The 224967-nt window shown below is 71.6% G+C and carries 215 protein-coding genes, 1 tRNA gene, 2 pseudogenes and 2 riboswitches (2 of these 220 cut by a window edge); of the genes and pseudogenes, 98 read left to right on the top strand and 120 right to left on the bottom strand.

What is annotated here, in order from left to right; translation table 11 throughout:
• Nucleotides 1-37, top strand: partial view of a TetR/AcrR family transcriptional regulator gene (locus ACIBST_RS05980; RefSeq protein ID WP_397169500.1) — the end only. 731 nt of this gene lie to the left of the window's left edge; only the last 37 of its 768 coding nucleotides appear in the window; its start codon lies off the left edge, out of view; the stop codon is at nt 35-37.
• Here the strand turns inward: ACIBST_RS05980 and ACIBST_RS05985 are convergent.
• Nucleotides 26-478 carry a MarR family winged helix-turn-helix transcriptional regulator gene (locus ACIBST_RS05985; protein ID WP_397169502.1) on the bottom strand — a complete coding sequence of 151 codons (453 nt, stop codon included), beginning with the start codon at nt 476-478 and terminating at the stop codon, nt 26-28. The genes ACIBST_RS05980 and ACIBST_RS05985 overlap by 12 nt on opposite strands.
• 74 nt (nt 479-552) lie before the next feature.
• Here ACIBST_RS05985 and ACIBST_RS05990 point away from each other — a divergent pair, with 74 nt between their 5' ends.
• Nucleotides 553-954: a hemerythrin domain-containing protein gene (locus ACIBST_RS05990; RefSeq protein WP_397169503.1), complete on the top strand. Its 402-nt coding sequence runs from the start codon at nt 553-555 to the stop codon at nt 952-954.
• Here ACIBST_RS05990 and ACIBST_RS05995 read toward each other — a convergent pair.
• The 7 genes from ACIBST_RS05995 to ACIBST_RS06025 all read right to left on the bottom strand — a co-directional run bounded on the left by ACIBST_RS05995 (nt 951) and on the right by ACIBST_RS06025 (nt 9314).
• Nucleotides 951-1529: an ATP/GTP-binding protein gene (locus tag ACIBST_RS05995; RefSeq protein ID WP_352321413.1), complete on the bottom strand. Its 579-nt coding sequence runs from the start codon at nt 1527-1529 to the stop codon at nt 951-953. The two genes, ACIBST_RS05990 and ACIBST_RS05995, sit on opposite strands and share 4 nt — an antisense overlap.
• On the bottom strand, nt 1510-1872 hold the full coding sequence (locus ACIBST_RS06000) for a DUF742 domain-containing protein (RefSeq protein ID WP_125631446.1): 363 nt from the start codon (nt 1870-1872) through the stop codon (nt 1510-1512). Before ACIBST_RS06000 ends, ACIBST_RS05995 begins: the two co-directional genes overlap by 20 nt.
• A gap of 26 nt (nt 1873-1898) precedes the next feature.
• A complete protein-coding gene (locus ACIBST_RS06005; RefSeq protein WP_357971168.1) occupies nt 1899-2321 on the bottom strand; it encodes a roadblock/LC7 domain-containing protein in 423 nt (140 codons plus the stop codon).
• A gap of 21 nt (nt 2322-2342) precedes the next feature.
• Nucleotides 2343-5216 (bottom strand): nitrate- and nitrite sensing domain-containing protein, encoded by a 2874-nt coding sequence (locus ACIBST_RS06010; protein WP_397169505.1) that lies wholly within the window; start codon nt 5214-5216, stop codon nt 2343-2345.
• Nucleotides 5217-5440: 224 nt separating this feature from the next.
• Nucleotides 5441-7666 carry a [protein-PII] uridylyltransferase gene (locus ACIBST_RS06015; protein ID WP_397169507.1) on the bottom strand — a complete coding sequence of 742 codons (2226 nt, stop codon included), beginning with the start codon at nt 7664-7666 and terminating at the stop codon, nt 5441-5443.
• Nucleotides 7663-8001 carry a P-II family nitrogen regulator gene (locus ACIBST_RS06020; protein WP_352321406.1) on the bottom strand — a complete coding sequence of 113 codons (339 nt, stop codon included), beginning with the start codon at nt 7999-8001 and terminating at the stop codon, nt 7663-7665. Before ACIBST_RS06020 ends, ACIBST_RS06015 begins: the two co-directional genes overlap by 4 nt.
• On the bottom strand, nt 7998-9314 hold the full coding sequence (locus tag ACIBST_RS06025) for an ammonium transporter (RefSeq protein WP_397169509.1): 1317 nt from the start codon (nt 9312-9314) through the stop codon (nt 7998-8000). Before ACIBST_RS06025 ends, ACIBST_RS06020 begins: the two co-directional genes overlap by 4 nt.
• Before the next feature lie 192 nt (nt 9315-9506).
• Here ACIBST_RS06025 and ACIBST_RS06030 point away from each other — a divergent pair, with 192 nt between their 5' ends.
• Complete coding sequence (locus ACIBST_RS06030; protein WP_397169511.1) at nt 9507-10427, top strand: ABC transporter substrate-binding protein; 921 nt, start codon at nt 9507-9509, stop codon at nt 10425-10427.
• Here ACIBST_RS06030 and ACIBST_RS06035 read toward each other — a convergent pair.
• Together ACIBST_RS06035 and ACIBST_RS06040 are read right to left on the bottom strand one after the other, a co-directional pair.
• On the bottom strand, nt 10411-11175 hold the full coding sequence (locus ACIBST_RS06035; protein WP_397169513.1) for an MOSC domain-containing protein: 765 nt from the start codon (nt 11173-11175) through the stop codon (nt 10411-10413). The genes ACIBST_RS06030 and ACIBST_RS06035 overlap by 17 nt on opposite strands.
• A 10-nt stretch (nt 11176-11185) precedes the next feature.
• Nucleotides 11186-11989: an alpha/beta fold hydrolase gene (locus tag ACIBST_RS06040; RefSeq protein WP_397169515.1), complete on the bottom strand. Its 804-nt coding sequence runs from the start codon at nt 11987-11989 to the stop codon at nt 11186-11188.
• Between the two features lie 79 nt (nt 11990-12068).
• On the opposite strand from ACIBST_RS06040, the gene ACIBST_RS06045 reads away from it, so the two are divergent.
• Nucleotides 12069-12635: a TetR/AcrR family transcriptional regulator gene (locus ACIBST_RS06045; RefSeq protein WP_397169517.1), complete on the top strand. Its 567-nt coding sequence runs from the start codon at nt 12069-12071 to the stop codon at nt 12633-12635.
• A 117-nt stretch (nt 12636-12752) separates the two neighbouring features.
• Here ACIBST_RS06045 and ACIBST_RS06050 read toward each other — a convergent pair whose 3' ends face one another.
• From ACIBST_RS06050 to ACIBST_RS06070, 5 genes are all read right to left on the bottom strand, one after another.
• Nucleotides 12753-13694 carry a sigma-70 family RNA polymerase sigma factor gene (locus ACIBST_RS06050; protein ID WP_352350215.1) on the bottom strand — a complete coding sequence of 314 codons (942 nt, stop codon included), beginning with the start codon at nt 13692-13694 and terminating at the stop codon, nt 12753-12755.
• Between the two features lie 106 nt (nt 13695-13800).
• The gene (gene hutI / locus ACIBST_RS06055) at nt 13801-14946 is read right to left on the bottom strand and encodes an imidazolonepropionase (RefSeq protein WP_397169519.1); all 1146 of its coding nucleotides are present in this window, start codon (nt 14944-14946) and stop codon (nt 13801-13803) included.
• Complete coding sequence (locus tag ACIBST_RS06060) at nt 14943-16265, bottom strand: formimidoylglutamate deiminase (protein WP_397169520.1); 1323 nt, start codon at nt 16263-16265, stop codon at nt 14943-14945. The genes hutI and ACIBST_RS06060 overlap by 4 nt, the downstream gene beginning before the upstream one ends.
• Entirely contained in the window at nt 16256-17425 is a 1170-nt protein-coding gene (locus tag ACIBST_RS06065; protein WP_397169522.1) for an allantoate amidohydrolase, read from the bottom strand. The genes ACIBST_RS06060 and ACIBST_RS06065 overlap by 10 nt, the downstream gene beginning before the upstream one ends.
• Nucleotides 17426-17458: 33 nt before the next feature.
• Complete coding sequence (locus ACIBST_RS06070; RefSeq protein ID WP_397169523.1) at nt 17459-18145, bottom strand: SDR family oxidoreductase; 687 nt, start codon at nt 18143-18145, stop codon at nt 17459-17461.
• Between the two features lie 55 nt (nt 18146-18200).
• On the opposite strand from ACIBST_RS06070, the gene ACIBST_RS06075 reads away from it, so the two are divergent.
• The 3 genes from ACIBST_RS06075 to ACIBST_RS06085 are packed head-to-tail and all read left to right on the top strand — an operon-like array spanning nt 18201 to nt 20442.
• Nucleotides 18201-18734, top strand: a complete 534-nt coding sequence (locus ACIBST_RS06075; RefSeq protein WP_397169525.1) for a PadR family transcriptional regulator — start codon at nt 18201-18203, stop codon at nt 18732-18734.
• An 11-nt stretch (nt 18735-18745) separates the two neighbouring features.
• On the top strand, nt 18746-19696 hold the full coding sequence (locus tag ACIBST_RS06080) for an ATP-binding cassette domain-containing protein (protein WP_397170694.1): 951 nt from the start codon (nt 18746-18748) through the stop codon (nt 19694-19696).
• Nucleotides 19693-20442, top strand: coding sequence for an ABC transporter permease (locus tag ACIBST_RS06085; protein WP_397169527.1), 750 nt, complete (start codon nt 19693-19695; stop codon nt 20440-20442). The genes ACIBST_RS06080 and ACIBST_RS06085 overlap by 4 nt, the downstream gene beginning before the upstream one ends.
• Here ACIBST_RS06085 and ACIBST_RS06090 read toward each other — a convergent pair.
• From ACIBST_RS06090 to ACIBST_RS06100, 3 genes are all read right to left on the bottom strand, one after another.
• On the bottom strand, nt 20422-21255 hold the full coding sequence (locus ACIBST_RS06090; protein WP_397169528.1) for a MurR/RpiR family transcriptional regulator: 834 nt from the start codon (nt 21253-21255) through the stop codon (nt 20422-20424). The genes ACIBST_RS06085 and ACIBST_RS06090 overlap by 21 nt on opposite strands.
• Nucleotides 21256-21323: 68 nt before the next feature.
• On the bottom strand, nt 21324-22973 hold the full coding sequence (hutU, locus tag ACIBST_RS06095) for a urocanate hydratase (protein WP_397169529.1): 1650 nt from the start codon (nt 22971-22973) through the stop codon (nt 21324-21326).
• A 255-nt stretch (nt 22974-23228) separates the two neighbouring features.
• Nucleotides 23229-24938 (bottom strand): ABC transporter ATP-binding protein, encoded by a 1710-nt coding sequence (locus ACIBST_RS06100; RefSeq protein WP_397169530.1) that lies wholly within the window; start codon nt 24936-24938, stop codon nt 23229-23231.
• Between the two features lie 226 nt (nt 24939-25164).
• Between ACIBST_RS06100 and ACIBST_RS06105 the strand changes: the two genes are divergently transcribed.
• Nucleotides 25165-25740 (top strand): PadR family transcriptional regulator, encoded by a 576-nt coding sequence (locus ACIBST_RS06105; protein WP_397169532.1) that lies wholly within the window; start codon nt 25165-25167, stop codon nt 25738-25740.
• A complete protein-coding gene (locus ACIBST_RS06110) occupies nt 25737-26546 on the top strand; it encodes an SGNH/GDSL hydrolase family protein (RefSeq protein ID WP_397169534.1) in 810 nt (269 codons plus the stop codon). The genes ACIBST_RS06105 and ACIBST_RS06110 overlap by 4 nt, the downstream gene beginning before the upstream one ends.
• On the opposite strand, the gene ACIBST_RS06115 is transcribed toward ACIBST_RS06110, so the two are convergent.
• The 9 genes from ACIBST_RS06115 to ACIBST_RS06155 all read right to left on the bottom strand — a co-directional run bounded on the left by ACIBST_RS06115 (nt 26513) and on the right by ACIBST_RS06155 (nt 36218).
• On the bottom strand, nt 26513-27205 hold the full coding sequence (locus tag ACIBST_RS06115; protein ID WP_397169536.1) for a hypothetical protein: 693 nt from the start codon (nt 27203-27205) through the stop codon (nt 26513-26515). The two genes, ACIBST_RS06110 and ACIBST_RS06115, sit on opposite strands and share 34 nt — an antisense overlap.
• 35 nt (nt 27206-27240) lie before the next feature.
• Nucleotides 27241-27999, bottom strand: a complete 759-nt coding sequence (locus ACIBST_RS06120; RefSeq protein ID WP_397169538.1) for a hypothetical protein — start codon at nt 27997-27999, stop codon at nt 27241-27243.
• Between the two features lie 58 nt (nt 28000-28057).
• On the bottom strand, nt 28058-28840 hold the full coding sequence (locus tag ACIBST_RS06125; protein WP_397169539.1) for a hypothetical protein: 783 nt from the start codon (nt 28838-28840) through the stop codon (nt 28058-28060).
• A gap of 4 nt (nt 28841-28844) precedes the next feature.
• Nucleotides 28845-30926, bottom strand: a complete 2082-nt coding sequence (locus ACIBST_RS06130) for a right-handed parallel beta-helix repeat-containing protein (protein ID WP_397169540.1) — start codon at nt 30924-30926, stop codon at nt 28845-28847.
• 60 nt (nt 30927-30986) lie between these two features.
• Entirely contained in the window at nt 30987-31988 is a 1002-nt protein-coding gene (locus ACIBST_RS06135; protein ID WP_397169542.1) for a hydroxyacid dehydrogenase, read from the bottom strand.
• Nucleotides 31985-32809: a carbohydrate ABC transporter permease gene (locus ACIBST_RS06140; RefSeq protein WP_397170696.1), complete on the bottom strand. Its 825-nt coding sequence runs from the start codon at nt 32807-32809 to the stop codon at nt 31985-31987. The genes ACIBST_RS06135 and ACIBST_RS06140 overlap by 4 nt, the downstream gene beginning before the upstream one ends.
• Nucleotides 32810-32814: 5 nt before the next feature.
• Nucleotides 32815-33711, bottom strand: coding sequence for a sugar ABC transporter permease (locus ACIBST_RS06145; RefSeq protein WP_358283596.1), 897 nt, complete (start codon nt 33709-33711; stop codon nt 32815-32817).
• Between the two features lie 54 nt (nt 33712-33765).
• Nucleotides 33766-35073: an ABC transporter substrate-binding protein gene (locus ACIBST_RS06150; protein WP_397169544.1), complete on the bottom strand. Its 1308-nt coding sequence runs from the start codon at nt 35071-35073 to the stop codon at nt 33766-33768.
• Nucleotides 35074-35180: 107 nt separating this feature from the next.
• Nucleotides 35181-36218 carry a substrate-binding domain-containing protein gene (locus ACIBST_RS06155; protein WP_397169545.1) on the bottom strand — a complete coding sequence of 346 codons (1038 nt, stop codon included), beginning with the start codon at nt 36216-36218 and terminating at the stop codon, nt 35181-35183.
• 124 nt (nt 36219-36342) lie between these two features.
• On the opposite strand from ACIBST_RS06155, the gene ACIBST_RS06160 reads away from it, so the two are divergent.
• On the top strand, nt 36343-38082 hold the full coding sequence (locus tag ACIBST_RS06160) for a DUF2264 domain-containing protein (protein ID WP_397169547.1): 1740 nt from the start codon (nt 36343-36345) through the stop codon (nt 38080-38082).
• Between the two features lie 43 nt (nt 38083-38125).
• On the opposite strand, the gene ACIBST_RS06165 is transcribed toward ACIBST_RS06160, so the two are convergent.
• Nucleotides 38126-38830: a FadR/GntR family transcriptional regulator gene (locus ACIBST_RS06165; protein ID WP_397169549.1), complete on the bottom strand. Its 705-nt coding sequence runs from the start codon at nt 38828-38830 to the stop codon at nt 38126-38128.
• Between the two features lie 124 nt (nt 38831-38954).
• Between ACIBST_RS06165 and ACIBST_RS06170 the strand changes: the two genes are divergently transcribed.
• The 11 genes from ACIBST_RS06170 to ACIBST_RS06220 all read left to right on the top strand — a co-directional run bounded on the left by ACIBST_RS06170 (nt 38955) and on the right by ACIBST_RS06220 (nt 51113).
• Entirely contained in the window at nt 38955-40325 is a 1371-nt protein-coding gene (locus ACIBST_RS06170; RefSeq protein ID WP_397169550.1) for a glutamine synthetase family protein, read from the top strand.
• An 8-nt stretch (nt 40326-40333) separates the two neighbouring features.
• Nucleotides 40334-41677 (top strand): aldehyde dehydrogenase family protein, encoded by a 1344-nt coding sequence (locus ACIBST_RS06175; protein WP_397169552.1) that lies wholly within the window; start codon nt 40334-40336, stop codon nt 41675-41677.
• Nucleotides 41668-42444, top strand: coding sequence for a 3-oxoacyl-ACP reductase (locus ACIBST_RS06180; RefSeq protein ID WP_397169553.1), 777 nt, complete (start codon nt 41668-41670; stop codon nt 42442-42444). Before ACIBST_RS06175 ends, ACIBST_RS06180 begins: the two co-directional genes overlap by 10 nt.
• Nucleotides 42441-43130, top strand: a complete 690-nt coding sequence (locus ACIBST_RS06185; RefSeq protein ID WP_397169555.1) for a gamma-glutamyl-gamma-aminobutyrate hydrolase family protein — start codon at nt 42441-42443, stop codon at nt 43128-43130. The genes ACIBST_RS06180 and ACIBST_RS06185 overlap by 4 nt, the downstream gene beginning before the upstream one ends.
• A 222-nt stretch (nt 43131-43352) precedes the next feature.
• On the top strand, nt 43353-45647 hold the full coding sequence (locus ACIBST_RS06190; RefSeq protein WP_397169557.1) for a M4 family metallopeptidase: 2295 nt from the start codon (nt 43353-43355) through the stop codon (nt 45645-45647).
• 71 nt (nt 45648-45718) lie between these two features.
• Complete coding sequence (locus ACIBST_RS06195; RefSeq protein ID WP_397170698.1) at nt 45719-47092, top strand: M28 family peptidase; 1374 nt, start codon at nt 45719-45721, stop codon at nt 47090-47092.
• Nucleotides 47093-47389: 297 nt separating this feature from the next.
• Nucleotides 47390-47487: riboswitch (glycine riboswitch) on the top strand.
• Between the two features lie 20 nt (nt 47488-47507).
• Nucleotides 47508-47607: riboswitch (glycine riboswitch) on the top strand.
• Between the two features lie 34 nt (nt 47608-47641).
• Complete coding sequence (gene gcvT / locus ACIBST_RS06200) at nt 47642-48727, top strand: glycine cleavage system aminomethyltransferase GcvT (protein ID WP_397169558.1); 1086 nt, start codon at nt 47642-47644, stop codon at nt 48725-48727.
• Nucleotides 48724-49113 carry a glycine cleavage system protein GcvH gene (gene gcvH, locus ACIBST_RS06205; protein WP_352324995.1) on the top strand — a complete coding sequence of 130 codons (390 nt, stop codon included), beginning with the start codon at nt 48724-48726 and terminating at the stop codon, nt 49111-49113. The genes gcvT and gcvH overlap by 4 nt, the downstream gene beginning before the upstream one ends.
• Nucleotides 49114-49172: 59 nt before the next feature.
• Nucleotides 49173-50549, top strand: coding sequence for an L-serine ammonia-lyase (locus tag ACIBST_RS06210; protein WP_397169560.1), 1377 nt, complete (start codon nt 49173-49175; stop codon nt 50547-50549).
• Nucleotides 50550-50598: 49 nt separating this feature from the next.
• Nucleotides 50599-50859 (top strand): type II toxin-antitoxin system Phd/YefM family antitoxin, encoded by a 261-nt coding sequence (locus ACIBST_RS06215; protein ID WP_397169562.1) that lies wholly within the window; start codon nt 50599-50601, stop codon nt 50857-50859.
• Nucleotides 50856-51113 (top strand): Txe/YoeB family addiction module toxin, encoded by a 258-nt coding sequence (locus tag ACIBST_RS06220; RefSeq protein ID WP_397169563.1) that lies wholly within the window; start codon nt 50856-50858, stop codon nt 51111-51113. The genes ACIBST_RS06215 and ACIBST_RS06220 overlap by 4 nt, the downstream gene beginning before the upstream one ends.
• A gap of 378 nt (nt 51114-51491) precedes the next feature.
• Here ACIBST_RS06220 and ACIBST_RS06225 read toward each other — a convergent pair whose 3' ends face one another.
• The gene (locus ACIBST_RS06225; protein WP_397169565.1) at nt 51492-52004 is read right to left on the bottom strand and encodes a hypothetical protein; all 513 of its coding nucleotides are present in this window, start codon (nt 52002-52004) and stop codon (nt 51492-51494) included.
• Complete coding sequence (locus ACIBST_RS06230; RefSeq protein ID WP_397169566.1) at nt 52004-52585, bottom strand: DUF6286 domain-containing protein; 582 nt, start codon at nt 52583-52585, stop codon at nt 52004-52006. Before ACIBST_RS06230 ends, ACIBST_RS06225 begins: the two co-directional genes overlap by 1 nt.
• 185 nt (nt 52586-52770) lie before the next feature.
• Here ACIBST_RS06230 and ACIBST_RS06235 point away from each other — a divergent pair, with 185 nt between their 5' ends.
• Nucleotides 52771-53964, top strand: coding sequence for an amino acid deaminase/aldolase (locus ACIBST_RS06235; protein WP_397169568.1), 1194 nt, complete (start codon nt 52771-52773; stop codon nt 53962-53964).
• A gap of 25 nt (nt 53965-53989) precedes the next feature.
• Here ACIBST_RS06235 and ACIBST_RS06240 read toward each other — a convergent pair whose 3' ends face one another.
• A complete protein-coding gene (locus ACIBST_RS06240; protein WP_189648887.1) occupies nt 53990-54322 on the bottom strand; it encodes a DUF3618 domain-containing protein in 333 nt (110 codons plus the stop codon).
• Between the two features lie 151 nt (nt 54323-54473).
• Here ACIBST_RS06240 and bcp point away from each other — a divergent pair, with 151 nt between their 5' ends.
• The 6 genes from bcp (at nt 54474) to ACIBST_RS06270 (ending at nt 60604) form a co-directional block, all read left to right on the top strand.
• Nucleotides 54474-54947 carry a thioredoxin-dependent thiol peroxidase gene (gene bcp / locus ACIBST_RS06245; protein ID WP_397169570.1) on the top strand — a complete coding sequence of 158 codons (474 nt, stop codon included), beginning with the start codon at nt 54474-54476 and terminating at the stop codon, nt 54945-54947.
• Between the two features lie 159 nt (nt 54948-55106).
• Nucleotides 55107-55189 (top strand) — tRNA-Leu (locus ACIBST_RS06250).
• A 244-nt stretch (nt 55190-55433) separates the two neighbouring features.
• Nucleotides 55434-56603: a sensor histidine kinase gene (locus tag ACIBST_RS06255; RefSeq protein ID WP_397169572.1), complete on the top strand. Its 1170-nt coding sequence runs from the start codon at nt 55434-55436 to the stop codon at nt 56601-56603.
• A complete protein-coding gene (locus ACIBST_RS06260; protein WP_397169574.1) occupies nt 56603-57253 on the top strand; it encodes a response regulator transcription factor in 651 nt (216 codons plus the stop codon). The genes ACIBST_RS06255 and ACIBST_RS06260 overlap by 1 nt, the downstream gene beginning before the upstream one ends.
• 107 nt (nt 57254-57360) lie before the next feature.
• Entirely contained in the window at nt 57361-58113 is a 753-nt protein-coding gene (locus ACIBST_RS06265; protein WP_397169576.1) for an ABC transporter ATP-binding protein, read from the top strand.
• 1 nt (nt 58114) lies between these two features.
• A complete protein-coding gene (locus tag ACIBST_RS06270; protein WP_397169578.1) occupies nt 58115-60604 on the top strand; it encodes an ABC transporter permease in 2490 nt (829 codons plus the stop codon).
• Nucleotides 60605-60821: 217 nt separating this feature from the next.
• Here the strand turns inward: ACIBST_RS06270 and ACIBST_RS06275 are convergent, their stop codons facing one another.
• The 5 genes from ACIBST_RS06275 to rph all read right to left on the bottom strand — a co-directional run bounded on the left by ACIBST_RS06275 (nt 60822) and on the right by rph (nt 65931).
• A complete protein-coding gene (locus ACIBST_RS06275; RefSeq protein ID WP_352350138.1) occupies nt 60822-61091 on the bottom strand; it encodes a hypothetical protein in 270 nt (89 codons plus the stop codon).
• A complete protein-coding gene (locus ACIBST_RS06280; protein WP_397169580.1) occupies nt 61088-62728 on the bottom strand; it encodes a toxin glutamine deamidase domain-containing protein in 1641 nt (546 codons plus the stop codon). Before ACIBST_RS06280 ends, ACIBST_RS06275 begins: the two co-directional genes overlap by 4 nt.
• Before the next feature lie 119 nt (nt 62729-62847).
• Complete coding sequence (locus tag ACIBST_RS06285) at nt 62848-64578, bottom strand: molybdopterin-dependent oxidoreductase (protein ID WP_397169581.1); 1731 nt, start codon at nt 64576-64578, stop codon at nt 62848-62850.
• 46 nt (nt 64579-64624) lie between these two features.
• Nucleotides 64625-65215: an RdgB/HAM1 family non-canonical purine NTP pyrophosphatase gene (gene rdgB, locus ACIBST_RS06290; protein WP_387667897.1), complete on the bottom strand. Its 591-nt coding sequence runs from the start codon at nt 65213-65215 to the stop codon at nt 64625-64627.
• Nucleotides 65212-65931 (bottom strand): ribonuclease PH, encoded by a 720-nt coding sequence (gene rph, locus ACIBST_RS06295; protein WP_357995279.1) that lies wholly within the window; start codon nt 65929-65931, stop codon nt 65212-65214. Before rph ends, rdgB begins: the two co-directional genes overlap by 4 nt.
• A gap of 68 nt (nt 65932-65999) precedes the next feature.
• Between rph and ACIBST_RS06300 the strand changes: the two genes are divergently transcribed.
• Nucleotides 66000-67238 (top strand): MFS transporter, encoded by a 1239-nt coding sequence (locus ACIBST_RS06300; protein WP_397169584.1) that lies wholly within the window; start codon nt 66000-66002, stop codon nt 67236-67238.
• Here ACIBST_RS06300 and ACIBST_RS06305 read toward each other — a convergent pair.
• From ACIBST_RS06305 to ACIBST_RS06315, 3 genes are all read right to left on the bottom strand, one after another.
• The gene (locus ACIBST_RS06305; protein WP_397169585.1) at nt 67223-67975 is read right to left on the bottom strand and encodes an MBL fold metallo-hydrolase; all 753 of its coding nucleotides are present in this window, start codon (nt 67973-67975) and stop codon (nt 67223-67225) included. The genes ACIBST_RS06300 and ACIBST_RS06305 overlap by 16 nt on opposite strands.
• Nucleotides 67972-68796, bottom strand: coding sequence for a glutamate racemase (murI, locus tag ACIBST_RS06310; protein ID WP_397169586.1), 825 nt, complete (start codon nt 68794-68796; stop codon nt 67972-67974). Before murI ends, ACIBST_RS06305 begins: the two co-directional genes overlap by 4 nt.
• 85 nt (nt 68797-68881) lie before the next feature.
• A complete protein-coding gene (locus ACIBST_RS06315; RefSeq protein ID WP_397169588.1) occupies nt 68882-69673 on the bottom strand; it encodes a thioesterase family protein in 792 nt (263 codons plus the stop codon).
• 136 nt (nt 69674-69809) lie between these two features.
• On the opposite strand from ACIBST_RS06315, the gene ACIBST_RS06320 reads away from it, so the two are divergent.
• Nucleotides 69810-70136 (top strand): hypothetical protein, encoded by a 327-nt coding sequence (locus tag ACIBST_RS06320; protein WP_397169589.1) that lies wholly within the window; start codon nt 69810-69812, stop codon nt 70134-70136.
• A gap of 85 nt (nt 70137-70221) precedes the next feature.
• Nucleotides 70222-72075, top strand: coding sequence for a DUF3352 domain-containing protein (locus ACIBST_RS06325; protein WP_397169591.1), 1854 nt, complete (start codon nt 70222-70224; stop codon nt 72073-72075).
• Between the two features lie 47 nt (nt 72076-72122).
• On the opposite strand, the gene ACIBST_RS06330 is transcribed toward ACIBST_RS06325, so the two are convergent.
• From ACIBST_RS06330 to clpS, 5 genes are all read right to left on the bottom strand, one after another.
• Entirely contained in the window at nt 72123-73070 is a 948-nt protein-coding gene (locus ACIBST_RS06330; RefSeq protein ID WP_357971112.1) for a cysteine synthase, read from the bottom strand.
• A gap of 1 nt (nt 73071) precedes the next feature.
• Nucleotides 73072-73344: a MoaD/ThiS family protein gene (locus ACIBST_RS06335; protein ID WP_352350116.1), complete on the bottom strand. Its 273-nt coding sequence runs from the start codon at nt 73342-73344 to the stop codon at nt 73072-73074.
• A 140-nt stretch (nt 73345-73484) separates the two neighbouring features.
• The gene (locus ACIBST_RS06340) at nt 73485-73886 is read right to left on the bottom strand and encodes a M67 family metallopeptidase (protein ID WP_352327704.1); all 402 of its coding nucleotides are present in this window, start codon (nt 73884-73886) and stop codon (nt 73485-73487) included.
• A gap of 9 nt (nt 73887-73895) precedes the next feature.
• On the bottom strand, nt 73896-74420 hold the full coding sequence (locus ACIBST_RS06345; RefSeq protein ID WP_397169593.1) for a DUF2017 domain-containing protein: 525 nt from the start codon (nt 74418-74420) through the stop codon (nt 73896-73898).
• Between the two features lie 10 nt (nt 74421-74430).
• Complete coding sequence (gene clpS / locus ACIBST_RS06350; protein WP_397169595.1) at nt 74431-74724, bottom strand: ATP-dependent Clp protease adapter ClpS; 294 nt, start codon at nt 74722-74724, stop codon at nt 74431-74433.
• Nucleotides 74725-74770: 46 nt separating this feature from the next.
• On the opposite strand from clpS, the gene ACIBST_RS06355 reads away from it, so the two are divergent.
• The 3 genes from ACIBST_RS06355 to ACIBST_RS06365 all read left to right on the top strand — a co-directional run bounded on the left by ACIBST_RS06355 (nt 74771) and on the right by ACIBST_RS06365 (nt 77314).
• Complete coding sequence (locus ACIBST_RS06355; protein ID WP_397170700.1) at nt 74771-76054, top strand: nicotinate phosphoribosyltransferase; 1284 nt, start codon at nt 74771-74773, stop codon at nt 76052-76054.
• Between the two features lie 14 nt (nt 76055-76068).
• Nucleotides 76069-76638: a nicotinamidase gene (locus ACIBST_RS06360; protein WP_397169597.1), complete on the top strand. Its 570-nt coding sequence runs from the start codon at nt 76069-76071 to the stop codon at nt 76636-76638.
• A 166-nt stretch (nt 76639-76804) separates the two neighbouring features.
• The gene (locus ACIBST_RS06365; RefSeq protein WP_397169599.1) at nt 76805-77314 is read left to right on the top strand and encodes a hypothetical protein; all 510 of its coding nucleotides are present in this window, start codon (nt 76805-76807) and stop codon (nt 77312-77314) included.
• A gap of 6 nt (nt 77315-77320) precedes the next feature.
• Here ACIBST_RS06365 and ACIBST_RS06370 read toward each other — a convergent pair whose 3' ends face one another.
• The 7 genes from ACIBST_RS06370 to ACIBST_RS06400 all read right to left on the bottom strand — a co-directional run bounded on the left by ACIBST_RS06370 (nt 77321) and on the right by ACIBST_RS06400 (nt 83945).
• Nucleotides 77321-77698, bottom strand: a complete 378-nt coding sequence (locus ACIBST_RS06370) for an STAS domain-containing protein (protein ID WP_397169601.1) — start codon at nt 77696-77698, stop codon at nt 77321-77323.
• A 166-nt stretch (nt 77699-77864) separates the two neighbouring features.
• Nucleotides 77865-79619: a DEAD/DEAH box helicase gene (locus ACIBST_RS06375; protein ID WP_397169602.1), complete on the bottom strand. Its 1755-nt coding sequence runs from the start codon at nt 79617-79619 to the stop codon at nt 77865-77867.
• Nucleotides 79620-79743: 124 nt separating this feature from the next.
• Nucleotides 79744-80643, bottom strand: coding sequence for a hypothetical protein (locus ACIBST_RS06380; RefSeq protein ID WP_397169604.1), 900 nt, complete (start codon nt 80641-80643; stop codon nt 79744-79746).
• A 90-nt stretch (nt 80644-80733) separates the two neighbouring features.
• Nucleotides 80734-82122, bottom strand: coding sequence for an MFS transporter (locus tag ACIBST_RS06385; protein ID WP_397169605.1), 1389 nt, complete (start codon nt 82120-82122; stop codon nt 80734-80736).
• A 24-nt stretch (nt 82123-82146) separates the two neighbouring features.
• Nucleotides 82147-83127, bottom strand: coding sequence for a M43 family zinc metalloprotease (locus tag ACIBST_RS06390; protein ID WP_397169606.1), 981 nt, complete (start codon nt 83125-83127; stop codon nt 82147-82149).
• Nucleotides 83128-83205: 78 nt separating this feature from the next.
• The gene (locus ACIBST_RS06395) at nt 83206-83463 is read right to left on the bottom strand and encodes a DUF3039 domain-containing protein (RefSeq protein WP_397169608.1); all 258 of its coding nucleotides are present in this window, start codon (nt 83461-83463) and stop codon (nt 83206-83208) included.
• Entirely contained in the window at nt 83460-83945 is a 486-nt protein-coding gene (locus tag ACIBST_RS06400; protein WP_397169610.1) for a hypothetical protein, read from the bottom strand. Before ACIBST_RS06400 ends, ACIBST_RS06395 begins: the two co-directional genes overlap by 4 nt.
• Nucleotides 83946-84013: 68 nt before the next feature.
• Here ACIBST_RS06400 and ACIBST_RS06405 point away from each other — a divergent pair, with 68 nt between their 5' ends.
• Entirely contained in the window at nt 84014-85420 is a 1407-nt protein-coding gene (locus ACIBST_RS06405; protein WP_397169612.1) for a cellulase family glycosylhydrolase, read from the top strand.
• 127 nt (nt 85421-85547) lie between these two features.
• Here the strand turns inward: ACIBST_RS06405 and ACIBST_RS06410 are convergent, their stop codons facing one another.
• Nucleotides 85548-87146, bottom strand: a complete 1599-nt coding sequence (locus ACIBST_RS06410; RefSeq protein WP_397169614.1) for an MFS transporter — start codon at nt 87144-87146, stop codon at nt 85548-85550.
• A 147-nt stretch (nt 87147-87293) separates the two neighbouring features.
• Here ACIBST_RS06410 and ACIBST_RS06415 point away from each other — a divergent pair, with 147 nt between their 5' ends.
• The gene (locus ACIBST_RS06415; protein WP_397169616.1) at nt 87294-87923 is read left to right on the top strand and encodes a TetR/AcrR family transcriptional regulator; all 630 of its coding nucleotides are present in this window, start codon (nt 87294-87296) and stop codon (nt 87921-87923) included.
• Here the strand turns inward: ACIBST_RS06415 and ACIBST_RS06420 are convergent.
• Nucleotides 87920-88498 (bottom strand): YqgE/AlgH family protein, encoded by a 579-nt coding sequence (locus ACIBST_RS06420; protein WP_352326141.1) that lies wholly within the window; start codon nt 88496-88498, stop codon nt 87920-87922. The genes ACIBST_RS06415 and ACIBST_RS06420 overlap by 4 nt on opposite strands.
• Nucleotides 88499-88617: 119 nt before the next feature.
• On the opposite strand from ACIBST_RS06420, the gene ACIBST_RS06425 reads away from it, so the two are divergent.
• Nucleotides 88618-89142 carry a hypothetical protein gene (locus ACIBST_RS06425; RefSeq protein ID WP_397169618.1) on the top strand — a complete coding sequence of 175 codons (525 nt, stop codon included), beginning with the start codon at nt 88618-88620 and terminating at the stop codon, nt 89140-89142.
• 57 nt (nt 89143-89199) lie between these two features.
• Here the strand turns inward: ACIBST_RS06425 and ACIBST_RS06430 are convergent, their stop codons facing one another.
• Nucleotides 89200-89820 carry a TetR/AcrR family transcriptional regulator gene (locus ACIBST_RS06430; RefSeq protein WP_397169620.1) on the bottom strand — a complete coding sequence of 207 codons (621 nt, stop codon included), beginning with the start codon at nt 89818-89820 and terminating at the stop codon, nt 89200-89202.
• Between the two features lie 103 nt (nt 89821-89923).
• Here ACIBST_RS06430 and ACIBST_RS06435 point away from each other — a divergent pair, with 103 nt between their 5' ends.
• The 7 genes from ACIBST_RS06435 to ACIBST_RS06465 all read left to right on the top strand — a co-directional run bounded on the left by ACIBST_RS06435 (nt 89924) and on the right by ACIBST_RS06465 (nt 96799).
• The gene (locus ACIBST_RS06435) at nt 89924-90538 is read left to right on the top strand and encodes an MFS transporter (protein ID WP_397169622.1); all 615 of its coding nucleotides are present in this window, start codon (nt 89924-89926) and stop codon (nt 90536-90538) included.
• Complete coding sequence (locus tag ACIBST_RS06440) at nt 90457-91104, top strand: MFS transporter (protein WP_397170702.1); 648 nt, start codon at nt 90457-90459, stop codon at nt 91102-91104. Before ACIBST_RS06435 ends, ACIBST_RS06440 begins: the two co-directional genes overlap by 82 nt.
• A 20-nt stretch (nt 91105-91124) precedes the next feature.
• The gene (locus tag ACIBST_RS06445) at nt 91125-91877 is read left to right on the top strand and encodes an IclR family transcriptional regulator (protein ID WP_397169624.1); all 753 of its coding nucleotides are present in this window, start codon (nt 91125-91127) and stop codon (nt 91875-91877) included.
• An 85-nt stretch (nt 91878-91962) separates the two neighbouring features.
• Nucleotides 91963-93420, top strand: a complete 1458-nt coding sequence (gene glpK, locus ACIBST_RS06450; protein ID WP_397169625.1) for a glycerol kinase GlpK — start codon at nt 91963-91965, stop codon at nt 93418-93420.
• Between the two features lie 14 nt (nt 93421-93434).
• Nucleotides 93435-94997 (top strand): FAD-dependent oxidoreductase, encoded by a 1563-nt coding sequence (locus ACIBST_RS06455; RefSeq protein WP_397169627.1) that lies wholly within the window; start codon nt 93435-93437, stop codon nt 94995-94997.
• A 192-nt stretch (nt 94998-95189) separates the two neighbouring features.
• Entirely contained in the window at nt 95190-96242 is a 1053-nt protein-coding gene (locus ACIBST_RS06460) for a glycosyltransferase family 4 protein (RefSeq protein WP_397169629.1), read from the top strand.
• A gap of 71 nt (nt 96243-96313) precedes the next feature.
• Entirely contained in the window at nt 96314-96799 is a 486-nt protein-coding gene (locus tag ACIBST_RS06465) for a hypothetical protein (protein ID WP_397169631.1), read from the top strand.
• Between the two features lie 337 nt (nt 96800-97136).
• Here the strand turns inward: ACIBST_RS06465 and ACIBST_RS06470 are convergent, their stop codons facing one another.
• Genes ACIBST_RS06470 through ACIBST_RS06485 form a run of 4 tightly spaced genes read right to left on the bottom strand, consistent with a single transcriptional unit; the run spans nt 97137 to nt 100715 of the window.
• Nucleotides 97137-98546 (bottom strand): NAD-dependent malic enzyme, encoded by a 1410-nt coding sequence (locus ACIBST_RS06470; protein ID WP_357971089.1) that lies wholly within the window; start codon nt 98544-98546, stop codon nt 97137-97139.
• Nucleotides 98547-98602: 56 nt separating this feature from the next.
• The gene (locus ACIBST_RS06475; protein ID WP_397169633.1) at nt 98603-99232 is read right to left on the bottom strand and encodes an AAA family ATPase; all 630 of its coding nucleotides are present in this window, start codon (nt 99230-99232) and stop codon (nt 98603-98605) included.
• A 9-nt stretch (nt 99233-99241) separates the two neighbouring features.
• On the bottom strand, nt 99242-100180 hold the full coding sequence (locus ACIBST_RS06480; RefSeq protein ID WP_397169635.1) for a tetratricopeptide repeat protein: 939 nt from the start codon (nt 100178-100180) through the stop codon (nt 99242-99244).
• Nucleotides 100164-100715, bottom strand: a complete 552-nt coding sequence (locus tag ACIBST_RS06485; protein WP_397169636.1) for a MarR family winged helix-turn-helix transcriptional regulator — start codon at nt 100713-100715, stop codon at nt 100164-100166. Before ACIBST_RS06485 ends, ACIBST_RS06480 begins: the two co-directional genes overlap by 17 nt.
• Nucleotides 100716-100944: 229 nt before the next feature.
• On the opposite strand from ACIBST_RS06485, the gene ACIBST_RS06490 reads away from it, so the two are divergent.
• The 6 genes from ACIBST_RS06490 (at nt 100945) to ACIBST_RS06515 (ending at nt 105114) form a co-directional block, all read left to right on the top strand.
• Complete coding sequence (locus ACIBST_RS06490; RefSeq protein ID WP_397169637.1) at nt 100945-102276, top strand: hypothetical protein; 1332 nt, start codon at nt 100945-100947, stop codon at nt 102274-102276.
• Nucleotides 102277-102335: 59 nt separating this feature from the next.
• Nucleotides 102336-103007, top strand: coding sequence for a DUF4230 domain-containing protein (locus ACIBST_RS06495; RefSeq protein WP_397169638.1), 672 nt, complete (start codon nt 102336-102338; stop codon nt 103005-103007).
• Nucleotides 103008-103236: 229 nt separating this feature from the next.
• On the top strand, nt 103237-103389 hold the full coding sequence (locus ACIBST_RS06500) for a hypothetical protein (protein ID WP_397169640.1): 153 nt from the start codon (nt 103237-103239) through the stop codon (nt 103387-103389).
• A 235-nt stretch (nt 103390-103624) separates the two neighbouring features.
• Complete coding sequence (locus ACIBST_RS06505) at nt 103625-104083, top strand: hypothetical protein (protein WP_397169642.1); 459 nt, start codon at nt 103625-103627, stop codon at nt 104081-104083.
• A gap of 145 nt (nt 104084-104228) precedes the next feature.
• Nucleotides 104229-104837, top strand: a complete 609-nt coding sequence (locus ACIBST_RS06510; RefSeq protein ID WP_397169644.1) for an RNA polymerase sigma factor — start codon at nt 104229-104231, stop codon at nt 104835-104837.
• Complete coding sequence (locus tag ACIBST_RS06515; RefSeq protein WP_397169645.1) at nt 104830-105114, top strand: hypothetical protein; 285 nt, start codon at nt 104830-104832, stop codon at nt 105112-105114. Before ACIBST_RS06510 ends, ACIBST_RS06515 begins: the two co-directional genes overlap by 8 nt.
• Nucleotides 105115-105196: 82 nt before the next feature.
• On the opposite strand, the gene ACIBST_RS06520 is transcribed toward ACIBST_RS06515, so the two are convergent.
• Nucleotides 105197-106378, bottom strand: coding sequence for an acetyl-CoA C-acetyltransferase (locus tag ACIBST_RS06520; RefSeq protein ID WP_397169647.1), 1182 nt, complete (start codon nt 106376-106378; stop codon nt 105197-105199).
• Between the two features lie 86 nt (nt 106379-106464).
• On the opposite strand from ACIBST_RS06520, the gene mce reads away from it, so the two are divergent.
• From mce to ACIBST_RS06535, 3 genes are all read left to right on the top strand, one after another.
• The gene (gene mce, locus ACIBST_RS06525; protein ID WP_352350044.1) at nt 106465-106887 is read left to right on the top strand and encodes a methylmalonyl-CoA epimerase; all 423 of its coding nucleotides are present in this window, start codon (nt 106465-106467) and stop codon (nt 106885-106887) included.
• 191 nt (nt 106888-107078) lie between these two features.
• Nucleotides 107079-108368: a DivIVA domain-containing protein gene (locus ACIBST_RS06530; protein ID WP_352350042.1), complete on the top strand. Its 1290-nt coding sequence runs from the start codon at nt 107079-107081 to the stop codon at nt 108366-108368.
• Between the two features lie 123 nt (nt 108369-108491).
• Complete coding sequence (locus ACIBST_RS06535) at nt 108492-109622, top strand: AI-2E family transporter (protein ID WP_397169648.1); 1131 nt, start codon at nt 108492-108494, stop codon at nt 109620-109622.
• Here ACIBST_RS06535 and ACIBST_RS06540 read toward each other — a convergent pair.
• Nucleotides 109582-110334 carry an alpha/beta fold hydrolase gene (locus tag ACIBST_RS06540; protein ID WP_397169650.1) on the bottom strand — a complete coding sequence of 251 codons (753 nt, stop codon included), beginning with the start codon at nt 110332-110334 and terminating at the stop codon, nt 109582-109584. The two genes, ACIBST_RS06535 and ACIBST_RS06540, sit on opposite strands and share 41 nt — an antisense overlap.
• A 176-nt stretch (nt 110335-110510) precedes the next feature.
• Between ACIBST_RS06540 and ACIBST_RS06545 the strand changes: the two genes are divergently transcribed.
• On the top strand, nt 110511-110954 hold the full coding sequence (locus ACIBST_RS06545) for a CAP domain-containing protein (protein WP_397169651.1): 444 nt from the start codon (nt 110511-110513) through the stop codon (nt 110952-110954).
• A gap of 20 nt (nt 110955-110974) precedes the next feature.
• Here the strand turns inward: ACIBST_RS06545 and ACIBST_RS06550 are convergent, their stop codons facing one another.
• The gene (locus ACIBST_RS06550; protein ID WP_397169652.1) at nt 110975-111736 is read right to left on the bottom strand and encodes an SDR family NAD(P)-dependent oxidoreductase; all 762 of its coding nucleotides are present in this window, start codon (nt 111734-111736) and stop codon (nt 110975-110977) included.
• Nucleotides 111737-111811: 75 nt separating this feature from the next.
• Complete coding sequence (locus ACIBST_RS06555) at nt 111812-112006, bottom strand: hypothetical protein (RefSeq protein WP_397169654.1); 195 nt, start codon at nt 112004-112006, stop codon at nt 111812-111814.
• A gap of 123 nt (nt 112007-112129) precedes the next feature.
• On the opposite strand from ACIBST_RS06555, the pseudogene ACIBST_RS06560 reads away from it, so the two are divergent.
• Nucleotides 112130-112780: pseudogene (locus ACIBST_RS06560) on the top strand (response regulator transcription factor); the annotation flags it as partial.
• Nucleotides 112781-112824: 44 nt separating this feature from the next.
• Nucleotides 112825-113952, top strand: a complete 1128-nt coding sequence (locus ACIBST_RS06565) for a sensor histidine kinase (RefSeq protein WP_397169656.1) — start codon at nt 112825-112827, stop codon at nt 113950-113952.
• Here ACIBST_RS06565 and ACIBST_RS06570 read toward each other — a convergent pair.
• Genes ACIBST_RS06570 through ACIBST_RS06580 form a run of 3 tightly spaced genes read right to left on the bottom strand, consistent with a single transcriptional unit; the run spans nt 113915 to nt 116365 of the window.
• Nucleotides 113915-114619, bottom strand: a complete 705-nt coding sequence (locus ACIBST_RS06570) for an alpha/beta hydrolase (protein ID WP_352324290.1) — start codon at nt 114617-114619, stop codon at nt 113915-113917. The genes ACIBST_RS06565 and ACIBST_RS06570 overlap by 38 nt on opposite strands.
• A 10-nt stretch (nt 114620-114629) precedes the next feature.
• The gene (locus tag ACIBST_RS06575) at nt 114630-114920 is read right to left on the bottom strand and encodes an ATP/GTP-binding protein (RefSeq protein WP_357971071.1); all 291 of its coding nucleotides are present in this window, start codon (nt 114918-114920) and stop codon (nt 114630-114632) included.
• Complete coding sequence (locus ACIBST_RS06580) at nt 114917-116365, bottom strand: 3-hydroxyacyl-CoA dehydrogenase family protein (RefSeq protein ID WP_397169658.1); 1449 nt, start codon at nt 116363-116365, stop codon at nt 114917-114919. Before ACIBST_RS06580 ends, ACIBST_RS06575 begins: the two co-directional genes overlap by 4 nt.
• 36 nt (nt 116366-116401) lie before the next feature.
• On the opposite strand from ACIBST_RS06580, the gene nucS reads away from it, so the two are divergent.
• The 5 genes from nucS to ACIBST_RS06605 all read left to right on the top strand — a co-directional run bounded on the left by nucS (nt 116402) and on the right by ACIBST_RS06605 (nt 121225).
• Nucleotides 116402-117064, top strand: coding sequence for an endonuclease NucS (gene nucS / locus ACIBST_RS06585; protein ID WP_397169660.1), 663 nt, complete (start codon nt 116402-116404; stop codon nt 117062-117064).
• 106 nt (nt 117065-117170) lie between these two features.
• On the top strand, nt 117171-118472 hold the full coding sequence (locus tag ACIBST_RS06590) for a carotenoid oxygenase family protein (protein ID WP_397169662.1): 1302 nt from the start codon (nt 117171-117173) through the stop codon (nt 118470-118472).
• 3 nt (nt 118473-118475) lie between these two features.
• A complete protein-coding gene (locus tag ACIBST_RS06595) occupies nt 118476-119033 on the top strand; it encodes a GNAT family N-acetyltransferase (RefSeq protein ID WP_397169663.1) in 558 nt (185 codons plus the stop codon).
• A 32-nt stretch (nt 119034-119065) separates the two neighbouring features.
• Nucleotides 119066-120538, top strand: a complete 1473-nt coding sequence (locus ACIBST_RS06600; protein WP_397169664.1) for an aldehyde dehydrogenase family protein — start codon at nt 119066-119068, stop codon at nt 120536-120538.
• A 144-nt stretch (nt 120539-120682) separates the two neighbouring features.
• A complete protein-coding gene (locus ACIBST_RS06605; protein WP_397169666.1) occupies nt 120683-121225 on the top strand; it encodes a TetR/AcrR family transcriptional regulator in 543 nt (180 codons plus the stop codon).
• A gap of 165 nt (nt 121226-121390) precedes the next feature.
• Here ACIBST_RS06605 and ACIBST_RS06610 read toward each other — a convergent pair whose 3' ends face one another.
• From ACIBST_RS06610 to ACIBST_RS06625, 4 genes are all read right to left on the bottom strand, one after another.
• Nucleotides 121391-121708, bottom strand: coding sequence for an STAS domain-containing protein (locus ACIBST_RS06610; protein WP_352324282.1), 318 nt, complete (start codon nt 121706-121708; stop codon nt 121391-121393).
• 64 nt (nt 121709-121772) lie between these two features.
• Complete coding sequence (locus ACIBST_RS06615; protein WP_397169667.1) at nt 121773-122942, bottom strand: sensor histidine kinase; 1170 nt, start codon at nt 122940-122942, stop codon at nt 121773-121775.
• On the bottom strand, nt 122943-124052 hold the full coding sequence (locus tag ACIBST_RS06620; protein ID WP_397169669.1) for an ABC transporter permease: 1110 nt from the start codon (nt 124050-124052) through the stop codon (nt 122943-122945).
• Complete coding sequence (locus ACIBST_RS06625; RefSeq protein ID WP_397169670.1) at nt 124049-124945, bottom strand: ABC transporter ATP-binding protein; 897 nt, start codon at nt 124943-124945, stop codon at nt 124049-124051. Before ACIBST_RS06625 ends, ACIBST_RS06620 begins: the two co-directional genes overlap by 4 nt.
• Nucleotides 124946-125072: 127 nt before the next feature.
• Between ACIBST_RS06625 and ACIBST_RS06630 the strand changes: the two genes are divergently transcribed.
• On the top strand, nt 125073-125663 hold the full coding sequence (locus ACIBST_RS06630) for a cob(I)yrinic acid a,c-diamide adenosyltransferase (protein ID WP_397169671.1): 591 nt from the start codon (nt 125073-125075) through the stop codon (nt 125661-125663).
• Here ACIBST_RS06630 and ACIBST_RS06635 read toward each other — a convergent pair.
• The 19 genes from ACIBST_RS06635 to rpmE all read right to left on the bottom strand — a co-directional run bounded on the left by ACIBST_RS06635 (nt 125660) and on the right by rpmE (nt 142360).
• Nucleotides 125660-126040, bottom strand: coding sequence for a DUF2550 domain-containing protein (locus ACIBST_RS06635; RefSeq protein WP_358283445.1), 381 nt, complete (start codon nt 126038-126040; stop codon nt 125660-125662). The two genes, ACIBST_RS06630 and ACIBST_RS06635, sit on opposite strands and share 4 nt — an antisense overlap.
• Before the next feature lie 28 nt (nt 126041-126068).
• Nucleotides 126069-126470, bottom strand: coding sequence for a F0F1 ATP synthase subunit epsilon (locus ACIBST_RS06640; protein ID WP_080042501.1), 402 nt, complete (start codon nt 126468-126470; stop codon nt 126069-126071).
• Between the two features lie 68 nt (nt 126471-126538).
• Entirely contained in the window at nt 126539-127987 is a 1449-nt protein-coding gene (gene atpD, locus ACIBST_RS06645) for a F0F1 ATP synthase subunit beta (RefSeq protein WP_397169673.1), read from the bottom strand.
• Nucleotide 127988: 1 nt separating this feature from the next.
• Nucleotides 127989-128891, bottom strand: a complete 903-nt coding sequence (locus tag ACIBST_RS06650) for a F0F1 ATP synthase subunit gamma (protein ID WP_357971057.1) — start codon at nt 128889-128891, stop codon at nt 127989-127991.
• 3 nt (nt 128892-128894) lie between these two features.
• Nucleotides 128895-130544, bottom strand: coding sequence for a F0F1 ATP synthase subunit alpha (atpA, locus tag ACIBST_RS06655; protein ID WP_397169674.1), 1650 nt, complete (start codon nt 130542-130544; stop codon nt 128895-128897).
• Nucleotides 130545-130584: 40 nt separating this feature from the next.
• Nucleotides 130585-131394: a F0F1 ATP synthase subunit delta gene (locus ACIBST_RS06660; RefSeq protein ID WP_397169675.1), complete on the bottom strand. Its 810-nt coding sequence runs from the start codon at nt 131392-131394 to the stop codon at nt 130585-130587.
• Nucleotides 131394-131945 carry a F0F1 ATP synthase subunit B gene (locus ACIBST_RS06665; protein WP_357695099.1) on the bottom strand — a complete coding sequence of 184 codons (552 nt, stop codon included), beginning with the start codon at nt 131943-131945 and terminating at the stop codon, nt 131394-131396. The genes ACIBST_RS06660 and ACIBST_RS06665 overlap by 1 nt, the downstream gene beginning before the upstream one ends.
• Before the next feature lie 33 nt (nt 131946-131978).
• Entirely contained in the window at nt 131979-132209 is a 231-nt protein-coding gene (atpE, locus tag ACIBST_RS06670) for an ATP synthase F0 subunit C (protein WP_397169677.1), read from the bottom strand.
• 69 nt (nt 132210-132278) lie between these two features.
• Nucleotides 132279-133076 carry a F0F1 ATP synthase subunit A gene (gene atpB / locus ACIBST_RS06675; protein ID WP_397169678.1) on the bottom strand — a complete coding sequence of 266 codons (798 nt, stop codon included), beginning with the start codon at nt 133074-133076 and terminating at the stop codon, nt 132279-132281.
• Nucleotides 133077-133143: 67 nt separating this feature from the next.
• On the bottom strand, nt 133144-133359 hold the full coding sequence (locus tag ACIBST_RS06680) for an AtpZ/AtpI family protein (protein ID WP_229824207.1): 216 nt from the start codon (nt 133357-133359) through the stop codon (nt 133144-133146).
• 65 nt (nt 133360-133424) lie between these two features.
• Nucleotides 133425-133847: a hypothetical protein gene (locus tag ACIBST_RS06685; RefSeq protein WP_397169680.1), complete on the bottom strand. Its 423-nt coding sequence runs from the start codon at nt 133845-133847 to the stop codon at nt 133425-133427.
• A gap of 131 nt (nt 133848-133978) precedes the next feature.
• On the bottom strand, nt 133979-135268 hold the full coding sequence (locus ACIBST_RS06690; RefSeq protein ID WP_397169682.1) for a glycosyltransferase family 4 protein: 1290 nt from the start codon (nt 135266-135268) through the stop codon (nt 133979-133981).
• Nucleotides 135269-135325: 57 nt separating this feature from the next.
• The gene (glyA, locus tag ACIBST_RS06695) at nt 135326-136591 is read right to left on the bottom strand and encodes a serine hydroxymethyltransferase (RefSeq protein ID WP_397169683.1); all 1266 of its coding nucleotides are present in this window, start codon (nt 136589-136591) and stop codon (nt 135326-135328) included.
• A gap of 245 nt (nt 136592-136836) precedes the next feature.
• Entirely contained in the window at nt 136837-137211 is a 375-nt protein-coding gene (locus ACIBST_RS06700) for a hypothetical protein (protein WP_352349993.1), read from the bottom strand.
• On the bottom strand, nt 137211-139406 hold the full coding sequence (locus tag ACIBST_RS06705) for a hypothetical protein (RefSeq protein ID WP_397169684.1): 2196 nt from the start codon (nt 139404-139406) through the stop codon (nt 137211-137213). The genes ACIBST_RS06700 and ACIBST_RS06705 overlap by 1 nt, the downstream gene beginning before the upstream one ends.
• A gap of 88 nt (nt 139407-139494) precedes the next feature.
• Nucleotides 139495-140142 carry an L-threonylcarbamoyladenylate synthase gene (locus ACIBST_RS06710; protein WP_364324825.1) on the bottom strand — a complete coding sequence of 216 codons (648 nt, stop codon included), beginning with the start codon at nt 140140-140142 and terminating at the stop codon, nt 139495-139497.
• 10 nt (nt 140143-140152) lie between these two features.
• Nucleotides 140153-141007, bottom strand: coding sequence for a peptide chain release factor N(5)-glutamine methyltransferase (gene prmC / locus ACIBST_RS06715; protein WP_352320399.1), 855 nt, complete (start codon nt 141005-141007; stop codon nt 140153-140155).
• Nucleotides 141004-142056, bottom strand: coding sequence for a peptide chain release factor 1 (gene prfA, locus ACIBST_RS06720; RefSeq protein ID WP_397169685.1), 1053 nt, complete (start codon nt 142054-142056; stop codon nt 141004-141006). Before prfA ends, prmC begins: the two co-directional genes overlap by 4 nt.
• Nucleotides 142057-142141: 85 nt before the next feature.
• A complete protein-coding gene (gene rpmE / locus ACIBST_RS06725; protein WP_352320396.1) occupies nt 142142-142360 on the bottom strand; it encodes a 50S ribosomal protein L31 in 219 nt (72 codons plus the stop codon).
• Nucleotides 142361-142580: 220 nt separating this feature from the next.
• Here rpmE and ACIBST_RS06730 point away from each other — a divergent pair, with 220 nt between their 5' ends.
• A complete protein-coding gene (locus ACIBST_RS06730; RefSeq protein ID WP_397169687.1) occupies nt 142581-143660 on the top strand; it encodes a hypothetical protein in 1080 nt (359 codons plus the stop codon).
• 40 nt (nt 143661-143700) lie between these two features.
• Here the strand turns inward: ACIBST_RS06730 and ACIBST_RS06735 are convergent, their stop codons facing one another.
• From ACIBST_RS06735 to thrC, 5 genes are all read right to left on the bottom strand, one after another.
• The gene (locus tag ACIBST_RS06735; RefSeq protein ID WP_397169689.1) at nt 143701-144336 is read right to left on the bottom strand and encodes a response regulator; all 636 of its coding nucleotides are present in this window, start codon (nt 144334-144336) and stop codon (nt 143701-143703) included.
• 10 nt (nt 144337-144346) lie between these two features.
• On the bottom strand, nt 144347-145612 hold the full coding sequence (locus ACIBST_RS06740) for a sensor histidine kinase (RefSeq protein ID WP_397169691.1): 1266 nt from the start codon (nt 145610-145612) through the stop codon (nt 144347-144349).
• A gap of 151 nt (nt 145613-145763) precedes the next feature.
• Nucleotides 145764-147761: a transcription termination factor Rho gene (rho, locus tag ACIBST_RS06745; RefSeq protein ID WP_397169692.1), complete on the bottom strand. Its 1998-nt coding sequence runs from the start codon at nt 147759-147761 to the stop codon at nt 145764-145766.
• A gap of 454 nt (nt 147762-148215) precedes the next feature.
• Nucleotides 148216-149121: a homoserine kinase gene (thrB, locus tag ACIBST_RS06750; protein WP_397169694.1), complete on the bottom strand. Its 906-nt coding sequence runs from the start codon at nt 149119-149121 to the stop codon at nt 148216-148218.
• A 47-nt stretch (nt 149122-149168) separates the two neighbouring features.
• The gene (gene thrC, locus ACIBST_RS06755; protein WP_397169695.1) at nt 149169-150227 is read right to left on the bottom strand and encodes a threonine synthase; all 1059 of its coding nucleotides are present in this window, start codon (nt 150225-150227) and stop codon (nt 149169-149171) included.
• 236 nt (nt 150228-150463) lie between these two features.
• Here thrC and ACIBST_RS06760 point away from each other — a divergent pair, with 236 nt between their 5' ends.
• On the top strand, nt 150464-151852 hold the full coding sequence (locus ACIBST_RS06760; RefSeq protein WP_397169697.1) for a glycosyltransferase: 1389 nt from the start codon (nt 150464-150466) through the stop codon (nt 151850-151852).
• Nucleotides 151853-151873: 21 nt separating this feature from the next.
• On the opposite strand, the gene ACIBST_RS06765 is transcribed toward ACIBST_RS06760, so the two are convergent.
• Both ACIBST_RS06765 and ACIBST_RS06770 read right to left on the bottom strand, forming a co-directional pair.
• On the bottom strand, nt 151874-153532 hold the full coding sequence (locus tag ACIBST_RS06765) for a glycosyltransferase (protein ID WP_397169699.1): 1659 nt from the start codon (nt 153530-153532) through the stop codon (nt 151874-151876).
• Nucleotides 153529-154599: a glycosyltransferase gene (locus ACIBST_RS06770; protein ID WP_397169700.1), complete on the bottom strand. Its 1071-nt coding sequence runs from the start codon at nt 154597-154599 to the stop codon at nt 153529-153531. Before ACIBST_RS06770 ends, ACIBST_RS06765 begins: the two co-directional genes overlap by 4 nt.
• A 235-nt stretch (nt 154600-154834) precedes the next feature.
• On the opposite strand from ACIBST_RS06770, the gene ACIBST_RS06775 reads away from it, so the two are divergent.
• Genes ACIBST_RS06775 through ACIBST_RS06790 form a run of 4 tightly spaced genes read left to right on the top strand, consistent with a single transcriptional unit; the run spans nt 154835 to nt 160564 of the window.
• On the top strand, nt 154835-155272 hold the full coding sequence (locus tag ACIBST_RS06775; protein WP_397169702.1) for a hypothetical protein: 438 nt from the start codon (nt 154835-154837) through the stop codon (nt 155270-155272).
• Complete coding sequence (locus tag ACIBST_RS06780; protein WP_397169703.1) at nt 155269-156792, top strand: glycosyltransferase; 1524 nt, start codon at nt 155269-155271, stop codon at nt 156790-156792. The genes ACIBST_RS06775 and ACIBST_RS06780 overlap by 4 nt, the downstream gene beginning before the upstream one ends.
• Nucleotides 156789-158879: a glycosyltransferase gene (locus ACIBST_RS06785; protein ID WP_397169705.1), complete on the top strand. Its 2091-nt coding sequence runs from the start codon at nt 156789-156791 to the stop codon at nt 158877-158879. Before ACIBST_RS06780 ends, ACIBST_RS06785 begins: the two co-directional genes overlap by 4 nt.
• Nucleotides 158876-160564 carry a glycosyltransferase gene (locus ACIBST_RS06790; RefSeq protein WP_397169706.1) on the top strand — a complete coding sequence of 563 codons (1689 nt, stop codon included), beginning with the start codon at nt 158876-158878 and terminating at the stop codon, nt 160562-160564. The genes ACIBST_RS06785 and ACIBST_RS06790 overlap by 4 nt, the downstream gene beginning before the upstream one ends.
• 16 nt (nt 160565-160580) lie before the next feature.
• Here ACIBST_RS06790 and ACIBST_RS06795 read toward each other — a convergent pair whose 3' ends face one another.
• The 4 genes from ACIBST_RS06795 to ACIBST_RS06810 all read right to left on the bottom strand — a co-directional run bounded on the left by ACIBST_RS06795 (nt 160581) and on the right by ACIBST_RS06810 (nt 165831).
• Nucleotides 160581-161870, bottom strand: a complete 1290-nt coding sequence (locus ACIBST_RS06795) for a homoserine dehydrogenase (protein WP_352320372.1) — start codon at nt 161868-161870, stop codon at nt 160581-160583.
• Nucleotides 161867-163207, bottom strand: a complete 1341-nt coding sequence (gene lysA, locus ACIBST_RS06800; protein ID WP_397170704.1) for a diaminopimelate decarboxylase — start codon at nt 163205-163207, stop codon at nt 161867-161869. The genes ACIBST_RS06795 and lysA overlap by 4 nt, the downstream gene beginning before the upstream one ends.
• 163 nt (nt 163208-163370) lie before the next feature.
• Nucleotides 163371-164003: an anticodon-binding protein gene (locus tag ACIBST_RS06805; RefSeq protein ID WP_397169708.1), complete on the bottom strand. Its 633-nt coding sequence runs from the start codon at nt 164001-164003 to the stop codon at nt 163371-163373.
• A 16-nt stretch (nt 164004-164019) separates the two neighbouring features.
• Complete coding sequence (locus tag ACIBST_RS06810; RefSeq protein ID WP_397169710.1) at nt 164020-165831, bottom strand: hypothetical protein; 1812 nt, start codon at nt 165829-165831, stop codon at nt 164020-164022.
• A 116-nt stretch (nt 165832-165947) separates the two neighbouring features.
• On the opposite strand from ACIBST_RS06810, the gene ACIBST_RS06815 reads away from it, so the two are divergent.
• Nucleotides 165948-167570: an asparagine synthetase B family protein gene (locus ACIBST_RS06815; RefSeq protein WP_397169712.1), complete on the top strand. Its 1623-nt coding sequence runs from the start codon at nt 165948-165950 to the stop codon at nt 167568-167570.
• A 264-nt stretch (nt 167571-167834) separates the two neighbouring features.
• Nucleotides 167835-169529 carry a maltose alpha-D-glucosyltransferase gene (gene treS, locus ACIBST_RS06820; RefSeq protein WP_352349950.1) on the top strand — a complete coding sequence of 565 codons (1695 nt, stop codon included), beginning with the start codon at nt 167835-167837 and terminating at the stop codon, nt 169527-169529.
• A gap of 18 nt (nt 169530-169547) precedes the next feature.
• Here treS and ACIBST_RS06825 read toward each other — a convergent pair whose 3' ends face one another.
• The 3 genes from ACIBST_RS06825 to ACIBST_RS06835 are packed head-to-tail and all read right to left on the bottom strand — an operon-like array spanning nt 169548 to nt 173046.
• A complete protein-coding gene (locus ACIBST_RS06825) occupies nt 169548-171818 on the bottom strand; it encodes an FtsX-like permease family protein (protein WP_397169714.1) in 2271 nt (756 codons plus the stop codon).
• Nucleotides 171815-172543: an ABC transporter ATP-binding protein gene (locus tag ACIBST_RS06830; protein ID WP_352349946.1), complete on the bottom strand. Its 729-nt coding sequence runs from the start codon at nt 172541-172543 to the stop codon at nt 171815-171817. Before ACIBST_RS06830 ends, ACIBST_RS06825 begins: the two co-directional genes overlap by 4 nt.
• Complete coding sequence (locus ACIBST_RS06835) at nt 172540-173046, bottom strand: PadR family transcriptional regulator (protein ID WP_397169716.1); 507 nt, start codon at nt 173044-173046, stop codon at nt 172540-172542. The genes ACIBST_RS06830 and ACIBST_RS06835 overlap by 4 nt, the downstream gene beginning before the upstream one ends.
• 130 nt (nt 173047-173176) lie before the next feature.
• Here ACIBST_RS06835 and ACIBST_RS06840 point away from each other — a divergent pair, with 130 nt between their 5' ends.
• The 9 genes from ACIBST_RS06840 to ACIBST_RS06880 all read left to right on the top strand — a co-directional run bounded on the left by ACIBST_RS06840 (nt 173177) and on the right by ACIBST_RS06880 (nt 184184).
• Nucleotides 173177-174424 carry an ABC transporter substrate-binding protein gene (locus ACIBST_RS06840; RefSeq protein ID WP_397169718.1) on the top strand — a complete coding sequence of 416 codons (1248 nt, stop codon included), beginning with the start codon at nt 173177-173179 and terminating at the stop codon, nt 174422-174424.
• An 8-nt stretch (nt 174425-174432) separates the two neighbouring features.
• Nucleotides 174433-175761, top strand: a complete 1329-nt coding sequence (locus tag ACIBST_RS06845; protein ID WP_397169719.1) for an ABC transporter substrate-binding protein — start codon at nt 174433-174435, stop codon at nt 175759-175761.
• A 12-nt stretch (nt 175762-175773) separates the two neighbouring features.
• The gene (locus tag ACIBST_RS06850; RefSeq protein ID WP_397169721.1) at nt 175774-177147 is read left to right on the top strand and encodes an ABC transporter permease subunit; all 1374 of its coding nucleotides are present in this window, start codon (nt 175774-175776) and stop codon (nt 177145-177147) included.
• Nucleotides 177144-178043, top strand: coding sequence for a carbohydrate ABC transporter permease (locus ACIBST_RS06855; RefSeq protein WP_397169723.1), 900 nt, complete (start codon nt 177144-177146; stop codon nt 178041-178043). Before ACIBST_RS06850 ends, ACIBST_RS06855 begins: the two co-directional genes overlap by 4 nt.
• An 82-nt stretch (nt 178044-178125) precedes the next feature.
• On the top strand, nt 178126-179499 hold the full coding sequence (locus tag ACIBST_RS06860; protein WP_397169725.1) for a M1 family metallopeptidase: 1374 nt from the start codon (nt 178126-178128) through the stop codon (nt 179497-179499).
• A 69-nt stretch (nt 179500-179568) separates the two neighbouring features.
• Nucleotides 179569-180246, top strand: a complete 678-nt coding sequence (locus ACIBST_RS06865) for a uracil-DNA glycosylase (RefSeq protein WP_352320349.1) — start codon at nt 179569-179571, stop codon at nt 180244-180246.
• 10 nt (nt 180247-180256) lie between these two features.
• Nucleotides 180257-180586 carry a hypothetical protein gene (locus ACIBST_RS06870; RefSeq protein WP_397169727.1) on the top strand — a complete coding sequence of 110 codons (330 nt, stop codon included), beginning with the start codon at nt 180257-180259 and terminating at the stop codon, nt 180584-180586.
• Between the two features lie 334 nt (nt 180587-180920).
• The gene (locus ACIBST_RS06875; protein ID WP_397169729.1) at nt 180921-181211 is read left to right on the top strand and encodes an MTH1187 family thiamine-binding protein; all 291 of its coding nucleotides are present in this window, start codon (nt 180921-180923) and stop codon (nt 181209-181211) included.
• Between the two features lie 1371 nt (nt 181212-182582).
• On the top strand, nt 182583-184184 hold the full coding sequence (locus ACIBST_RS06880) for an FAD-dependent monooxygenase (protein WP_397169730.1): 1602 nt from the start codon (nt 182583-182585) through the stop codon (nt 184182-184184).
• Nucleotides 184185-184357: 173 nt separating this feature from the next.
• On the opposite strand, the gene ACIBST_RS06885 is transcribed toward ACIBST_RS06880, so the two are convergent.
• From ACIBST_RS06885 to glgX, 4 genes are all read right to left on the bottom strand, one after another.
• Entirely contained in the window at nt 184358-185323 is a 966-nt protein-coding gene (locus ACIBST_RS06885; protein ID WP_397169732.1) for a hypothetical protein, read from the bottom strand.
• 233 nt (nt 185324-185556) lie between these two features.
• Nucleotides 185557-187269 carry a malto-oligosyltrehalose trehalohydrolase gene (gene treZ / locus ACIBST_RS06890; protein WP_397169733.1) on the bottom strand — a complete coding sequence of 571 codons (1713 nt, stop codon included), beginning with the start codon at nt 187267-187269 and terminating at the stop codon, nt 185557-185559.
• A complete protein-coding gene (gene treY / locus ACIBST_RS06895) occupies nt 187259-189409 on the bottom strand; it encodes a malto-oligosyltrehalose synthase (protein ID WP_397169735.1) in 2151 nt (716 codons plus the stop codon). The genes treZ and treY overlap by 11 nt, the downstream gene beginning before the upstream one ends.
• Nucleotides 189402-191495: a glycogen debranching protein GlgX gene (glgX, locus tag ACIBST_RS06900; protein ID WP_397169737.1), complete on the bottom strand. Its 2094-nt coding sequence runs from the start codon at nt 191493-191495 to the stop codon at nt 189402-189404. The genes treY and glgX overlap by 8 nt, the downstream gene beginning before the upstream one ends.
• A 603-nt stretch (nt 191496-192098) precedes the next feature.
• Here glgX and ACIBST_RS06905 point away from each other — a divergent pair.
• The 5 genes from ACIBST_RS06905 (at nt 192099) to ACIBST_RS06925 (ending at nt 194896) form a co-directional block, all read left to right on the top strand.
• A complete protein-coding gene (locus tag ACIBST_RS06905; RefSeq protein WP_397169738.1) occupies nt 192099-192947 on the top strand; it encodes a helix-turn-helix domain-containing protein in 849 nt (282 codons plus the stop codon).
• A 221-nt stretch (nt 192948-193168) separates the two neighbouring features.
• Entirely contained in the window at nt 193169-193372 is a 204-nt protein-coding gene (locus ACIBST_RS06910; RefSeq protein ID WP_397169740.1) for a DUF397 domain-containing protein, read from the top strand.
• Nucleotides 193373-193535: 163 nt separating this feature from the next.
• On the top strand, nt 193536-193751 hold the full coding sequence (locus ACIBST_RS06915; RefSeq protein ID WP_397169742.1) for a DUF397 domain-containing protein: 216 nt from the start codon (nt 193536-193538) through the stop codon (nt 193749-193751).
• Between the two features lie 80 nt (nt 193752-193831).
• A complete protein-coding gene (gene mscL, locus ACIBST_RS06920) occupies nt 193832-194251 on the top strand; it encodes a large conductance mechanosensitive channel protein MscL (protein ID WP_358283364.1) in 420 nt (139 codons plus the stop codon).
• Nucleotides 194252-194317: 66 nt separating this feature from the next.
• Nucleotides 194318-194896 carry a hypothetical protein gene (locus tag ACIBST_RS06925; protein ID WP_397169744.1) on the top strand — a complete coding sequence of 193 codons (579 nt, stop codon included), beginning with the start codon at nt 194318-194320 and terminating at the stop codon, nt 194894-194896.
• Here the strand turns inward: ACIBST_RS06925 and ACIBST_RS06930 are convergent.
• A complete protein-coding gene (locus ACIBST_RS06930; protein ID WP_397169746.1) occupies nt 194887-195804 on the bottom strand; it encodes a threonine/serine dehydratase in 918 nt (305 codons plus the stop codon). The genes ACIBST_RS06925 and ACIBST_RS06930 overlap by 10 nt on opposite strands.
• Before the next feature lie 66 nt (nt 195805-195870).
• Between ACIBST_RS06930 and pip the strand changes: the two genes are divergently transcribed.
• The gene (pip, locus tag ACIBST_RS06935) at nt 195871-196830 is read left to right on the top strand and encodes a prolyl aminopeptidase (protein WP_397169748.1); all 960 of its coding nucleotides are present in this window, start codon (nt 195871-195873) and stop codon (nt 196828-196830) included.
• On the opposite strand, the gene ACIBST_RS06940 is transcribed toward pip, so the two are convergent.
• Both ACIBST_RS06940 and ACIBST_RS06945 read right to left on the bottom strand, forming a co-directional pair.
• Complete coding sequence (locus ACIBST_RS06940; protein ID WP_358283356.1) at nt 196796-197344, bottom strand: phosphatase PAP2 family protein; 549 nt, start codon at nt 197342-197344, stop codon at nt 196796-196798. The genes pip and ACIBST_RS06940 overlap by 35 nt on opposite strands.
• An 86-nt stretch (nt 197345-197430) precedes the next feature.
• Nucleotides 197431-197733, bottom strand: a complete 303-nt coding sequence (locus ACIBST_RS06945) for a hypothetical protein (protein ID WP_397169749.1) — start codon at nt 197731-197733, stop codon at nt 197431-197433.
• A gap of 79 nt (nt 197734-197812) precedes the next feature.
• Here ACIBST_RS06945 and ACIBST_RS06950 point away from each other — a divergent pair, with 79 nt between their 5' ends.
• The gene (locus ACIBST_RS06950) at nt 197813-198607 is read left to right on the top strand and encodes a universal stress protein (protein WP_352349903.1); all 795 of its coding nucleotides are present in this window, start codon (nt 197813-197815) and stop codon (nt 198605-198607) included.
• A gap of 10 nt (nt 198608-198617) precedes the next feature.
• Nucleotides 198618-200720 (top strand): histidine kinase, encoded by a 2103-nt coding sequence (locus tag ACIBST_RS06955; protein ID WP_397169751.1) that lies wholly within the window; start codon nt 198618-198620, stop codon nt 200718-200720.
• Here the strand turns inward: ACIBST_RS06955 and ACIBST_RS06960 are convergent.
• From ACIBST_RS06960 to ACIBST_RS06970, 3 genes are read right to left on the bottom strand one after another with little or no spacing between them, the layout of a single operon-like run.
• Nucleotides 200661-201269, bottom strand: a complete 609-nt coding sequence (locus ACIBST_RS06960) for a DNA-binding response regulator (protein ID WP_397169752.1) — start codon at nt 201267-201269, stop codon at nt 200661-200663. The genes ACIBST_RS06955 and ACIBST_RS06960 overlap by 60 nt on opposite strands.
• A gap of 12 nt (nt 201270-201281) precedes the next feature.
• Nucleotides 201282-202400 (bottom strand): glycosyltransferase, encoded by a 1119-nt coding sequence (locus ACIBST_RS06965; RefSeq protein WP_397169754.1) that lies wholly within the window; start codon nt 202398-202400, stop codon nt 201282-201284.
• On the bottom strand, nt 202397-203371 hold the full coding sequence (locus tag ACIBST_RS06970; protein ID WP_397169756.1) for a glucosyl-3-phosphoglycerate synthase: 975 nt from the start codon (nt 203369-203371) through the stop codon (nt 202397-202399). Before ACIBST_RS06970 ends, ACIBST_RS06965 begins: the two co-directional genes overlap by 4 nt.
• A 98-nt stretch (nt 203372-203469) precedes the next feature.
• Between ACIBST_RS06970 and ACIBST_RS06975 the strand changes: the two genes are divergently transcribed.
• Nucleotides 203470-204420, top strand: a complete 951-nt coding sequence (locus ACIBST_RS06975) for a Gfo/Idh/MocA family protein (protein ID WP_397169757.1) — start codon at nt 203470-203472, stop codon at nt 204418-204420.
• Nucleotides 204413-205531, top strand: coding sequence for a zinc-binding dehydrogenase (locus tag ACIBST_RS06980; protein ID WP_397169759.1), 1119 nt, complete (start codon nt 204413-204415; stop codon nt 205529-205531). Before ACIBST_RS06975 ends, ACIBST_RS06980 begins: the two co-directional genes overlap by 8 nt.
• Before the next feature lie 9 nt (nt 205532-205540).
• Here ACIBST_RS06980 and ACIBST_RS06985 read toward each other — a convergent pair.
• From ACIBST_RS06985 to ACIBST_RS06995, 3 genes and pseudogenes are all read right to left on the bottom strand, one after another.
• Nucleotides 205541-206785: pseudogene (locus tag ACIBST_RS06985) on the bottom strand (MGH1-like glycoside hydrolase domain-containing protein); the annotation flags it as partial.
• Entirely contained in the window at nt 206716-207501 is a 786-nt protein-coding gene (locus tag ACIBST_RS06990) for a sugar phosphate isomerase/epimerase family protein (protein ID WP_357971002.1), read from the bottom strand. The gene ACIBST_RS06990 and the pseudogene ACIBST_RS06985, both read right to left, overlap by 70 nt.
• The gene (locus ACIBST_RS06995) at nt 207498-208532 is read right to left on the bottom strand and encodes a zinc-binding dehydrogenase (protein ID WP_397169761.1); all 1035 of its coding nucleotides are present in this window, start codon (nt 208530-208532) and stop codon (nt 207498-207500) included. The genes ACIBST_RS06990 and ACIBST_RS06995 overlap by 4 nt, the downstream gene beginning before the upstream one ends.
• Nucleotides 208533-208981: 449 nt before the next feature.
• On the opposite strand from ACIBST_RS06995, the gene ACIBST_RS07000 reads away from it, so the two are divergent.
• Genes ACIBST_RS07000 through ACIBST_RS07015 form a run of 4 tightly spaced genes read left to right on the top strand, consistent with a single transcriptional unit; the run spans nt 208982 to nt 213243 of the window.
• On the top strand, nt 208982-210352 hold the full coding sequence (locus tag ACIBST_RS07000; RefSeq protein ID WP_397169763.1) for an ABC transporter substrate-binding protein: 1371 nt from the start codon (nt 208982-208984) through the stop codon (nt 210350-210352).
• A complete protein-coding gene (locus ACIBST_RS07005; RefSeq protein ID WP_397169765.1) occupies nt 210349-211263 on the top strand; it encodes a carbohydrate ABC transporter permease in 915 nt (304 codons plus the stop codon). The genes ACIBST_RS07000 and ACIBST_RS07005 overlap by 4 nt, the downstream gene beginning before the upstream one ends.
• Entirely contained in the window at nt 211250-212095 is an 846-nt protein-coding gene (locus ACIBST_RS07010) for a carbohydrate ABC transporter permease (RefSeq protein ID WP_397169767.1), read from the top strand. Before ACIBST_RS07005 ends, ACIBST_RS07010 begins: the two co-directional genes overlap by 14 nt.
• Nucleotides 212096-212097: 2 nt before the next feature.
• On the top strand, nt 212098-213243 hold the full coding sequence (locus ACIBST_RS07015) for an ROK family transcriptional regulator (RefSeq protein WP_397169769.1): 1146 nt from the start codon (nt 212098-212100) through the stop codon (nt 213241-213243).
• Here the strand turns inward: ACIBST_RS07015 and ACIBST_RS07020 are convergent, their stop codons facing one another.
• Entirely contained in the window at nt 213244-213969 is a 726-nt protein-coding gene (locus ACIBST_RS07020) for a helical backbone metal receptor (protein ID WP_397169770.1), read from the bottom strand. It lies immediately after the preceding gene.
• Nucleotides 213970-214111: 142 nt separating this feature from the next.
• On the opposite strand from ACIBST_RS07020, the gene ACIBST_RS07025 reads away from it, so the two are divergent.
• Both ACIBST_RS07025 and ACIBST_RS07030 read left to right on the top strand, forming a co-directional pair.
• A complete protein-coding gene (locus ACIBST_RS07025) occupies nt 214112-214918 on the top strand; it encodes an SAM-dependent methyltransferase (RefSeq protein WP_397169771.1) in 807 nt (268 codons plus the stop codon).
• A gap of 9 nt (nt 214919-214927) precedes the next feature.
• A complete protein-coding gene (locus ACIBST_RS07030) occupies nt 214928-215827 on the top strand; it encodes a TIGR03619 family F420-dependent LLM class oxidoreductase (RefSeq protein ID WP_397169773.1) in 900 nt (299 codons plus the stop codon).
• Between the two features lie 23 nt (nt 215828-215850).
• On the opposite strand, the gene tpx is transcribed toward ACIBST_RS07030, so the two are convergent.
• Together tpx and icmF are read right to left on the bottom strand one after the other, a co-directional pair.
• Entirely contained in the window at nt 215851-216351 is a 501-nt protein-coding gene (tpx, locus tag ACIBST_RS07035; RefSeq protein WP_397169775.1) for a thiol peroxidase, read from the bottom strand.
• Nucleotides 216352-216480: 129 nt separating this feature from the next.
• A complete protein-coding gene (gene icmF / locus ACIBST_RS07040) occupies nt 216481-219687 on the bottom strand; it encodes a fused isobutyryl-CoA mutase/GTPase IcmF (RefSeq protein ID WP_397169777.1) in 3207 nt (1068 codons plus the stop codon).
• A 126-nt stretch (nt 219688-219813) separates the two neighbouring features.
• Between icmF and ACIBST_RS07045 the strand changes: the two genes are divergently transcribed.
• On the top strand, nt 219814-220866 hold the full coding sequence (locus ACIBST_RS07045) for a glucose 1-dehydrogenase (protein WP_397169778.1): 1053 nt from the start codon (nt 219814-219816) through the stop codon (nt 220864-220866).
• An 11-nt stretch (nt 220867-220877) separates the two neighbouring features.
• On the opposite strand, the gene ACIBST_RS07050 is transcribed toward ACIBST_RS07045, so the two are convergent.
• Both ACIBST_RS07050 and ACIBST_RS07055 read right to left on the bottom strand, forming a co-directional pair.
• The gene (locus tag ACIBST_RS07050) at nt 220878-221828 is read right to left on the bottom strand and encodes a CHAP domain-containing protein (protein ID WP_397169780.1); all 951 of its coding nucleotides are present in this window, start codon (nt 221826-221828) and stop codon (nt 220878-220880) included.
• Between the two features lie 124 nt (nt 221829-221952).
• Nucleotides 221953-222723, bottom strand: coding sequence for a protein phosphatase 2C domain-containing protein (locus ACIBST_RS07055; RefSeq protein ID WP_352349865.1), 771 nt, complete (start codon nt 222721-222723; stop codon nt 221953-221955).
• 75 nt (nt 222724-222798) lie between these two features.
• On the opposite strand from ACIBST_RS07055, the gene ACIBST_RS07060 reads away from it, so the two are divergent.
• The gene (locus tag ACIBST_RS07060; protein ID WP_397169782.1) at nt 222799-224622 is read left to right on the top strand and encodes a class I SAM-dependent DNA methyltransferase; all 1824 of its coding nucleotides are present in this window, start codon (nt 222799-222801) and stop codon (nt 224620-224622) included.
• Nucleotides 224623-224660: 38 nt separating this feature from the next.
• Nucleotides 224661-224967, top strand: the start of a protein-coding gene (locus ACIBST_RS07065) for a serine/threonine-protein kinase (protein WP_397169783.1). The gene runs 590 nt beyond the window's last position; only the first 307 of its 897 coding nucleotides appear in the window; the start codon lies at nt 224661-224663; its stop codon lies beyond the right edge, outside the window.

Below are 224967 nucleotides of genomic sequence, written 5' to 3' on the forward strand. Positions count from 1 at the left end.
GGTCGAGGTGCTGGTCGACAGCCGGTCAGCGGGCTGACAACGCCTGCTCGTAGGCCAGCAGAGTGCGCACGAACGTCTGCCGCTCCTGCGGCGTCAACGGGTCGAGGGCGGCCCGCCAGGCCGTGGCGCCGTAGCCGAGCCATTCGGTGATCGCCTGCTGGTGGGCCGGGGCGATGCTGACGATCGTGCGGCGCCGGTCGGCGTCGTCCTCGCGGCGCTCCAGCACGCCCTTCCTGCTCAGCTCGCCCACCATCAGGCTCACGGTGGCCGGCGCCACCTCCAGGCGCCCGGCCAGCTCGTTGACCGTCGTCGGGCCGTCGAACAGCAGGTAGGCCAGCAGCGACAGGTGCCGGGGGGCCAGCGACAGCGACCGCAGCGCCTCGGGCACCTTGAGCCGCTTGGCCCGGCCCACCATGCGCGGCATCAGGAGCAGCAGCGTCCTGATGCCTTCGTCCACGCTCAAGCCGTCGGTTGACATCACCAATACCTTGCTGTCTAAATTAGCTTTGTTTGCAAAGCTAATTTGTCGTCGTCTGGGCAAAGGATAGTGACATGGACGAGCGGGTGCGGGCCTTCGGGGACGAGCTGGTCAAGGTGCACGACTGGTTCAGGGGCGAGCTGGCGGCGCTGCGCGCGGGCGGTGCCGTCACGGACGACCTGCGGGCACACTGCCTGACCTTCTGCGACGCGCTGAGCTTCCACCACTCCGGCGAGGACCGGGTGGCGTTCCCGCACCTGGACAGCGTGCGCCCGGAGCTGAAGGAGGCGCTCGACCGGCTGCGCCGCGGGCACGAGGTGATCGCGGCGCTGGTGGAGGAGCTGCGCGCCGCGAGCGACCCGGCGGCGATCGAACGCCTCGCCGCCGAGCTGGAGAGCCACTTCGACGACGAGGAGCAGGCGCTGGTGCCCGTGCTCAACTCGCTGGAGAGCGCCCCGTGGGCGGTCGGCGGCTAGCGGACGGGGGCCGCGCGCAGCCGTACGACGTGCTCGACCAGCGAGATCAGCGTCGTCTTGACCGACTCGCGGTTGCGCGCGTCGGTGCGCACGATCGGCACGTGCGAGCCCAGCGCCAGCGCCTCGCGCACCTCGTCGTCGGTGTGCGGGAACTGCCCGTCCCAGCCGTTGATGCCCACCACGAACGGCAGCTTGGCCTCTTCGAAGTAGTCGATGGCGGGGAAGCTGTCGGCCAGGCGGCGGGTGTCGAGCAGCACGACCGCGCCGATGGCGCCGCGGACCAGGTCGTCCCACATGAACCAGAACCGGTGCTGTCCGGGGGTGCCGAACAGGTACAGGATCAGGTCGCGGTCGAGCGAGAGCCGGCCGAAGTCCATGGCGACGGTCGTGGTCTGCTTGTTCGGCGTCAACCCGAGGTCGTCGATGCCCGCGGACGCGTCGGTCATCACCGCTTCCGTGGTGAGCGGGAGGATCTCGGACACCGCCCCCACGAACGTCGTCTTGCCGACGCCGAACCCACCAGCGACGACGATCTTCGTCGAAGTGAGGCCGGGGCTAGAGCCTGCGAAGTCCACTGAGCACCCTTTCGAGCATGTTGAGGTCTGGCTGTCCCTGGCTGAGGCGTGGCTGGTGCAGGCGGACGAGACCTTCGTCTGACATGTCCGCCACAAGCACCCTCGCCACGCCCAGCGGGACGCGGAGCAGGGCCGAGATCTCGGCGACCGACCGGAACGTCCTGCAGAGCTGCATGATGGCCTCCTGCTCGGGGGTGAGCATGGCCATCTCGTCGTCCGGGATCGACATCGACGAGATCAGCGTCTCCATCGCGAGGTGATACCGCGGCTCGGAACGGCCGCCGGTCACCGCGTAAGGACGGAACAGGGGCTCGTCGTCCCCGGTCCCGTCACTGCCGTACACGGCCCTCTCCCATCAGTTCCATCACATCACCGGGTCCTGGCGGCCTGGAGTTCGGCGCGCAGGGCCGGCGTGAGCGCCTGTCCCGCTCTGTCTACCAGCAGCGTCATCTGGTACGCCACCAGCCCCATGTCACAATCAGGACCCGCCAGCACCGTGAGCACGGAGCCGTCGCTGATCGCCATGACCAGGAGCAGCCCGCGCTGCATCTCGACGACGGTCTGCGACACCGCGCCGCCCTCGAACACCCTGGACGCGCCGACCGTCAGGCTCAGCAGCCCGGCGGAGACCGCCGCGAGCTGGTCGGCCCGGTCCGGCGGGAAACCCTCGGAGGCGGCCAGGCACAGGCCGTCCGCCGAGACGACCACGGCGTGCGCGACCCCCGGAGTGTTGCGCACGAAGTCGGTGATCAGCCAGTCGAAGCGGTTGGCCTCATGGCTCAGCGTTGTCACGCATCCTCCCCAGCGGGACGCTTACTCACTCTGTTCCTCCTGTCCACGTACTTCCTGGCGGCCCCGTCGCACACCCTTCTGGTAGCTGGCCATGCGGCTGCGCATCCGGTCGGCTGAGACCGGCGGCGCCGGCGGCGGCGACTGCTGAGCCTGCTGCTGAGCGGGCTGGCTGGCCGTGCCGGGGACCAGATTGGCCTTGGGGGTGCGCTTGGGGAGCCCCGCGGCGGTCACGCCGCCGAGGCTGGGCTCGCTGGCTTTGGCCGCCGCACGCCAACCGGCGTCCGCGGCCGTCTGCCACGCTTCCTCCCCAGAGGGTACGGCTTGCGCGGGCCTCGCCTCACCGCCGTTCTCGCCGGACGAGGACGCCTCGGGCGCCGGCTCCCCCGGCGGCCTGCGGAACCACGCGGACTCCACCGACGCGAAGATCGGCAGAAACTCCTCCTGCTCCGGCTCCATCGGCGAGACGTCCACCGAGGGCGCCGGATCGGGACGGCGTACGTCGTTCGTCCCGTAGTTCGTCGCGTACGGCGGCGGCGTCGGGAACGCCCCGTTGCCGCCGGCCGGGTACGACGGGAACGAGCCGGTGCCCGACGGCAACGACGGGTAGGCCCCGGAGTCGAACGAGGACGGCTGCCGCCGGTAGGAGCCGCCGTCGGTGTCGGCCGTGAAGCCGTTGACCGGACGGCCCGGGTCGGAGTTGAACGCCCCGAGCCCGTGCCTGGGCGCCGGCGGCGGGTTGTCGAAGGACGGCGGCCCCGAGGGAGCGCTGTCGAAGGACGGCGGCCCGGCGGCCGCGCTGTCGAAGGCCCCCGGGGGCGCAGCGGGCATGGCGGGCGCGGCGGGCGCCGACGGTCCGGTGCCGAACCTGGCCGGGGCGCCCGGAGCCGGCCTGGCCCCGTTCGCCTCGACCGAGTCGAAGCTGCCGAACGACCGGAACGAGCCGTTCGGCGCGGGCGGCGGCACGGTCCCGCCGCCGAAGGCCGGGCGCTGCGGCAGCGGCTGCTGCATGTTGTCGGCGATCAGCGTGGGCGGCAGCAGCACCATGGCGATCAGGCCCTCGCCCTCGCCCTTGCGCAGCTGCACCCGGATGCCGTGGCGCAGCGCCAGCCGGCCGACCACGAACAGGCCCATGCGGCGGGAGACCGACACGTCCACGACGGGCGGCTCGGCCAGGCGGCGGTTGGCCTCGGCCAGCTCCTCCTCGGTCATGCTGATGCCGGAGTCGCTCACCGACAGCAGCGCGCCGCCGCCCTCGATGAGGCTGCTGGAGACCAGGACCTGGGAGTTGCTCGGGGAGAACTGGATCGCGTTCTCGACCAGCTCGGCCACCAGGTGGACGAGGTCGTTGGCGGCGCTGCCCTGCACGGACGTGGCCCGGTGGACCTTGACCTGGACGCGCTCGTAGCCCTCGACCTCCGACAGCGCGGCGCGCACGACGTCGACCAGCTTGGCCGGCTGGCTGCGCCGGCGGGTGGCCTCGTGGCCGGCCAGGACCAGCAGGTTCTCGGAGTTGCGGCGCATGCGGGTGGCCAGGTGGTCGAGCTTGAACAGGTCGGCCAGGCGGCCGCCGTCCTGCTCGCCCTTCTCCAGGCCGTCGATCAGCGAGATCTGCCGCTCGACCAGCGTCTGGGTGCGGCGCGAGAGGTTGACGAACATCGAGCTGATGTTGCTGCGGAGCTCGGCCTCCTCGCCGGCCAGGCGCACGGCCTGGCGGTGGACCTGGTCGAAGGCCCGCGCGACCTCGCCGATCTCGTCCTGGCCCTCGACCTCGATCGGGCGGACGTCGGTGCTGGCCTCGCCCGAGACGCGGAGCTGGCGGACCACGTCGGGGAGCCGGAAGCCGGCGATCTCCAGGGCCTCGGTGCGCAGCCGGCGCAGCGGGCCGACCATCGAACGGGCGATGGCCACGGTGAGCAGCAGCACGACCAGCAACAGCGCCAGGATCAGCACACCGGCGATGATGGCGTTGCGGATCTCGGACTCGCGCAGCTCCTGGCTGCGCAGGTTCACCTTGTCGGCGAGGTCCTTCTCGATCTCGTGCAGGACGCCGATGGCGACCTTGTTGTCGTTGAACCACTGCTCGCGGGCGTTGGACCGGGAGGAGATCAGGTTGTCGGCGATCCGCACGCCCGGGGCCCGGCCGCTGGCCAGGGTGACCGCGCGGGCCTTGGTGAGCTGGACGTTGACGTACTCGTTCTTGCCGGTCAGCAGCTTGGACAGCTGCAGGCCGATCTCGACGCCGGCCTCGGCGCCCACGGTGGCGATGTCGCTCTGCTCGCGGGCGTTGGAGGCGATGAACCGCTCGACCTCCTTGGCGTCGACGCGCTCGACGTTGTAGGAGTTCTTCAGCAGCTGCACGCGCTGGCGGGACATCTCCTCCTTGGCCTGCGCGAGCGCGCTCAGGGCGCGGAAGTGGCCGATGATCTGGGAGTCGTCCGACAGCAGCGCGAGTTCGTCGTGCAGCTTGAGCAGGGTGTCGGTGAGGAAGTCGTACCGGATGGTGTCGGCCTGGCCCTCGGCGCGGATCTTGGACAGCCGGTTGAGGTCGTACTTGGCCTGGCCGGCGGCCTTCACGACGCGTTCGCCGTAGGACTCGTCCATGGTGTCGAGGTCCGCGCGGACGCTGGTGACCAGCTTGTCCACCGCGGCCTTGTACTCGGCGAGCTCGCCGGCCTTCGACTTGCGCAACTTGGGATAGGCGCCGATCCAGCCCCCCGTGTCACGCTCCAGGCCGAGTGCCTGCACCAGGTCCCGGATCCGGCCGGACTGCTCGGCCGCGGTGGCCGTGCGGTCGTAGTCGCCGATGCTCTGGACCGAGCCGACCACACGCGCTCCCCCGAGCACGACGCCGGCGATGGTGGGCACGAGGATGAGCGCCGTCAGACGCCATCTCACGCGCCAGTTGCGCAGGCCGAGGCGAGGCAGCGACCGCTTCCCGCGGTCCCGCCTCGCGGCATGGCCGCTGTCGGAGTTCCCCGTGATCACTGCTTTCGCTACCCCTCAATCGTCCCGTTCAACGACGGGTGTCAAAGCCGTCCACAAGGTATCCGCAGCATCCGACTTAACAGGCATTTCGGACACAATCGTTACATATGTGACCGACAGTTGTTCACTGTTGGTTATCGCAGTGCGGCCAGCACCTGATCGTGGACTTGAGCTCGCTGCGCGCTGTCGCTGAGGGGGCGACCGGCGCGGTCCACGACATAGAAGACGTCCACCGCCTCCGCGCCGAGAGTCTCCACGCGGGCGGCTCTCACGTCAAGACCGCACTCCCCGAACGCCCGTCCGATGCGCCACAGGAGCCCCGGCCTGTCATGGGCCCTGACTTCCACCACGGTGGCCGTCGCGGAGGCGTCGTCCACCAGTGTCACCCGAGGTGGAGCCACAGGTACCCGCGGCGGCCGCACGGACCTGGTCCGGCGGGCCAGCCGCTGCTCGATGTCAAGACGGCCGGCAAGGACGAGACGGAGGTCGGCCTCCAGGGTGGCGGGGTCGGGCGGCGAGCCGTACTCGGGCACGACGGCGAACTCGATGACCGCCGTGCCGCCAGCGGAGGCGGCCGAGGCCGAGCGGACGACCATCCGGTGGGCGGCCAGCACCCCGGCGGCGCTCCACAGCAGCCCGGCCCGGTCCGGCGCGACGACGGTGACCGCGCCGCCGTTGACGCGCACCGCGCCGCCGCCGTGCCGGGCCAGCGCCGCCTGCTCGGGCGGGATCGAGGGCGCCCTGGGCGGCGGCGCGCCCGACAGCACGGACCTCACGCGGCGGACGAGGTCGGCGACCAGCCCTGCCTTCCAGGCGTTCCAGGCGGCCGGCCCGGTCGCGTTGCCGTCGGCGACGGCCAGCGCGGCCAGCAGGTCGAGCACCTCGCGGGAGCCGACCGTGGCGGCGACCTTCTCGATCGTGACCGGGTCGTCGAGGTCCCTGCGGGTGGCGGTCTCGGGCAGCAGCAGGTGGTGGCGGACGACCGTGGCCAGCGTCTCGACGTCGCGGGCGGGCAGCCCCATGCGGCGGGCGATGTCGCGCACCACGACCTCGCCCGTCGCCGAGTGGTCGCCCGGCCAGCCCTTGCCGATGTCGTGCAGGAGCGCGCCGATCAGCAGCAGGTCGGGACGGGAGACCTCGCGGGCGTGGCCGGCGGCGTTCGCGGCGGCCTCGATCAGGTGCCGGTCGACGGTGAAGCGATGGATGGGGTTGCGCTGCGGACGGTGCCGCACGCGCTCCCAGTCAGGAAGCAGCTTGACAAGCACGCCCGCCTGGTCGAGCTCCTCCCACACCGGCACGGCGGCCCGTCCCGCGCCGAGGATCGACACCAGCGCGTCTCGCGCCTCCTCCGGCCACGGCACCGGCATCGAAGCCGACTGAGCAGCCAGGACGGACACCGTGGCGGGCGCCAGCGGCAGCCCGGAGCCGGCCGCCGCGGCGGCGGCCCGCAGCACCAGGACGGGGTCCTTGCGCGGGTCCGCGCCCCTGGCGAGCACCACCTCCCCGCCGTGCTCGACCACGCCGTCGGCCAGCGGACGGCGCCCGCGCGGGACCGGCCCTGACAGCAGCCTGTCAACCGTGCGCCAGGTGGCGTCGAAGGCGTGGGAGACGGTCCGGCCGGCCTCGGCGAGCCGGCGCATGAGGGCCTCGGCGTCCAGCAGGCCGAGCAGCCCGGCCACCGCGTCCTGCTCCTGGAGCACCAGCCGGTCGGCGCCGCGCGCGGTGACGACGTGCAGCGCGTGCCGCACGTCGAGGATGAACTCGTGGGCCTCGCGGGCCCGCGGTCCCGGCGCCGAGGCGACCCACGCCGCCGCCACGGCCTGCATCGCCTGGACGTCGCGCAGCCCGCCGCGGCCGTCCTTGAGGTCGGGTTCGAGGAGGAAGGCCAGCTCGCCGCTGACCTGCGCCCGCCGGTCGGCCGACGCGCGCAGCTCGCCCAGCCTGCGCCGCGAGTCGGCCCGCCACTCGGCCAGCACCGCCTCCCTGGCCCTCCGGGTCAGGTCGGGGTCGCCGGCGACGTGCCTGGCCTGGATGAGGCCGAGCACGGCCTTGAGGTCCTGCCTGGCCACGGCCACGGCCTCCGCCACGGTCCGCACGGAGTGGTCGAGGCCGACGCTGGAGTCCCAGATCGGGTACCAGATGCGGTCGGCGATCCGCGCGACGTCGGCCCGGCCGTCGTGCAGCAGGACCAGGTCCAGGTCGCTGCCGGGGGCCGGCTCGCCGCGGCCGAGGCTGCCGACGGCGACCAGGGAGACCTGGTCGCCGTCGCTCGCCGTCCTGAAGAGGTCCTTGAGCCAGCGGTCGGTGTCCGCGGTCCGCTCCTTGCGGGCCGCGGCGTACGAGCGCGCCTCTCCTCTCACAGGGCCTCCGGCCCTCGCTCTCCGGTGCGTACGCGCACGGCCGTGTCGACGGGCACGGACCAGACCTTGCCGTCGCCGATCTTGCCGGTGTGCGCCGCCTTGACGATGACGTCGATGACGTCCTCGGCGTCGTCCTCCTCGGTCAGCACCTCCAGGCGCACCTTCGGCACCAGGTCAACCTGGTACTCGGCGCCGCGGTAGACCTCGGTGTGGCCGCGCTGGCGGCCGTAGCCGCTGGCCTCGCTGACCGTCATGCCCTTGATGCCGAACTGCTCCAGCGCCGCCTTGACGTCGTCGAGCTTGAACGGCTTGATGATCGCGGTGATGAGCCTCATGCCTCCACCTTCTTGGGTGCCGGAGCCGGGGTGAGCGGACCGTTCGGGGTGGTCACGCCGGAGGCGTAGACCGTGCCGAGGTCGTACCCGGTCTCGGCGTGCGTGGTGACGTCGATGCCGGTGAGCTCGTCCTCGGCGGAGATGCGGAAGCCCATCGTCCTGTCGATGAGCTTGCCGACGATCCAGGTGGCGACGAACGAGTAGCCGCCGATCGCGACCGGGCCGAGCACCTGGAGCCCGAGCTGGCCGAGGCCGCCGCCGTAGAACAGGCCCTTGCTCTGCTGGTCGAGGAAGGGATAGGCGGCCAGGAAGCCGAGCGAGACGGCGCCGATGACGCCGCCGACCAGGTGCACGCCGACCACGTCGAGCGAGTCGTCGAAGCCCAGGCGGTACTTCAGGCCCACGGCGTAGGCGCACACGGCGCCGGCGGCCAGGCCGATGACCATCGCGGCCCACGGGTCCACGAAGCCGCAGGCCGGCGTGATGGCGACCAGGCCGGCGACCGCGCCGGAGGCGACGCCGAGGCTGGTGGCGTGACCGTCGCGCAGCTTCTCCACGACGAGCCAGGCCCCCGCGGCGACCGCCGTGGCGATCTGGGTGTTCATGAACGCCAGCCCGGCGGTGCCGTCCACGGCCAGCTCGGAGCCGGCGTTGAAGCCGAACCAGCCGAACCACAGCAGGCCCGCGCCGAGCAGGACCAGCGTGAGGTTGTGCGGCCGCATCGGCTCCTTGCGCCAGCCCTGGCGCTTGCCGAGCACGAGGGCCAGGGCCAGCGCCGCGGCGCCGGCGTTGATGTGCACGACGGTTCCGCCGGCGAAGTCCTCGATGCCCATGGTGTTGAGCCAGCCGGTGCCCCACACCCAGTGGGCGACCGGGAAGTAGACGACGGTGGCCCAGATGACGCTGAACAGGATCCACGCGCCGAACTTCGCCCGGTCCGCGATCGCGCCGCTGATCAGGGCGACGGTGATGATGGCGAACGTCAGCTGGAAGGCCGAGAAGACCAGGCTCGGCATGCCTGTGCCGTCGTCCTTGGTGGCCGTCTCCACCAGGCTCTGCAGGCCCAGGGCGTCGAAGCCGCCGACGACGTTGTTCAGCAGCGAGCTGCCGTTGTCGGTGAAGGCGAGCGAGTGCCCGAACAGCACCCAGGCCACGGTGACCGTGATGATGGCGCCGAAGGACATCATCATCATGTTCAGGACGCTCTTGGCCCTGGTCATGCCCCCGTAGAAGAACGCGAGACCTGGAGTCATCAGCAACACCAGCGCGGTGGCCGCGAGCATCCAGGCTGTGGTGCCGCTATCGATCTTCACGACGCGACCCTCCTTACATGTGACGTGTGGCCACAGCGTGTTCGGCCGGGGTTTCGTGGCTCGACCTGCAGTGTTTCGCGCCGGTGAATCTCGTCGGCACGGTGTTTCGGGTAGGTTTCGGCCCCTTCACACGCGCCGATCCGGTCATGAGATACTTAGGATTGCCTAACCTAATAGATCAAGGAATCCCTCATGCGTCTCCGGCTTCTGGCCCTGCTCCCCGTCCTCGCCCTGGCCGCCTGCGGCACCTCCACCGGCACGGAGGACGCCGGCCCCACCCGGACCGTCAAGCACGCCATGGGCGAGACCAAGGTGCCGATGACCCCCAAGCGGGTCGTCGTGCTCGACACCGACAAGCTGGACACGATGGTCTCCCTCGGGATGGCCCCCGTCGGCGCGGCCCAGGCGGGCGAGAACCAGACCTGGCCGGAGTACCTCGGCTCGGCGCTGTCGGCCACCAAGCCGGTCGGCACGCTCCAGCAGCCCAACATCGAGGCCATCATGGCCCTCAAGCCGGACCTCATCCTCGGCTCGAAGTTCCGCCAGGCCGCCTTCTACGACAAGCTCGCCAAGATCGCGCCGACCGTGTTCACCGAGAAGGTGGGCGTCACCTGGAAGGAGAACTTCCTGCTGGACGCCGAGGCCCTGGGCAAGAAGGAGCAGGCGTCCGGGCTGCTGTCGGCCTACGAGCAGCGGGCCGAGGCGCTGGGCGGGAAGTTCGGCAAGCTGTCGGTGAGCATCGTGCGCTTCATGCCCACCGAGATCCGCATGTACGGCCCCGAGTCGTTCAGCGGCATCGTCGTCGGCGACGCCGGCGTCCAGCGGCCCGAGGCCCAGCGCCTGGCCGACCAGGACGACAAGCGCTTCGGCAAGCTGAGCCAGGAGAACATCGCCAAGGCCGACGGCGACGTGGTCTTCTACAGCGCCTACGGCGAGGCCGCCGCCAAGTCGCAGGCCACGGTGACCGGCGGCCCGCTGTGGCAGAACCTCGCCGCGGTGAAGGCCGGCCACGCCCACGACGTGGACGACGAGATCTGGATGACCGGCATCGGCGTCACCGCCGCCGGCAAGATCCTCGACGACCTGGAGAAGTACCTCAGCCCGCTGGCCTGACCCGGTCGCCCCGGGCGATCCGGCCGGGGCGCAGCACCCGCGCGTAGACGCCCGCGCACGCCTGGAGCCCGGCCTCCAGCACCTGGACCCGGTTGTGCCGGGCCGGCACGCGCAGCGCCTCGGCGTCGCGGCCGAGCGTGCCGTGGGCGAGCGTCGGCACCGCGCAGCGCGGGCTGGCCACGATGACCTGGAGCACGACCTCGTCTCCAACGTGCAGTTCGCGCCCCACCCAGTCGTTCTCGGCGAAGCCCGCCGCCTCCGTCCTGATGATCAGGTTGGGCCGGTAGCGGAGGGCTTCGACGTGCCCGCGCGGGCTGAGCTCGCCGATGCGCTCGATCGTCGAGGTGGAGATCAGGTGCAGCGGCGCGAAGTCGAAGAAGGTGCCCTCCGGCGCGGCCCCGCCGAGCGTGCCCACCGTGTACGGCACCTCCGCCTCGATGCCCTCGGCCAGCACCCGTTCGGGCACCGACCGCTCCAGCTCGGCCCCCTCCGGCGGCACGTCGATCAGCCGCACCTCGCGGCCGAGCAGCTTCGACAGCTCCGCGCCGCCCGGCGCGCGGGCGCCTTCGAGGGTCAGCAGGTCGCGCCAGAGCCGCGGGTTCTTGGCGCTCGCGATCTTCCCCGTGGCGACGTCGAGCACCGCCCGGGCCCGGTCGCCGGACAGGCCGCGCTCGGTCACCTCGCTCTCGGCGATCTCCTCGCCCAGCATCGACTTCACCGGATAGCGACGCAACGTCTCGACATGCATGATCGAGAGCTTAGGCCCGGCCCCAGAAGCGGCGCAGGTGAGGGACCAGCTCGGCGGCCCGCTCGTCGGGGAAGAACAGCCGCCCGCCCTCGATCTCGACGACCTCCCGCACGCCGGGGATCGTGTCGCGCAGCCAGCGGGCCCAGCTCACGTCGAAGAACACGTCGCCGGTGCCCCACACGACCAGCGTCGGCACGGCGAGCACGGTGAGCTGCGGCTCGATGGCGACCATGTCCGCGGCGTCGATCGAGGTCAGCAGGCGTTCGAAGGCGCGTCCGCCGCCCGGCCCGGCCAGGATCGGGCGCAGGTAGGCGTCCACCAGCGCGGCGGGGTCGTCGATGCGCTCGTAGCCGGCGCCCAGGGCGGTTCCGGCCAGCAACTCCGGGTGGTCAAGCACGGCGGCCACCAGCCCAGCCAGCTCGCCCCCGGCGGCCAGCTCCACGGTGTCCTTGAACGCCTCCGGCGGGGTGTTGGTGTGCACGTCGCAGTTGGTGAGGGTGAGCGAGCGCAGGCGTCCGGGGTGGCGTACCGCGAAGACCTGGGCGACGGCGCCGCCGGTGTCGTTGGCCACGAGGTCCACCTCCGCCAGGCCGAGCCCGGCGCACAGCTCCTCCACGGCCTCGGCCAGCGCGGGGATGGACAGGTCGTCGCGCGGCTCGCTGCCGCCGTGCGCGGGCAGGTCCATGGCCACGCAGCGGCGCTCGTCGCGCAGCTCGGCGATGACGTTGCGCCACAGGTACGAGCTGGTGCCCACGCCGTGCACGAACAGGGTCACCGGGCCCTGGCCCACGTCCACGTAGTTGATGCCGTCCATGCCGGCGTCCTCTCAATTACAGACCGACTGTCGGTCTAGGAAATTACCGACCGTTGGTCGGTTTGTCTAGAGTGAGGGCATGAACCTCAAGGCGGAGCGCGGCGCGGCCACCCGCGACAAGGTCCTGGCCATCGCCACGCGGCTGTTCGCCGAGCGGGGCTACGACGACACGTCGATCGAGACCGTGCTCCAGGAGTCGGGGCTGAGCCGCGGCGCCCTCTACCACCACTACGCGGGCAAGGACGCGCTGTTCGAGGCGGTGCTGGAGGCCACGGAGTCGGCCATCGGCGTCAAGATCGCCAAGGCGGTGCGCGGCATCGCCGACCCGGCGGCGGCGCTGCTGGCGGGCGCGCTGGCCTGGGTCAGGCTGGCGGGCGATCCGGTGATCCGGCGCATCGTGCTCATCGACGCGCCCGCGGTGCTGGGCTGGGAGAGCTGGCGGGCGATGGAGGAGCGGTACTCCTTCGGCATGCTGAAGGCGGCCCTGCAGGCGACCGGCGCGGTGCCCGACGACTACGTCGACCTGCACGCCCACATGCTGCTGGCGGCCGTCAACGAGAGCGCCCTGCTGGTCGCCAGGGGCGGCGACACGGCGACGGCGGAGGCCGCCGTGGAGGAGTTCCTGCGCCGCGTCCTCAAGCCGTAGCGGGCCCTCAGAGCCCGCGTCCTCAAGCCGTGGCGGGCCCCCGGAGTCCGGAGACTGCCCGGAAACGGCGGCGCCGCCCGGAAGGCCGGGCGGCGCGGCCGGAAACGCGGAGAAAGGTCAGGCGGCGGCGTTGGCCATGCGGCGCAGCCGGGCCAGGGCGTCGCGCTCGATGCGGCGGGCGCGGTCGCGGCCGATGCCGTAGCGCTCCCCCACCTCGGTCAGCGTGTGCTCGCGCCCGTCGACCAGCCCGTAGCGCCAGCGCAGCATCTCGCTGGTGTCGCCCTCCAGGCCGGTGAGCCACTGGTCGAGCCGCTCGCGCTCAAGGATGTCGATGGCCTGCTGCTCGGGATCGGCCCACGTCTCGTCGGCGATCATGTCACCGAGCTCGGTCTCGTCCTCGTCACCCACGCCGAGCTGCAACGACACCGGGTCGGAGGCCCAGCGGCGCAGCTCGCGCACCCGCTCGATCGGCAGGTCGAGGATCTCGGCGAGGTCGCCGTCGGTCGGCTCGGCGTCGAACTCGGCCAGCATGTCGCGGCGCACCCGCATCAGCCGGGTCATCTGCTCCCCGGCGTGCGTCGGCAGCCGGACCGGACGGGCCTGCTCGTGGATGGCCCGTCCGACCGACTGCCTGATCCACCAGGTCGCGTAGGTGGAGAACTTGTACCCCCGGCGGTAGTCGAACTTCTCCACCGCTCGGACCAGGCCCAGGTTCCCCTCCTGGACCAGGTCGATGAGCGGCATCCCCCGGCCCGAGTACTTCCGGGCCACCGCCACCACCAGGCGCAGGTTGGCCTGGATGAACTCGTCCTTGGCGCGCTGGCCGGAGACGGCCAGGCGCTCCAGCTCCTCGTCGGCCGCGTCCCCGATCCGCGGCTCGGAGCCTCCGCTGTCAAGAAGCTGCTCGGCGAACAGGCCCGCCTCGATCCGCTTGGCGAGCTCCACCTCTTCCTCCGCCGTGAGCAGCGGGACCCGGCCGATCTCGGCCAGATACGTCCCCAGCAGGTCGCGGTCAGCGACGTGCTGCTCCTGCGTGCGACTCCCCGTAGGCCTTGCCATCCCCTGGCACCTCGTTCCGCAGCTGCGTCCTATATCCGGCCAACGTCCGGCCGGAAGCAAAGATTCCCTAAACAGCTACGCCAGAGGGAGGGTCTTGAACGTCCTCCTAAAGGAGGAGACCCGCCTGAAACACCTGGTGGACAAGGGGAACACCGGGCCGGTACGCCAGGTGGACATAGGAGGGGGCGTCGAGCACGACCAGGTCCGCGCGGGCCCCCTGACGCAGCCACCCTACGTCCGTGCGGCGCAGCGCGCGGGCCCCGCCGTACGTGGCCGCGCGCACCGCCTCCAGCGGCGTCATCCCCATCTCACGCACCGCCAGCGCCACGCAGAACGGCATCGACGAGGTGAACGACGAGCCCGGGTTGCAGTCGGTGGCCAGCGCGACCGTGACGCCCGCGTCGATGAGCCGCCGCGCGTCGGGATAGGGCGAGCGGGTGGAGAACTCGGCCCCCGGCAGCAGCGTCGCGACCGTCCCGCTGGAGGCGAGGGCGTCGACGTCGGCCGCCGACAGGTGGGTGCAGTGGTCGGCCGAGGCCGCGCCCAGCTCGCAGGCGATGCGCACGCCGGGCCCCTCGGTGAGCTGGTTGGCGTGCACCCGGGGCTGGAGCCCGGCCTTGATCCCGGCGTTCAGGATCTCCCTGGTCTGGTCGCCGTCGAACGCGCCGCGCTCGCAGAAGACGTCCACCCACTTGGCGTAGGGGGCGCAGGCGTCGAGCATCTCGCCCGTCACCAGCCGGACGTAGTCGTCGGCGTCGGCGCCCTCGGGGACGACGTGCGCGCCCAGGTACGTCGTCTCGTCGGTGAGGGTGGTGGCGATCTCCAGCGAGCGGCGCTCGTGCTCGGCGGACAGCCCGTAGCCGCTCTTGATCTCCACGGTGGTGGTGCCCTGGGCGAGCATCTCCTCCACCAGGGCGCGGGCGTGCGTGGCCAGGTCGGCGTCGCTGGCCGCGCGGGTGGCGGCGACGGTCGTCCTGATGCCCCCGCCGGTGTACGGCTGCCCCGACATGCGGGCCTGGAACTCGGCCGTACGGTCGCCGGCGAACACCAGGTGGGCGTGGCTGTCCACGAACCCGGGCAGCACGGCCCGGCCGCCCGCGTGCAGGCGCTCGTCGGCGGCGGGCGCCTGGGCGGCGGGGCCGACCCAGGCCACCAGGCCGTCCTCGACGACCAGCGCCGCGTCGGTGATCTCCTCGCGCTCGGGGTCGCCGGTGTAGAGCAGCCCGATCCCGTCGATCAGCGTGGTGGTCATCGCACCTTTCCTATCGCCTCGGAGAGCATGTGCCCGACGTCGCCGAGCTGGTGGCGGCCCTGCGCGACCACCCTGCGGCCGCCGGAGACCACCGAGTGCACGTCGGAGGCCGTCGCCGCGAACACCACGGCCTCCAGGCCGCCGATGCCCGCCGTACGGACCGAGTCGAGCCGGACCGAGACCAGGTCGGCCCAGGCCCCGGGGATGAGCCGGCCGGCGTCGGCGAAGCCGAGCGAGGTGTGCCCGGCGCCGGTGGCGGCGGTGAGCAGGTCGGCGGCGCTCCAGTGGCCGCGCCGCTCGCTGGTCAGCCGCTCGTCGAGCTCGACCGCGCGGGCCTCCTCGAACAGGTCGATCACGGCGTGGCCGTCGGAGCCCAGCGTGATCGGGGTGCCGCGGTCGGCCGCCGCCCTGGCCGGGCCGACGCCGTCGGCGAGGTCGCGCTCGGTCGTGGGGCACATGCAGATGGACGTGCCCGACTGGCCGAGCAGCTCCACGTCGGAGTCGGTCAGATGGGTGGCGTGCACCGCGGTCGAGCGCGGGCCCAGCACGCCGCGCTCGTGCAGGATCTGGACCGGCGTGGCGGCGTACGTCTCGGCGCAGGCGGCGTTCTCGGCGCGCTGCTCGGAGACGTGCGCGTGCAGCGGGGCGGCGTGCCGGTGGGAGAACTCGGCCACCACCGGCATCTGGTCGGGCGGCACCGCGCGCACCGAGTGGACGGCGGCCCCGATCTCCACGTCGTGCTGGCCCTCGTAGGCGGCGGCCAGCTCATCGGCCCTGGCCGCCCAGCCCTCGGCGCTGCCGTCGCTGAAGCGGAGCTGGGTGCCCGACAGCGGCACGCCGATGCCGCCGGACAGGTAGCAGGTGTCGAGCAGCGTGATGCGCAGCCCGGCCTCGCGCGCGGCCTGGACGAGCGCGTGGCTCATCACGTTCCTGTCCTCGTACGGGCGGCCGCCGGGGCCGTGGTGCAGGTAGTGGAACTCGCCCACGCAGGTCACCCCGGCCAGCGCCATCTCGGCGTAGACCGCCCTTGCGAGCTGGAAGTAGGTGTCGGGGTCGAGCTTGCCCGCGACCTCGTACATCTGGTCGCGCCAGGTCCAGAAGTCGCCCTTGCCGCGCTGGGTGGCGCCGCGCAGGGCCCGGTGGAAGGCGTGGGAATGGGCGTTGGCCAGGCCGGGGATGGTCAGGCCGGGCAGCCGCTCGGCCGAGCCGGGCCCCCCCCGCCCGATCCTGGCGATCCGGGCGCCCTCGACCTCGATGAGGACGCCGTGGGCGACCCCGTCGGGCAACCAGGCCTGCTCGCACCAGTAGGTCAGCGACACAGATCCTCCAGCACGTCCGCGAGTGCCACCACTCCCGCATGGCAGTCTGCCTGGTCGGCGTGCTCCTCGGGGGAATGGGACACGCCGGTGGGGTTGCGTACGAACAACATCGCGCTCGGGACGCCCGCCGTGGCGAGGATTCCGGCGTCGTGGCCCGCTCCGGTCGGCAGGATCGGCGCGGGCGTGTCGCCGCCCGCCACGCGGGCCAGCCGGTCCCTCAGCGCCGCGCCGAAGGCGACCTCCGGGGTCCACGACTCCTCGCGCACGTCGGCGCCGGCCGCCGCGGAGAGCTCCTCGACCAGGGCGCGGACCGCGGGCTCGGCCGGGCCTCGGGCGTCCAGCCAGGCGGTGACCAGGCCGGGGACGGCGTTGGCGTTGCCGGGCGAGACGTGGGTCTTGCCGACCGTGGCCACCACGTCGTGCCGCTCGGCCGCCTCGCGGGCGGCCAGCACCAGGCGGGCGAAGGGCAGCATCGGGTCGTCGCGGTCGGCCAGCCGGGTGGTGCCCGCGTGGTCGGCCCTGCCGTGGAAGTCGAACCGCCACCGGCCGTGCGGCCAGATGGCGGCGGCCACGCCCACCGGGCGGCCCTCGTGCACCAGGCCGCGGCCCTGCTCGACGTGGAGCTCGACGAACGTGCCGATGGTGGCCAGGGTCTCGGCGTCGCGGCCCAGCGCCTCCGGCTTGCGGCCGGCCCGCGCCAGGACGTCGGCCAGCGCGTCGCCCTCGTCGTCGGTGAGCGCGAGCGCGCGCTCCGGCGTGAGCGCGCCGGTGAGCAGCCGCGAGCCCATGCACGGCACGCCGAACCTGGCCCCCTCCTCGTCGGTGAAGCAGGCGACGCCGATGGGCCTGCCCGGCGTGACCTGCCGCTCGCGCAGCAGGTCGAGGGCGGCGAAGGCGGACACCACGCCGAGCGGGCCGTCGTAGGCGCCGCCGTGGCGCACGGAGTCGAGGTGGCTGCCGGTGACCACGCCGGGCTGCCGCGACGGGTCGCCCCACCAGGCCCAGAGGTTGCCGTTGCGGTCTTCCCGCAGGTCGAGCCCGCGGCGCGCGGCCTCGCCCGCGAACCACCCGCGTAGCTCCATGTCGGCGGCCGACCAGGCGTCTCTCACGTATCCGCCGGAGCGGGGATCTCGTCCTATGTGCGCGAGTGGTTCAAGCATGGGTCCACTGTAGTGAATGGATTCATTCACATGTCAGTTGGCCGGGCCCGCGCTCGGTCTGATGGTCAGTTCGGTGAGGTGGGCGTCGGGTCCGGCGTTGATCGTGGCGAGCACGGCCCGCGCGACGCTCTCCGGGGTGAGGTACTTGTCCGGCTCGTACGCGCCGCCCTCCTGGGCGCGTACGCCGCGCTGCATGTCGGTGGCCACCCGGCCCGGGTAGACGGTGGTGACCCGCAGCTCGGGCTCCTCCAGGCGCAGCGCGTCGGCGAAGGCGCGCAGGGCGAACTTGCTGGCCGCGTACGAGGCCCACTCGGGGTTGGCCCGCTGCCCCGCCCCGGAGTTCACGCAGACGACGTGCCCCCGGGCGCGGCGCAGCGCGGGCAGCAGCAGCCGGGTCAGCTCGGCGACCGCGACGACGTTGAGCTCCATGGTCGTGCGCCAGTTGCCGGCGGGCTGGTCGGCGATCCGGCCGAGCAGCGCGATCCCGGCGCTGTGCACGAGCACGTGGAGCCGCTCGACGCCGCTGACGTCGGCCTCGGTGAGCCGGGTCAGCTCGACGGGCCAGGGCCGCGCGTCGGGCAGCTCGCCGGCCAGCCTGGCGAGCGCGGACTCGTCCCTGCCGCCGAGGATGACGTGATGCGTGGGGCCCAGCGCCCGTGCCACGGCCTCGCCCACGCCGCGGGAAGCGCCGGTGACCAGCGCGGTCGGTCGTTCAGTCATGGTGCCGAGTTTATGACCTTGACGGCTATGCAAATTTGAGTACAAACTTGAGCACATGTCGGCGTCCACGCGCATCCTGATCCTCGGTTCCCTGCTCGACGGCCCCATGAACGGCTACGGCGTACGCCGCCGGCTGGAGATGATGGGCGCCGACACCTGGGCCAACGTCGCCTTCGGCTCGATCTACCACGGCCTGGGCAAGATGGCCGACGAGGGGCTGCTCGCGGTCGTCGAGGCCGGCAAGGGCGGCAAGGTCGTCTACGAGCTGACCGAGGCCGGCCGCTACGAGTTCCACCGGCTGCTCATGCACAGCTGGTCCGAGGTGAGACCCGTCGTCGACCCCTTCCAGGTCGCGCTGACGTTCATGCACCGGATGGAAAAGCAGGAGATTCTCGACGCCCTGCATGGCAGGATTCGGCAACTGCGACTGAACATCGAGACCATCGACCACGCGTACGGCACCAAGCAGCGCTACGGCGAGCCCCGCCACCTCGACGAGAACCTCCGCCTGACCCAGGCCATGCTCCAAGCCCAGCTCGACTGGGTGGAAGGCGCGATCGGCCGGGTCGAGAAGGACGAACTGCCCTGAGGAGAAAAATGATCATTGAGGCACGTGAGTTACGCAAGACGTTCACCACCAGGAGCCGCAAGGGCTCCCAGACCGTCGAGGCCGTGCGCGGCATCGACCTCGACGTCGAGAAGGGCGAGATCTTCGGCGTGCTCGGCCCCAACGGCGCCGGCAAGACCACGACGATCCGCATGCTGGCCACGCTGATCACGCCCGACTCCGGCACCGCCGTCGTCGCCGGCCACGACCTGCGCAAGGAGCCGGAGGCCGTGCGCCGCCGGCTCGGCTACGTCAGCCAGGCGGGCGGCGTGGAGGACACCACGAGCGCCCGCGCCCAGATCATGATGGCCGCGAAGATCCACGGCGTGGCCGACCCGCGGCAGGCGACGGCCGACGTGCTCGACCGCTTCGACCTCGCCGAGATGGCCGACCGGCCCGGCCGCACGCTCTCCGGCGGCCAGAAACGGCGGGTGGCCGTCGCGCTGGGGCTGGTGCACGCCCCGCCGCTGCTCTTCCTCGACGAGCCCACCACCGGCCTCGACCCGCAGAACCGGGCGAACCTCTGGGACCGCATCAGGCAGCTCCGCGAGGCCGGCACGAGCGTGCTGCTCAGCACCCACTACCTCGACGAGGCCGACGCCCTCTGCGACCGGCTGGTGATCGTCGACCACGGACGCATCGTGGCCGAGGGCACGCCCGGCGAGCTCAAGCGCGAGGTCTCCGGCGACGTCGTCACGCTGCGGCTGGCCGAGCCCGAGCGGGCCGCCGAGGCGCTCAGGCCGCTGGCCCGCGAGGTCCGCCTGGACGAGGACGCCCTGCGCGTCTACGTCGACGACGGCGAGCACACGCTGCCCGCGCTGCTGCGCGTCCTTGAGGAGCAGGGCATCGGCCTGCGCTCGATCGCGCTCGACCGCTCCACCCTCGACGACGTCTTCCTGGCCAAGACCGGCCGGTCCTTGCGCGACACCGGAGCCGCCGCATGATCCGCCACATCGCCCTGTTCACCGGCTACGAGCTGAAGAAGTCCTTCAGCAACCCCGTCTGGCCGCTGTTCGGCATCCTGCAGCCGGTGCTCTACCTGCTGATGTTCGCGCCGCTGCTCAAGGACCTGACGCCGGGCCGCAGCACGGTCGACGCCCTGCGCATGTTCACGCCCGCGTCGATGATGATGATCGCCGTGTTCGGCTCGCTGTTCTCCGGGTTCGGCCTGATCGCCGAGCTGCGCAACGGCTCGCTCGAACGGTACGCCGTCAGCCCCGCCTGGCGGCCGGCCATCGTGCTCGGGCGGGTGGCCAAGGACATGGTCGTGCTGGTCTGCCAGGCGGTCCTGGTGCTGGTCGTGGCCGTGGCCATGGGCGTGCGGATCGGCGGCGTCGAGCTGGTGCTGGTGCTGGCGCTCATGGCGGCCACCGGGCTGTTCGCCTCGGGGCTGTCGCAGGGGCTGGCGCTGACCGTGCGCGACGAGAACGGCATGTCGCAGACGCTCAACCTGTTCATGCTGCCGATCATGCTGCTGGCCGGGCTGTTCATCCCGATCTCGTTCGCGCCCGGCTGGATGCGGGCGATCGCGCCGGTCAACCCGCTCTACCACGCGGTCGAGGCCGGGCGGGCGCTGTTCGCCGGGCGGCTCGGCGACTCGTCGATCCCGATCGCGTTCGGGCTGTTCATCGTGCTCGCGGTGCTCACGACGATCTGGTCGATGCGGTCGCTACGCAGGATCGCCGGGTAGGAACGTGCCGGCCTCGTCGGTCATCCGCTCGTACTCCTCCAGCCTGGCCCTGGTACGCAGCGGGGCGGCGTCGGCCATGGCCTCGACCAGGGCCATGGCGAGGGCCAGAGGGGCCGCGTGGGAGTCGAACACCAGGCGGTCCCCGACCGGGCCGTCGAGCACGACCTCGGCCGGGAAGTCCGGTCTGTCGGTGATGGCGGCGACGCGCAGGCCGAGCTTCCCGGCGTACTCCAGCGCCTGCACGACCTCGGCCGGGTAACGCGGGAGCACCACCGCCACCACCCACTCCGCGCCCGCCCGCCGTGCCGCGTGCAGCCCCTCGACCAGCTCGGAGCCGCCGTGGGTGAGCAGGCGCACGTCGGGGTGGATGCGCCTGGCGTAGTAGGCGAAGGTGGTGGCCAGGCCGCAGGAGACCCGCAGGCCCAGCACCGGCAGCGGCTCGGTGGCGGCGAGCTGCTCGCCCAGCTCCTTGAGCGGGAGGGCGGCCAGCCGCTCGCGGACCACGGCGAGGTTGCGGATCTCGCTGTCGATGGCGTTGCGCAGCAGGCTCTCCTGGGGCGCGACCACGCCGCCGCCGAGCACCAGCGGGCGCAGCGCCTGGCGCAGGTCGGGGTAGCCGGCGAAGCCGAGCACCATGGCGAACCTGGTCACCGACGGCTGGCTGACCCCGGCCCGCTCGGCCAGCTCGACGCTGGACAGGAAGATCGCCTCGTCGAGGTGCTCGCCCAGGTAGTGGGCGATCCTGCGCTGCACCGGCGACAACCTCCGGCCGTCGAGCAGCACGCCGAGCCCACCGTGATATCCGTCAGCCACGCCACCTCCAACACTGCGCCACCGGCATTCTCATCCCCCGCGCCGCGCGGGGGACGGCGACGGCGGGGTCAGGACTCGCGCATGGGGATGCGCACGCCACGGGCCTCGGCCACCTCGGCGGCCTCCTCGTAACCGGCGTCGACGTGCCGCATCACGCCCGTGCCCGGGTCGTTGGTGAGGACGCGGTTGAGCTTCTCCCCGGCCAGCGCGGTGCCGTCGGCGACCGTGACCTGCCCGGCGTGGATGGACCGGCCGATCCCCACGCCGCCGCCGTGGTGGATGGACACCCAGGCCGCGCCGGAGGCGGTGTTGAGCATGGCGTTGAGCAGCGGCCAGTCGGCGATGGCGTCCGAGCCGTCGGCCATGGCCTCGGTCTCCCGGTAGGGGGAGGCCACCGACCCGCTGTCCAGGTGGTCGCGGCCGATCACGATCGGCGCCTGGAGCTCGCCGGAGGCCACCATGTCGTTGAACCGCTCGCCCGCGACGTTGCGCTCGCCGTAGCCGAGCCAGCAGATGCGCGCGGGCAGGCCCTGGAAGTGCACCTTCTCGCCGGCCTGCGCGATCCACCTGGCCAGCGGCTCGTTGTCGGGGAACAGCTCCAGGATCGCGCGGTCGGTCGCGGCGATGTCGGCCGGGTCGCCGCTCAGCGCGGCCCACCGGAACGGGCCCTTGCCCTCGCAGAACAGCGGCCTGATGTACGCCGGCACGAACCCGGGGAAGTCGAAGGCCCGCGTGTACCCGGCGAGCTGGGCCTCCCCGCGGATGGAGTTGCCGTAGTCGAACACCTCGGCCCCGGCGTCCTTGAAGCCGACCATGGCCTCGACGTGCCGGGCCATCGACGTGCGCGCCCGCTCGGTGAAGCCGGCCGGGTCCTTGTCGCGCTCGGCGGCCATGTCCTCGAAGGCGACGCCGACCGGCAGGTACATCAGCGGGTCGTGCGCGGAGGTCTGGTCGGTGACGATGTCGATCTCGGCGCCCCCGGCCAGCAGCTCGGGCAGGGCCTCGGCGGCGTTGGCCACGACGCCGATGGACAGCGGGCGGCGCGCGTCGCGGGCCTCGTAGGCCAGCCGCAGCGCCTCCTCCAGGGAGGCCGCCTGCACGTCGAGGTAGCGGTGCTCGATGCGGCGGGTGACCGAGCGGGGGTCGCAGTCGATGCAGATCGCGACGCCGCCGTTCATGGTGACGGCCAGCGGCTGGGCGCCGCCCATGCCGCCGAGGCCGGCCGTGAGGGTGATCGTGCCGGCCAGCGAGCCGCCGAACCGCTTCGCGGCGACGGCGGCGAACGTCTCGTACGTGCCCTGGAGGATGCCCTGGGTGCCGATGTAGATCCACGAGCCGGCGGTCATCTGGCCGTACATGGTGAGGCCGGCGGCCTCCAGGCGGCGGAACTCCTCCCAGTTGGCCCAGTCGGGGACCAGGTTGGAGTTGGCGATGAGCACCCGCGGGGCCCACTCGTGGGTGCGGAAGACGCCCACCGGGCGGCCCGACTGGACCAGCAGCGTCTCGTCGCCCTCCAGCGTGGTCAGGGTCCTGACCATGGCGTCGAAGGAGGGCCAGTCGCGGGCGGCCCTGCCGGAGCCGCCGTAGACGACGAGCTGCTCGGGGTGCTCGGCGACCTCGGGGTCCAGGTTGTTCTGGAGCATGCGGAGCGCCGCCTCCTGCGGCCACCCCTTCGCGGTGATCGTGGTGCCTCGCGGTGCGCGCACGCTGCGGCTCATGGTGACCCTCCTGAATGAACACATTCACCTTTGTCACCCGAAGACTACGGTGGACCGCGTCCAGCGGTCCACCGCAGGCAGCAGGCGAAGCCTGCGCCTACGGTCCTCAAACGCGCAGCGGTCCACCGCAGGCAGCAGGCGAAGCCTGCGCCTACGGTCCCCAACGCGCAGCGGTCCACCGTAGACGGCAGGCGAAGCCTGCGCCTACGGTCCCGGAGACGCTCAGCGGTGCAGGCAGCGGTCCGCTGGCCTCGTCTAGCTCGTGAGGAACTGGGTGGCGGCGAGTTCGCGGTAGAGGTCGTCGCCCGCGACGAGTTCGGCGTGGGTGCCGACCGCCCGTACGCCGCCCGCCTCCATCACCACGATCCGGTCGGCGTTCGTGACGGTGGACAGCCGGTGGGCGATGACCAGCACGGTCGTCTCGGCCGCCACCTCGGCGATGACCTCGCGCAGCCGCAGCTCGTTGACCGCGTCGAGCTGGGACGTGGCCTCGTCGAGCAGCAGCAGCCTGGGCCTGCGCAGCAGCGCCCTGGCGATGGCGACCCGCTGCCGCTCGCCGCCGGACAGCAGCACGCCGCGGTGGCCCACCGCCGTGTCGAGCCCTTCGGGCAGCCGGGCGACCAGGTCGTCGAGGCGGGTGCGGGTGACGGCGCGGCGCAGTTCGTCCTCGGTGGCGTCCTGGGCGGCGAAGAGCAGGTTCTCGCGCAGCGTGCCGGCCAGGACGGGGGCGTCCTGCTCGACGTAGCCGAGCGCGGCCCGCAGCTCGCCGAGCGGCCAGTCGCGGATGTCCCTGCCGCCGATGGAGATCAGGCCGTCCTGGTGCTCGTAGAACCGTTCGAGCAGGGCGAACACCGTGGACTTGCCCGCGCCCGACGGCCCGACCAGCGCCGTGAGCCCGCCCGCGGGCACCTCGAAGGTGACGCCGTCGTGCACGGCGGGGCGGTCGTCGCCGTACCGGAAGACGACGTCCTGGAAGCGCAGGCCCACCGGCGTGCTCGCGGCGGCCGGGACGGCGGCGCTGACCGGCTCGCCGGGCAGGTCCTCGATCTCCTTGATGCGCCGCATCGCGGCCAGCCCGTTCTGGAGCTGGACGGCGCCCTGGACGAGCTGCCCGATCGGCGGCACCAGGTAGAACAGGTAGAGCAGGAACGCGATCAGCGACGAGACCTCCAGCACGCCCGACGCCACCCGCGACCCGCCGACGGCCAGCACGCACAGGAAGGCGATCTGCACGGCCATCCAGGTCGCCACGCCGGCCAGCGACGTCCAGCCGGCCACCTGGAGCCCGCGGTCGCGGGCGCGCTCGGCCGCCTCCCCGACGACCGCGATCTCCCGCTCCTCCGCGCCGCTGGCCTTGACCGTCCGGTACGCCTGCAGCGCCCGGTCCAGCACGGCCCCCATCTCGCCGACGGCCTCCTGGGCCTGCGTCTGCGCCCGCTGGATGCGCGGCATGATGAGCGCGACCAGGCCGCCGATCACCACCACGACGAGCAGCGTGACCAGCAGCAGCACGCCGTCCATGGTGGCCATCATGACGATCGCGCCGACCAGCATGAAGACCGCGCTGACCGACTCCACGATGCCGTTGGTCAGCACCGCGCGCAGCAGCGTCGTGTCACTCGTCACCCGCGACATCAGGTCGCCGGGCTTGAGCCGGTCGACGTCGGCGACCCTGAGCCGGAGCATCCGGTCGACGAGCCTGCGCCGCGCGCCCAGCACGACGCCCTCGCCGGTGCGTTCCATCAGGTAGTTGCCCCCGGCCGAGACGACGGCTCCGACGAGCACCGCCACGGTCAGTCCTAACAGCGGCGCGGCCAGCGACTGGTCCTCGCCGAAGGCGTCCACGACGTACTTGGCCAGCAGGGGCATCGCCAGCCCCGCCACCGAGCCGATCAATCCAAGCAGACCGCCCGCGATCAGGACTTTCCGGTGCGGCCTGATGTAGGCCAGCAGCTCTTTGAGCACCCCGACTCCTCTCACGACATTTCTCGAAATTCCCCAACGAACGGCGCAGCACGATCCGCACCGCCGCGCCAGGGTCAACTTAGATTGACGACCAAAGTATGTCAACTTTCGTTGACGCCTCCTCCTTGAGAAGGAGACGCGCGGGTGATCGCCGCCCCCCTGGCACCGGGATCGGCGGCGGCCCTATAGTCATGTCCATGAGTAGTCATGTTCTTGAGCGTCGCTGATGGCGTTGCGGCATGCCGTGCTGGCGGCGCTGCTCGACGGCGAGTACAGCGGCTACCAGCTCACCAAGATCTTCGACGTCGGCGTCTCCAACTTCTGGTACGCCGCCCCCCAGCAGCTCTACGCCGAGCTGACCAGGCTGGAGGCCGACGGCCTGGTCACCGGCCGGGAGGTGGTCCAGCGCGGCCGTCCGAACAAGCGCCTGTTCGCCGTCACCCCGGCCGGCCTGGACGAGCTGGCCGCCTTCGCCGCGGCCCCGGCCAAGCCGTTGCTGCTCCGCGACGACCTGGCCGTCAAGGTCCACGCGGCCGACCGGCTCGACCCGGCGCCGCTGATCGCCCAGCTCCTCGACCGCGCCGGGGAGGCCGCCGCCAAGCTCGCCTTCTTCGAGAAGACCCTGCTGCGCCTGCGCGGCGACCGCGACGAGGAGTCGTTCCTGCGCGAGGGCGAGCGGGTCGGCCCGTACCTGTCCTGCCTGGCGGGCTGCCGCCTGGAGCGCGAGATGCGCGACTGGTGCCTGAGCACCGCCCGGACGCTCGGCGAGCGTGCCGCCCGCACCCCGGAGGAGAACCCGTGACCTACACCCGTTACGTCGCGCTCGGCGACAGCCAGACCGAGGGCCTCGGCGACGGCGACGACGTCCTCGGCCACCGCGGCTGGGCCGACCGGCTGGCCGAGCACCTGGCCCGCGGCAATCCCGGCCTGCTCTACGCCAACCTCGCCGTGCGCGGCCGGGTGGCCGCCCAGATCCGCGCCGAGCAGCTTCCGGCCGCGCTGGAGCTCCGTCCCGACCTGGCCATGGTGATGGCGGGCATGAACGACGTCATCCGTCCCGGTTTCGACGCCGCCGCCGTGGCGGCCGACCTGGAGCACATGTTCGCGGCCCTGACCGGGGCGGGCGCGCGGGTGGTGACGGTGACGTTCCCCGACATCGGCAGGATCGCGCCGCTGGCCAGGCCGCTGCTGCCGCGCGTGCTCGACCTCAACGCCCGGGTGCGCGAGGCCGCCGCCCGGCACGGCGTGACGCTGGTGGACACCTTCCCCGACACGGCGGTGACCGACGCGCGGCTGTGGAGCTCCGACCGGCTGCACGCCAGCCCGGCGGGGCACGCCAGGTTCGCCGCGGCGGTGGCGTACGCGCTGGAGCTGCCCGGCAGCGACGACAGCTGGAACCTGCCGCTGCCCGTGCTGCCCCCGCCCGGCCGCCTGCGTACGGCGGCGGCCGAGGCCCGCTGGCTGGGCTCGTTCGCCGGGCCGTGGATCGCCCGGCGCCTGCGGGGCCGCTCGTCGGGCGACGGCCGGGTGTGCAAGCGCCCGGCGCTCGCGCCGGTGCTCCTGGGCCTGCCGGATCAGTCGACCTCGGGCAGGTCGGGGTCGTCGTAGTCGGCGTCGCCGTCGTCGGCCCTGCGCAGCTTGATGTCCTCGGCCCACTCGCGGGCGAAGGCGCGGATGTCCGCGATGTGCCGTTCGTCCAGGCCGTGGGCCTCGAAGCGTTCGTCGCTCATGAGCTCGACGAACTCCAGCCGCATGAGCAGCTCCTGCGGCGAGAAGTCGTCGAGGTGGACGGCGGCCAGGCGTTCGAGGTCGCGGAAGGAGAACACGTGGGCCGCCGAGGCCGCGTCGGCGACGTCGGCGGGCAGCCCCCTCTCGTGCAGGTCGCGCACCCGCAGCCCGATCACGTCCGCCGGGGCCGCCACCGGCAGGCCGTCGCACACGACCGGGGGCTCGCGCAGCGCCTCGCGGGTGAGGACGATCTCGGCCTCGCGCCCGCCGGCCGGGTCCGTGACGGTCAGGCGGGCCGCCCACGCGGCGCTCTCGGCGACCTGCGCGACCAGCCCGCCGGCGCGCAACGCGGCCACGACGTCGTCGGCGGCGGACGGCAGCGGCCGTTCGGCGGCGGTCACCAGGTCGAGCCCCTCCACCAGGCGGTCGGTGAAGCCGTGGGCCCGCAGGGCGTGGCCGCCGGCCAGCAGCAGCCCGTGCCGCTCGCCGGCCGGCGACAGGGCCCGCAGCAGGCGCTCGGGGAACGGCGGTAAGCGCATCAGAGCGCGACGGGGGGCGCGAGCGGTGTCATGGGTCAAGTATGCCGACGGCCGCGCCGGCTGGAGGGCAGGTCGTGCCGCCCCGACAGGAACTCCTGGAAGGCGATCTTGGCCCTGATGACCGGCCGCCGCCAGCGTTCCTCACGGTGGACGGCGGTGGCCAGCTTGCGGGGCGAGCGTCCGCCGCGGAAGAACCAGCGGGCCCACGGCGAACCGGGACGGGCCAGGCGCACGGCGCCCACCACGAGCAGCAAAGGCAGGAACAGCCCCGCCATCCCGGTCCAGATCTTGCCCTTGAGCAGCGTGACCACCGCCAGCGCGAGGTTGCCCACGATCAGCACCGCCGGGTTGACCGGCGTGCCGTAGTCCCAGGTCAGCGGGCGCAGGCCGATGAGGAGCAGGCCGGTCACGGCGACGGCGATGAAGACCGCGTCCACCGAGGTGCGCCCCTCCTCCTCCCAGTAGACGTCGTGCAGGTGCAGGATCAGCGCGAACTCGTCCAGCACGAGCGCGGAGCCGACGCCGAACACGCAGGCGGCGACCACCTGCCCGGCCTGCGCGGCGCCGTTGACGATGAGCCCGGTCACGCCGCCGATGAGCATGAGCACGACGCCGAACACGACGTGGTGGATGTGCATCTCGCCCACGTTCACGTTGCGGAACCAGCCGACCTTGGCCCTGATCAGGCGGACGTTGATGCGGGTGGCGATGAACGCCACGATGAGCGTGACGAAGTAACAGAACAGCGGCAGCCGTCCTGTGGTGACGATGTTGCTCTGGAACCAGTTCCCCATGACCTTAGAAGTCGATGGTACGAGCCGGAACAGCCTTGTATGTCCGCTGCCGGGCGGCTCATGAGGCGGCTCTCGCCCGGAGGGCCCGTTCGTAGCCCTCGATGACGAGTTGCCGCCTGATGTTGTCGCGTACCTGGTCGAAAGGGGGCGCGCCGGGGGCTGCGGTGCGGGCGTACCGGTCGCGCAGGCGGCGTTCGGACAGGTCGAGGGTGGCCGCGTGCAGCTTGCCGAGCGCCGAGTCCAGCTCGGCGGCCCGCACCCGCGCGTAGGTGTACTGGTCGTAGGAGGGCACGCCCGGGATCGGGCGGCCCGAGCGCGCGGCCTGCGCGCGGCGGGCGTTCTCGGCGGCCAGCTCGCGCTGGAACCCCTGCTCGCTGACGTCGGCGAGCAGGCCCGCCTCGCGGGCCCAGATCCGCCGCGCCTTGTCCAGCACGGCGGCCCGCACCGCCCGCTCCCTGAGCCGCCGCGCCGGGGTGACGCCCTCGCGGGGACGGTCCCAGAAACCGGGGCCGAGCCCCTGGGCGGCGAACTCGGAGATCACCTCGGCGCGCACGGTCTCGGCCGCCCTGAGCACCTCGGCCCCGCTCACCGGCTCCCCCTCGAACGTGACGACCGTGTCCCCGGGACGCATCCCGAGCACCTCGGCCACGCCCGCGGACGCCGTCCGCGCGGGAACGCCGCCCCCGGCCTGCTCACCGGCCACCGCGACGCCGGCGGCGAGCCCGCCGGCGAGCACCCCGGCCAGGGCGAGAGCCGCCCACACGACCCGCCCGCGCGCCGGGAACCTCGGACGCGGGCCGGACGCCCGGCGCGGCCGGCCGGTGGCCGGGGTGCTCGTCACGGCGTCAGCTCGCGATCTTCATGTCGAAGACGTGGAACCCGGCGTTCGCCAGCGGGCTGCCCGCCGGGAAGGTCACCGTGGCGACCGTCCTGGAGGCGTCGAGCGGCACCGCGTAGCCGAACACCGACACGCCCGACTCGCGCGTCTGCCCGGTGGCCGGGTTCTTGTAGCTGGTCTGCGTCATGTTGTGGTAGTCGGCGCGGGCCACGAGGACGCCGCCGGCGGGCGCGGTCGCGTCCCACTGGTCGCCGAACCTGACGGTCTTGTCCTCGGTCGTCCCGTCGGTGTAGGTGATCTTGAAGACGCCCTCGCGCGCCTTCAGGCCACCGGCTCCGAGCAGGACCAGCTTGGCGCCCTGCCCCGGCAGCGCGACCGTCTGCCCGGCGGCCTTGACGTTGTCGGTCATGCCGTACGGGCGCCGGTGCCAGACGAAGTCGGCGCCGAGCACGTTCACGGTCCGGCCCGGCGTCAGGCCCGCCTTCTCCAGCGCCTGGCCGGAGTAGCTGCGGCCGCTGGTGGAGAAGCCGCCGACGTTGGGGTTGAGGTCGGAGCTGACCGCGACGTTGTTGTAGGCCTCCTCGACCGAGCCGGCCACGACCGGCGCGGCGGCGGGCCCGTTGTAGGCCCCGCGCGAGACCGTCCCGGCGACCTGGTTGCCGAAGTAGTCGCGGTCGCCGAGGCCGTCCACGAGCGCGCCGGAGGCCAGCGCGGGCGAGCCTTCGAGCAGCTTGTAGCCGTCCACGTCGGTGGCGCCGTCGGCGGTGCCGGGGGCGGCGAGCCCGGGGTCGGCCGTCACCGCGCGGGCGTCGGCCGCCGGTACGGCCACGCCGCCGTGGTAGACGTTGGAGTCGTAGCCGATGCCGGGGGCCGCCGGCAGCGTGCCGGACGGCGCGTAGAAGATGTTGTTGACGATCTTCGAGTTGCCGGTGGGCACGGCCACGTCCAGCTTCTGCGACGGGCAGAAGAACGTGTTGTTGTACAGCCACAGCGGGCTGGTGTTGTCGCCGGAGGCGTTGCCCGCGATGCGGCAGTCGTCCTGGGCGATGTTGAACCGCAGGATGGCGGTGGCCTTGTAGTTGGGGAACTCGGTGCAGCTCTGGCAGCCGAGGTAGAAGCCGCCCGCGTTGTCGTGCGAGTAGTTGTACTGGTAGACGCACGAGCCCTTGATGCCGCCGTCGCAGTCCCAGGCGGTGGAGTCGAAGATGGTGGGCCGCTGCCGGGTCACCTCGTTGAACTGAAACACCGGGTCAACAGAGTTGATCGGCCACATTCCCGCGAAATTTCCGTCTACGTACGGGTATTTCCCGGCACCGCCCTCGTCGAACAGATTCTGCTCCACCAGCGGCCGGTCCGAGGCGTGCACCACGATGCCGTCGCCGCCGACCGCGCGGATGGTGTTGCGGGCGATGAGCACGTTCCGGTGGTAGTCGGTGCCCTTACGGCTGATCTTGATGCCGCCGCCGCCCGTGTCGTGCACGTAGTTGCCGGTGATCGTGATGCCGTCGAGGTAGCCGACCTTGCCCTCGGGCAGCGCCTGGATGCTGATGCCCGCCGAGTAGGAGAACCAGGAGCCGTTCGCCCCGGTCTTGTTGCCCCAGCCGGCGACGTCGGAGATCTCCAGGTCCCGCAGGACCAGCCCGGCCTTCGGCTCGGGGGTGGTGGAGTTGTACTGCACGCCGGTCCGCTTGGCCGTGGTGGCCGCCGGGTTGGTGATGTGCAGCTTCTCCAGCGTCAGGTAGCTGTTGTCCACCAGGTGCACGGCCCACTCGCCGCCGTCGCCCTGGATGATCGGCTTGGGACCCTCGCCGTAGGAGGTGAAGACGACGGGGTGCGCGGCCGTGCCGGAGCCGACGGGTTCGAGCCGGCCGGCGCAGACGGTCCCCGCCCTGAACTTGATCGTGTCCTTCTCGCGGAAGGTGATGGCGTTGACGTCCGCCAGGCTGTTCAGCGGCCCGGCGGCGTTGCGCCCCGAGCCTCCGTCCGGCGCCTGGCAGTCGACGAAGAAGTTCCGGGCGGCGGCCGCTTGCGCGGGGGTGGCGACCAGTCCGGCCGCCACGACCAGGGCCGCGACTAACTGAAGGCGCATGTTTACTCTCCGGGGGTGTTTCAGGCGAACTCTGAGCAGTTCAGAGCGGTTCAGAGGGCTTCAGGCGGACCGGGACAGCGTGTCGGGCTCGACGCCGTGCTCGAAGGGCAGGCCCTGGGCGTGCCGGGACAGCTCGTCGAGCGCGAGGTCGGCCATCCTGGCCAGCTCGCCGCCCAGCGAACCGGCGACGTGCGGCGTGACGAGCACGTTCGGCAGGTCGTACAGGGGCGACCCGGCGGGCAGGAACTCCGGCTCGGTGTGGTCGAGCACCGCGTACAGCCGTCCTGAGGTCAGCTCGGCGATGAGCGCGTCCTGGTCGACCAGGGCGGCCCTGGCCGTGTTGATCAGCGTGGCGCCGTCGCGCATGGCGGCCAGCCGGGCCGCGTCGATCAGGTGGCGGGTCTCGGGCAGGTCGGGCGCGTGCAGGCTGACCACGTCGGAGCGGGCGACCAGCTCGTCCAGCCCGACCGGGCGCGCCCCCAGGTCCTCGGCCAGGTACGGATCGCTGACCAGCACCTCGAAGTCGAACGGCCGCAGCAGCTCGATCACCCGCCGCCCGATCCTGGAGGCCCCGACGACGCCGACGACCCGCCGGTAGTTGCCGAAGCCGGGGAAGCGGGCGTCCCAGTCGTCGTTGGCCCGCCGTGCCCGGTAGGCGCGGGCGATGTCGATCACCCGCTTGTTCGCGAACAGGATCGCAGCGAGGGTGAACTCGGCCACCGGCTCGGCGTTGGCCGAGGCGGCCGAGGAGACCACGATGCCGCGCTCCCAGCAGGCGTCGGTGACGTGGTGCTTGACCGAGCCGGCCGCGTGCACGATCGCCCGCAGCCGGGGCGCGCGGGCCAGCACCTCGGCGGTCACCGGCGGGCACCCCCACGAGGTGAACAGCACCTCGGCCTCCGACAGGTCGGCGTCGCCGAACGCGGCGACCTCGGCCCGCACGTCGGCCACCCGGGCCAGCCGGGCCCGCACCTCGCCGGTGAGCATGCGCCCGGCGACCTCGGCGGCCATGGCGACGACCGTCACCGGCTTGTTCATGTTCTCCCCCGAGAGCTCGTTCACTTGACGCTGCCCGCCGTCATCCCGGCCTTCCAGAACCGCTGCAGGGACACGAACACCAGCAGCAGGGGCACCACGGACAGCAGCGACCCGGTGATCACGAGGCTGTGGAACTCGGGGAAGGCGTTGCCCTGCTTCTCCCAGCCGTACAGGCCGAGGCTGAGCGGGTAGAGCCGCTGGTCGCTCAGCATGACCAGGGGCAGGAAGAAGTTGTTCCAGATCGCGGTGAACTGGAACAGGAAGATCGTCACGTACGCGGGCAGCAGCATGGGCAGCGCCACGGACGCGAACGTGCGCAGCTCGCCGGCCCCGTCTGACCTGGCCGCCTCCAGCACCTCGCCGGGCACGTACCCGGAGGAGAGCACCCGCGCCAGGTAGACGCCGAACGGATGGACCAGCACCGGCACGAACACCGACCAGAACGTGTTCACCACGCCGACCTTCGAGGCCAGCAGGTAGAGCGGCACGGCGGTGGCGGTGGTCGGCACCAGGACGCCGAGCAGCACCAGCCCGAACATCTTCTCCTTGGCGAACCAGGAGTACTTGTCGAAGGCATAGCCGCACATCACGGTGACGAACGAGCTGACCGCCGCGCCGACCCCGGCGTACAGGACGCTGTTGAGGTACCAGCGGAAGAAGACGCCGTCGCCCTCCTGCGCGACCGCCCTGATGTTCTCGAACAGGTTGAAGCCGGCGAAGGAGAAGCCGGGCGTCGAGTACAGGTCGGACAGCGACTTGGTGGAGGCGAACAGCAGCCACGTCAGCGGCAGCAGCGTGTAGAGCGCGGAGATGATCAGCAGCACGTTGACCGTGGCGCGGGACATCCACTTCACCGGCGGTTCCCCCACTTCGTGACGGCGTAGGACAGCACGGCGGCGAGCAGCGCGAGCAGGATGGAGGCCGCGCCGGCCTGGCCGTAGTCGTTGTTGCCGAACGCCTCGTTGTAGGCGTACATGTTGGGCGTCCAGGTGCTGACGACGCCGTCGCTGACGTTGTCGAGCACCATCGGCTCGGTGAACAGCTGCAGCGAGCCGATGATCGTGAACAGCACGGTGGTGACCACAGCGCCGCGGATCAGCGGCACCTTGACCTGGAGGGCGACGCGCAGCGGGCCGGCGCCGTCCATCCTGGCCGCCTCGACGACCTCGGCCGGGATGGCCTGGAGCGCCGCGAAGTAGATGATCATGTTGTAGCCCACCCACTCCCACAGCGCGATGTTGACCACCGAGCCGAGCACGTGGTCGCCGCCGAGGAAGTCGACGTCGCCGAGCAGGTCCACGATGGGGCTGATGCCGGGCAGGTACAGGTAGAGCCAGATCAGCCCGGCGATCACGCCCGGCACGATGTGCGGCATGAACAGCGCGAGCTGGAAGAACTTGCCCAGCCTGGCCAGCCCGGAGTCCAGCAGCAGCGCCAGCGTGAGCGCGCCGCCGATCATCAGCGGGATGTACAGCACGCAGTAGCCGAGGATGACCAGGAAGCCGTCGGTGAAGGCGGAGTCCTTCAGGGTGTCGAGGTAGTTGCCGAGCCCGACGAACACGGTCTCCGCGCCGCCGAAGCCGAGCCCCGACGACTTCTCGCTGAACAGGCTGAGGTAGACCGCGTAGGCCAGCGGGGCCACGATCACGGCCGCGAACAGCGCGAAGAACGGCCCGACGAACAGCAGGATCGCCCCCCGCCGCCGCCACCCCTCGCCGCCGCGACCGCTTCCTAGGGGAGAAGTCACAAGCTGCCTTTCGGTGGGTCGCGGCGGAGCCGGCGCTCCGCCGCGCGCGTCGTGCTACTGCTGGGCGACGTTGAGGCCGCGGCTCTTGATCTCGCCGACGGTGGCCGTCTGGGCGGCGTCCAGCACGCCGGGGATGGTGGTGCCGCCGCTGGACACCTTGCCGAGGGCGTCCTTGAACGTGGTCAGCGTCTGCACCATGCTCGGGCCCCACGTCCAGCCGGGCTGGACCGTCTTGTACGACTCCGAGAACAGCGCGTAGATGTCCTGGCCGCCGTAGAAGGAGGCGTCGAAGCTCTTGGCCGCGACCGGCACGAGGTCGGCGATGGCCGGGAAGCCGCTGGAGGTGCCCGAGGACAGGCGGGCGGTCCACGCCTCCTCCGAGCCGGTCAGCCACTTGACGACCTCGACGGCGGCCTTGGCGTTCTTCGACCCCTTGCTCACGCCGAACGTGGTGCCGCCGAGCATGCCGCTGGCCGGGGTGCCCCAGTTGGGGATCGGCGCGATGGCCCACTTGCCGGACTGTCCGGCGTGGTTGCCCTTCATGACGCCCGCGCCCCAGTTGGCGCCGACGTAGCCCCAGAGGGTGTCGTCCTCGAAGGCGGCGTTCCACTCCTGGCTGAAGGACGGCTGGACCTTCAGCAGGTCGTCCTTGACCAGGCCCTGCCAGTACTCGGCGACCTTCTTGCTGGGCTCGTCGTTGATCGTCACCTTCCAGGCGTCGCCCTCGGTGCCGAACCACTTGCCGCCCGCCTGCCACGACAGCGCGGCCAGCACGCTCGGGTCGTCGGGGAAGAAGGTCGCGATGCGGGACTTGCCGTCGGCCTTCTTGACCTTCTCGGCGGCGGCGCGGAAGTCGTCCCAGGTCTTGGGGACCTCGATCTTGTTCTTCTCGAACAGGTCCTTGCGGTAGAAGAACACCTGCGGCGCGGCGTCCATGGGCAGCGCCCACGCCTTGCCGCCCAGCTCGACCAGGCTGAAGACCTCGGCCGGGTACTTGGACTTGACGTCGGCCACGTCGGCCGAGATGTCCTGCAGGGCGCCCTGGTTCACGAAGTCGGGGAGCTGCGGGTACTCCACGGACATGACGTCGGGGGCGTTGCCGGCCTTGACGGCGTTGGAGAACTTGGCGTAGCCGCCCGCGTTGCCCGAGGGGATCTCCTCGTACTTGATCTGGACGTCCTTGTGTGACTTGTTGAAGGCGTCCACGACCTGCTGGGTGCCCTTGGCCCAGCCCCAGAAGGTGACCTCGGCGGGCTTGCCCGCCTCGCCCGCGGGCTGCGCCGGCTCCGTGCTGCCGCACGCGGCGGCGAGCAGGCTCATACCGGCCAGCAGTCCGGCAATGCCGGCGCTCTTGCGTCCCATCGATGGCTCCTCATCGCTTTCGATCGATAAGGCATCATTCGCTCATACTCGATCGCTTGTCTAGAGAGAGGCCACAAATCGATCAATAACGAAATGGATGCGTAACGTCACGGACGCGGCGCGACCGTGGATTCCCGGACCCTCAGCTCAGGCAGCAGCGCCACGTGCTGGGCAGGGCGCCGCGGGCCCTCCTGGATCCGGCTCACCAGCAGGTCGACGGCACAGCGGCCGACCGCGGCCTTGGGAGGCGCGACGGCCGTGAGCGGGGGGTCGCTGAGCGCCGCCACCTCGTCATCGTAGGCGACCAGCGACACCTCTTCGGGAATGCGGACCCCGGCCGTGCGCAGGTGCTGGACCAGCAGCAACGTGTCCTCGTCGTTGTGCACGAGCATGGCCGTGACCCCGCCCCTGATCGCCGCGACCACGTCGGCCACCTGCTCGCGCGATGGCCCCTCCTGCGCGACGTCGAGGTGGACGGGCTCGGCCAGCCCCAGGTCGCGGACGGCGGCCAGGAACCCGTGCCGCACCCGGGGGGCCGTCGGGCTGTCCCGCGAGACCATGGCCAGCCGCCGGTGCCCGAGCTCGGCCAGGTGCCGCGTGCCGAGGAAGGCCCCGTGGGCGTGATGGGAGGCCGCCGCGTCCAGCAGCGAGGCGGGCCCGCCCAGCTCGGCCCGCCGTTCGACGAGCACCGCCGGCACGCCCAGCTCGGCCAGCCAGTCCTCGTGCGAGGCGTCCGGCTGCCTGCTCGGGGTGAGCAGCAGGCCCTCGATGCCGCCGTCCACGAGCTGCCTGACCTGGGTGCGGTCCTCCTCGTCGTCGTAGCGCGAGACGCCGAGGACGAGCCGCGCGCCCAGCCGTTCGGCCCGCTCGCGGGCGCCCCTGATGACCGCCGGGTAGTAGTAGGTGGCCGAGGGCACCAGCATGCCGAGGGTCAGCGAGCGCTCCCTGGCCGGGGCGGGCGCGGACTCGGGCCGGGTGATGCCGCCGTGCACGCGGTTGACCAGGCCCTGTCCGGCCAGGTGCTCGACGTCCCTGCGCAGGGTGACCATCGAGACGTTGAGCCGGTCGACCAGCTCGGCCAGGCGTACGGAACCGCGCTCGCGCACCTCGCGCAGGATCAGTTCATGACGTTGTTCGGCGAACACCGCGACTCCTTCTGACTCGACCCTGCGATCCTAGCGGGAAGTGCTTTCGTTTTTGAACGGATGCTTTCGTTCGATCAGGATGCTAAGGTCCCGCCGGAGACCGGACGTCCCTTTGGAGTGCCGCATGTTCCCGCTTCCGCCGGAGGATCGAACGCTCAGCCCGTACACCGGCTGGACCCGCGCCCATTGGGAGGCGGTGGCCGACGGGCTGCTGGCCGCGGTGGAACCGTACCGCTCCGCGGACGGCGCCGTGATCACGTTGCCGGGACGCGAGAGCTGGTCGCGCTGCGACGGCCTGGAGGGGTACGCGCGCACCTTCCTGCTGGCCGCCTTCCGCGTGGCCGGCGGCGGCCCCGAGGAACTGCTGGCCCCGTACGCGCGCGGCCTGGAGTCCGGCCCCGGCGTCTGGCAGCCGATCGAGGACCGCACCCAGCCCATGGTCGAGGCGGCCTCGATCGCCCTGTCGCTCTGGCTGACGCGCGAGCGCCTGTGGGACCGCCTGCCCGCCGCCACCCGCGAACGCGTCGCCGCCTACCTGGCCGGGGCCCTGCGCCACGAGCCGGTGGACAACAACTGGTGGCTGTTCCCCGCCATGGTGGGCGGCTTCCTGTCGGCCGCCGGCCTGCACGCCGAGGAGGCCGGCGCGGCGGTGGAACGCGGCCTGGCCCGCATCGAGCCCTGGTACGCCGGCGACGGCTGGTACACCGACGGCGACAACCGCTCCTTCGACCACTACAACGGCTGGGCCATGCACCTCTACCCGGCCCTGCTGGCCCACCTGTCGGGCCACGGCTCCCCGGGGCCCCGCCTGCGCCGCTTCCTGGAGAGCTACGCCCTCACCTTCGACCAGGACGGCCGCATGCTCTACCAGGGCCGCTCCCTCACCTACCGCTTCGCCTCGGCGACCTCGCTCTTCGCCGGAGCCCTGCTGGAGGCCACCCCGCTGTCCCCCGGCCAGACCCGGCGCATCGCCTCCGGCGTCCTGCGCCGCTTCCTCGACGAGGGCGCGCTCTCCCCCGAGGGGCTGCTCACGCTGGGCTGGCACGGCCCCCACGAGCCCTCGCTGCAGTCCTACTCCGGCTCGGCGTCGCCGTACTGGGCCTCGAAGGCGTTCCTCGGGCTGCTGCTGCCGGCCGGCCACCCGGTGTGGACGGCGCCCGAGGAGCCGGGCCCCACCGGGCTCGCCGCGCTGCCCGGCCCCGGGCTGGTCGTCCAGCACACCGGCGACGTCGCCCGGCTGCTCAACCACGGCAGCCAGCACCACCCCGGCGACCCCCTGTACGACCGCTACGCCTACTCCACCCGCACCGCGCCGACCACGGGCGTCCCCGACAACCACTTCGGCGTCGTCGGCCCGGACGGCACGGTCGCCGGGCGCGGCACGATCATCCCTCGGGGGGCGGGCTCGGCGGGCGACCTGGCGTGGGCCGCGTCGGCGGGCGCGGGCGTGGAGAGCCTGAGCGTGGTCAGGGGGGCCGTCGAGGTGCGCGTCCACCGGGTCGCGCCCGGCTCGGCGGTCCGGCAGAGCGGGTGGGCGCTCGTCGCGCCCGCCGACCCGGCCGGCGGGCCCGGCGCGCGGGTGCGGGACGGCGACGGGCTGGTCTCCGAGCTGGTCGCGATGCGCGGCTACAGCCGGGCCCACGTCGCCGCCGACCCCGAGGGCAGCGCCTTCGGGGCTCCGGCGGCCGTGCCCGTGCTGGAGGGGGTGGCGGCCGACGGCTGGGCGGTCGGCGCGGCCGTCCTGGGCGGCGACCCCTTCGAGGTGCCGACGGCGGCGGTGACGGCCGACGACATCACGCTGACCTGGCCCGACGGCGCCCGCCACACCTTCCGGGTGCGGCCCCCGGACGCCCGCACCGCCTGACGGCCCCGGCCCCCGCTGAAGAGCCTCAGGCCGGGAAGGGCGCTCAGGCCAGGAAGGCTCGGAGGAGGGCGGCCGTGCCCTCCAGGTGCTCGGCCATCGCCCGGCGCGCCGCGTCCGGGTCGCCGGCCAGGATGGCGTCCACGATGGCCCGGTGCTGGGCGGCGGCGTGCTCGATGTTCACCTGGAGCATCGGGATCGCGTTCAGCAGGTCGCTCACCCGGGAGCGGGCGTCGGCGCACGTCGCCGCGAGCAGCGTCGAGCCGGTCAGCTCGGCGATCGACAGGTGGAAGGCCGTGTCCAGGCGCCGGTAGTCCTCCAGGGGCGCCTCGTCCAGCTCGGCCAGGCGGCGCGGCAGCACCTCCCGCTGAGCCGGGGTCAGCTCGGCCGCGGCCAGCACCTGCGCCGCCCCGCACTCGACCGCCAGCCGGAACGTCAGCGCGTCCGACAGCTCGGCCATGCCCATGGCGGCCACCGCCTGCCGCAGGTCGCCCGCGTCGGGCCGCGGCGGGACATAGGTGACGAACGCGCCGCCGTACCGGCCGCGCCGCACGTCGAGGTAGCCCGCGTCCTGAAGGGCGCGGATGGCCTCGCGCAGGGTGACCCTGCTGATGCCCAGCCGCACGGCGAGCTCGCGCTCGGGCGGCAGCTTGTCGCCGTACGGCACCACGCCCAGTTTGATCGCCTGGAGCAGCCGTTCCACGGTCTCCTCGAAGGCGTTTCCCGCCCTCACCGGGCGGAGCACTGTCATCAAACGCGCCGAATCGTCCAAGGTGTCCTCAGGTCTTGACAAGCGATCCCGGCATGCACATCAATGGTCTGAGACTAGCCCAATCAACGGGAAAGCGCTTCAGAGCAGATCGGAGCGACCTAGGGTGAGCGAAGCAGCGGGCAACGGATTCCTGTCCGTCGAGGAACTGCGGGGCGAGGTCGCCTCCGGCCGGATCGACACGGTGCTGCTCGCCGTCGCCGACATGCAGGGCAGGTTGCAGGGCAAACGGCTCTCCGCCCGCTACTTCCTGGACGAGGTGCTCCACCACGGATCCGAGGGATGCAACTACCTGCTCGCGGTCGACGTGGACATGAACACCGTCGCCGGCTACGACATGTCCTCCTGGGACCGGGGCTACGGCGACTTCGCGATGAAGCCCGACCTGTCCACCCTGCGCCGGGTCCCCTGGCAGGACGGCACCGCCCTGGTCATGGCCGACCTGGCCTGGGAGGAGGGCGGCGAGGTCACCGCCTCCCCCCGGCAGATCCTGCGCCGCCAGCTCGCCCGCCTGGCCGAGCGGGGCCTGGCCGCGTACGTGGGCACCGAGCTGGAGTTCGTCGTCTACGACGACAGCTACGAGGACGCCTGGCGGCGCGCCTACCGCGACCTGACCCCCGCCAACCTCTACAACGTCGACTACTCCCTCCTCGGCACCGCCCGCGTCGAGCCGCTGCTCCGGCGCATCAGGCGCGACATGGAGGGCGCCGGCATGTACGTCGAGTCGGCCAAGGGCGAGTGCAACCTCGGCCAGCACGAGATCGCCTTCCGCTACGACGAGGCCCTGCGCACCTGCGACAACCACTCGATCTACAAGAACGGCGCCAAGGAGATCGCCGCCCAGGAGGGCCGCTCGATCACCTTCATGGCCAAGCCGAACCAGCGCGAGGGCAACTCCTGCCACATCCACATCTCGCTGCGCGGCCTCGACGGCGGCCTGGCGATGGCGGGCGAGGGGCCGTACGGGCTCTCGCCGCTCGGCGCGCGGTTCATCGCCGGGCAGCTCGCCCGCATGCGCGAGCTCACGCTGCTGTACGCGCCCAACGTCAACTCCTACAAGCGTTACGTGCCCGGCAGCTTCGCGCCCACCGCCGTCAAGTGGGGCGTCGACAACCGCACCTGCTCCCTGCGGCTGGTGGGCCACGGGCCGTCGCTGCGGGTGGAGAACCGGGTGCCGGGCGGGGACGTCAACCCCTACCTGGCGGTGTCGGCGCTGATCGCGGCCGGGCTGGACGGCATCGACCGGGAGCTGCCGCTGGAGGACGCCTTCACCGGCAACGCCTACGACTCCGGCGCCGAGACCGTGCCGCACACGCTGCGGGACGCGCTCGCCCTGTTCGAGGGGTCGAAGCTGGCCAGGGAGGCGTTCGGCGACGACGTGGTCGAGCACTACGCGAACAACGCGCGCGTGGAGCTGGCCGCCTTCGACGCGGCGGTGACGGACTGGGAGCTGTTCCGTGGTTTCGAGCGAATGTGACGGTAGGCATGAGGATCGTTAATCCGGCGACGGAAGAGGTCGTCGCCGAGGTCGAGATGGCGGACGCGGCCGAGGTCGACCGGGCGGTGGAGCGGGCCGCGAAGGCGTACCGGAGCTGGCGGGAGGTGGCGCCGGGCGACCGGGCGCGGCTGCTGCGCCGCTTCGCCGACCTGGTGGACGCCCACGGCGAGGAGCTGGCCCGGCTGGAGCTGGACAACGCCGGGCACCCGATCGGCAACGCGCGCTGGGCGGCCGGGGCCGTCCGCGACGTGCTGCACTTCTACGCCGCCGCCCCCGAGCGCAACCACGGCAAGCAGATCCCGGTGCCCGGCGGCGTGGACGTCACGTTCCAGGAGCCGCTGGGCGTGGTGGGCGTCATCGTGCCGTGGAACTTCCCGATGCTGATCATGTCGTGGGGCGTGGCCCCGGCGCTGGCGGCGGGCAACACGGTGATCGTCAAGCCGGCGGAATGGACTCCGCTCACGGCGCTGCGGCTGGCCGAGCTGGCCCTGGCGGCGGGCCTGCCCGAGGGGGTGCTCCAGGTGCTGCCCGGGGCAGGGGAGGTCGCGGGCGCCCGGCTGGTCGAGCATCCCGGCGTGGCCAAGATCGTGTTCACCGGCTCGACCGAGGTGGGCAAGGAGATCGCCGCGAAGGCGGCGGCGCAGGTCAAGCGGGTGACGCTGGAGCTGGGCGGCAAGTCGGCGAACATCGTCTTCGCCGACTCCGATCTCGGCAAGGCGGCCAGCACCGCTCCCTACGCGGTCTTCGACAACTCCGGCCAGGACTGCTGCGCCCGCTCGCGCATCCTCGTCCAGGCCGAGGTGTACGACGAGTTCCTGGAACGCCTGTCGGCGGCGGTGCGCGGCGTCAAGGTCGGCGACCCGCTCGACGAGTCCACCGAGATGGGCCCGCTGATCAGCGCCGAGCACCTGGAACGCGTCCGCGGCTTCGTCGAGGGCACGCCCTACCTCCAGGGCGACTGCCCCCAGGGCAAGGGCTTCTGGTTCCCGCCGACCGTGCTCACCTCCGAGGTCACCGACCGCGCCTTCACCGAGGAGATCTTCGGCCCGGTCGTGTCGGTGGTGCCGTTCAGCGACGAGGCCGAGGCCGTGCGCATCGCCAACGACACGCCGTACGGGCTGAGCGGGTCCATCTGGACGCGCGACGTCGGGCGGGCGCTGCGGGTGGCCCGCGCGGTGGAGTCGGGCGCCCTGTCGGTGAACTCGCACTCCTCGGTGCGCTACTGGACGCCGTTCGGCGGCTTCAAGCAGTCCGGCCTCGGCCGCGAGCTCGGCCCGGACGCCCTGACGGCCTTCACCGAGACCAAGAACGTCTTCATCTCATGGGAGTGACAGTGCAGCGATTGCAGGATCGGGTGGCCGTCGTCACGGGGGCGGGCAGCGGCATCGGGCTGGCCACGGCGCGCAGGTTCGCGCAGGAGGGCGCGAAGGTCGTCTGCGTCGACATCGACGAGGAGGCCGGGGCCAAGGCCGCGGGCGAGGTCGGCGGCCTCTTCGTCAAGGCCGACGTGACCAGCGAGGACGACGTCGTCCGGATGTTCGCCACGGCCCACGAGACCTACGGCAGCGTGGACGTCGCCTTCAACAACGCCGGCATCTCGCCGCCCGACGACGACTCGATCCTGGAGACCGGCCTCGACGCCTGGCGCCGCGTCCAGGAGGTGAACCTGACCAGCGTGTACCTGTGCTGCAAGCACGCCATCCCGTACATGCGGCGGCAGGGCAAGGGGTCGATCATCAACACCGCGTCGTTCGTGGCGGTGATGGGGTCGGCCACGTCGCAGATCTCGTACACGGCCTCCAAGGGCGGCGTGCTGGCGATGTCGCGCGAGCTGGGCGTGCAGTTCGCCCGCGAGGGCATCCGGGTCAACGCGCTGTGCCCGGGGCCGGTGAACACGCCGCTGCTGCAGGAGCTGTTCGCCAAGGACCCCGAGCGGGCCCAGCGGCGCCTGGTGCACATTCCGGTGGGCCGCTTCGCCGAGGCGTCGGAGATCGCCGCCGCCGTGGCGTTCCTGGCCAGCGACGACGCCTCCTTCATCACGGGGGCCGAGTTCCTGGTGGACGGCGGCATCTCCGGCGCGTACGTGACGCCGCTGTGACCCGTCCGGTCATCGGCGTCACGACGTACGTCGAGCCCGCCCGGTTCACCGTGTGGGACCTGCCCGTCGCACTGCTGCCGTACATGTACGTCGAGAAGATCGTCCAGGCCGGCGGGCAGCCCGTGCTGCTGCCGCCGGCCGGCGATCCCGCCCAGGTCGTGGGGCGGCTCGACGGTCTCGTCCTGGCCGGCGGCGGCGACGTCGACCCGGCCAGGTACGGCCGCGCGGCGCACGAGCGCACCGGCTACGTCCGGCGGTTCCGGGACGAGGCCGAGTTCGCCCTCCTGGCGGCGGCCCTGGAGGCCGGGCTGCCGTTCCTGGGCATCTGCCGCGGCCTCCAGGTGCTCAACGTGCTGCTCGGCGGCACCCTGCACCAGCACCTGCCCGACGTGACCGGGCACACCGGCCACTCCCCCGCGCCCGGCGAGTTCGGCCACCTGCCGGTCACGCCCGTGCCCGGCAGCCGCCTGGCCAAGGCGCTCGGCACGGACCCGGTGGCGGTCCCGCACTACCACCACCAGGCGATCGACGGGCTCGCCCCCGGACTCACGGTCACCGCCACGGCCGCCGACGGGACGATCGAGGCGGTGGAGCTCGACTCCGGCGGTTTCGCGGCGGCGGTCCAGTGGCACCCGGAGGCGGGCGACGGGGCGGCGCTCTTCGAGGCGTTCACGGCGGCCTGCTGAGACCGTTACTGGAAAGCTTCTTTACCTTTTCTGCGCCCTAAAATCCCGCGAAATCCCAGCTCAGGGGGCCATACCACCGCGTTATAGGAAACTTGTTGGGTACCGGGTCGCGCCATCCCGGTGTCACCCTGTGTTCATCCCCAGCCGGCCGGGGCTCTTCCACTCCACACCCCCCTGAGGAGCCAGAGAGTGAACCCCAAACTCAGGTTGGGGGCTGCCGCAATGCTCGCGCTAGCCCTGACCACCAGCTCGCTGGTGGGCGCCACGAGCGCCACAGCCCAAGCGTCGCAGGTGGCCGATCCTCCCAGCCCCGACGAGCGCAGGAACGCGATCGCCACCGCACACAACGCGATCCTGGCCGACTCGGCGGCATTGCTGGCATCCGAGCAGGACACGTTCACGCTGACGTCGACCGTCGAAGGCGTCCGCGGCCTGCAGTACCTGACCTACGCCCGCAAGCACGCGGGCCTGCCCGTCTACGGCGGCGACGTGGTCGTCGCCACGGACGCCTCCGGCGCGGTGGTCGACACGGTCGCCACCGGGCAGCGCACGAAGATCGGGATCGGCACGAAGGCGAAGGTCACCGCGGCCCAGGCCGCCGTGACGGCCAGGGCCAAGGTGGCCAGGGTCGAGACCGTCGCCACGCCGGTGCTGTCCGTGCACGCCACCACGACGACCCCGCGGCTGGCCTGGGAGGTGCTCGTCACCGGCGCCACCGCCGCCGGTCACGAGACCAAGCTCCACGTCTACGTGGACGCCCTCACCGGCAGGGTCATCGACGACTGGGACGAGGTGCGCGACGGCACCGGCAACAGCTACTACGTCGGCACCGTCACCATCGACACCAGCCCCTCGTACACGATGCGCGACCCCCGCAGGAGCGGCGTGGCGTGCGGCGGCCAGAACGGCTCGCCGTACACCAAGACCACCGACACCTGGGGCAACGGCTCGGGCACGAACCTGGAGACCGCCTGCGTCGACGCGCTCTACGCCGCGCAGCGGGAATGGGACATGCTGAGCGCCTGGCTCGGCCGCAACGGCATCAACGGCCAGGGCGGCGGCTACCCGGCCCGCGTCGGCCTGGCCGACGTCAACGCCTACTGGAACGGCCAGTACGGCTCCTTCGGCCACAACTCCGCCAACTCCCAGCAGCTCACGTCGATGGACGTGGTCGGCCACGAGTTCGGCCACGGCATCTTCCAGTTCACCAGCGGCGGCTCGGGCAGCGGCAACGAGACCGGCGGCATGAACGAGTCCACCGGCGACATCTTCGGCGCGCTCACCGAGGCGTACGCCAACAACCCGAACGACCCGCCGGACTACCTGGTCGGCGAGGAGGTCAACCTCTCCGGGTCCGGGCCGATCCGCAACATGTACAACCCGTCGGCCCTCAGCCACCCGAACTGCTACAGCGCCTCCATCCCGAACACCGAGGTGCACGCGGCGGCCGGCCCGCAGAACCACTGGTTCTACCTCGTGGCCGAGGGCACCAACCCCTCGGGCAAGCCCGCCAGCACCCGCTGCGACAACGGCGCCGCGATCACCGGCATCGGCATACGCAAGGCCGGTGAGGTGTTCATGTCCGCGCTGAACATGAAGACCCAGCCGTGGACGCACGCCAAGGCCAGGGTCGCCACCCTCCAGGCCGCCAAGACCCTGTACCCGGGCAGCTGCACCGAGTTCAACGTGGTCAAGAACGCCTGGGACGGCGTCAGCGTACGGGCCCAGTCCGGCGAGCCGACCTGCACCCAGGGCAGCAACGACTTCTCGGTCAACCTGAACCCCGCCTCCGGCAGCGTCACCCCGGGCCAGAGCACCACGACCACGGTGAGCACCACCGTGACCGGCGGCTCGGCGCAGTCGATCACCCTGCGGACCGGCACCCTGCCGGCCGGCGTGACCGCCTCGTTCAGCCCGGCCACCATCACCGCGGGGCAGAGCTCGACGCTGACGATCAGCACCTCGGCGAGCAGCCCGCAGGGCAGCCACTCGATCGCGATCACGGCCGACGGCGCCGACGTGGACCGCCAGGCCACCTACAACCTGCAGATCGGGCAGAGCTCGCCGAACGACTACTCCTTCGGCGTGACCCCGTCGTCGGCCTCGGTGCAGGCCGGGCAGTCGGCCACGGCCACGGTCAGCACGCAGGTCACCGCCGGTCAGGCGCAGAGCGTCGCCCTGTCGGCGAGCAACGTGCCCGCGGGCGTGACGGTCAGCTTCAGCCCGTCCACGATCACCGCCGGGCAGTCGTCCACGGTGACGTTCGCGACCACGAGCGGCGTGACGCCGAGCACGTACACGATCAGTCTGAACGCCGACGGCGCGAGCGCCGACCACTCGGCCTCCTTCAGCCTGACGGTGGGCGGCGGCCAGGGCACCACGTGGCAGACGTACACGGCCTACACGGCCGGACAGACCGTCACCTACCAGGGCGTCAGCTACCGCTGCCTCCAGGCGCACACCAGCCTGCCGGGCTGGGAGCCGCCCAACACCCCTGCCCTCTGGCAGCCGGTCTAAGTCGCTCGACCTGGGCGGCCACGCCGGGGTGGCCGCCCAACCCCCTTGAGGAGCCACAGAACGTGAACGCCATGCTCAGGCTGGGCGCCGCGGCCACCGCCGCGCTGGCCCTGACCCTCACCACGCCGGCCGGACCGGCCGGCGCCGCCGCCGACCCCGCGCCCGACATCCCCGTCGCGAACGTGACGGCGCATCTGAGCCAGTTGCAGTCCATCGCCACGAGCAACGGCGGCAACCGCGCCTCGGGCAGGCCGGGCTTCACCGCCTCGATGAACTACATCAAGGGCAAGCTGGACGCGGCCGGCTTCACCACCCGCGTGCAGAACTTCAGCGGCGGCAGCAACCTGATCGCCGACTGGCCGGGCGGCCCTGCCAACCAGACCGTGATGCTCGGCGCCCACCTCGACAGCGTCGCGGCCGGCCCCGGGATCAACGACAACGGTTCCGGCTCGGCCGCCCTCCTGGAGAACGCCCTCACCCTCGCCGCCCGCAGGCCCACGCTCACCAAGCACGTGCGCTTCGGCTGGTGGGGCGCCGAAGAGGCGGGCATGGTCGGGTCCAGGTACTACGTGCAGAACGGCGGCGCGAGCGGCGTCGAGGTGTACCTGAACTTCGACATGATCGCCTCGACCAACGCCGGCTACTTCGTCTACGACGACGACGCGGCGATCCAGCGGACCTTCAACGACTACTTCGCCACCATCGGCCTGCAGACCGAGGGTGACAGGGAGGGCGACGGCCGCAGCGACCACGCCTCCTTCAAGAGCGCGGGCGTCCGGGTCGGCGGCCTGGCCACCGGGGCCGGGGCGGTCAAGAGCTCGGCCCAGGCCGCCAAGTGGGGCGGCTCGGCCGGGCAGGCGTTCGACCGCTGCTACCACAGCGCCTGCGACAGCTACCCGAGCGCCATCAACACCACGGCGCTCGACCGCAACTCCGACGCCATCGCGTACGCCATATGGAAGCTCGCCGTGGGCACCAGCACGCCCACGGAGAACGACTACTCGATCTCGGTGACCCCGTCGTCGGCGTCGGTCCAGGCCGGTCAGTCGGCTACCGCGGCGGTCAGTACCCAGGTCACGTCCGGCCAGGCGCAGAGCGTCGCGCTCTCCGCCGGGAACGTGCCGAGCGGGGTCACCGTCTCCTTCAGCCCGTCCACGGTTCAGGCGGGCCAGTCGTCCACCGTCACGATCGCCACCGCCAGCGGCGTCGTGGCGGGGACGTACACCATAGGGATCAACGGCGACGGGACGACGGCGGACCACTCCGCGTCCTTCACCCTGACCGTCGGAGGGGACGGCCAGGGCACCACCTGGACGGCTTACAAGTCGTACACGGCCGGAGACGTCGTCACCTACCAGGGGGTCAGCTACCGCTGCCTCCAGGCGCACACCAGCCTGCCGGGCTGGGAGCCGCCGAACGTGCCCGCCCTCTGGGCACGGGCCTGACCCTCGGGCCTGATCCTCGGGCCTGACCCTCGGGCCTGATCCTCGGGCCTGATCCTCGGGCCTGATCCCGGGTTCGATCCCCCGCGGGCCGGTCCCGGCCGGCCCGCCCAGAGCTGCCGCGTGCGAGCTGACCTGCCATGACCGGCTCGCGCGCGGCCACCAACGCGGCCGCGACCCCGCCTCTCCGGGGCCGCGGCCGCTTTTCGCTGCGTGCGGGATGCCGCGGATGCCGCGGATGGCGGGGGGCGAAGCGCGACAACACCCCCATGACGGCACTAGGCTGACGGACATCACCGGCGAAACCGTGCGGGAGAGCACCCTGACAGCCGGTCAGGGTCCCTGAAGGAGCAAGCCCTCCCCGCGAACCTCTCAAGGCAAAGGACCGCGCGGCAGCCCTGTAAGGCGTTCTTACGGGGAGGTGACCTCTGGAAAGCAGGCCCCCGGGGCCTCGCCGAAGGTGAAAGTCCGGTAAAACTCGGGCGAAGCTCTCAGGCATCCATGACAGAGGGGGAGGATGCTGGCATCCAATCCTGTCCTGAGGTGCGACAAATGTCCCGACCTACGCCGCTACGAGACGTCCACGAGGCCCTAGGCGCCACGCTGACCGACTTCGCCGGCTGGCTCATGCCGCTCCGGTACGGCAGCGAGTCCGCGGAGCACAAAGCCGTCCGCGAGGCGGCCGGGCTGTTCGACCTCTCGCACATGGGCGAGATCTTCCTGACCGGTCCGCAGGCCGGAGAGGCCCTCGACTACGCGCTGGTCGGCCACCTGTCGGCGCTCGCGCCCGGCCGGGCCAGGTACACGATGATCGTGGACGAGCGCGGCGGGGTGCTCGACGACCTCATCGTCTACCGGCTGGCGGACGAGGAGTTCATGGTGGTGGCCAACGCCTCGAACTCCGACAAAGTCGCGGATGAGCTGAAAAATCGTACTAAGTCGTATGACGCGGTGGTCGATGACCGCTCCCAGCAGTACGCCCTCATCGCGATCCAGGGCCCCAAGGCCCAGGAGATCCTGGCCACGCTCACCGACGCCGACCTCGACGGTCTCAAGTACTACGCGGGCCTGCCCGGCGTGGTCGACGGCCGCCAGGCGCTCATCGCCCGCACCGGCTACACCGGCGAGGACGGCTTCGAGCTCTTCGTCGCCAACCAGGACGCCGTGCCGCTCTGGCGCGCCCTGGAGGCGGCGGGCGAGCCGCACGGCCTGCGCGCCGCCGGTCTGTCCAGCCGCGACACCCTCAGGCTGGAGGCCGGCATGCCGCTCTACGGCAACGAGCTGAGCTCCGACCTGACCCCGTTCGACGCGGGGCTGGGCAGAGTGGTGAAATTCGACAAGCCCGGTGACTTCGTCGGCAGGGCGGCGCTGGAGGCGGTCAAGGACGACCAGCCCCGCCGCCGCCTCGTCGGCCTGGTCGCCCAGGGCCGCCGGGTGCCGCGTCACGGCTACCCGGTCACCCGCGACGGCGCCGTCGTCGGCGAGGTCACCAGCGGTGCGCCCTCCCAGACCCTGGGCAAGCCCATCGCGATGGCCTACGTGAACGCCGGGGCCGACACAGGTCTGGCCGTGGACATCCGGGGCAGCCATGAACCTATGGACCTGGTCGAGCTGCCCTTCTACAGGAGGAACAAGTGAGCAACATCCCTGACGACCTGAACTACACCAAGGAGCACGAGTGGGTGTCGGGCGTGGACGACGGCATCACCGTGACCGTCGGCATCACGGCCTTCGCCGCCGAGGCTCTTGGTGACGTCGTCTTCGTGCAGCTCCCCGAGGTCGGTTCGACCGTCGAGGCGGGTGACTCGGTCGGCGAGGTGGAGTCCACCAAGTCGGTGAGCGAGATCTACGCCCCCGTCGGCGGCGAGATCGTCGAGGTGAACTCGGCCGTGGCCGACGACCCGTCGCTGGCCAACAGCGACCCGTACGGCGACGGCTGGATGTTCCGCGTCCGCATGGAGGGCGACGCGGAGGACCTGCTGTCCGCCGAGGAGTACACGGCGCTCACCTCAGGCGAGTCCTGACACCACCGCCGGGGCCCGCGGCGGGCCCCGGCACTTCCTGAACTGAAGGGCGCCCATCAATGGCGATCAGCGTCTTCGACCTCTTCAAGATCGGCATCGGACCGTCCAGCTCCCACACGGGCGGCCCGATGGCCGCCGCGCACAAGTTCGCCCGCGGGCTGCACGACGACGGCCTGCTCCCCCGCGTGGCCCGCGTCGAGGTCATCCTGTACGGCTCGCTCGGCCTGACCGGCAAGGGCCACGGCAGCGACAAGGCGGTGCTGCTCGGCCTGTCCGGTGAGAAGCCGGAGCTGGTCGACGTCGACTCCGTCGACGCCCGCCTGGCCGAGATGCGCGCCTCGGGCACGGTCAACCTCTACGGCGAGCGCGAGATCCCCTTCGTCGTGGGCCAGGACCTCGTCTTCGAGCGCAAGATCTCCCTGCCCGAGCACCCCAACGGCATGCGCTTCACCGCCCGCGACGAGCAGGGCGAGACCGTGCGCGAGAAGGTCTACTTCTCCGTCGGCGGCGGCTTCGTCGTGGACGAGAAGGCCACCGGCGCCGACCGCATCAAGCCCGACGACACCGTCCTGCCCTACCCGTTCGCCTCGGGCGAGGAGCTGCTCAAGCACTGCTCGAACACCGGCCTGTCGATCTCCGCCCTGATGCTGGAGAACGAGAAGGCGTTCGGGCGCACCGAGGAGGAGATCCGCGCGGGCATCCTCAACCTGTGGCGGGTGATGTCGGAGTGCGTGCGGCGCGGCATCAGCAAGGAGGGCGTGCTGCCCGGCGGCCTGAAGGTCAAGCGCCGGGCCAACCAGCTCCACCGGCGGCTGCAGGCCGAGTCGGCCGAGAAGGACCCGCTGCAGGCGATGGACTGGGTGGCGCTGTTCGCCCTGGCCGTCAACGAGGAGAACGCCGCGGGCGGCCGCATCGTCACCGCCCCGACCAACGGCGCGGCGGGCATCATCCCGGCCGTGCTGACGTACTACACCAAGTTCGTCCCGAGCGCCGACGACGACGGCGTGGTGCGCTTCCTGCTCACGGCGGCCGCGATCGGCGTGCTGTTCAAGGAGAACGCCTCGATCTCCGGCGCCGAGGTCGGCTGCCAGGGCGAGGTGGGCTCGGCCTGCTCGATGGCCTCGGCCGGCCTGACCGAGGTCATGGGCGGCACCCCCGAGCAGGTGGAGAACGCCGCCGAGATCGGCATCGAGCACAACCTCGGGCTGACCTGCGACCCGATCGGCGGCCTGGTGCAGATCCCGTGCATCGAGCGCAACGCGGTGGCCTCCAACAAGGCCATCACGGCCGCCAGGATCGCCCTGCGCGGCGACGGCCGCCACTACGTGGCGCTGGACAAGGCCATCAAGACCATGCGCGACACCGGCCGCGACATGCTCGACAAGTACAAGGAGACCTCCCGCGGCGGCCTGGCCGTCAACGTCATCGAGTGCTGACCCGCCTCCGAGTGGTACCGTGAAGTTGTACCACTCGGAGGAGGCGACCATGTCCATCACCGCCAGCGAGGCTCGCCGTCGTCTGTTCCCTCTCATCGAAGAGGTCAACGACGACCGCACCGCCGTGGAGATCGTGTCCAAGAGCGGCAGCGCCTACCTGGTGGCCGCAGAGGAGTACGAAGCCCTGCAGGAGACGGCCTACCTGCTGCGTTCCCCGGCCAACGCCCGCCGGCTGATCGAGTCCTGTCAGGAAGCGGTCCAAGGGCGTCATGAGCGGCACGAGCTGCTGGGCGACGAGGCTGCTCGGTGAAGGTGGCGTTCACCAGCCAGGGCTGGGAGGACTACGTCCACTGGCAGACGGCTGACCGGCAGGTGCTCAAGCGCATTGACCGGCTCGTCGAGGATGTCCTGAGCGATCCTTACGAGGGCATCGGCAAGCCCGGGCCCCTCAAGTACGCGTTGGCGGGCGCCTGGTCCCGGCGCATCACCGACGAGCATCGCCTGGTGTACCTGGTCGCACACGACGAGATCGTCGTCCTGCAGGCTCGTTACCACTACGAGTAGAGACGCGGCGGTCCGCCCGGACCCTCCGCGCAGGAGGGGCCGGGCGGGCCGGGGTTCAGGCGGACGAGCGGCAGATGACCGTGGTGGTGTGGCTGTTCACGCAGACCAGGCCGACCGCGGGGCTGAGCGCCCTGGCCAGCAGGCCGGGCAGGTGATCCCCGACGCACTGCATCTGGCCGTCTTCCCCGATCTTGCAGGGGATCAGCGGAAAGCCGTCGCCCGTCGCCGCGTGGGCGGCGGGCGCGGCGAGCGCGAGGGCGAGGGTTGCGGCGGCGAACGCGCCGATGATGCGGTGAATGACGACCTCCCGATCGGGTTCGACGACGAAGGCGCCGAGTCGCGCCTTCTTCCTTCAGCTACGAGCAGCCGGTTGACTGGTCAGCGGCGCTCGGCCGGTTGGCGGCGGACGTGCACGCGGACGACCGCAGGCGTCTCGTCGTCGCGCACCTCGCGGCGGATGCGGCCGACGATGTCCTGGTCGAGCTTGGTCACCACCGCGCCGACGTCCGCGTCGGAGGGGCAGGTCAGGGCGACGCGCAGGCCGTTGTCGGCGACCCGTACGCCCGCCCGGCCCAGGCCGTCCACGCCCTTGAGGCCCACGCACAGCATCGCCGTGCCGGTGCCGCTGGCCGCGCCCCGGCGGCCCCAGCCCAGGCTGAGCAGCAGCCAGCGCACGGCGAGCATGGCCAGGATCAGCATGGCGAAGGCCAGCAGCCACAACGTCCAGGGGTCCGCGGCCAGCGTGCGGGCGAACTCGGCGGGCAGCACCTTGGCGTTGCGCGGCAGGTCGAACAGCAGGCCCCGGCCGCGCAGCCAGCCGTAGCCGCCCACGGCGAGCAGGGCGAGGCCGACCAGGGCCAGGCCGACGCGGTTGCCCGTGTACTGCCGCATCACACGCCCTTCCTGCGCAGCCGGACGACGACCTCGCCGGTGCCGAGCGTGCCGACGCCGGCCAGCCGGTCGCCGACCGCCGTGCCGACCTGCCGGAGCATCGCGCCCGAGCTCTCCGGCCCGGTCACGACGGTGACCTCGATGGTCCGCCGGCGCAGCCGCACCCGGGCCCGGTCCACGCCGTTCACCTTCTGGGCGGCCGCGCGCAGGGTGCGACGCAGCCCGGCGCGGGTGATGCCGATGACGATCAGCGGGTCGGACGTCTCGACCGGGACCGTCCTGGACCGTCCCGGCACGATCGCGAGCAGCAGCATCAGCAGCCCGGCCCCGGCGGTGAGCAGCGCGGCCGAGGAGACCTGCGGCCACGTCCGCGCGCCGGCCAGCTCGACCGCCTCGTCGACCGGGACCCAGCCCAGCGGCTTGCCGAGCAGCGACGTCACCACCTCGGCGGTCGTCGCGCCGAGCACGGCCGCCGAGACGAGCGCGACGAGCGCGCCGGGCAGCGTGCGCGCCGGTCTGAGCGCCCTTCTCGCCCGGCGCAGCCCGGTGTGGTGCTGGGCGGTGATGGCTGCGGGCACCATCTGCTGAAGCGTGGTCATCACAACGACAGACGTACATGGATCCGCGGGGGCCGCGACCGCGCCCTCGCCGCCCGTTTGCCCGATCATTACGGCCGCACCAAGGAAAGTGAACCTCTCCCCCGCTCCGCCAATGAATATGAACCCCACTCATATTCATTCGCCCGATATGCCGTTACCCTGCTGACATGGATGACCGCCGGCGCTACGACCGCGCCACCGCCGCGCTCGAACCGCCCTTCGCGATCCTCGACCTGGCGGCCATGCGGGCCAACGCGGCCGACCTGGTACGCCGCGCCGCCGGCAAGCCGATCCGGGTGGCGAGCAAGTCCGTGCGCAGCCGCCCGGTCCTCGAACGCATCCTGGCCATGGACGGCTTCCGCGGCATCATGGCCTTCACCCTCCCCGAGGCCCTGTGGCTGGCCGGACAGGGCTTCACCGACATCCTGGTCGCCTACCCCACGGCCGACCGGCAGGCGCTGCGCGCCCTGGCCGCCGACCCGCGGGCCGCCGCCGAGATCGCGATCACCGTCGACTCCCGCGAGCAGCTCGACTTCGTCGACAAGGCCGTGTCGGGCGTGCATCCCAGGGCCGAGCTGCGGCTCTCCCTCGACCTGGACGCCGGCTACGTCGCCCTCGGCGGCAGGTTCAGGGCCGGCGCGCTCCGCTCCCCCGTGCGCGAGCCCCACGAGGCCGCCGACCTGGCCACGGCCATCGCCAAGCGCCCGGGGCTGCGCCTGGTGGGGCTCATGGCCTACGAGGCGCAGATCGCCGGGGTGGGCGACGCCCCGCCGGGCAACGCCGCCTTCGCCCGCGTCGTGCGGGTCATGCAGGCCCGCTCGGCCCGCGAGCTGATCCTCCGCCGCGGCCGCGTCGTGAACGCCGTGCGCCAGGTCGCCGACCTGGAGTTCGTCAACGGCGGCGGCACCGGCTCGATCGAGACGACCGTCAGGGAGAAGGCGGTCACGGAGGTCGCCGCCGGATCGGGCTTCTTCCACCCGCGGCTGTTCGACTTCTACCGGCGTTTCACCGGGCGTCCTGCGGCCCTGTTCGCGCTGCCGGTCGTCCGCCGGCCCGGCCCGGACACGGTGACGGTGCTGGGCGGCGGCTACCTCGCCTCCGGCCCTCCCGGGCCGAGCCGGCTGCCGCAGCCGTACCTGCCCGCCGGCCTGCGGTACGCGCAGGACGAGGGCGCGGGCGAGGTGCAGACCCCGCTGCTGGGCCAGGCGGCCCAGGAGCTGCGGGTCGGGGACCGGGTGTGGTTCCGGCACGCCAAGGCGGGCGAGATGTGCGAGCGCTTCGACACCCTCCACCTCGTGGACGGCGACACCCTCGCCGAGTCGGTGCCGACGTACCGGGGCGAGGGCCGGACGTTCCTGTGACGACGGCCCCGGCCCCGGCCCGCGCTCAGCGGCGGCGGCGCCTGCGCCGGAACAGCACGATCGCGGCGCCGACGACCAGCACCGCGCCGACGCCGATGAGCACCGGCGCCAGGTTGGGCTGCTCGTCCTCCCACACCCCTTCGGGCTTGTCGCCGTAGTCGACCGGGCGGGCGGTCACCCCGAGGGCGTCCCCCACGGACGCCACGAAGTGGCCCGCCCGGCTCTTGACATCGGCGACCGTACGCTCGGCGACCCGCTTGGGGCTCACCCGGTCGGCGATGGCGTCGACCGTCTGCGCCAACTCCGCGCGCGTACGCGCGATCCGCCGCTCCAACTCGTCGGGATCGGTGTCAGCCATGGCTCTCCTTTCGACCGTACGCGTGGTCGCGCCCGCTACGTTGTCCGTCGCGAGCTCCGTCCGTTCTGGTCGTGATCAGTCTGTCAGGTCGGCGCGCCGTACGGCACAGCGGCCGGGCCGGTAGGTTTGCCGGAGGAACTCAGGAGGGCCCATGACAGAGACCAAGCTCGCGCCCGGCGACGCCGCGCCCGAGTTCACGCTACCCACCGCCGACGGCGGCGCCGTCTCCCTCGACAGCCTGCGCGGCAAGAGGGTGATCCTCTATTTCTACCCCGCCGCCATGACGCCCGGCTGCACCAAGCAGGCCTGCGACTTCCGCGACAACCTCAGCCAGTTGACCGGCGAGGGTTTCGTCGTCCTCGGCGTGTCGAAGGACAAGCCGGAGAAGCTGGCCAAGTTCGTCGCCCGCGACGCCCTGACCTTCCCCTTGCTGTCGGACCCGGAGCTCGCCGTCCACCAGGCCTACGGCGCGTACGGCCCGAAGAAGCTCTACGGCAAGGAGATGATCGGCGTGATCCGCTCGACGTTCGTCATCGACGCCGACGGCAAGATCGAGCAGGCGCTCTACAACGTGAAGGCCACCGGCCACGTGGCCTCGCTCAAGAAGAAGCTCGGCCTGGCCTGACCCCGGCTCGCGGGCCCCGCCGTCAGGGGCCCGCTGCCAGGGCCCGCCAGTCAGGGACCCGCTGTCAGGGGCCCGCCGTCAGGGGCCTGCGGTCGTCGTGGAAGGCTGCCCGGTCACGGCCGGAGCGCTAAGCTGTTCCCAGCCCGCCTCGGCGGGATCGCGGGCGTGGCGAAATGGCATACGCGGCAGGTTTAGGTCCTGTTGGTGGAGACACTGTGGGGGTTCGAGTCCCCCCGCCCGCACACGCGGCGGCCGCGCGGGCCGCGCCGTCCGGGGGGGCCGGGTCGCGCGGTGCTTCCTCTTCACCGCGCGACCCGCGTCTCGATCATGATCCGCCATCACGATCTCCCTTTACTCGCCCACGAGGGGCGCTCCCGTGTACCACCATGCCTGGTCCTCCGTAAGACCCATGTAAGACCTGGGTCGTACGCGGACTTCCCCCTCCAGGCGGACAAACCCCCGGCCTGGCGTACATATCGTGATGATGTGTTCGGCAGGGTACGGGCGTGGTCGAGGCGCCACGGCGGGCTGGTGAGCGTCCTGCGGGTCGCCCCCCTCGCCGTCTTCAGCTTGCTTCTGGCGATCCCCTACGCCTCGCTCACCCCGGCGCCGGGCAGCCGGTACCTGGGCGTGGCGGGCTACGTCGCGCTCTCGGTGCTGCTGATCGCGCCGCTGCTGTGGCGGCGCAGGCCGCTGGCGGCGTACGCGGTGATCTCGCTGGCCTCCTTCGGGCAGTGGCTGGCCCACGTCGACCCGCTGCCCGCCAACCTCGCGGTCATGGTGGCGCTGTGGACGGTCGCCTCCGAGTGCGCGTTCCGGTGGGCGCTGGCCGCCGGGCTGGTGGCCGAGCTGGGCATCTTCCTGGCGCTGGTGAACTGGTCGGTCGCCACCTTCGGCATGTTCTTCAGCGGCTCGATCTTCGTCGTCACCATCTGGCTGGCCGGCCTGTACGCCAACACCCGCCGCCGCTACCTCGAAGGGCTGGAGGAGCGCGCCGAGCGGGCCGAACGCGAACGCGACCAGCAGGCCAGGATGGCCGCGGCGGCCGAGCGGACGAGGATCGCCAGGGAGTTGCACGACGTGGTGGCGCACAATGTCAGCGTGATGGTGGTGCAGGCCGACGGCGCGGGCTTCGCCCTCGACAGCGATCCCGAGCAGGCCCGGCTGGCCGTACGGAACATCTCCAAGACCGGGCGGGCGGCCCTGGCCGAGATGCGCAGGATGGTCGGCGTGCTGCGCGAGAACGAGGACGACGGCACCGACTACACCCCGCAGCCCGGCCTGGGCCAGCTCGAGGAGCTGGTACGCGGTGCCGGCGTGCCCGCCAGCCTGCGGATCGGCGGCGTGCCCGGCGACCTTCCCGAAGGGCAGCAGCTCGCCGTCTACCGCATCGTCCAGGAGGCGCTGACGAACGCGCTCAAGCACGGCGGCCCGCACGTCCAGGCGCGGGTCGAGATCGACTACGGCGGGCCCGAGCTGGTCGTCCGGGTGACCGACGACGGCCGGGGGGCGGCCGCGCCGCGCAGCCCCGACGGGCACGGCCTGATCGGCATGCGCGAACGCGTCGGCATGTACGGCGGCGCGGTCTCGGCCGGCCCGCTGACCGGCGGCGGCTTCGAGGTGCTGGCCCGCCTCCCGACGGCCAGGGCGGCGTGATGATCAGGGTGATGCTGGTCGACGACCAGGAGCTGCTGCGGGCCGGGTTCCGGATGGTGCTCGGCGCCCAGCCCGACGTCGACGTGGTGGCCGAGGCCGCCGACGGCGTCACGGCCCTGGAGCTGCTGGACCGCGTCGAGGTGGACGTCGTGCTCATGGACGTCCGCATGCCGCGCATGGACGGCGTCGAGGCGACCAGGCGCATCGACGGGCCGAAGGTGCTCATCCTGACCACGTTCGACCTCGACGAGTACGCCCTGGCCGCGATCAAGGCGGGCGCGGCCGGGTTCCTGCTGAAGGACGTGCCGCCCGCCGACCTGGTCAACGCCATCAGGCAGGTGCACGCGGGCGACGCCGTGGTCTCGCCGCGCACGCTGCGCCGGATGCTGGACCGCTTCGCCGCCCAGTTGCCGGTGGAGGAGCTGCCTGCGGCGACCGAGCTGACCCCGCGCGAGCGGGAGGTGCTGCTCATGGTGGCCCGCGGCCTGTCGAACATGGAGATCGCGGGCCGCCTGGAGGTCGCCGAGGCCACGGTGAAGACGCATCTCGGCCGGGTGCTGGCCAAGCTGGGGCTGCGGGACCGGGCCCAGGTGGTCGTGTACGCGTACGAGGCTGGGCTCGTCGTGCCCTCGCATCGGCCGAAAGGCTGACGGGGGTCGTCTGAGGTCCTACACGAAGTCCCTCCTCAGGGCCCACAATTCCTGAAATTTCCACTCCTAACGTTGGTCGCGACGAGAAATTGCGACAAGGAGTGAAAGTGACCCTCACCGAGTCCTGGCGCGCGGCACCGCCCGCGGTGGTGGCCAAGGCCCTGACCAAGGTGTACGGCCAGGGCGACGCCCAGGTCCACGCCCTTCGCGGCGTGGACGTGGCCTTCGCCACCGGCGCCTTCACGGCGATCATGGGCCCTTCCGGCTCCGGGAAGTCCACGCTCATGCACTGCCTGGCCGGCCTGGACACCGCCACCTCGGGCACGGTGCACATCGGCGACGTCGAGCTGACCGGCCTGGCCGACCGGCAGCTCACGCTGCTGCGCCGGGAGCGGATCGGCTTCATCTTCCAGGCGTTCAACCTGCTGCCCACGCTGACCGCCGAGCAGAACATCAGGCTGCCCCTGGACATCGCCGCCCGGCAGGCGGACGAGGAGCTGTTCGCCCGGGTCATCGACACCGTCGGGCTGCGCGACCGGCTCGCGCACCGGCCTACCGAGCTGTCCGGCGGCCAGCAGCAGCGCGTGGCCGTGGCCAGGGCACTGATCAGCAAGCCGCAGGTGATCTTCGCCGACGAGCCCACGGGCAACCTGGACTCGCGCAGCGGCTCGGAGATCCTGTCCTTCCTGCGCACCTCGGTCCGCGAGCTCGGCCAGACCATCGTCATGGTCACCCATGACCCCGTCGCGGCGGCCTACGCCGACCGGGTGGTGTTCCTGCGCGACGGCGAGCTGGTCACCGAGATCACCTCGCCGTCGCCGCAGGCCGTCCTGGACACCCTCGTGAAGCTGGAGGGCTGAGGTGCTGAAGACGGCGCTGGCCGGGCTGCGCGCGCACACGCTCAGGCTGCTGCTCACCTCGCTGGCGATCACGCTCGGGGTGGGCTTCATCGCGGGCACGTTCGTGCTGAACGACACCATCCAGGCAGGCTTCTCCCAGCGCGTCACCGCCGACGCCGACAAGGTGGACGTGGCCGTCCTGCCCAAGGAGCGCGACGACGTGCTGCCGGAGAAGGCCCTGGAACGGGTGCGTGCCCTGGCCGGAGTGACCGAGGCGCAGGGCCTGATCCGCGACCCCGCGCCGCTGCTCGGCAAGGACGGGAGGGCGGTCGGCAGCAGCCCGACCACGGCCCTGTCCATCGTCCCCGGCCCGCTGGACCGCGTCTCGATCGTCGCGGGCACCGGCCCTGGCACCGACGACCAGGCGGCCGTGCTGGACAAGAACACCGCGAAGTCGCAGGGCCTGCGGCTCGGCGACACGATCACCGTGCTCGACCGCAAGCAGGCCCGCCACCAGTTCCGGCTGGTCGGCCTGCTCGACCCGGGGGTGGACCAGGAGCTCTCCTTCACCGGCGCGGTCGGCTTCACCGCGGCCACCGCGCAGCGCATGACCGGCGCCAAGGGCTACCGCGAGATCGACGTCGCCGGCTCGGCCCCCGGGCTGAAGCAGGCCGTGGCCGCGGCCCTCGGCGAGGCGTACGAGGTCAAGTCCGGCGCGGAGCTGGCCGACGACCTGGCGGCCGCGGCCGGGCTGTCGATGCGCACGCTGACCATCGGCCTGCTGCTGTTCGGGGCGGTGGCGATGATGGTGGCCGCGCTGGTCATCTACAACACCTTCACCATCCTGGTCGCCCAGCGCACCCGGGAGATGGCGCTGCTGCGCTGCATCGGCGCGACACGCGGGCAGGTGTTCGGCTCGATCGTGCTGGAATCGATCGCGGTCGGGCTGCTCGCCTCCGCGCTCGGCCTGCTGGCCGGTTACGGGCTGGCGGTGCTCGCGCTGACGCTGCTGGCCGCGTTCGACGCCCCCATGCCCACGGACGCGGCGGTCGCGCTGACGCCGGCCACCATCGGGATCGGCCTGGCCGTCGGCCTGGTGGTCACCCTGTTCGCGGCCCTGCTGCCCGCGCGGGCGGCCACCCGCGTGCCGCCGGTCGCGGCGCTGCGCGCCCAGCCGGAGGAGCAGGACTTCCGCACCGGCCTGCTGCGCTCGGTGTTCGCGGGGCTGTTCCTGCTGGGCGGCGCGGGCCTGACCGCGTTCGGCGTGGCGGGGCTGCCGGCGGGCGAGACGAGCACGCTGTTCGTCGTGATGGCCGGCGGCGCGCTGGTCTTCCTGGCCGTGCTGATCCTCGGGCCGGTGCTGGTCGGGCCGCTGAGCGCGGTGGTGGGCTGGATCCCGGCCAAGCTGTTCGGCGTGCCCGGACGCCTGGCCCTGGACAACTCGGCCCGCAACCCCCGGCGCGCCGCGACCACCACGGTCGCGCTCACCATCGGCGTCACGCTGATGACGCTGATCTCGGTGCTCAGCGCCTCCACCCGGCTGACCGTGTGGAACAAGCTCGACGAGCAGTTCCCGGTCGACTACATGCTGACCGGCCAGGTGCAGGACAGCGGCGTGCCCAGGTCGGTGGCCGAGAAGCTGCGCGGCCGGCCCGAGCTGGCCTCGGTGCTGCAGGTCCGCGAGACACCGGGCAAGGTGGGCGACCGGCGCTTCGACATCGGCACCTACCACGGGACCCTCGCCCCCGAGGTGCTGTCCGGCTCGATGGCGGGCCTGTCGGCCGGGCAGGTCGCGCTGCTCGACTACGCGGCCTCCGCCCTGGGCGTCAAGGTCGGCGACACGGTCACCGTCAGGACCGAGCTGGCCGGGTCCGTGCCGCTGAAGGTGGTCGCCGTCCTGGCCGGGACGAACTCCACCCTGCCGCCGCTCACCGTCGCCGAGCGGCCGTTCGACACCTACTACGACCAGGTGCCCGACGCCCGCGTGATGATCAACATCCGCGACGGCGTCGCGACCGACCAGGCCCGCGAGGTGGTCAGGGCCGCCATCGCGGCCCATCCCACCGTCCAGATGGCCAGCTCGACCGAGGTGCGCGGGCAGTTCGACGAGACCCTGGACATGCTGCTCATGATCGTGACCGGGCTGCTCGGGCTGGCGATCCTGATCTCGCTGCTCGGCATCGCCAACACCCTGTCGTTGTCGGTGCACGAGCGCACCAGGGAGTCGGCGCTGCTGCGGGCGCTCGGGCTGACCCGGCCGCAGCTGCGGCGGATGCTCTCGGTCGAGGCGCTGCTGCTCGGCCTGATCGGGGCGCTGGTCGGCGTGGTGCTCGGCGGCGTGTTCGGCTGGGCCGCGGTACGGGCGATGCTGCCGGGGGCGGTCTTCTCCGCGCCCATCGGGCAGATCGCGCTGTTCGTGGTGCTCTCGGGGCTGGCGGGCGTGCTGGCCGCCGTGGTGCCGGCCCGGCGGGCGGCCAGGGCGTCGATCGTCGGCTCGCTGGCTACGGGGTAATCCCTGATAAAAGCGAATAAAAGCGAAAAATCAGGATAGAGGGTGCGTGCAGGGGCTGCGCGGCCTCATGGGACAGGTGTCGTGGGGGACGCCGAGGCCGCGCGGCCACACACGTGCCGCCGGGCCGGGCCCCCCACGGGAGGTGCGGCCTGGCACGTGTCGCCAGGTCGGGCGTCCCATGGGGGCGGCGCCCGGCCCCGCCGGGTGCGTCACGCGGTCAGCGCGGGGTGCGACCGGGCCACAGCTCGGCGACGGTCTCCGGATCCAGCAGCGGCCGCACCACGACCTCCCCGGACGCCTTGTCGATCACGATGCACGCCCCGCCGATCGTGTCCGGCAGGGTGGTGGGGTCGTCGGGGTCGAGCTCCCGGATCCAGGCGACGTACCCGTCGTGGAAGCCGTACAGGCCCACCGACAGCGGCTCGTCCGGCGGGCGCGTCCCGTTGACGTACTCCTCCGCCAGCGCCCTGGCCTGGTCCATGTTCATCGCGGCCGCCCCTGCCGGTCGAGGATCATGCAGAACACCCCCGTCACCGTCGCGTACGGCGGCTCGACCGACATGTGCCCGCGCTGGGCGTCGATCCAGATCACCTCGCTGCCGGAGTTGACCGCGTTCCAGACGTGCGACCCGCCGCCCGGCCAGCGCACCACGATGACCGCGCTCGCGCCGTGCCCGGCCTCCAGCAGCCGCCGGGCGATCATGGGGTAGGCGTGCCGCCCCTGGCCCGCGTACTGGAACCGCTGTCCCGTCCACCGCTCGATCCGGGCCGCGCCGCCCTTCTCGCCGGTGAGCAGCGGCCGGCCGATCCCGTCGTACTCGGGGAGCCGGGGGGCGGCGGTGGCGGGCTCGCCGTGCCAGGTGGACAGCACGGCCAGGGCGCAGTCGGCGGCGTTGGAGGCCCGGAACGGGTCGTCCGCCGGGCCGCCGCCGTTGATCAGCCGGACCCAGGTGCCACGCGGGTCGGGGAACCGGACGCCGGGCTCCAGCGCCTGCCTCAGCTCCCGTTCCACCTGCGGGTCCGGCTGTGCCAGCCCGCCGGGCAGCCCGTACGGCCGGCTGTCGGCCAGCCTCGGCGGCCGCCGCTCGCCCTCGAACCAGTCGACGGTGGCCCGGTTCCTCGCCCGGTCGATCCGGGCCTCCAGCGGATGCCGTCCGTCCGCGCCGCGGGCCCCGTCACTCTCCCCGAACTCCAGCCGCCGCATCCCGCTGACCGCCGCCCCGAAACCCCGTGTCACCGCGCCCCCGGGCCTCTCCGGCCCACCGCTCCCGCCCCCTGGGAACTCCCCCGCCTCCGGACCGGCCGCGCGCAGGCTCCCCTTGTCCGTACTGACCGCACGCAGGCTTTCCGCCTCCGGGGCGGCTTCCCGCAGGGCGCTCCCGCGGGCCGCGCCTGCCTGCGGGGCGGCTCCGTTCAGGCCGATGTCGGGCGGGGCGGCCGGTGCGGGTGCGGCTCCGTGCGGATCGCGGGCCGCGTGAGCCGTCGTGCGCGACGCCTCCGCCTCCGGGAGCTCCCGGTCGCCGGGCGCGTCAGGACGTCCCTCCGCGTGGCCGGACGTGCCGACGTGCGCCTCCCCGGCGTTCGGCGCCTCTGTGCCGGCCGGCTCACCGCTCGCCGCGTCACCGTCGGAGCCGGACGGCTCGGTGGAAGGCGGCGCAGTGCCGTCCGGCACGCCCGCCGGCAAGCCGGAGCGCGCGTCCTCCCGTCCGTCCGGGAGGGTGGCGGCGAGGCGGTTGAGGGTGTTCAGGCTGAACGTCAGGCCGTACGGCGAATCGGTGCGGGCCGGGGCCGGGCGGGTGGCGAGACCGGTGAGCACGTCCAGAGCGGAGGCCACACCGGGCGCGGGGGCCGCGGCGGGCCGGGGGGACGGATGGGAGGGGGCAGGGGCCTGCGTACGGAGGCCGGGTGGCGGCGGCGGCTCCTCGTCGGGGGCGCTGGAGGCGGCGGGCGTTAAGGGGGCCGAGCCCTCACGGGAGGAGGGGACCTCGGTCGTGGCGGGCGCTTCGCCGGGGACGTCCTCGGCGGCGCGTTCGTAGTCGAGCCACCGGACCCCCTCTCCCACCACCGGGTTGTACTGCCCCTCCGGAAGGACCCCTCGGACGCTCGACTTGCGTTCGCGGACCACGTCCTGCCTCCTGTCCTGCTTGGACGACCGATCGTAGGGCCGCCGTCACGTCCGAGAGGGGGAAGTGGGGAAGATTATCCGTCGTGGACGACGCCTTTACCTGCGCAAACGTCCGCGAATCAGGCCACCTGGACCGTCACGGCCGGCCACCCGCTGGCGCCGTCGGGCGCGGGCGGCGCCTGCTGTTCGGTCTGGGTGTGACCCGCCGCGTCCGTCGCGCGCGCCTCGATCGTGTGCTCCCCGGGCGTGGCGTCCCAGTCGAGCGCCCACTGCCGCCAGGTGTCGGGCCCCGGCACGGCGGCCAGCCGCGCCTGCCGCCACTCGCCGCGATCGATGCGCACCTCGACGGCGTCCACCCCGATGTGCTGAGCCCACGCCACCCCGGCGATGGTCGTGCGCCCGGCCTTCAGCGAGCCGCCGCTCCTCGGGACGTCGATGCGCGACTCCGTCTTGATGGGCCCCTTGGCGGCCCAGCCGCGTGGCGTCCAGTACGCCTGGTCCCGGTCGAACCGGGTCACCTTCACGTCCACCACCCACTTGGTGGCCGACACGTACCCGTACAGGCCGGGCACGACCTGGCGTACGGGGAAGCCGTGCTCGAACGGGAGCGCCTCGCCGTTCATGGCGATGGCGAAGAGGGCGTCGCGGCCGTCCATCACGACGTCCACGGGCGTGCCGCAGGTGAAGCCGTCGTCGGAGGTGGACAGCAGCATGTCGGCCCCCGGCTGGAGCCCGGCACGGCGCAGCAGGTCGGCCATGCGTACGCCGAGCCAGCGGGCGTTGCCGACGTACGGGCCGCCCACCTCGTTGGAGACGCAGGTCAGGGTGATGTCGGCCTCGGTGAGCGGCAGGTTCAGCAGCTCGGCGTAGGTGATCTCGACCGGTCTGTCCACCATGCCGTGGATGCGAAGCCTCCAGGCGCGCGGGTCCACCTGGGGGACGACGAGCGCCGTATCAACTCTATAGAAGTCCTGATTTTTCGTGATGAAGGGTGACAGGCCGGGGATGCGGAAGTCCGTACCGGCGGGAAGGGGACGGGCGGGCGTCGCGGGCCTGGGCAGCGCCAGGTTCACCCGCGTCGCGGCCAGCTCCCGCCGCCCGCCGAGCTGCCGCCCCAGCGCGGCCGACGCCCCCGCGACCACGATCCCGCCGGCCACCCCGGTGATCAGCCGCCGCCGGTCGAACCCCCGCTCCCCCGCCCCGGGACGCATCACGGCAGGCCGCTCCACAGCCCCCTCACCACCCTCGGAAACCGCACCGCCGCCCTTGGCATCCTGCTCGCCACCGGCATCACGGACGGCACCACCAACCCCGCCAGCCGGCTCACCACCGGCTTCGGTGATCGCACCGCCACCGACCCCGGGGACCGCGACCGCGCCGCGGCGACCGCCCGCGCGCCGCAGCAGCCACCCCAGCGTCAGCCCCCCGCACAGGACCCCGGCCACCGTGGGCAGCACGTCCGCCGCCCCCGCCCCCGGACGGGTGAGCACCGCGGCCACCCCCACCACCCCGAACAGGGCCAGCCCCGCGTACCCGTACGCGAGCCGCCGCCGCGCCAGCACCCCGACGACGGCCGCGATCCCGGCGAGCACCACGAGCACGCCCCCGACGAGGACGGTCTTGTCGTTCTCCCCGAACGTGTTGATCGCGAAGTCCTTCACCGGCGCCGGCGTCAGGTCGACGGCGGCGTCCCCCACCGCCACCACCGGAAAGGTCTCAGGACCGATGAGCCCGGCGACGAGCTGCGCGATCCCCAGCGCCAGCGCGCCCGCCGTGAGCCCCGCCACGGCACCGGCCCACGCGGGCACCCCGGCGGGCCCCCGCGCGGGTACTGTCTCGTTCTTCTGCACGGTACGACGTTACGTCGCCCGAGGTCAGCAGGTTCTTACGCGGTGGTTACGAGCCGACGATGTCGCGCACGATCGGCGCCAGCGCGCGGAAGGCGCGGCCCCGATGGCTGATGGCGTCCTTCTCGTCGGGCGACAGCTCGGCGGTGGTGCGATCGTGGCCGAGCGGCACCAGGATCGGGTCGTAGCCGAAGCCGTTGGTGCCCCGCGGGGTGGTGATCAGGTGGCCGGGCAGCGTGCCCTCCACCACCCGGTGCTCCCCGGACGGCAGCGCGAGCGCGGCGGCGCAGGCGAAGTGCGCCGACAGCTTCTCGGCGGGCACGTCGGAGAGCTGGGCCAGCAGCAGGTCGAGGTTGGCCTGGTCGTCGCCGTGGCGGCCGGACCAGCGGGCCGAGAAGACGCCGGGCATGCCGTTGAGCACGTCGACGCAGAGCCCTGAGTCGTCGGCCACGGCCGGCAGCCCGGAGCCGTTGGCGACGGCGTGCGCCTTGAGCAGCGCGTTCTCCTCGAAGGTGACGCCGGTCTCGGCGACCTCGCCGATCTCGGGGAACTCCTCCAGGCCGACGATCTCGAACCCGGTGAGGATGCGCCGCAGCTCCGCGATCTTGCCCGGGTTGCGGGTGGCGAGCACGATCTTCATGCGCCCAGCGCCTCCTGCTGGATCAGGGTGAGCTCCTCGCACCCGGCGGCGGCCAGGTCGAGCAGCTGGTCGAGGGCCGCGCGGTCGAAGGGCACGCCCTCGGCGGTGCCCTGGACCTCGACGAAGGCGCCCTCGCCGGTCATCACGACGTTCATGTCGGTCTCGGCCGCGACGTCTTCGGTGTAGCACAGGTCGAGCATGGGGACCGAGCCGACGACCCCGACGGAGACGGCCGCGACCGAGCCGATCAGCGGGTCTCCGGGGCACATCTTGCGCGCCTTCATCCAGGCGACGGCGTCGGCGAGCGCGACGTAGGCACCGGTGATCGCGGCGGTCCTGGTGCCGCCGTCGGCCTGCAGAACGTCGCAGTCGAGCAGAATGGAGTTTTCGCCCAGCGCCTTGTAATCGACGCACGCGCGAAGTGATCTTCCGATCAACCGGGAAATCTCGTGCGTGCGCCCGCCGATTTTGCCGCGGACCGATTCCCGGTCATTACGGGTATTGGTCGCCCGCGGCAGCATCGCGTATTCGGCCGTGACCCAGCCCTGCCCGCTGCCCCTGCGCCAGCGCGGCACGCTGTCCTGCACCGACGCCGCGCAGAGCACCCTCGTGCCGCCGAACTCGACGAGGACCGAACCCTCGGCATGCGCCAGCCACTGCCGGGTGATGGTGATGGGGCGTAGCTGGTCGGGGTTGCGGCCATCCTGTCGGGACATGCAGATCACCCTATCTCCGTGGCACGACACTCTTGACCAAATGTGTCCGACACATGGATCCTTACGCAATGACAACGGGGGTGTTGCGAAACCCTGACTTCCTCCGGTTCCTGACGTCGCACGTGGGGAACGAACTGGGAGCGAATATCTCGCGCGTGGCCCTCCCGCTGGTGGCGGTCGTCACGCTGCACGCGCAGCCGGCCCAGGTGGCTCTGCTGTCCGCGCTGCAGACCGCCGCGTTCCTCGTGCTCGGCCTGCCCGCGGGGGTGTGGGTCGACCGGATGCGCCGGCGCCGCGTGATGATGGTCACCGACCTGGCCAGGTTCGTGCTGCTGGCGAGCATTCCGCTGGCGGCGTACCTGGGCGTGCTGTCGATCGGGATGATGTTCGCGGTCGCCTTCCTGGTGGGTGTGGCGCAGGTCTTCAACGACGTCGCGGACCAGACGTACCTGCCCAGCCTGGTGAGCGCGCGGCAGCTCGGCGACGGCAACTCCAAGCTGGAAGTGGTGCGCTCCGGCGGCTTCCTGGCCGGGCCGGGCGTCGGCGGCCTGCTGGTGCAGCTCGTCGGGGCGCCGTTCACGATGCTCGCCACCGCGCTGGGCTCGCTGACGTCGGCGCTGTTCCTCAGCGCCATCAAGACCCCGGACAAGCCGCCGGTGGCGGGCGAGCCCGAGCCGTTGCTGCGCGGCATCGGTGTGGGCCTGCGCTACGTGTGGCGCGACCGCCTGCTGCGCATGTTCGCCGCGTCCTCGGTGATGGCGAACCTGACGGTCGGCGCGGTGCTCGGCCTGTCGGTGTTGTTCCTGGCCGAGGAGGTGGGCCTGGCGCCCGGTCTCATCGGCGTGCTGCTCATGTCCGGCGGGTTCGGCGGCGTGGCCGCGGGCCTGCTCGGCGCGCTGCTGGCCAGGAAGGTCGGCACGGCCAGGATCACCTGGCTCTCCCTCACCGTGCCGGCGCCCTTCGCCCTGCTGCTGCCGATGACCCAGGCCGACTGGCGGGTGGCGTTCTTCGCCGTCACCTCGATCGCGTTGTCGTGGAGCTCGGCGCTGGCCGCGGTGGGCCAGATCACCTACCGGCAGACGACGGTCCCCGAGCAGCTGCTGGGCCGGGTCAACGCCTCGTTCCGGTCGCTGACGTGGACCTCGGTCCCGCTCGGCGCGCTGCTCGGCGGGATCGTCGCCCAGCAGTTCGGCGTGCGGACGGCCTTATGGGTGTTCATGATCGGCCGGGTCGTGTCGTTCGTGCCGCTGCTGTTCTCGCCGCTGCCCCGATTACGCGACTTCGACGACGTTCAGGCCAGGTCGTAGACCGCGCCGCTGCGGGCCAGCTCGATCGGCCCGGCGTAGCCGCCCCTCGACGCGTCCTGCAGCACCCTGGCGTTGTCGTTCCACGGCACCAGATGGGTGAGCACGAGCTTGCCCGCGTTGGCCTTGGCCGCGTGCTCGGCCGCCTGACGGCCGGTCAGGTGCAGGTCGGGCGGCAGATCGGGCCCCTCGACGAACGACGCCTCGCACAACAGGAGGTCGGCCCCCGCGGCCAGCTTGACCAGCTCCGCCGACTCCCCGGTGTCCCCCGAGTACGCCATGCACACGTCGTCGCTGGCCACCCGGAACCCGTACGCCTCGACCGGATGGTTCACCAGGCCGGCGGTGACGACGAACGGCCCCACCTCGAACGAGCCGGGCGACAGCGGCGTGAAGTCGAAGGCGGTCTCCAGGCCGGGCTCGTCCGGCATCCCGTACGCGGCCGCGAGCCGGGCCGGCGCCCCCTCGGGCGCGTAGACCGGCACGGGCGGGTACGGCGCGTCGGGCCCGTACGTGCGGGCCACGTGGTAGCCGCAGACGTCGAGGCAGTGGTCGGCGTGCAGATGGGACAGGCAGATGGCGTCCACGTCGTAGAGGCCGATGTGGCGCTGGAGCGCGCCGAGCGACCCGTTGCCGAGGTCGAGCAGCATCCTGAACCCCTCGGCCTCGACGAGATAGCAGGACGCGGGGCTGTCGGGGCCCGGGTAGCTGCCCGAGCATCCGACGATGGTCACCTTCATATGGGCCTCCCGCTCAAGGTAGTACCCCCCACTGGCGCGACTTCGACCACGTCGATCTCCGGGCCCAGGAATCGCCTGCCGAGGCGGGCGAAGAGCTGGGAGTCGCCGGTGGCGCGGAAGCGGTGCCGGGGGGTGGCCTCGCCTCCCGCCGCCAGGCCGCGGTCGTGCAGGATCCGGTAGACGTCCTTGGCCGTCTCGTCGGCGCTGGAGACCAGCGTGACCCCGTCGCCGACGACGTAGGAGATCGCGCCGGTGAGCAGCGGGTAGTGGGTGCAGCCGAGGATGAGCGTGTCGCAGCCGGCCGCCCTGATCGGTTCGAGGTAGTCGCGCAGGACGTCGATGAGCTCCTTGCTCATCGTCTCGCCGCGCTCGACGTACTCCACCAGCCGGGGCGCGGCCACGCCGGTGAGCTGCACGTCGGGGGCCGCGGTGAAGGCGTCGTGGTAGGCCAGCGACGTGATGGTGGCCTGGGTGGCGATCACGCCGACCCGGCCGGTGCGGGTGGCGCGCACGGCCCGCCTGGTGGCGGGCTGGATCACCTCGACGACCGGCACGTCATAGCGTTCGCGGGCGTCGCGCAGCACGGCGGCGCTGGCGCTGTTGCACGCGATGACGAGCATCTTGACGTCCTGCTCGACGAGGTGGTCCATCACCTCAAGGGCGTAGGCGCGCAGCTGCGCGAGAGGTTTCGGCCCGTACGGCTGGCGGGCCGTGTCGGCCACGTAGGTGATCGACTCGTGGGGGAGCTGGTCGATGATCGCGCGGGCGACCGTCAGGCCGCCCACCCCGCTGTCGAAGATCCCAATACTCTCGTCCGGCACGCTCTAGAGGGTAGGCGACCTGCTCGATCAACACCGCGTAAGAATGCTCACACCTGACGAAGACGCGCCTGTCGTGTCGCGCGCCTCAGCCTCTTCCGACCCTGGCGAGCTGGCGGGACTGGGCGACGAGCCGGCCCGCGGAGTCCCAGACCTCGACCTCCTCGTCGAACCAGCCGTCCGAAATGAGGCGGCCGCTCCCGATCAGGGTGAGCCAGCCGGGGGCGGGCAGGGCCCGCAGGTGCCAGGTGAGCTCGACGGTGGGCGCCCAGCCGCGGGCGCCGGCGGAGAAGACCACGGGCGGCAGCGCGTCCACGGCCAGGGCCAGCACGTACGGGTCGGCGTCCTGCGGCTCGGCCATCCTGAAGTACGCCCGCGACTCCGGCCTGCCCGTCGGCTCGCCGGCCAGCCAGGCGATGGTGGGCGGGTCGAAGCGCATGTCCATCTGGGCGTTGAGGGTCATGTTGTTCTCGGGCTTGGGGTCGGGCAGCTTGACGCACTCCTCGACGGACGGCATGACGACCGAGGGCGCGTCGGTGTAGGCGGGGTCGGCGCCGGCCAGGGTGGCGGTGGTGATCAGGCTCTCGATCTGCGGCACGCCGTCCTGGACGAGGGTGGCCCTGGCGAAGGCGGCCGTGCGGCCCGACTTCAGCGGCTCGACCCGGACCTGGGCGGGGCCGGCGACCGGTGAGCGCAGGAACTGCGAGGTGGTGCTCACCGGGTGCTCGAACGGCGAGGCGTCCACGGCGGCGCGCAGGATCACGGCCATCAGGTAGCCGCCGTTGAGCGGGCCGCCGATGGAGTATCCGGGGTCGAGGCACACGTCATAGGTGGTCTCGTCGACCCGGATCGCCTGTGTGGCCTCGTCGAACTTGGTCATCCCGCCCTGCCTTCACCGTACGGAACTATATTCTAGTAGTCCCCCACTTTACGCGGGGCTGCGGCGTTCGCACCACGCCGTTCCGATATCAGCGCGCCTACCTGCGGAAACACCACCCGGATGGGACAGTTCGATCATGGCAACTGTCACCGAACTCATCGGTCAGTCGGTGTGGGACTGCAACGGGATCTGGGTCGGTCACGTGGTCGACATCCGCGCCCACAAGCACAGGGGCGGGCTCCAGCAGAGCCAGACGGTCTACGGCCTGGTCGTCTCGGGACGGCGGGCGCCCGTCCTGCTCGGGCTCACCCGCGACCGTCAGGGCCGCTCCCCCTGGCTGTCCAAGACGCTGGCGCGGACGGTGTACGCAGGGTGCACGTTCGTCCCCTGGGCCTGCGTGACGGACTGGACGGATGGCGAAGTTCACCTCGATGTGCTGAAAAAGGAGCTGAACCGGGCCTGATCCCGACTTCAGCACATTGCAAGCGGCCATCTAGCAACATCAGCTACCTTCTCTGTGGTCAAAAGTCCACATTGTGAGTTGAGTGATGTCTGCGAATAATCCCCCACCTGGCCAGGATCCTGAGCGCACCACGGCGTACCGAGGAGGCTGGGACCAGCCGCAGGAGCAGCAGCAGCCGTACCAACCGCAGCAGCCGTACCAGCAGCCCTATGGTCAGCAGGCCCCGCAGCCGGGGCAGGGAGCTTCGTACGGGCAGCCGGCTTACAGCCCTCAGTCCGCCTACGGCCAGCAGCCCGCTTACGGCGCCCCGTACGGCGGCCAGGCGCAGCAGGGTTGGCAGCAGCAACAGCAACAGCCACAACAGAGCTGGCCGCAGCAGGAGCAGCAGGGGTGGCCGCAGCAGGACCCCTACGCCCAGCAGCAGCAACAGCAGGGCTGGCAGCAGCAGGACCAGTACGGACAGCAGGGTTGGCAGCAGCAGGGCCCCGAGGGCTTCGGCCCGCCCCAGCCGGCGAAGAAGGGCGGCCGCAAGGGCTGGCTGATCGCCGGCGCGGCGGCGCTCGCGGTGGTGCTGCTCGGCGGCGGCGCGGTGTGGGCCGTGGGCGCGATCGGCGGCGGCGGCACGCAGCCGAACGAGGTGCTGCCCGCCAACGCGATCGCCTACGCCCGCCTCGACCTCGACCCGGCCGCGAACCAGAAGCTGGCGCTGTTCCAGCTCGCCAGGAAGTTCACGGTCACCAAGGGCTCCTTCACCGGCGAGGACCCCCGCCAGGCCCTGTTCAACCTGGTCAACGAGAGCGGCGACAAGAAGGTCGACTTCGCCAAGGACGTGGACCCGTGGCTGGGCAGCAGGGTCGGCTTCGCCGCCGTGCCCTCCGGCAAGCCCGAGCCCGACTTCGCGGTGGCCGTGCAGGTCAAGGACCAGGCGCAGGCCAAGGCCGGCATCGCCAAGCTCATGGACGGCGACAAGTACGGCATCGCCTTCCGCGACGACTACGCGCTGCTGTCCTCGACCCAGGCGCTGGCCGACAAGTACGCGAAGGGCGAGGCCACCCTCGCCGACAACAGCGAGTTCAACGACGACATGGGCGACGTCGGCGAGCAGGGCGTGCTGTCGTTCTGGGCGGACATGGGCGCGCTGGCCAAGCTCACCCCCATCCCCGCCGAGCAGGCCGCGAGCATCGAGCCCATCAAGGACGCCCGGTTCGCCGGCGCGCTGCGCTTCGACAGCGCCTACGTCGAGCTGGCCGGCCTGGTCCGCGGCGCCAAGGGCGTGACCTCGGACGACCTCCAGCCCGCCGCCCTGGGCACGCTGCCCGCCGGCACCGCCGGCGCCCTGTCGGTCTCCGGCCTGGACCAGATGATCACCAGTCAGTGGGCCCAGATCCAGAAGTCGGCCGCGGCCGGCGGCGGCGCCGAGGTCCAGCAGCTCCTCGACCAGGCCAAGACCAAGTTCGGCCTCGACCTGCCCGGCGACCTGGCCACGGTGCTGGGCAAGAACTTCACGGTCGCCGTGGACAGCCAGGGCCTGGACGGCGACCAGATCAAGGCGGGCGTCCGCGTGGTCACCGACCCGGCCAAGGCCCAGGCGGTGGTCGGCAAGATCGAGAAGGCGCTGGCGGCCAGCGGGCAGCCCGCACCGCAGCTCGCCAAGGTGCCCGGTGACGGCGTCTTCACGGCGGCGACGAGCGAGGAGTACGCCAAGAAGCTGGCCGAGGAAGGCACCCTGGGCGACTCCGAGACGTTCCAGACCGCGATCCCCGACGCCGGCGAGGCCACCTTCGCGCTCTTCGTGGACCTCGACAAGGTCGAGCACCTGTACCTGCAGAGCATGCAGGGCGACGAGAAGGCCAACGCGCAGGTCCTGCGGGCCGTCGGCCTGAGCGGCAAGCAGAGCGCCACCGAGGCGGACTTCTCGCTGCGGGTGTTGTTCAACTGACCATGAACAAGGGGGCGGCCGTTCCGGCCGCCCCCTTGTTCATGTCGTCAGGCCCAGAGCTGCCCTTCCAGGCGCTCTTCCGCCTCCTCCAGGGTGCCGTCGTAGGCGCCCGTGGACAGGTACTTCCAGCCGCCGTCGGCCACCACGAAGACGACGTCGGCCCGCTCGCCCGCCTTGACGGCCTTCCCGGCCACGCCCAGCGCGGCGTGGAGCGCGGCGCCCGTCGAGACGCCCGCGAAGATGCCCTCGGCGGCCAGCAGCTCGCGGGTGCGGCGCAGCGCGTCGGCCGAGCCGACGGAGAAGCGGGTGGTCAGCACGGACTCGTCGTACAACTCGGGGATGAAGCCCTCGTCGACGTTGCGCAGGCCGTAGACCAGCTCGCCGTAGCGCGGCTCGGCGGCGACGATCTGCACGCCGGGCACCCGTTCCCGCAGGAAGCGGCCGACGCCCATGAGCGTGCCCGTCGTGCCGAGCCCGGCGACGAAGTGGGTGACCGTGGGCAGGTCGGCCAGGATCTCCGGGCCGGTGGTCTCGTAGTGGGAGCGCCAGTTGGCCGGGTTCCCGTACTGGTAGAGCATCACCCAGGACGGGTTCTCCGCGGCCAGGCCCTTGGCCACGCGGACGGCCTCGTTGGAGCCGCCCGCGGCGGGCGAGGAGATGATCTCCGCGCCCCACATGCGCAGGAGCTGGCGGCGTTCCTCGGAGGTGTTCTCCGGCATCACGCAGATCAGCCGGTAGCCCTTGAGCTTGGCCGACATCGCCAGCGAGATGCCGGTGTTGCCGCTGGTGGGCTCCAGGATCGTGCAGCCGGGCGTGAGCAGGCCGTCCTTCTCGGCCTGCTCGATCATCCACAGCGCCGGCCGGTCCTTGATCGACCCGGTCGGGTTGCGGTCTTCCAGCTTGGCCCAGACGCGCACCTCGGGCGAGGGCGACAGCCGGGGCAGCCCGACGAGCGGCGTGCGCCCGACCGAGTCGATCAGCGAGTCGAACCGCATGTCACCCGCCGGCGACGGCGGGCAGCACAGTCACCGTGTCACCGTCGGACACCGGGGTGCCGAGGCCGCCGAGGAAGCGCACGTCTTCGTCGTTGAGGTAGACGTTGACGAAGCGGCGCAGGCTGCCCTGGTCGACCAGGCGGTCCTTGATGCCGGGGTGGCGCGACTCAAGGTTGCTGATCAGCTCGTCGAGGGTGGCGCCCTCGGCGTCGACGGCCTTGGCGCCGTCGGTGTAGGTGCGCAGGATGGTGGGAATGCGAACCTCGATGGCCATCGCGGTCATTCTCCTCTTATCTGGTCGTCGTCCCATCGGCGGCAACACCGATGGCTTGGTACGGATTCCAGATCAGCGACAGTCGTAGACGACGACGGCCGGGGTGTGCGCGAAGAGGTAGCTCTGCACCGGCCGGACCATCATGGGAGGAATCTTACCTCTTCCTCCTCGATCACTCCGTCGAGGATCCGGTAGGAGCGGAACTCGACCTCGTTCTCGTCCCTGGTCGAGACCAGGACGTAGTGGGCCTGCGGCTCGGAGGCGTAGGACACGTCGGTGCGCGACGGGTACGCCTCGGTGGCGGTGTGGGAGTGGTAGATCACGACGGGCTCCTCGTCGCGGTCGTCCATCTCCCGCCAGACGCGCAGTTGCTCCATGGAGTCGAACCGGTAGAAGGTGGGCGAACGCTCGGCGTTCTCCATCGGGACGAATCGCTCGGGCACGCCGTCGCGCCCCGCGATCACCCCGCACGCCTCGTCGGGATGGTCGGCCCGCGCGTGCGCGACGATCTTGTCCACCAGTTCCTGCGAGATCGTGAGCATGCCCGGAAGCTACCAGAGGGCGCGGACCAGGCTGTCTTGGAGGTAGGTCAGCCAGTCGTAGGTGACGTAGGCCGGGTAGCGGGGGTCGTCCTCGGACATCATGGCGATCTCGTCGTGGATCTCCTCGGTCACGTCGAGCTTGGTGCCGAGCGTCAGGCGCACGTCGTTGAGCGAGCGCAGCCACGCCTGTGCCTGCTCCGGCGTCAGCTCGGCGCCGCCGGGCCGCGCGGTGTCCAGGACGGTCTGGGCGTCGGCGCGCTTGCCGTCGCGCAGTGTGGCCTCGGTGTAGCGGCGGAACTCCGAGGCCTCCTGCTCGTCCTCGTAGGCCGAGGGGAACAGCCGGGCCAGCACCGGGTCGGTGGGCGCCTGGGCCGCCCCGATGCCGAGCGCCCGCTCCAGCGGATCGTCGCTGGTCTCCCCCGGCGCGACCAGGCCGAGCAGCATCGAGACGAGCGAGCGCAGCAGCGAGACCTCCGCGGCCTCGAACTGCGCGATGACCGAGCCGTTCCGCCCGGCCGAGAACCCCGAACTCACCGCCGCCGCCTCACTTGACCGAATCCGGCTGGACCGTCGCCCACAGGCCGTAGGAGTGAAGAATCTGCACATCGCGTTCCATCTCTTCGCGCGTGCCACTGGACACGACCGCCTTGCCCTTGTGGTGGACGTCCAGCATCAGTTTCTCCGCCTTCTCCTTGGTGTAGCCGAAGACGGTTTGGAAGACATAGGTCACGTAGGACATGAGGTTGACCGGGTCGTTCCAGACGATGGTCACCCATGGCAGATCGGGCCGGACGTCCGATGACGGACGCTCGACGGTGATTGGAGCGGTGCTACCCACATCCCCGAGTCTGCCCTATCTGGGTCGTAGTCTTCGAGTCGTGAGAATGACCATGAGCACTGCGTTGCTCACAGATCACTATGAGCTGACGATGCTCCAGGCGGCACTGCGCAGCGGCGCGGCGCACCGGCGCGCGGTCTTCGAGGTGTTCGCCAGACACCTGCCGGGCGGCCGCCGGTACGGGGTCGTGGCCGGCATCGGACGCGTCCTGGACGAGCTCGAACGCTTCCGTTTTGGTGACGAAGAACTCACCTTTCTCCGCGAGCAGGAGGTGGTCGACGAATCGACTCTGGCGTTTCTCGCCGATTACCGGTTTTCCGGGAACGTCTACGGCTACCGCGAGGGCGACCTGTACTTCCCCGCCTCCCCGATCATGATCGTCGAGGGCACCTTCGCCGAGGCCGTGCTGCTGGAGACGCTGACGCTGTCGATACTCAACCACGACTGCGCCATCGCCTCGGCCGCCTCCCGGATGACCAACGCCGCCGGCAAGCGCCCGCTCATCGAGATGGGCTCGCGCCGCACGCACGAGTACGCCGCCGTCGCCGCCGCCCGCGCCGCCTACATCGCCGGGTTCGCCTCCACCTCCAACCTCATGGCCGGCCACGTGTACGGCGTCCCCACGGCGGGCACGGCCGCGCACGCCTTCACCCTGCTGCACGACTCCGAACGGGACGCGTTCGAGGCCCAGATCGCCTCCCTCGGCGTGGGCACGACGCTGCTGGTGGACACCTACGACGTCGAGCAGGCGGTGCGCACGGCGGTCGAGCTGGCCGGCAGCAAGCTGGGCGCGGTCCGCATCGACTCCGGCGACCTGGCCGCCGCCGCGCAGGAGGTGCGCGAGCTGCTCGACTCGCTCGGCGCCTTCGACACCCGCATCGTGGTCACCTCCGACCTCGACGAGTACGCGATCGCCGCGCTCGCCGCCGCCCCGGTGGACGGCTACGGCGTGGGCACCTCCCTGGTGACCGGGTCCGGCGTCCCCACGGCGGCCCTGGTGTACAAGCTGGTGGCGCGGGAGACGGGCGCGGGCCGGCTGGAGGCCGTGGCCAAGCGGTCGGTGGGCAAGCCGTCGCGCGGCGGGCGCAAGGAGGCGTACCGGCTGCTCGACGCAGGCGGGCACGTCGAGACCGAGCTGATCACGACCGGCGGCGTCGTCCCCGAAGGCGGCATCCCCCTGCTGCACGAGCTGGTGCGCGACGGCGAGGTCGTCGGCCGGGAGCCCCTGTCCGCCGCCCGTGAGCGCCACGCCGCCGCCGTCGCGCTGCTCCCCCAGGAGGCGCTGCACCTCGGGAGGGGGTACGCGGCGATCCCCACGGAGTTCGTCTGACGTATCGTGCTCTTATGGGCACCGCGTTGATCATCGTCGATGTGCAGAACGACTTCTGCGAGGGTGGCAGCCTGGCCGTGGCAGGCGGCTCTGAGGTGGCCGCCGCGATCACCCGCCATCTCGGCGACCACGGCTACGACCACGTCGTGGCCACCCGTGACCACCACGTTGACCCCGGCACCCACTTCTCGGACACCCCCGACTACGTCACGTCCTGGCCCGCCCACTGCGTGGCCGGCACCCCCGGCGCCGACTTCCATCCCTCCTTCGACGTGTCGGAGGTGGAGGAGGTCTTCAGCAAGGGCGCCCACGCGGCGGCCTACAGCGGCTTCGAGGGCGCCTCGGGCGACGGCGCGCCGCTGGCCGACTGGCTGCGCGAGCGCGGGGTGACCGAGGTCGACGTGGTGGGCATCGCCACCGACCACTGCGTGCGGGCGACCGCGCTCGACGCGGCGGCCAACGGGCTGGCCGTGCGCGTGCTGCTCGACCTGACCGCGGGCGTCTCCCCGGCGACCACGCAGTCGGCCCTGGCCCAGATGGAGGCCGCCGGCGTGACGCTGGAGGGCGCGCCCAAGGCGGGCTGACCGGCCACAGCCCCGGGACGGCCCGGGGTGCGCCGCCGCCGGGCGTGATCACGCACGGTACACAGTGCGCAACCCTGCGGTCATGTGATATTCAAGGATGACCTAACCTCTCCGCAGTCGAAGTAGTACGTAGAGTCATATCTCTTCATCCTGTGCGAGGTTCCTCATGCTTGCCATCTCCCTGGGCGTGGCCTGGCTGCTGCTCGCCCCTCTCGCCCTCTGGGTGCTCGTCAAGGGCCGTCCGGGGGCGCGGGTGGGCGCCGTCGTGACGCTGGCGCTGCTGGAGGCCGCCACGGTCGCGATGGGCGACGTGCCCTCCGGCCGCGGCCCCGCCGTCGTGGCCCACGACATGCCGCCGGCGCCCGCGCTGCCCGCCTGCGACGAGCGCACCCCGATCCCCCAGTGGGCCAAGATCGGCCGGCAGCTCGTGCTGTCGTGGTCGGCCGCGCCGCGCGAGTGCGCGACGGCCAAGGTGATCGCGCGTCCCGAGGGCCGCCGGCTGCTGGTGTGGGTGCACGAGGGCCCGCTGAGCGGCGACCATCAGGGGGTGCGCACCCTTCCCGTCCGCGTCAAGGACGGCCGGGCCGCGCTGACCGTGCCGCTGCCTGGCAAGGAGCGCTACGTCCCCGTGGACGGCCGCTCCGGGAGGAGGATCCCGGCCCCCGCCGGCCTCTAGAGCCCTCTAGAGGGTCGCCACGGCCAGCCGCAGGGCGTCGTCGAACCTGGCGAACACCTCGAACGCGTGCCGCAGCCCCGTGATCGACAACACCCGCGCCATCACCCCGTGCACCCCCGCGAGCAGCAGCCTGGTGCCCCTCGACTCGCACCGCTGCATGACCTCGACGAGCTCGTTCATGCCCATCGAGTCGCAGAAGGCGACCGCGCCGAGGTCGAGGATGAGGAACGGCTCGGCCGGCAGCTCCCAGACGCGCTGCATGTGCTCGCGCAGGACCGGGACCGCGTAGACGTCGAGCTCGCCTTCGAGCCGGATGATGACGGCGTTTCGGGAGAGGCCGCAGGCGACGGTGAGCGTCGACCTGCCGGGGGCCTCAGACGACATGGGCAAGATCCTTCTGGTATCCCAAGACAGCCAAGAGGGTTGTTGCCGTTCTGGCCGGCTCTCTAACGGAAGGTCACTGCTCTGTGTCCAAATGTGCAGGGTCCCCTGCCGGACCCCCGCCGCCCCCCTTCGCCGGTTCGCGGGGAACCGGCGAAGGGGGGCGCGGCTAACGCCGCTGGGTGGCCCAGCGGCGGATGGCGTCGATGCGCTCCTGAATCTGCTCGGCGGTGGCCTGCGCGATCGGCGGGCCGCCGCACGTGCGGCGCAGCTCGGCGTGGATGACGCCGTGGGGCTGGCCCGTGCGGTGGTTCCAGGCGCCGACCAGGCCGTTGAGCTCGCGCCGGAGCTCGGCGATCTGCTCGTGCGGGGCGAGCGTCTCCTTGGGCTGCTCGGCCGGGCCCTGCCTGCGCTTGGCGGCCTGCTGGTCGGACTGGCGCTTGCGGAGCAGGGTGGCCACCTGGTCGGGCTCCAGGAGGCCGGGCAGGCCGAGGAAGTCCTCCTCCTCGGCCGAGCCGATCTCCGCGCCGGTGCCGAACTCGCCGCCGTCGAACAGCACGCGGTCGAAGGTGGCGGAGGTCTCCATCGTCTCGAACGGCAGCTCGTCGCCCAGGACGTCGGGGTTGTCCTTCTGCCGGTTGGCCTGCTCCAGCAGGCTGTCGTCGAGGCCGTCCTCCGGGGGCTTCCTGTTGAGGACGTGGTCGCGCTCGACCTCCATCTCGTTGGCCAGCCCCATGAGGGTGGGCACCGAGGGGAGGAAGACCGAGGCGGTCTCGCCGCGCTTGCGGGCGCGTACGAACCGGCCCACGGCCTGGGCGAAGAAGAGCGGGGTGGAGGTCGAGGTGGCGTAGACGCCCACGCACAGACGCGGGATGTCGACCCCCTCGGAGACCATGCGGACGGCCACCAGCCACCGGTCTTCGGAGGCGGCGAACTGCTTGATCTTCTTGGACGCCCCCGGGTCGTCGGACAGGACCACCGTCGCGCCCTCGCCGGTGATGTTGCGCAGGTGGCGGGCGTAGGCGCGGGCGGTCTCGTGGTCGGTGGCGATCACCAGGCCGCCCGCGTCGGGCACGCCCCGGCGGACCTCGGTCAGGCGGCGGTCGGCGGCCTGCATGACCTGGCGGATCCAGTCGCCCTTGGGATCGAGGGCGGCCCGCCACGCCTGGGACAGCTGGTCCTTGGTGAGCGGGGTGCCGAGCGTCGCGGCGATCTCGTCGCCCGCGCGGGTGCGCCACTTCATCTCGCCGGAGTAGGCCAGGAAGATCACCGGACGGACGACGCCGTCGTCGAGCGCCGGGCCGTAGCCGTAGGAGTAGTCGGAGACGCTGCGCTTGACGCCCTCGGCGTCCTCCTCGTAGCCGACGAACGGGATCGGGTTGTCGTCGGACCTGAACGGCGTGCCGGTGAGCTGGAGCCGGCGGGTGGCGGGCTCGAACGCCTCGCGCACGCCGTCGCCCCACGACTTGGCGTCGCCCGCGTGGTGGATCTCGTCGAAGATGACCAGCGTCTTGCGGGCCTCGGTGCGCGCCCGGTGGAGCGCGGGGTGCATGGCGACCTGCGCGTAGGTCACCGCCACCCCGGTGTAGTCGCGCGAGGTCGTGCCCTGGCTGTTCTTGAACTCCGGGTCGATGCCGATGCCGACCCGGGCGGCGGCGTCGGCCCACTGGCGCTTGAGGTGCTCGGTGGGCGTGACGATGGTGACGGCCCTGATCACCCCGTTGGCCAGCAGCTCGCTGGCGATGCGCAGGGCGTAGGTCGTCTTGCCCGCGCCGGGGGTGGCCACGGTGAGGAAGTCACGCGGCTCGCGCCTGAAGTACAGGTCGAACGCCTGCTGCTGCCAGGCGCGCAGTTTGGGCGCGGTGCCCCACGCGGCGCGGTCTGGATAGGAAGGCGAAAGGTGGGACGCGGCGAAGGTGCTCACCGCATCACCTCTGGGGTTCGTGTGCTTCGCTCTCTCACAGTGACCCAAGAGTAATCGGGCTCACCGACAAGACGTGCCGTGCACCGAGGATTCTGGCCAAGGTCTTCCCTACGTGCTATGTGGCTTATCTGAAGCTCGTCATCACCGCGTCGAGCGCCTGTCTGCCGGTGGCCGCCTCGGGCTGGAGCAGGCCGACGAGCAGCACGGCGCGGCCCGCGCGAGTGAGAAGCATCACGCGCAGGAACGCGGGCCGGTTGACGACGTCCTGGTACTCGGCGCGCAGGGCCCGGGTGTGTCCCTGCGGAATGTCGCGGTCGTCGACGACGGTGACCTTGTCGCCCTTGAGCAGCAGCCTGGAGTACAGCTCGGCGGCCTCCCCCGCGGCCTTCTTGACGTTCCGCACGGGCTCGGCGACCCGCCTGGCCATGACCAGCGCGCCGTTGCCGTCCCTGGCGACCGAGGTGAAGCCGGTGACCGGCGGGACCGTCCCGGCGCTCCAGCCGGGCGGCAGCCGCAGCGTCACGCCGGCCACGGCGTCGCTCAGCCGGTCGGGCCGGGGCGGCGGCGCGGTGAGCCGGGACGCCACCGCGTTCGCCCCCGCGACCAGCCCCGCCGCCGCCACCAGGGCGACCAGGACGCCCGCCGGACGCCGTCCGCGCCGCGGCGCCTGTTCCAGCGGTCCGGGGTCGGCGGGGGTGCCGTAGAGGCGGGCCGAGGGAGGCAGCGGCTCGGAGGGGGTCGCGTGGCGGCGGGCCGAGGGGGGCAGCGGGTCGGAGGGGGCGGCGGGGCGGCCTGCCGGAGGCGGCGGGTCGAACGGGACCGTCCTGCGGATCCGCGGGTTCCACGCCGGCCGCTCGTACGGGTCGCGCCCCCGGCGCGGCGGCCAGGGGGCCTCCTCGTCAGCGTCTCCGCTGCCGTCGTCGTCGTCGTTGTCGGAGTCGTCCGGGAAGTCCGCGTCCTGGGGAGGAGTGCGGCGGTGGCGGGGCCCGGAAGCGGGGGGCCAGACCCGGTGATCATCCTCCATGACACCTCCTCGTCCCGTTGTCCTATCACTCCTCGGGACGAAGATCTGGCGATCCGTGATCGTTGTGGCGGGAGGGGCAGAATCACACGATCAGCGGGTGCGGGCGGCCAGGAACGTGGCGGCCAGCCCGATGAGCGCCATGAGGATCGAGATCACCACGAATCCGGTGGCGATCTGCCCGGGGCCGTGCCCGATGAAGTTGATCACCGCGCCGCCCAGGCCCACGGTCAGGGCCGAGCCCAGCATGTCGGTGACCGACAGCGCCGCGGAGTTGGCTCCCTGCTCGCTCACCGGCGACTGCCTGAGCGCGGTGACGCTGACCGTGGTCATGCCGAGGCCCATGCCGAACCCGGCCGCGATCCAGGCCGGCACCGCGATCCAGCCGCTCACCGCGGGCAGCGCCGCGAACAGCGCGATCACGATCCCGGCCGTGACGCACACCGCCCCGAGCCTGATCCGCCGGTGCGGCTCGGCGGTCCGCCTGCTCTGCAGGAACGAGCCCGCCGACCAGCCGAGCGCGCCCGTGGTCAGCGCGATCCCGGCGGCCCTGGCGTCGAAGAGCTTGACCGACGTGAGCACCAGCGGGATGAAGGAGTTCACCCCGAAGAAGGCGGCCGAGAAGAACCCGCGCAGCAGCACGGTCGTGGGCAGCCCGCGCACGAACCGCAGCGCGCCCGGCGGCAGCAGCCGGTACAGGCCGTAGGCGAGGAAGCCCAGCCCGCCGAGCGTGGCCGCCGCGCCGATCACCGGCTGCTTGTGCAGCTCGTCCACGCCCCACAGCAGCACGCCCGCGCCGCCGGCGGCGGAGGTGGCGGCCAGCGTCATCGCCAGCGGCTGCGAACGCGGCCCGCGCGGGCTCCCATCGGCCTCCCCGGGCGAGGCCATCCGGAGGGCGGGGACGAGCATCACCAGCGCGGGCACCACCAGTGGGATGATCCCGTAGAAGACGAATCGCCAGCCCCACTGGTTCGCGACGGCCCCCGCCACGGCCGGCCCGACCATCGAGGGCACGACCCAGGCGGCCGACAGCGCCGCGAAGACCTTGGGCCGCACGACCGCCGGGTAGACCCGCGCGATCATCACGTACAGCGCCACGATCGAGGAACCGGCGCCCAGCCCCTGGACGGCCCGCGCCACCAGGAACAGCTCCTTGGCGTCCGCCGCGCCGGCCAGCGCCATCCCGGCGACGAACAGCACCACCCCGACGAGGAACGGCAGCGGGTAGCCGCGCCGGTCCGACCAGAGCCCGGCGACCACGTTGGCGAACAGGCTGGCGATGAGGAAGGCGGAGAAGCTGATGCCGTAGAGGTTGAGCGCGTCGAGGTCCGCCGAGACCGCCGGCATGACGACGCCGACCGACATGCCCTCGAAGGCGATCAGCGTGACCACCAGAAGGATCCCCAAGGTGGCGGTGCGGTACTGGGGTCCGAGGATCGGGGGTGAGGTGTCGGGAGCGTCGATTGCCTTCGGTGCTGTCACCTGCACATCGTAATTGGCCCCAAACTACGCATCCGCGCTGCGTCGGTAGACCGTCCACATCTCGTGCATGCGGTCGGCCTGGCCCTGGGTGAACTCCGACATGCACCGGTCGTGGGTGTAGTCCATGTAGTTGCGCATCGGGTCGGCGCCGGTGTGGGGGCAGGTGTCCTTGCCCTCGGGGCAGCCCTCGGTCGCGCGGGCCTCGGGGGCGGTGTCGGCGATGCCGTCGCCGGGCTCGTCGCAGCCGTTCTCGAAGGTGTGGAACAGGCCGAGCCAGTGGCCGATCTCGTGGACGCCGGTGAAGCCCTTGTCGTAGTTGGTCATCGGGCCGCCGGGCAGGCTGCGCCAGTCGATCACGACGCCGTCGAGTGCGGGGGCGCCGGCGTACCAGTAGGGGTAGCTGGCGAAGCCCAGCATGAGTTCGCTGAGCTGGGCGATGTAGAGGTTGAGCGTCTGGGCGCCGCCCTTGTGCAGGCGGGTCTTCATGTCCTTCTCGCCGCCGACGGGGTCGGTGAACCAGCCGGCGTTCTCCTTGACGGAGACCGACTCCAGCTTGAAGCGCACGCCGGTGTCGACGCCGCCGTTGCGGCCCGCGTAGGCGGCGTTGAGGACGTCGATCTGGGCCTTGACCGCCTGCTCGGAGACCTTGCGGCGGCCGTCGGTGAGGACGACCACCCGGGTCGGCACGGTGATGCGCGCGGGCACGGCCACCCCGCGCAGCCGGACCTTCAGCTCGGCCATGACCTTGGCGACGTCCTCGGGGAGCGGCGAGCGCGGGCCGGTCGCCCTCGGCATGCCCCGCGTCGGGCCCGCGGCCGGGGGCATGGCCGGACGCCCGGCCGAGGGCACGGCCGGGTGCACGGCCGGTTGCACAGCCGGGTGCGCGGTCAGGCGCGCGGCCGACGACGGGCAGCGTGACGTCGGCGTGGCGTCGAGCGGGAGCGGCGGGGCGAGCCCGGCCGCCAGCAGGCATGCCAACGAGACGGCGGTCGCGCGCCGGGCCATGCAATCCCCCCGTGACGGTATGGGCTGGTCAGATTACCGACCGTAGCCTTACCCGAGGGGATTGGGCTTCAGCAACACTCACTGCTTCTCGTCGTCGCCCCCGCCGCCCGACGGGAGACCTTCGTAGATCTCCTTGCACTCGGGGCAGACCGGGTATTTCTTCGGGTCCCGGCTGGGCACCCAGACCTTGCCGCACAGGGCGCGGATCGGTGTGCCCGTCACCATGCTTTCGGTGATCTTGTGCTTGTCCGCGTAGTGGGCGAAGCGCTCGTGGTCGCCGTCACCGTGAGAGGTGCGCGGCGTGGTCTCCTGCTCGGGGAGGATCTTCGTGCTCACCCCATCGAGTTTATGCCCGCCGGCGAGCGGTCCCGCGTTGCGCGCCGGCGTGGCAGCGCGGCGAGCCCCGGAAGCCAGCCGAGCACGATTCCCCAGATCAGCCCCAGGGCCAGGCCGCCGCCGAGATAGCCGAGATAGGCGCCGATCCCGGCCTGCGCGACCGTGGCGAGCAGGGCCGCGCGCAGCAGGTTCACCGCGACCGCGGCGGCCACGAACCTGCCCCAGGTGCGCCAGAAGCCGCCGCGCGTGGCCGCCACCGCGCCGACCAGGGCGAGCGCCAGGACCGTGTCGGCGAGCGTGAGCAGCCACGTCGTCTCGCCGAGGGGGACGACGCGCAGCCCCGGCAGCGCGTACGGGCCCCCGACCGCGGACGGCACGGCCAGGTAGCCGACCCTCGTGACCAGGGCCGCGCCGAACAGACCGAACCCCAGGACGATCAAGAAGGCGACGATCGCCGGCAGGCTATTGCGAACAAGGCTCATGTTCGGCAGGCTAGCCGCGTCCATGATTCTGATGGAAGACCCCATTTCCCGGCATCTGCGGAGATCAGATGAAGCGTGCCAGGTTGCTCGCGACGACAGCCGTGCTCGTCCTGCTGGCCGGAGGCGCCGTCGCCGCCGCGACCAGGGACGCTCCCTCCTCCACGCCCCGCTATGTCACCGACGACCGGGGACGGGCGCTGATCCTGCACGGCTTCAACACGGCGGGCAGCGCCAAGGGCGCCCCCGACGCCCTGCCCGAGCTGACCCCGGACGACATCGACCGCGAGTACCGTGACATGGGCACGAACTTCGTGCGGTTCCTCATCCAGTGGCGGGCCGTCGAGCCCTCCCCCGGCACCTATGACACGAAATATCTGGACAAGGTGGCTGAGCGGGTGCGGTGGTACTCCGACCGCGGCTACCAGGTCATGCTCGACATGCACCAGGACCTGTGGGGCAACGGCATCACCCCCAGCGGCGTCGCCGGCAACGGCGCGCCCGGCTGGGCCACCCACACCGACGGCCTGCCGGTGGCCACCGAGCACTTCACCTGGGAGATGTACTACCTGGAGCCCGGCGTCATCCGGGCCTTCGACCACTTCTGGAACACCACCGGCGAGCACCCCGAGCTGATGGACCACTACGCCGGGGCGTGGGCGGCGGTCGCGGCCCGCTTCAAGGACGTGCCGGGCGTTCTCGGCTACGACCTGATGAACGAGCCGTGGGGCGGCTCGGTCCAGGGCGCGGCGTTCGAGACCGGCCCCCTGGCCACCCTCTACCGCAAGAGCATCGACCGGATCAGGGCCGTCGACCAGGACAGCTGGATCTTCCTCGAACCGCAGGCCGTGGGCGTCAACTGGGGGCTGCCGTCGTCGCTGCCGCGCTTCGACGACCCGCGCGGCGGGCCGCCGCGCATCGCCTTCGCCCCGCACGTCTACCCGCTGCCGCTGGACCTCGGGGACGACTACGCCGCCGGTTCCAAGGAGTGGACCGACCGCACGCTGGGCTGGTGGCGCGACAACATCGCGCGGACGGCCGAGCGCATGGGGGCGCCCGTCCTGCTGGGCGAGTTCGGGCTGGACATGACCCGGCCCGGCGCGTCCGACCTGGTGCGGAAGGTCCAGGGGGTGAGCGACGAGGTGGGCACCGGCATGGCCTACTGGTCGCGGGACGCCGACGCGTGGGGGCCGTACGACGTCAAGGGGAAGGCCACCGCGTTGCCGGGCGCGTACGTCAGGGCGTACCCGAGGGCGATCGGCGGCGTCCCGGTCAGCGTCACGTACGGCGAGAACCGCCTCCAGGTGACCTTCGACGCCAACGAGACCGGCCCCACCGAGATCTACCTGCCCGAACGCGGCTTCCCGAACGGCGCCCGGGTGGACGGCGGCACCGCCACGTGGAACGCCGCCAGGCGCATCCTGACGGTCACCACCAAGACCTCGGGCCGCGTCGTCCTGACCGTCACCCCCGCATAAACCGGACCAGGACAACCGTCACCCCCGCACAACCGGGCCCGGACAACCGTCACCCCCGCACACGCGGGCCCGGACAGCGGAACGGCCCCCGCCACGCTTGGGCGGGGGCCGTTCCGGCGGGACGCGGTCAGCCCATGTGGACCGGCGCGCCCTCGCTCTTGCGCCCGGCCTTGACGAACAGCGTCAGCAGGGCCGTCAGCACCGCGACACCGGTGCTGACCAGGAAGGCGAGGTGCATGCCGTCCATGAACGAGTGGTGCACGGCGTCCGTGACCACCTGCGGCAGCCCGGGCGGCGCCGCGCCGAACGCGGCGGCCTTCTCCAGCAGCGGGAGCTGCGCGGGCGGGATCGCCTGCGCCGCCGGGCCGAGGTAGCCGGGCAGGGTGTCGGCGATCTCGCCGGCCATCACGGCGCCCAGGATCGCGGTGCCGAGCGCGCCGCCGACCTGCATGGCCGACTGCTGCACGCCGCCCGCGACACCGCTCAGCTCGACCGGCGCGTTGCCCACGATGATCTCGGTCGCGCCGACGAACACCGGCGAGAGACCGAAGGCAAGCAGCACGAACGGCAGGCCGCTCTCGATGAACGAGGCGTCGATGCTGAGACGCGACATGAGGAACATCGAGCACGCGGTGATCAGCAGACCGGCGGCCATCGTGATCTTCGGGCCGAGCTTGCCGATCGCCATGCCGGCCAGCGGCGAGGCCACGATCATGCCGGCGCTCATCGGCAACATGCGCAGACCGGCCTCCAGCGGGGTCAGGCCGTGCACGCCCTGGAAGAAGAAGCCCAGGAAGAACATCGCGCCGAACATGGCGAACGCGACCATCATCATCAGCAGGGTGCCGATCGAGATCGAGGCGTTCTTGAACAGCGACAGCGGCACCAGCGGCTGCTTGGCCCTGCTCTGCCAGAAGATGAACGCGGCGATGAGCACCACGAACGCGCCGATGAAGGTCAGCGTCGTCGAGTCGCCCCAGCCCCACTCGGGGGCCTTGATGATCGTCCAGACCAGCGAGAACATCGCGCCCGACAGCAGCAGCACGCCGAGCCAGTCGATCCTGGCGAACGTCTGGACGCGGTTCTCCTTGATCAGGAAAATGCCCATGATCAGCGCGATGACGCCCACCGGGGCGTTGATGAAGAAGACCGACTCCCAGCTCACCTTCTCCACCAGCACGCCGCCCACGATCGGGCCGGCGGCGCTGGACAGGCCGATGATCGCACCCCAGGCCCCCATGGCCTGGTTCAGCTTCTCACCGGGGAAGGCGCCACGCAGCAGGGCCAGGGCGGCCGGCTGGAGCAGGGCGCCGAAGAGACCCTGCAGCACCCGCAGGCCGATCAGCGCGCCGACCGGCGACACGCCGGGCACGATGTCGGCCAGCTCCTGGCTGAGACCGATGCCGACCGAGGACAGAGCGAAGCCGGTCACGCCGATCAGGAAGACGCGCTTGTGCCCGAACAGGTCGCCGAGCTTGCCCGCCGTGATCAGGAACACCGCCAGCGCGAGCAGGTAACCGCTGGTCACCCACTGCAGGTCGGACAGCGACGCCTTCAACTCCATCTGGATGACGGGGTTGGCGATGCCCACCACCGTGCCGTCCAGCATCACCATGATGACGCCGAGGCTGACCGCCAACAGCACCAGCCACGGGTTTCCGCCACCTGTCCCCGTCTTACCGAGGCCGGGCGACGACGGTTCGACGACCGCCTTCGCGTTAGCCATAAGGTCCCCCTCAGTCACATACCGCTCAACTGCGGCATAGGTCTCGTAAGCCTCAGGTAGGGTATGTCAGGCGATGACTTATGACAAACGATTTTAAAAAGACGCTGCATGACTTCTGGCACACTGTGACAGAAAGGTGGCGAAGGGGTGTCCGCTGTGGGTCTACGGGAACGCAAGAAGGAGAAGACGCGCCTCGCGCTCCTCGACGCGGCGCTCGACCTGTTCCTCGAACAAGGATACGAGTCCACCACGATCGAGCAGATAGCGGGGGTCGTCGAAGTCTCTCCCCGCACCTTCTTCCGCTACTTCACCGGCAAGGACCATCTCGTGCTGTGGTTCCACGACCACGGCGAGGAGATCCTGCTGGAGGAGTTCGCCGCTCGTCCCGCGGACGAGCCCCCGTTCACGTCGCTCATGCACGGCCTGCGGGCCATGGTGGACGACATGCAGGGGTCAACGCCGGAGGACACCGAGAGGTTCCTGAAGCTGCGGCAACTATTCGATAAATATCCACATCTGGTGGGACAGTCGGTGGCCCGGGGCGCCGTCACGGAGATGCGGCTGGCCGAGGCCGTCGCCGCCCGCAGGGGCGTCGCCCCCGAGGACGATCAGCTGACGTACCTGATCGTGGCGTTCGCGATGTCCACCATGCGCATCGGCTTCGAGTGCCCGCGCAGGGAGACCACCATGCCGGAGATCGTCTCGCGCATCTCCGAGGCGGTCGCGCTGGCCGAGGCGTCGCTGCGGCCCGGCTGGGACACCCGCCCGGCGGCCTAGTTCATCGTGGGGTCGTCGGGGCAGGTCGCCACGAAGGCCAGCTCGCCCGGCTGGCGCCGCAGCACGTGCCGCCAGAGCGAGCCGGGGTCGCCGTGGAAGGTGTCGCCGGCCTCGGAGTCGACGACGTACCAGGCGCCCTCGGCGATCTCGCTCTCCAACTGGCCGGAGGTCCAGCCGGCGTATCCGGCGAAGATCCGCATCTGCGCGATCTCGCCCTGGAGGATCTCCGGGGGCGCGTCGAGGTCGACCGTGCCCAGGCGGGAGACGGCCGGGGTGCCCGCGTGCAGCCTGCGCCAGCCGAGCGGCTCCTCCCCGCTCGGGACCGCCGCGAGGGCGAGGGCGCTGTCGGTCTGGACGGGGCCGCCCTCGAACAGCACCGGCGGCCCGGTCACCAGCGGGTCCCAGACCGGCAGCACCTGTGTGACGGAGATGTCGCTCGGCCGGTTGAGCACCACGCCGAGCGTGCCGCCGTCGTGGTCGTGTTCCAGGATGAGCACGACGCTACGCCGGAAGTTGGGGTCGTCAAGAAGCGGCGTCGCCACCAACAAACCGCCGACGTAGATCGCTTCCGCCATACCTCCATCATGATGGGTGTGACGGGCTTCCGCTCCCCCGGCTCGGCCATGTTACTTTCTGTGCACTTATGGGCACGATCTGTGGCAAAGATCACGCTTGCGGGGCTCGGGAGGAGCACATGCGCATCGGTACACGCCTCGTCCTGGCCGCCCTTCCCGTGGGCGCGGCCGTGCTGCTTCCGTCGTCCGCGCAGGCGTGGCCGCTGCCCGACCGGGGTGACCCGTTCACGATGACGACCGACCGGCTCGCGTGCGGCTCGGGGTCCGTACGGGTCACGCTGCGCAACCAGACCCCGCAGCTCGCCCGGTTCGACCTGCGGGTGGACGCGAGGAGCGTGGCGACCGGCTCGATCCCGGCCCGCAAGCAGGTGGTCAGGACGGTCCGGATCGACCGGGGCACCACCCGCGAGATCGAGGCGTTCTCGGTCACCGACGCCCGTCCCGACACGCTCATCGACTCCACCCGGGTGCGCAACGACTGCTCCTGGGGGCGGGAGCGCAGGCACGGCCGCCTGCCGTACACCGGGCCGCCGTCCGACCTGTGGGGCAAGCTGGCCACGGCGGCCGGGCTCGTGGTGATGGGCGGGATCCTGTGGTGGTACGGCTCCGTCTGGCCCCGTTCGGTCCCCGACGGCCCCCTGTGATCCCGCCCGCGCCCCTGCCCGCGATCTCGCCCGCGCGTGAGGCCCCGTCGTGCCGCGTCAGGCGTCCCGCGGGACGAACGCGCCCGCGCGGGCCGCGGCCAGCGTGCGCAGCGCCGCGTCCCGGGCGACCGCCAGGTCCACCGGCTCCTTGGTGACCAGCAGGCGGTAGTAGAGCGGCGCGGAGATCGCCCTGATCACCTCCATGCCGTCGGTGCCCTCGGGCAGCTCACCCCGTTTCACCGCGAGGTCGACGACCTTTGCCCACTCCTCGATGCGCCGCAGGTAGAACGCGCGCAACGCCTGGACGGCCTGCGCGTCGGAGGTGCCCGCCGCGATCACCGCCTGGAACGTGGCCCCGAGCCGGTGGTCGGTGACCGCGCCCACGACGGCCGCGGCGTTGGCCAGCAGGTCGTCCTCGATGGATCCCGTGTCGGCGTGCGGTGACGACTGCTCGGCCAGCTCGGTCATCAGGTCCGTCACCAGCCCGGCCCTGCTGCCCCAGCGCCGGTAGACCGTGGTCTTGCCCACGCCGGCCCTGGCCGCCACCTGGTCCATGGTCAGCCCATGGAAACCGTGCTCGACCAGCTCGTCCTGAGTGGCCTCCAGCACGGCCGCGCGCACGCGCGCGGTGCGGCCCCCTGGCCGCACAGTCCCCGCCAAACGGGACTCTTGTTCCATTAACGCCCCTTTCGTGCTATCGTCATGCCGCATCTTAAAGGGACTTTCGTCCCATTAGGGGGATGGCATGACCGTACTCGCCGATCGGCCCCGATCCGATCGCATGACGTCCGGGCAACGGCTGGTTCTGGTGCTCCTGCTGGGGTCCCAGTTCATGCTCGCCGTGGACTTCTCCATTCTGAACGTGGCGCTGCCGGTGATCGGTTCAGGTCTCGGCTTCGCGCTGTCCGACCTCCAGTGGGTGGCCACGGCGTTCGCGCTGGCCGCCGCCGGGTTCACGTTGCTCTTCGGCAGGATCGCCGACCTGTTCGGGCGGCGCCGGCTGTTCCTGGCCGGGATGGTGCTGCTGGGGGTCTCCTCGCCGGCCGGCGGCCTGGCCGTCTCGCCGGGCATGCTGCTGGCGGCCCGGGTCGCCCAGGGCCTGGCCACGGGCCGTCGTCACGCCCGCCGGGCTCGCGCTGCTGACCACGTCGTTCCCCGAAGGGCCGCTGCGGGCGCCGAGCGGCCGAGGATGGACCTGCCCGGCGCGGTGAGCGTGACCGCCGGCCTGCTCGCGCTGGTCTTCGGCCTCACCAGGGCCGGCGAGCACGGCTTCGCCGACCCCCTCGGCCTCCGCGCGCTGGCCGCGGCGCCGCCCTGCTCGTCGCCTTCTGGTACGTCGAGCGCCGCGCCGCCGCGCCCCTCGTGCCCGTCTCGATCCCGGCCAGGCCGAACGTGACCTGGGGCAACCTGGCCGGGCTGATCGCCTTCGCCACGGAGACGTCCCTCGTCTTCCTCATGACCCTCTACCTGCAGAAGGTGCTCGGCTACTCGGCCCTGGCGACCGGGCCGGCGTTCGGGGTGCTGGGGCTCGGCACCGTGCTCGACGGCGTGCTCGCGCCCCGGGTCCTCGGCCGGCTCGGCAGGGGCCGGGCGCTGGCGGCCGGGTTCGGGCTCCAGGCCGTCGCGACGGCGTCGCTGGCGCTGCTGGGCGCCGGTCCCGGCTGGATCTGGCTGCTGCTGGCGGCCACGTTCGCGGGCGGGGCCGGGAACATGGTGGCGATCGTCGGGTTCATGGTGACGGCCACGTCCGGTCTGCCGGACTCCGAGCAGGGCCTGGCCGCCGGCCTGGCGACGATGACCCAGCAGGTCGGCATCACCATGGGCATCCCGGTCATGAGCGCTGTGGCCACGGCCGCGATGGGCACCGTGCTCCAGGGGGTGATCGTGGCGGTGCTCGTCAACGCCGCGCTCACGGCCGGCGGAGCGCTGATTTCCCGCACGCGTTCGGCAATGTCGAACTGATCTGCGCTAGGGTGGCCGCCGTGGGAGAGACGATTCAATCGGTGGAACGGGCGGCCGCGATCCTGCGCCTGCTCGCGTCCGGCCCCCGCCAGCTCGGCGTGGCGGAGCTGGCCAGGGCGCTGGGCCTGCCCAAGGGCACGCTCCACGGCATCCTGCGCACGCTCGTCCGCGTCGGCTTCGTCGAGCAGGACGCCGCGACCGGCAAGTACCGGCTCGGGGCCACCCTGCTCCACCTGGGCAGCAGCTACCTCGACGTCAACGAGCTGCGCACCCGCTCGATCAACTGGGCCGACGCCCTGGCCGGCCGGAGCAGGGAGAGCGCCTGGATCGGCACCCTGCACGAGGGGCACGTGCTGGTGATCCACCACGTGTTCCGCCCCGACGACAGCATGCAGACCCTCCAGGTCGGCACCTACCTGCCGACGCACGCCAGCGCACTCGGCAAGGTGCTGCTCGCCTACGACCCGTACGGGGAGTCGCTCGCGGCCCCGCCGCTGCCGGCCTGCACCGACCGGACGCTGGTCGACGCCGCCAAGCTGGAGGAGGAGCTGGAGCAGGTCCGGGCCAGGGGGTGGGCGGCCGAGATGGAGGAGCTCACCGAGGGCGAGGTCGCCATCGCCGCCCCGATCAAGGACCCGCGCGGCCTGGTGGTGGGCGCCATCGGCATCCGGGGCGCGGTCGAACGGCTGACCGCCGACGGCGCCCTGACCATGGAGTACGTCTCCTACGTCCGCGACGCCGCCCGCGCGATCACCCGCGATCTGGCCAGATGACCGGTTGAACAACACCGGGGCAAACACGTAACATCGCTCACATCGTTCGACAATGTCGAACCCCGACTCCCAAGCGAGGAACCTCGTGCCTCGACCGCACTACATCGCAGCCATCGACCAGGGCACCACGTCCAGCCGGTGCATCGTCTTCGACCAGGCCGGCAACATCGTCACCGTCGCCCAGCGCGAGCACCGCCAGATCTTCCCCAAGCCCGGCTGGGTCGAGCACGACGCCGAGGAGATCTGGCAGTCGGTGCGGACCGTCATGGCCGAGGCCACCGAGGGGCTCGACATCGCCGCGCTGGGCATCACCAACCAGCGCGAGACCACCGTCCTGTGGGACCGGGAGACCGGGCGTCCCGTCTGCCCGGCGATCGTGTGGCAGGACACCCGCACCGACGCGCTCACCCGCATGCTCGCCGAGCACGAGGGGCTGTTCAAGGAGAAGGCCGGCCTGCCGCTGACCACGTACTTCTCCGGGCCGAAGATCCGCTGGCTGCTCGACGCGTACGGGCTGCACGAGCGGGCCGGGCGCGGCGAGGTGCTGTTCGGCACGATGGACAGCTGGCTGCTGTGGAACCTGACCGGCCGCCACCTGACCGACGTGACCAACGCCAGCCGCACGATGCTGATGAACATCCACACGCTGAGCTGGGACGACGACCTGCTCGCCGCCCTCGGCGTGCCGCGCGCGATGCTGCCGGAGATCCGCCCGTCCGCCGAGGTCTACGGCCACACCGCGGCCGGCGTGCCGGTGGCCTCCGCGCTCGGCGACCAGCAGGCGGCGCTGTTCGGCCAGACCTGCTTCGAGCCCGGCGAGGCCAAGAGCACCTACGGCTCGGGCAGCTTCCTGCTGATGAACACCGGCCAGGAACCCGTCGTCTCCCGGCACGGCCTGCTGACCACCGTCGGCTACCAGATCGGCGACGGCCCGGCCACGTACGCGCTGGAGGGCGCGATCGCCGTCACCGGCTCGCTGGTGCAGTGGCTGCGCGACAACCTGGGCCTGATCTCCAGCGCCGCCGAGATCGAGACGCTGGCCAAGACCGTCGACGACAACGGCGGCTGCTACTTCGTCCCGGCCTTCTCGGGGCTGTTCGCGCCCCACTGGCGCTCCGACGCCCGCGGCGTGATCGCCGGGCTGACCGGGTTCGTCACCAAGGGCCACATCGCGCGGGCCGTCCTGGAGGCCACCGCCTGGCAGACCCGCGAGGTCGTCGACGCGATGAACGCCGACTCCGGCCTCGACCTGACCACGCTGCGCGCCGACGGCGGCATGACGGCCGACAACCTGCTCATGCAGACGCTGGCCGACGTGCTGGCCGTCCCCGTGATCAGGCCGATGGTCGCCGAGACCACCGCCCTCGGCGCCGCGTACGCCGCCGGCCTGGCCACCGGCTACTGGCCCGACCTCGACAGCCTGCGCGCCAACTGGCACAAGGCGTCGGAGTGGCGGCCGGAGATCGACGAACAGGCCCGCGCGCGGGAGTACCGCAATTGGAAGAAGGCCGTGGCCCGCACCCTCGACTGGGTCGAACAGTAGGACTGGAGCACCTCATGAACATCGCCATCGGCGCCGACCGGGCCGAGGTCCGGCACGAGCTCTCCCGCGCCACGTACGACCTGCTGGTGATCGGCGGCGGCATCCTCGGCACCTCCGTCACCTGGATGGCCGCGCAGGCGGGGCTGCGGGTGGCGATGGTCGAGGCGGGCGACTTCGCCGGGGCCACCTCCAGCGCGTCGTCCAAGCTGGTCCACGGCGGCCTGCGCTACCTGCAGACCGGCAACGTCAAGCTGGTCGCCGAGAACCACCGCGAACGCCGCGCTCTGGCCGGCGACATCGCACCCCACCTGGTCAAACCGCTCAACTTCCTGGTGCCGATCTACAAGGGCGGCCCGCACGGCGCGGCCAAGCTCGGCGCCGGCGTCTTCCTGTACTCCGCGCTGTCGGTCTTCGGCGACGGCATGGGCAAGGTCATCACGCCGCACCAGGCCATGGCCCGCGTCCCGGCGCTGCGCAGCGAGGGCCTGCGCGCCGCCGCCGTCTACGGCGACCACCAGATGAACGACAGCCGCGTCGCCGTCATGACCGTTCGCGCGGCCGTCGACGCGGGCGCGGTCGTGCTCAACCACGCCGAGGTCGTCGGGCTGCGCAAGTCGGGCGGCAGCGTGACCGGCAACGTGACGGGGGCCGAGCTGCGCGACCGCCTCGACGGCACCGAGTTCGGGGTGGACGCCCGGCTCGTCCTCAACGCCACCGGCCCGTGGGTGGACCACCTGCGCCGGATGGAGGACCCGCACGCCGCGCCGAGCATCAGGCTCTCCAAGGGCGCCCACCTGGTGATGCGCCGCCACGACCCGTGGAAGGCCGCGCTCACCACGCCGATCGACAAGTACCGGGTCTCCTTCGCCATCCCGTGGGAGGACCACCTGCTGCTCGGCACCACCGACGAGGCGTACGAGGGCGACCCGGCCGACGTGCGCGCCACCGACGCCGACATCGCCCAGATCCTCGACGAGGCCGGTCACGCCGTGCGCGACAGCCAGCTCCGCCGCGAGGACATCACCTACGCCTTCGCCGGGCTGCGCGTGCTGCCCGGCGGCCCCGGGCAGGTGTCGGCCGCCAAGCGGGAGACCGTGGTGACCAGGGGCGCCGGCGGCATGCTGTCGGTCGCGGGCGGCAAGTGGACCACCTACCGGCACATCGGCAGGCACGTCCTGGAGACCCTCTCCCGCCTGCCGGGCCGGCCGCTCGGCGACGACCTGGCCGACATCCTGCCCGCCGTGCCCCTGCCGGGCCTGGCCAGCCCGGACGCCGTCGCCATGCGCCTGTGGACCGAACGCGAGCCGGGCGCCCGCATGGACCCGCTGGTCGCCCGCAACCTGGCCACCCACTACGGCACGATCGCCTTCGACGTGGCCCGGCTCATCCGCGACGACCCCTCGCTCGGCGAGCGCATCCACCCCGACGGGCCCGACATCTGGGCCCAGGCCGTCTACGCCCGCGACCACGAGTGGGCGGCCACCGTCGACGACGTCGTGCGCCGCCGCACCACGCTCACCGTGCGGGGGCTCGACACGCCCGACGTCCGCACCCGCATCGAGCAGCTCCTCGCCTGACCGTCACCCGGGCCGCGGCGGCCCTCCGCCGCCGCGGCTGCGACGAACGTCACCGCAGATCACAGGTTCGAGGCGGCCGGTACGGGGAATCCGATATGTCGCATCCGTCGCCGAGGACCCCCGGGCCCCAGAGCCGGCGTCGGAGCGCCTACCGGCCGAACCCTCTTCTGCCGCCCCAATGGAGGTGACGTCATGTCCGCCAAGTCCCGGCTGCACATCGCGATGGTGGCTCCCCCGCGGTTCGAGAACCCGCCCCGCTCGTACGGCGGTGTCAAGGTCATGATGGACGACCTCGCCCGGTCCCTGCTCAGACTGGGCCACCAGGTCACCCTGATCGGCGCGGGCCGGTCGGGCACTTCCCCCCACGTCCTGGCCGCCTACACCCAGCCGCCCTCCCACCCGCTGGACGAACCCGTCCCTGGGACGGCGGTCCCCGACGTCCGGCCGGCGGACCTGGACGTGGACGTCGTCCACGACCACTCCCCCGCGGGCTCGGTGACCGCCCTGAACCCCCGCATCCCGACGGTGACGACCGTGCACGGCCCGGCCTCGGGCGAGCAGGCCGAGCGCTACCGCCGGCTCGGCGACTCCGTCGGCCTGGTGTCCACCTCGACGTTCCAGCGCATGCAGGCCCCCGACCTCAACTGGCTGGGCACCGTGCACAACGGCGTGGACCTGAAGAGCTTCCCCTTCCGCGAGCGCAAGGAGGACTACGCGCTCTTCCTCGGCCGGTTCAGCCCCGGCAAGGGCGCCCACCTGGCCATCGACGCCGCCCGGCGGGCCGGCCGGCGCATCCTGCTCGCCGGCCGGCTGAACGAGCCGTCCGAGCACGAGTACTTCGACAGCCACATCCGCCCCCGGCTCGGCGAGGACGCCGTCTATGTCGGCGAGGCCGACGGCCCGCGCAAGCGCGAGCTGCTGGCCGACGCCCACTGCCTGCTCTTCCCCAGCCGCCGGGAGGAGGCGTTCGGCATGGTCATGATCGAGGCCATGGCGAGCGGCACCCCGGTGGTCGCACTGCGCGGCGGCGCCGTGGGCGAGGTCCTCGTGGACGGCATCACCGGCTACGTCTGCGACGACCCCGCCGACCTGGCCGAGGCGGTCGAGGCCGCGGGCGGCCTGAACCCGGCCGACTGCCGCATGCACGTCAAGCGCAACTTCGACGCGCTCGGCATGGCCATGGGCTACGAGAAGATCTACGAACTGAGCATCCGCGACCGGCGTCCGGCGCCGTTCGCCGCCTGACCGGCGCGTCCCCGTGCGGCGGATCGCCGCCGCACGGGGTGTCGCCCCCGTCCCGGGGGAAGGGGGTAGGCATGCGCACTGCCATGAACGAGGCCCTGATCAGGCATTTCACCGACCTGCGCGACGGCGTCCACGGCGGCGTCACCGCGCGGGAGGACAAGGAACGCCTGTTCGCCACGGCGGTCGAGCTGCTCGACCCGGTGGCGCGGGCGACGCTGGACGAGTTCAACGCCGACCTGCTCCTCGGCACCGGGCAGGTGGTGGCCAGCGGGCTCACCAGGTCGCAGGAGGGCGGGCTCAACGCCATGTGGTCGCTCACGTGGCCGGAGCAGCGCGACAAGGACATCCTGCCGATCGCGATCGTGGCCCACTACGGCGCCGACTTCCACCACCCGCACCTGCGCGGCAACACCGTCGGCGACTGGCCGCTGAACGTCTTCGACCACTCGGACGCGGCGGGCCAGCTCACCACCCTGCGCGCCATCGCCGCCGCCGACGCCCACAACCTGGTCTTCCAGGAGAGCTACCGCCTCATCCCCGCCGTAACCCACACGTAGACAGCTCTCCGCGCCTTCAGAAGCCTCCGCTTTCAGGGGCTTCCGCCCCTCAGGAGCTTCCGCCTTCACGGGACCTCCGACTTCACGGACCTCTGGCCCTCAGGAGCCTCCGCCTTCACGGACCTCCGTTTTGGGGTTCCGTCCGCGCGGGCCCTTCGCGTTTTTCTGTCCTTACGGCTTCGCGTGGTCCAGCCACCCGCCGTACTTCGGCTGGTGGCCTTCCAGGGCACGCCCTCTGACCCTTCACCGGCGCGCCGCCGTGACGGTGCGCTCTGTGGGCCCTCCGGGTGGGGTGCTCGCCGGGGCCGGACCGGGTCGGAACCGGCCCCGGGCGGGATCACGCCTCGGTGAAGCCGCGGGCCCGGCCGCCGGCGCTCTCGCGGACCGCGGCGGCCACCGCCGTCGCCACGTCGGGATGGAAGACGCTCGGCACGATGTAGTTGGGGCCCAGCTCCTCCGGGGTCACCACGGCCGCCAGCGCGCCCGCTGCGGCCAGCAGCATCTCCTGCGTCACCCCGCCGGCCTGCGCGTCGAGCAGGCCGCGGAACACGCCCGGGAAGGCCAGCACGTTGTTGATCTGGTTGGGGTAGTCGGAGCGGCCGGTCGCCACCACGGCGGCGTGCTCGCGCGCGTCGTCGGGCGAGACCTCGGGCTCGGGGTTGGCCAGCGCGAACACCACGGAGTCCTTGGCCATCGTCGCGATGTCGTCGCCGGTCAGGATGCCGGGCGCGGACACGCCCACGAACACGTCGGCGTCCTTGACCGCGCCGCGCAGGTCGCCCGCGTAGCCGTCGGCGTTGGTGTGCTCGGCGATCCAGCGCAGCGAGTCGTCGAGGTCGTCGCGGCCCTTGTGCACGGCGCCCAGGTAGTCGCAGACGACCACGTTGCGGGCGCCGGCGGCCAGCAGCAGCCGCAGCACCGCGTTCCCGGCCGCGCCGGCGCCGGCCATCGTGATCTTGACGTTCTCGATGGACTTGTTCACCACGCGCAGCGCGTTGGTCAGCGCCGCCAGCACGCAGATCGCGGTGCCGTGCTGGTCGTCGTGGAAGACCGGGATGTCCAGCAGCTCGCGCAGCCGGCGCTCGACCTCGAAGCAGCGCGGCGCGCCGATGTCCTCCAGGTTGATGCCGCCGAACCCGGGCGCGATGAGCTGCACCGTGCGGACGATCTCGTCGACGTCCTGGGTGTCGAGGCAGATGGGCCAGGCGTCGATGCCCGCGAACCGCTTGAACAGGGCGGCCTTGCCCTCCATGACCGGCAGCGCGGCCTCCGGCCCGATGTTGCCCAGGCCCAGCACCGCCGACCCGTCGGTGACCACGGCCACCGAGTTGCGCTTGATCGTCAGGCGCCGCGCGTCCTCCTTGTTCCTGGCGATGGCCATCGACACGCGCGCCACGCCCGGGGTGTAGGCCATGGACAGCTCGTCGCGGTTGCGCAGCGGCACCTTCGACTTCATCTCGATCTTGCCGCCGAGGTGCATGAGGAACGTGCGGTCGGAGACCTTGTGGATGACGACGCCCTCGACCGCCTCCAGCTGGTCGACGATGGCCTGCGCGTGGTCGGTGTCGCGCGCGGCGCAGGTGACGTCGATGCGGAGCTTCTCGTGGCCCGCGTTGGTGACGTCGAGGGCGGTCACCACGCCTCCGGCCGACTCTACGGCGTGGGTGAGCTGGCTCACGGCCTTGCCGCCTGCGGGCACCTCGAGACGCACGGTTATGGAGTACGACACACTCGGGACGGTCGCCACGTCAATCGCTCCTTCGGGACTGACCAAGAAGTCATCCAAGGATAGGGGGCATCAGGTCAACCCAGTGCCGTCGCTGCGGTGACGATGAGATCGACACACGCGGGGACGGGAATCGTCGTGCTGTCGAGCACAAGGTGATAGTGGCACGGATCACCCGGATCCGCCCGGTAGAAGTGGCGGACGTAGGCCGTCCTGGCCCGGTCGTTGTCCTCGATGACGGCCCGCGCCTCCCGCTCGCTCGTGCCGCTCAGCGTGGCCGTCTGGCGGACCCGGCGATTCAGCGGCGCGTCGAGCCTGACGTGCAGGGCGCCGGGGTGGTCGGCCAGCACCAGGGCGCCGGCACGGCCCAGGAAGACGCCTCCCTGGGCCAGGGCCATCTCCTTCATCATGCGCTCGGTGCGCCGGACGAACTCCTCCGGCGGCAGCGGCATCGCGCCCGGGACGTACATGTCCACGCCGCCGAAGGTGACCGTGGGCAGCCGGATGGCGCCCGACAGCAGCCTGCCGAGGCCGTGTTCGGCGCGGTCGTCGTGGGCCAGCGCCTCCTCCAGCGTGCAGCCGAGCTCCTTGGCCACGGCGCTGGGGATGGCACGGTCGACGAAGGGCACGCCGAGCCGTTCGGCGACGGCCGGGCCGATGAGGCTGCCGGCCGTGCCGTAGGCCGCGGAGATCGTGACGACCCGCATACCCCCAGGTTAGAACAGGGCGCTCGCCAATGCTCTACGCGCTTTCGCCAAAGATGGGTCGTCTGACGGCAACGCGTCGAAAAGGCCGAGCAAGTGCTTTCTGGCCCGGTCGCGGTCGTCGCCCGACGTGCGCTTGACCACGGCCACCACGCGCTCGAACGCCTCGTCGACCGCGCCGGAGAGCATCTCCAGGTCGGCGGCCAGGAGCTGCGCCTCGATGTCGGACGGGTCCTGGGCGCGCCGCTGCACCTCGGCCGGGTCGGCCTCGGAGGTGCGCTTGATCAGCCCGACGCCGGCCAGGCCCATCTTGGCGTCCTCGTCGCCGGGGACGCGGGCCAGCAGGCGCTGGTAGGCCGCCTCGGCCGCGTCGAGGTCGCCCGCGTCGATGGCCTGCTCGGCCGCCACCAGGTCGGGGTCGGCGGGCGGCCCGTCGGGCGCCTGCGGCCCCTCCTCGGCCGCCGGCGGCCGGGCGTCGGGGTTGGCCTGGTAGAACTGCTCGACCGCGCCCATCAGCTCGTCGAGCCAGCGGCGCACCTCCTGCTCGGGCAGCACCTGCTGGAAGCCGGTGACGGCCTGCCCCTGGAAGATGGCCAGCACGGTCGGCACGGCCTGCACCCGCAGCGCCTGCGCGATCTGGGGGCTGGCGTCGACGTTGACCTTGGCCAGCACGGCCCGGCCGCCCAGGTCGCCGATCACCTTCTCCAGCACCGGGCTGAGCTGGGCGCTGCCGGGCGCCCTCGGCGACCACAGGTCGAGCACCACCGGCACGGTCATCGACCGGTCGATGACGTCCGTCGTGAACGTCTCCTCGGTCACGTCGACGACCGAGGCCGAGGTGGCCCCCTGGGGACCGGCGGCCTCCCGCCGGGCCTGGGCCTCCAGTGCCTGTTTGCGCGCGCCCAGGTCCACAGCTCCGTAGAGCGACCCGGGCCTAGAGAAGTCCGCCATGCTCCTCATCTTGCCGCATGGACGGGCCCGCGAAGTCACCCGCCGCCACCCTCAGCGTGCGGAGCTGGTCGAAGATCTGGCGGAGTTCGTCCTCGACGTACATCGTGAGGCCGAACTCGGCGGCCATCAGGTCGTCGGTGGCCCGGCGCACGACCTCCCTGCCCTTGGCGGTGATCTCGGCCAGCACGCCGCGGCCGTCGCGGGGATTGGGCAGGCGGCAGACGAACCCGGACTTCTCCAGCCTGTCCACCGTGTTCGTGACGCTGGTGGGGTGGACCATGAGCCGTTCGCCGATCTTCCACAGCGGCAGCGAGCCGGTGTGGCTGAACGTCAGCAGCACCAGGGCCTCGTAGCGGGCGAAGGTGAGGTCGTGGGGTTTGAGCAGGGAGTCGAGCTGCGACAGCAGGATCTGCTGCGCTCTCATGATCGAGGTGACCGCGGCCATCGCGGAGGAAGGCCCGAAGCGGGCACGCCAGCTCTCCGCGGCGCGGTCGATGGGATCGAACGGCAGATTGAGCGGCTTCGGCTGGGACACAGCGCTACGGTAGCGTGCCTCTCGTCCCGGTTTCGTCGGGCCACCTGGAGCGACAGGCTTCACCGCTTGACCAAGAATCCGACCGTCAATCATCACGCTCCGTTATGGTTCTCTCACGTAAGGTGACGCGGAAGCCAAGTCCATCTGCCGTGGGGACGGGTCTGGGCTGGCATTCTTCCGCTTTGCCGAGGGCACGGGGGGTGCTTGGTGAACATCAACGGGATACAGGGTGCGTGAGCACGCGGGCGTTACACGCGAGGAGCTGAAGCACAGCGCGGCCGTGACAGTGGCGGTGCTGCTCGCTCTCGGCCTGGTCGCGGCGTGGAACGTCCTGATACCCGGCGTCGACGCGTGGGAGAACATCCTGGCCGCGGTCATCGGCTCGCTGCGGATGACCGGGCCGGTGGCGGCGGCGTTCGCCGCGTGGGTGGCGCTGCGCAAGCGGCGCGCCCTGCGCGGGCGCTCGCTCACGACGTGGCGGGCGCTCAAGGCGCCGCTGGCGATCGTGGTGGTGGTGCTGGGCTCGTTCGGCGCGACGGTGCTGGTGCTGGCGGTCAAGACCGTGCTCACCGACCAGGCGGGGCGGCTCAGCCTGTCCGGCCTGGGCATGGGCATGGCGGGCCTGGCGCTCTACGCGGTGATCGGGTGGGTGGCCGGCTGGGTCGTGCCCAAGGCGCTCACGCCGCCGATCGCGGGGCTGGCCTGCTACGTCGCCTTCTCCTGGCTGGCCGACGACCGGGGGCTGGCCGACCGGCTGGTGCCGGGCACGGGCGAGCCGTACGACCTGTTCCAGGGGCTGGGCGGGGCGCCGTTCTTCGACCAGACGATCTGGCTGCTCGGCATCACCTGCGCGCTGCTGCTCGGCTGGGCGGCGCTGGTGACCAGGCAGGCCCTGGTGCTTGCGTGCGCGCTGCTGGCCGTGCTGGCCGCGGGCATGGGCGTGTCGCGGATGCTGGCCCATCCCAAGCCAGCCGCGGCCGAGGACATCGCCTACGCCTGCCAGGAGTGGCCGATCACGGTCTGCCTGCACCCCGGGATGCGGGCGGGGCAGACCGAGCTGGGCGCGGTGTTCACGCAGATCGCCTCGCGCCTGGCCGGCACGCCGGCCGCGTTCACGCGGGTGGAGCAGCGGCCGCTGGACGAGCCGCTGAAGCCCTCCAACGGCCTGGCGCCGATCCACGTGCCCGACCTGTCGGCGGGGTTCGCCGAGGAGGCGGCCTACGAGTACATCGACGCGCTGGCCGCCCGCTGCCCCGGCACGCCGGCCGACGGCTACCGGGAGATCGTGATGGCCTGGCTGCGCGGCGAGCCGCTGCCCGGCGGCCCGCTGCCCGAGCACCAGTACGCCGCGTCCTGGTTCTCCGGCCTCGACGAGCACCAGCGCAGGGAGTGGCTGCGCATGTTCTACAGCGACTTCCAGGCGTGCCGCCTGTCCAGCACGCACTTCGGCGGCGGTCCGGCCCCTACCGCCGTCATCACGCCCCCCACCGGCGCCACGCCCGAGAGCAGCCACGTCTACCCGGTCTATCCCGACCCCGGCACGGCGGGCACCACCGGCTGAGGACGAAGATGTCACCCCGCGGCTGGCAATGATGATCGCCGAGCGGGTAGTCATGCCCCATGACGACTTCCCAGACGACGTCGCCGGACCTGGCTCCCCGGCGGCGGCGCAGGTGGCGATATGCGGCGGGGTTCCTCGTCCTGGCGGTCCTGCTCGTGGTGGGCGGCCGGCTGGCCTGGACCTGGCTCAACCCGTTCGGAGAGCAGACCGTCGACCGCAGCCAGCCGGTGCTGCTGCAGTCCATCAAGGACCTCAGCCGGTTCGAGGCGGCCACGGGCACCTTCCAGGTCGTCGTCGACCTGGAGAAGGACGCCAACTTCCTGCCCGACGCGGTCAAGGGCACCCGCACGCTGTTCGTGGGCGCGGGCGGCGTCGACGCCTATGTCGACTTCTCGGCCATGGGGGCGGGCGCGGTGACCGTGAACAAGGAGCGCACCGAGGCCACCGTCCGCCTGCCGCGCGCCCAGTTGGAGAAGCCCAACCTGGACAACAGCCGCTCGTACGTGTTCGCCCAGCAGCGCGGCCTGCTCGACCGCGTCCAGGACTTCCTGTCGGGCTCCCCGGGCGACCAGCGCGAGCTGTACCTGCTGGCGGAGAAGAAGATCACCGAGGCGGCCGTGGCCAGCGACCTGCGGGCGCGGGCCGACGCCAACACCAGGTCGATGCTCACCGGCATGCTCAGGTCGCTCGGGTTCTCCAAGGTGAGCGTGAAGTTCACCGACGAGCCCTGACGGGCGTCCTTACCTGCCCCGCGGGCCGCTCCACCTCGGGCGGGGCGGCCCGTCCGCGTTCCCGCCTAGGTATGCCGAGGCGTCCTAAGTCCATGGGCGCGCCTGCCTAAGTACCTCCCTACCTGCCCGAACCCCGGCAGATAGGACATCCGCCCGATGTGGCGGGAGGGGCCTTAGGAGGAGTCTTAAGAGTGCAGGGAACAAGGAACACGAACAGCGGGAGCATCGGATGAACGCCGAACTCGAGTACACCGTCATGCAGCACCACGCCGCCGAACTCCGTCGGGCCGCCGCCGAGCAGCGGCGCGTACGGGAAGCGCTGAAGGGACAGCGTTCCGAGCGTCGCCACCGCTCGGTCTTCGCCAAGTTCCTGGCTTCATGACCGTCCACAAGCAGCCCGGCCGCAGCCTCCCTCGCGGCCGGGCTGAGATGCCCCCTTAGGGGGGCGCGCCCGGCGCCGGATTCCTGGCCGGCCCGCGCGCAGCGTCAGCGACACCCCGGTCCCGTTCCTGGTGGGACCGGGGTGTCGCGCGTTCACGCCGTACGTCGCGGGGGCTCGTACGGCATCCGCGGGCCACTGACGGAAGATGTCAGGGATCGGCGCATACCGTCCGGGCATGGACAACGGCTTCGACTTCTTCGTCGGCACCTGGACCTCACGGCAGCGGCGGCTGCGCAAGGCGCTGGCCGGCAGCGACGAATGGTACGAGTTCACCGGCCACACCAGGTGCTGGAGCGTCCTGGACGGCGCGGGCAACATCGACGAGGTCACCTTCCCCGGCGAGGGCTCGGCCGGGGTGACCTTACGCCTGTACGACAAGGCGGCCGGCACCTGGTCGCTCTACTGGGCCGGCAGCGCCACCGGCATGTCGCTGCCGCCCGTCACGGGCCGCTTCGACGACACCGGAGTCGGCCTGTTCACCTGCGACGACGTGTACGACGGCCGGCCGATCCAGGTGGCCTACGTCTGGTCGGACATCGCCGCCGATTCGTGCCGCTGGGAGCAGCGCTTCTCCCCCGACGGCGGGACGACCTGGGAGACCAACTGGACGGCCGACTTCACCCGCCTCTCCTGAATCCTTTTCGGGGGTCGATGCCTCTCATGTCCGTACAACGGAACGAGACAATGGGAGAACGTCATGGTGATCGCCATCGCGGCCGGGGCTGCGGCCGTACTGATCTGCACGTGCGTGGTCGTCCTGCGGCGAAGGAGCAAGGAACGTGGCTGACCCCCGGCGCCTCGGCACGGCGGCCGGGCCCGGCGCCCCGGCGCCGGAGCCGGCCGGCGGCGGGCGCGCCTGGTCGGACGAGCAGCTGATCAACGCGGCCCGGGCCGGCGACGCCGACTCGATCGCCGCGCTGGTGTCGGGCGCCCACCCGCACGTGCGGCGCTTCGCCCACACGCTGTGCGCCACGCCGGAGGACGCCGAGGACGCCGCCCAGGAGGCGCTGATCGTCCTGTACCGCAAGATCGGCACTCTGCGCGCGTCCGGGGCGCTGGCCTCGTGGATGTTCCGGATCATCCGCAACGAGTGCATCAGGCGGGCCCGCCTGATGCTGCGCCCCGGGCCGCCGGCGCCCTCCTCGGCCGCCGCGCAGTCGGCAGAGGAGGAGATGTTCGAACGGCTGGAGGCCGCGCGGGTGGCCGAGGCCATCGCGGCACTCCCCGCCGACCAGCGGCGGGTGCTCATCATGCGGGACGTCCAGGGGCTCAGCGGCCGCATGGTCGCCGACGCCCTCGGGCTGAGCGTCCCGGCGATGAAGTCCCGCCTGCACCGCGCCCGTGCGACCGTGCACGGCCTGCTGTCCCAAGGAGCCCTCCATGACTGAGCCCACCGCGGGGACGTCGCTCCCCCGTCACCTGGCCCGCGGCGCGCTGGGCTTCGGCGCGCTGATCGCCTCGGTCGCGCTGATCCCGTGGACCGGGCCGGTCAGCCTGGTGCTCGCCGTCGTCGGGGCGATCGCCCTGCGCGGGTGCCCGGCGTGCTGGGTGATGGCGCTGGTGCAGCTCGTCTCGATGGGACGCATGCAGCGCCAGTGCACCGACGGCGTGTGCGAGCTGGTCCCGGCGGGCGGGCGGCACACGGGCAAGGGCGCGGCTCATTGACCGCGCTCTGACCGGCGACCGCGCGATCAGGGGGCAGAAGACAGGCCCACCCGACGACAGCGATCGGGTGGGCCAGGACGGGTCAGGGCACGCGGATGATCAGCGCGTCGCCCTGCCCGCCCCCGCCGCACAGGCCGGCCGCCCCCAGGCCGCCGCCCCGCCGCTTCAGCTCGTAGGCCAGCGTCAGCACGATCCGCGCCCCCGAGGCCCCGATCGGGTGCCCGAGCGCGATGCCGCCGCCGTTGACGTTCACCTTGTCCAGCGGCACGCCGAGCTCCTTGGCCGACTGCAGGACCACGCTCGCGAACGCCTCGTTGATCTCGATCAGGTCGAGGTCGTCGGGGGTCAGCCCCTGCTTGGACAGCGCGTGCTTGATGGCGTTGGCCGGCTGCGACTGCAGGGACGCGTCGGGCCCGGCCACGTTGCCGTGCCGGCCGATCTCCGCCAGCCACGGCAGCCCGAGCTCCTCGGCCTTGGCCTTCGACATGACCACCACGGCGCACGCGCCGTCGGAGATCTGCGAGGCCGAACCGGCGGTGATGGTGCCGTCGGCGGCGAAGGCCGGGCGCAGCTTGGCCAGCGTCTCGGCGGTGGTGTCGCCGCGGATGCCCTCGTCCTCCCGGACGACCACCGGCTCGCCGCGGCGCTGCGGGATCTCGACCGGGACGATCTCCTCCTCGAAGACGCCGTTCTTGGTGGCGGCGGCGGCGAGCTGGTGGGAGCGGGCCGACAGGGCGTCCTGCTCGTCGCGGGCGATGCCGAGCCGGGCGTTGTGCCGCTCGGTCGACTCGCCCATCGCGCACTGGTCGAAGGCGCAGAACAGGCCGTCGTGGGCCATGGAGTCGACCACGTCGGAGCCGCCGTACTTGACGCCCTTGCGCAGCCCCGGCAGCAGGTGGGGGGCGTTGGTCATGGACTCCATGCCGCCCGCGACCACGATGTCGAACTCGCCGGCGCGGATGAGCTGGTCGGCCAGGGCGATGGCGTCGAGGCCGGACAGGCAGACCTTGTTGACGGTCAGCGAGGGCACGGTCATCGGGATGCCGGCCTTGACGGCGGCCTGGCGGGAGGGGATCTGGCCCGCGCCCGCCTGGAGCACCTGGCCCATGATCACGTACTCGACGGCCTCGGGGGCCACTCCGGCACGTTCCAGGGCGGCCTTGATGGCGATGCCGCCGAGCTCCACGCCCGACAGCCCGGACAGGGCGCCGAGCAACTTGCCGATGGGGGTACGAGCTCCGGCGACGATGACGGAACTGGACATTGGCGGCGGCCTCCTGTGCTCACGAGGGGTTCTTTGACACCATACCCACGAGTAGGAGCTCGCCCGCTATGGAGGTAGGCCACACAATGTTCATGCGCATCGACCACATCGGGATCGCCTGCCACGACCTGGAGGAGAAGATCGCGTTCTTCTCGGAGACGTTCGAGCTGACCGTCGTGGCCCGCGAGGTCAACGAGGCGCAGGGCGTCAAGGAGGCGATGCTGCACATCGCCGACGGCGAGGGCGGGGGCTCCTACATCCAGCTCCTGGAACCGCTTTCCGACGACTCGCCGGTGGGGAAATTCCTCGCCAAACGGGGCGAAGGTGTCCATCATGTGGCATTTGGGGTTTCCGACGTCGCCGAGGCCATGACTAAGATCAACGAGAAGGGCGTGAGGGTGCTGGACGAACGTCCGCGTCACGGTTCGATGGGGTCGCAGATCGCGTTCCTGCACCCCAAAGATGTGGGAGGAATGCTCACCGAGTTGGTCCAAGCGGCCTCGCGCTAACAAACGGAAATATCGTTCATAAGTAACTAGTCACGCAGAAAGCTGGACGGGGCCCGAAGGTGGCACCAGCGGAGTACGCTGGCTTCCCACCGGACAGGGAGCCTGCCGCGAGGCACAGGCTCCTGGCTCGGCTGCCCCGAACCCCCCGTCCGGCCCGTGTAGCCGTCTCGACAACCCAGGATCGAGCCTCCATGCAGTCCGACATCGACGCCCAGCTCAACAACTTCTTCGAGGACGCCCCGGCACGCGAGTTCGACGTCGTGCTCAGGGGCTACGACCGGCACCAGGTGCACGACCACCTCAAGCAGCTCGACCTGGAGCTACGCCAGTCCAGGGAGCAGGTCACCAACCTGCAGCGCGATCTGTCCGACTCCCAGCGCCAGCTGCAGGAGCAGGAGCGTCCGACGTACTCCGGTCTCGGCGCCCGCATCGAGCAGTTGCTGCGCCTGGCCGAGGAGCAGGCCACCGAGCTCGTGCAGGCCGCCCGGACCGAGGCCAACGAGATCAAGGCCGCCGCCAAGGTCGAGGCCGCCGACCTGCGGGCCGCCGCCGAGGCCGAGGCCGCCGAGAAGCGGGCCCAGGCCACGCGGGAGAGCGACGACATGCGCTCCACCGCCGAGCGGGACGCCGAGGAGATCCGCTCCACCGCCCGCCGCGAGGCCGACGAGCTGACCAACACCACCGAGCGCGAGGCCGCCAAGCTGCGGGCCACCGCCGACCACGAGGTGGCCGAGAAGCGGGCCGACGCCGAGCGCGAGATCGCCAAGCTGCGCACCACCACCGAGCGCGAGGTGGCGCAGCTGCGCGCCTCGACCAAGCGCGAGCGCGACGAGGTGCTGACCACCGCCAAGCGGCAGGCCGACGAGATGCGCGCGCAGGCTCAGCGGGTGCTGGAGGAGTCGGAGGCCAAGCGGGCCCAGGACGAGGCCGAGTTCGAGATCCAGCTCGCCTCCCGCCGGGAGGAGGCCGAGCGCCAGGAGGCCGAGCGCCACGCCACCGCCCAGGCCAACACGCAGAAGATGGTCGCCGAGGCCGAGCAGCGGGCCGCCACGGCCGAGTCGCGCGCCACGAAGGCCACCCAGCAGGCCGAGCAGACGCGCCGCGAGGCCGACCTGCACGCCAAGCAGCTCGTCGCCAACGCCCGCAAGAGCGCCGAGACGATCATGTCGGAGGCCAAGACCAGCGCCGAGACGATCGTCACCGAGGCGAAGAACGACGCCGAGCGCACCCGCACCACGATGCAGCGCCAGGTCGACGAGCTGACCAGGCAGCGCGACAGCATCACCAGCCACCTGGCCCAGCTGCGCCAGCTGCTCGGCGGCGCCGCCCTGCCGGGCCTGGAGCCGGAGCCCGCGGTCGCCGCGGCCCCGGCCAAGCCGGCCATCGCCGCGCCGGCCGCCGAGCCGGTCGCGCCGCCCACGACGCCCGCTCCCAAGGTCGAGGCCAAGAGCGAGGACGACGCGGAGTGGTGGCAGGAGTGACGGCGGGCTAGTCGGAGACCGCACACGGGGGCAGCGAACGGTTGGAGAGAGAGCCTGGTGACCTTGGGTCGCTAGGCTCTCTTTCTGTTTCACCGACACCTCCCGTCCCCCTAGGAGCCCCCCGTGTCCGCAGAAACCGAGCCCAGGACCGCCGCGGAGGCCGAGGAGCCCGAGTCGTCCCAGGAGGCCGGGCCCGCCGAGGAGCCGGCGCCGTACGGGCTGCCGGGCAAGCCGTTCGCCCGCGGGCCGTTCCTGTTCGGGCTGGTGGGCGGGCTGGGCGTGCTGACCGCCATCGCGCTCGCGCAGATGATCGAGAAGTCGCTCAGCACGATCATCCTCATCGTCGTGGCGATGTTCCTGGCCGTGGGCCTCAACCCGGCGGTCGAGGCGTTGCAGCGGCGCGGCCTGGGCAGGCGGCCGGCGATCTCGATCGTGTTCACCGGGGTGGTCGTGGCGTTCGCGCTGTTCGGCCTGGCCGTGGTGCCGCCGGTCAGCCAGCAGTTGTCGGAGTTCATCGCGGCCGTGCCCGGCTACATCACCGACCTGAGCAACCATCCGACGGTCCGCCAGATCGAGGCCGAGTACCACGTGCTGGCGCAGGTGCGCCAGTTCGTGACCAGCACGCTCGGGCCCGCGCTGGCCAGCGGCATCATGGGCGCGGGGCTGGTGGTGCTCAACGGCGTGTTCACCACGGTGACGCTGCTGGTGCTCATGCTGTACTTCCTCGGCTCGCTGCACACGATCAAGGAGTACCTGCTCAAGCTCGTCCCGGCCTCGCGCCGGCCGCGTACGTCGGCCATCACCGAGCAGATCCTCACCGGCATCGGCGGCTACGTCGCGGGCAACGTGCTCATCTCGGTCATCGCGGGCGTGCTGACCTGGATCTTCCTGTCGATCGCCGGGGTGCAGTACGCGCTCGCGCTCGCCCTCGTGGTGGCCCTGACCGACCTGATCCCGCTGGTGGGCGCCACGATCGGCGCGGTGCTGGTCACCGGGGTCGCGCTGCTGCAGTCGCTGCCCGCCGGCATCGCCTGCGCCGTCTTCTTCGTCGTCTACCAGCAGGTCGAGAACTACTTCATCTACCCCAGGGTGATGAAGCGCTCGGTGGACGTGACGCCCGCCGTGACGGTGATCGCCGCGCTGTTCGGCGGCGCCCTGCTCGGCATCGTCGGGGCGTTGCTGGCGATCCCGGTGGCGGCGGCCATCGCGCTGATCATCCGGGAGATCGTGCTGCCCCGCCAAGCTCGGTCCTGAGGAACTCGGCCACCGTCGCGTTGAACGCCTCCGGCTGCTCGACCGCGCTCAGGTGACCGGCCTTGGGGATGACCTCCAGCCGGCCGTCGGGCGCGGCCCGTGCCATGGCCTCGGCGTCGGCGGGCGGTGACAGCTCGTCCTCCTCCCCCACCACGATCAGCAGGGGCACCTTGAGCTCGCCCAGCGTGCCGAAGGAGTCGGAACGCGCGGCCATGGCCCGTTGCGCCCAGGCCACGGCGCCCGGCGGGGCCGACTGCACCAGGCCCTTGACCCGGCCGAACACCATGGCCCTGCGTTCCTTGGTCGTGGGCCCGATGAGCGCCGGCAGCACCTCGGTGACCAGCACCTCGCTGCCCTCGTCCAGCACGGCGCGGGCGATGCGTTCCCGGTTGTCCCTGGCGGCGGGCGGGTCGGTGCCGGCCTTGGTGTCGGCCAGGACCACGCCCAGCACCCGGTCGGGGTGCCGGCGGCAGAAGGCCATGGTCACGTAGCCGCCCATCGACAAGCCGCCGACCACCGCGCGGTCGATGCCCTCGTCGTCGAGCAGCCGGGCGACGTCGTCGGCCATCAGGTCGAGGGAGGGCTCGTCGTCGCCCAGCCGGGAGCCGCCGAACCCGCGCAGGTCGGGGGTGATGACCCGGCAGACGGCCGACAGCCCTTCGCGCTGGGCCAGCCACATCGCCGACGACAGCGGGAACGCGTGAAGCAGCACAACCGGGAGTCCGCTCCCGGCCGATCTCGTGTAGAGCTGCACGGACCACACGGTAGCCCGGTTCACGGACACATTCACTTATTGACCTATGCCGGTATACCGCGATAAGCCCGACCGCTTCCGGACGTTGCCCTACGGTGGCGCCGGCACGCACAATTCCAGGCGAGGTGATAGCGATGGCCGGAACCCGTCCCGCCCTCCCCGACGCCACCAACAACGCCTTCCTGCAGGAGGCGCTCAACGAGGTCAACGCCCACCGGGCCAAGCACCACGCGCCCCCGCTCACGATGGACCCGCTGCTGGTCGGGTACGCCAGGTCCAGGGCCGCCTCGCGCTCCGAGCACGAGGGCCTGAGCGCCGGGCACGACGGCCTGCGCGCGGGCACCGGCGAGTGCCTCTTCTGGCACCCCGGTGACGCCACCGCCGGGGACGCCGTCGCCGCCTGGCACGACCGGGCGGCCGGTGACAGCCGGGCGGAGGCCACCGGCGACTTCGGCCGGCTCGTCCGGGCGGGCACCACCCGGATGGGCGCCGGCCGCGTGGCGGGAAACGGCGGCCGGTCGTTCGAGACGTACGTCGTCCTCGTGTTCGAGCCGCCGGGCGAGCCCGGGGCCGTCTGAGGCCCCAGGCGCACGGGGGGTCAGCCGATCGCGGTGGCCCCGCCGTCGACGAACAGCACCTGCCCGGTCATGTACGCCGACGCCTCCCCGGCCAGGAACACGGCCGGCTGGGCCATCTCCTCCGGCGTGCCCCAGCGCCGCATCGGCACGCCGGCGACCGTGGCCGCGGCGGCGGCCTCGTCCTGCCACAGGTTGCGGTTGAGGTCGGTGGCCGTCCAGCCGGGGCACAGGGCGTTGACCCGGACGCCCGCCGGCGCCCACTCGGCCGCCAGCGTCTTGGTCAGGGCCACCAGCCCGGCCTTGGCGGCGGCGTACGGGGCGAGCAGCGGCGCGCCGCGCGCCGCCACCGAGGCCACGTTGATCACCGAGCCGGAGCCGCGGCCCAGCAGGTGGGGCGCGACGGCATGGCAGACGGCCATGGCGGAGTCGAGGTTGAGCCGCATCAGCTTGTCCCAGCCGGACAGGCGCAGGTCCTTGAACTCGACCAGGAAGTTCGAGCCGCCGGCGTTGTTGACGACGACGTCGAGGTGCCCGAGCCCGTCGATCGAGGCGGCGACGGCCGCGGCGGCCGCCGCGCGGTCGGTGAGGTCGGCCGGGATCACGACGGCCCGCCTGCCGAGCGCCTGGACCTCCTTGGCCACCTCGGCCAGGGGCTCGGCCGACCTGCTGACCAGGGCGACGTCGGCGCCCGCCGCGGCGTAGGCGAGCGCGATGGCCCGCCCGATGCCCTTCGACGCCCCGGTGACCAGAGCCGTCCTGCCGGACAGGTCGAACGCGCCCACACTGCCTCCTCGCTCGGAACCGAACAAGATTCTACAAAGCTTGCCCGGCCCACGCCATGCCCGTACCGCCCCAAATCACGACAGGACGGGCGCCGCGGGCGCGGCCGGAGCCTGCGGCGCTGCCGGCAGCCCGTGCGCGCGCACGCAGGCGGTGAACGCCTTCCCGCCGTCGTCCGGCCCGCTCTCCCCGTACGACGCCGCCGCCCCGCCCGTCACGGCGGCGAAGACCAGGGCGGCCAGGACCACCCGCCCGGTGATCGAACCCTTCATGATGACTCCTCCGCTTTCGTCCGACGCTTTCCGACGCTCCCAGCGAACCCCGCCCCCGGTTACCGCCCGGGAACGACGGCGGTTACCCCGCTGTAACCCCGCTCTGGGCATGCTGGGCGGACCATGAGGGTGCTGATCGTCGAAGACCACGAGGAGCTCGCCCACACCGTGGCCGCCGGCCTGCGCCGCGAGGGCATGGCCATCGACGTGGCGCTGGACGGGCCCGCCGGGCTGGAACGCACGTCCGTCAACGACTACGACGTGGTCGTGCTCGACCGCGACCTGCCCGGCCTGCACGGCGACGACGTGTGCCGCAGCCTGGCCGCCGGCGGCCATCCGGCGCGCGTGCTGATGCTCACCGCCGCCGGGACCATCGACGACCGGGTGAGCGGGCTGGGCATCGGCGCCGACGACTACCTGCCCAAGCCGTTCGCGTTCGCCGAGCTGGTGGCCAGGATCCGGGCGCTGGCCAGGCGGGCGCGTCCGGCGCTGCCCGCGGTGCTGGTCCACGGCGGGCTGCGGCTCGACCCGGCCGCGCGGCTGGCCACCCGCGACGGGCGCCGGCTGGCGCTCAGCCCGAAGGAGTTCGCGGTGCTGGAGCTGCTGCTGTCGGCGGGCGGCGCGGTCGTCTCGGCCGAGCAGCTGCTCGAACGCGGGTGGGACGAGTTCGCCGACCCGTTCACCCAGACCGTGAAGGTCACGGTCAGCCGGTTGCGCCGCAAGCTCGGCGACCCGCCGCTGATCGAGACCGTGCCGCAGGCCGGGTACCGGATGGCCGGCCCCGCGCGGGCGCCGGACTCGGACGGAGGTGACCCGGCGTGCGGCGGACCGTGGGGCTGCGGCTGACGCTGCTCTACAGCGGCCTGTTCCTGGCCGCCGGGCTGCTGCTCGTCGCGCTGATCTACCTGCTGGTCGCGCACTCGCCGTTCCCTGCCGCGCCGGTCGCGCCCGTCCTGCCCCCGGTGCCCGGCCAGGTCGTGCCGCAGCCGCGGGCGGACGTGGCGTACCTGGCCGAGCAGCAGGCGGCCGGGCTGCGCAGGCTGCTGGTCAACTCGGCGATCGCCCTGGTGGTCATGGCGTTCGCGTCGGTGCTGCTGGGCCGGTTGACGGCCGGACGGGTGCTGCGCCCGTTACGGGACATGACGGCGACCGTCCGGCGCATCACGGCCGACCGGCTCGACCGGCGGCTGGCCGCCGCCGGCCCGGACGACGAGCTGAAGGAGCTGGCCGACACCTTCGACGACCTGCTCGACCGGCTGGAGGCCGCCTTCACCGCGCAACGCCGGTTCGTGGCCAACGCCTCCCACGAGCTGCGCACCCCGCTGACCCTGCAACGCGCCATGGCCGAGGTCGCGCTGGCCGACCCGGACGCCGGCGCCGCCGAGCTGCGCCGCGTCCTCGACCGCCTGCTGGCGGCCGGCCGGCACCAGGAACGGCTCATCGAGGCGCTGCTCGTCCTGGCCAGGAGCCAGCAGGGGCTGGACCACCGGGAGCCGCTGGACCTCGCCGCCGTCGCCGGGCAGGCGCTCGACCGGCGGCCGGACTCACCGCTGCGCGTGGAGGCGGCGCTGCGGCCCGCGCCCGCCTCCGGCGACCGCGACCTGCTCGAACGCCTGGTCGTGAACCTGCTGGACAACGCGGCGCGGCACAACGTGCCGGACGGCTGGATCACGGTGACCACCGGCGTGGCGGCGGGCCTGGCCACGCTCAGCGTCGCCAACAGCGGCCCGGTGATCCCGCCCGACCGGGTCGCGACGCTGCTCCAGCCGTTCCAGCGCCTGGCGGGCGGCCGCCGGGCGACGGGCGACGGGCTGGGGCTCGGCCTGTCGATCGTCGCCGCCGTCGTCCAGGCCCATCTCGGCACGCTGGAGGTGGTCGCGCGGCCGCAGGGCGGGCTGGAGGTGACCGTCAGATGTCCGTCGGCAGCGGGTACGCCGCCGGATTGACCCGCCGGACGATCTCGTTCAGCACGATCCGGACGTACGGCTCGCCCACCCACAGGTGCTTGGCGCCGTCGACCCCGATGACCTCGGCCTGCGGCACCCTGGCGAAGCGCCGCCGGGCCTCCTCCGGACGCAGGTAGTCGTCGAACTCGGGCACCATCGCCACCAGCGGCCGGCCGAACCGGGCCCAGGCGTCGAGGTCGTCGTCGGTGGCCCTGTGGAGCGGCGGCGAGAGCAGGATCGCGCCCTCGACCAGGGGGTCGTGGGCCCACTTCAGGGTCAGCTCGGTGCCGAAGGACCAGCCCACCACCCACACCCGCGGCAGGTCGTTGAACTCTGCGTACTCCAGCGCCGCCGCCACGTCGAACCGCTCGCCCTCGCCGCCGTCGAAGGCGCCCCCGGAGGTGCCGCGTTCGGAGCTGGTGCCGCGGGTGTTGAAGCGCAGCACGGCGAGGTCGGCGAGCGCGGGCAGCCGGTTGGCGGCCTTCTTGTAGACGTGGCTGTCCATGAACCCGCCGTGGGTGGGCAGCGGGTGCAGGGTCACCAGCGTCGCCACGGGCGGCCGGTCGAGGGGCTGGGCCAGCTCGCCGACCAGGGTCAGGCCGTCGGCCGTCTGCAGCTCGATCGGTTCACGCCTGGCGGGCAGCACGGTGGCCGCGCGAATCTCCACGGGGGTCCTCCTAGTAGCGGCTGCGGCCGGGGCCGCGGTCGAGTCTCTTGCGCCAGCAGGCCGGGTGCCAGTGGCGGCGCTCCTCGTCGCCGCCCGGCCAGTCGGGCCAGGCGACCAGGTGCGGCCTGCCGCCCAGGATCTCCTGGTCGCAGCCGGGGCAGCGGTAGGTCTTGGTCGAGGACGCGCCCGTGAGCATGCGCACCTTCCAGTCGCCGTCCGGCCATTCCTCCACCTTGTCGTTGCCGGTGGGAAGGCCGAGAGGGCGGGAGTCGTCCCTCCGGCGGGCGCGGCGGGGGCTCATGAGCGGGGGAACTCGCCCACACCGGCCGTGACGAGCTGGTCGAGCAGGGGGGCGGGGGCGAAGGCGGGCTCGCGGTACTCGGCGTAGAGGGCCCTGAGGCCGTCGCGGACCCTGGCCAGGCCGAGGTAGCCCAGCATCTCGAACGGGCCGGCCGGATAGCCGCAGCCCAGCCGCATGGCGGCGTCGATGTCGGCGATGGAGGCGTAGCCGGCGTCGTACATGCGGACGGCGTCGTTGAGGTAGGGGAACAGCAGCGCGTCGGCCACGAACCCGGCCCGGTCCTTGCACGGGACGGGCACCAGACCGGCGACCCGCATCAGGTCGCGCGCCGCCTTGGCGGCCCCGGGCGAGGTGAGCGCGGTGCCGGCCAGCTCGGCCACCTTGTCGCCGACGACGTGCACGCCGACCATCCTGCTGGGGTCGGACAGGCGTACGGCGTGCTCGATCACCGGACGGTCGGTGCAGCGCAGCACGGTGTCGGGCGCGTCGGACGGCCCGAACCCGGAGGCCCGCAACCGCTCGCCGAGCCCGTGGACGTCGGGCCCGTCGATGCCGAACGTGATGACCGTGGACTTCTCCGGCTCCTTGGGCGGCTCCTGCGGCCCGTAGAAGCCGTGGCCGCTCTTGCGGCCGAGCCGCCCGGCGGTGACCAGCTCGCGCAGCAGCGGCGAGGGCGCGTGCCGACGGTCGCGCGTCTCGTCGAACAGCACCTCCATCACCTCGTGCGCGGTGTCCAGCCCGATCAGGTCGAGCAGCGCGAACGGCCCCATCGGCAGCCCCACGCCCAGCCGCATCGCGTCGTCGATGCCGTCGCGCGTGGCGATGCCCAGCTCCAGCAGGACGGCGGCGTGGTTCAGATACGGCAGCAGCAGCCGGTTGACCACGAACCCGGCCCGGTCGCCCACCGGCACGGCGGTCTTGCCCAGCCGCCCGGCCAGCTCGCAGATCTCCGAGACGACTCCGGGCGCGGTCACCACCGTGCCCACCACCTCGACCAGCCGCATGACCGGCGCCGGGTTGAAGAAGTGCATGCCGACCACGCGCCCGGGCCGGCCCGTGGCGGCGGCGACGGCGGTGACCGGCAGCGAGGAGGTGTTGGTGGCCAGCACCGTCCCGGGCTTGCAGATCCGGTCGAGGTCCCGGAACAGCGAGATCTTCAGGTCGAGCACCTCGGGGATCGCCTCGATCACGAGGTCGGCCTCGCGCAGGTCCTCGCGCGAGGTGGTCAGCGTGATGCGCCCAAGGATCTCGGCCCGCTGCGCGGCCGTCAGCTTGCCCCGGTCGGCCGCCCTGGTCGTGGAGCGCTCGACGTGCCCGCGGCCTCTGGCCAGCGCCTCGACGTCGGCCTCGACGCCGATCACCCGGAGCCCGGCACGCGCGAAGACCTCGGCGATCCCGGCGCCCATCGTGCCGAGCCCGACAACTCCCACCGTTTCAAACGCCATGCGACCAGTTTTCCAGAGCCGCTAAGGTGGACCGTCATGCGGCTGGTCATCGCGCGGTGCAGCGTGGATTACATCGGACGGCTCACGGCGCATCTGCCGATGGCGCCGAGGCTCGTCCTCATCAAGGCGGACGGGAGCGTCAGCATCCACGCCGACGACCGCGCCTTCAAACCGCTCAACTGGATGAACCCGCCGTGCAAGCTCAAGGAGGACGGCGGCACCTGGACGGTCACCCACGGCAAGACCGGCGAGAAGCTGGTCCTGACGATGGAGGAGATCATCCACGACTCCAGCCACGAGCTGGGCGTCGACCCCGGCCTGATCAAGGACGGCGTGGAGGCCCACCTCCAGGAGCTGCTGGCCGAGCACATCACGACCCTGGGCGAGGGCTACTCGCTGATCCGCCGCGAGTACATGACGGCCATCGGTCCGGTCGACATCCTGTGCCGCGACGCGCTGGGCGCGACGGTGGCCATCGAGATCAAGCGGCGCGGCGAGATCGACGGCGTCGAGCAGCTCACCCGCTACCTGGAGCTGCTCAACCGCGATCCGCTGCTCGCGCCGGTGCGCGGGGTGTTCGCGGCGCAGGAGATCAAGCCGCAGGCGCGCGTGCTGGCCGCCGACCGGGGCATCGACTGCGTCACCCTCGACTACGACGCCCTGCGCGGCATCGAGCCGGAGAACCCGACCCTCTTCTAGCCGTCCCGGCCTCGTAGCGGGCCGGGATTTCCCATGGCCCGACATTCCAGTGTTGACACGTCTCTCATGGACGTTCTAGTTTCGACCTATCGAGATTGGAGTGTTCATGGACGTTCCCGCGTATCTCAGCGGCGACCTGGCGCCCGTCCCCGACGAGATCGAGGCGCACGACCTGGAGGTCACCGGCGCGCTGCCCGCCGAGCTGACCGGGCGCTACTTCCGCAACGGGCCCAACCCGCGGCCGGGCGAGGACCCCGGCCACTGGTTCGCCGGGCACGGCATGCTGCACGGCGTCCGGCTGCGGGACGGGCGGGCCGAGTGGTACCGCAACCGCTGGGTGCGGACCAGCAAGTTCACCGACGACGCGCCGTTCGTCACCGACACCGGCGTCGATCGGGCCGCGGTGACCGCCAACACGCACGTCGTCCGGCACGCCGGACGCATCCTGGCGCTGGTGGAGAACGGCCTGCCACACGAGGTGACGCCCGAGCTGGCCACCGTGGGCCCGTGCGACTTCGGCGGGCGGCTGACCACCGCGATGACCGCCCACCCCAAGCACGACCCGCTCACCGGCGAGCTGCACTTCTTCGGCTACGGGTACTTCCCGCCGTTCCTCACCTACCACCGGCTCTCGGCCGCCGGCGAGCTGGTGGAGAGCAGGGAGATCGAGGTGCCGGGGCCGACGATGATGCACGACTTCGCCGTCACCGAGCACCACCTGCTCTGGCTGGACCTGCCGGTGGTGTTCGACCTGAACCGCAGCGGCATGCCGTACGCCTGGGAGGACGACTACGGCGCCAGGATCGGCGTCACCCCCCGGACGGGCGGCCCGACCCGCTGGTTCGACGTCGACCCCTGCTACGTGTTCCACGTCGGCAACGCCTGGGAGGACGAGCGGGGGCGCGTCGTCCTGAACGCCGCCCGCTACTCCCCCGGCGCGTGGTCCGCCGTCTGGAAGCAGATCGGCGGCGCCGCCGACCCGGCCCGGCACGCGGGCGCCGCCGGCGCTGCCTCCCTGCACCGCTGGACCCTCGCCCCGGCCACCGGCACGGCCACGGAGGAGGCGCTGGACGACCGCGGCGTGGAGTTCCCCACGTTCAACGAGGACCTGCTCGGCCGGCCCAGCCGCCACCTCTACACGGTGGGCGCCGACGCCGTCGTCAAGTACGACCTGCGCGACGGCTCGGCCCAGGTCAGGAAGACCGGCGGCGCCACCGGCGAGGCCGTGTTCGTGCCGGCCGAGGGGGCCACGGGCGAGGACGATGGGTGGCTGCTGTCGATCGTCACCTCCGGGGAGTCGTCCGAGCTGCTGGTGCTGGACGCCGGCGACCTGTCCGGCGTCGCGTCGGTGCGGCTGCCCAGGCGGGTGCCGGCGGGCTTCCACGGCTCGTGGTTCGCGGAGGGCTGACGGGTGGAGATCAGGCAGTCCGGCGACTTCGACGCCGCCGGCGACGCGCTGGCCAGGGCCTTCCACGACGATCCGGTGGTCGGCTGGCTGCTGCCCGGCGGTCGCGGCGCGGCGGGGATGTTCGCCACGATCGCCCGTCACATGCACGCGTTCACCGATACGGCGCTCAGCGGGGGCGGCGCCGTGGCGGGGGTCGCGCTGTGGGACCCGCCGGGCCACCGGGCCGACGCGGAGGCGGCCGTGCCCGGCCTGGTGGCGGCCATGGGCGACCGGGTGCGCCAGGGCTTGCTGCTGGAGGAGGAGTTCGCCCGGCACAAGCCCGCCGGCCCCTACTGGTACCTGGCCCAGCTCGGCACCGTGCCCGAGCTCCAGGGCACCGGCGTGGGCGGCGCGCTGCTGCGCGCGGGCCTGGCCAGGTGCGGCGGCCTGCCCGTCTACCTGGAGAGCAGCAAGGAGTCGAACGTGCCCTTCTACGAGCGGTTCGGGTTCGCGGTCACCGAGCGGTTCACGCTGCCGGACGGGCCGCCGGTGTGGGGGATGCTGCGCCCGCCCCGGCGCTAGTAAGCGACGGCTTACCGGTTTATCGTGACGTCATGACCACGCTGACGTTCGACTCACTGAACCCGGCTACCGGCGAGGTCGTCGGCAGTCATCCCAAGAACGACGCCCGGGCCGTGCGCGAGGCCGTGACCAGGGCCGAGGCGGCCGCGGAGTGGTGGGCGGCCCTGCCCGCGGGCGAGCGCAGGCGCCGCCTGCTCGACTACAAGGCGGTCATCACGCGGGCCCTGCGGGAGCTGGCCGCGCTGGTGCACGAGGAGACCGGCAAGCCGGTGGGCGACGCCACGCTGGAGATCGTGCTGGCCGTCACGCACCTCGACTGGGCGGCCCGCAACGCCGCCAAGGTGCTGGGCCGCCGCCGCGTGGCGACCGGCATGATGGGCCTCAACCTGGCCGCCACCCTGGAATACCTGCCGCTCGGCGCGGTCGGCGTGATCGGCCCGTGGAACTACCCGGTGTTCACTCCCATGGGGTCCATCGCGTACGCGCTGGCCGCCGGCAACGCGGTCGTGTTCAAGCCCAGCGAGCTCACCCCGGGCGTGGGCGTGCGGCTGGCGGAGCTGTTCGCCGAGTCGGTGCCCGAGCAGCCGGTGCTGCAGACGGTGACCGGGCTCGGCGAGACCGGCGCGGCGCTGGCCGCCGACCCCCGGGTGCGGAAGGTGGCCTTCACCGGCTCGACCGCCACCGCCAAGCGGGTCATGGCGGCGTGCGCGGAGAACCTGACGCCCATCGTGGCCGAGTGCGGCGGCAAGGACGCCTTCATCGTGGACGCCGACGCCGACCTGCCCGCCGCGGCCGACGCCTGCCTGTGGGGCGCGATGTCGAACGCGGGCCAGACCTGCGCGGGCGTCGAGCGGGTCTACGTGGTGGACGCGGTGTACGAGCCGTTCATGCGGGAGCTGTCGGAGCGGGCCGCCGGGGTCAAGGCCGGCCAGGACTACGGCCCGATCACCATGCCCGCCCAGATCGACATCATCCGGCGGCACATCGACGACGCCACCAAGTCCGGAAAAGTGGTGATCGGCGGCCCCGGCTCGGTACGGGCGCCGTTCATCGACCCGGTCATCGTGGCGGACGTGCCCGAGGACTCCCCGGCCGTCCGCGAGGAGACGTTCGGGCCGACGATCACCGTCCGGCGCACCCGCGACGCGCAGGAGGCGCTGGAGCTGGCCAACGCCTCGGCGTACGGGCTGGCGGGCACGATCTTCTCGCGGGACGCCCGCCGGGCGACGCGGCTGGCGCGGGCGATGCGCACCGGGATGACCGCCGTCAACTCGGTCATCTCCTTCGCCGGGGTGCCCGCGCTGCCGTTCGGCGGGGTCGGCGACTCGGGGTTCGGCCGCATCCACGGAGCCGACGGCCTGCGCGAGTTCACCAGGCCGAAGGCGGTCTCCCGGCAGCGCTTCGCCCTGCCCGGCATGAACCTGACCTCGTTCAGGAGGGGGCCCGACGAGCTTGAGCGACTGATCAGGCTTGTCACGTTCTTGCACGGACGACGTAAAAGATAATCATCGCGCTCTTTCCCAAATCCGATCATCCGTCCATAATTGTGTGCTCTGGGGGCCACGATCATGTTGGACGGGTGGAATGTGAACCGGTCTTACCGGGGAATGTCGGCTGAGCAAAGGCTGGCGGACAGACGCGAGCGGCTGATGACGGCCGCCTACACGCTATACGCGAAACCAGGTTTCGCGGCGACGACCATCGAAAGATTGTGCTCGGAGGCGCGGATCTCCAACCGGGCCTTCTACGAATGTTTCGGCGGCCGCGAGGAGTTGCTCCAGGCGCTGCACGAGCGGTGCGTGGAGGAAAGCCTCGCGGTTGTGGCCAAAGCGTTACAGGAGGCGCCGGGCACGCTTGACGGAAGAGTCAAGGCGGGGATTCGCGCCTATATCGAGTTCGCCGCCGCCGACTGGCGGCGGGCCCGCATCATGCACCTGGAGGTGCGCAGGTCGGGTGACGTCCTGACAGCCTCGCGTCAGCGGGCGGTGGACTCCTTCGCCCGGCTCGTGGAGGAGGCGTCGGCGGATTTCCCGCAGACCCGCTCGCTGAATCGGCGCCTGGTGGCACTTGGCGTAATTGGCGCGCTGCAAGAGCTGCTGATCGAATGGATACTGGCCGACCAGCAGCCGGCCATCGACGATCTGGTCGAGGTGGCGGTGCACATCTTCATCCGCAGCCTCAGTCCGTCGTGACCCGCCGATTACCCGCAGTGATGGGGTCACAGAATAATCACTTCATCGTTCTTTCCGAGTGCCCACGCCCGTGATAGAGGTCCAGCCGAAATCTACATTCCCTCTATATTCGGCTCGTGAAAGGCACGGGCGACGGCTGATCGGCGCCCGGCCCGATATGTGACCTCAGGCCACCGCGGCCGCGGGAACCTCGACGTGCAGGACCCGATTCAGCCGGGTCACCGCCAGGATCCGCATGATCCGCGGGGGCACCCCCCGAAGAACGAGGCGGCGTTGCACGCTGATCGCGCGCCGATGCGCTCCGACCAGCACCCCGAGCCCGGTGGCGTCGATCATCTCCAGCTTGGAGAGGTCGAGGATGAGGTCGCCCTCGCCGGCGTCGAGCGCGGCGTGCAGCCGTTCGCGCACGCCGGCCGACGTGCCGGCGTCGAGCCGGGCGCCGATCCGCACCGTCTGGCCTCGTGGATTGCGCCGGACGCGCATGCCACCTCCTCAATCACGCACACGGCGTGTGGTCGCCGGGATCGAAACCCCCGCTCTTCCTCCCCTACCCATCTATCGGGAGTGACACGACAGCCGTCAGCAGGAACTGTCCGTCGCCGGTGGGACGGGCCGTCATGCGCCCGCCCACGGCGGCCATCCGCTCGCCCATGCCGGTCAGCCCGCTGCCCAGGTCGTCGGCCTGCCTGCGGGCCACGCCGTCGTTGCGGACCGCCAGTTCCGCCTCCTGGTCGGTGAAGCGCAGGGTGATGTCGCAGAAGGTCGCGGCGCTGTGCTTCAGCACGTTCGTGACCGCCTCACGCACCGCGTACGCGAACACCGGCGCGACGCCGTGGGGCAGCTCGCGGTGCGGCAGGCGCACCTCGCAGCGGACGCCGGCCGCTTCGAGCACTCCCTTCACGCTATTCAGCTCAGCGGTCAAGTCAAGTTCGCGGTAGCCGCGCACGGCCTGGCGCAGCTCGCGCAGGGCCTTGCGGGTCAGCGCGTTCACCTCCGCCATCTCGTCCCTGGCGGCCTTGCCGTCGGCGTCGGCCAGGCGTACGGCCAGCTCGGTCTTGACGGCGATGGCCGAGAGCTGGTGGCCGACGAGGTCGTGCAGGTCCCTGGCGAAGCGCAGCCGCTCCTCGGCCAGCGCCAGCCTGGTGTGCGCCTCGCGGCCGTCGTGGGCCTGCACGGCCAGCGACCAGATCCACGCCCACATCCTGTTGGTGCAGGGCAGCGCCGTGGCCCAGATGACGTCGAGGGCGGCGATGACGAGCAGCGAGACGAGCAAGGTGTCGCCGCTCAGCGCCAGCAGGCCCGTCCCGTCCACCACGGACAGCGCGCCGAGCCCGACGCAGGCCGCGCACGTCGCCGCGCCCAGCGCCAGCGCCCTGCGGGCGGGCAGCCCGATCACCGCCACGGACAGCCAGACCATGGGCACGAACCCCCAGCCCATCGGGTCGGCCCCGCCCAGCGCCGACGACAGGAACGCCAGAGCGCCGGTCCACACGACCTCCCTCGTGGGATACCGGCGCTCCATGACCGCGGCGACGACTCGCACGTAGAGCCAGGTGAAGGCGAGCGCCGCGATCGTCGCGAGCAGCAGGCGCGGCCAGCCGGCCGCCCCCGAGCCGAGGCTGAACACCGTCGAGGCGACCAGGAAGATCCACATGATCACCAGCGTCGAGTTCAGCATCCGGCGGGCCAGCCGCCGCGCCCGCGTGATCGCGTCCATCTAGCCGGCGCGCAGCACGTCGCCGAGCTTCAGCCGGGCGCCCGTGCGCAGCACCGCCCGCTCGTAGACCTTGGCTCCGAACGACAGCACCGCCAGCACGGCCACCGCCATCGCCGCCATGGACAGCGCCACCTGCCACATCGGCACGTCGGCCGCCGCCATGCGGACCGGCATGATCATCGAGGAGAACGGCGGGATGTAGGACATCACCGTGGCCAGCGTGCCCGTGGGGTCGTTGGTGGCGTAGAAGGCCACGAAGTAGGTGACCATGATGAGCATGGTCAGCGGCGACATCACGCTGCTCACCTCCTCCTGGCGGGAGACCAGCGAGGCGAACGCGGCCGCGAGCGTGGCGAAGAACGCGTACCCGAGCACGAACCAGACCAGGACGGCCACCACCAGCCCCGGCACGCCCGGCGGGAAGTCGGCGGCGAACCCCGACACCGACGTGGCGACCAGGCCGACGGCGAGGATGGTGAGCAGGTTGATCAGCCCGAGCACGCCCAGTCCGACGATCTTGCCGCCGAGCAGCTGCCACGGGCGCACCGCCGCGAGCAGGATCTCCACGATCCTGCTGCCCTTCTCCTCCACCACGCCCATGGCCACCATCATGACCTGGCCCATGAGCAGCATGAACAGGACGAGCACCAGCACCACGGCGATGCCGGTCTTGGCCGCCTGGTAGCGGGTGTCCACGCCCACGGAGACCATCTGCAGCGGCGGGATCGTCACCCCAGCCGCGCCGAGCCGCATCTCCCGGTTGGTGCTCTGCATGAGCACGCCGAGCTTGCTGTCGATCTCGCCGTCGGTGAGCACCTTGTCGCCGTCGACCAGCACCGCGTCCACGTCACCGGCCAGCACGGCCTTCTTGGCGGCGGCCTCGTCGGGGAAGGAGCGCCACTCGAACTCGGCGTCCGGCGCGGCGGCCTTCAGCGGGAGCTGCTGGGAGTTGACCGTGCCCAGCGTGTACGAGTCGCTCCCGCCCATGAGCTTCGGCGCGAAGGAGACGGCCGCCACCAGCAGCGCGGTCACCAGCAGGCCGACCAGGAACGTCTTCGTGCGCACCTGCGTGACGATCTCGCGGCGGGCGACCAGCATCAGTCCGTTCACGCCACGGCCTCCTTGAAGATCTCGGTGAGGGTCGGCTGCTCGACCCCGAAGTGCTCGACGCGGCCCGCCTTCACGGCGCGGCGCAGGATCTCCTGGTCGTCGCCCTCGGTCGTCCGCAGGGTGTGCAGGTCGCCGTGGACGGTCACCGTGCCCGGCAGGCCGTCGGCCCAGCCCGGGGCGGGGTCGCGGACCTCCACGCGCAACGTGTCGCCCTCGGCGGCGCGCAGCTCGGCCACCGTGCCCGTTGCGACCATCCTGCCGCCGGAGACGATGCCCACCGAGTCGCACAGCCGCTCCACCAGGTCGAGCTGGTGGCTGGAGAAGATCACCGGCACGCCGCTCCTGCAGCGTTCCTGGAGCGCCCCGGCCAGGGCGTCCACGGCGAGCGGGTCGAGCCCGGAGAACGGCTCGTCCAGGACCAGCGCCTCGGGGTCGTGCACCAGCGCCACGGCGAGCTGCACGCGCTGCTGGTTGCCCAGCGACAGCGTCTGCACCGCGTCGCCCCTGCGCTCGGTCAGCCCGAGCCGCTCGATGAGCTCGTCGGCGGCCTTCTTCGCCGCCGCCGGGGCGAGCCCGTGCAGCCGGCCGAAGTACTCGATCTGCTCGGCGACCCGCATCTTCTGGTACAGCCCGCGCTCCTCCGGCATGTAACCGAACCGCGTGCGGTCGTCGTAGCCCAGCGCGCGGTCCCGCCAGCGCACCGATCCGGAGTCGGCCTGGAGCACGCCCATGACGATGCGCATCGTCGTCGTCTTGCCCGCACCGTTCGCGCCCACGAAGCCGTACATCTCACCCGGACGTACCGTGAAGCTGATCCCGTCCAGGGCGACCTTGCCACCGGGGTTGTCGGGACCGCCCGCGAAGCGCTTGCGCAGCTCGCTGATCTCGAGCATCAGGTCCTCTCTCTCGTCATGGGTAGATTGTGGCTTTGGCGGCGTTCGCCCTGGTAGTCGTGGAAATCATGGACGCGACATGGAAAGCGCGTCCCGTTCGGATGACATTTGTCATTACGCTGGGCTCATGACGCGTGCCGACAAGGACAAGCCCGTCGTCCTCTCCCGCATCTACACCCGTACGGGCGACGACGGCACCACGAACCTGAGCGACATGAGCCGCGCGGCCAAGACCGACACCCGGCTGGCCGCCTACGCCGACGTCGAGGAGGCCAACGCCTGCCTGGGCCTGGCCCTGTCCCACGGCACCCTGTCCGCCGACCTCGTGGCGCTCCTCGTGCGCATCCAGAACGAGCTGTTCGACGTGGGGGCCGACCTGGCCACCCCGGTGGTGGAGGAGCCGGAGTTCCCGCCGCTGCGGGTGGAGCAGTCCTACATCGACCGGCTGGAGGAGCAGTGCGACCGGCTCAACGCCGAGCTCCAGCCGCTGCGCAGCTTCATCCTGCCCGGCGGCGACCCGGCCACGGCCGCGCTGCACCTGGCCCGGGTGACCGTACGCAGGGCCGAGCGCACCACATGGGCGGCGCTCCAGGCTCACGACGACGTCAACCCGCTGACCGCCAAATACCTCAACAGGCTGTCCGACCTGCTCTTCATCGTCTGCCGGGTCGCCCACGGCGGCAACGAGATCCTCTGGAAGCCCGGCGGCACCCGCTAGGCGACGTCGAGGTACGCGCTGGGCGGCGCCGACTCCAGCCAGGCGAGGAAGCCGGTGAGGGCGTCGGCGCTCATCGCCAGCGACAGCCCGCGCGTCGTGCCGCCGCAGTCGACGGCGTAGAGGCCGCCGTCGATCTCACGCCGGGCGGAAACGACGAGGCCGCGCCTCGCGATCGCGTGGCGCGGCCTCAGTCGGACGCCCATGAGCGGAATCCAGTGGAGCTCACCGTCGGCGTAGCGGGCCACCCCGCTCTGCCACCCTCGGCTGCCCACTTTCAGCCGGCAGGGTACGCTACCGCGCGAACGGGCGAGCGTCACCCCCCGCAGGACCACGAGGGCGACCAGCAGCAACAACAAAACCGAAACCGTCGCCACCATGGCCGCCCCCTGAATCCCGTTGTATGTATTAAACCTCTTCGCCCGCCGCGCGCAGCCGGGCCCTGGCCCGCTTGGCCTCGATCGCCGCGTCGGCGTCCTCCTGGTTGGCCTCGATCGAGGCCTGAGCCCGGTCGAGAGCGTCTCGGGCGGCCGCGACGTCGACCTCGGAACCGAGCTCGGCGACCTCGGCGAGCACCGACACCTCATCATCGGCCACGGAGATGAACCCCCCGTGAACGGCCGCGACGAGCTCGGGCTCACCTTCCCGCTTGACGCGCAGCACGCCGCCCTCGACCAGGACGCCGAGCACGGGTGCGTGTTGCGGCATAATACCGATCTCGCCGTCAACGGTCTTGGCAATCACCATGTCGGCCTCGCCCGACCAGATCTCACGCTCGGGTGAGACAACCCCTACGCGTAGCTTCGCCACTTCAGCAGGTTCCTTTCCGATCAGGTAGCGGCACGGGTTCTCATGCCCGTGCCACTACCGTAGGGCGATCAGCGACGCTCGAGTTCCTTGGCCTTGGCCACGGCCTGGTCGATGCCGCCGACCATGAAGAACGCCTGCTCGGGCAGGTGGTCGTACTCGCCGGCGCACAGGCCCTTGAAGGAGGCGATCGTCTCGTCCAGCGGGACGTTCTCGCCCGGCTGGCCGGTGAACGCCTCGGCGGCGTACATCGGGTGCGACAGGAACCGCTCGATGCGACGGGCCCGCTGCACGGTGACCTTGTCCTCTTCGGACAGCTCGTCGATACCGAGGATCGCGATGATGTCCTGGAGCTCGCGGTACTTCTGCAGGATCCGCTTGGTCTCCTGGGCCACCCGGTAGTGCTCCTCGCCCACGACCTGCGGGTCGAGGATCCGGGAGGTGGAGTCGAGCGGGTCCACCGCGGGGTAGATGCCCTTCTCCGAGATCGGCCGGGACAGAACGGTCTGCGCGTCGAGGTGCGCGAACGCGTTGTGCGGGGCCGGGTCGGTGATGTCGTCGGCGGGCACGTAGATCGCCTGCATGGAGGTGATCGAGTGACCGCGCGTCGAGGTGATGCGCTCCTGGAGCACACCCATCTCGTCGGCCAGCGTCGGCTGGTAACCCACCGCGGACGGCATGCGGCCGAGGAGGGTGGAGACCTCCGAGCCCGCCTGCGTGAAGCGGAAGATGTTGTCGATGAACAGCAGCACGTCCTGCTTCTGCACGTCGCGGAAGTACTCCGCCATCGTCAGCGCGGACAGGGCCACCCGCAGACGGGTGCCCGGCGGCTCGTCCATCTGGCCGAAGACGAGGGCGGTGTCCTTGAGGACGTCCGCCTCGTCCATCTCCAGCCAGAGGTCGTTGCCCTCACGGGTGCGCTCGCCGACGCCGGCGAACACCGAGGTGCCACCGAAGTTGCGGGCGACACGGCGGATCATCTCCTGGATGAGAACCGTCTTGCCCACACCGGCGCCGCCGAACAGGCCGATCTTGCCACCCTGCACGTACGGGGTGAGCAGGTCGATGACCTTGATACCCGTGACCAGCATCTCGGTACGGGACTCGAGCTGGTCGAAGGGCGGGGACGGCCGGTGGATGCCCCACTTCTCGGTGACCTGGAGCGAAGCGGTCGGCACGTCGAGCGACTCGCCGAGCGCGTTCCACACGTGACCCTTGACGACGTCGCCGACGGGCACCGAGATCGGGTGGCCGGAGTCGGTGACGGCCGTACCGCGGACCAGGCCGTCGGTGGGCTGCATGGAGATGGCGCGGACCAGGTTGTCACCCAGGTGCTGGGCGACCTCCATGGTCAGGGTCTTGGTCTCGCCGCCGAGGGTCACCTCGACGTTGAGCGCGTTGTAGATCTCGGGCATCGCCTCGACGGGGAACTCCACGTCGACGACGGGCCCCTTGACGCTGGCCACACGACCGGCACCGGCCGACGTGGGCTCAACAGTCTCAACAGCCTCTGCAGTCATTTCACTCTTTCCCCGCTGCGGCGTCAGCCAGCGCGTTGGCGCCCCCGACGATCTCGCTGATTTCCTGGGTGATCTCGGCCTGGCGAGCCTGGTTCATCTGCATGGTGAACACGCGGATCAGCTCGTTGGCGTTGTCCGTGGCGGACTTCATGGCGCGGCGGCGCGCAGCCTCCTCCGAAGCAGCCGACTGCAGCAGCGCCGTGAAGATGCGGGACTCCACATAGCGCGGCAGCAGCGATTCGAGCACGTCGCCCGCGGTGGGCTCGAACTCGAAGTACGGCGGGATCGTCTCGCCGGCCGTCGCCTCGGTCTCCTCGACCTCCAGCGGCAGCACGCGCTTGACCACGACGTTCTGGGTCAGCATCGAGACGAACTCGGTCGAGACGATGTGGATCTCGTCGATCCCCGCCTCTTCCTTGAAGGAGTCGATCAGCGTCTGCGCGATCTCCTTGGCGTCGGCGTAGGCCGGCTTCCTGGAGAAGCCGACCCACTGGCCGCCCATCGTGCGGTTGCGGAAGGTGTGCCAGGTGACACCCTTCCGGCCGGTGACGAACGGCACCACCGTCAGGCCACGGCTCTCCAGCAGCCCGCGCAGGGCCTCGGCCTCGCGCAGGACGTTGGCGTTGAAGCCGCCACAGAACCCGCTGTCGCTGGTGACGATGAGGACGCCCGCCTTGGCGGGGTTCTCCTTCGCCACGGTCAACGGATGGTCGACGCTGGCCGCGTTGCTGACGACGCCCGTGACGGCGCGAGTGATCTCACGCTCGTACGGCAGCGCCGCCTGCATCCGCATCTGCGCCTTCACGATCCGCGAGGAGGCGATGAGCTCCTGGGCGCGCGTGATCTTGGCGGTCGACTTGACCGACCTGATCCGCCGCCGCAGCAGCCTTAGCTGGGCACCCATGAGCTACTTCTCCGTCGCCGGGCGGACGACCTTCTTGATCTTCTCCTGGCCGACCTCGTCGGCCTCGAGCGGCGCCACCGGCTCGTCCTTGACCAGGAGCTCGCCCGAAGAGGTGGTGAAGCCCTTCTTGAACTCCGTGACGGCGTCCTTGAGAGAGGTCACCGCGTCGTCGGTCAGCTCGTTGGTCTCGCGGATGCTGTCGAAGATGCCCTTGTGGCTGCTCTGCAGGTAGTCGAGGAACTCCTGCTCGAAGCGGCGGATGTCCTCGATCGGAACCTCGTCGAGCTCACCCGTCGTGCCCGCCCACACCGACACGACCTGCCGCTCCACGGAGAACGGCGAGTACTGCGGCTGGATGAGCAGCTCGGTCAGGCGCTGACCGCGCTCCAGCTGGGCGCGGGAGGCCGCGTCCAGGTCGGAGGCGAAGGCCGCGAAGGCCTCCAGGTCGCGGTACTGCGACAGCGACAGACGCAGCGTGCCGGCCACCTTGCGCATCGCCTTGATCTGCGCCGAGCCACCGACTCGGGAGACCGAGATACCGACGTTGATGGCAGGACGGATACCGGCGTTGAAGTAGTCGGTCTCCAGGAAGATCTGGCCGTCGGTGATGGAGATGACGTTGGTCGGGATGAACGCCGACACGTCGTTGCCCTTCGTCTCGATGATCGGAAGACCGGTCATCGAGCCGCCGCCCATGTCGGCGGAGAGCTTGGCGCAGCGCTCCAGCAGACGGGAGTGGAGGTAGAAGACGTCACCGGGGAACGCCTCGCGGCCCGGCGGGCGGCGAAGCAGCAGCGAGACGGCGCGGTAGGCGTCGGCCTGCTTGGTGAGGTCGTCGAAGATGATGAGGACGTGCTTGCCCTGGTACATCCAGTGCTGGCCGATGGCCGAACCGGTGTAGGGGGCGATGTACTTGTAACCGGCCGGGTCGGAGGCCGGGGCGGCGACGATCGTGGTGTACTCCAGGGCGCCGGCCTCTTCGAGGCGGGAGCGCACCTGGGCGATCGTCGAGCCCTTCTGGCCGACCGCGACGTAGACGCAGCGCACCTGCTTCTCGGGGTCGCCCGAGAGCCAGTTGTCACGCTGGTTGAGGATGGTGTCGACGGCCACGGCGGTCTTGCCCGTGCCACGGTCACCGATGATCAGCTGGCGCTGGCCGCGGCCGATCGGCGTCATGGCGTCGATCGCCTTGATGCCGGTCTGCAGCGGCTGCTTCACCGGCTGCCGCTGGACGACCGAGGGGGCCTGCAGTTCGAGGGCGCGCAGGCTCTCGGACTCGATCGCGCCCTTGCCGTCGAGGGGGTTGCCGAGCGGGTCGACCACACGGCCGAGGAAGTTGTCGCCGACCGGCACGGACAGGACCTCGCCCGTCCGGCGGACCGTCTGGCCTTCCTCGATCTTGCTGAAGTCGCCCAGGACCACGACGCCGATCTCTCGGGGGTCGAGGTTCAGGGCCAGGCCGCGCGTGCCGTCCTCGAACTCGAGCAGCTCGTTCGCCATCGCCGAGGGAAGGCCGGAGACATGGGCAATGCCGTCGCCGGCGTCGACGACGGTCCCGATCTCCTCGCGCGCGGCGCCTTCCGGTTCGTACGCCTGGACGAAGCGCTCAAGCGCGTCCCGGATCTCGTCCGGCCGGATCGTAAGCTCCGCCATCTCTACTCTGTCTCCCTATTCATTCGGCGCTCACTGCGCCTCAGCCGGCCAACCGGCGGCGGACTTCTTCAATTCGTCCCACGATCGTGGTGTCGATGATCTCGTCGCCGATGCGGACCGAGAACCCACCGAGCACTCGCTTGTCCACCTCGACGTTCAGGTGCACGTCGCGACCGTAGGAGGTGCGCAGCCAGTCGGCCAGTCGCTGCTTCTGCGCGTCGGACAGCTCGACCGCGCTGCGCACGACCGCCACCAGGCGCCGGCGCTGCTGGGCCACGAGCTGACCGAACTCCTCCAAGCCCGTCTCCAGGCTACGCCCTCGCGGGTGCACCGCCAGCTGCGTGATCAGGCGCTGGCTGGTGGGGGCGACCTTGCCGCCGAGCAGGTCGCCCAGCAGCTGCCGCTTGCCCTCCGCGGGCGCGGCCGCGTCGGCGAGCGCGCGTCGGAGGTCGGGGTTGGCGGCGACGATGCGGCTGAAGCGGAAGAGCTCGTCCTCCACGTCGTCGAGCCTGGACTGGCCCTCCGCCTCGGCGGCTGCGGCGACGACGCCGAGCCGTTCGAGCGAGTCGGCCAGGTCACCCGCGCGCGACCACCGGACCGAGACCGCGGCCTCGGTCGTGGCGATGGCCGCCTCGGAGACCTTGCCGCCGAGCAGGGCGCGGATGGTGCCCGCCTTCTGCTCGGCGGGCCTGGCCGGGTCGGACAGCGCCCGGCGCAGGCCGTGCTCGCGGTCGAGCAGATCCGCGACGGCGAACAACTCGTCGGAGAGCGCGCCGAGGTCGGCGCTGCCCGCGACCGCGTTGAAGCGCTCCTCGACCTCTGCCAACGAGGTCCTGCTCAGACCTCTCATTAGCGCACCGCCTGCGCGTTGCTGCTCTCGAGCTCGTCGAGGAACCTGTCCACGATCCGGCTCTGGCGGGCCTCGTCCTCAAGGGACTCGCCGACGATGCGGCCGGCCAGGTCGGTGGACAGACGGCCGATCTCCGTGCGGAGCTGCGCGAACGCGGCGGCGCGGTCGGCCTCGATCTGGGCGTGCGCGGCCTCGACGAGACGACGGGCCTCGGCCTGCGCCTCCTCGCGGAGCTCCGCCTTGATCTGCGCGGCCTGCTCGCGAGCCTCTTCGCGGAGCCGGCCGGCCTCGCGGCGGGCCTCCTCCAGCTGCTGCGCGTACTGCCGCTGCAGGTTCTGCGCCTCGGCCTGGGCCTCCTCGGCCCTCTTGATGCCACCCTCGATCGCGTCGGTCCGCTCGGCCAGCGTCTTCTGGATACGCGGTACGAGGATCTTGCCGACGACGAGGAGGACGACGAGGAACGAGAAGATACCGACGACGAGCTCGAACGTGTGCGGAAGGAGCGGGTTCGCACCCTCCTCCTGCGCGAGGAGCGTAGCTGCCTTAATCATGGGTGCAGCCTTTCGTCAGGGATTCTTCTGGTCTTAGAGGGCCTGGAAGATGAACGGCGCGACCAGACCGATCAGGGCAAGGGCCTCGGTGAGGACGAAGCCGAGGAGCATGTTCTGGCGGATCAGGCCGTAAGCCTCGGGCTGACGCGCGATGGCCTGCACGCCCTGACCGAAGATGATGCCGACGCCGATGCCGGGGCCGATGGCGGCGAGACCGTAACCGATGGCGGTGACGTTGCCGGAGACCTCAGCGAGAACGCTCATTGCTATTTCCTTTACTGGACGGCCGGTGAAGGGAGTCCCACCGGTCATGGATATTCCGGTATGTGGTTCTCAGTGATCCGGGTGCAGCGCGCCGCCGATGTACATCGACGCCAGCATCGCGAACAGGAAGGCCTGCAGGAACTGGATGAACATCTCGAACCCGGTCAGGATGATCGTCATGATCACACCCAGGACGCCGACGCCGGCGCCCATCGGAGTCAGCTTCTCGAACAGGAACCAGAAGCCGACCATGCTGAAGAACGCGAGCAGCATGTGACCGGCGAACATGTTCGCGAACAGTCGGACCGCGTGCGTGAACGGCGCGATGATCATGTTCGAGAGGAACTCGATCGGCGCCAGAAGGAAGTAGATGGGCTTCGGCAGGCCGGGCGGGAACATCATGTTCTTGAAGTAGCCGATGCCGCCCTGGTGCTTGACGCCCAGGTAGATCTTGATCACGTAGATCGAGAGCGCGAGGACGGCCGGGAACGCGATGTGCGAGGCGACCGGGAACTGCGCGAGCGGGATCACGCCGAGGATGTTCCAGAACAGGACCAGGAAGAAGAGCGTGACCAGCAGGCCCATCCACCGATCGGCGTCCTTGCCGAGGAACGGCCGGGCGATCTGGTCACGGACGAACATGTAGCCGTACTCGACGACGTTCTGGGTGCCCCTCGGCACGAGCTTCGGCTTGGCGAAAGCCACCCAGCACACCGCGATCACCACGAGCGCGCTCAGCATCGCCAGCAGCACCGGCTTGGTGAACCAGCTCACCCCAGGGATGATCGGCGTGAACGAATTGAACAGCTCATCGGGCGATGGCGCCCGGAAGTTGTCTTCGGGGGCGAGGACCGTCAGCGCAATCACGCGGCGTTCCCTTCAACGTCGTAGTGGATCACAAGGGTTTCCTCAGCGAGGCGATCGCTGCGTCGGGTTAGCGACCGAACTTCCGGTAGACCGCGTAGCCGCCGAGCACGACCCCAAGGACCACGCCTATGGGGAAGAACGCGGACATGTCGAGCCACCGGTCCAGCAACCACCCGAGACCGCCATAGACCGCCATCCCGGCGAGCAGATAGCTGGGGACTGACCACATGGCATCGGAGAAGTCGCGACCGTCGTGTTCCGGCCGGCGTTCCTGTGCGCTCATCGCGGCCCCGACGATAGCAGGCGAGTGGAGGACTAGTCATATCGGACCCCATCCCTTTACCTGCCTCATGAGTCGCCCTTTCCGGGGACGGAGGCATCGGGGTCGACGTAGAGCATCTTGGTCTTCATGAACGCGCGGACCTCGAATCCGGTCCACACGAGCGTGCACACGACCACGGACCACGCGAAGGCCTGGGTGTTCCAGGCGGTGGTCTCACGGAAGGCGGCGAGCACCGCCATGATGGCGATGACCTTGACGAGGTAGCTGACCATGGCCGCGATCGCCATCATCTGCGGGGAGACGCGGGCGGCATAGGAGACCGCTACCACGCTGATGCTGAAGAAAACCCCGACGAGCAAGGTGCCGAGGGCCGCGCCGAGCGCTCCCTTGCCGCCTGCGAGAAGGAACGCCACGATGACCGCGACCACCCCGACCGCGAAGGTCGGAACAGCGGCGCTCTTGAGTACGCGCACGTCGTTGGCCTGCATCGGTGCTCCATCAGCATGTTGTCAAGCGAGCGTTTGCTACCTCCAGAACATGTGCGTCTGGAGGTCCCTGCTCGTGAAAGATATCACAAGCTCACGGAAGACCGCTTTTACCTGCCGTTTCTAGTTCCCGATCACGGACGACTCGGAAATGCAGGAATGACCGGTTTGCCCTCTGCGCTCGCGCGTTCCTGCGCCGAAGGGCCGCCCTGCGGCGGCATCTGCCGCCTGACCTCGGTGTCCGGGCCGATCGGCGGCATCGGGCCGGTGGGCGGGCCGTCGTCGTCGGGCTGCTTGTTGCGCGTGGCGGCGTGCGCGCCGCCCCTCCCCCGCCACCGCGGCGCCGCCATCAGGACGAGCACCGCCAGCGCCAGCACGATGACCACGACGAACAGCAGCACCGGCACGCCCTCGCGGGACATCGCCACCAGGCCGAAGGCGAACAGGAACGCCCAGGCATACATGATCAGCACCGAGCGGCGGTGCGAGTGGCCGATGTCCAGCAGGCGGTGGTGCAGGTGGCCGCGGTCGGGCGCGAACGGCGACATGCCGTGGGACGTGCGCCGGACCACGGCGGTGATCAGGTCGATCAGCGGCAGGACCAGCACCGCCGCCGGCAGCATCAGCGGCAGCAGCACCGGGACCTTGTTCATGTCCTCGATGGCGGCCGGGTCGAGCGGCGTCACCGTGACGATCGAGGAGGCGAGCACCAGCCCGATCAGCATCGCCCCGGTGTCGCCCATGAAGATCTTGGCCGGATGGAAGTTGTGCGGCAGGAAGCCCAGGCACGTGCCGATGAGGACGGCCGCGATGGCCGCCGTCGTGGTGATGTTGCCCACGCTCATGCTCTGGGCCAGCAGGATCGAGTACGCCCACGTGGCCATCGCGGCGATGCACACGATGCCGGCCGCGAGCCCGTCGAGCCCGTCGACGAAGTTCACGGCGTTGATGGTGACCACCACGATCATGATGGTGATGATCGTGCTCAGCGTGTAGTCGAGGCTGGTGGAACCGCCCCAGTCCTTCGGCAGCGGGATGTAGAGCAGCCGAAGGTCGAAGTAGACCAGCACGCCCGCCGCCGCGATCTGCCCGCCGAGCTTGATGAAGGCGTCCATGCCCCACCAGTCGTCGAGGAAGCCGGTGAGCGTGATCAGGCCGCCGGCGACGATCAGCGCGGTGACGGCTCTGCCGTCGTACTGCGACAGCGCCTCGCCGGTGTGTTTCAGCTGGCTGGCGACCAGCAGGCCGACCACCAGGCCGCCGTACATGGCCAGGCCGCCGAGCCTCGGCGTCGGCGTGGTGTGCACGTCGCGCTCGCGAACCTCGGGCATGGCGCCGATGCGGATGGCGAAGCGGCGCACCAGCGGCACCAGCAGGTACGTCACCGCTGCCGAGATGAGCGCCATGAACAGGTATTCGCGCACGGACCTAGTTTCCCGGATGCTCCGGCCAGCTGTGACCGGAAACCGACACAGACCAGCTTAATATTCGCTGAGATATGGCCGATGGATGGCGAGAAGCGCCGCCACTCTTTCCCTGACCTCGGGCGCGACCGCCGGATCGCGCACGGACATCGACAGCAGACTTCCCACCTCCTCCATCTCGCGCGGGCCCATGCCCTGCGTGGTCACGCACGCCGTGCCCACCCGGATCCCGGAGGTGACGGCCGCAGGCTCCGGATCGTACGGGATGACGTTGCGGTTGAGCGTGAGGCCGGCGGCCGCGCAGCGCCGTTCTGCCTCCGCGCCCGAGACGCCCAGCTCACGCAGGTCGACCAGGGCCAGGTGGGTGTCGGTGCCGCCGGTGACCGGACGCATGCCCGCCGCGTCCAGCGCGCCGGCCAGCGTGCGGGCGTTGGCGACGACGCGGCCCGCGTACTCGGCGAACTCCGGCCGCAGCGCCTCCCCGAACGCCACCGCCTTGGCCGCCACCGCGTGCATCAGCGGCCCGCCCTGCACGAACGGGAACACCGCCCGGTCGATCCTGGCGGCCAGCTCCTCCGTGCACAGGATCGCGCCGCCGCGCGGCCCGCGCAGCACCTTGTGGGTGGTCATCGTCACGACGTCCGCGTACGGCACCGCCGACGGGATCGCACCGCCCGCCATCAGCCCGATCGGGTGCGCCACGTCGGCCAGCAACCACGCGCCCACCTCGTCGGCGATGCCGCGGAAGACCGAGAAGTCGATCAGCCTCGGGTACGCCGTCGCGCCGCACACGATGACCTTGGGACGGCGTCGCAGCGCCAGGTCCCGCACCTCGTCGTAGTCGATGAGCTCGGTGTCGCGCCGCACGCCGTAGGAGGCGACGTCGAACCATCGTCCCGAGAAGTTCACCTTCGAGCCGTGCGTGAGGTGGCCGCCGTGCGGGAGCGCCATGGCGAGCATGGTGTCGCCGGGCTGGAGCAGGGCGGCGTAGGCGGCCAGGTTGGCACTGGCGCCGGAATGCGGCTGGACGTTGGCGTGCTCGGCCCCGAACAGCCTGCGCGCCCGCTCCACCGCCAGCCGTTCGGCCCGGTCGACGACCTCGCAGCCACCGTAGTAGCGCCTGCCGGGGTAGCCCTCGGCGTACTTGTTGGTGAGGGTGGAGCCCAGGGCGGCCATGACCGCGGGGGAGGTGAAGTTCTCGCCGGCGATCAGCTGGATGCCGGCGCGTTCGCGGTCGAGCTCGTCGAGCAGCACCTGCGCCAGCTCCGGATCCTGCCGCCGCAACCGCCCGAAGTCGGGCCCGTAGTACGGCTCCCCACCCATTCCTCCACTGTACGACCGCATGTCCGTTTTGCCCAGATAACCGGTCCTGCGAGGGAGGCCGTGACCGTCAGCGGGCATGAGGGCGTTCACCTGCGTGGAGGCCGTGACCGTCAGCGGGCATGAGGACGTTCACCCGCGAGGAGGTCTGTGACCGTCAGCGTGCATGAGGGCTTCCACATGCGGAGACCGGAGCACAGGGACTGCGAGGGGCCGGCGGAGGGTGGGAGGGCAGGGGAAGGCGGCGGTCAGGGGAAGGCGTGCGGTGCGCCGGTCTGGCTGGGGATCCACCTCGGGGTGTCGTCGGCCTGGTCGCTGATCGCGGTGAGCACGGCGTGACGGTAGAGGGCCAGCTTGGACCGCCATTCCCGGATGTCCTGCACATATCGGTCGCCGACCGGCGCGTCCCAGGTCTGTGGGCTCTTGGCCAGCGCGTACGCCTTGTCGAGGGCCGTGCTGAGCTTCTCCAGCATGGGCATGACGGTGTTCCAGGCGGTGACGAGACGTTCGTAGTCGGGGTTGAACTCGTAGGCCAGCGGCTGGTTGTCCAGCGGGCCCGCGGCGGTGACGGGCGGCATCTCGTCCCTGCTCCTGGGCCTGGGGGCGGGCGGGTCGACGTACATCACACGCTCCTTCCCGGCGTCCCTGGATCGACCTCACCCGATGGACCGTCCGGCCTGATGTCCCGGAGCGCCCACTCGCCCTGTTCGCCGTACTTACCGGGCGGGACGTCCACGGACGGCATGTCGAGCGGCTGGATGTCGCGGACGTTGTCGATCAACGTCCTGATCGCCTCCGGTCCGGCCGCGGACACGTCCACGGCCACAACCCCGTCCCCCTCACTCACCCACTTCGCACCGACGCCCCCGCCGTCCAAGCCCTGCACCCCACCATCACCATGACTCCCGGCGCCATGCCCCCCGCCACCGAAGGCCGCCGCGCCGTGCCCCCCAGCGCCATAGGCAGTCGCGCCATGCCCTCCGGCATCCCCACCACCAGCCGATACGTCCCCTCCACCCGATACAGCCGCTCCTCCCCCAGGCGCCGTAGGCGGAATCCGCACCCCAGCAGAGCCATCACCCCGCCCAGCCCCACCACCGTCTACCCCGCCGCGCCCAGCGTCCGCCGCGCCACCACCGGTTCCCGCGTCGGCGCGACCACCATCGGCACGACCACCATGGGTGCCGCTGCCGGCATCACGGCTGCCGTGGGCGGTGCCCGCGTCGGTGCGGCTGTCGTTCGTGGCCTTGTCGTCGGCGCAGGCGGTGCCGTCAGTGCGGCCCGCGTCCCTGGTCCCGTCGTCGGAGCGGGCGTTATCGCTGTTCGTGCCGCCGTCGGAGCGGCCGTTGTCGGTGTTCGCGCCGCCACCTGAGCCGTCGGTGCGGCCTGTGCCGGTGTCCGTGTGGCCATGTGCGCCGTCGGCCCGGCCGGTGTCGCCGATGGGCTGGGTGCCTGTGGTGGCGTCAGGGCGGGTTGGGGTGGAGGAGGTGCCGTCGGCGTGGGTGTCGTGGGCGGTGCCCGCGTCCCTTGGGATGCCCTGGTGGGCGCCTTGGTCCCCAGTGGTGCCGCGGTAGGTGTCTCCGGTGGTGCCGGAGTGGGTGGCCGCATCGCCTTGGGTGCCGTTGTGGGAGGTCGTGTCGCCTGCGGTGCCGTAGTGGGCGCCCGTGCCTTCCGACGTGCCGTACGGGTGGCCCGTGGTGGTGCCGTACGGGTGGCCCGTGGTGGTGCCGTACGGGTGGCCCGTGGTGGTGTCGTACGGGTGGCTGGTGGTGTCTGAGGAGGGTGTCGAGGGGTCGGTGCCGCCCTCTCCTGTCGGCACCGACAGCCCTTCGCCTCCGCCCGCCGTCGCCGCGGCGCCGTCGGCGTGCACGGTCGGCATGTCGGCGGGCTGCACGCTGTCGACGTTCTTGAGCAGGGATTCCAGTTGTTCGGCCGTGGGCGGGTCGATGGGGACCTGGAGGACCTTCACGCCGTCGACCACCACGACCTGGGGCTTGTGCGGGTCGTCCGGCTGGTCCTTCGCGGGGACGTCGGTCGTGCCGGTGTCGGCCTCCGCTCCCCGGTCGCGTCTGCTGTCCTGGTCGGGAGCCTTGGGGTCGTCGGCTGCCGAGGCGTCGCCGTTCCGGCCGTCTGTGCGGTCGCCGGTCCGTTCGTCGGTCCTGGTGTCGTTCCCGCTGGTCCCGGTGTCCTTGTCGGCGCCGTCGCACGCCTTCCCGTCCCGGTCGGCCCGGACGCCGTCGTCGCCGGTCTTGCCGTCGGGCTCCTTCGGCGTCGGCGGGTCCGTCGGCTTGGGGTCGTGGTCCTTCGACGCGGGCGGGTCCGTCGGCTTGGGGTCGGGGTGTTTCGGGGCGGGTGGGTCCGTGGGCTTGGGGTCGGGGGTTTTCGGGGGTGGGTCGGTGGGCTTGGGGTCGTGGTCCTTCGGGGTGGAGGGGTGGGTGGGCTTCGGGTCGGCGGGGTGCGCGGGGTCGCTGTGCTTGGGCGGGACGTCGGCGCGCGGGTTGCCGTACTTGTCGTCGCGGCTGCCCGGCGACTCCTTGGGCTCGTCGGCCGTGCCGCCGCCGCCCGTCTTCGACGTGTCGCCCAGCTTCCCGTCGGCGCGCTTCTCCAGTACGGCCAGCCGCGCGTTGACGTCCTTGACCATGTGATCGGCAGAGTCGGCCACCTGGACCGGACGGTGGGTGCTCCGCGCGGACAGCCCGGCACGGCTCAGCGCCGCCCTGACCTGGTCCTCGGCCGTGCGCAGCGCCGAGGACGCGTGCTTGACCTCGGTCAGCAGGTCACGGACCAGCTGCGGATCCATGCCGTCGAACTTGCCCATGGGCCACTCCCGGACGTGTCGCCGTTCCGGGACTCACGGTAATCGCGGCCGTGGCGTCGCCGCAGCCGGGATGCAAAGACGGTATACGTCAGTCGTCGGTGGCGACGTAGCCGATGATGCCGCGCAGCTTCTCGACGGGGATCGCGCCGCGGCGCAGCATCCGGGGCACCGCGGTGGTGAGGTCGAGGATGGTCGAGGGCGTGTTGTCGGTGGTCTTGCCGCCGTCGAGGTAGACCGCGACCGAGTCGCCGAGCTGCTCCTCGGCCTCCTCCGCCGTCGTCGCCGCGGGGGCGCCGGAGCGGTTGGCGCTGGAGACGGCCATCGGGCCGGTCTCCTTGAGCAGGTCGAGGGCGACCGGGTGGAGCGGCATGCGGACGGCGACCGTGCCCTTGGTGTCGCCCAGGTCCCAGGAAAGGGCCCTGTTGGCCCTGCAGACCAGCGTGAGCGGCCCGGGCCAGAAGGCGTCGATGAGATCCTGCCCGTAGGGCCCGAGGTCGTCCACGAGCGCTGTGGCGGCTCTGACGGTGCCCACGAGCACGGGCGGCGGCATGTCGCGGCCGCGGCCCTTGGCGTCGAGCAGCGCGGTGACGGCCGGCGGCATGAACGCGTCGGCGCCGATGCCGTAGACGGTGTCGGTCGGCAGCACGACCAGCTCGCCGCGGCGCACGGCGGTGGCGGCCTCGATCAGGCCCTCGGCGCGCTGGTCGAGGTCGGAGCAGTCAAAGCGTCTTCCCACGGCGTGCATCCTAGTCCTGGCCGAGTCTGGCCGTGACGAAGCGGTCCCTTCGGGTGAGGTCCTGGCGCAGGCGGACGTCGCGCCAGCCGTTGTCCTCCGGGAAGGTCAGATAGACGGCCCTGCCCTGCTCGTCGGCGTGTTCGACGGCCACCCAGCCGCCGGGGCGCAGCAGGCGGCGGGCGGTGCGTTCGACCGCGCGCACCTCGCCGAGGCCGTCGTCGCCGGAGCCGTACAGGGCCCTTGAGGGGTCGTAGTCGCGGACCTCGGGGTCGCGCGGGATGGCGCCGGGCGGGATGTACGGCGGGTTGGAGATCACCAGGTCGACCTTGCCGTTGAGCTCGGGAAGGGCTTCGGCGAGATCTTCCGGGTGCAGGTGCGTACGCCCCTGGCCCAGCTCGGAGATGTTGCGCTTGGCCCAGGTGTAGGCCGCGGGGTCGACCTCGACGGCGTGCACCTCGGCGAGCGCGACCTCCTGGGCGATCGACAGCGCGATGGCCCCCGAGCCGGTGCCGAGGTCGACGACGAGCGGCGCCGTCACGTCCATGGCGCGCAGGGTCTCGATCGCCCACCCGGCCATGACCTCGGTCTCCGGCCGCGGCACGAACACGCCGGGGCCGACCGCGAGCTCCAGGTAGCGGAAGTAGGCGTGGCCGGTGATGTGCTGCAGCGGCTCACGCGCCTCGCGCCGGGCGATGCCCTCCCAGAACAGCGCGTCGAAGTCGGAGTCCTTGACCGTGTGGAGCTCGCTCCTGCGCACGCCGTGGACGAACGCCGCGATCTCCTCCGCGTCGGTGCGCGGCGAAGGCACACCTGCCTCGGCGAGCCGGGCGGTGGCGAGAGCGATCTCGTCCAGCAGAAATGTCATGAGTGTTGTGCGAGCTTCTCCGCCATCTCGGCGTCGATGAGTGCCTGGGTGACGGCGTTGAGCTCGCCGTCGAGAACCTGGTCGAGGTTATACGCCTTGAAGCCTACGCGGTGGTCAGAAATCCGGTTCTCGGGAAAGTTGTACGTGCGGATGCGCTCGGAACGGTCGACCGTGCGCACCTGCGACTTGCGCTCGGCCTGCGCCGCGGCGTCGGCCTGCTCCTGGGCCACGGCCAGCAGCCGGGCGCGCAGGATGCGCATCGCCGACTCCTTGTTCTGGAGCTGGCTCTTCTCGTTCTGGCAGGAGACGACCACGCCCGTGGGCAGGTGGGTGATGCGCACGGCCGAGTCGGTCGTGTTGACGCTCTGGCCACCGGGACCGCTGGAGCGGTAGACGTCGATGCGCAGGTCGTTGGGGTCGATCTGGACGTCGACCTCCTCCGCCTCCGGGTAGACCAGCACGCCCGCGGCGCTGGTGTGGATGCGGCCCTGGGACTCGGTGACGGGCACCCGCTGCACGCGGTGGACGCCGCCCTCGAACTTGAGCCTGGACCACACGCCCTCGTCGCCCTTGGCCTTGATGCCGACCGTGACGTCTTTGTAGCCGCCGAGGTCGGAGGGCTGGGTGTCGATGATCTCGGTCTTCCAGCCGAGGCGCTCGGCGTAGCGCAGGTACATCCGCAGCAGGTCGCCGGCGAACAGCGCGGACTCCTCGCCGCCCTCGCCCGCCTTGATCTCCATGATGATGTCTTTGTCATCGTTGGGGTCGCGCGGGATGAGCAGGTGCTTGAGCTTCTCCTCAAGCTGCGGGATGCGCTCCTCGATCTCGGCCGCCTCGGCCGCGAACCCCTCGTCCTCGCCGGCCAGTTCCTTGGCCGCCGTCAGGTCCTCGCGGGCCGTGTCGAGCTCGCGGTAGGTGGTGACGATCGGGGTGAGCTGGCTGTAGCGCCGGCCGAGTGTGCGGGCCTTGTTCTGGTCGGCGTGCACGGCGGGGTCGGCAAGCTGCAGCTCCAGCTCGGAATACTCCTTGAGCAACTCGTCGAGGTTCACCGTGGGTCCTTCAGTGGTTTGAATGCCGTTTCACCAACAACGCCGACCCGGCGCACGTGGTGCGGCCGGGTCGGCGTCGGTGAAGCTACTTGCCCGTGGCCTTCTTGCCGAAGCGCTTCTCGAAGCGAGCCACCCGGCCGCCGGTGTCGAGGATCTTCTGCTTGCCCGTGTAGAACGGGTGGCAGGCCGAGCACACGTCGGCGTGGATGACGCCGTTCTTCGCGGTGCTGCGGGTGGTGAACGTGTTGCCGCAGGAGCAGGAGACCTGCGTCACGTGGTAATCGGGGTGGATGTCGGGCTTCATGGCTGTCCTTTCGGGCTGCGGCCGCCGGGTCGCCTTCACGCATGGCGTGAACCGGAACCGCAAAATGGTCAGCTACCAGTGTGCCAGATCGTGCAACCTGCCCAGGCCATGGGGCATTCCCGCGATCTTCATGACGCGGCCACGCGCGCCACACTAGGCTCCCTCGCACAAACCATCACTTTTCCCACAAATGGGACTTAGCCAAAGGATCATCCAACTGATGAAGAGAAGGGTGCGGCTGCTCCTCGCGGCCGCCACGGGGGCCGCCGTTCTCCTCGGAGGCGCCGGTCTCTCGGCCACCGGCGCGTCGGCCTCGGCGTACGCGCTGGCGGACGACTTCACGGGCGACGCGTCGGCGAGCGCGTACGTCCCGCTGGAGAAGGACGTCGACGCCACCGTCACGCTCAAGCTCAAGAACCCGGACACCGTCACCGGCGTGACCGGGTCCATCGAGCCGCCCGGCAAGTCGGCCAAGACGGTCTCGTTCGACTTCACGCCGAGCACCTCCACCCCCACCTCCACCCCGACCGCCACCCCGTCGCCGGCCGCCGACAAGACGATCACCGGCAAGTGGACGATCACCAAGGACGACCCGGCGGGCGACTGGAAGCTCACCGTCAACGTCGCCCGTTCGGGCGGCGGGAGCAGCCCGAGCACCTTCACCGTCAAGGTGTCCGGCAAGCAGGGCATCTCCGGCGCGAACGTCACCCCCGACCCCGTCCAGCTCGTCAAGGGCAAGGACACCAAGGTCACGGTCGAGGCGTCGGTGAAGGACGCGGGCACGGTCTCGGCCAAGCTCGTCAGCGACACCACCAGCGAGTACTACGACCTCGGTGAGCTGGCCAAGGAGTCGGACAGCTACTACCGCGGCGTCACGTACTTCACCGACGACACCACCGAGGGCGCCTGGACGCTGGAGGTGTACGCCACCCGCGCCGGCCAGACGCTCAAGGGCGAGGCGTCCTTCTCGGTCGTCGCCCCGACCGGCGGCGCGTCCAAGAAGGCCAAGACCCGGGTGACGATCTCGGCCCCGAACAAGGTCGCCAAGGGCCGCGCGTTCAAGGTCTACGGCAAGGTCTACCGCGGGACCAAGGCGTACAAGAACAAGATCGTCGAGGTGTACTTCAAGGCCAAGGGCACCAAGACGTACAAGTTCATGGGGTACGCCAAGGCCACCTCGACCGGCAAGTACAGCAAGACCTTCAAGGCCAAGAAGGACGGCTACTTCCAGGTCAAGGTGCCCGGCACGAGCAAGACGCGCACCTCCCTGTCGCCGCAGGAGTTCGTGGACGTGAGGTAGCGGGTACGGCCCGCATCCCCAACCCCGGGTGCAGGCCGTATCAGCGACCCAGATACGTCAGGACGGCGAGAACCCGCCGATGGTCCTCGGGCGCGGGCCCGAGGGCCAGCTTGGCGAAGATGCCGGACACGTGTTTCTCCACCGCCCCTTCGGTGACGACCAGCCTGGAGGCGATCGCGGTGTTGGAGCGGCCCTCGGCCATCAGGGCCAGGACCTCGCGCTCCCGGGGGGAGAGCAGGTCCAGCGGCGCGCCCCTGCGCCTGCGGCTGAGCAATTGCACGACGACCTCCGGATCGATCACCGTGCCGCCCGCCGCCACCTCGCGCACCGCCTCCATGAACTCGGCCACGTCGGCCACCCGCTCCTTCAGCAGGTAGCCGACGGCCTTGCCGATCAGCTCGCCCGCGTAGCGCTCCTCGACGTACTGGGACAGGACCAGGATCGGGAAGTCGGGCCTGGCCTCGCGGACCCGCAGCGCCGCCTTCAGCCCCTCGTCGGTGTGGGTGGGCGGCATGCGCACGTCGACGATCGCCAGGTCGGGCTCGTGCTCGCGGACGGCGGCCACCAGCGCGGGCCCGTCGGAGACCGCCGCGACGGTCTCGAAACCGCCGTCGGCGAGCAGCCGCGCCAGCCCCTCGCGCAACAGTACGGAATCCTCGGCGATGACCACGCGCATGTGCACATGACTACCATTCGCAGGGCAGCTCCGCACGCACGATCGTCGGCCCCCCGGCGGGGCTGTGCAGCACGAGCACGCCGTCGATGGTCGCCGCCCGGTCGGCCAGGCCCGACAGCCCGCCGTCCGGGGTGACGACGGCGCCGCCGATGCCGTTGTCCCACACGTCCACGACCACGCCGCGCTCGCCCCCGAACACCGCCACCGACGCCTCCGTCGCGCCCGAGTGCTTGGCGAGGTTGGCCAGGGCCTCGGCGACGATGAAGTACGCGATGCTCTCCACCGCGGCCGGCGGCCGTTCGGTCAGTTCGACGGAGACGTCCACGTGCACCGGGGCCCGCGCGGCCAGCCCCGACAGCGCCGCGTCGAGCCCGCGGTCGGTGAGGATGGCCGGGTGGATGCCGCGGGCCAGGTCGCGCAGCTCGGCGATGGCCGCCTTGGTGCCCGCGTGCGCCTGCACGATCAGCGCCCTGGCCTCCTCCGGCTCGGTGTCGAACTTGGCCTGCGCCCGTCCGAGGTCCACCGCCACCGACAGCAGCCGCTGCTGCGCGCCGTCGTGCAGGTCGCGCTCGATCCTGCGGCGTTCGGCCTCGGCCGCGTCGATCCCCCTGGCCCGGCTGGCCCGCAGCCGCTCCTCCTCGCTGCCGCCGAGCAGCACCGTGGCCAGGGTGCCGTGCAGCCAGGCCATGCCCCGTACGAGATAGGCCGTCACGACGAGCAGCGCCACGCCCGCCGCACCCGCGACCAGCGCGCCCGCCCAGTCGTCGATGATCAGGCCGGTGCGGCCGTCGCTCAGGACGTACAGGACGCGGGCCAGCGGCGCGAGGAGCAGCGTCGCCGTCGCCGTCCACAGGGCGAGCGACAGCGCGGACTCGACCAGGCCCAGCGGGAGGAGCATGAGGAGGTAGCCGAGGTCCTGCCAGGTGGCCTTGTCGCCCAGCAGCCAGGTGAGGTGCGACAGCAGCCCGCCCTCGGGCCTGCCGCGGTACGGGTCGGCGATCCGCACCCCGAACGCCGCCCCCATCAGCCGCCGCTCCAGCATGGCCCCGCCGCGCCACATCAGCACGGTCGCCATCGTCAGCGGCAGCCCCACCCAGACCACCACCAGCGGCACCGCCACCGTCGTCGCCAGGGCCACCACGACGAACCAGGCCATCCCGAACACCGCGCTGACCAGCAGGTACGGAGCCGCCCGCCAGGTCATCGGGTCCACCAGCACCCCTAACGGCCCCTTCGGCCCGAACCGCACCCTGTCCTTCAGCCTCACCGATCGCATGCCCCCAGCCTGCCCGGCGGCGCGGACGGGGTGAATGGAGCAGACGTCCGGTCCGCGGGTGGGGTTAACCCCACCCCGCCCCGCGACCTGCCCGAGCACGCGAAAGGGGCGGCGGGAGAACCTCCCCGCCGCCCCTCAAGGCGCGTGGCCGCTAGTCGCGGTCGTTGCTCACCGTGGTCTTCTGCACCTGCAGCAGGAACTCGGCGTTGGACTTGGTCTCCTTCATCTTCTCCAGGAGAAGTTCCAGAGCCTGCTGCATGTCCAGGGCGTGCAGCACCCGCCGCAGCTTCCAGACGATCTGCAGCTCCTCCTTGGCCATGAGGATCTCTTCCTTGCGCGTGCCGGACGCGTCGACGTCGACCGCGGGGAAGATGCGCTTGTCGGCCAGGGAGCGGTTGAGCTTGAGCTCCATGTTGCCGGTGCCCTTGAACTCCTCGAAGATGACCTCGTCCATCTTGGACCCGGTCTCGACCAGGGCCGTGGCGAGGATCGTCAGCGAGCCGCCGTTCTCGATGTTGCGCGCGGCGCCGAAGAAGCGCTTGGGCGGGTAGAGCGCCGTGGAGTCGACACCACCCGACAGGATACGACCGGAGGCCGGGGCCGCCAGGTTGTAGGCGCGGCCGAGTCGCGTGATCGAGTCGAGCAGGACGACCACGTCGTGGCCCAGCTCCACCAGGCGCTTGGCGCGCTCGATGGCCAGCTCGGCGACCGTGGTGTGGTCTTCGGCCGGACGGTCGAAGGTCGAGTGGATGACCTCGCCCTTGACCGACCGCTGCATGTCGGTGACCTCTTCGGGACGCTCGTCCACGAGGACGACCATCAGGTGGCACTCGGGGTTGTTGCGGGTGATCGCGTTGGCGATCGCCTGCAGCACCATCGTCTTGCCGGCCTTGGGCGGCGAGACGATGAGACCGCGCTGGCCCTTGCCGATCGGCGACACGAGGTCGATGATCCGCGTGGTGAGGATGTTGTGCTCGGTCTCCAGGCGCAGGCGCTCCTGCGGGTAGAGCGGCGTCAGCTTGTTGAAGTCGGGCCGGTTGCGGGCCTGCTCCGGGTCCATGCCGTTGACGGTGTCGAGGCGGACCAAGGCGTTGAACTTCTCGCGGCGCTCGCCGTCGCGCGGCTGGCGCACCGCGCCGGTGATGACGTCGCCCTTGCGCAGGCCGTTGCGGCGGATCTGGGCCAGCGAGACGTAGACGTCGTTGCTGCCTGGCAGGTAGCCGCTGGTCCTGACGAACGCGTAGTTGTCGAGGATGTCGAGGATGCCGGCGATCGGGATGAGCACGTCGTCGTCGCCGATGACGGGCTCGGTGCTGTCGAAGCGGTCACGGCCGCGGCCGCGGTTGCGCTCCCTGAAGCGGCCCCTGCGGCCACGCCCGCGGTCGTCGTCGTCGCCGCCGCCACGCTGGTCACCGCGCTGGTCGCCGCCGCGCTGGTCACCGCCACGCTGGTCGCCACGCTGGTCACTGCGCTGGTCGCCGCGCTGGTCGCCCCTGCCGCCGGCGTCCGTGGCGCGCTGGTCGCCGCGGCTGCTCTCGGCACGGCCGCCCTCACCGCGGTCGGCACGGTCGCCACGCTCACCGCGGTCGCTGCGCTCACCGCGCTCGCCGCGGTCGCCACGCTCACGGCGCTCGCCGCGGCTGCGCCGCTCGCGACGGCTCTCGCGCTCGCCCCGCGTGTCGGCCTGACCGGCGTCCACGACCTGGGCCTGCTGCTCGACGGCCGGCTCGGCCGGCGCGGCCACGGGCTCGGGGGCCGCGGCCACCGGCTCGGCGGCCTGCGGCGCAGCCTCGTCGGCGGCCTTGGTGCGGGAACGTTCCCTGCGCGTACGGGTGGGCCGCTCGGCCACGGGAGGCGCGGCCTCCGTCAGGACGGGCGCCGCCTCAACCACGGCTGCCGCCGGAGCGCCGTCTCCGGAGGCGCCACCCTGCTTCTCCTGGATGGCCGCGATGAGCTGGCTCTTCCGCATGCGCCCGGTGCCGCTGATGCCGAGCTCAGCGGCCATCTTCTGCAGCTCGGGCAGCACCTTGGCGGACAGGCCGGTGCCGGAGCGACGCGCACGAGGCTTGGCCGCGGCGCGGGTGGGGGTGTCGCCGGACGCGGGCTGAGCGCCTGGTGCGTCGGAGAGGAGTTCGGTGGTGTCGCTCAACTAAAAGGTCCTTCCCAGGGGTCGGGCGCCGGTTTTGTTCTGCCGGGCGTCCCGGAGGTGCTTGCGACCCGGCGGGACAGACCGGGTCGGGGTGCACGTTGCGATCTTCGGCTGTCGCGGACGGCCGCCACTCTTGGGGAGGGGTTCGTCCAGGCCGCCACAGGACCGTGGCGCGTGGCTGACACCCCCCAGATTGCTGTCGCCAACCAGATGTCGATGTGCGTCGAACGCGCAGGTCCCCGTCGTCGCCGCCTCACGTTGGGCCAACCGGGTGTGGGCCAACCGGAGGCAACGGATTCCGGGGAGACAGCCGCGCTGCCCACGCCTCGCGACGTGAAGCATGATGCAGCGATGTATGGCTGACAAGCACGCACCCACCAAGGGGGCATCTGGTGCGGCTATCAGCCTAACATCACCAGCGCACACGGCTATTCCCTGAAGGTCTAAAGAGGCATCAGCGTGTCTCGGGGAACTGAACGTTCGCACCAACCGGGTCGACGTCCATTTGCTGGATGTGCCAGTCATTACCCACTTCTGGCGCGATCAAATCCTGCGTATCCGGTGACGAAAACGCAAGAACCGTGGGACCCGCCCCCGAAACGACCGCGGGCACGCCGACGGCACGCAGACGTTCTACCAGACGCGCGCTCTCCGGCATGGCAGGCGCGCGATAAGGCTGGTGGAGACGGTCTTCGGTGGCGGCGAGCAGCAGCTCTGGTTCCGGCCGCGAGGTCAGCGCGGCGATCAGCAACGCGGCCCTGCCGGCGTTGAAGGAGGCGTCCTTGTGGGGCACGTCCTTCGGCAACAGCCCCCGAGCGGTCTCCGTGGCCAGCCGCGTCGAAGGAACGACGGCGACCGGACGGACCCTCTCGTCGGGGGCCAGCTTCACCATACGCGGTGCTCCCGCATGGTCGGTCCAGGCCACCGTCAGGCCCCCCACCAGGCACGGAGCGACGTTGTCCGGGTGGCCCTCCATCTCGGTGGCCAGCGCGAAGACCTCGTCGTCGGACAGGCCGCCGTCGCTCAGCGCGCGGGCGGCCAGGATGCCGGCGCAGACCGCGGCCGAGGACGAGCCCAGGCCGCGGGCGTGCGGGATGCGGTTGACGCAGCGCAGGGCGATGCCCGCGGGCTGCGGCGCCCCCATGCGGGCGTACGCCTCGCGCATCGCCCGGACGACGAGGTGCCCCTCGCCGAGGTCGACCTCGCCGGCGCCCTCGCCCTCCACGCTCACGCGCACGCCGGGCTCGGCGGTGAGCGTGGCCTCCACGTCGTCGTAGAGGGTGAGCGCCAGGCCGAGCGCGTCGAAGCCCGGCCCCAGGTTGGCCGACGTGGCAGGCACGCGGATTCGCACCGTCGTCATGGGTTCACCACGGTTCCCTCGTCGTTCACTGACTCCCCGTAGACCTCTCAGGCGAGGTTGAGCGCCGCGGCCGCGGCGTGCACGTCGATCGGGATGACCACCGGGGCGGGCGCGCCCGAGATGGCCCAGTCGGGGTCCTTCAGGCCGTTGCCGGTGACGGTGCAGACGATGCGCTGCCCGGCCTCCACGAGCCCCTGGGAGTGCGCCTGGAGCAGCCCCGCGACGCTCGCCGCCGAGGCCAGCTCCACGAACACGCCCTCCTCCTGGGCCAGCAGCTTGTACGCCGCCGCGATCTGCCGGTCGGTCACCGCCTGGATGACGCCGCCGGACTCGTCGCGGGCCGCGGTGGCCAGGCCCCAGGACGCCGGGTTGCCGATGCGGATGGCGGTGGCGATCGTGTGGGGGTGGGTCACCGGGGCGCCCTCGACGATCGGCGCGGCGCCGCTGGCCTGGAAGCCGAACATGCGCGGGCGCTTCGTCGAGACGCCGTCGTCGGCGTACTCCTGGTAGCCCATCCAGTAGGCCGAGATGTTGCCCGCGTTGCCCACCGGGATGCAGTGGATGTCGGGGGCGTCGCCGAGCGCGTCGACGATCTCGAACGCCGCCGTCTTCTGGCCCTGCAGCCGGAACGGGTTGACCGAGTTGACCAGCGCGATCGGGTAGCTGGAGGACAGCTTGCGGGTCATCTCCAGGCAGTCGTCGAACGACCCCTCGACCTGCAGCAGCGTGGCCCCGTGGACGAGCGCCTGCGCCAGCTTGCCCATCGCGATCTTGCCCTTCGGCACCAGCACGGCGCAGGTCAGCCCCGCGCGTACGGCGTAGGCCGCCGCGGAGGCCGAGGTGTTGCCGGTGGAGGCGCAGATGACCGCCTTGGCGCCCTCTTCGACCGCCTTGCTGATGGCCATGGTCATGCCGCGGTCCTTGAAGCTGCCGGTCGGGTTCGCCCCCTCGACCTTCAGATAGACCTCGCATCCCGTCAGCGCCGACACGCGGTGCGCCGGGACGAGCGGGGTGCCGCCTTCGAGGAGCGTGACGACGGGCGTCTTCGTGGTGACCGGAAGACGCTCTCGGTACTCCTCGATGAGGCCACGCCACGACCTGCCCATGATGACTCCCTACCTGCGGTGTTGGCCACCGAGTGTACGGGGTGCGCGGCGCGGGCGCGGAGCCGAGTCCACTGGGTGGACAGGAGGTTGGACAGCATCACTATTCAGGAAATTCTCAGCATCTCCCGATAAGGTCTCGGCAGGGGGTCACCATGAACGCGCGTCCTGCTTTGAGGCAGAACGACTATTCACCAGTAGTGCCGCCGGAGCTCGGGGCCTGGTCGCCGGAGCTGTCCGTGAGCGTGGTGATACCGGCGCACGGCGGGCAGGACAAACTCGACCTGACGCTGGCCGCGCTGGCCGCGCAGACGTACCCGGACCATCTCATGGAGGTCCTGGTCGTCGACGACGGGAGCGCGCCGCCCGTCCGGCTGCCGGAGATCCGGCCGGTCAACACCAGGATCGTCCCGGTACGCGACGGCTGGGGCATCTCCAACGCGGTCAACACCGGCGCCAAGGCCGCCGACGGGGAGATCATCCAGCGGCTCGACGCCGACATGGTCGCCTGCCGCGAGCACATCGAGGCCCTGGCCCGCTGGCATCACGTGACCGACTACCTGGTCACGATCGGGATGAAGAAGTTCGTCGAGGCGCCGCCGGTCACCGCGCGGGAGGTCTTCCGCGCCGACCGCCTGGAGGAGGTGTTCGACCTGGCCGGGGCCGTGTCGAGCTCGACCGAGGCGACGATCGACAAGACCGACGGGCTGCGCGGCAGCCGCAACCCGTACCACGTGTGCACCGGGCCGACCTTCGCCCTCCCCCGCGAGGTCTTCGACGCCGTGGGCGGGCTCGACCCGACCGTGGTGCGCGGCGAGGACACCGAGTTCTCCTACCGGCTGGCCATGCACGGCGTGGTGTTCGTGCCCGACCGGGCCGCCCAGGCCGTGCACCTCGGGCTGCCGGCGCAGCACCGCGACCGGGAGCGGGCCGTGCGGGCGGTGGAGCCGTACCTGGCGCACCGGATCCCGCTCCGCCGGGACCTGCGCAAGGACCGGGGCCGGCGGTGGCTGGTGCCGTACGTGGAGATCGTGCTGGACGTCACCGACACCTCCGAGTCGGTGGTGCGGCGGGCGGTGGCGGCGGCCCTGGACGGCAAGCTCCAGGACGTCGTGCTGACGCTGGTGGGCCCCTGGTCCCGGCTCGACGACGGGCGGCGCGCGGTGCTGTCGGACCCGTGCTTCGAGCTGCGGCTCATGCGCGACCTGTTCGCGCACGACGAACGCATCCGGCTCATCGACGAGGCCGCCCCCACGCCCGCGCCCACGCCGTTCCGCTACCGGGGGCCGGTGGACGTGCCGCTGCACCGGGCGACGCTGGAGCGCATGATCGAGTCGGTGCAGAAGGACCTGACGGGGGTGCTCGTCGTCGACCTGCCCGACGGGCGCACGGCCCGGCTCGAACGCACCTCGGCGCTGGGCCGGGCGCTGCTGCTCGCCGGTCCAGGCGCCGACCTCGACGAGGTCATCGACACCACGCACGGCGTACGGCACGAGCCGCCGGACCGCTACTGGCCCGCGCCGCCGCAGCCGGAGCCGGTCACCATCCCCGCGACGGTCGCGGTCCCGGCCGAGTCCGCCGAGAACACCCTGTTCAGGCGGCTGAAGTCGGCCCTGCGCCCGAACTGACCGCCGCCGGCGGGCCGCCGGTCAGCCGCGCAGGCGGCGGCCCAGCGCCCGTTTCATCGTGGCCGACAGCAGGGTGCGCAGGCTCTGCTGGGCGCGGTTCGCCGCGGCGAGCTGGCGGCGCAGCGTGCTCACGTCGCGCCGCAGCTCGACGGCCGTCCTACGCCATCGGGTGGCCTCGTCCTTCCACTTGGCGACCTGGGCGCGCAGGCGGTCGGCCTCCGCCGCCAGCCGCTCGGTCTCGGCCTGGGCCTCCAGCCGCGCCCGGTACGCCCCTCGCCGCCCGATCAGCGGCGCCGCCTCCGTGGTGAACCCGTAGGTCTCGCCCTCGACCCAGGACACGCCGGACACGGCGTCCACCACGTCGTCGAGGTCGCCGGGCTCACCGGGCTCACCGGGCCCGTCGGCGGCCACCATGCGGGCCCTGGCGAAGGCCGAGCAGCGTTCCAGGCGGGCCGCCACGACGCCCTGCGACGACTCCCGCAGCAGCACGGCGACCAGGCCGAGGCCCTCGTCGCGGGCCAGGTCGAGCAGGCGGGCGAGGGTGTCCTCGCCGGGGATCCAGCCGGGCGGCAGGCGCAGCACGAAGGGCGTGGCCGGGTCCAGCTCCTCGGCCGCGGCCAGGCGCACCCGCCCTTCGTGCAGGTAGTGCCCGTGGACCAGGGCCAGGTCGAGGCCGGAGTCCTTGAGCGGGGAGCGGCGTTCGCGGCCCACCTCGTCCCAGGGGCCGAGCAGGAGCACCGACAGGTCGGGAACGGTCCCGGCGAGCAGGGCGTCCACGGTCGCGCGCACGCTGTCGTAGCCGGCCGTGCCGTCCACGACGGCGGTGACGTACGGGACCTTCCACTGCCGGGACGGATGCGAGCGCAACCACCGGTACGCCGGGATGCGGTCGGCCACGAACGCGTGGCTCACCCGGTCGATGGCCTCCTTGTCGCGCATGCGCATGGTCGGGCCGAGATGGTAGGCGCGGGCGCGCGGCTCGGGCACGAACACCGCGCCCGCCTGGCCCAGCCGGTAGCCCATCTCGGTGTCCTGGCCGAGGATCAGCTCGTCGTCCATGGGGCCGGCGGCCTCGATCAGGCGGGCCCCGACCGAGGTCGCGCCGCCGACGTGCAGGCTGAAGGGCCGCTGGGGGTTGGCGGTGAGGCCGTCGGTGCGTTCGACGAGGTCGACGATCCAGGCGTGCGGCTCGGCGGGCTCGAAGTGCTCCTCCAGGTCGGCGGGCAGCTCGGCGGGCAGCTCGGCGCCGGTGAACCTGATGTAGCCGGTCACGACCAGGTAGGGGGCCGTGTGGTGCCAGCGCATGTGGGCCTCGATCGCGCCCGGGGTGAGGACGACGTCGGAGTCCAGCCAGTGGATCACGTCGCCGGTGGCCTCGGCCAGCCCGGCGTTGCGGGCGTTGGCGCGTCCGGGCCGGTCGCAGACGATCAGGCGGGCGCCCTCGGGACGGACGTCGGGCAGCCGCAGGGGCGGGACGCTGCCGTTGTCCACGACGATGACCTCGGTGAGCGCGGCCGGGTAGGTCTGGCGGGCGAGGGCGGCCAGCACCAGGTCCAGCTTGTCCTGGCCGCCGAAGGCCGGGATGATCACGCTGACCGTGAGCGACGGGGTGAGGTCCTCGCCGGGCCGCAGCACGCGGTAGTCGTTGCCGCGCACCGGCGGCGTCTGGCCGTAGTTCATGCGGCTTCCATCAGCAGGCTCGGCCGGAAGCCGTGCCATTGGTTCGTGGCGATTCTGACGAAATGGGCCAGGGGGAGCTGCCAGGTGTGCTCCTCGGTCAGCCCCCTGCGCAGGACGTAGCCGAGGCCGTGCGTGCGATAGGTGCGCGCGCCGATCTTTTGGGCGGCTTTCAGGAACTCCAGATCGACCGCACGCGGGAGAGCGGGAAATCCCCCAATTTCCCGAAATTTCGCGCTTTGGAGCAAAATGGTGCCTCCGGCTACGTGATCCGCCCAAACCTCGCTAGGGTACGCCGCTCCGCTCGCGAACGTCGTCCGCCGGATCGTGGCGCGCAGCGGCTCCAGGTAGAAGAACTCGGCCGTCGTGCCCACCACGTCGGCCCCCGCGTACGAGCGGGCCATGAGGAGGTCGGACAGGTGGCCGGGGCCGTACCAGTCGTCGTCGTCCCACTTGGCGAGGTAGTCGCCCGAGGCCAGGGCGGCGGCCCGGTTCAGCACCTCGCCGAACGGCACCGTCCGGTCCGCCTCGACCCACCGTACGGGCAGCGAGCACGCCTCGACGGCCGCGCGCACCTGCTCGAAGGCCACCCCGTGCAGCCCGAGCAGGACCTCGGCCTCGACGCCCCGCTGCCGCTCCATCTGCGCCAGCGCCGCGCCGACCAGGGCGGGCCGCTTGGTCGACATGACGATGCTGACCGTCGCGCGGGCGGGCCGGTGGACCAGCCGCCGCAGCCGTACGCTGTGCTCCTCCCGCCGCAGGTCGGCCAGGGAGCGCGCGGTGCCGTCGGCGGGCTCGGCGAGCCAGTCGCGGTCGGTGAGCAGCGCGGCCAGTTCGCCCGGCACCCACGCGGGGGCGTCCTGGGCGGTCAGCGGGATCCCGGCGCCGGCCAGCTCCGTCAGGCCGTCGAGCGGCACCGGCGCGGCGGGCCAGTCGATCTCCAGTCCGCGCCGGGAACGCAGCGCGGGCACGTCGGGCGGACCGCCGTCCACCTGCCATCCGTCCGCCCAGTGCAGCCGGGCGAACCCCTTGCCCGGCGTACGCGTGAAGCCGCAGGGGGTGACGGACATGGACGATGCTCCTCGACCGGACGGGACTGGATCGGCGCCTACCTTACGCCCGTTTTTACACGTCAGTAGACAGACAGGCAGCTTTCGGGTGGCAGCCGGCATGAGACCCGAGGCCGGGTTCCCAGTTTTCCTCCAGGAACTTATGGCACGGTAGTGGTCAGGGTTTATTAGGGTGGCAAATATCCCGCCCATCCTCCTATGCCCGACTAGTCGTGACTATGAAAGGTTTGCGCGGATGCTCTCGCCCCGCCGACTGGCAGCGGCCGCCGCACTTCTCGCAGTCGTGGCCGCCGGGGTGCTCGCCCTCCTCGTCCTGGCCGGCCTGCTCACCCTCGGTGCGGCGGCGGCCGTCGCCGCGTTCGCGGTCACGCTGGCCGCCCTCGCCCTGCTGCTGCTCGTCGTCCGCCGTGTGGACGGCAAGGCGCACCGGATCGACCTGCGCATGAAGAAGCACGAGGCCGAGCTCGCCCGTGCCACGACCGCGGTCAAGAACCTCGAATCCCGGCTGGAGTTGCTGGTCCAGGCGGTCGAGGAGTCGGCCGCGCGACGGGCCGACGACATCGGGGCGATCCTGGCCTCGCTCGGCGAGGACCGCGTGCACGCCATGACCAGGGCCCGCGAGGTCGAGGAGCTGCGCGAGGAGGTTCGCGCGCTGGCCAAGGGCCTGGCATGACGCGCGTCCGGCACAACGACTACGGGGTGCTGCGCCCGCCCGCTATCGGGGACTGGACGCCCGAGCTGCGCGTGTCCGTGGTCATCCCGGCCTACGACTGCCAGGAGGCGCTGGAGCGCACGGCGTCCGCGCTGGCCGCGCAGACCTACCCGGCCGGGCTCGTCGAGATCGTGATCGCCGACGACGGCAGCACGCCGCCGGTCGAGCTGCCGGGGGCCCGCGTCGTACGGGTGACCGACGGCTGGGGACGCGGCGCGGCCCGGCAGACCGGCCAGTTGGCCGCCACCGGCGACGTGATCCACTGGCTGGACTCCGACATGATCCTGGCCCCCGACCACCTTGAGGCGCACATGCGCTGGCACCACCTGCTCGACCACGTGGTGGTGATCGGCGACATCCGGTTCGTGACGGCCCCGGGCGAGGAGGGCACGCAGCCGGAGTACACGCGCAGGACCCTGGAGTCGACCCGGATGCTCAAGGACGCGGGGACGAGCGCGTACCTGCTGCACACGGGGGCCTCCACGTCGGTGCGCGCCGAGCTGCTGCGCGCGGCGGGCGGCGTGGACGCCTCGCTCAACATGGCCGAGGACACCGAGCTGGGCTACCGGCTGGCCCAGGCGGGGGCCGTGTTCGTGCCCGATCCGCAGGCCAGGGCGTGGCACGTGGGACCGTCCACGGTGATGCTGCGGGAGAAGGAGGTCCACCGGCACAACTGGTCGTACCTGGGCGATCTCGTGCCGGACCTGCGCTGGCTGCGCGGCCATCCCCGGCGCCACTGGCGGGTGCCGTACGTGCGGGTCGTGGTGAGCGCCACCACGTACGAGGAGACCCGGGCGAGCGTGGACGCGGCGCTGGCCGGCACGCTGCCCGACGCCGCCGTCACCGTCGTCGGCCCCTGGGGCCGGCTGACCGGCGAGCGCCGGTCCAGCCTCGACGACCCGCTGCTGGACCTGCGGCTGCTGCACAACCTGTACGCCCACGAGCCGCGCGTCACGTTCGCGGAAAGCGAACCGGTCAGCGCCGCCCCCACCCCGTTCCTGCTGCGGCTGCCCGCCGGATGGGTCCTCGGGGCCGACACCCTCGCCCGGCTCGTGCGGCTGGCCGACGAGGACCTGCTCGGCCTGCTCTGCGTCGCGCTGGCCGAGGACGCGGACGGGGTGGTGGCCGCCCGGCTGGAGCGCACGGCCGCCTTCGCCCGCGCCGCCCGCTTCTGCGGCCCGGCCGACGACAATCCGGCCGACGATCTGGTGGACGACCTGGTGGACGAGCTGTTCGGCGTGCTGTGGGTCGAGGGCGGCGAGCACGGCTTCGGCACCGCCGCGGAGCCTCCGCCGCTGGGCGGCGACCCGGCCAAGTGGCGCGCCCTGGCGGCCCGGCGGCTGGCGGAGACCGAGGAGCTGCGGGCCCAGGTCGACCGGCTCTCCGCCGAGGTCGAGCGCCTGTCCCGCACGCAGGACGCGGAGGACCCCGCCCCCGGGCCGCTGAGCTCCCTGATCCGGCACCTGCGGAGCGCCGGATGAGCGCCGGTCAACCGTCACCCGAGCGGCGGACGGTCACCGCGCTGCTGGCCGACCTGCCGGACGCCCGGGTGTTCCTGGCCGGCATCGAGAGCCACACGTTCCCAGGTCACGGCGAGGGCGGCGAGGGCCGCGCCGGGCTGCCCGCCGCAGCCGTGGACCTGGACCGGGACCTGCTGGAGCCGCCCGCCGAGCCGGAGTCGGCCGACCACGTCCTCGTGCTCGCCAGGACGCCCGCCGACCTGCGCAGGGTGGCGACCCTGCACAAGCTGCTCCCGCTGGCCGGGCGGGTGGTGGTGTGCGTGCTCGACGCCCCCGCCTCGCACCCGGCCCCCGTGCCCACGCCGACCCCCGCGCACCGCTGGCGGTCGCTGACGGACCTGCGGGTCTACCAGCCCAGGAGCCGGGTGTGGGTGGTGGACGCCCGCTTCTCGGCCGCGACGCCCGCCGGCCGCACGGTCACCGCCACCGCCCGCGCCTTCGCCGGTCACCGCCTGGACGTGATCGCCGCGCCCGCCGCCGGCATCGCCGGGATCGGCTCGGCCGACTGGCGTCCCGGCGACCCGAACGCCACGCCCGCCGAGGTGAGCGGCCCGGTCCCCGAACGCGTCGGCGCCCCGGGCAGCGACGTCGTGCTCCGCACGCTGGGCGACGTCGCCCTGCGCGGCCTGTCCGGCGACGCCCTGCGCCCGCCGGGCGACGGCCGCGCCCAGGACGCGTCCCCGGCCCTGACGCCGGGCGGGTCCGGCGAGCCGGGCGGGAACGGCTGGGCGGGCGGGCACGGCGGGATCGGCTGGGCCGGGGATCAGGCGCCCGTCGAGCGGCCCACGATCGTCGCCGCGAGCTGGGAGAGCATCGGGCGTCCCGGCGGGGCGGGGTCGCCGCTGGCCGATCCCGACGTGCTCGGCGAGCCGTCGATGGTCCCGCCGGTGGACGAGCGCCTGGTGAACCCCCAGGGTTTCGTGACCACCCCGTCCCGGGGCATGGCCGCGCTGGCCGAGCGCGACGGCCGCTGGTCGGTCTTGCTCGACGGCAAGGTCGTGACGACGTTCGCCGAGTCGGGCGGCGTCACCGACGCCGACGTGGCCAGGCTCCGGCAGATCCGCGGCGTCGAGGTGAGCTGGCAGCACCCGCACAGCGGCCCGCTGGCGGCCGTGCGGGTGCTGGCCGGTCTGGCCGCCGCCGGGGTGCCGCTGGTCACCGGAGCCGTGCCGCGCTGGGCGGGCGCTCTCGGGGACGAGCTGGTCGCGCTGCTGCCCGCCGCCCCCGACCTGTCCGACGAGCTGCGGCGCGAGGAGCACAGCATCCGGCTGCGCAGGGCCGCCCTGCGCACCCATGGCGTGGCGGCGCGGTGGGAGCAGCTCGGCGCGCCCGCCCCCGCTCCCCCGCTCACCTCCGTCCTGCTGGCCACCCGGCGCGCCGACATGGTGCCGTTCGCCCTGCGGCAGATCGCCCGCCAGCGCGACGCCCAGCTCGAAGTGGTGCTCGCGCTGCACGGCGTCCCGCGGGAGCACCCCGACGTCGCCGCCGCCCTGGCCGCCTTCGGCGGCCCGCTGACCGTGTACGAGGCCGACCCCGCCGCCGTCTTCGGCGAGGTGCTGAACGAGGCCGCCGCCAGGGCCTCCGGCTCGTTCCTGCTCAAGATGGACGACGACGACTGGTACGGCCCCGACTTCCTGGCCGACCTGCTGCTCGCCCACGCCTACTCGGGGGCGCAGGTGGTCGGCACGGTGCCCGAGTTCGTCTACCTGGCCTCGATCGACGTCACCGTGCACCGCAGCCAGGTCACCGAGCAGATCACCAGCTTCGTGGCGGGCGGCACGATCCTGGTGGAGCGTTCGGCGTTCCAGGCCGTGGGCGGCTTCCGGCCGCTGCGCCGCTCGGTGGACACCCAGTTCCAGGAGGCCCTCCAGGCGGCGGGCGGCCAGATCTACCGCACCCACGGCCTGGGCTACATCCTGCGCCGCGGCCCGGCCTCCGCCCACACCTGGCAGGAGCCGATCGGCACGTTCCTGCGCCGCAACCGGCGCCAGTGGCGCGGGTTCCGCCCGAACGCCCTGATGGAGCTGGAGGGGAGCAGCCGCCCATGACCGTCCCGCGCATCCGCGGCAACGACTTCGGCGTCCTCGACCCGCCCGAGCTGGGGGCCTGGGAGCCGGAGCTCGCCGTCACGGTCGTCATCCCGGCGCACGACCGCCAGGAGACCCTGGACCTGACGCTCGCCGCCCTGTCCGCGCAGAGCTACCCGGCGCACCTGCTCGACGTGATCGTGGTGGACGACGGCAGCGCCACCCCCATCCGCCTGCCCGAGCTCGTCCCGGGCGGCACCAAGCTGATCTCCAGCCCGCCGGGCGGCTGGGGGCGCGCCTGGGCCGTGCAGGCGGGCCTGGACGCCGCCGCCGGCGACGTCGTCCTCGTGCTGGACGCCGACATGGTCCCGCACCGGCGGCACGTCGAGGCCCAGCTCCGGTGGCACCACCTGGCCCCGTACGTGGTGGTGCTCGGCTGGATCGACTTCACCTCGGGCGGCGAGCCGCCCACGCCGGAGCAGGTCGTCCGGGCCCTGGACGCGGGCGCCGAGGACGACCTGTTCCCCCTGTCACCGCACCGGCACGACTGGGCCGAGCGGATCATCCACGACCACGACGGCCTGCGTACGGCGTCCGGCGCGACGGCGGCCCGCGTGCACGTGGGGGCGACGGCGTCGTACCCGGCGGCGCTGCTGCGCTCGATCGGCGGCCTGGACACCTCCCTGGTGCTGGCCGAGGACACCGAGCTGGGGTACCGGCTCGTCCAGGCGGGGGCGGTGTTCGTCCCGGAGCCGCAGGCGCGGGCCTGGCACGTCGGCCTGCCGACCGCGATGCGCGACGTCGCCGCGCTGAAGCGGTACAACGACCCCTACGTGGCCGACCGGGTCCCCTACCGGCGGTACCTGCGCACGGATCCGGGGCGGCAGTGGCTGGTGCCGTACGTGGAGGCGGTGGTGACGGCGGGCGGCTACGAGGACACCCGCGCCACCGCGGACGCCCTGCTCGCCTCCTCCATCCCCGACGTGCGCCTCACCCTCACCGGCCCGTGGGCCGCGCTGCCCACCGGACGCCGCTCGCCCCTGCGCGACCCCGACCTGGACCTGCGCCTGCTCCAGGCCACCTTCGAGCACGACCCGCGGGTCCGGCTGGCCGCCGAACCGCCTCAGGGGCCGCCCGCGGGCACGACGGCCCCCTTCCGGCTGACCGTGCCGCCCGGCTGGACGCTCTCCCCCGGCACGCTCGAACGCCTGATCGCCCACCTGGACGAGCACGACCTCGGCAGCCTGTGCCTGGCCCTGGACGAGACCCCGCAGGGCGTGGTCGCCGCCCGTCTCGACCGTACGGCCGCCCTGTCCAGGGCCGCCCTGGTCGCCACCCCCGGCGACCACCCGGACGACCTGATCGACGCCCTGTACGGCCTGGAATGGGCGGACGGCGCCTCATGGGGCCTCCGGCGCCGCCCGGACGTCTACCCGCCGCGCCGGCCGCCGGTCGCGGAGCTCGCCCTGCTCGCCGCCCGCCACGAGAAGGACCTGACCCTCCACCGCAGGCGCGTCGCCGCCCTGCGCGCCGAGATCGCCCAGCTCCGCCGGGAGGCCGCCAAGAACGGCAGGGACGCCTCCCGCTGGCGGGAGAAGGCCGAGAGCTGGCGGCGCGAGGCGGTGCGCCTGGCCCGCCAGCAGGACCGCACGGTCCTGAAACGGGCCGTGCGCCGCGTCCGCGACCTGGCCTTCCCCGCCCACTGACCGGGCGGGGCGGGCGTCAGTCGTCGCCCTCCACGCGCATCACGCCGGCGACCGCGCGGACGATGTCGAGCTCGCGCAGCCCCTCCATGGTCGCCGTGAGGGCCGCGTCGGTGGCGCGGTGGCTGACGATGACGAGCTGCGCGTCGTCGCCGTGCCCCTCCTGGCGGACGGTCTGGATGGACACGTCGTGCTTGGCGAACAGGTCGGCCACCCGCGCCAGCACGCCCGGCTTGTCGGCCACGTCGAGCGCCACGTGGCAGCGCGTGACCGTGTCGCCCATCGGGTGGACGGCCAGGTCGGCGTAGGTGGACTCCTCGGGCCCGTGGGTGCCGGCCAGCCGGTTGCGGCCGACCGCCACGAGGTCGCCGAGCACGGCCGAGGCCGTCGGCGCGCCGCCGGCGCCCTTGCCGTAGAACATGAGCTGCCCGGCCGACTCGGCCTCCACGAAGACCGCGTTGTACGCCTCGCGCACCCCCGCCAGCGGGTGGGTGCGCGGGATCATCGCCGGGTGCACCCGCACGCCGAACGAACGGCCGTCGTCGGAGCGCTGGCAGATGGCCAGCAGCTTGATGACGTAGCCCATGGCCTTGGCGGAGGCGACGTCGGTCGCGGTGATCTCGGTGATGCCCTCGCGGTGCACCTTGTCGGCGGTGACGCGGCTGTGGAAGGCCAGACCGGCCAGGATGGCGGCCTTGGCGGCGGCGTCGAAGCCCTCGACGTCGGCCGTCGGGTCGGCCTCGGCGTAGCCGAGCGTCTGGGCCTCCTCCAGGGCGTCGGTGAAGGACGCGCCCGTGCTGTCCATCTTGTCGAGGATGTAGTTGGTGGTGCCGTTGACGATGCCGAGCACGCGCTTGACGTGGTCGCCGGCCAGCGACTCGCGCAGCGGGCGCAGCAGCGGGATCGCGCCGGCCACGCTGGCCTCGAAGTAGAGGTCGCCGCCGCCCCGGCGGGCCGCCTCGTGCAGGGCCGAGCCGTCCTCGGCCAGCAGGGCCTTGTTGGCGGTGACGACCGACTTGCCGCGTTCGAGAGCGGCCACGATGAGCGTGCGGGCCGGCTCGATGCCGCCGATCACCTCGACGACGATGTCGATGTCGTCGCGGGTGACCAGGGACTCGGCGTCGGTGGTCAGCAGCGCCGGGTCGACCTCGATGTCGCGCTTGCGCCCGAGCCTGCGCACGGCCACGCCGGCCAGCTCCAGCGGGGCGCCGATGCGCGCGGCCAGGTCGTCGGCCTGCTCGTGCAGGAGCCTGATGACCTGCGAGCCGACGACGCCGCAGCCCAGCAGAGCCACTTTCAGCGGTTTCACAGCTGCCCCCTCAACAGGTCGTCCTCGGTCTCGCCCGCCACGATCACCCGGGCCGCGCCGTCGGCGACGGCGACCACGGCGGGCCTGGGCAGGTAGTTGTAGTTGCTGGCCAGCGAACGGCAGTAGGCGCCGGTCGCGGCCACCGCGACCAGGTCGCCGGGCGCCAGGTCGGCCGGCAGGTGGAAGTCGCGCACGAGGATGTCGCCGCTCTCGCAGTGCTTGCCGACCAGGCGGCTGAGCATGGGCGCGGCGTCGCTGGACCGGCTGGCGAGGGTGGCGGTGTACTCGGCGCCGTAGAGGGCGGTGCGCACGTTGTCGCTCATGCCGCCGTCGACGCTGACGTACGTGCGCAGGCCCTCGACGTCTTTGACCGTGCCGACCTCGTAGAGGGTGATGCCGCCCGGACCGACGATGGTGCGGCCCGGCTCGACGGTCAGGCGCGGCACCGGCAGGCCGGCGTCGGCGCAGACCTTGGTGACGATCTCGCGCAGGCCGTCGGCCAGCTCCTTGATGTCGGGGGCCGCGTCGCCCTCGACGTAGGCGATGCCGTAGCCGCCGCCGAGGTCGAGCTCGGGCAGGACGACGTCGTGCTCGTCCTTGATCTGCACCAGCAGCGTGGCCAGCCGCCGCGCGGCCACCTCGAACCCGGCGGTGTCGACGATCTGCGACCCGATGTGGGAGTGGAGGCCGACCAGGTCGAGCTGCGGCAGCGCGAGGATGCGGCGCACGGCCTCGGCGGCGGCGCCGGTGTTGAGCGACAGGCCGAACTTCTGGTCGTCGTGGGCCGTGGCGATGAACTCGTGGGTGTGGGCCTCGACCCCGGTGGTCACCCGGATCATCACCTTGGGCCGCTTGCCGAGCTGCTCGGCGAGGTAGCCCAGGCGGGCGATCTCCTCGTAGGAGTCGACCACGATGTGCCCGACGCCGCACTCCAGGGCGCGGGTCAGCTCGGCCTTGGACTTGTTGTTGCCGTGGAGGGTGATGCGCTCGGGCGGGAAGCCGACGCTGAGCGCCACCGCCAGCTCGCCGCCGCTGGCGACGTCGAGCCCGAGGCCCTCGTCGGCCAGCCAGCGCACGATCTCCTTGCACAGGAACGCCTTGCCCGCGTAGTGGACCTCGGAGCCCTGGAAGGCCGTGGCGTAGTCGCGCATGCGTGAGCGCACGTCGGCCTCGTCGAGGACGTAGAGCGGCGTGCCGAACTCGCGGGCCAGGTCGCGCACGTCGACGCCGCCGACCGTGAGCGTGCCGTCGGTCCGGGTCGACGTTCGGGGCCAGATCGCGGGGTCGATCCGGTTGAGGTCGGCGGGCGCCATCGGGGGGCGCTCGTGGGGCAGCATCTCGGCGTGCCGGTCCCCGGCTGGATGGACGAAGCTCACCCGATCGAGGCTATCGGAACCGCCGCCCCTTCCAGGACCGCTGCCCACGTATCGAGACGCGATCAAGGTCCACAAGCAAAATTTTCACGATATTTCGCGCTTTAGCCGGATATTTTACGATCCATCACAATCTTTCCGGCCCAACCAGTACCCCCCGGACGGCCTCCGCCAGCCGCAACCGCGCCGTGTGCACCGGCCGGACCGGCTCGTCCCCCATCGGGACGGCGGGGGCGTGCTCGTGGGCGTCGTGGTAGGCCAGCGCCAGCCGGACCGAGAAGGCGTCCCAGCCGGGGTCGCGGCTGACGGCGCGTCCGGGCAGCTCGGCCAGCACCCGCAGCACCCGGCGGTCGTGGGGGCCGTCGAGCAGCTCGGGCCGGAAACCGCTGTGCGGCACCCCCAGCTCCCCGGCCCACCGCCGCACCGCGCAGGCGCGGGCGTGGGCGTACCGGACGACGAAGCCCGGGTTGTCCCACGTGCGCGGGAAGTCGGGCCAGCCGGGGTCGGGCAGGACGGGCGGGTCCAGGGACTCGACCAGGCGTCCCGGCGCGTCCACGACGATGCGCAGGAAGCCGTTCGGCCGCGCGTGCGCCTCGGCCACGCCGTCCACCGCCCGCACCCGCGCGGCCAGCTCTTCCGGCGGGACGCGGCGGCGCAGCGCGGCGGCCGACACGTAGACGGCCTCCCGCTCCCACGTGCCCTCGGGCGCCGGCGGCTCGCCCAGCACCTCCGCCAGCGACTGGGCGAGCAGGTCGGTCATCGGCTCAGCGTAGGCGTCAGATCAGCGCGTGCGGCTCCGCCGAGCCGTACTCGACCAGGTGCGCCGCGCCGAGCAGCCAGCGGTCCTCGTCGCGCACCCGCACGTAGCCGAACCGGTCGGCGGAGAAGACCTTGACGCCGTCGGTGCGGCACTGGCGCATCATGACCTCGTCCCAGCCCTCGGTGAGGTCGGCGAAGCCCACCTCGCGCAGGGCGTTCCTGCGGGCGAGCAGGGTGGCCCCGGCGATCTCGGGGAGGTAGGCGTACTCGGCCTCGGGCTGCTTGAGCAGGGTCGCCTGGGGCTTGCGCAGGTGGGCGTAGAAGGCGGCCTTGCCGACGATGTCGGCCGTGCTGAACAGGAAGGCCCGCCGCAGGTCGGACAGGTAGTGCGGGCCGTAGACGTCGCGCGGGTCCATGACCGCGACGAGGTCGGCCTCGCACAGGTCGAGGCCCTTGGCCAGCATCGCGCCCTCGCTCATGGCCGGGTGGGGACGCCGGTACAGCACCTCGGCGTCGGTCAGCACGTCGCGGGCGCGCAGCTCGGCCTCGGGCGGGCCGATGACGATCACCTGGGCCACGCCGGACTGCCTGGCCACCTGGGCCAGCGCGTGCTCCATGAGCGACGGGTCGAGGATCGGCAGCAGCACGGAGGTGTCGAGGGTGGCGCGGGCGCTGGGCAGGCCGATGGCCTCCAGCAGCTCGTCCACGCGCTCGGTCATCGTCCCCGTGCCGTAGGCCCGGCGCAGCGCCACGTGCGCGCGCCGCGAGTCCGGCTCGGTGCCGATCGGCGTGCCGCAGGCGGCGATCTCGGCCAGCCGCCACTGCGGCGTGCCCGGCGGGCAGTCGGCCGCGGCCGGCCAGCGGTAGGAGGTGAGCACGTCGGGATAGGCCAGGTGCGGCGGCAGGAGCTGGTCGAGCGTGAGCACCCGGTCGACCCGCCCGCCGGCCAGCGGCAGCGGATTGTGCACCCGGGGCTGCACGCCGAAGTGCAGGCGCGGCCACGGGACCGTCATGTCGGTGGTGAAGCGGTGCTCGAACAGCTCGGCCGCGGCGGCGTAGTCGGCCACGTCGCCCTGGGTGTGCCAGAAGACGGTACGGATGCCGCGCTCGGCGCACCAGGCCAGCAGCGCCCTGAGCCCCTCGCCCGGCTCGCCGGTCAGCTCCTCCAGCCACGGCCCCTGCGTGACGGACTCCACCACGAGCAGGTGGGGCACCTCCAGCGGCAGCACGCGGGCGAAGTCGCGCGGCGTGAACCCGGTCGTCTGACGCCACTCGTAGCGCAGCAGCGCCTCGACGTGCGGATCGGCGACGACGGCGGCGGTCAGGTGCGGGCGGGTGTTGGGCCCGGTGGGGATCCGGTACGGCTTGAGCTTGAACGAGGCCCCGCCCAGCGTCCTGGTGGTGCTGGTGGCCTGGAACGACGCCCCCGGACGCGCCTCCCTGGCCCCCTGGACGGCCACCGGCCGGCGCTTGGGCGCGCTGGGCCGCTTGACCGGCTTGGCCGCGCCCCTGAGCCCCTTGGCCAGGCGCATCGGGTTGTTCTTGCCGCTCTTGATGGCGTCGCCGAGCCGGTTCCAGCGGGCGACCTTGATCGAGGACAGCTTCCAGTTGGCCACCTCGGCCTGGAAGCGCTGCTCGGCCAGCTCCTTGCGCAGCCTGTCGGCCGCGGCCCGCTCGGCCTCCAGCCGCTCCTCGGTCTCGCTCAGCTGCTCGGCCAGCTTCCTGGCCTCCTCGGCGCTCTCCTCGGCGGCCGCCAGCCTGGACTGCGCGGCGTCCAGCAGCCTGGCCAGTTCGGCCGCGCGCTCGGCCTGCGCGACAGCTTCCCGCAACGCCCGACGCGTGCTTTCCAGCTCGGTAGACAACCGGACCTCCGCTCTCTCAGCCCGGCAAAGGATACTCTTTTGCAGGAAGCGTCTCGAAGGGATGAGATCCGGTGCAGTTCAACGTGCGACCCTACGTATGCGGCGCTCTCGGCCGGATCGACACCTCCATACTGGGCAAACTCACCGCCGCGGGCCCCAAGGTGCGGCCCGCGCTCCAGACGGACGAGGCCGCGCTGTTCAGCTCCGCGCCGCTGCCGCCGTACCACCGGGCCGGCGGCGCGTTCGCGTTCTCGTGGGGTGAGCGCAAGCCCGCCGCCGCCGAGGACTGGATCACGGTCGCGGAGACGTACGAGACGCCCGGACTGATCGGCGACGCCGCGCGGGTGACGCTGCACGCGGGCGCGCTCGGCCTGGTCGACGTCTACTACGTGCGCCAGGGCGAGGCTGTCTACTTCTCCTCGCTGATCCAGCCGCTGCTCAGCCTGGTGCCGATCGAGATCGACTGGGCCGCCTGGGCCTCGATCATCCAGGTGACGTTCCCGCTGGGCGAGGCGACCCCGTACCGGGAGGTCAGGCGGCTGCCGGGGTCGAGCGCGCTGGTGTTCGAGCACGGCCGCCTGGCCACCGAGCGCCGGTTGCCGCGCTGGCTGCGCACCGAGCCGTACGAGGCGTGGACCAGCCCCGAGGAGATCGTGGAGCTGCTGCACCACGTCTACGAGGACTACGACGGCCGCAGGCTGCTCGTGCCGGTCAGCGGCGGCTACGACTCGCGCCTGCTGGCCAGTGTGGCCATGGCCCGCGGCGCCGACGTCGAGTCGTGGACCACCAGCCCCGACGACGGCACCGACACCGACATCGCCTTCGCCAGGGCGATCACCCGCGAGCTGGGCATCCCGCACCGGGTCGTCACCCAGGACGCCGCCGCCTACCCCGCCGACGCCGCCGAGGTGGCCCGCCGGCTGGAGTACCTGACGCCGCACCACGCCTGGTACGCGCCGTTCGCCAAGGAGGTGCACGGCTCGGGCCGCATCCTGGTCGACGGCCTGGCCGGCGGCCCGCTGCTGAAGAACTTCATGGTCAGCGGCGCCGCGCTGGAGGCCAGGACGCAGGCCGAGCGGTCGGCGGCGCTGCTGGGCTCGCTGTCGCTGGGCGCGCCCGCGCAGCCGTTCCTGTCCAAGGCGGCCGCGCAGTGGATGGAGGAGACCGTGCGCGAGCAGTTCGCGGCGGCCACCTCGATGCTGCACGGCCACCGGGCCGAGCTGCCGCTGTCGGTGCTGCACACCAGGACCGTGCGCGGCATCGCGCGTTCGGCGGTCAACCTGGTGGGGCCGGAGGCGTCGTTCGCGGCGCCGTTCATCCATCCCGCCTTCTTCGACGCCGCGCTCAGCGTCGGCGTCGCGCGCAAGGACAAGGGCCGCTTCTACCGCGAGGTGCTGCACGCGGCCAACCCGAGGGTGGCCGCGCTGCCCTCCACGAACGTGGTCAAGCAGCCGCTCCAGCGGGTGCCCCTGCGCTCCACGGCCGCGCCGGCGCGGGCCTGGTCCCACGCCATGCTGGAAGTCGTGGCCCGGCGCGTGCCCGCGATGCTCTCCGACGAGCTGCACGAGGTGATCGCCGGCGGGCCGGACGCGCTGACCCGGTTCAACGGCTGGAACGACCGCTTCTGGGTGCGCGGGCTGGTGCTTTTCGGACTCTGGCTGAACGACTTCGAGAACGACCTCCCGGACGTCACCGCACCTTTTTAGTGAACTCTGGGTAACAGGGCGATTACATACGGATCTCGCGGGTATTACACGTCGCACAGCAGAAGCGGGTTCCGGAAAGCCACCGGGCTGGTAGTGTTCGGCCCGTAAGCGCCGCAACAAACGGGCACCAGATCACAAATCCGGTCTCGTTCGAGGGCATGGAGTTCGCAGGGATGACGACTCCACGCGGCGCGGTCACCAGCTATGAACGCCGGGGTAACCGGTGACTTCGTCCTGCCCACATCTCTTCCTGTGAGCGACATCATGATCAACGCATCCCCATCACCTGAGTCGATCTCTGAGGCTTTCGTCTCGGAAGATCCGCGATGGTACAAGCGGGCGGTGTTCTACGAGGTTCTCGTCCGGGGGTTCAAGGACTCCAACGGTGACGGCACGGGCGACCTGCGCGGTCTCATCGAGAAGCTCGGGTACCTGGAATGGCTCGGCGTCGACTGCCTCTGGCTGCTGCCGCTGTACGAGTCTCCGCTGCGCGATGGCGGTTATGACATTTCGGACTATATGAAGATCCTTCCGGATTTTGGTGACCTGGGGGACTTCGTCCAGTTGATCGAGGCCGCGCACGAGCGGGGCCTGCGGATCATCACCGACCTGGTCATGAACCACACCAGCGACAGGCACCCGTGGTTCCAGGCCTCCAGGCACGATCCGGAGGGGCCCTACGGGGACTTCTACGTCTGGTCCGACGAGCCCACCGGCTACCCGGACGCGCCGATCATCTTCATCGGCGCCGAGGAGTCCAACTGGACGTACGACCCCGTGCGCAAGCAGTACTACTGGCACCGTTTCTTCCACCACCAGCCGGACCTGAACTATGACAACCCGGCGGTGCAGGAGGCCATGCTGGAGGTGCTGCGGTTCTGGCTCGACCTGGGGATCGACGGCTTCCGCCTCGACGCGGTGCCGTACCTGTTCGAGCGTGAGGGCACGGCGTGCTCCGGGCTGCCCGAGACGCACGCGTACCTGAAGAAGATCCGCTCCGAGGTCGACCGGCTCTACCCCGACCGGGTGCTGCTGGCCGAGGCCAACGGCTGGCCCGAGGACGTCGTGGAGTACTTCGGCGACCCCACCACCGGCGGCGACGAGTGCCACATGGCCTTCCACTTCCCGCTGATGCCGCGCATCTACATGGCGGTGAAGAAGGAGACCCGCGAGCCGATCTCCGAGATCATGTCCCGCACCCCCAAGCTGCCCGACACGGCACAGTGGGGCATCTTCCTGCGCAACCACGACGAGCTCACGCTCGAGACGGTGACCGAGGAAGAGCGCGACTACATGCACAAGGAGTACGCCAAGGACCCGCGCATGCGGGCCTACCTCGGCATCCGGCGTCGGCTGGCGCCCCTGCTGGACAACAACCGGGACCTGATCGAGCTGTTCACGGCGCTGCTGTTGTCGCTGCCGGGCTCGCCGGTCATGTACTACGGCGACGAGATCGGCATGGGCGACAACATCTGGCTGGAGGACCGCGACTCGGTCCGCACGCCGATGCAGTGGAGCCCCGACCGCAACGCCGGGTTCTCCTCGGCCGACCCGGGCCGCCTCTACCTGCCGGCCGTCATGGACCCGATCTACGGCTTCCAGGCGGTCAACGTCGAGGCCCAGCAGCGCCACGCGGGCTCCCTGCTGCACTTCACCCGCAGCATGCTGGAGATCCGCAAGAACCACCCGGTGTTCGGCCTCGGCGCCTACACCGAAATGTGGTCCTCCAACCCGTGCGTGCTCACGTACGTGCGCGAGGACCGCGACGACGTGATGCTCTGCGTCAACAACCTGTCGAAGTTCCCGCAGCCGGTCGAGCTGGACCTGCGCAGGTTCGAGGGCATGGTGCCGGTCGAGGCCCGCGGCGGGGTGCGCTTCCCGAAGATCGGTGAGCTGCCCTACCTGCTGACCCTGCCGGGCCACGGCTTCTACTGGTTCGCGCTGAAGGCCGGGGACTGAGCACAGCCCCCGGGCAGATCAGCGTGACGTGACGGGCACCTGGGCACGGGCCGCGCGGCGGGCGGGAATGAGCGCCACCGCGAGGGCCGTGCCCACTGCCGTCAGCACGGCCACCGCCAGCGTCACCGGCGAGGGCGCGCGGCCGATGCCCGCGCCCACGCCGCTCGTGTGACCCTGCAGGTCGATCAGCCCTACCACCACGGACGCCCCCACCGCCGTGCCGGCGCCGACGCCGAGCACGACCAGCAGGCCGGTGCCGGTCACCAGCGTGGCCATGACCTGACGTGGCGTCAGCCCCATGGCCTTGAGCACGGCCAGGTCGAAGGCGTGGTCGCGCAGGCCGATCGCGCTCGCGGTGAGCAGGTTGGCCAGGCCGATCAGGGCCAGCACGGCGATCAGCGCCACGATCACCACTCTGATGATCGACAGCCGGTCGGCCGGGTTGACCGCGGCCTGCACGTCGAGGCCCTCCCCCGACTCGGCCAGCAGCCTGGCGCGCACCTCCGCCTTGTCGGCGCCCGGCCGCAGCGCCAGCGCGTAGTACTGGGGCGGCACGGAGTCCTTGGCGGCCAGGCTGTCCAGGCCCACCGAGAGCACCTCGCCGTCCAGGTCGGGCTCGACGGTACGGCCCACGATCCGGACGATCAGCGGCGAGCCGCCCACGGTCAGGCGCACCCGGTCGCCGATCCTGACCCCCAGCAGGTCGAGCAGCCCCTGCCCGGCGACCGCCTCGCCGCGCTCGGCGTAGCCCCTGCCCTCCACGACGGGGAACGGGTAGGGGTCGGTCGAGCTGCCGACCGCCCGCACCCGGACCGACCTGGCCTCGCCGGGGGCCAGGGCGTTCACGTCGGTGCCGGGGTAGACCGAGCGCACGTCGCGGTCGCGTTCGGCGATGCGCTGGGCCTCGGCCGACTCCATCTGCTTGCCGGGACGGACGTACAGGCTGGCGTGCTGGCCGACCTGTTCGGGGTGGCTGAGGAAGTTGTCGAGGGTGGACCAGACGCCGAGACCGATCGTGATCATCATCATCGGCACGGCCAGGCCGAACGCCGTCAGGAACGCCGGCACGCGCCTGGTGAAGGCGTCGCGGGTGCCCAGGATCAGGGCGGGCGGCAGGCGTACGAGCAGGCCGAGCCGGGCCAGCCGGGACAGGTGGCCGCGCGGCGGCGAGGCCGGCACGGCGGGGATCGGCGGCGTGCGCGCCCCCCGCCAGGCGGGCACCCCCACCGCCCCCAGGACGACCAGCGCCGTGCCCGCCACGATGGCCAGCACCGGCACCGGCGCGGCCGAGTACGTGCCGAGCACCACCACCGTCGCCCCCCAGCCGGCCAGCGCGCCGATGCCGACGCCGAGCAGGCCGAGCGCGCCGTGCTCGACCAGGAGCAGCAGGGCGACCTGGCCGCCGGTGAAGCCCATCGACTTGAGCGTGGCCAGGTCGCGGAGCTGGCCGAGCACCCGGCCGCCGGCGGCGTTGGCCAGCGCGAGCGCCGCCGCGACCATGCCCACCACGCCGAACAGCGCGAGCAGCGTGCCGAGCAGCCGGTTGTCCAGCTCCATCGCGGCCCTGACCTCGCGCCAGGTGTAGACGCGCTGGAGCTTGTCCTCCAGCATCACCACGACGCGCTGGGCCACGACCTGGCTGGCGTCGGGGTCGGACAGGCGCAGCCCGGTGACCCATTCGCTGCGGCCCAGCATGGGCTCGACGCGGTCGAGCGTGGCGGGCAGCACCCAGGCCAGCCCAGGGGTCCATTCGGGGTAGAAGCCCTGGTCGGCGGAGTCGGCGATGCCGCGCACGTACAGCGTGTGGCGCTCGCCGCTCAGCGCGATGACGGTGAACGGCGAGCCGATCGCCAGGCCCAGCGACCTGGCGAAGGAGTGCTCGACGACCACGCCGTCGGGCTGCGAGCCGTCGAGCCACCTGCCCTCGGCCAGCACGGGGTGGGCCACCCGGGGCGGCGAGGCGGGCATCGCGCGCAGCGAGGCGGGCTCCTTCTTGCCCTCCTGCGCCACGGTGACGGGCGCCGAGCGGTAGGGGCCGGCGGTGCCGGTGACGCCGTCGATGCCGCCCAGGGCGACGTCGGGGTCGTCGTCGGTGTAGACCCAGACGTGGGCGCCGTCGGTCTGGGCCGACAGGCTGCGCCACGGGTTGGTGCCGTCCTCCAGGAGGGTCGCCGCGGTGATCAGGGCGGCCACGATCCCGGCCACGACCAGCACGGTGAGCACCGCCTGGCCCTTCCTGGCCCGCAGGTCGGCCTTGATCCACCGGCTTCCGGCCAGGGTGGTGCTCATCGGAGGTCGATCACCTCGCCGGCGGTGCGGGTGCGGCGGCGGGCGATGCGGCCGTCGTCGACGATCTCGCCGTCGAACAGCGACACCAGCCGGTCGGCCAGGCCCGCCACCCGGGCGTCGTGGGTGACCATGACGATCGTCTGCCCCTCTTTGTGCACGTCGCTGAGCAGGCGCAGCACATCGCGGGTGTTGCGGCTGTCGAGGTTGCCGGTGGGCTCGTCGGCCAGCAGCAGGCTGGGCTTGTTGGCCAGGGCCCTGGCCAGCGCGACGCGCTGCTGCTCGCCGCCGGAGAGCTGGGCGGGCGAGGCCCCGGCGCGGTCGGCCAGGTTGAGCGCGCCGAGCAGGCTCTCGCGCCGCTCGCGCGCCACCTTGGGCGAGGCCCCGGCCAGCAGCGCGGGCAGCTCGACGTTGTCGCCGACGGTCATGTTGGCGACCAGGTTGAAGAACTGGAAGACGAAGCCGACCTTCTTGCGCCGCAGCAGCGCCCAGGCGCTCTCGGAGAGGGTGTCGACCCGCTGCCCGTCGAGCCAGATCTCGCCGCTGGTGCGCGCGTCGAGGCCGCCGAGCATGTGCACGAGCGTGGACTTGCCCGAGCCGGACGGCCCCATCACCGCGACGAACTCGCCCGGCTCGACCTGGAGGTCCACCCCGCGCACGGCCGGCACCGGCACTGCGCCATCTTGGTAGATTTTGACCAGATTGACCGTTTTTAGGACCGAGCTCATGCCAGATCCTCCTGGCATCGCTCCAGCCAGTCAAGATCGGCCTGAAGGTGCAGCATGGCCCCTTCGATCAGCAGCAGGGCCACCCGGTCGGTGGGCGCCGTACGGGAGAGCAGGTCGTTGAGGTCGCCCATGAGCGACAGGTAGTGACGGCGCTGGCGGCTGATCAGCGCCATCCGGTCGGCGATGCCGGTGAGCGGCGCGAGCACGAGCTTCATGAAGAACTCGTCGCGCACCCGAGGCCCCTCGGTGGGCTCGTCGACCCAGATGGCGAGCAGGTCGCGGCCCTTGGCCGTCAGGTAGTAGACCTTCTTGTTCGGCCGGTTGGACTGTTCGACGTCGACGGCCTTGACGAGCCCGTCCTTCTCCAGCCGGCCGAGCGTCACGTATATCTGCCCGATGTTCGGGGAGGGGTAGGCGCTGCCGAACGTCTGTTCAAGGGCCTGTTTGAGCTCGTAGCCGTGGGCCGGTTCCTTGGCCAGGAGCGCCAGCAGGTGAAGCCGCACGCCTCACCTCCCCGCTTTGTGTTACGTGAGCGTTACGTAGGTATCCGTTGACCATCAGATTACAGGTGTGCATAACATGAATGCATCTACCTAACACGTATGTAACCCCGCAGATTGTGGAGGAAACAGAGTGCTGCGCCCGCTTTCGTTCGCTCTGGTCGTCGTGCTGGCGGCCGGATGCACGGTGGCGGGTGACGAGGGCAGCGGCGAGAAGGGGACGGGCGGCACAGGCCCGATCACCTTCGCCACCGGACGCGACACCACGGCGTACCTGCAACCCCTGCTGGACCGCTGGAACCAGGCCCACCCGGCCGAGAAGGTGACGCTGCTGGAGCTGCCCGAGGCCGCCGACGAGCAACGCGCCCAGATGGTGGCCAACCTCCAGGCCCAGAGCAACCGCTACGACGTGCTGGGGCTCGACGTGGTGTGGACCGCCGAGTTCGCGGAGAACGGCTGGATCATCCCCCTGGAGCGCGGGTTGTTCCCGCTCGACAGGTTCCTGCCGCCCGTCGTGGACACGGCCGTCTACAAGGGCAAGCTCTGGGCCGTCCCGTACACCAGCAACGCGGGACTGCTCTACTACCGGACCGATCTCATCAAGAAGCCGCCGCAGACCTGGGCGGAGCTTCGCGATAAAGCACGAGAAGTAACGAAAAAGCGGGACATCGGAGGCTATGCGGCCCAACTCCTGGCCTACGAAGGCTTGACCGTGAACTTCTCCGAGGCAGTGCAGTCGGCGGGCGGGCAGATTCTCAACCACGACGGCACGGAAGTGACCCTCGATCCGGCCAAGGGGAAGATCGCGCTCGACTTCCTGATGCAAGGGCTGCGGGAGCGCTGGATCACCGGCGACTCGCTGACCTTCAAGGAGGAGGAGACCCGGCTGGCCTTCCAGGACGGAAAGCTGGCCTTCGCCCGCAACTGGCCGCACGCCTACGGCCCGGCCAGGGCCAAACTGGGCGACCGCTTCGCGGTGACCCGGCTGCCCGGCCTCAACGGCCAGGGATCCAGCTCCCTCGGCGGGATCAACCTGGCCGTCAGCGCCTACTCCAAGCACCAGCAGACCGCACAGCAGTTCATCCGCTACTTCACCAGCCTGGAGAACGAACGCCGCGTCCTCACCGAGGGCTCCTTCCCGCCCGTGTGGACCGAGCTGTACGACGACCCGGCCCTGATCAAGCGGTTCCCGTACCTGCCCGTGCTCAAGGAGAGCATCCTCGCCGCCAAACCACGGCCGGTGAGCGCCAACTACAACCAGGTGAGCCTGGTGATCGCCAGCTCGGTCGCCAAGGCCCTGGCCGACCCCGAGAACGAGTCCGCCGACGACGTCGCGGCCTCCATGAAGTCAGAACTCGAAGAGATCATCAGAACCCAGTGAGGCAAGCCATGCGTAAAGCCAGTGCAGCAGTAGTCCTGGCAGGGCTCGCGGTAGCCGTCGCCGCCTGCGGCAACGCCCCGACGACGACGACCCCCACCGCCTCGGAGTCGGCGCCGGCCAGTTCCGCCGCCGGCGCCAAGACGCTCGAAGGCGTCAAGCTGGAGGTCGCGGCCAAGTGGACCGGCGCGGAGCAGAAGAACTTCGAGCAGGTGCTCAAGGCCTTCTCCGACAAGACCGGCGCCACCGTCACCTACGCCTCCACGGGTGAGGACACCGGCGCCTACCTCGGCCCGCGCATCCAGGGCAAGAACCCGCCGGACGTCGCGATCCTGCCGCAGCCGGGTCTGGTGCAGCAGTACGCCAAGCAGGACGCGCTCAAGCCGCTGTCCGCCGAGGTCACCCAGGAGATCGACACCAACTACACGCCGTACTGGAAGGAGCTCGGCTCCGCCGACGGCAAGGTGTACGGCGTGCTCATCAAGGCGGCGCACAAGTCGCTGGTCTGGTACCGCTCCGAGGCGTTCGAGGAGGCCGGCGTCCAGGTGCCGACGACCTGGGACGAGCTGATCAAGGCCGGCCAGACCATCGCCGACTCCGGCACCCCGCCCTTCTCCCTCTGCGGCGCCTCCGGCTGGACGCTGACCGACCTGTTCGAGAACGTCTACCTGTCCAGCGCCGGCCCGGAGAACTACGACAAGCTCTCCAAGCACGAGATCCCCTGGACCGACCCCAGCGTCGCCACCGCCCTGGAGAAGATCGCGCAGATCGCGGGCAAGAAGGAGTTCGTGCTCGACGGCGCCTCCGGCGCGCTGCAGACCGACTTCCCGACCTGCGTGACCAAGGTCTACGGCAACAAGAAGGCCGCCATGGTCATCGAGGCCGACTTCGTCGCCACCCAGGCCACCCAGGACGGCGCCAAGGTCGGCGAGGGCGCCAAGTACTTCCCGTTCCCGAAGGCCGGCGACACCGCCCCGGTCGTGCTCGGCGGCGACGTGGCCGTGGTCATGAAGGACTCCCCCGGCGCGATGGCCCTGGTGCAGTTCCTGGCCTCCAAGGAGGGCGGCGAGATCTGGGCCAAGCTCCCCGGCTACCTGTCGCCCAACAAGAACGTCTCCCCCGACAACTACCCCGACGAGCTGACCAAGCAGCTCGGCCAGACGATCGTCTCCGCCGGCGACGCCGTCCGCTACGACATGTCGGACCTGGCCCCGAGCGCCTTCGGCGGCACCGACGGCAAGGGCGAGTGGAAGGTCCTCCAGGACTTCCTGCGCAACCCGAGCGACGTCAAGGGCGCCCAGGCGGCGCTCGAGGCCGAGGCCAAGAAGGCCTGGAAGTAAAGAGGTAAGGCCGTGACCGAACGGTTGGACGGCCCGGCGGCCCCGCCCGCGAAGATCGCGGGCGGGCCTTCCGCAGGACCGGCTGAAACCCCCCGTAAGAGACGACGCCTCGGCCCATCGCCGGCGGTCGCCATCGCCTTCCTCCTGCCGGCAGCCCTGCTGCTCGGCGTCTGGGTGGTCTACCCCATCGTCTACTCCATCTTCCGCAGCCTGTTCGACGCCTCGGGCAGCGGGTTCGTGGGGCTGGGCAACTACGCCACGATCTTCAGCGACCAGGGCATGCTGGTCACCATCCGCAACAACCTCATCTGGGTGGTCGTGGCGCCGATCGTGGTCACCACGATCGGCCTGATCTTCGCGGTGCTGACCGAGCGCATCAAGTGGGCGACGGCGTTCAAGCTGATCGTGTTCATGCCCATGGCGGTCTCGCTCATGGCCGCGGGCGTCATCTTCCGCCTGGTGTACGAGGAGAGCCCCGACAAGGGCCTGGCCAACGCCGTGCTCACCACCGTGCACGACACGTTCTCCTCCTCCAAGGGCTACCCCGAGGCCCGGCCGCGCGGCGGCGACCAGTCTCCGGTGACCGAGCAGAACGGCGCGGTCGTCACCAAGGAGCCCGCCCAGGCGGGCAAGCCGGTGCTGATCCCGATCGTCGGCGTCAAGCCGCAGACCATGCCGTCCAACGCCCAGACCGCCCGCGCCCCCTCGGGCGACGGCCTGTCCGGGACCGTCTGGTTCGACTTCACCCAGGGCGGCGGCGGCCAGAGCGGCGCGGTCGACCCGACGGAGAAGGGCCTGCCCGGCATCACCGTCGAGGCGGTCCAGAACGGCAAGGTGGCCGGTACCGCCACGACCGCCGACGACGGCACGTTCCGCTTCGACGGCCTGCCCGCGGGCTCCTACGTCGTACGGCTGCCGGCGTCGAACTTCCAGGCCAGCTACGGCGGCCTGACCTGGCTCGGTCAGACGCTCATCACGCCGGCGATCATCGGCGCGTTCGTCTGGGTGTGGGCCGGGTTCGCGATGGTGCTGATCGCCGCCGGCCTCGCCGCCATCCCGCGGGACGCCCTGGAGGCCGCCCGCATCGACGGCGCGACCGAGTGGCAGGTGTTCCGGCGGATCACCGTGCCGCTGCTGTCGCCGGTGCTGCTCGTCGTCTTCGTGACGATGATCATCAATACGCTGAAGGTCTTCGACCTGGTCTACATCATCGCGCCGGCCTCGGTTCAGCCGCAGTCGAACGTGGTCGCGCTGGAGATGTGGCGCGTGTCGTTCGGCGGCGGGAACAACCAGGGGCTCGGCAGCGCACTCGCGGTGTTCCTGCTCATCCTGGTCCTCCCCTTCATGATCATGAACATCCGCCGGTTCAGAAGGGAAGACACATGACGACCGCGACCGTGAACGCCTCTCACGGACTGGAGTCGGGCGCGCCGCGCAGGGGCGTGGCGAGCAGGATCGTGGACCGCCTCGGCGGCGGGGCCGTCCAGGTGATCATGATCGTGCTCGGCCTGTTCTGGCTGGTGCCGACGCTCGGCCTGCTGGTCGTCTCCCTGCGCACGGTGAAGGTGAACAACGCCGAGGGCTGGTGGACGATCTTCACCAAGCCCGCCGAGCTGACCCTGGCCAACTACAAGAACCTGCTGGCCAGCGGCTTCACCTCGTCGTTCTGGAACACGGTGGCCATCACCGTGCCGACCACGATCCTGGTGATCGGCATCGCGGCCATGGCGGCGTACGCGTTCGCGTGGATGGACTTCCGCGGCCGGGACACGGCGTTCCTGGTCGTGGTGGGCCTGCTGATCGTGCCGATCCAGATCGCGCTGATCCCCGTCGCCGCCTTCTACGGCGGGATCGGGATCTTCGGCTCGATCCCCGGCGTGGTGCTGTTCCACACAGCGTTCGGCCTGCCGTTCGCCATCTTCCTGCTGCGCAACTTCTTCGTCGGCATCCCGGCCTCGCTCCTTGAGGCGGCCAGGATGGACGGCGCACCCGAGTGGAAGATCTTCGCCCAGGTGGTGTTCCCGCTGGGCAAGCCGGCCATCGCCTCGCTGGGGATCTTCCAGTTCCTGTGGGTGTGGAACGACATGCTCATCGCGCTCGTGTTCGCCAACACCGACAACCAGCCGATGACCAAGGCCCTGCAGTCCCAGATGCGGCAGTTCGGATCGAACGTCGACATCCTCTCCTCCGGGGCGTTCCTGTCACTGATCATCCCGCTGGTGCTGTTCTTCGCCTTCCAGCGGTACTTCGTCCAGGGCATGATGGCCGGTTCCGTCAAGTAGGCCATTCCCGGCGGGCGCCCGCCTCCCGAGGGGGGCAGGCGGGCGCCCGTAACACGTCCTTCCGGACCTCCGATGATTGTTCATGAAGCGTCTTCTCGCCCTCGCCGCAGCAGCCTTCATCTCCCTCCCCCTCACCCCCGCCGCCGCGCTCGGCGGCACCCCGGGCGCGCCCGGGGCGGGCGACCCGTACTTCCCCGGTCAGGGGAACGGCGGCTACGACGCCGGCCACTACGACCTCGCCCTCGACTACGAGCCCTCCTCCAACGTCCTGACCGGCGTCGCCACCGTCACGGCCCGCGCCACCCAGGCGCTGAGCCGCTTCGACCTCGACCTGTCCGGCTCGCTGTCCGTACGCTCGGTCACCGTGGACGGCCGGCCCGCCGCCTTCACCCGCAGCGGCGACGAACTGGTCGTCACCCCCGCCGCCGCGCTTGCCTCCGGCCAGGGCTTCTCCGTCGTCGTCCGGTACGACGGCAGGCCCACCCACGTCCTCGACCCCGACGGCTCCAGGGACGGCTGGATCAGGACCAGCGACGGCGTCTTCAACGCCAACGAGCCACAGGGCGCGATGACCTGGTACCCCGGCAACCATCACCTGTCGGACAAGGCGACCTACCGGTTCTCGGTCACCGTGCCCAGCACCAGGGTCGCGGTGGCCAACGGCGACCTGGTGGCCAGGACGTCGTCCGGCGGCCGGACCACCTACGTGTGGGACGCCCGCGAGCCCATGGCCGGCTACCTGACCACGGTGTCGATCGGCAAGTTCCAGCTCACCGACACCAGATCCGGCGGCTACCGGGTGATCACCGCCGTGGACCCCAAGCTCGCCGCCAAGGCGACGGACTTCGCCGCCCGCCACGCCCCCGTCCTGGACTACTTCAGCTCGCTCTTCGGCCCGTACCCCTTCTCCTCCACCGGCGGGATCGTGGACCACGAGCCGAACGTCGGCTACGCCCTGGAGACCCAGACCCGGCCCATCTACCCCGTGGTGCCCGGCGAGTCGCTGCTCGCGCACGAGCTGGCCCACCAGTGGTTCGGCGACTCGGTGACGCCCACCTTATGGCGGGACATCTGGCTGAACGAGGGCTTCGCGACGTACGCGGAATGGCTCTGGCTGGAGAAGATCGGCAGCCGTACCGTGCAGACGTCCTTCGACGGCGTCTACGCCAGGCCCGCCGACGACGAGTTCTGGCAGACGCCCACCGCCGACCCCGGCGGCCCCGCCGCGCTCTTCCACGACCCCGTCTACGACCGCGGCGCGGCGACCTTGCACGTCCTGCGCCGGACCGTCGGCGACAACGCGTTCTTCACGATCCTGCGCACCTGGGCGAACGACCACAAGTACGGCAACGCCGACACCGCCGCCTTCGTCGCCCTGGCCGAACGGGTGTCCGGCAGGCAGCTCGACGCCCTCTTCGACGCCTGGCTCTTCCAGCCCGGCAAGCCGTCGTTGTGATCATTCCGGTACGGCTTGCGCGTCCGTTTGGGCGGCAAGCCGTACCAGACCTAGATAAGCTTCACGGCCATGGCCGGTCGTCCTTTGCATGAAGTCGTCGAAGCCGGATGGGCTCAGGCTCTTGAGCCCGTATCCGAGCAGATCTCCTTGATGGGTGAGTTCCTGCGCAACGAGATCGCCGAGGGCAGGCAGTACCTGCCCGCGGGCCCCAACGTCCTGCGCGCGTTCAACCAGCCCTTCGACGACGTCAGGGTGCTGATCGTGGGTCAGGACCCCTACCCCACGCCCGGCCACCCCGTCGGACTGTCGTTCTCGGTGGCGCCCGAGGTGCGGCCGATCCCCGGGAGCCTGCTCAACATCTACAAGGAGATGGAGTCCGACCTCGGCCTCCCCCGTCCCGCCAACGGCGACCTGACCCCGTGGGCCGAGCAGGGCGTGCTGCTGCTCAACAGGGTCCTGACCGTCATGCCGGGCAAGCCCGCCTCCCACCGGGGCAAGGGCTGGGAGCAGGTCACCGAGCAGGCGATCCGCGCCCTCGTGGCCCGCGACAAGCCGATGGTGGCCATCCTGTGGGGCCGCGACGCCCGCAACCTCGCGCCCATGCTCGGCAGCGTGCCGCGCATCGAGTCGGCGCACCCGTCCCCGCTGTCGGCGCGCAGCGGCTTCTTCGGCTCGCGGCCGTTCAGCCGCGCCAATGAGCTGCTCACCCAGCAAGGCGCCGCACCTGTCGAGTGGAAGCTGCCCTAGCATCGTCGCCATGAGTGATGAACCGAAATACCTGCGCCTTACGGTCGAGCTGACCGTTGAGGTGCTCGACGTGAACGCGCTGCAGGCGGCGGCGCTGGCCGAGATCCGGCATCCCGACGCCGACCTCAGCGACGAGGAGCGCTCCGAGCAGGCCGACCTCGTCAACTCCGACGAGACCGGCGCCTCGGCGCTGCAGTGGCTGATCGAGCCGGACCACGTGCTGCAGCTCGTGGACCACATCACCGAGATCGAGCCGCGCGAGGCCGTCCTCGGGGTGGAGCCGTCCGAGGGGCCGAGCGAGGACGACGACGAGGACCACCACGACCACGACCACACGTGACCTCTTCACGTGACATGACGTGAGGTGACGTGAGGTGACGTGAGGTGACGTGAGGTACGTCGACCGGCCGCGACGCCTCGCCCGGGGTTGCCACTCCGGCGCACGGCGACCGGCCACGACGCCCCTCCCGCGCCGCGACTCCGACGTACGGCGATCAGCCACGGCGCCCCCTCCGCGCCGCGGCTCCGTCGTACGACGCCGGCCACGGTGCCCATCACGTCGTGACCTCTGACGTACGGCGATCAGCCACGACGCCCCACCCGCGTCGTGGCTCTTCGCCCCGGCTACGATCGTCTCGTCCGGGCTCTTTCCGTTCTCCGAGGGATCTGTCGCCATGATCGTGGCCTTCTCCATCACCCCGCTGGGCGTCGGCGAAGGGGTCGCCGAACCGGTAGCCCGCGCCGTCAAGGTCGTCCGCGAGAGCGGCCTCCCGAACCGCACGGACGCGATGTTCACCACGATCGAAGGCGAATGGGACGAGGTCATGGACGTCGTCCGGCGCGCGGTAGACGCCGTCTCCGAGGTCGCCCCGAGAGTAAGCCTGGTCCTCAAGGCCGACCTCCGCCCAGGCGTGACGGACGGCATGACCTCCAAACTCCAAAGCCTCGAACGCCACCTCCCCTGACCCACCTCCCCCACAAGCAGAACACCCGCAACTGCAAGCAGCACCCCTCACCCCCACCAGGGCGCCTCTACCTCCCACCGGCCCCCCAGAAGCCGCCCCAGCCAGCACCTCGACCCCGACCCCGACCGCCCACCAACCGCCCCCATCCCCGTCCCGCGGAGCCGTCCCAGAGCAACACGCGCCGAGGAGCCGCGCAACAGGCACGTAGCCCGCCCCCATCCCGTGGCGGGCGCATGGCGGGAAGCCCCGGGAAGCGCGGGCGCACAGCCCCACAGTGAGCCCAGGGCTCAGAGCCCCCTCAACGGGCGCGTAGCGCGAAGGTCCCCAGCAGGCACAGGCTCAGAGTCTCCGTAACAGGCGCGTAGCGCGAAGCCCCTCAGCGGGCATGCGGCGCGCCCCCAAGGCACAGGGGGGAGGAAACCCCGTGGCAAGCACGTGGCGAGGAGCCCCCGCAGCGGGCAAGGGCTCGGAACCGTCCTCGTAGCAACACATGGCCAGAAGCCGCACAGCAGGCACGTGACGCACACCTGTCCCGTAGCGGGCGCGTGGTGCTGAGCACCGCAGCTTGCATGCGGCACGCGGCCCCCACGGTGGCACAGGGGCAGAGATCCCTTAGCGGGCACGTGGGGAGGAGCGCCGGCGACGGACACATGGCGCGAAGCCGCCACAGAGCCACACGTAGTCAGGAGCCGCGCAACAGGCACATGGTGCACCCGTTCCGTAACGGGCATGCGGTGAGGAGCCCCGGCGGCGGACACATGGCGCGAAGCCGCCACAGAGCAGCACGTACCGAGGAGCCGCGCGGCAAGCGGGTGACGCACACCCGTCCCATAACGGGCACAGGGTGGAGAGCCCCGCATCGGCTACGCGGCGCACAGCCCCACGGCGGGCACAGGGCTCACAACCTCCGTAACGGGCGCGTAGCGCAGACTCCGTAGCGGGCACGCAGCCCCATGGCGGGCATAGGACAGGAGCCCCCCATGACGGGCATGCGGTGAGGAGCCCTGTGGCGGGTACACGGCGCGACCCCTGTGAGGGATGCGTAGTGCGGAGCGTCGTAGCGGACACATGGCGTGGTGACCCGTCGCCGGTGCGTGGCGCCGGAGCTTGGGCCGACGTGCCATGGGTCGACGTGCCATGGGCCGACGTGCCACGGGTCGGCCTTCCGGGGGTGTCGGCGCTGCGTGGCTCGCGGGCGGGGCGGGCAGCGTCCGCTCGGCCTCGGGGCAGAAGGCGGTGCGCTTCCCCAGGGACGCTTAGAGGTCCGATGAATGTTGGAAACGCGATATGTCTTGACCGGCTTTGTAGACGCGACATATCGTGTCGCTTGATCGAGGAACGCGATACTACTCGTGCCCGGAGGTGGAGGCAATGAGACAAGAGCGAGTGCCCGTGCTGGTGGTCGGCGGCGGGTACGCGGGCCTCAGCGCTGCCGCGCTGCTGGCGTGGCGCGAGGTGCCCGTCATTCTGGTCGAGCGGCACCCGAGCACGTCCATCCAGCCCAAGGCGTTCGGCATGGGGCCGCGAGCCGTCGAACTGCTGCGGCCGCTCCCCGGGATCGAGCAGACGTTCGCCGACATCTGGATCGGCATCGGCGACTCCATGCGCATCGCGATCGCCAAGACGCTGGCCGACCCCGACCCGCAGATGATCTTCGAGGAGACGGGCGAATCCGACGTCCTGGCCGATCTCACCCCTGTGCCCCGCGTGGGCGCTCCCCAGTCGGAGGTCGAGCGGGTGCTGCGCGCCTACGCCGACGAGCTCGGCGCCGACCTGCGCTTCTCCACCGAGCTGATCTCCCTCGACCAGGACGACGACGGCGTCACCGCCGTGATCCGCGCCGCCGACGGCGAGGAGAGCGTCGTACGGGCCGACTACGTGGTGGCGGCCGACGGCCACCGGAGTCCGCTGCGCGAGCTGCTGGCCGTGCCCACCTCCGGCAGGGGCGACCTCGTGCAGATGCGCTCGATCATGTTCGACGCCGACCTGACCGGCCTGGTGAACGAGCGCGAGGTCATCGTCTGGTACCTGCACAACGACGCGTTCACCGGCGTCATCGTGACCGGCACGGGCGTCGGCGCGCACGTGCTCGGCATCAACCAGACCCCCTCCCCGGACGGCGGCGCGGACGCCCTCACCGAGGAACGCTGCGTCGAGCTCATCCGCGCCGGAACCGGCATCCCGGACCTGGACGTGCAGGTGCTCGACACGGCGACGTTCAGTCTGGCGCACGTCGTGGCCGACACCTTCCGCGCCGGACGCGTCTTCTTCGCCGGCGACGCCGCCCACACCATGCCGCCCACCGGCGGCCAGGGCGGCAGCACCGCCCTCCAGGACGGCTGCGACATCGCCTGGCGCCTCTGGCTGGTGCTCAGCGGGCAGGCCGGACCCGGCTTCCTGGACACCTACGACGCCGAACGCCGCCCGATCGGCGCCCTGACCGCCGACGCCCAGCTCGCCAACCTCAGCGTGCGCATGCCCGTGGACGAGCGCTCCGACTACCCCGAGCCCCTGGAGGACTTCCTGCAGGCGATGCTCGGCTACCGGTACCACTCCGCCGCCGTTCTGGAGGAGCCCGGGGACGACGGCTCGCTCCTGGAGGACCCGCGTGTCCCGAGCGGTCGGCCCGGCAGCCGCGCCCCGCACGTCGTGCTCGACTGGGAGGGGCAGCGCATCTCGACCATCGACCTGTTCGGCTCGGGCTTCGTCCTGCTGGCCGACAAGTGCGGCGGCCAGGTCTGGATGGACGCCGGCCGCGTGGTCAAGGAGCGCCTGGGCGTGCAGCTCACCCGCATCCTGGTGGACGACGAGCTGGTGGACGTGGAGGGCCGCTGGCGGGAGCGGTACGGGGTGCGGGAAGGCGGCGCCGTCCTGGTGCGGCCCGACGGGTACGTGGCCTGGCGCGCCCCTCGCCCCACCTCCGACCCCATGTCCACGCTCGACCAGGCCCTCACCCGGATCCTGCATCGCTGATCACCTGCCTCTCGCCGGACCGGCGCCCGGACATACGTTCACCGAGGGCGTGAGACGGCGCTCATGAGCGCGACCTGCGCCCCGGCGACGTTCGCCGGGAGGCGTGAGACGCCCTCATGAGCTGGGTGGCACGCGGCTGTTCCACGGGCCTGGCCGTCTCGCGGGGGCGGGGGTCAGGCGGCGAGGGCCGGGCGTGCGGGGTGGTCGGCGGAGGTCAGGTCGAGGCTGCCGGCGGCGTGGAGCCAGTCGTTGACCGAGCCGGTGAAGCCGGAAGGCGGCCCCACCTTCAGACAGGTGAGCCGGCCGGAGCCGGGGGCGGGACCCACCTTCAGGCGGCGGATGGCGCCCGAGCTGTTCGGTTCGCCGAGGTCGCCGTCGCACGGGGTCAGCCGCACGCCGAACGGCGGGACGCCCCGCAGAGCGCCGGACGGCTGGATCCGCAGGAGGTCGTCGATCTCGTGGCAGCTGGCCAGGGGGTGCGCCCGCAGGTGGGCGAGCTGGTCGGCGACCAGGCGATGGGCCACCGATCGGAGGAGGGCCGTCGCGCAGCGGCTGTGGGCGCAGGCGGCGCCGTCGAGGGTGATCTCCGGCAGCGCGAAGCGGCTCAGGCCGCGCGAGGTGACGCGCAGGCAGTCGCAGGCGACCGTCTCGGACGGGTCCCACGGCGGGCAGGTGGCGTCGTCGCGCATCTGCATGTCCCAGGTGAGCCAGTCGTCGCCGAGGCGGAAGTCTTCCGGCTCGCCCGGCGACCTCGGGCAGGCGGGCACGGCCGAGGCGGTGGACGGGTCGATCAGCAGGCCGTCGCACTGGCGGGCGAGGGCGCGGGCGACGGCTCTGGCGGTCTGCGCGTTGCCGGGCAGGCGGCGTGGGGGCGCGGTGGTGGACACCAGCACGTGTTGACCGGCCCGGCGCAGCCGCCGTCGTTCGTCGCCCGTGAGGGTGAGGCCGGCCGGTCGCCAGGGGGCGGGGACATGGGTGACGGTCAGGGACGGCGGGGTGTCGAGCGCGTCACGGGCCGCCTTCCGGTACGGCCCGGGGACGCGCCAGGGCACGAACGTGTCGACGTCGAACGGCAGGTGCTCCACGGCTACGACGAACAGAGAGGTCAGCATGGCGGGGAGCGGCAGGACGATCTTCATGAGGTGCCTCGCCTTCGAAAACGTGGTGAGGCACCCAGGATCCGGAACCCGGCCGGCGGCGGTGCGGCCGAACCCGGTTCTGGGGACGAACCCGCCGCCCGGCCCCCACCCTGTGGACAACCAACGGGAAGGCGGAGGCCGCCCGGTCAGGGGTGGACGAGGGCCCAGGAGGCGGAAGCCGTCCAGCCGAGGCGGGCCGGGGGCGATGGCCGGGCCGAGGCCGGGGCCGGGGGTCAGGGGGTGGTGCGGGTGATGGCCAGGGTTTGGCCGGGGAGGCGGAGGCCGTCAGGGCCCGTGGCGACCGGGTCGTCCGAGGCCAGGAGGAGGGTGGCGCCCGCCGGCGGCAACGTCAGCGTCTCCGGCGAGAAGTTGACGCTGACGCACACCGTCCCGCGCCACATGACCAGCCACCTGCCCGCCGGATCCGCCTCCACCCGGACCCGGTCCAGCCGCGGATCCGACAGCTCCGGCAGCGCCTTGCGCAGCGCGATGAGGTCCCGGTACCAGCACAGCAGGGACCAGTTCTCCTCCTCCTTCAGCTCGCTCCAGTGCAGCTTGGAACGCAGGAACGCCTCCTCGTCGGACGGGTTCGGCGCGTCCCAGGCGTACCCGAAGCCGTCGAACTCGCGCTCGCGCCGCGTCCCCTCGCTCTCCCGCAGCTCGGGCTCCACGTGGTCGGAGAAGAACAGGAACGGCGTGCCGGCCCCCCACTCCTCCCCCATGAACAACATCGGCGTGAACGGCGAGGTCAGCAGCAGCCCGGCGCCCAGCCTGAGCGCGGACACGGGCAGCCGGTCGCCGCCGGGCCGGTTGCCGATCTGGTCGTGGTTCTGCAGGCAGGCGACCAGCCGGTGTCCGGGCACGCCGGTGAAGGGCTGCCCGTGCGCCCGGTCGCGGAAGCTGGAGTGGCCGCCGTCGTGCAGCACGCCCTGGGTCAGCACCTTGGCCAGCGCCGACGGGTCGGCGAAGTCCGCGTAGTAGCCGTGGCTCTCGCCGCTCACGGCGGTGTGCAGGGCGTGGTGGACGTCGTCGTTCCACTGCGCGGTCATCCCCAGGCCGCCGGCCTCCAGCGGGCGCACCATGCGCGGGTCGTTGAGGTCGGACTCGGCGATCAGCGACAGCGGCCGGCCGAGCGAGCAGGCCAGCGCGTCGACCTCCTCCGACAGCTCGGCCAGCAGGTGTCGGGCGCGCTTGTCGTGCAGGGCGTGGACGGCGTCCAGCCGCAGCCCGTCGATGTGGTAGTCGCGCAGCCACTGGACGGCGTTGCCGACGAAGTACCGGCGGACCTCGTCGGACCCCGGCCCGTCCAGGTTGACCGCTTCGCCCCAATAGCTACCAGCAAAGCCGGAAAAATACGGACCAAAGGGGTGGAGGAAGTTGCCCGACGGCCCCAGGTGGTTGTAGACCACGTCCAGGATGACGCCGATCCCGGCCCGGTGGCAGGCGTCCACGAACGACTTCAGCCCGTCGGGCCCGCCGTACGTCTCGTTGACCGCGTAGAGGTCGACGCCGTCGTACCCCCAGTTGCGCCCGCCGGGGACGGGGGCGACCGGCATGATCTCCACGAAGTCCACGCAGAGCTCGACCAGGTGCTCCAGCCGCTCGATCGCCGCGGCGAACGTGCCCTCGCCGGTGAACGTCCCGACGTGCAGCTCGTAGATCACCGAACCGCGCAGGTCGCGGCCCTTCCAGTCGTGGTCGGACCAGGTGAAGCGGTCGTGCTCGTAGACCGCGCTCGGCCCGAACACCCCCTCCGGCTGCCGCCGGGAGCGCGGGTCGGGGTAGGGCCCGCCGCCGTCGAGGACGAAGGCGTACCTGGTGCCGTGGCCGGCCTCGGCGACCTCGGCCCACCACCAGCCTCTCTCCCCCTGGGACATCGGCCGGCGTCCGTCCAGAACGTCGACCTCGACAGCCGTGGCCTTCGGTGCCCAGACCTCAAAGATCATGTCGCTCCAGCAGTGAGACGGGGTACTGATCGAGCAGCCGGGCCAGCGGAACCGTCCCCGAGTGCGGCTCGCCGGTGAGCAGGTCGCGCCAGGATCCGCCGGGCAGCGTCAAGGTGGTCTCGCCCCACACCGAGTGGCCGGCGACCGCGGAGCGGCGCGCGAGGCGTACCGGCAGCCTGGTGGCGACCGCCACCGCCTGCGGGCCTTCGCCCCTGGCGAAGGCGATCGCGTGCTCGGCGGCCTCCCCCTCCGCCCGCAGCGGCAGGTACGGCGCCGCGCCCCCGAGCCGCCTGCGCAGCCGCAACGCCTGCGTGGTGACCAGGAGCTTGGCGGCGTCCCAGGAGGTCTCGGGCTTGCGCGGGTACGTCACGGGCCGCCGGTTGTCCGGATCGACCAGCGAGAAGTCGGTGGTCTCGTTGCCCTGGTACACGTCGGGCACTCCGGGCATCATGAGCTGCACCAGCTTGGCCCCGAGCGAGTTCGACATCGCGAACGGCTCGATGCGCTCGGTGAACTCCTCCACCGGCAGCCGCACGGCGGCCTGCGCGAACTCCCGCAGCCGCCGCTCGTAGCCGGCGTCCGGACGCACCCACGAGATCGCGGTCTTGGCCTCGCGAGCCGCCTTGAGCAGGTAGTCGGTGAAGCGTTCCGCGGAGATCGGCCAGGCGGCCATGAGGTTCTGCCAGGCCAGGTAGTCGAGGTGGGGGTCGAAGGAGAGCTCCCGCGACCACTCGGACACCACGGACGCCCACTCCCGCGGCATCTCCGACAACACCGACAACCGGGCCCGCACGTCCTCCGACCGCTTGGTGTCGTGCGTGGACAGGGTCGTCATCGTGTACGGGGACATCTCCCCGCAGAAGTCATGGAACTCCTCGACCGAGACGCCGAACACGTCCGGCTCGCCGCCCACCTCGTTGAGGCACGACAGCGGGAACCACCGGTACAGCGCGGTGTCCTCCACGCCCTTGGCCATGACCGGCCCGCACGTCTGCTGGAAGCGCACGATCGCCTCCGGCGAGCCGTACAGGACCTCCTGGACGAGCGGCCGCACGGCGGGCGAGCACTCCGCGGCGGCCAGCTCGACGATCTCCACCGACTCGGGCGGCGGCTCCTCCCCCGGCACCAGGTAGGCGCGGTAGAGCGGCATCGCGGCCAGCAGCTCCGACACCGCGGCGGGCGCGCAGCCGGTGACCCTGGCCAGCCGGTCGATCTCCGCCCCGAAGAACAGGTCGAGCACCTCGCGCTTGGCCTGCGTCATCACCGGACGGTAGTCGTCGGGCTGTCCGGTCAGCTCGCTGAACAGCCGGACCAGCGGCTCCTTGCCCGAAGGGTCGACGAACAGGCCGTTGACCCGGTTGAGCACCTCGTAGCCGGTCGTGCCGTCGCAGGCCCAGTCGGGCTGCAGCCGCTCGGGGCCGATGAGGATCTTCTCCACGACCGTCCAGGGGCCGCCGGTCCGCTCGCGCAGCCGGTCGAGGTAGCCGCGGGGGTCGGCCAGGCCGTCGGGATGGTCGATGCGCAACCCGTCGACCAGGCCCTCGTCGAGCAGCCAGAAGATCACCTCGTGCGTGGCGAACAGCACCGCCGGGTCCTCCACGCGCAGCCCGATCAGCGACGACACGTCGAAGAAGCGCCGGTAGCCGGGGCCCTCGCGCCAGTCGACCAGCCGGTAGTGGCCCGGGTGGGGGAAGGCGTGCTCGTGGTAGCGCAGGACGTCGCCGTCGACCACGGGCTCGGTGTCGTCGCCGAGCACCGGCAGGGCCACCTTCCCCTCCACCCACTCGATGTCGAACCAGTTCGCGTACGGCGAGGCTGGCCCGTCCTTGAGCACCGACCAGAACTGGGCGTTCATCGTGTTCATGTGGTTGGGCACGATGTCGATGACGATGCCCAGGTCGTGCGCGGCCAGTTCCTGGGCCATCTCGCGGAAGCCGGTGGCCCCGCCGAACTCCTCCCTGATCCTGGAGTGGTCGACGACGTCGTAGCCGTGCCGCGACCCGGGCGTGGCCTGGAGCACCGGCGACAGGTAGACGTGGCTGACGCCGAGGTCGCGCAGGTAGCCGGCGATCTCGGCGACCTGGGCGAAACCGAAGTCGGGGGTGAGCTGCACCCGGTACGTCGAGGTCGGCCTAGACACGGCGCAGCACCCGCACGCTGCGTCCGGGGACCTCGATCGCCTCGCCGGCGCGCACCATCCGCACGTCGAGCCTGATGGGCATCGCGGTGTCGATCTCGGTGTGCCACATCTCGCCGTAGTCCTGGGGGATCGTGAACTTGATCGTGTCGTGGTGGGCGTTGAACAGCAGCAGGAAGGAGTCGTCCCGGATCGGGCGGCCGCGCCGGTCGGGCTCGGTGATGGCGTCGCCGTTGAGGAAGACGGCCAGCGACTTGGCGTAGCCGACGTTCCAGTCGCTGTCGGTCATCTCCTCCCCGGACGGGGTGAGCCAGGCGATGTCGCTCAGCCCGCGCACCGGCTTGCCGTAGAAGAACCTCCTGCGCCGGAAGACCGGATGCTTCTTCCGCAGCGCCGCGAGCTCCTGGGTGAACTCCAGCAGCAGCCAGTTCTCCCGGATGTCGGACCAGTCGACCCAGGTCAGCTCGTTGTCCTGGCAGTAGCCGTTGTTGTTGCCCTTCTGCGAGCGGCCCAGCTCGTCGCCGTGCGAGAGCATCGGCACGCCCTGCGACAGGAACAACGTGGTGAGGAAGTTGCGCTTCTGCTGCTCGCGCAGCGACTCGATGGCCAGGCTCGCCGGGCCCTCCTCGCCACAGTTCCACGACCGGTTGTCGTCGGTGCCGTCGCGGTTGCCCTCTTTGTTCGCCTCGTTGTGCTTGTCGTTGTACGCGACGAGATCCTGCAGGGTGAAGCCGTCGTGGCAGGTCACGAAGTTGATGGAGGCGGCCGGGCGGCGGCTGTCGTCCTTGTACAGGTCGCTCGAACCGGTGAAGCGGGAGCCGAACTCGGGCAGCGTGGCGGCCTGCCCGCGCCACAGGTCGCGGATCGTGTCGCGGTAGCGGCCGTTCCACTCGGTCCAGCGGGAGGGGAAGTTGCCGACCTGGTAGCCGCCGGGGCCGACGTCCCAGGGCTCGGCGATGAGCTTGACCTGCGACAACACCGGGTCCTGCTGTACCAGGTCGAAGAACGCGCTCAGCCGGTCGACCTCGTGCAGCTCGCGGGCGAGGGTGGAGGCGAGGTCGAAGCGGAACCCGTCGACGTGCATCTCGATGACCCAGTAGCGGAGCGAGTCCATGATCATCTGCAGGACGTGCGGCGAGCGCATGAGCAGGCTGTTGCCCGTGCCGGTGGTGTCGACGTAGTAGCGCTTGTCGTTCTCGACCAGGCGGTAGTAGTTGCTGTTGTCGATGCCCCTGAACCCCAGCGTCGGCCCCAGGTGGTTGCCCTCGGCGGTGTGGTTGTAGACGACGTCGAGGATGACCTCGATGCCCGCCTCGTGCAGGCTGCGCACCATCGCCTTGAACTCCAGCACCTGCCCGCCGCGCTGCCCGGTGCTGGAGTAGCGGTTGTGCGGGGCGAAGAAGCCGATGGAGTTGTAGCCCCAGTAGTTGGACAGGCCGCGCTGCTCCAGGATGTGGTCGGTGACGAACTGGTGCACCGGCATCAGCTCCAGCGCCGTCACGCCGAGCTTGGTGAGGTGGTCGAGGATCTCGGGGTGGCCGAGCGCCGCGTACGTGCCGCGCAGGTGCTTGGGGATCTTGGGATGGCTTATCGTCAGCCCGCGCACGTGGGCCTCGTAGATCACCGTGTCGTGGTACGGCGTCGCCGGCGGCCGGTCGTGCCCCCACCCGAAGAACGGGTTGATCACGATGGACCGCGGCACGTACGGGGACGAGTCGGCGTCGTTGCGCGTGTCCGGCTGGCCGAACCGGTAGCCGTAGACGGCCTCGTGCCAGTCGACGCCGCCCTCGATCGCCATCGCGTACGGGTCGAGCAGCAGCTTGTTGGGGTTGCAGCGCAGCCCGCGCGCCGGCTCGTACGGCCCGTGCACCCGGTAGCCGTAACGCTGGCCGGGGCCGATGCCGGGCAGGTAACCGTGCCAGATGAACCCGTCGACCTCCGTGAGCGGCACCCGCGACTCGACGTTGTCCTCGTCGAACAGGCACAGCTCCACCGCCTGGGCCACCTCGGTGTAGAGCGAGAAGTTCGTGCCCGCGCCGTCGTAGGTCGCCCCTAGGGGATAGGGGTCTCCAGGCCAGATCTCGATCATCGAGGCTCCCTTGCGGTCTCTCCCCATGTTCTGTTCCCCCGCTCCGCCGGACAAGGCCACCCTGTTCCTTCCCACGCGTCCGTCCGGAATACTCCGAAAAATCGAGTGAGCCGCCTCCGACGGCGCGGTGTCGCAGGCGGCTCACGTGTTCGGCCTGGTGGGGGGTGCGGCGAGGTTCACGGATCCGGTGCGCGGCCCCCGCGCACCGGATCCGCACCCGCGATCGGGCGACGCGACGCTGCGTCCCCGATCCCCCGCGATCAGGACGGTCGATCTTCGCTCTGGCAGGAGCGAACGATCGCGGCCGGTCCGACGAGCCCCCGTCGGCCCAGCCTTATGTGACGGACGGCCTCTGGTGAGCCATCACGTCAGGGAATGAACGCGGCATTTCGCTCTCGGGTGGTTTGATCAAATCAGCCCAGGGCATCCCCCTCTCTTACGGCTTGGCTGACTTTTACCCGCCGACGCCGGAAACCCACCCCGAATTGGCACTTGCCATAGGAACGTGCCGGTGACGATTACCTACCGCACATGCCTTCGAAACCGAACCCGGGGGTACGCTCCGGGGCGACCGGCCACCGCGCGGCAAGGGAGTGCACGGCGATGACCATCCCCAACCCGACGCTCCGGCAGCGGCAACTGGCGATGCGCTTACGCGAGCTGCGCAACGAGCAGAACCTCAGCATCGCCGAGGTCGCCCAGGCCCTCCTGTGCTCCCCGGCCAAGATCAGCCGGATCGAGACCGCCCAGCGCGGCGTCAGCCTGCGCGACGTGCGCGACCTGTGCCGCCTGTACGACGTCTCCGCCGCCGAGTCCGCCCAGCTCATGACGCTGGCCAAGGACGCCAGGCAGAAGGAGTGGTGGCAGTTCTACGACAACCGCGAGCTGCGCCAGATGCTCGGCCTGGAGGCGGAGGCCAGCGCCATCACCGAGTACGAGATCACCACCGTCCCCGGCCTGCTCCAGACCGAGGACTACGCCCGCGCCGTGATCCGCGGCTGGCTGCCCCGCATCGCGCCCGACGTGCTGGAAGACCGGGTCAAAGTGCGGATGAAACGCCAGGAGTGGCTGCACCGGCACGACACCCTGCGCTACTGGGTCCTGCTGGACGAGTCGGTGCTCTACCGGCACGTGGGCAGCCGGCAGGCCATGCGCGAGCAGCTCGACCGGCTCATCGAGCTGAGCGAGCTGCCGCACGTGACCGTCCAGGTCATCCCGTTCACGGCGGGCGCGCACGTGGGTTTCGACAGCACCTTCCGGCTCATGGAGTTCGACCATGACTCCGGCATCGCCGACACCATTTTCGTGGAACATCAAATGGGCCTTTTCTACCTGGAGGCCGATAAGGTGGTCCGGCGGTTTCGCGAGATCATCGACCATCTGCGGGCCGAGGCGCTGGGCATCCAAGAATCGAAGCGGCGAATTACCGAGATGGCCGCAAACTTCGCTTAGCACTCCGTCACGAGATCATCTCTTTTTCTCCGGCCACCTGGCACGATGCCTCCGACACATCGGGACCTCGCTTCCGTGGCAAGTGCCAGGTGCTACTGTTCATCCATTGGGACGCTTTCGCTCTCCACGTGAGATCGCCGGTGTCCGAGCACACACCTTCCAGCGCGCCCGGCGAGGTCCGACCGCCGCCGCGCCCATTGTCGATGCACGAGGGGGAGACAATGACGTCCCACCACCCTGACGTCCAGGCGGCTCCGCGTTGGCGGGCCGCGTCGCGCTGCAACAACGGAGAATGCGTCGAGGTCGCGTTGCTGTCCCCCGGCGAGATCGGCGTGCGGGACAACAAGAACCCGGCCGGCCCTGTCCTGACTTTCAGCGCCCGGGAATGGGACGCGTTCCTGCGCGGAATACGTCAGGCCGACTGAGCGCGCGGCGCTTTTTCCGGCGGTCGTCCTCACGGACGCCCGCCTTTTGTTTTGTCCGGTGCCGGCGGGTGCACCGCCCCTTTTGTCGCCTGGTCATCCTCGGCTGTCAAGGTAAAATCACCTTCGGCTCAATACCTCTACAGCCGCCTTCAGGAGGTAATGGATGAAACGCCCACCTGCCCTTGACCAGGCACGCTGGCAACGGTGCAACAATGGCGACTGCGTCGAGGTCACCATGCTCGCCGACCGGGTCTGGGTGCGGGGAAGTCAGGACGCCAGCGGTGCCGTCCTGTCGTTCACCACCGACGAGTGGGCCGCGTTCCTCGACGGCGTGCGGCACGGCCACTTCGATCTCGAACGGCTCGCGCCCCAGGTCTGACCGGCCACGACGTTCTCCATCGGGCTCTGTCGGGGGCCATCGGGGTTTCAGGCCGCGGCCCCCGGCAATATGCCGACTCCATGGGCGGTTTCAAGAAGTTCTTACTCCGAGGCAACATCGTCGAGCTGGCCGTCGCCGTCATCGTCGGGGCGACCTTCAGCGGGCTCGTCCAGGCACTGGTCACCGATCTCATCACCCCGCTCATCGGCGCGGTGACCGGCGGCCGGCAGCCGAACTTCGCCGAATACTCCTTCACGATCAACGGCAGCCAGTTCAAGTACGGCGACTTCCTCAACCACCTGCTGACCTTCCTGGTCATCGCGGCGGTCGTCTACTGGCTGGTCGTGGCCCCGATGACGCGGCTGATCCACCTGCTCGACCGCGACAAGGCCGCCACGACCAAGGAGTGCCCCGAGTGCCTGTCCGACATCCCGGCCGAGGCCAGCAGGTGCGCCCATTGCACGGTGGAGCTGGTGCCCCAGTCCGAGAAACCGCGCTGAACCGTACATCACGGACTCTTGACCCAGTGGCGCGCCGGCACGGTGGTCGTTCGGCAAGATGGACCGATGAGCGTTGAGTTGATGGTCTGGAACGAGCCCGTGCCGATCAGCAGGGATCAGGCCCGGGCCACGTATCTGGCGGTGAAGCGGAGCGACCCCGTCGAGGGGGACGTGCCCGACGTCGCCAAGGAGCTGCCCGGGCAGGTCACCCTGTACCCCGGGCACGTCCTGGTGACGATGGACCTGGACACGATGGACGAGAGCTCGGCCCAGGTGTTCACCACCGCCCGCGCGCACGGCCTGGTCTGCTACGACCCCCAGCGCGACCTGGTGCACAATGTGGCCCCGCTCGGCGTGTACGAGGGCATGCAGCTCCACACCGGCGACGGGATGGTCGTGCACGACCCCGACCTCGGGCTGGTCGACGACGTCCTGGCCACCCTGTCGCCGCAGAACCCGTTCGTCGCCCTGGTGAACTTCGGCCGGCACTTCCTCCAGGTCTCCCCCGGCTACGAGCTGGAGTACAAGGAGGGCGAGATGGTCCGCGCGGTGGTGCCCGAGCTGGCCGAGGTGCGGCTGGCCTTCCACGAGTACGCCACCGGCGAGCGCGGGTTCCTCACCCGCCACACCTGGTCTCAGGCGTAGACCTGGGCGAACAGCTCAGGATCGACGTTCCCCCCGGACAGCACGGCCACCGTGCGCCCGGCGGGGACGCGGCCCGACAGCAGGGCGGCCGTGGTCGCCGCGCCGCTGGGCTCGGCCACCAGCCGGGCCGTGCGCGCGATGTGCCGCATGGCGGCCCGCAGCTCGTCCTCCGAGACGGTGACGATGCCTTCGAGGTGTTCGCGCAGGTGGGCGAAGGTCAGCTCGGACACCTGGTTCACGCGCAGCCCGTCGGCGATGGTCCGGAACGTGCGGGTGGACTCCCAGGCGACCACGTGCCCGGCCGCCAGGCTCTCGGCGGCGTCGGCGGCCAGCTCGGGCTCCACGCCGTACACGCGGACGTCGGGCCGCAGCGCCTTGACCGCCGCCGCCACGCCGGCGGCCAGCCCGCCGCCGCTGACCGGCACGAGCACCGCCTCGACGTCCGGCAGGTCCTCGACGATCTCCAGCCCGATCGTGCCCTGGCCGGCGATGATCGCGCGGTGGTCGTAGGGCGGCACCAGCGTCAGGCCGCGCTCGCCGGCCAGCCGCTCGGCCGTCACCTCGCGCTGGTCGGGCGGCACGATCACCAGCTCGGCGCCCCATCCCTCGATCGCCGCCGCCTTGACCGCCGGGGTGCCCTCGGGCACGACTACCACGCACGGCACGCCGAACTCGGCCGCCGCGAACGCCAGCGCCTGGCCGTGGTTGCCGGAGGAGTGCGTGACGACGCCGTCGGGACGCAGCGCCGCCAGCGCGTTGTAGGCGCCGCGGATCTTGAAAGAGCCGACGGGCTGGAGGCTCTCGGGCTTCAGCCACGCCTCGCCCATCCTCAGGAGCGGCGTGCGCACCGCGATTCCGTCGATCCGCCCGGCCGCCGCGCGGATGTCGTCGATCGTCACCAGGTCCATACGGTCACTCTAGGCTCAGACCGGCACAATACGGCGAGCTCCTGCTCCATGGCAGGATCGCGAGACATGAGAACTCTGTACCCGCCCATCGAACCCTACGAGTCCGGCCTGCTCGACGTGGGTGACGGCAACCAGATCTACTGGGAGGTCTGCGGCAACCCCGACGGAAAGCCGGCCGTCATGCTGCACGGCGGGCCGGGCGCCGGGTGCAGCGCCAACCACCGGCGGCAGTGGAACCCCGAGCTGTACCGCATCGTCCTGTTCGACCAGCGCAACTGCGGGCGCAGCCTGCCGCACGCCAGCACGCCGGGCACGTCGCTGGCCGCCAACACCACCTGGAACCTGGTGGCCGACATGGAACGGCTGCGCGAGCACCTGGGCATCGAGCGGTGGCAGGTGTTCGGCGGGTCGTGGGGCAGCGCGCTGTCGCTGGCCTACGCCCAGACGCACCCCGACCGTACGACCGAGCTGGTGCTGCGCGGCATCTTCACGCTGCGCCCGCACGAGCTGCGCTGGTTCTACCAGGAGGGCGCGAGCTACCTGTTCCCCGACCTGTGGGAGTCGTACCTGGCGCCGATCCCCGCCGAGGAGCGCGGCGACCTCATGGCCGCCTACCGCGCCCGCCTCGAAGGCGACGACGACGCCGTCCGGCTCGCGGCGGCCAAGGCGTGGTCGCAGTGGGAGGGCGCCACGATCACCCTGCTGCCCGACCCGAGCCTGGTGGCGGAGTTCGGCGAGGACAAGATGGCGGTGTCGTTCGCCAGGATCGAGAACCACTACTTCCACCACGGCGGCTGGTTCGAGCCCGAGCAGCTCATCAGGGACGTCGACCGCATCCGGCACATCCCGGCCGTGATCATCCAGGGCCGCTACGACGCCTGCACGCCCATGGCCACCGCCTGGGACCTGCACAAGGCCTGGCCCGAGGCCGACTTCCAGGTGGTGCACGACGCCGGGCACGCGGCGACCGAGCCCGGCATCGTCGACCGGCTCATCGCGGCGACAGACGGCTTCGCGCGAGCCTGACCGCGGGGGTGACCGCGCCGACCAGCAGCAGCGCGAACAGCGGCGCGAGCACCAGGCCGAGCAGGAAGCCGCCGGCCACGTCGTGCGGGTAGTGCACGCCGACGAACACCCGGGAGAAGCCCATCAGGGCGGCCAGCGGCAGCACCACCCAGGCCAGGGCGCGCCAGACCAGGATGAGCGTGCCCGCCGCCCCGGCGGCGATCACGGTGTGGTTGCTGGGGAAGGACCAGTCCGTGGAGGGCGGGCAGGCCGCGATCGTGGCGATGCCGCCGCGGCACGGCCGGTCCTCCCGGACCAGCAGCTTCACGCCCTCGCTCACGATGTACGCGCCCACCACCCCGGCCGGCCCGGCGATGGCGAGCGCGAGGTCGCGGGCGGGGGCCTGGCGCGCCCGCCACCAGCACACGAGGAACAGCGCCGCGAAGATGAACAGGCCGGCGTCCGTGCCGAACTCGGCGAGGGCGTGCAGCCACCCGGGCGTGGTCAGGGCGAAGTCGACGATGTCGCGGTACACAGGTGTCCAATCCGTGAACGGGTAGTGGACACGACCTTATGAACTTTGATCGTCAAATGCTTCGACCGAAAGGGCGATTCCGGTCCTTACCCAAGATACTGGCGCACGAGGAGGGCGCGTCTCTGCTCCAGCTCGCCTTCGGTGATGAGCCCGCGCTCGAACGCCTCGGCGCCGGCGTCCCGCTCGGCCACGTAGTACGCGGCCATGATCTCGCTGCGCAGCGGGGTGAAGCCGCGCTCCACGCAGTCGGAGAAGACGGTGACCTTCTGCTCGACGACTCCGGCGGGGACGGTGCACGTCAGGTCGTGCGCCTTGAGCTGCTGAACCGCTTCACGAAGGGTGACCGGGCCAAGGGACCCGTTGAAACGGGTGTCAAGGGTGATCTTCACTGTTTTTACGCCTCCAATCGTTTCAAACGCATCGACAGAGACCGCGTATTCCCAGTTCAGAGCGGGTAAGAGGGCAAACGTGATCGGAGAGCACGTGATCGTCGGCTACAGCAACGACCCCGGTGGGCGGGACGCCCTCGCGCTCGGGGCCGCCATCACCCGGCTGACCGGGGGCGAGCTCACGGTGGCGTCGATCTATCCCCCGGGCAGCCCGGGACTGGCCGTCGAGGCGCAGGCCAACCTGGCGCACGCGGGCGAGGAGCTGGGCGTCGTCCCGGCCGAGTACATGGCGTTCGAGAGCCGGGGCACCGGGCGCGGGCTGTCGGTGCTGGCCAGCAGGATCAGGGCCGACCTGATCGTGGTCGGCTCGGCGAGCGGCGGCCAGTACGGCCGCATCGCCGTCGGCAGCACCGCCGACCACCTGCTGCACCTGTCGCCGGAGGCGGTGATGCTGGCGCCCTCGGGCTACGTGCCGCCCGACGAGCCCGCCCGGCTCACGCTGGCCTACGTCCACCGGCCGCAGTGCGACGCGGCGGTCGAGCGGGTGGCCCAGGCGGCGCTGCGGCTCGACGTGCCGCTCCGGCTGATCACCCTCGACCTGCGCACCGAGAACCAGGGCAAGCTGCGCGACGACCTCGCCCTGGCCGTACGGCTGGCCTGGGAGAGCACCGGCATCGAGGCCGAGTCGGAGGTGGCCGAGGGCCACGACGTGCAGGCCGCCCTCAAGGACGTCGAGTGGCTGCCCGGCGAGCTGCTGGTCTGCGCCGCCGGCGAGGACGCCCAGCCCCACCGGGTGTTCCTGGGCGAGCTGGCGATGAAGGTGCTGCGGTCGTCGTCCTGCCCGGTCACCGTGCTGCCGCGGGGGTTCTCCTAAGCTTCTGGGCGTGCGTGTCGCCCGATTGATCGTCGTCGTGGTGCTGGCCTCGCTGGCCGGCGTCTACGTGGTGGCCGGCGCCTGGGGGGCGCTGCCGGTGCTGGCCGCGCAGTGCGCCTTCACGCTGCGGGCCAGGAAGGGGTGGCTGCTCGCCGTCCAGGGGGTGCTGGTCTACGCGGTGACGCTGGGGCAGGGCGCGTCCGTCGCGATTCTGGGCTTCCTCGCCGGGTCGCTGCTGGTGACGCGCTGGTGGGCGCTGGCGCCCGCGGTGGGCTTCAGCGGCGTCGTCATCCACCACTGGCGCCACTCCGGGGACGCGGTCTCCACGACGGACCTCGCGATCACCACGGTGCTGGTGTCGCTGGTGGTGTTCGGCCTGATCCGGCTGGTCGAGCGGGTGGCCGAGATGGAGGCCACCCGTCCCGCGCTGGCCGCGGCGGCGGTGGCCGAGGAACGGCTGCGCATCGCCGCGGAGCTGAGCGACGGCCTCGGGCGCGGCCTGGCCGCGATCGGAGCGGGCGCGCGAAGGGCGCTGGCCGCCCCGCGGGAGGCGGCCGGGACGCTCGGCGAGGTGGTCGCGACGGCGCGGCTGTCGCTGGCGGACGCGCGCGCCGCGGCGGCGAGCTACCGCGCGATGTCCCTGGCCCCCGAGCTGACCACCGCCCGCGCCCTGCTGGAGGCGGCCGGCGTCGGCGTCGAGGTGCGCGCCGCCCACACCGAGCCGCTGGGCCCGGCCGGCGCGCTGCTCGCCTCGGTGCTGCGCGAGGCGGTCACGGACGTCGCCCGCCGCGGCACCGCCACGGTGTGCGCGATCGAGACCTGGGAGGAGCCGGAACGCGCCCAGGTGCACCTGCGCGTGGCCGACGACGGCCGCCGCACGGCCGAGGACGACGACACCGGCGGGCTCGCCGGCCCGGCGGGGCTCGCGCGCCAGGTGGCGGCGGCGGGCGGCACGCTCACCCGCGGCCTGTCCGGCCGGGGCCGGTACACGGTGGAGGCCGCGCTGCCCGCCACCCGCCCGCCCGCGGCGGCCCGGCGCGAGCCGCCCGACGTCTCGGTGGTCCTGCTGGCCGCCGTGCTGGTCGGGTTCAGCGTCAAGGCGCTGCTGCAGATCCCGGCCGGGCTGCTGGCCCCGGCGGTCGCGGCGCTGGCCGTGATCGTCGTCATGCAGCTGCGCTCGGTCGCCGGCCGCCACATGGTGGCGCTGGGGGTGATGGCGGCGCTCACCTTCGCCCCGATCCCTGTGTTCGGGCCGATCTGGCTGGGGACGGCGGGCTTCCTCGCCGGTCCGGTGCTGCTCGCCTTCCGCCCCCGGACGGCCTGGCCGCTGACGGCCGCGATCCTGGCCGCGGTCTGGACCGTCGCCTCCCTGTACGACCTGCCCGGCCGCGTCAACATCACGGTGAGCACGCTCACCACCGGCCTGGTGGTCTACAGCCTGCTGCGCCTGGCCCAGCGCGCCAAGGAGCTGCACGCGGCCAGGGAGAGCCTGGCCCGTTCGGCCGTCGTCGAGGAGCGCCTGCGGGCCGCCCGCGACCTGCACGACCTGCTCGGCCACAGCCTGGCCGCCATCCTGCTCACCTGCGAGCTGGCCCGCCGCCTGCCCGACCCCGTCCGGGAGCTGGAGAACGTCGTCGCCATGGCCGAGCACGCCCGGCACGACCTGCGCTCGGTCACCGGCGAGCAGCGCGAGCTGTCCTTCGCCGCCGAGGCCGAGTCGGCCGGGAAGGTGCTGGCGGCGGCCGGGGTCGAGGTCACCCTGCGGCTCGCGCACCCCGAGCTGCCGGCCGAGGTCGAGACCGTGCTCAGCACCGTGCTGCGGGAGGCCGTGACGAACGTCCTGCGCCACAGCGCCGCGCGCGCCTGCGTGATCTCCACCTCGGCGGCCGGGGGCGAGGTCGGGCTGCTCGTCCGCAACGACGGCGCGGGGACGGCGGCCCCCCGTCGCGGCTCGTCGGGGCTGGGCAACCTCACCACCCGCCTGGTCACGCTGGGCGGCCGGCTCACGACCTCCGCCGCCGACGGCTGGTTCCGGCTCGACGCACGGGCCCCGCTAGATCCAGCCGGCCTCGGTGGCGATGCGCACGGCGTCGGTGCGGTTGCGCGCGTTTAGCTTGGCCACGATGGCCGTCAGGTAGTTGCGCACGGTCCCGGCGGTCAGGTGCAGCCGCCGGGCGATGTCGGGTGCCTCGGCGCCGCCCGCCACCAGCCGCAGCACGTCGGCCTCGCGCGGCGTGAGCGGGTTGTCGGCCAGGTCCCAGGCGGTGACCGCGAGCGACGGGTCGAGCACCCGGCCGCCGCGGGTGACCTCCCTGATCGCCGCGACCAGGTCCTCCGGCGGCGCCGTCTTCAGCAGGAAGCCGTCCACCTGGGCGGTCAGGGCCCGCTTGAGATGGCCGGGCTTGCCGTAGGCGGTGAGCATGAGCGTGCGGCACCCGGGCACCCTGGCCCGGATCTCCGCCGCGGCGGCCAGCCCGTCGAGGGTGCCGGGCATGTCGATGTCCAGCACGGCCACGTCGGGCCGGTGCGCGGCGGCGGCGGCCACGGCCGCGTCACCTGACTCGACCGCGGCCACGATCTCGAAGTCGGCCTCCAGGCCGAGCAGGGTCGCGAGCGCGTGCCTGATCACGGCCTGGTCCTCGGCCAGAAGGAGGCGAATCACCCGACATGTCTATCAGTCCGCGCGCAGCACCCGGTCGTACAGGTCCAGGTAGCGGTCGGCCATCACGCCGGGCGAGAAGCGGCGCCGGGCCTCGCGGCGGCACTCCTCGGGATCGATCTCGTCCACCCGCTGGACGTACTCGGCCAGCTCCTCCTCGGTGTCGGCGAGGAAGCCGGTGCGGCCGTGGTCGATGATCTCGGGCAGGCAGCCGCGGCGCAGGCCCACCGGCGGCACCCCGAGCGCCAGGGCCTCGACGACGGCCGTGCCGCCGGGCTCGTCCCACTGGATGGGGAAGAGCGCGGCGCGGGCCGAGGCATACAGCTCGTCCCTCTCCTGGCCGCCGACCGCGCCGATCCACCTGACCAGGTCGCCGTCGAGGTAGCGGGACACCTGGTCCAGGTGGTAGCGCACGTCGGGGTGGCTGTGCAGCGGGTGGTAGGGGTCCTGCAGGACGACGTCCAGCTCGGCCTGGCTGTCCCGGCCGCAGACCGGACCGGCCACGACCAGCGGCAGGCCGAGCTTCTGGCAGATCCGGGCGGCCACGTGCTGGCCCTTGAGCCCGCAGATCCGGCCCATGATCACCAGATGCTCACCGCGTTCGGCGCGGACGTCCTGGCCGGCCAGCGGCGTGGCCAGGTGGACGGCCCCCAGCGAGGCGGCGCGCAGGGCCTCCGGAGCGCGGGCGAGCTGCGAGTCCGACACCCCGTTGACCGCGATCGAGCTCGGGAAGGCGCCGTAGAACGCCGGATGTTTGCGCAGGTCCCAGTGGAGGGTGTGGAGGACCGGCGGCCCGCCCAGCGCGGCCAGCACCGCCGGCCCGACCACCTCCACGTGGTCGTGCACGAGGTCGATGTCGTCGCGGGCGCGCAGCTCGGCCGCCACCCGCGCCTGGTGCGCGTGCGCGATCCCCATGACCTGGTTGTACGGCTTCTGCAGCTCGGCGAACTGGCCCTCGTCGTAGACTGCGATCAGCTCGTCGGCCTCCAGCGTGCTCGACGCCACGGAGGCCAGCACGACCTCGACGCCGCGTTCGCGCAGCGCGGGGATCAGGGTGGCGACCACGTTCTCGATGCCGCCGTAGCCGGGCGGCGGGACCGCCAGCCACGGTCCCGCGTTGATCAGCACCTTCACGCGACGTCCTCCTCCAGCATGAGCGAGGCGAGCGGCGGCCGTTCCGCCACTCCCACGTCCACCAGGCCGGCCCGCCCGTCGAGGCCGAACTGCAGCAGCATGTGGGCCGGGGGTGCCGGGGACATCACGCGGCCCTGGCGTTCCAGCCGGGACCACGCGGTGAGCATGATCTGCCCGGCCATCCGGCCGAGCGCGTGCACGGACTGGTGGCCGTGCGCGCGGGAGCCCAGGTCGACCTGGGCCATCGCGTCCAGTCCCACCAGGTTGAGGAGATCGACGAGGAGTCCGAACTCCACGCCGTACTCGGTGACGAAGGGGACCTGTTCCAGCACGTCGCGCCGGGCGGCGTACTCGCCGCCGAGGGGTTGGCGAAAGCCCGCCAGCTCCGGCCAGAACAGGTTGAGCAGGGGCCTGGCCACCAGTTCGGTGACCCGGCCGCCCGCGCCTCGCCGCGGCACGCCGTCCTCGCCCGTGAAGGGCCGTTCGTACGTCGCCTTGACGAAATGGGTGCCCGGGTCCGCCAGCAGCGGACCGACCAGCCCCGACACGAAGTGCGCGCCGAAGTTGAGCAGGTCCGAGTCGACGAACGCGACGATGTCGCCATGGGAGGCGGCCAGCCCCTTCCACAGCGCCTCCCCCTTGCCCGACAGGCGCGGCAGGTGCGGCAGCACCTCGTTCTGCGCCACGACGCGCGCGCCCGCCGCGCGTGCCCGTTCGGCCGTGGCGTCGGTGGAGTTGGAGTCGACGACGAGGATCTCGTCGACGAGTGGCGCCTGCTCCACCAGTTCACGTCTGATCACGGTGACGATGTCCCCGACCGTGCGCTCCTCGTCGCGCGCCGGCAGGACGACGCTCACCGTTGTGTTGCCCTTGGCTGCGATTAAGGCATCCACCGGCCATTCCGCGGCCGTACTGGAATGCGGGCCGTACCACTCCTGGGCCCTGGCCAAGGCTCGCACATCTGTCTCCATGCAGTCAGCCCCATCTCATAGGGGCACGACCCCTGCCCGATCTATGCGCCTTTGAACATCGTTGTTTGTTAACCCCTAGACGTGGCATATGTCGGGTTGTGTCCCCAATTACCCGTGTCGGCATCATTGGTGCCGGAAATGTCGCCGCTCGCCACGCAGATGTCCTGTCCGGCTTCCCCGATGTGACGATTGCCGGGGTGGCCGACACCGATCTCCACAAGGCTGAGGCGTTGGCCTCCGCGCACGGCGCCCCCGCCTACGGCGACCATGCCGGCCTGCTGGAGGCCGGCGGTCTCGACGCTGTCTACGTCTGTGTGCCTCCTTTCGCGCACGGTAACCCCGAATACGACGTCTTGTCGTGTAATCTCCCGATTTTTGTGGAAAAACCCCTTTCTCTCGACCTCAAAACCGCAGAAAACATCGCAGCCGAAATCGACCGGCGCGGGCTGCCGTCCGCGGTCGGCCACCACTGGCGCTACCTCGACATCGTCGACCGGGCCAGGGAACGGCTCGACGGCCGGCCCGTGCAGCTCGCGCTCGGGCACTGGCTGGACAAGGTCCCGCCGGTCGGCTGGTGGCTCCAGGCGAGCCTGTCGGGCGGCCAGATCCTGGAGCAGGCGGTGCACGTCCTGGACCTGGCCCGGCTGCTGGTGGGCGAGGTGTCGATGGTGCACGCCGTACCGGCCGGGAACGCCGTGGACGGCGAGATCGACCGGGCCACCTCGGCCGTCATGAGCTTCGCGGGCGGCGCGACCGGCCTGCTGGCCACCTCCTGCCTGCTGCGCCGCAAGCACCGGGTGGGGCTGGAGGTGTGCGCCGACGGCATCGCGCTGGAACTCAGCGAGACCCGGCTGCTGGTGGACGGCGAGGAGGCCGTCGAGGACGGCGGGCACGCCAAGACCCTCGTGGACCGCGCGTTCATCGACGCGGTGCGCGGGAAGGACGCCGACGTGCGCGCGCCGTACCGCGAAGCCCTGAGAACCCACCGCCTGGCCGTCGCGCTGGCGCGCTCCGCGGCGGAACGGAGGCCGGTGATGCTGGATGACTGAGGCGACGAGCACGACCCTGAGCATCGAGGCGCCCGGCGAGGTGCGCCTGGTCGAGGAGAAGCTGCCCGGCCTGCCCGACGGCGGCTTCATGGTCGCCACCACGCACAGCGGCGTCTCGGCGGGCACCGAGCTGACCTATCTCAAGGGCGCCAACCCCTACCTCAACTCGGCCTGGGACCCGGCGCTCGGGCTGTTCCTGCCGGGCACGCCGTCGGTGGCGTACCCGGTGCGCGGCATCGGCTACATGCAGGTGGGCGTGGTCGCCGAGACCCGCACGCGGGCCGTGGCCGAGGGCGCGCGGGTCGCCATGGCCTACGGCCACCGCACGGCGTACGTGGCCGACCCGATGGCCGACCGGTTCGTCGTGCTGCCCGGCGACCTCGACCCGCTGCTCGGCATCTACGTCGCCCACATGGGCCCGATCTGCGCCAACGGCCTGCTGCACGCGGCCGCCGACCTGCACGGCCCGGCCGTCCAGCATTTGGGCGACGGGGTGCGCGGCCGCCGCGTCGCGGTGGTGGGGGCGGGCGTGGTGGGGCTGCTGACCGCGTCCTTCGCCCTGTCCTGCGGGGCCGCCGAGGTGGTGGTCGTGGACGAGACCAGGGCCAGGCTCGCGGTGGCCGAGGCGATCGGCGCGCAGACGCTGGCCGCCCCCGACGACGACCCGGCGGTGACGCTGAAGCGCCGCTGGCGGCACGCCCCCAATGACCGCGGCGCGGACCTGGTCTTCCAGTGCCGCGGTCAACCGCGGGCGCTGGCCCTGGGGCTGCGGCTGCTGCGCCCGCAGGGCACGCTGATCGACCTCGCGTTCTACACCCAGGGCGCCGACGAGGTGCGGCTCGGCGAGGAGTTCCACCACAACGGGCTGGCACTGCGCTGCGCCCAGATCGGCCGGGTGCCGCGCGGCCTCGCGCACGCCTGGGACCGGGAACGCCTGTCGCACGAGACGATCGGCCTGCTCAGGGAGCGCGGGAGGCTGCTACGCGAGCACCTGGTCACCGACGTCGTCGGCTTCGGGGAGGCTCCCGAACTTCTGACCGATCTCGCGGCCCGACGGCGGCAGGCCGTCCAGGCCGTGCTCAGCCACGACGTCGAGGATGAGGGCCGCTGACCAGCTGAAGTCCCGGCACCCGTGGCCGCGCAGCGTGAAGGGGTTGAAGTACTCGCGGAAGCCGGAGTGGGCGACGGCGTGGATCATGCCCTCGGCCAGCAGGTCGGCCAGGTCGGGACGGCGGTCCCTGAGCCCCTGCCAGACCAGCCAGGTCAGGTTGATCCAGCTCGGCCCGCGCCAGTAGCGGGCCGGGTCGAACTCGGCCGTGGCCGGGGCGTGGCTGGGCAGCACGCCGTCCTTGAGGGAGAACTTGTCGAGGGCCGTGCCGATCAGCGCCTCGGCGATCTCCGGCGGCAGGCCCGGCAGCATGAGCGGCACCAGGCCGGCGGCGCTGCCCGAGCGGATCAGCCGGCCGGTGCGCAGGTCGCGGGGGCGGAAGTGGCCGTCCTGGTAGAGGTGGTCGATCATGGCGGCGGTGACGGCGGCGGCCTCGCGCCGGTGGGGCGCGGGGTCGTGGCCGCACACCTCGGCGATCTCGGCGAGCGCCGACTCGGCCACGCCGTACGCGGCGTTGAACAGCGGGTCCTCGATCTCGAACGAGCCGGCCCGCTGGTAGCCGCTGTCGCGGTAGGCGGCGGCGAGGGCGACGTACCGCTCGTAGTCGCGGTCGGTGGGGCGCTCGTCGGCGCTGACGGTGTTGAGGTCGCGGCGGACGAAGCCCGTCGCGCCGGTCTCGACCGCCCGCAGCGGAAGGTCCCAGGCCGGGCTGTTGTCCATGCCCGACTCCCACGGGTGGACGATCGAGATCAGGCCCTCGGGCGAGCGGCGGGAGGCGCGCAGGAACTCCTGCTGGGCGACGAGCTTGGGGTAGATCCTGGCCAGGAACGCCGGGTCGGGCTCGGCCTGGTGCACCTTCCAGGCCGCCAGCGCGTGCACGGGCGGCTGCACGATGCCCGAGGTCGCCGAGCCGGACGGCGCGCGGGCGCCCCAGAACTGCGGGCCGGGGAAGTAGGCGCCCTCGGGCACGACGGGGTTGAACACGATGTGCGGCACCCGGCCGTCGGCCCACTGGGCGCCGAACAGCGACAGCAGCTCCACCCTGGCCCGCCGCGGCGACCAGCGGGCGTTGCCGATCGCGATGAAGGCGGAGTCCCAGCTCCACTGGTGGGGGTACAGGCGACGGGAGGGGACCGTGTGGCTGCCGTCCCAGTTGGCGACGAGCACGCGTACGGCGTCGCGAAGGATCATAGGAATTTCCTGATGAAGGCCGCCGTCTGCGGGAGCACGATCTCGGGTTCGCCCCGCAGCCGGCATTCGAGGGCGAGGTAGCCGTCGAAGCCGACGGCGTCGAGCGTGGCGAGCTGGGCGCCCCAGTCGAGGTGACCGGTGCCGGGCTGGTTCCTGTTGGACTCGCTGATCTGCATGTGCGCGATGTACGGGGCCGCCTCCGCCAGGGCCCGGCAGGGGTCGTCCTCCTCGATGTTCATGTGGTAGGTGTCGCCGACGATCCTGATCGAGTCCATCGAGCAGTACGAGACCGCGTCGGCCAGCGTGTTGACCATGTGGTTCTCGTACCGGTTGAGGGGTTCGAGCATGATCAGCACGCCGTTGCGCTGGGCGTGCTCGCCGAGGATGCCGAGCGCCTCGGCCAGCACCTCGCGGTCGTCGGCGGCGGTGCGCGGCGGCTCGAACGGCGGCAGCCGGAGCGAGAACTGGCCCCACGAGGCCGGGGTCATGACGCCGATGCCGCCCAGCTCGGCGATCACCGTGAGCTGCGACCTGAGCTGCTGGATGGCGTCCTTGCGCTTGGCCGGGTCGAAGTCGCCGATGAAGTGCGGCATCTCGACGCACACCGTCGGCATCACGACGCCGTCGGCCAGCGCCCGCTTCAGCTCGGTCAGCCGGCCGGCGAAGTGGAAGTCGCCCTTGCCTCTCAGCTCGATCGCGTCGAACCCGGCCTCCACCGCGAAGGCGAACTTCTCCTGCAGGCTGCGGCCGGGCAGAAGCTGCTCCTGGGCGGCGAGCTTCATCGTGACTCCTCGAAGGTGAAGACGAGCTGGAGCACCTCGGACTGGTGCTTGTCGATCAGGTCGAACGCCTCGGCCGCCTGCTCGACCGGCACCAGGTGGGTGACCAGGTCGCCGACCTCGACCTCGCCCCGGTGGACGAGCTCCATGAACGTGCGCTGGAGGCGTTCGACGTCCCAGCGGTGGGCCAGCCAGGAGGCGACGCCGCCGATCTGGGAGGAGACGAGCTGCACCTGGTTGTGGTGGAACTCCTCGCCCAGGCGCAGCCCGATGCCGTCGCCCTGGTAGAAGCCGGCCGCCACGACCCGGCCGCCCTTGCGCACGCTCCTGATGGCCTCCTGCAGGCCCAGGTGGCTGCCGCTGAGCTCGATCGCGGTGTCGGCGCCCTCGATGCGCTTGCGCAGGAACTCGGCGACCGAGCCCGACCGCACGTCGAACGTCTCGGCCGCGCCGAACTTCCTGGCGAGTTCGAGCCGGTCGGGGATGGCGTCGGCGGCCACCACCCGGGCGCCGCTGAGCACCGCCATGCGGGTGGCGAGCAGGCCGATGACGCCCTGGCCGAAGATCGCGATCTGGTCGCCCAGGTGCACGTCGGCGGCGTGGACGGCGTTGAGCGCGATGGCGCCGACCCGGGCGAAGACGCCCGCGACGGGGTCGGCACCCGGCGGCAGGATGTGCCCGGCCAGCTTCTCGGCGGGGACGACGGCCTCCGCGCGGTGGCCCCAGATGCCCCACACGAGGCTGCCGACGGGCGGCTCGGCGACGTCGGGGGCCGCCTCCACCACCTCGCCGACCTCCTGGTAGCCCCAGCCGGACAGGGGGTAGGCGTGCGTCTGGCCTTCGAGGAAGAGCCGGCGCTCGGTGTCCCACTTACGGGTGAGGTAGGGATTGGTGCCGCGATATGCGGTCAGCTCGGTGCCCGCGGAGACCCCGGAATAGAGGGTCCGCACCCGGACGGAGCCCGGCACGAGTTCGGCGGGCGATTCCAGGCTGACGCTGACACGGCCTGGCTCTTGGAAGGTGATGACGCGCATACCCCACACTTACGCTTCTCGATCAAACAAAAGTCGGAGATTTAGTGTTTGTTTGCACACCATAGTTGCGCTCGAAACACTCGTAAGTCTACGACTTCCGTCGATCGCGGCCGATGGAATCCAGGTTTCCGGTAGGGCGCGTTCTGGAAAGAGACCTTACCGACATGTCACGCCCTGTCTGGCCACCTGTTCCGGAAGCGCCGGAAGTACTTGTCCGGGCAGCAGCCGGATGACCGAAATGACATCAGACCAGATCGTTTCGAGGTGGGCGTCCGTGATCGGTTCTGGGAAAGATTTGCCGCAAAGCCGACCAACCTTTTACCGAAGGCCCTGATGACGTGCTGCGGCGGCACGGCGAGGGTACGGACCGGTCTCGTTCTCGCCTACGCCAGGTGCCTGCCCCTTTTCTACGGGTAAGTGCGGCATATCCCCAACCAGAGGAGCGCGCCATGCCGAACAGGGTCACCGCCGTCCTCTCCGTCGCACTGCTGGCCTCGGCCGCCCTCACGGCCTGCGGCGACGGCGGCGAGCAGCAGTCCGGCCCGAAGCAGATCACCGTCTGGACCGAGGAGAACCTCGGCGACCGGATGGCCGTGCAGAACCAGATCATCGCCGAGTTCACCAGGAAGACCGGGATCAAGGTGAAGCTGGTCGGCGTCGGGGAGGACCAGTTCAGCCAGACCGTGACGGCCGCCGCCGCCGCGGACGACCTCCCCGACGTCATCGGCGCGCTGCCGCTGGCCTCCGTCCGCGAGCTGGAGGCCAACGACCTGCTGGACACCGAGACGCCGGGCCGGATCGTGGACGGGCTCGGCAGGGACTCCTTCTCGCCGCGCGCGCTCGAACTGGACTCCTCGGGCGGCAGGCTGCTGGCCGTGCCCAGCGACGGCTGGGCGCAGCTCCTGCTCTACCGCAAGGACCTGTTCGACAAGGCCGGGCTGGCGCCGCCGGACACCTACGAGGCGCTGGAGGCGGCGGCGGCGAAGCTGAACGCGGGTGGGGTGGCGGGCATCACGCTGGCGATCGCGCCCAAGGACTCCTTCACCGCGCAGAGCTTCGAGCACGTGGCGCTGGCGAACGGCTGCCAACTAGTCGACAATTCCGGAAATGTCGCGCTAGACAGCCCACAGTGTGTGAAAGCCTTCGACTTCTACGCGAAACTGGCGAAGAACTACTCGGTCAAGGGCAAACAGGACGTCGACTCCACCCGGGCCACGTACTTCTCCGGGAAGGCGGCCATGATGATCTGGTCGTCGTTCATCCTCGACGAGCTGGCGGGGCTGCGTAAGGACGCGCTGCCGAGCTGCGCCGAGTGCCGCGGCGACCCCGAGTGGCTGGCGCGGAACACCGGCGTGGTCACCGCGCTCAAGGGCCCCGGCGCGAGCGCGCCCGCCCAGTACGGCGAGATCGTCTCCTGGGCGGTGCTGCGCGGCGCCGCCGCCGACCCGGCCGCCACGTTCGTCAAGTACATGATGGACGAGGGCTACGAGCGCTGGATCGGGATGGCCCCCGAGGGCAAGTTCCCCACCCGCAAGGGCTTCGCCGACAAGTGGAAGAAGCTGCCCGCGGGCGTGGACGTCAAGAAGCCGCTGTCGGAGGTCTACCCGGCCGACGTGCTCGACGCGCTGCGCCGCAGCCCCGACACCTTCGCCCGCTGGGGCATCCCGCAGGGCCAGGGCAAGCTGGTCGGCGCCACGATGGGCGAGCTGCCCGTGCCCAAGGCCCTCAGCCAGGTGGCCGACGGCTCGCTGACCCCGCAGGCCGCCGCCGCCCAGGCCAAGAAAGACGTGGAGACCATCAAGCGCGGGATCCGGCAATGAGCGCACCCCGCACCCTGCGGCAGCGGGAGGGGCGGGCCGGGCTGGCGCTGATCTCGCCCACGCTGGTCATCACGCTGGTCGTGGTGGTGCTGCCGCTGCTGTGGGCGATCATGCTGGCCTTCCAGGACGTCCGGCTGATCAACATCCGCCGGGCGGGCGTCTTCGGGCACTACACGCTGGAGAACTTCACGTACGTGATCTCCGAGCCGGGCTTCTGGGCGTCGCTGCTCAACACCCTCATCTACACGGTGGCCGGCACGGCGCTGTCGATCGCGATCGGCCTGGTGACCGCGCTCGCCCTGCGCCGCAGGTTCCCCGGCCGCACGCTGGTCAGGGCCTCGATCCTGATCCCGTACGTGGCGCCGGTGGTGGCCGTGGCCTTCCTGTGGGAGACCATGCTGAACCCCCAGTACGGCATCGTGAACACCTGGCTGAAAGAGCCGATCGCCTTCCTCACCCAGGCCCAGGGCGACCTTCTGGGGCTGAAGGTGCCGGTCGCGCTGCTCACGGTGATCGCGTTCGAGGCGTGGCGGTACTTCCCGTTCGCGTTCCTGTTCATCCTGGCCCGGCTGCAGGCGCTGCCGGCCGAGCTGGAGGAGGCCGCGGTCGTGGACGGCGCCACCCCCACCCAGCGCTTCCGGCACGTGATCATGCCGCAGCTCTGGCGCATCGTGGCGCTGCTGGCGGTGCTGCGGTTCGTGTTCACCTTCACCAAGTTCGACGACGTCTACCTGCTGACCGGCGGCGGCGCCGGCACCGAGGTGGTCAGCGTGCGCGTCTACAACTTCCTGACCGCCCGCGACGACATCGGCGCCTCGGCCGCGCAGGCGATCGTCCTGGCCGTCGTCCTCGTCGTCCTCCTGGCCGTCTACCTGCGCTTCTTCTCGGGAGGCGACCGTGAGCAGGGATAGGTTCGAGCGCGCGCTGTTCGCGGCGCTGCGGCCCGTGGTCATCGTGTTCCTCTTCGCCGTCACCGGGCTGCCGTTCCTGTACATGGTGACGCTGTCCGTACGGGACATCCAGGAGCTCGTCCTGGAGCCGGGCTCGGTGTGGCCGCGGCACTTCACCCTCGACACGTACGTGAACGTGCTGACCACGCAGGGGTTCCTCACGTTCATCAGGAACAGCGCGGTCGTGGCGGTCGCCTCGGTGGCCGCCACGCTGCTGATCTCGATCCCGGGCGCCTACGCCGTCGCGCGGCTGCGCTTCTTCGGCCGGCGGCAGGTGCACTTCCTGTTCCTCGCCGTCTACCTGTTCCCGGCGATCGTGCTGGCCATCCCCCTGTTCGTGCTGTTCACCATGCTGGGTCTCAGGGGATCTCTGGTCGGACTGATCCTGGTTTATATCGCGCAGACCGTGCCCGTCACGGTATACATGCTGCGCAACTACTTCGAGACCGTGCCGCAGAGCGTGGAGGAGGCGGCCGCGATCGATGGCTGCTCGCGGCTGTCGACCATCTGGCGGGTGGTGCTGCCACTGTCCAAGCCCGCGCTCATGGCAACCGGCCTCTACGCGTTCATGATCGCGTGGAACGAGTTCCTGTTCGCCCTGCTGTTCCTCGTGGAGCGGCGGGAGAGCTGGACGGTCTCCCTGGGGCTCTCTCAGCTGGCGGGGAGCATAGAGATCCCCACGACGGTGCTGATGGCAGGATCCGTGGTGCTGACGCTGCCCATCGTGATCGTGTTCTTCGCCGGCGAACGCCTGCTGACGGAGGGCCTCACGGCGGGAGCGGAGAAGGGATAGACATGCTGACGGCAGGGCAGGTCCTCCAGCTCATCCGCGATGGCTCCTGCCGTACCCGCAAGGATCTGATCGAGTTCACCGGCCTGTCCCGGTCGACCGTCACCGACCGGGTCGACCGGCTCATCGCCGCCGGCTACCTGCACGAGTCCGGCGTCGGCGCCTCGGGCGGCGGCCGGCCGCCCTCGGTGCTCGACATCGACGCCGCCCGGCGGCTGATCCTCGTGGCCGACCTGGGCGCCACCCACGCCAGGGTGGCGCTCACCGACCTGGCCGCCCGTCCGATGGCCGAGGAACGCGCCGAGATGCGCATCGACCGCGGGCCCGAGCCGGTGCTGACGTGGGTGCGCGAGGCGTTCCAGCGCCTGCTGGACAGGGCCGGGCGGCCGGCGGGCGACGTGTGCGGCATCGGGCTCGACCTGCCCGGCTCGGTCGACCACACCGGCGGACGGGTGATCAGGTCGTTCCTGATGCCCGGCTGGGACGACCACCCGATCAGGGAGGCCGTCGGGCGCGCGTACGACGTGCCCGTGCTGGTCGAGAACGACGCCAACGCGATGGCGCTCGGCGAGTGGTGGTCGTCCTGGCGGGAGACCGAGTCGCTGATCCTGGTCAAGGTGTCCACCGGCATCGGCACCGGCATCGTCCTCGACGGGCGGATCTACCGGGGCGTCGAGGAGGCCGCGGGCAACATCGGGCACGTCCGCATCCGGGAGACCGACGACCGGGTGTGCACCTGCGGCTCCCGCGGCTGCGTGGCCTCCCTGGCCAGCGGGCACGCGCTCGCGGCCGACCTCGGCCGGGAGACCAGCCGCGACGTCGTGCGCCTGGTGCAGGCCGGCGACCCGGCGGCGATCGCAGGCGTCCAGGAGGCGGGCCGCACGCTGGGCGTGGTGCTGGCCACCGCGGTCAGCCTGCTCAACCCCGGCGTGCTGGTGCTGGCCGGGGACATGGCCGAGACGGAGGAGCACTACCTGACCGGGATCAGGGAGATCGTCTACCGGCGGAGCCTGCCGTACACGACGCGCAACCTGGAGATCGTCACCAGCAGGCTCGGCGACCGGGCCGGGATCGTGGGCATGGCGGTGATCGTGATGGAGCACGTGCTCTCCCCCGCGGCCGTGGACGGCGCGCTGGCCGCCGTCGGCTGATCAGGCCAGCGCGCGCGGCAGGGCGGTGGCGGCCTCGGTGAGCGAGGGGCCGTACCAGGTCAGCAGGCGGCCGCTGACCAGCGCGCAGGCCAGGCCGGGGAACGCCTCGGGGCCGTCGTCCGCGCTGAAGGCGTAGGGCTCGTCGGGCAGCACGACCAGGTCGGGGCGGTGGCCGGTCAGCTCGGGCAGGGGGATCTTCGGGTAGCGGTCGGGGTGGGCGGCGTACAGGTTGTCCACGCCGAGGTGCCGCAGCACGTCCCCGGTGAAGGTGTCGCGGCCCACGACCATCCAGGGGCGGCGCCAGATCGGCACGATCGCGGTGCGGCGCGGGCCGGGCGCTGGGGCTCCCCACGCCTGGCGGGCCTCCGCCAGCCAGTCCGGGCAGCCGCTACGGCAGGCGTGCGCGAACATGCGCTCCAGCGAGGCGAACGCCTGCTCCAGCGTCTCGATCCTGGTCACCCACACCGCCACGCCCGCCTCGCGCAGGGCCTCGACGTCGGGCGCGCGGTTCTCCTCGGCGTTGGCCAGGACGACGTCCGGGCGCAGGCGCAGGACGGCGTCGAGGTCGGGGTTCTTGGTGCCCCTGACCCGGGCCACGTCCAGATCGGCCGGATGCGTGCACCAGTCCGTCGCCCCGACCAGCGCCTCCGGGACGGTCGCCGCCACCGACTCGGTCAGCGACGGCACCAGCGACACGATCCGCCGGACGGTCTGGGGTACCTCCACAGGGACCCCTGTGTCATCGTGGACCACGGCACCACCTTAGGTTGCGTTTTCCTGAAATATGCGTAGCACCACTCTTATGTCGGTATAGATCCGTAGAATCCCGGTAAAGATCGTTAAAACTCTGTGATCGGGGGCTCGACGGTTGGAGCACGAGGCATCGGATTTCGATCCGAACACGCCGAACGTGGCACGGCTCTACGACTACTACCTCGGCGGCAAGGATCACTTCCCGGTCGACCGCGAGGCGGCCGAGCGCATCCTCACGGTGGCGCCCGAGGTACGGGCGGCGGCGCGGGCCAACCGCGCCTTCCTCGGCCGCGCCGTACGCCACCTCGCCGAGTCCGGGATCAGGCAGTTCCTCGACATCGGCACGGGGCTGCCGACCCAGGGGAACGTGCACGAGGTGGCCGCCAAGGTCGCCCCGGGCTCCCGCGTCGTCTACGTCGACCGTGACCCCGTGGTGCTGGTGCACGCCAGGGCGCTGCTCACCGGCCACGGCGAGGACACCACGGTGGTCGAGGGCGACCTGCGCAACCCGGGCGACATCCTGCGCGACCCTGAGGTGCTGCGGACCATCGACTTCAGCCGGCCGGTCGCCGTGCTGCTGGTGGCGATCATGCACTTCATCGAGGAGTCCGACGATCCGGAGCGGATCCTGAAGACCCTGCGTGAGGCCATGGCGCCGGGTAGTTACCTGGTCATGTCCCACGGCACCAGCGACGCCCGTCCCGACGCGGTCAGCACGGGCACCGAGGTCTACCGCAACGCCACCGCGCGGCTGGCGCTGCGCAGCCGGGCCAGGATCAGGGAGCTGTTCGAGGGGTTCGAGCTGGTGGAGCCCGGTCTGGTGTGGCTGCCCGAATGGCATCCCGACCAGGCGGACACGATCGACTTCATGGACCGTCCCGAGTCGTCGCTCATCGTGTGCGGCGTGGCCAGGAAGGTCTAGGACGCGCCCATGGACCTCGGCCTCGCCGTCCCCCAGTACGGCAGGTTCGCCGCGCTGGGCAGCGTGACGCGGGTTGCCCGCGAGGCCGAGGCGATGGGGTTCGCGAGCCTGTGGGCGGGCGACCGGCTGCTGACGCCGCTGCGGCCCAAGGACCGCTATCCCGGGGGCGACGGCAGCGTGCCTGAGGCCCATCGGGTGTTCCTCGACCCGTTCGCGGTGCTGGCGGTGGCCGCGTCCGTGACCTCGTCGGCCCGGCTGGGCACCAGCGCGCTCAACGCCTGCTGGTACCCCCCGCCGGTGCTGGCCCGCTCGCTCACCACGATCGACCACCTGAGCGGCGGCCGGCTGGCGGCGGGCCTCGGCCTCGGCTGGTCCTCCGACGAGTACGCCGCCGTGGGCGTGCCCTGGAAGGGCCGGGCCGAACGTTACGAGGCCACCCTCGACGCCCTGGAGGCGATCTGGGGCGCGGACCTCGTGACGTTCGAGCACGAGCTGTGGACGATCGCGCCCAGCCACATCGACCCCAAGCCGGCCCGCCGCCCGCCGCTGCTGCTGGCCGGGTTCGCCCCGGAGGCGTTGCGCCGGATCGGGCGCAGGGGCGACGGCTGGCTGACGGCCACGCTGCCCGTGCCCGTGCTCCTGTCGATGTGGGAGACGGTCAGGAAGAGCGCCGAGCAGGCCGGACGCGACCCCGGCGCCCTGCGCATGATCCTGCGCGCCAACCCGGTGATCACCGGCGACGGCGTCCCGCCGCGCAGCGGCACGGTCGTCGAGATCGCGGCGTACCTGTCGCAGGCGGCGGAGGCCGGGGTCCACGAGGTCATCCTGGACCTCCAGCACACCGCCGCGAACGACGACCACCTGCTGGAGCTGGCCGCCGACTTCCGTGAGCGCCTCGGCGCCGCCTGAGCGCGGGGCTGCCTGAGCGCGGGTTACTTGAGCGCGGACAGCGCGCCCTCGTAGTCGGGCTCCTGGGTGATCTCGGGCACCAGCTCGGAGTAGACCACGTTGTCGTCGCCGTCGATCACGACGACCGCGCGCGCGGCCAGACCGGCCAGCGGGCCCGACTCCTGGGCCACGCCGTAGTCGGCGAGGAACTCGCGCCCGCGCATGAGCGACAGCATGGTCACCTTGTCCAGGCCCTCGGCGCCGCAGAACCGGTTCTGGGCGAAGGGCAGGTCGGCCGAGACGCAGAGCACGACCGCGTCGGGGTGCTCGGACGCGACCTGGTTGAAGCGGCGCACGGAGGCCGCGCAGACGCCGGTGTCGACGCTCGGGAAGATGTTGAGCACCTTGGTCTTGCCGGCGAAGTCGGCCAGCGTGCGGTCGGCCAGGTCGGTGCCGACCAGCTTGAAGGCGGGCGCGGCGTCGCCGGGCTTCGGGAAGGCGCCGCCCACGGTGATCGGGTTGCCCTTGAAAGTGACGTCGGACATGAAAGCCTCCTGATAGCGATGTTCCCCGACCAGCGATCCTAGCGGCGCGATCTCCCCCACGCCGTAGCGGCTCGGGGACGGCCCGCAGGCGGCTGTCGCCGCCTGCGGGCCGTGGTTCGCCGCCTGCGGCTAGACGTTGCGCCGGTACTGGCCGCCGGCCTCGAACAGGGCCTCGGTGATCTGGCCGAGCGAGCAGACGCGGGCCGCGTCCATGAGCACCGCGAACGCGTTGCCGTCGGACATCGCGACCTCGCGCAGCCGGGACAGCTCCGCGGGCGCCTGCGACCGGTTGCGCTCGTGGAAGGCGCGCAGGCGGTCGAGCTGCGACTGCTTCTCCTCCTCGGTGCCCCTGGCCAGCTCCAGCTTGTGCGGGTCGGACTGCTCGGCGCCGGGGTTGCGGAAGGTGTTGACGCCGATGATCGGCAGGGATCCGTCGTGCTTGCGCATCTCGTACAGCATCGACTCGTCCTGGATCTTGCCGCGCTGGTAGCCGGTCTCCATCGCGCCGAGCACGCCGCCCCGGTCCGACAGCCGCTCGAACTCGGCCAGCACGGCCTCCTCGACCAGGTCGGTCAACTCGTCGATGATGAACGAGCCCTGCAGCGGGTTCTCGTTCCTGGCCAGGCCCCACTCGCGGTTGATGATGAGCTGGATCGCCATCGCCCGGCGCACCGAGTCGGCCGACGGGGTGGTGACGGCCTCGTCGAAGGCGTTGGTGTGCAGGCTGTTGCAGTTGTCGTAGATGGCGATCAGGGCCTGCAGGGTGGTGCGGATGTCGTTGAAGGACATCTCCTGTGCGTGCAGCGACCGGCCCGAGGTCTGGATGTGGTACTTGAGCTTCTGGGAGCGCTCGGCCGCGCCGTAACGCTCGCGCATGGCCACCGCCCAGATCCGGCGCGCCACCCGGCCGAGCACGCTGTACTCGGGGTCCATGCCGTTGGAGAAGAAGAACGACAGGTTCGGCGCGAAGTCGTCGATCCGCATCCCCCTGGCCAGGTACGCCTCCACGTACGTGAACCCGTTGGCCAGCGTGAACGCGAGCTGGCTGATCGGGTTGGCCCCCGCCTCGGCGATGTGGTAGCCGGAGATGGAGACCGAGTAGAAGTTCCTGACCCCGTTCTGGATGAACCATTCCTGGATGTCGGCCATCATCCGCAACGAGAACTCGGTGGAGAAGATGCAGGTGTTCTGCCCCTGGTCCTCCTTCAGGATGTCGGCCTGCACCGTGCCCCTGACCGTGGCCAGCGTACGGGCGCGCAGGTCGCGGGCCTCCTGCTCGTCGGGCTCGCGGCCCTGCTCGGCGCGGAAGCGGTCGAGGGCCTGGTCGAGCGCGGCGTTGAGGAAGAAGGCCAGGATCGTGGGCGCCGGGCCGTTGATCGTCATGGACACCGACGTGTTGGGCGCCGCCAGGTCGAACCCGTCGTAGAGCACCTTCATGTCGTCGAGCGTGGCGATGGACACGCCCGAGGTGCCGACCTTTCCGTAGATGTCGGGACGCAGGTCGGGGTCGTGGCCGTACAGGGTGACCGAGTCGAAGGCGGTGGACAGCCGGGTGGCGGGCTGGCCCTCCGACAGCAGCTTGAAGCGCCGGTTGGTGCGGAACGGGTCGCCCTCGCCGGCGAACATCCTGGTCGGGTCCTCGTCGTCGCGCTTGAAGGGGAACACCCCGGCGGTGAACGGGAACGAGCCGGGCAGGTTCTCCGAGCGCAGGAAGCGCAGCAGGTCGCCGTGGTCGCTGAAGCGCGGCAGGGCCACGCGTGGGATGCGGTTGCCGGACAACGTCTCGCGCCAGAGCGGGGTGTGGATCTCCCGGTCGCGGATCTTCACGACCAGCTCGTCGCTGCGGTACGCCTCCCTGACCGCGGGCCAGCCGTCGAGCAGGCGGCGGCTCTCCTCGCTCAGCTCCCCCTCGGCCTGCTCGGCGAGCCCGGCCAGCCGGGCGTCCTCGCCGTCCAGGAGCTCCCGCACGGCGGCGAGCTGCTGACGGCGGCGCGCGACCTCCGCCTGGGCCAGCGTCTCGGCGTGGTAGGCCCGGACGGAGTCGGCGATGTCGGACAGGTAGCGGGCGCGGGCGGGCGGGACGATCGCCACGGCCGCCTTGGAGGTGCGCTCGGTCACGACGGGCAGCAGCCCCGGCCCGACGTCCGCCAGCAGCAGGCCCTTGAGGTGCTGGTAGAGGGCGGTGACGCCGGCGTCGTTGTAGCGGGCGGCGATGGTGCCGAAGACCGGCATGTCCTCGGGCGACTGACCGAACGCCTCCCGGTTGCGCACGAGCTGGCGGCGCACGTCGCGCAGGGCGTCCTCGGCGCCGCGGCGCTCGTACTTGTTGATGACGACGGCCTCGGCGAAGTCGAGCATGTCGATCTTCTCCAGCTGGGAGGCCGCGCCGAACTCGGGGGTCATGACGTAGATGGGCACGTCGACGTGCGGGACGATGCCGGCGTCGCCCTGGCCGATGCCGGGGGTCTCCACGATCACCAGGTCGTAGCCGGCCGCGCGGCACGCGGTGACCACGTCGTCGAGGCAGGCCGGGACCTCGTTGGCGGCCCCGCGGGTGGCCAGCGAGCGGAAGTAGGTCTGGGGGCCCAGGCTGTTCATCCTGATGCGGTCGCCGAGCAGCGCGCCGCCGCCGCGCCGGCGGGTGGGGTCGATGGCGAGGATGGCGATGCGCAGCTTGTCGTCGTTGTCCACCCGGAACCGGCGGACCAGCTCGTCGGTGAGCGAGGACTTGCCCGAACCGCCCGTGCCGGTGATGCCGAGCACCCGCGCCGGACGCTCCTGGACGGCGACCGCCGCCTTCAGCCCCTCGGCCAGCTCGGCGGGGGCGCGGCCGGACTCCATGAAGGTGATCGCGCGGGCCAGCGCCGCCTGGTCGCCCGAGAGCACGGCCTCGACCGACGGCGGGTCGCCCAGCTCGTGGTCGCACTCCTCGATCAGCTTGTTGATCATGCCGGGCAGGCCGTACCGCTGGCCGTCCTCGGGGGAGAAGATGCGCGTGACGCCCCGCTCGTGCAGCAGCTCGATCTCCTCGGGGACGATCACGCCGCCACCGCCGCCGTACACCTTGACGTGGCCCGCGCCGCGCTCGCGCAGCAGCTCGACCAGGTAGGTGAAGAACTCGACGTGGCCGCCCTGGTAGGAGCTGATGGCCACGCCCTGGACGTCCTCCTGGACGGCGGCCGTGACGATGTCGTCCACGGACCGGTTGTGGCCGAGGTGGATCACCTCGGCCCCCTGCGTCTGGAGGATGCGCCGCATGATGTTGATCGCCGCGTCATGGCCGTCGAACAGCGCCGCGGCGGTCACGAAACGGACAGGGTACGCCGGAACGTGCACGCCTGATCACTCCTTTGTGAGGGGGACCCCTCCTGCGAAGATACTAGGACGTCCAACTATTTCGATAGTAGGCGTCCTCGTAGCTCCTTCCGGTCTGGGTAAGGACTGCCCCAGGGGGTGACGCCGATGCGCGCGTTGACATTCGAGCCGGGCCGGCAGGGGACGCTAGAGGTGGAAGAGGTGCCCGATCCGGAGCCGGGGCCCGGGGAGCTGCTCGTGCAGGGGCTGGCACTGGGGGTGTGCGGCACCGACAGGGAGCTGGCGGCGGCCGAGTACGGCTGGGCGCCGCCCGGCAGGAGCCGCATGGTCATCGGCCACGAGTCGCTCGGCCGGGTGCTGCAGGTGCCCGACGGGTCCGCCTTCTCCACCGGCGACCTGGTCGTGGGCGTGGTGCGCCGGCCCGACCCCGAGCCGTGCGGGGCCTGCGCGCGGGGCGAGTTCGACATGTGCCGCAACGGCCGCTACACCGAGCGCGGCATCAAGGAGATCGACGGCTACGCCAGCGAGCAGTGGGCGGTCAAGGCCGGGTACGCCGTGCGCCTGGACCCGTCGCTGGAGAGCGTGGGCATGCTCGTCGAGCCGACGTCCGTGGTGGCCAAGGCGTGGGAGCACATCGAGCGCATCGGCTCGCGCGCCTGGTTCGAGCCGCGCACGGTGCTGGTGACCGGCGCGGGGCCGATCGGGCTGCTGGCGGCGCTGCTGGGCCGGCAGCGCGGGCTGGAGGTGCACGTCCTGGACCGGACGGCGGGCGGGGCCAAGCCCGCGCTGGTGGCCGATCTGGGGGCGACGTACCACGTGGGCAGCGACCTGGAGGCCTTCATGGACGCCAAGCCGGACATCATCATCGAGGGCACCGGGGTGGGGCAGCTCGTCATGGAGGCGCTGACCTGCACGTCCGCGGCGGGGATCGTCTGCCTGGCCGGGCTCGGGGCCGGCGGGCGCACCCACCGGCTGGACGTCAGCGAGATCAACCGGGACATCGTCCTGGAGAACGACGCGATCTTCGGCACGGTCAACGCCAACCTCCGCCACTTCCGGGACGCCGCGACCGCCCTGGCCCAGGCGGACCGGAGCTGGCTCGAACGCCTGGTCACCCGGCGCGTCCCGCTCAGCCGGGCCAAGGACGCCTTCGTCCACGAGCCGGGCGACGTCAAGGTGGTGCTCGACCTCACCTCGTGATCCCCGCCAGCTCAGTTCTTCGGGGCGTAGGGCCTGCGGCGGTTGGCGGGAACAGGGCCCGCGCCCGTCCGGCCGTCGCGCGGCGCGGGCACGGTGGAGGCGCTGGAGGCGCTGGAGGCGCTGGAGGCGCTGGGGGCGGCGGGGGCGGCGCCCACGCGGACTCCGGCGGCCTCGCGCGGCGGCGGGGCGGGGGTGAGCACGGTCACGCGCGGCGCCCACTCCTCGTCGTCCCTCGTCCGCCCGGCGGCGCGGCCCTCTGGCGCGTTCCAGAACCGCAGCCAGCCGAAGCGGCGGTGGACGCCACGACGGCGGCCGGTCACGCGTAAGGAGAGCACGACGGTCACCAGCACCATGGCGACCAGCAACGCCGGCGGCGTGCCCAGGACGTCGAGAGGCGAGGACCGGCCCGCGTCCGTGCGCGGCGCGGGCACGAACGGCCGCTCGGTCGACCGGATCTCGGTCGCCTGGTCGGCCGCGGCCTTGACGACCCGGGGAAGGCCGTAGCCGACGACCTTGTCGGTGTCCCTGACCTTGCGCTTGAGCCAGACGCGGTCGACGTTGGCCTCGATGGTGTGGATCTTCTTGCCCTCGACCCGTTCCACGATCCCGACGTGGTCGACGCCCTTGTAGCTCTTCCCGCCGCTCCAGTCGAAGAAGACCAGCGCGCCGGGCTCGGGCCGCTGCGCCCAGGCCTTCTGCTTGATGAACCAGGCGGCGTGGGACGGCGTCCAGGCGAACTGCCCGACGTACGGGCCGAGGCCGGTCCTGTCGGCCGCCCAGGCGATGAACATGTCGCACCAGGGCGCGTCGCGGTACTGGGTGTCCTGGACGCGATCCGCGTACCACTGGCCGAATTTGGTGGTCTGGCCGCTCTTCTCCTTGTAACCGAGTTCCTGCCGTACCTGCTTCAGCAGCGCGTCCGCGATCGGGTCCAGGGTGACTCCTCCCCGAAAAACCGACAAATCACGATGGACTGTAGTAGCGCCATCGCGAAATTGCTCGAATCATTCAGAAAGTGTCTATTTATGGGCCCAAATTTCGGCATCGGGACGCATGTGACTCCTGAGACGGATGGTGCGCCGCCCGTCAGGCCCCGGCGCCGACCCGGTAGACGCTCACCTCGCCCGCGCCGGGCGCCACCACGTCGGCCACGATCACGGTGACGTTGTCGGGCGAGCCGCCCTCGTTCGCCAGGTCGATGAGCCGCTGGACGGCCGCCGCGGGGTCTGCCACCGTGGTCAGCACCTCGTGCAGGACCTCGGGCCCGAGCACGGTGGTGAGCCCGTCGGAGCAGAGGAGGTAGCGATCGTCAGGCTCGGCCTCGCGCAGCGCCATGTCCGGTTCGGCCCTGCCCTCGCTGCCCAGGACGCGCAGCACCATGGAACGCCGGGGATGCACGGCGGCTTGATCCTCCGTTATCCGCCCTTCGTCCACCATCGACTGCACAAGTGTGTGATCCTTGGTCATCTGATAGAGCGCACCGTCACGAAGCAGGTATCCGCGGGAGTCACCGAGATGAGCAAGGGCGAACCGGTAGCCGTCCCACAGCATGGCGGTCACCGTGGTCCCCATCCCCCGGCGGGCGGGGTCGATGTCGGCCAGTTCGACCAGCCTGCGGGCCGCCTCGTGCACGGCGCCCTCCAGGGCCGCCTCCAGGTCCGAGCCCGTCTCGGGAAGCGTGGCATCCAGCTCGCGCATGACGGCGATCGCCGCCGAGCTCGCCAGCTCGCCGGCCGCGTGCCCGCCCATTCCGTCGGCAACCACGAGCAACCGGCCACTGGCATAGCCGGAATCCTCGTTCTGCTCCCTGCGGCGGCCCACGTCTGATCCGGCGGCATAGCGGATGTTGTGCTTCATACCCAGCAGTAAATCATTGGTTGAAAGACTTCACAAGCAGATGCGCTGAAGACTCTTGTGAACTACTGTGGCCTCATGAGCCACGACCCGACCGTGAACGCCGGGGACATCGCCCGGCTCGCCGGTGTCGGGCGTGCCGCGGTGAGCAACTGGCGCCGCCGCCACGACGACTTCCCCCAGCCGATCGGCGGAACAGCGAACCAGCCGCTGTTCTCGCTGCGGCAGGTCGAGTCCTGGCTGCGCCGCTACGGGAAGTCCTACCAGGTCTCGCTGGGAGATCGGGTGTGGCAACGCCTGAAAGCCGCCGGCGATCTGCGGCTGGGCCGGTTGGTCGCCCAGGCTGGAACGTTGCTGACCAGCGGTGAGAGCGAGCTGGAGCCCGAGCTGGCCGGGCTCGTGTCGGAGCTGGCCGAGCGCCACGGCGCGCTGACGGCCTACGAGTTCCTCTGCGAGCGTTACCTGGAGGCCCACTCCCGCCAGCTCTCGGTCACCCGGCACGACGTGGCCGAGCTGATGCTGCGGCTCGTCCGCGCCGAGGGCGCCACCGTCCTCGACCCGGCCTGCGGGGTCGGCACCCTGCTCCTGCCGCCGCCCGGCGCGGCGGAACGGTCCGAAAGCGCTGCCGGCGACCCCGCGCCCGCCGCGGGCGACGACCCGCCGCCGGGCCGGCCCGCCCGGGTGCTCGGGCAGGAGCTCAGCGAGACCTCGGCCGCCATCACCGCCGCCCGGCTGCGGCTGCGCGGCATCCAGGCCGACATCGTGGCCGGCGACTCCATGCGGCTCGACGGCTTCCCCGAGGTCAAGGCCGACGCCGTGGTGTGCGATCCGCCGTTCAACGAGCGGGCCTGGGGTTACGAGGAGCTGACCGGCGACCCGCGCTGGGAGCACGGCCTGCCGCCGCGCGGCGAGCCCGAGCTGGCCTGGGTCCAGCACTGCCTCACCCACGTCCGGCCCGGCGGCCTGGTCGCCGTGCTCATGCCGCCGGCCGCCGCGAGCCGCAAGGCGGGCCGCCGGATCAGGGCCAACCTGCTGCGCGCCGGGGCCCTGCGCGCGGTGGTCGCGCTGCCCGGCTCCGACCTGTGGCTGCTGCGCCGGCCCAAGGCGGGCGAGCGGCCGCCGTCCGAGGTGCTCATCCTCGACGCGACGGCCGACCTGGCGCCGGTCGAGCCCGCCTGGCTGGCCTACCTCGACGACCGCTCCGACCAGACCGTGCGCATCATCGACCTGCTGGCCGACGAGGTCGACATGACCCCGGCCCGCCACCAGCGCCGCGACGACGTGGGCCGCGCCTTCGCGCAGGCCCGCGACCGGTTCCTGGCCGCCGCGGCCGTCCCGCCCGATCTGAAGGTGCTCGACCAGCCGCTCGACCAGCCGTCCACGACGCTGGGCGACCTGATCAAGGAGGGCCTGGTGAGCACGTCCCAGGCGCCGCCCAAGATGGCCGCCGACGGGGGTGACGTGGTTGTGCTCACGGCCGACGACGTGCTGCGCGGCGGCGCGCCGTCCGGCCTGACCACCATGCAGCCGGGCCTGGTCGTGATCCGTCCGGGCGACGTGGTGGCCTCCTACTCCGGGGTGCGGGTCATCACCGACGGCGGCGCGGTGCTCGGCCCCCACCTGACCCTCTACCGGGTCGACGCCCGCCGGCTCGACCCCGACTTCCTGGCCGGCTTCCTGCGGGCCGCGGGCGGCCGGGTGACCACCGGGTCCAGCAGGTTCGACGTGCGCCGCACCCGCGTGCCGCGGCTGTCGCTGAAGGAGCAGAAGGCGTACGGGGAGGCGTTCAGGCAACTGGCCGTGCTGGAGGACGCGCTTCGCGAGACCTCGACCCTCGGCCGCACGCTGATCAGGCTCGGCCTCGACGGGCTGGCCGACGGCCATCTGCACCCGCAGTCCTGACGGTGTAGTTTTTCCCGAAAGGCTGCGTGGAGGGGCGAATGGTCATCGGCGACCGCTATGAGCTCGACGACCTCCCCCTAGGGCAGGGCGGGATGGGCGCGGTCTACGCGGGCCACGACCGCCACCTCGACCGCAGGGTGGCGGTGAAGCTGCTCAGGCTGCCGAGCGGCCCCGACCACGAGCTGGAACGCCGCTTCATCCGTGAGGCGCGCATCCTGGCCAGGCTGGAGCACCCGGGCGCGCCCGTGCTCTACGACTTCGGCACCCACGAGCAGCGGCTCTACCAGGTGATGCAGTTCATCGAGGGCGTCACCGTGGCCGACGTGGTCAGCGAGCACGGCCCGC

It is taken from the genome of Nonomuraea sp. NPDC049684, from assembly GCF_044465345.1.
Taxonomy (GTDB): Bacteria; Actinomycetota; Actinomycetes; order Streptosporangiales; family Streptosporangiaceae; genus Nonomuraea.

Bases quoted from the DNA above. Each gene is read 5' to 3' on its own strand.
- ACIBST_RS05985 (WP_397169502.1), bottom strand. From the start codon at position 478: ATGTCAACCGACGGCTTGAGCGTGGACGAAGGCATCAGGACGCTGCTG.
- ACIBST_RS05990 (WP_397169503.1), top strand. From the start codon at position 553: ATGGACGAGCGGGTGCGGGCCTTCGGGGACGAGCTGGTCAAGGTGCAC.
- ACIBST_RS06020 (WP_352321406.1), bottom strand. From the start codon at position 8,001: ATGAGGCTCATCACCGCGATCATCAAGCCGTTCAAGCTCGACGACGTC.
- ACIBST_RS06030 (WP_397169511.1), top strand. From the start codon at position 9,507: ATGCGTCTCCGGCTTCTGGCCCTGCTCCCCGTCCTCGCCCTGGCCGCC.
- ACIBST_RS06035 (WP_397169513.1), bottom strand. From the start codon at position 11,175: ATGCATGTCGAGACGTTGCGTCGCTATCCGGTGAAGTCGATGCTGGGC.
- ACIBST_RS06040 (WP_397169515.1), bottom strand. From the start codon at position 11,989: ATGGACGGCATCAACTACGTGGACGTGGGCCAGGGCCCGGTGACCCTG.
- ACIBST_RS06045 (WP_397169517.1), top strand. From the start codon at position 12,069: ATGAACCTCAAGGCGGAGCGCGGCGCGGCCACCCGCGACAAGGTCCTG.
- ACIBST_RS06050 (WP_352350215.1), bottom strand. From the start codon at position 13,694: ATGGCAAGGCCTACGGGGAGTCGCACGCAGGAGCAGCACGTCGCTGAC.
- hutI (WP_397169519.1), bottom strand. From the start codon at position 14,946: ATGACCACCACGCTGATCGACGGGATCGGGCTGCTCTACACCGGCGAC.
- ACIBST_RS06065 (WP_397169522.1), bottom strand. From the start codon at position 17,425: ATGCTTGAACCACTCGCGCACATAGGACGAGATCCCCGCTCCGGCGGA.
- ACIBST_RS06070 (WP_397169523.1), bottom strand. From the start codon at position 18,145: ATGACTGAACGACCGACCGCGCTGGTCACCGGCGCTTCCCGCGGCGTG.
- ACIBST_RS06075 (WP_397169525.1), top strand. From the start codon at position 18,201: ATGTCGGCGTCCACGCGCATCCTGATCCTCGGTTCCCTGCTCGACGGC.
- ACIBST_RS06085 (WP_397169527.1), top strand. From the start codon at position 19,693: ATGATCCGCCACATCGCCCTGTTCACCGGCTACGAGCTGAAGAAGTCC.
- hutU (WP_397169529.1), bottom strand. From the start codon at position 22,973: ATGAGCCGCAGCGTGCGCGCACCGCGAGGCACCACGATCACCGCGAAG.
- ACIBST_RS06105 (WP_397169532.1), top strand. From the start codon at position 25,165: ATGGCGTTGCGGCATGCCGTGCTGGCGGCGCTGCTCGACGGCGAGTAC.
- ACIBST_RS06115 (WP_397169536.1), bottom strand. From the start codon at position 27,205: ATGCGCTTACCGCCGTTCCCCGAGCGCCTGCTGCGGGCCCTGTCGCCG.
- ACIBST_RS06120 (WP_397169538.1), bottom strand. From the start codon at position 27,999: ATGGGGAACTGGTTCCAGAGCAACATCGTCACCACAGGACGGCTGCCG.
- ACIBST_RS06130 (WP_397169540.1), bottom strand. From the start codon at position 30,926: ATGCGCCTTCAGTTAGTCGCGGCCCTGGTCGTGGCGGCCGGACTGGTC.
- ACIBST_RS06140 (WP_397170696.1), bottom strand. From the start codon at position 32,809: ATGTCCCGCGCCACGGTCAACGTGCTGCTGATCATCTCCGCGCTCTAC.
- ACIBST_RS06150 (WP_397169544.1), bottom strand. From the start codon at position 35,073: ATGGGACGCAAGAGCGCCGGCATTGCCGGACTGCTGGCCGGTATGAGC.
- ACIBST_RS06160 (WP_397169547.1), top strand. From the start codon at position 36,343: ATGTTCCCGCTTCCGCCGGAGGATCGAACGCTCAGCCCGTACACCGGC.
- ACIBST_RS06165 (WP_397169549.1), bottom strand. From the start codon at position 38,830: ATGACAGTGCTCCGCCCGGTGAGGGCGGGAAACGCCTTCGAGGAGACC.
- ACIBST_RS06175 (WP_397169552.1), top strand. From the start codon at position 40,334: ATGAGGATCGTTAATCCGGCGACGGAAGAGGTCGTCGCCGAGGTCGAG.
- ACIBST_RS06180 (WP_397169553.1), top strand. From the start codon at position 41,668: ATGGGAGTGACAGTGCAGCGATTGCAGGATCGGGTGGCCGTCGTCACG.
- ACIBST_RS06190 (WP_397169557.1), top strand. From the start codon at position 43,353: ATGCTCGCGCTAGCCCTGACCACCAGCTCGCTGGTGGGCGCCACGAGC.
- ACIBST_RS06195 (WP_397170698.1), top strand. From the start codon at position 45,719: ATGCTCAGGCTGGGCGCCGCGGCCACCGCCGCGCTGGCCCTGACCCTC.
- gcvT (WP_397169558.1), top strand. From the start codon at position 47,642: ATGTCCCGACCTACGCCGCTACGAGACGTCCACGAGGCCCTAGGCGCC.
- ACIBST_RS06210 (WP_397169560.1), top strand. From the start codon at position 49,173: ATGGCGATCAGCGTCTTCGACCTCTTCAAGATCGGCATCGGACCGTCC.
- ACIBST_RS06215 (WP_397169562.1), top strand. From the start codon at position 50,599: ATGTCCATCACCGCCAGCGAGGCTCGCCGTCGTCTGTTCCCTCTCATC.
- ACIBST_RS06225 (WP_397169565.1), bottom strand. From the start codon at position 52,004: ATGCGGCAGTACACGGGCAACCGCGTCGGCCTGGCCCTGGTCGGCCTC.
- ACIBST_RS06230 (WP_397169566.1), bottom strand. From the start codon at position 52,585: ATGGTGCCCGCAGCCATCACCGCCCAGCACCACACCGGGCTGCGCCGG.
- ACIBST_RS06235 (WP_397169568.1), top strand. From the start codon at position 52,771: ATGGATGACCGCCGGCGCTACGACCGCGCCACCGCCGCGCTCGAACCG.
- ACIBST_RS06240 (WP_189648887.1), bottom strand. From the start codon at position 54,322: ATGGCTGACACCGATCCCGACGAGTTGGAGCGGCGGATCGCGCGTACG.
- bcp (WP_397169570.1), top strand. From the start codon at position 54,474: ATGACAGAGACCAAGCTCGCGCCCGGCGACGCCGCGCCCGAGTTCACG.
- ACIBST_RS06260 (WP_397169574.1), top strand. From the start codon at position 56,603: ATGATCAGGGTGATGCTGGTCGACGACCAGGAGCTGCTGCGGGCCGGG.
- ACIBST_RS06275 (WP_352350138.1), bottom strand. From the start codon at position 61,091: ATGAACATGGACCAGGCCAGGGCGCTGGCGGAGGAGTACGTCAACGGG.
- rdgB (WP_387667897.1), bottom strand. From the start codon at position 65,215: ATGAAGATCGTGCTCGCCACCCGCAACCCGGGCAAGATCGCGGAGCTG.
- rph (WP_357995279.1), bottom strand. From the start codon at position 65,931: ATGTCCCGACAGGATGGCCGCAACCCCGACCAGCTACGCCCCATCACC.
- ACIBST_RS06300 (WP_397169584.1), top strand. From the start codon at position 66,000: ATGACAACGGGGGTGTTGCGAAACCCTGACTTCCTCCGGTTCCTGACG.
- ACIBST_RS06305 (WP_397169585.1), bottom strand. From the start codon at position 67,975: ATGAAGGTGACCATCGTCGGATGCTCGGGCAGCTACCCGGGCCCCGAC.
- ACIBST_RS06315 (WP_397169588.1), bottom strand. From the start codon at position 69,673: ATGACCAAGTTCGACGAGGCCACACAGGCGATCCGGGTCGACGAGACC.
- ACIBST_RS06320 (WP_397169589.1), top strand. From the start codon at position 69,810: ATGGCAACTGTCACCGAACTCATCGGTCAGTCGGTGTGGGACTGCAAC.
- ACIBST_RS06325 (WP_397169591.1), top strand. From the start codon at position 70,222: ATGTCTGCGAATAATCCCCCACCTGGCCAGGATCCTGAGCGCACCACG.
- ACIBST_RS06330 (WP_357971112.1), bottom strand. From the start codon at position 73,070: ATGCGGTTCGACTCGCTGATCGACTCGGTCGGGCGCACGCCGCTCGTC.
- ACIBST_RS06335 (WP_352350116.1), bottom strand. From the start codon at position 73,344: ATGGCCATCGAGGTTCGCATTCCCACCATCCTGCGCACCTACACCGAC.
- ACIBST_RS06340 (WP_352327704.1), bottom strand. From the start codon at position 73,886: ATGCTCACGATCTCGCAGGAACTGGTGGACAAGATCGTCGCGCACGCG.
- ACIBST_RS06355 (WP_397170700.1), top strand. From the start codon at position 74,771: ATGACCATGAGCACTGCGTTGCTCACAGATCACTATGAGCTGACGATG.
- ACIBST_RS06360 (WP_397169597.1), top strand. From the start codon at position 76,069: ATGGGCACCGCGTTGATCATCGTCGATGTGCAGAACGACTTCTGCGAG.
- ACIBST_RS06365 (WP_397169599.1), top strand. From the start codon at position 76,805: ATGCTTGCCATCTCCCTGGGCGTGGCCTGGCTGCTGCTCGCCCCTCTC.
- ACIBST_RS06370 (WP_397169601.1), bottom strand. From the start codon at position 77,698: ATGTCGTCTGAGGCCCCCGGCAGGTCGACGCTCACCGTCGCCTGCGGC.
- ACIBST_RS06380 (WP_397169604.1), bottom strand. From the start codon at position 80,643: ATGGAGGATGATCACCGGGTCTGGCCCCCCGCTTCCGGGCCCCGCCAC.
- ACIBST_RS06390 (WP_397169606.1), bottom strand. From the start codon at position 83,127: ATGGCCCGGCGCGCGACCGCCGTCTCGTTGGCATGCCTGCTGGCGGCC.
- ACIBST_RS06400 (WP_397169610.1), bottom strand. From the start codon at position 83,945: ATGAGCCTTGTTCGCAATAGCCTGCCGGCGATCGTCGCCTTCTTGATC.
- ACIBST_RS06405 (WP_397169612.1), top strand. From the start codon at position 84,014: ATGAAGCGTGCCAGGTTGCTCGCGACGACAGCCGTGCTCGTCCTGCTG.
- ACIBST_RS06410 (WP_397169614.1), bottom strand. From the start codon at position 87,146: ATGGCTAACGCGAAGGCGGTCGTCGAACCGTCGTCGCCCGGCCTCGGT.
- ACIBST_RS06420 (WP_352326141.1), bottom strand. From the start codon at position 88,498: ATGGCGGAAGCGATCTACGTCGGCGGTTTGTTGGTGGCGACGCCGCTT.
- ACIBST_RS06425 (WP_397169618.1), top strand. From the start codon at position 88,618: ATGCGCATCGGTACACGCCTCGTCCTGGCCGCCCTTCCCGTGGGCGCG.
- ACIBST_RS06430 (WP_397169620.1), bottom strand. From the start codon at position 89,820: ATGGAACAAGAGTCCCGTTTGGCGGGGACTGTGCGGCCAGGGGGCCGC.
- ACIBST_RS06435 (WP_397169622.1), top strand. From the start codon at position 89,924: ATGACGTCCGGGCAACGGCTGGTTCTGGTGCTCCTGCTGGGGTCCCAG.
- ACIBST_RS06455 (WP_397169627.1), top strand. From the start codon at position 93,435: ATGAACATCGCCATCGGCGCCGACCGGGCCGAGGTCCGGCACGAGCTC.
- ACIBST_RS06460 (WP_397169629.1), top strand. From the start codon at position 95,190: ATGTCCGCCAAGTCCCGGCTGCACATCGCGATGGTGGCTCCCCCGCGG.
- ACIBST_RS06465 (WP_397169631.1), top strand. From the start codon at position 96,314: ATGCGCACTGCCATGAACGAGGCCCTGATCAGGCATTTCACCGACCTG.
- ACIBST_RS06475 (WP_397169633.1), bottom strand. From the start codon at position 99,232: ATGCGGGTCGTCACGATCTCCGCGGCCTACGGCACGGCCGGCAGCCTC.
- ACIBST_RS06480 (WP_397169635.1), bottom strand. From the start codon at position 100,180: ATGGCGGACTTCTCTAGGCCCGGGTCGCTCTACGGAGCTGTGGACCTG.
- ACIBST_RS06495 (WP_397169638.1), top strand. From the start codon at position 102,336: ATGACGACTTCCCAGACGACGTCGCCGGACCTGGCTCCCCGGCGGCGG.
- ACIBST_RS06500 (WP_397169640.1), top strand. From the start codon at position 103,237: ATGAACGCCGAACTCGAGTACACCGTCATGCAGCACCACGCCGCCGAA.
- ACIBST_RS06505 (WP_397169642.1), top strand. From the start codon at position 103,625: ATGGACAACGGCTTCGACTTCTTCGTCGGCACCTGGACCTCACGGCAG.
- ACIBST_RS06515 (WP_397169645.1), top strand. From the start codon at position 104,830: ATGACTGAGCCCACCGCGGGGACGTCGCTCCCCCGTCACCTGGCCCGC.
- ACIBST_RS06520 (WP_397169647.1), bottom strand. From the start codon at position 106,378: ATGTCCAGTTCCGTCATCGTCGCCGGAGCTCGTACCCCCATCGGCAAG.
- mce (WP_352350044.1), top strand. From the start codon at position 106,465: ATGTTCATGCGCATCGACCACATCGGGATCGCCTGCCACGACCTGGAG.
- ACIBST_RS06530 (WP_352350042.1), top strand. From the start codon at position 107,079: ATGCAGTCCGACATCGACGCCCAGCTCAACAACTTCTTCGAGGACGCC.
- ACIBST_RS06545 (WP_397169651.1), top strand. From the start codon at position 110,511: ATGGCCGGAACCCGTCCCGCCCTCCCCGACGCCACCAACAACGCCTTC.
- ACIBST_RS06555 (WP_397169654.1), bottom strand. From the start codon at position 112,006: ATGAAGGGTTCGATCACCGGGCGGGTGGTCCTGGCCGCCCTGGTCTTC.
- ACIBST_RS06575 (WP_357971071.1), bottom strand. From the start codon at position 114,920: ATGAGCCCCCGCCGCGCCCGCCGGAGGGACGACTCCCGCCCTCTCGGC.
- ACIBST_RS06580 (WP_397169658.1), bottom strand. From the start codon at position 116,365: ATGGCGTTTGAAACGGTGGGAGTTGTCGGGCTCGGCACGATGGGCGCC.
- nucS (WP_397169660.1), top strand. From the start codon at position 116,402: ATGCGGCTGGTCATCGCGCGGTGCAGCGTGGATTACATCGGACGGCTC.
- ACIBST_RS06590 (WP_397169662.1), top strand. From the start codon at position 117,171: ATGGACGTTCCCGCGTATCTCAGCGGCGACCTGGCGCCCGTCCCCGAC.
- ACIBST_RS06600 (WP_397169664.1), top strand. From the start codon at position 119,066: ATGACCACGCTGACGTTCGACTCACTGAACCCGGCTACCGGCGAGGTC.
- ACIBST_RS06605 (WP_397169666.1), top strand. From the start codon at position 120,683: ATGACGGCCGCCTACACGCTATACGCGAAACCAGGTTTCGCGGCGACG.
- ACIBST_RS06610 (WP_352324282.1), bottom strand. From the start codon at position 121,708: ATGCGCGTCCGGCGCAATCCACGAGGCCAGACGGTGCGGATCGGCGCC.
- ACIBST_RS06615 (WP_397169667.1), bottom strand. From the start codon at position 122,942: ATGGACGCGATCACGCGGGCGCGGCGGCTGGCCCGCCGGATGCTGAAC.
- ACIBST_RS06625 (WP_397169670.1), bottom strand. From the start codon at position 124,945: ATGCTCGAGATCAGCGAGCTGCGCAAGCGCTTCGCGGGCGGTCCCGAC.
- ACIBST_RS06630 (WP_397169671.1), top strand. From the start codon at position 125,073: ATGACGCGTGCCGACAAGGACAAGCCCGTCGTCCTCTCCCGCATCTAC.
- ACIBST_RS06635 (WP_358283445.1), bottom strand. From the start codon at position 126,040: ATGGTGGCGACGGTTTCGGTTTTGTTGTTGCTGCTGGTCGCCCTCGTG.
- atpD (WP_397169673.1), bottom strand. From the start codon at position 127,987: ATGACTGCAGAGGCTGTTGAGACTGTTGAGCCCACGTCGGCCGGTGCC.
- ACIBST_RS06650 (WP_357971057.1), bottom strand. From the start codon at position 128,891: ATGGGTGCCCAGCTAAGGCTGCTGCGGCGGCGGATCAGGTCGGTCAAG.
- atpA (WP_397169674.1), bottom strand. From the start codon at position 130,544: ATGGCGGAGCTTACGATCCGGCCGGACGAGATCCGGGACGCGCTTGAG.
- ACIBST_RS06660 (WP_397169675.1), bottom strand. From the start codon at position 131,394: ATGAGAGGTCTGAGCAGGACCTCGTTGGCAGAGGTCGAGGAGCGCTTC.
- ACIBST_RS06665 (WP_357695099.1), bottom strand. From the start codon at position 131,945: ATGATTAAGGCAGCTACGCTCCTCGCGCAGGAGGAGGGTGCGAACCCG.
- atpE (WP_397169677.1), bottom strand. From the start codon at position 132,209: ATGAGCGTTCTCGCTGAGGTCTCCGGCAACGTCACCGCCATCGGTTAC.
- ACIBST_RS06680 (WP_229824207.1), bottom strand. From the start codon at position 133,359: ATGAGCGCACAGGAACGCCGGCCGGAACACGACGGTCGCGACTTCTCC.
- ACIBST_RS06685 (WP_397169680.1), bottom strand. From the start codon at position 133,847: ATGCAGGCCAACGACGTGCGCGTACTCAAGAGCGCCGCTGTTCCGACC.
- glyA (WP_397169683.1), bottom strand. From the start codon at position 136,591: ATGGGTGGGGAGCCGTACTACGGGCCCGACTTCGGGCGGTTGCGGCGG.
- ACIBST_RS06700 (WP_352349993.1), bottom strand. From the start codon at position 137,211: ATGTACGTCGACCCGCCCGCCCCCAGGCCCAGGAGCAGGGACGAGATG.
- ACIBST_RS06705 (WP_397169684.1), bottom strand. From the start codon at position 139,406: ATGGGCAAGTTCGACGGCATGGATCCGCAGCTGGTCCGTGACCTGCTG.
- prmC (WP_352320399.1), bottom strand. From the start codon at position 141,007: ATGACATTTCTGCTGGACGAGATCGCTCTCGCCACCGCCCGGCTCGCC.
- rpmE (WP_352320396.1), bottom strand. From the start codon at position 142,360: ATGAAGCCCGACATCCACCCCGATTACCACGTGACGCAGGTCTCCTGC.
- ACIBST_RS06730 (WP_397169687.1), top strand. From the start codon at position 142,581: ATGAAGAGAAGGGTGCGGCTGCTCCTCGCGGCCGCCACGGGGGCCGCC.
- ACIBST_RS06735 (WP_397169689.1), bottom strand. From the start codon at position 144,336: ATGCGCGTGGTCATCGCCGAGGATTCCGTACTGTTGCGCGAGGGGCTG.
- ACIBST_RS06740 (WP_397169691.1), bottom strand. From the start codon at position 145,612: ATGCGATCGGTGAGGCTGAAGGACAGGGTGCGGTTCGGGCCGAAGGGG.
- thrB (WP_397169694.1), bottom strand. From the start codon at position 149,121: ATGACGACGGTGCGAATCCGCGTGCCTGCCACGTCGGCCAACCTGGGG.
- thrC (WP_397169695.1), bottom strand. From the start codon at position 150,227: ATGGGCAGGTCGTGGCGTGGCCTCATCGAGGAGTACCGAGAGCGTCTT.
- ACIBST_RS06765 (WP_397169699.1), bottom strand. From the start codon at position 153,532: ATGAACTACGGCCAGACGCCGCCGGTGCGCGGCAACGACTACCGCGTG.
- ACIBST_RS06770 (WP_397169700.1), bottom strand. From the start codon at position 154,599: ATGTCCGTCACCCCCTGCGGCTTCACGCGTACGCCGGGCAAGGGGTTC.
- ACIBST_RS06775 (WP_397169702.1), top strand. From the start codon at position 154,835: ATGCTCTCGCCCCGCCGACTGGCAGCGGCCGCCGCACTTCTCGCAGTC.
- ACIBST_RS06780 (WP_397169703.1), top strand. From the start codon at position 155,269: ATGACGCGCGTCCGGCACAACGACTACGGGGTGCTGCGCCCGCCCGCT.
- ACIBST_RS06785 (WP_397169705.1), top strand. From the start codon at position 156,789: ATGAGCGCCGGTCAACCGTCACCCGAGCGGCGGACGGTCACCGCGCTG.
- ACIBST_RS06790 (WP_397169706.1), top strand. From the start codon at position 158,876: ATGACCGTCCCGCGCATCCGCGGCAACGACTTCGGCGTCCTCGACCCG.
- lysA (WP_397170704.1), bottom strand. From the start codon at position 163,207: ATGCTGCCCCACGAGCGCCCCCCGATGGCGCCCGCCGACCTCAACCGG.
- ACIBST_RS06805 (WP_397169708.1), bottom strand. From the start codon at position 164,003: ATGACCGACCTGCTCGCCCAGTCGCTGGCGGAGGTGCTGGGCGAGCCG.
- treS (WP_352349950.1), top strand. From the start codon at position 167,835: ATGATCAACGCATCCCCATCACCTGAGTCGATCTCTGAGGCTTTCGTC.
- ACIBST_RS06825 (WP_397169714.1), bottom strand. From the start codon at position 171,818: ATGAGCACCACCCTGGCCGGAAGCCGGTGGATCAAGGCCGACCTGCGG.
- ACIBST_RS06830 (WP_352349946.1), bottom strand. From the start codon at position 172,543: ATGAGCTCGGTCCTAAAAACGGTCAATCTGGTCAAAATCTACCAAGAT.
- ACIBST_RS06845 (WP_397169719.1), top strand. From the start codon at position 174,433: ATGCGTAAAGCCAGTGCAGCAGTAGTCCTGGCAGGGCTCGCGGTAGCC.
- ACIBST_RS06855 (WP_397169723.1), top strand. From the start codon at position 177,144: ATGACGACCGCGACCGTGAACGCCTCTCACGGACTGGAGTCGGGCGCG.
- ACIBST_RS06860 (WP_397169725.1), top strand. From the start codon at position 178,126: ATGAAGCGTCTTCTCGCCCTCGCCGCAGCAGCCTTCATCTCCCTCCCC.
- ACIBST_RS06865 (WP_352320349.1), top strand. From the start codon at position 179,569: ATGGCCGGTCGTCCTTTGCATGAAGTCGTCGAAGCCGGATGGGCTCAG.
- ACIBST_RS06870 (WP_397169727.1), top strand. From the start codon at position 180,257: ATGAGTGATGAACCGAAATACCTGCGCCTTACGGTCGAGCTGACCGTT.
- ACIBST_RS06875 (WP_397169729.1), top strand. From the start codon at position 180,921: ATGATCGTGGCCTTCTCCATCACCCCGCTGGGCGTCGGCGAAGGGGTC.
- ACIBST_RS06880 (WP_397169730.1), top strand. From the start codon at position 182,583: ATGAGACAAGAGCGAGTGCCCGTGCTGGTGGTCGGCGGCGGGTACGCG.
- ACIBST_RS06885 (WP_397169732.1), bottom strand. From the start codon at position 185,323: ATGAAGATCGTCCTGCCGCTCCCCGCCATGCTGACCTCTCTGTTCGTC.
- treZ (WP_397169733.1), bottom strand. From the start codon at position 187,269: ATGATCTTTGAGGTCTGGGCACCGAAGGCCACGGCTGTCGAGGTCGAC.
- glgX (WP_397169737.1), bottom strand. From the start codon at position 191,495: ATGATCGAGATCTGGCCTGGAGACCCCTATCCCCTAGGGGCGACCTAC.
- ACIBST_RS06905 (WP_397169738.1), top strand. From the start codon at position 192,099: ATGACCATCCCCAACCCGACGCTCCGGCAGCGGCAACTGGCGATGCGC.
- ACIBST_RS06910 (WP_397169740.1), top strand. From the start codon at position 193,169: ATGACGTCCCACCACCCTGACGTCCAGGCGGCTCCGCGTTGGCGGGCC.
- ACIBST_RS06915 (WP_397169742.1), top strand. From the start codon at position 193,536: ATGAAACGCCCACCTGCCCTTGACCAGGCACGCTGGCAACGGTGCAAC.
- mscL (WP_358283364.1), top strand. From the start codon at position 193,832: ATGGGCGGTTTCAAGAAGTTCTTACTCCGAGGCAACATCGTCGAGCTG.
- ACIBST_RS06925 (WP_397169744.1), top strand. From the start codon at position 194,318: ATGAGCGTTGAGTTGATGGTCTGGAACGAGCCCGTGCCGATCAGCAGG.
- ACIBST_RS06930 (WP_397169746.1), bottom strand. From the start codon at position 195,804: ATGGACCTGGTGACGATCGACGACATCCGCGCGGCGGCCGGGCGGATC.
- pip (WP_397169748.1), top strand. From the start codon at position 195,871: ATGAGAACTCTGTACCCGCCCATCGAACCCTACGAGTCCGGCCTGCTC.
- ACIBST_RS06970 (WP_397169756.1), bottom strand. From the start codon at position 203,371: ATGGAGACAGATGTGCGAGCCTTGGCCAGGGCCCAGGAGTGGTACGGC.
- ACIBST_RS06980 (WP_397169759.1), top strand. From the start codon at position 204,413: ATGACTGAGGCGACGAGCACGACCCTGAGCATCGAGGCGCCCGGCGAG.
- ACIBST_RS06990 (WP_357971002.1), bottom strand. From the start codon at position 207,501: ATGAAGCTCGCCGCCCAGGAGCAGCTTCTGCCCGGCCGCAGCCTGCAG.
- ACIBST_RS06995 (WP_397169761.1), bottom strand. From the start codon at position 208,532: ATGCGCGTCATCACCTTCCAAGAGCCAGGCCGTGTCAGCGTCAGCCTG.
- ACIBST_RS07000 (WP_397169763.1), top strand. From the start codon at position 208,982: ATGCCGAACAGGGTCACCGCCGTCCTCTCCGTCGCACTGCTGGCCTCG.
- ACIBST_RS07005 (WP_397169765.1), top strand. From the start codon at position 210,349: ATGAGCGCACCCCGCACCCTGCGGCAGCGGGAGGGGCGGGCCGGGCTG.
- ACIBST_RS07015 (WP_397169769.1), top strand. From the start codon at position 212,098: ATGCTGACGGCAGGGCAGGTCCTCCAGCTCATCCGCGATGGCTCCTGC.
- ACIBST_RS07030 (WP_397169773.1), top strand. From the start codon at position 214,928: ATGGACCTCGGCCTCGCCGTCCCCCAGTACGGCAGGTTCGCCGCGCTG.
- tpx (WP_397169775.1), bottom strand. From the start codon at position 216,351: ATGTCCGACGTCACTTTCAAGGGCAACCCGATCACCGTGGGCGGCGCC.
- ACIBST_RS07045 (WP_397169778.1), top strand. From the start codon at position 219,814: ATGCGCGCGTTGACATTCGAGCCGGGCCGGCAGGGGACGCTAGAGGTG.
- ACIBST_RS07055 (WP_352349865.1), bottom strand. From the start codon at position 222,723: ATGAAGCACAACATCCGCTATGCCGCCGGATCAGACGTGGGCCGCCGC.
- ACIBST_RS07060 (WP_397169782.1), top strand. From the start codon at position 222,799: ATGAGCCACGACCCGACCGTGAACGCCGGGGACATCGCCCGGCTCGCC.